Origin of the sequence: Burkholderia sp. EMB26, assembly GCF_024730645.1 — a bacterium.
Classification (GTDB): domain Bacteria; phylum Pseudomonadota; class Gammaproteobacteria; order Burkholderiales; family Burkholderiaceae; genus Burkholderia; species Burkholderia cenocepacia.
In genome coordinates this window covers 2,271,415-2,502,100 of record NZ_CP078071.1, presented here as the reverse complement: position 1 = coordinate 2,502,100, position 230,686 = coordinate 2,271,415, and the positions used below count along the sequence as shown (strand labels likewise).

Genomic DNA, 230,686 nt, shown 5'->3' with positions numbered 1-230,686 from the left:
CCGGCAGATCGAGATCGGCGTGAAGCAGTCGTTCCTCGACGGCAAGGCCGAATGGACGCTCGCCGCGTACCGGATCGTAAAGAGCAACCTGCTGACGGCCGACCCGGTGAATCCGAACCAGTCGATCCAGGTCGGCCAGCAGTCGTCGCGCGGGCTGGAGGCGACGGTCGGCGCGGAGATCGCGAAGGACTGGCGCGTCGATGCGAACGTGTCGATCCTGCGCGCGAAATACGACGATTTCCAGCAGTCGTCCGGCGGCACGACCGTGTCGCGCGCAGGCAACGTACCGGTGTCGGTGCCGCAGCGGCTCGCGAACCTGTGGGTAAGCTGGCGCTTCGCGCCGGACTGGACCGGCATCGCGGGCGTCAAGTACGTCGGCAAACGGTTCGCCGATACCGCGAACCAGCTCGTGATGCCGTCGTACACGACCGTCGACCTCGGCCTCGCGTGGAAGCCGCGCAAGGACACGACGATCACCGCCCGCGCGTACAACGTGTTCAATCGCCGCTACGTGCAGTCCGCGTACTACAACGAGACGCAGTATCTGCTCGGCAACGACCGGCGCCTCGAGGTGCTGGCGAACTACCGGTTCTGAGCGCGCAGGCCGCCGCGCAACGTGCCAGGCGGCACGGCTGCGGCGGCGTGCGGGTCAGCCTTCGGCATCGCCGGCGCGCGTCGATGCATCATGCACGCGTGCCCGCCGCGCGCCCCGCCATCCACTTCCGGTAGCGCCGCGTCTGGCACTGCGCGGCCAGTTGCTGCCGCACCAGCGCGCGCAGCGGCGATACCTGCGGATGCGTGCGGCGCCCTTCGCTCAATCGCGCGAGCTGGAACTTGACGACGGCCATGTTCGCCAGCGCGCCCAGCGCCTTGTTCTTCCAGCGGATCGGCTGCAGCACCGGCGCGCTGTCCTTGCCGGCGCGCCAGTCGCGCGGCAGGTTCGGGTCGATCGACAGCGCGGTCGCGATGCCGACCATCGCCACGCCGCTGTTCACCACCTGCTCGGCCACCGCACGACGGCGGATGCCGCCCGTGACCATCAGCGGCATCCGCGCGACGGCGGTGATGTCGCGCGCGAATTCGAGGAAATACGCTTCGCGCGCCAGCGTGCGGCCGTCGCGCGCCTCGCCCCGCATCGCCGGCACTTCATAGCTGCCGCCCGACAGTTCGACGAGATCGACGCCGAGCGGATTCAGCAGTTCGACCACGCGCTTCGCGTCGTCCGCGCTGAAACCGCCGCGCTGGAAATCGGCCGAGTTCAGCTTCACCGCGACGACGAATGCCGGCGACACCGCCGCACGCACCGCCTTCACGATATCGAGCAGCAGGCGCGCGCGATTCTCGATGCTGCCGCCCCATTGATCCTGCCGGCGGTTCGTCAGCGGCGACAGGAACTGGCTCAGCAGATAGCCGTGCGCCGCGTGCACCTGCACGCCGGTGAAGCCGCTTTGCTCCGCGAGCTGCGCGGCGCGCACGAAGCGCTGCTGCACGTCCGCGATGTCGGCGGCCGTCATCTCCTTCGGCACCGGGAACTGCTTCGACAGCGCGCCGAGCGCGAGCGGCACGGCCGACGGCGCGAGCGTCGTCTGGCCGAGCGCCGCCTGCATCTGGCGCCCCGGGTGATTGATCTGCATCCACACGTGCGCGCCGTTCGAGCGCGCGATCTGCGCCCAGCGGCGGAACCGGTCGAGATGCGCGTCGCTTTCGAGCACGACGCCGTTCGGCCCCGTCATCGCGCGGCCGTCCACCATCACGTTGCCAGTCAGGATCAGGCCGGCCTGACCGTCGGCCCACGCCTGGTACAGGCGCAGCAACGCGTCGGACGGCGCGTGGTCCGCATCGGCCATGTTTTCTTCCATCGCGGCCTTGGCCAGACGGTTCGGAATCACCGCCCCGTTGGGCAGTGTGAGCGGCGCAAACAGATTCATGGTGGACACCCTCGATTGACGATGCCCAACGATAACTTTAAAGTCAACTTTAAGGTCAAGCCCTTTTGGAGCCCATCATGAAAATCGGCGAACTGGCGAAGGCGAGCGGCCTCGCGGCGTCGCGCATCCGCTTCTACGAAGCGAGCGGCCTGCTCGAACCGGCCCGCCGCCAGGCGAACGGCTATCGGGAATACGGGCCGGAAGCGTTGACGCGGCTCGCGATCATCGATCGCGCGCAGCGCGCAGGCTTCTCGCTCGACGAGATTCGCGCGGTGCTGCCGCCCGATCTCGGCGCATGGCCGCACGACGAACTGCTGGTCGCGCTGCGGCACAAGGTCGACGAAATCGCGCTGCTCGAACGGCGTCTCGCGCAGAACCGGCAGCACCTCGAGACGCTGATCGACGAAATCGAGAACAAGCCCGAAGGCGAGGATTGCGCGGGCGCCGCGCAGCGGATGCTCGACCGGCTGTGCGAGCAGGCCAGCCAGCCGCTGGAGTCCGCCCCTGTGGCGCGGCCGGCGCGCAAGCGCGCGTGACCGGCTACACTGCGTCACCCATCGATCAACCGGCGCTGCGGCGACACGCGTCGCCGCATGCGCACCGTCTTCCGCCGAGCACCCTCACGACCGTATCCGCATGACGATCCCCCGTATCAAAGGATTTTTCATCGCCGTACTGCTGACGTTCGGCATCGGCAGTGCCTTCGCGTCGACGTGCGACGACACGCATTCGTCGATCCGTTGCCCGGACACCTCCGATCTGCCGGCCGACATCGTCGCGCAACTGCCCGCCGGTTACGAAGCGCTGGATGCCGCATCGGGGCGCCTGACCGACGGCACGCGCAACGGTTACGTCGTCGTCGCGCATCAGCCCGGCGATTCGATGCAAACGCCGTCGCTGCGTCCGCTGCTGATCTTCCTGCAGGGTGCGAACGGACGCTACCGGCTGGCGGCCCGCAACGACACCGTGATCATGAAAGCCGACGAAGGCGGCATGGGCGACCCGTATCTCGATGGCGTCGCCGAGAACGCGCTCACGATCGAGCCTCGCATGTTCACCGTCGAACAGGGCGTATTCGCAGGCCATAACCACTGGCGCGACCGCGTGACGTTTCGCTATGACGTCGCGCATCGCACGTGGCTGTTCCATCGCGAAGTGTTCCGGAACTGGCGATTCAACTACGAGCAGGACGGCGATGCGCTGAAGGCCGACCCGGTACGCGTCACGCGTGCGAATGCGGCAAAGGCCGTTTCGTTCGAAGCGTGGCGGCCGAGTTACTGGTGCGATTCCGCCGAGCGGCGCAACAACGATCCGGCTTGCCGCAAGCATTGACGGCGGCCGGCTGGCGGCGAGGCGGGCGCGGCTGCGAGGATTTGCTTACGTCGCAGGTAATCGACGCGCGCCGTCCGCGCCGCGATCATGGCTCCATCGACTCTCGAACCGCATCACGCCAAGGAGCCCGCCATGACCGCCTACGCCATCGCCCACCTGCATGACGTCGACATGTGCGACGACATCGTCGAATACCTCGAACGGATCGACGGCACCCTCGCGCCGTACGACGGCCATTTCGTGATTCACGGCGCACGCCCGGAAGTGCGCGAAGGCGAATGGCGCGGCGACCTGATCGCGATCGCGTTTCCTGATCTCGACACGGCGCGCGCATGGTACGAATCGGATGCGTACCGGCAGATCCAGCCGCTGCGCGCGCGACACGCGAGCGGCCCGCTGATCCTGATCGATGGCGTCGACGAACGGCACAAGGCGACCGACATCCTGCGCTGAATCATGACGCCGGCGATGCCGACACCGCTTACGACGCCTTCCGCTCCATCGGCTCGCCGACGACGAATCCACCGCCCTGGAACCGCTGCGCGGGATCGTCGTACTCGGCGGTCGGCGCCGTCACCGGGAACAACCCGGCGAACTGTTCGGAGCTGTCGCGCGGACGGAAGCCGAGGAAACCGACCTTCGTGTTGTCCCACCACTTCACCGGGTTGTCCGACGCGCCATAGACGATCGCGTGCCCGACGCGGTTCGTCAGCAGCGAGCAGCGCACGAGCTCGATGAAATCGCGATAGCTGAGGAACGTGACGAGCATCCGCGGATTCTTCGGCACCTCGAACGACGAGCCGATCCGCAGACATACGGTTTCGATCCCGAAGCGGTCGAAGTAATACCGCGACAGCGATTCGCCGAAGCACTTCGTCACGCCGTACAGGCTGTCGGGGCGCAGCGGCGCATCGGCGTCGAGCACTTCCGTGACCGGATGGAAACCGATCGCATGGTTCGAGCTCGCGAACACGACGCGCTTCACGCCGTGCTTGCGCGCGGCTTCGTACAGGTTGTACGTGCCGGTGATGTTCGCGCCGACCAGATCGTCGAACGGCGCATCGACCGAAATGCCGCCGAGGTGGACGATCGCGTCCACGCCGTCGACGAGCTGCATCACGGCCGGCCGGTCGGCCAGGTCGACCACGCGGATTTCTTCATGCGCGGCCGCGTCGTCCAGCGCCGCGATGTCGCTGACGCGCACGACGTCGGCCCAGTCGGCGAGCGCGCCGCGCAACTGGCGGCCGAGGTTGCCGGCCGCGCCCGTCAGCAGCAGGCGGCCGAACGATTTGCGCGCGGCGGTGGATGAGGCGTTCATCGAATCTCCTTGGATCTGACCTGAAGCGGAAAACGTTTTCCAACTATACGCGGACGCGCCGCCGAACGTCAATGGTCGAACCCGTTCGCAGCCATCCGCACTTTCCCGATATCGACGGCTGGCCGCGCGCCGGCTTTTTCTGCCACAATCCGGCGTTATCGAACGAAAACGTTACCCTTCCGATGAAAAAAGTTTCCCCGACGATCCGCGACGTGGCCGCGGAAGCCGGCGTGTCGGTCGCGACGGTATCGAAGTACGTGAACGGCACGCAGCGCTTCTCGCCGACCGTCGAGGCCCGGCTCAAGGAGGCCATCGAGCGGCTCGGCTACCGATCGAATCCGCTTGCGCGTTCGATGATCACCGGCCGCACGCGCACCATCGGCCTCGTGATCCTCGACATCAGCAACCCGCACTTCACGAACGTCGTGAAAGGCGCGAACCGCGTCGCGCTGCAGCACGACTACACGCTGCTGCTCGTCGATACCGAGGAGAGCCAGGCGCGCGAACGTTCGCTGATCGAGGCGCTCGCGCAGCGCGTCGACGGGCTGATCGTCAGCACGCGGATGCCCGACGAGGAAGCCGGCTGGATGCTCGATCTCAACAAGCCGCTCGTGCTGCTGCGTCGCAGCCCCGGCCTGCCGATTCCGAGCGTCGGCATCGACAACCGGCTGTCGACCTACATGCTCGCGCGCCACCTGCTCAACCTCGGCCATACGCGCATCGCATATCTCGGCTTCGGCACCGCGCGCGTGAACGACGAACGAATCCAGGGCGCGCGCGACTGCCTCGCCGAAGCGGGGCTCACGCTCGACGTGCACGACGCGCACGCGCCGACCGCCGAGGCCGGCGAGCGTGCGTGCTCGCGCGTGATGCTCGGGCCGCAGCGCCCGCAGGCCGTGATCTGCTACAACGACCTGATCGCGCTCGGCTTCATGAAGGAAGCCGCGTCGCTCGGCTTCCGGCTGCCGCAGGACGTGTCCGTCGCCGGCATCGACAACGTGCCGTACGGCGCATACGCGGCGCCCGCGCTGACGACCGTCGACATCCAGAGCGAGAACATGGGCGAACTCGCGATGCAGAAGCTGATCGATGCGCTCGCCGGGCGCACCGACGCGAGCTATTCGACGTTCGAGCCGCGGCTGATCATGCGCGCGTCGACCGCATCGGCCGGCTGACGCGGTCGCGACGCGTCACGTCCCCGAACGCAAAAACGCCGCCCGAGGGCGGCGTTGTCGCTTGCCGATACGCGATCACGCATCGAGTTTCGCGGGCTTCATCTTCGGCGTGAGCACGTGCATCACGGCCAGCGCGATCAGGTAGGCCGACGCGCCGATCGCGAACAGCACCCAGTAGTGGCCGGTGCGCTGCAGCACCTGGCCGATCACTTCCGAGAACAGCACGCCGCCGATCGAGCCGGCCATCCCGCCGATACCGACCACCGACGCGACCGCGCGGCGCGGGAACAGGTCGGATGCGGTCGTGAACAGGTTCGCCGACCAGCCCTGGTGCGCGGCGGCGGCGAGGCCGACGATCAGCACCGCGATCCACAGGCTCTGCACCTGCGACACGAACGCGATCGGCAGCACGCAGCATGCGCAGATCAGCATCGCCGTCTTGCGCGCCCGGTTCACGCTCCAGCCCGCACGCAGCAGCATCGACGACAGCCAGCCGCCGCCGATGCTGCCGACCGTCGTCAGCGCATAGATGCACACGAGCGGCAAACCGATGTGCTGCATGTCCATCCCGCGCGATTCGTTGAGCCACTTCGGCAGCCAGAACAGGTAGAACCACCACACCGGATCGGTCAGGAACTTGCCGATCAGGAAGGCCCACGTCTCGCGCTGGCGGATCAGTTCGCCCCAGCGCGGCGCGCCGGCGTTCGCGTTCGCCGCGTCGAGCGCTTCGGCTTCGTCGCGCGGCTCGTCGTATTCCGCGGCGAGCGCACGCGTGTCGGCCGTGCGATACATCACCAGCCATACCGCGAGCCACACGATGCCGATCGCGCCGATGATCACGAACGCCGCGCGCCAGCCGTAGGCCACCGCGATCGCGGGGATGATCGCCGGCGCGAACACCGCGCCGATGTTCGCGCCCGAGTTGAAGATGCCGGTGGCGAGCGCGCGTTCGCGGCGCGGGAACCATTCGGCCGTCGTCTTGATCGCGGCCGGGAAGTTGCCGCCCTCGCCGATCCCGAGCAGCGCACGCACGAACGCGAAGCCCGTCACCGAGCCGACCGCCGCATGCAGCATCGCGGCGATGCTCCATACCAGCATCGCCACCGCGTACGACACGCGCGTGCCGAGCCAGTCGACGATGCGCCCGAAGCCGAGCAGACCCAGCGCATAGAACGCCGAAAACGCCATCACGATGCGGCCGTACTGCACCTGGCTCCAGCCGATGTCGTGCTGGAGCATCGGCGCGAGCAGGCCGAGGATCTGCCGATCCATGTAGTTGATCACGGTCGCGAAGAACAGCAGCGCACAGACGGTCCAGCGGTAGCGGCTGGCGGCCGCGCGCACGGCGCCGACGACGGCAGATTGCATGAATGTCTCCGATGCGCGGTCGCGCCCGTCGCGCCGCGCGGTATTCGTTGACCGGCGACCGGCGCCGGGGCGAACGGCCCACGCGCTGACGCACCGGCCCTTTTCGCCAACCTGTCTGGAAAACGTTTTTCAAAGGATAGGGCGTCTGCCGGTGCCGTGTCAGTCGGGGATTTCGATGAGTCATCTCAAATTAGTCGCGGTAAAAGAGACGACTGTTTCGCAAAGTGGTATTAACCGTTTTTCCCCTGTTTTTCCCGCTGTGGCGCGGCGGGCGCGCGGCAGCCGAGACACATGTCCGATTCCAGCCAGAATCGACCGCGGGGATGGTTTACAGTCGTCCCATGCGCCTCGATCCCGACACCTGCTACGACGCCCTGCTTTCGCGGAACCGCCGCTTCGACGGCTGGTTCTTCGTCGGCGTCGCGACGACCGGGGTGTACTGCCGCCCGGTCTGCCCGGTGAAGCCGCCGAAAGCGCAAAACTGCAGCTACTACCCGACCGCCGCGGCCGCCGAGAAAGCCGGCTTCCGGCCCTGCATGCGCTGCCGCCCCGAACTCGCGCCCGGCCACGGGCTGCTCGACCTGTCCGGCAATCTCGCCGACGCGGCCGCGACGCTGATCGACGACGGCTTCCTGAATGCGCATTCCGTCGCCGCGCTCGCACGGCGCGTCGGCGTGACCGAACGCCATCTGCGCCGCATCTTCAGCGCGCAGTTCGGCGTGTCGCCGGTCGAGTTCGCGCAGACGCAGCGGCTGCTGATGGCCAAGCGGCTGCTGACCGATACCGTGCTGCCGGTGGCCGTCGTCGCGTCGACGGCCGGGTTCGGCAGCGTGCGGCGCTTCAACGACCTGTTCCGCCAGCGCTACGGCCTCAATCCGCTGCGGCTGCGCAAAGGGGCCGGCGCAGCGGCCGACGGCGACATGACCTTCCCGCTGCCGTACCGGCCGCCGTTCGCGTGGGCCGACCTGATGCGTTTTCTTGCGCAGCGGCGGATCGACGGCGTCGAGCGAATCGACGCGCACGGTTATGCACGCATCGTCGAACTGCCGAACCGGAACGACGGCGGACGCGTGGCCGGCTGGCTGTCCGTCGCGCACGTGCCGCAGCGCTTCGCGCTCGCCGTCACCGTGTCGCCCGCGCTGACGCCGGTCGTGCCGGCCGTGCTCGCGCGCGTGCGCCGGCTGTTCGATCTCGACAGCCGCCCCGACGTGATCGATGCGCATCTCGGCGATCTCGCGAGCGGTTCGCCGGGCCTGCGCGTGCCCGGCGCGTTCGATGGCCTCGAGATTGCGATCCGTGCCATCGCGGGCGAGCAGCTTGCGGCGGCGCAGGCCGATACGCCGCTGCTCGCACGGATCGCGGCACGCTTCGGCAATCCGGTCGATGGCGCGCCGCCGGGCCTCGCGCATGCGCTGCCCGGCGCCGCGACGCTGGCGGCGCTACCGCCTTCGGTCCTCGAAACGATCGGCATCGAGCGCGACACGGCGCACGCGATCGTGTCGCTCGCCCGCGCGGTCGACGACGGCACGCTCGCGCTCGAACCGATGGCGCCGCTCGACGCAACGCTCGCCGCGCTGCGCGCGCTGCCCGGCTTCGACGAACGCGCGGTGCAGTACGTCGCGATGCGCGCGATGGCGTGGCCGAATGCGTTCCCCGCCGACGACGCGTGGCTGCCCGGCCGCACCGAGCGCACGCGCGTATCATCATCGGCGCCGCATGCGGCACGCTGGGCGCCGTGGCGCGCGTATGCCGCGCTGCACGTGTGGCGCCTTCATGGAGAGAGGTTGCGATGACGCCCGCTCATCTGATTCCGAGCCCGCTGGGCGACATCGCCGTGCGCATCGAGGACGATGCGCTGACCGGCCTGTACTTCGTCGGCCAGAAATACTTCCCGTCGCTGGCGATCGTGCGCGAAGCGGATGCGCTCGCCACATCGCCCATCGCACGCCAGGTCGCGGAAGAAATCGCCGAATACTTCACCGGCGCGCGCGACACGTTCTCGGTGCCGATCCACCTGCGCGGCACCGCGTTTCAGCGGCGGGTATGGCAGGAACTGCTGGCGATTCCGTTCGGCGAACTCGTGTCGTACGGCGACATCACCGAGCGCGTCGGGCTGCCGATGAGCGGCGCGCGCGCCGTGGGCGGTGCGGTCGGCCGCAATCCGGTGTCGATCATCGTGCCGTGTCACCGCGTGGTCGGCGCATCGGGCAGCCTGACCGGCTATGCAGGCGGCATCGATCGCAAACGTGCGCTGCTGTCGCTCGAAGGCGCAGAACTTGCACGCAGTGTGCATCATCCGATGCAGCACGCGCTCGCGTTCTGATCGGCGGAACGCATCACGCGCTCAACACCGGCCGGCGCGCTTCACGCTTCGCATACGCGCCGGGCGTCACGCGGAATTTCGCGTGGAACAGCGCGATGAACGACGACGTCGAGTCGTAACCCAGTTGCGTGGCCACCGTGCCGATCGGCGCGCCCGCATCGAGCAGCGGCAGCGATGCGAGCAGCCGCACGGCCTGCCGCCATTCGGTAAACGACAGCCCCGTGTCCTGCCGGAACAGCCGCGACAGCGTGCGCCGCGTCGCGCCGACCTGATGCCCCCATTCGTCGAGACTGCGCGTGTCGCCCGGCGCCGCGTGCAACGCGCGCGCGATTTTCAGCAGGCGCGGATCGCGCGGCAGCGGCACCGTGAGCGGCGCCGGCTGCATGCGCGCGATCCGGTCCGCGATCAGGCACACGAGCGCACCGTCCGGCCCCGCCTCGTCGTAATTCACCGGCAACTCGCCGGTCGCGATCATCAGTTCGCGCAGCAGCGGCGTCATGCAGAGGATCGTGCAATCGTCGTTCACGTCGCGGCGCGCGATGGCTTCGTCGAGATACAGGCTGTGAAACGCGACGCAATCGCGCGTCGACACCGCGTGCGGCACGTGCGGCGGAATCCACATCGCGTAGTGCGGCGGCAGCAGTTGCCGGCCCGACGGCGTCGTCACCTCGAGCACGCCGCTCGTCGCATACATCAGCTGGGCCCACGGATGACTGTGCGCATCGACGCTCGCGTTGCCGGGAATGCCGAACGCCCGCACGTACAGCGGCCGCGGCAGGCGCGCCATCGGCGGCACCGCGTAAGGGTCGCCGGGTTGTCCCGCCAGCAACATAAGACGTCCTCCGAAGGTCATTGCACGAACGAGCGCGATGCTACCGTGGCGGCTCCTTTTTCACACGGCTTCCGCTCATGAGCGCTCATACCCGCATCACCCGCAAGACCGTCACCGCGATCCGCTCGACCAAAGGCATCGGCAGCCTCGTGTCGCTGACCGCGTATTCCGCGCCGATGGCGAAACTCGTCGACGACGTGGCCGACGTGATCATCGTCGGCGACTCCGTCGGCATGGTGCTGTACGGGATGCCCGATACGCTGCGCGTCACGCTCGACATGATGATTGCACACGGGGCCGCCGTCGTGCGCGGCGCCGCGCAGGCGTGCGTCGTCGTCGACCTGCCGTTCTCCACGTTCCAGGAATCGCCCGCGCAAGCCTATCGCTCCGCCGCGCGGCTGCTCGCCGAAACCGGCGCGCAGGCCGTAAAGCTCGAAGGCGGCTGCGAGATGACCGACACGATCCGCTTCCTGACCGATCGCGGCATTCCGGTGATGGCGCATGTCGGCCTCATGCCGCAGCAGGCCAACGCGACGGGCGGCTTCCGTGCGCAGGGCATGGACCCGCGTTCGGCCGCGCAGGTGTTCGACGCCGCGTGCGCGGCCGAGCGGGCCGGCGCGTTCGGCGTCGTCATCGAAGGCACCGCCGAAGCGCTCGCGCGCCATCTGACCGAAACGCTGACGATCCCGACGATCGGCATCGGCGCATCGCCAGCGTGCGACGGGCAGGTGCTCGTGACCGAGGACATGATCGGCGCGTTCGATGCGTACACGCCGCGCTTCGTGAAGCGTTACGCGGATGCGAACGCGGTGATGCGCGACGCGATCCGCCAGTACGCGCACGACGTGCGGCAGCGCGTGTTTCCCGAGCCCGCGCATTGCTTCGGATACGGCAAGCCGCTGCAACTGGCGGGCGCGGCCCCGGCTGCGTGAGGCGGGACGAACGACGCGGTTACCGCACGCTAGGTGCGCTGGCGCATCGCATGCGCGACCCGCGCGTTCGCTTCGAATTTCGCGCGATGCGTCGAGAAAAACGTCCGCACGTTGCGGACGTTCGATGCGCCGGTGAACAGCCGCCGCGCGAATTCGTCGTATTCGGCGACGTCGGCCAGATCGGCGATCACGACGAAATCGGGCCCCGGCGACACGCGATAGCACTGCGTGACGGCCGGCTCCGCGCACACGTACGCTTCGAACGCGTCGTAGTCTTCGGCCGTCTGCCGGTCGAGGCTGATCTCGATCAACGCGGTGACCGCCGTGCCGATCGCGACCGGGTCGAGCACCGCGACCTGCCGGCGGATCACGCCGGCCTCCGTCAGCCGCCGCACGCGACGCATACAGGTGGGCGGCGACGACAGCGCGCGCTCGGCGAGTTGCAGGTTCGATACCGATGCATCGTCCTGCAGGATCGCGAGGATGCGCAGGTCGAGATCGTCGAGGGTGATGCCGGCCATCGGCCACTCCTTCCCGTCAGAGATTGAAATTTAATTTCAACATGATAGACGATCCACCATTCGTTTCATTATTTATTATTTTTTGAAATTTAATTCCATTTCACTGGTTCTACCATCGCTCTCACTGATCCAGACGGGACATTTACGGAGCGCGATATGTGTGGAATTGTCGGGGCGGTTGCCCAGCGGGACATCCTGCCGAACCTCGTCGACGGCCTGAAGCGGCTCGAATACCGCGGCTACGATTCGTGCGGCGTCGTGGTCTACCGCGACCGGGCGCTGGCGCGCGCCCGCAGCGTCGATCGCGTCGCGAACCTGCAGCGCGAGATCGCCGAGCTGGCGTTGTCCGGTTACACGGGCATCGCGCATACGCGCTGGGCCACGCATGGCGCGCCCGTCACGCTCAACGCGCACCCGCACTTCTCGCCGAGCGACGCGAATGCGCGCATCGCGCTGTCGCACAACGGGATCATCGAAAACTGCGATCAACTGCGCGCGGAATTGCAGGCGCACGGCTATGTGTTCGCGAGCCAGACCGACAGCGAGGCGATCGCGCACTTGATCGACCACCTGTACGACGGCGACCTGTTCGACGCGGTACGGCGCGCGGTCGCGCGACTGCGCGGCAGCTATGCGATCGCGGTGATGTGCCGCGACGAGCCGCACCGGATCGTCGGCGCGCGCGACGGGATGCCGCTCGTCGTCGGAGTCGGCGAAGGCGAGAATTTTCTGGCGTCCGACGCGATTGCGCTGTCGGGCATCACCGATCGCATTGCCTACCTGGAGAACGGCGACGTCGCCGACATTCAGTTGCATCGCTACTGGATCGTCGACGCGGCCGGCCAGCGCGTCGAGCGCACGGTACAACGCGTCGCCGCGCATAGCGGCGCGGCCGATCTCGGATCGTATCGCTACTACATGCAGAAGGAGATCTTCGAGCAGCCGCAGGCCGTGGCCGATACGCTGCTCGACGTTTCGTCGATCATGCCCGAGCTGTTCGGCGACGGCGCGTGGCGTGTGTTCAACGACGTCGATTCGGTGCTGCTGCTCGCGTGCGGCGGCAGCTATCACGCGGCGCTGACCGCGAAGTACTGGATCGAAAGCATCGCGAAGCTGCCGGCGAGCGTCGAGATCGCCAGCGAGTTTCGTTATCGCGACAGTGTGCCGAATCCGCGCACGCTGGTGGTTGCGGTATCGCAGAGCGGCGAGACGGCCGATGTGCTCGGCGCCGTGCATGTCGCGAAACGCAGCGGGATGATGCATACGCTCGCGATCTGCAACGTGGCGACGAGTGCGCTGATGCGCGAATGCGCGCTGCAGTTCGTGACGCGTGCGGGGATCGAGATCGGTGTGGCGTCGACGAAGGCGTTTACGACGCAGCTCGTTGCGCTGTTCCTGCTGACGTTGTCACTGGCGCAGGTGCGCGGGCGGTTGAGCGACGATGCGGAAAAGGAGCATCTGCGGGCGCTGCGGCATCTGCCCGATGCGATGTCGAAGGTGCTCGCGCTGGAGCCGCAGATCATGGCGTGGTCGGAGTTGCTCGCGCGGCGCGACAACATGCTGTTTCTCGGGCGCGGGATGCATTACCCGATCGCGTTGGAAGGCGCGCTGAAGATGAAGGAGATTTCCTATATTCATGCGGAGGCTTATCCGGCCGGGGAGTTGAAGCATGGACCGCTGGCGCTCGTCAGCAATGAAATGCCGGTGATCGCGGTCGCGCCCAATGACATGCTGCTTGAAAAGCTCAGGTCGAACATGCATGAGGTCAGTGCGCGGAATGGGCGGCTTTTTGTGTTTGCGGATGTGGACTGTGGGATCGTGCCGAGTGAGGGGATCGAGGTGATTCGGCTTAACGAGTACTACGGGCCGTTGTCGCCGATCTTGCATACGGTGCCGATGCAGTTGCTTGCGTATCACGCTGCGTTGGCGCGGGGGACGGATATTGATAAGCCCAGGAATCTGGCTAAGTCGGTGACGGTGGAGTGATTGCTTGGCCGTCGCTTCATCAAGCGCCAAGATCGGCCTGGCTCGGAAAGACAGTGGCGTCGATGATAGTTGCCGACCCACATCTGCCGTTCAAACTGCTCACACCGCTACGACCGATTTAGGCTGCGGATTCAACCCGTCGATGCAACGAATTGATGAAAGCGCTCAGCCGGTGTATCGAAGTCTAGCGTCTTTCGAGGACGCTCATTGAGCCGCCTAGCGACAGCGTTGAGCTTGGCCTGCGAATAGGCGAAGAGGTCGGACCGACGCGATAGCGGGCTTGCGGAACACCATACCGTTACCTAAAAGCGGGCCGGACAATCAAACATAAGCTGGCCGTCCTGAGGCTCACGGGAGAGGATTGCCGAAGGACCGCAAAGCATAAATCGACCCTGCAAACAGGATTAGCTTAAACTGCCTTTTCGATCACCTCCTTTAAAAAACGGGAGATTGCGCCACGAAATTATGTCATGGACCACGAAGAAAAAGCGAAGGCCAATTACGGTCTACACGTGTCAAGGTCTTCCGACCCTGCCGCGCATTATCCTCGATCAGTCTATCTAACTTTATCTCACTATCGGCAAGCACACCTCGCCATCGAATGTTAGTTCGGTGTTACAGATCGCCCCCGATTCTTCGCGCCAAGGGTCTCCCCGCGCGTTTCATTTGCGCCCAGATGCATGCATCCAACTCTGACGGCCTTACGCCGAGCGCCCGACTGAAATCAAGAAAACGCTTTTCGAGTCCTATATATTCCCCGGGACGAGACAACGTCGTCGGGAACAAGCCGCAGTAGGCACCGGCACGTAAGATATGGATGTCGAGGATGGCAACCTCGTCACTACCAGTGTAGTTGCGCACAATCCAAGAGGCAGTCTTTAGGCCAATTCCCTTCAACGAACTGAGCCACTCCCGCAGAACTAACGGCTCTTTCGGCGGAACCGTCCTCTGGAACGCCGCCGCGATGTCAGCGAGAACGACACTTTTCGTTTTGGCGAACCGGTATTTGATTTGGCGACCTGCGACCGATAGCGGCTTTGAAAGACAGAAAGCGATCTGCTCCGCTGGAACGTTTACCCTGATGAGCCCCTCATCACGCAGAGCCGCGAACGCCGAGTTCCCGACTTCGGCCGGAATGCCGTAACCGCCCAAAACACAGGCGAAAGTTTCCTCAAGAAGGCTTTCCCCAAGCCGGTACCTTGGCGGCACTCCATCGTCTTGCAGCATCAGCGCCCGCCAATACGCTGGGCTGCACAGATCCGCGCAGTGCCCCCAGCGCACGCCGGGTATGACCTCGTCGTCCGGATCGGGAATCGAAATGGGTTGACGGTCGCGACGTCTGGGAAAGATCAGTTGCGGCATTTCGGCCTCAGTTCAAGACGCCGTATTATAGGAAACTGAACAGATAAATTTTCCTTTTTTTACGACCTCGGCAAATGTCCCCGCTCACTCTCAGATCAAGACGGCCTGGTCGCCTGCCGCGGTTTCGCATGCTATGCCCTAGTGCCCCTCCTCAGTCCGGCTGGCCAACATATCAGCGAGCATATAAAGGAGCGGTTGCACGACCGGACAGAAAAAACCGGCGGCATTCTTTAGTAAGTCCTCGCGATCCGCTTCAATGGTCACCACTCCACACACGTCACTACCCTGCCAATGAATCGACTGCGGCGCCCATTTGTTGTTCGGAATTGAAAGCGAGATGAAGCTCTTGACACCTTTCCCTGGTCCCTCCTTGTAAAAGCGGCGAGTCGCATCTTGCTGATGATCGCTGACCTCCTCCGCGATTCTAACCAACAGCCGCGGAACCGAATTGCACTCGTAAATTCGCCCCAGGAACATTGCGCGCGCGCCCCCTGGAAGGAAGTCTCTCTTATTGTTGGACTTATCGCGCCGGAGCACGGGAACAGCGAACTCCACGAGTTGACCGAGGCCCTGAGCCGAAACTTCGGCGTGACCGCCAGTAACACTCAGACTTGCAAACGTTTCCAAATAACCGTGATGAGACTCGCTCGCCGGCAGCATCGCTACATCAACGGCCCGCGCCAGTTTCGGCACTGCAACCCCTTGCCCAGTAAACCGCATAAGATACACGCGATAACTTGCGTCAATGTTGCCGTCATAAGCACGAGCTAATTGCTCGAGTATGGCAAGAATTTTACAAATGTAAGAATCCATCTGCGCAAGGTTCATACGTTGCCCCGGTGCGGAAGCGAGCAGTGCCCGCGCTGCGGCGTCTGCGTCCCTCGCATCGCTGAAGCCTGCCTCCAATTTTTCGAGGAACGCGTCCGGCGGCATGCTTTCAAGTCCATGCAATTTCTTGTTTAGATCATTCTTATGCTTATTGTCGATGTCGCTGTCAGCAAACTTGTTCAGACCGAACAAACCCGCTGCGCTCGCAACCAAAATCCAGAAGATCGTCGCTTCGAAACTCCAATGGAAGTTTGCGAGCAGGATACTGTTTCCTTTCGCGGGGTCGGCTGGCAGAGCGAGCGACGTCCGGATCGAATTCGTGAAGAACGACGCCAGCGCCCCTGCCAAAACTGACAGCACGGCCGCTACACCGTTCAGCAGTGGTGAGTTCCCTATGCCCACGAACCAGGATCGAAGCCGCTGCTCCGACAATGCGCCTACTCCTTTGTTGTTCATCACTATTTCGGCAGTTTGTATAGGTTGACGCCGGCAACCAGCCCTGTGCCGACGGACGTTGGTGGTCCCGTGCCCGTTACTGCGCGCGCTGTCATATAGCACGAATTGTGCGATATTATCCCATGAGAAACTTCATACCTGTAGTAAGAACAAACTTCAAGGGAGCGCCCATGTCCGGCACCGGGGGAACTGTCTACGATGCAACGCCGCCTCGTAGTCCATGTGAGCGATTGACATTCAATACCGTGTTGAATTCACCGGTGCCTGACGTCGTCAGAGCAATCGAGGGGACGGTTAAGACCGGAGTACCCGTCCAACTCGCTTTGGTACTCGAAGTTCGACGAGATATCCAGATTGTTGTTGCAAAATATCAGGGGCAGACTGCGGGTTCGATAACATCTGACGCGCTACTACGACTGATTGAGTGCATGGAACAGCAGAACGAATACGTCGCTGATGTCAAACATGTATCCGGTGCGCGTGTTGAAGTTCAGGTGGTACGGCGATGAGCGAGTTCAAAATCGCCGGCGGGGTGTATCGAGAAATTTGTCTGTTTCCCGAACGTCGTGAGATTCTCGGCTCCGGTGGGCGTGCGGCTGCAGCTCTCTGCTGCGTGGCACAGAATATCGAACTAAACGCTTTCATTCATGAGGATCATCTGAGAGAGGTACGTACGTCGCTGCTTGCTCCTTATGATTTTGACCTGAAGCCGCATCCCGTACCGACGCCCCTATCTCAGGGCAACCAGTCCAACTTAATTTCGTTTCGCTGGATTCACGGATTGGCAAGCCCCCAGCAGGAGCCTCTGATAAACCGTGACGTTGAACCTTTCGTTATGAACATCGACGGTGAGATTGTCCTCAGGTACGGAATGGTTGAGGGAAGTGCCATCGTAGATGCGGAATGGGCAGTCTATGATCCGCAGGCACCGTTGCACGCTCGACATTTCTCGCATAATGGTTCGAAGGCCACGAATCTGGCGTACGTGGTGAACTCATCAGAAGCCCGTCTGCTTACCGGTTCGGACGATCCGTCCAGACAACTACTTGAACTGCACAAACACGAGGGAGCGAGTGTCGTTGTTCTAAAACAGGGCCCCCATGGCGCGATTGTGTCTGATGGCCAGCGGACGAGTAGAGTTCCCTGCTTCAAAACCGAACGTGTCTGGCCGATAGGATCGGGCGACGTCTTTTCGGCTGTTTTCTGTCATGAGTGGGCCGTTCTCAGGAAACCAGCGGCAGATGCGGCGTACCTCGCCTCTGTTGCGACTGCAAGTTACTGCGATGCAGGATACCTTCCGCTACCGCAAGACTTTGCGACAGCGGCTTTCGCCCCTTGCCTACCTACGGTTAGACTAGGTGAACGTCGGAGAGTTTACTTGGCTGGGCCGTTCTTCTCTGTAGCACAGCGCTGGTTGATTGACACACTTCGGGACACATTTGTGAAGCTAGGTGTAGACGTGTTTTCACCTATCCACGATGCGGGAGAGGGAAAAGACGAAGTCGTTGCAATGGAAGACCTAGCCGGAATAGACAGGAGCGACGTTCTTTTTGCCGTATGCGATGGCCTTGATGCTGGCACATTGTTTGAGATTGGTTACGCTGTATCTCGAAGAAAGCCAGTGATAGCCTTCACAATCACGGAAAAGGATGAAGATCTCACCATGCTTAGAGGAACCGGTTGCGACGTTGTGCGTGATTTGGACTCTGCTATCTATCGCGCGGTCTGGGCCGCACTCGAACGATGAAATCCGCGCTACTTTTGTCCGGGGGCCAAGATTCGATCGCCCTCGCTTACTGGCTCCGCCCTTCGCTCGCCATCTCGGTTAACTACGGTCAGTTGCCTGCAGAAGCAGAAATGCGTGCGGCAGTGCAAGTTTGTAAAACCCTCGGTATCTCGCATACTTTGGTAACCGTCGATTGCTCGTCCCTTGGATCTGGCGACCTGGCCGGCAGTACAGCAAACGCAGTGGCACCGTCTTCGGAGTGGTGGCCCTATCGGAACCAGCTACTTGTGACGTTGGCTGCATCATCAGCATTGTCCTTTGGTGCTAAAGAGTTACTATTGGGTGCCGTATCGACGGACAGTAACCACGCCGACGGTCGCCAAGAATTCTACGACTCAATCGATCGCTTGATGAGAATACAGGAAGGCGGAATTCGAGTTAGAGCTCCGGCGATTAAGATGACATCCGTCGATCTCATACGAGAATCCAAGATCCCACTGGATCTTCTTCTTTGGGCTCACTCGTGTCACCGCTCTAACTTGGCATGTGGTCATTGCAGAGGCTGCCTGAAACATAAAAATGTGATGTATGAACTGGGACAAGAGCCTTTTTGATTCACCTCGCCCTCGCGGGCGGGTAGTCCTTCCGCCGCCCCTATCGGCTTCGATTGCTGGTCTCAGACGTCTGGCCATTCCCACGCAGGAAATAAAGGGATGTTGGAGTGATCTGCTGGCAAGGCGGCAGACGGACTACAGGTCAACGTCCCTCGACATAGAGACAGCAGGCACTATTTGTTGGTTTACCAGTCGCAACGTCCACACGTTTGACGGTGAAAGCGGTCAACTGTCGCACCGCCCGACGCCCTCGGCAGGCGCATTGCATCCAATAGAGCTCGTCATTACTGGCTTGCTTGGGAGTCCGGGAGCATGGTGGTACAGAGCGAACGAACATGCATTCGCTCTTCTTGATGGTGGGGACTCCACACTTCGCGCGCTAGAAACTGAAGCTGCAGACTGCCTTCCGGTCGAACCGGCATCACAGATCTGGCTTCTAGGTGATATAGAGAAAGTTGCCGCGAAATACGAGCGTCCCGAGACTCTCCTCCTGAGAGATGCCGGATTCCTTCTTTGCACCCTTACCTTTACGGCAACAGCAATGGGTCTCGCACCTGTACCTATAGGGGTCACGGCAAATTCCATCCTTCCAACCGGTACTGAATGGAGCCGTCCAGTTGTGGGGCTCGGCGGCCTGCATATCTCTGGGTAAGACCGATGACGAAACCGAGGGCCGCGCCGGCCAACGGTCGCGAGACTAGATCACGAAATCACAGGCGAGAGAAAAGACCACGAGCATTCTTAAGAGCTCCAACGATTAAAAACGAACGCTAAAGAAGTTGATAGAGCTGCCGGTCGGATTTTCGCTTATCACCTGGCCACTCACTTGATCTTCCGGTCACCGGAAGATCAAGAAGGCTAGCCACTCAGACGCTTCCGTCCGATGTCGGCGCTACAAACTCAGCATTCGATGAGCATGTGTCGATTGACCAGTCGTTCGAGTGGCCACTGCTTGGCACGCGCGAACGGCAGCAACTGGCCGAACTGAGTCAGATGATCTGTCGCGGTCTGTTTGGTCTAGTCCAGCTTTATACATATCACCCGAGACAGCAACAATGCGCATGCATCGTTTAATGGCCACTTTCCGACGCATTTCCGAGCGACGCCGAACCACCCCTAACGAAATGATGCTCGACCCTCGTACGCAGTACGCCATCGAGCGCCGCAAGCCGCTCACGCAGCCGCACCGCTTGCCCTTCCGTCATCTCGCCGAGCACGATCTTCTGTTCGAGCACGTCACCACAGCGCGTGATGACCCACCGATCGACCGTCGCCGTTTCGCCTTCGAGCACGGCCGCCGCGGTCGAGACAATGCCCGGATTCCGTCTCGAAACGAGATGAACCGTATGCGTCAACGTGAAACCGGGAAGAAAATGCGACCAGTCTTCACAGACCGTCGGGCGGGAAGCGGAGGAAACTTGGCTCATGGTTGCTCCGGATGAATGGTTATCGAACCGGTGCCAGCCATGCTGCTCCCGTTTCGTTGCCGTCAATCGGCCGCATCGCCTCGAGGGCGTCCACCTTGCCCGGGAGGGCAGGTTGGCGTCGGGAAACCCGACTCTGGATGCTTGATTTCTCACGTTCGACATTCCGAACGTGGATTCATTATATCGAAAAATCGGCGGCGAACAAGGAGTCTGTGAAAAGCAGTACTTCTGCGGGACAGGCGCCCCCGCCCGCCCCACCTCCACCGAGCGCCTCGTATGAGGGTCGGAATCCCGTCGTATCCGGCTAAAACCGGACACTGAACCGCGTCCCCGTCGCCAGCACATCGACCGTCAGTGTCCATTGATGGGCCTCGGCAATCTCCTTGCAGATGGCCAAGCCGAGCCCCGCACCGTCATACCGTGAATCCGGCGCCCGCCAGTATCGGTCGAATAGCCGAGGAAGATGTTCCCGCCGAATCCCCGGCCCTTCATCTTCGACATGAATCGCCGTATCAAGAACAGTCAGCACCACGACCCCGCCCGACGGCGATGCGTTGATCGCATTCTCGAGCAGGTTCTTGAGCAGGATGAAAAGCGCCCCGCCGTCCGCGCGTATGGGTGCCACGGAATCGCGCGCTTCGATATGAAGCGTCACCTGCTTCGCATCGGCCTTGCCGGCCAGCAAGCTCACGACGTCCCGCGCGACGTCGGCACCATTCACGTCGCCGAAACTGAAGTTCTGCGCCTCGCTGACTTCAGCCAGATGCAGCAGTTGCTTGACCTGCCGGGCCATCAGATCGATCTCGCGAAGCAAAAGCGCCTTCTGGCTGATGTCGGGCTGCAACTCGATCTGCCCTCTGACGAGCGTGAGCGGCGTCTGCAACTCGTGCGCGGCATCGGCCAGAAACTGCTGCTGCACCGCGAAGCCATTCTCGAGCCGGGTCAGCGCGTCGTTGAACGCATCGATCAGCGGCTTGATCTCGCTGGGAATCCCGGCTGACGACAGCCGCGTCTTCAGGTTGCGCGGCTCGATTTCCCGCGCGGCACGCGATACCTCCCGCAACGGCTTCAGCACGTGACCGATCGTCAACGGCAGCGTCAGTCCGAAAATGACGGTCGCAATGACCAGCACATAAACGACGGTCTTCGGGATCGGATCGATCCGCGTCCTGACGAGCGCATCGACGAGTTGGTTGCTGTGCGCCACCTGCACGTAATAGACGACGCTCCCGTTCAACGCGCGCTGCGTCGCGACCGCGTACGCCTTGCCGTCGATCGTGGTGGGCAGCACCTTGCCTGCCATCGTCGCGAGGTCCTCTGTCAGCCACGGTCGATCTTCGTTCGAAGGCACCGACGCCAACAACACCTTCCCCGTCGCATCGAGCACCCGATACTTCACGTCGGCCGGCAAGAGCCGGAACATCACCGCCGGATGCTCGCCCAATCGCACGGATGCCGGGCGCCCTGCCGCATCGAAACGCATCCCGGCCACGATATGACGGATGCTCTCCATCTGCTGGCGCCGCCCCAGGAACTCGGGATATCGATCCAGAAAATACACGGAAAGCGCGGACAGCAGCGCCAGGCTGATGGCGAACGCGGCAACGTTGGTCACCCACAGACGCGTCGACAGACGCAGGACCCAATGACGGAACATGGCGGTTTTCTTACGAGGGAGTAGCCACGTGCGACATGCGGCGAAGCATCGTCATGCGTCTCGCAGCGCGAAGCCGGCACCGCGGATATTGGTGAGCCGCATCGTCGCGCCGATCGCCGTCAGTTTCTTGCGCAAGCGGTGCACGGTCACCTCGAGCGCGTTCGGCGTGACCGCTTCCGCGAGCCCCCATGCGGCATGCTCGAGGTTCGAATGCCGGACGGTGCGGCCCGCGGCTTCGATCAGGCAGAGCATGATCTGTAGCTCGGCCGGGGCCAGCAATACCGTCCGGTCGCCACAGCGCATCGCGCGCTGGGGCGGGTCCACGGTCACATCCGCGAACGACGCGACGAGCGTCGTGAGCCGCGCCGGGCGCCGCATCAGCGTGCGCACGCGGGCGACGAGTTCGCTCATTTCGAACGGCTTGGTCACATAGTCGTCGGCGCCGCTTTCGAGTCCGTCGATGCGGTCATGCAACGCGTCGCGTGCCGTCAGCATCAGGCAAGGCATCATGCGCCCCGCCGCACGCAGTGTCCGCAAGAACGCCAGACCGTCTCCGTCGGGCAATCCGCGATCGATGATCAGCAGCGCGTAATCGGCCCGGTCGACACCGTAAGCCGCTTCCCGAGCATTGCCGAACCGGTCGGATTCGATTCCCGCCGCGGCCAACGCCTGCGACAACAGGCCGGCCAGACGCTCGTGATCCTCGACAATCGCCACTCTTGGCATGCTCGCACTCACTTGAACCGATACATGTAGCCGATCCTGGCCTCCGGAATGAACCGCCTGCCGACGAGCGGACTGTCGGTGATGCCGTCGCCGAGACGCGACACGCCCACGTCCACGAACATCGTCTGCTGCTTCGTCAACCGGTAGTCGACACGCGTGCCGGCCGACACGTTCACGGCCGAACCCGCGCTGTAGGCGGCGCGCCAGGCACGCGCCTCGGATGGTCGCACGCCGTAATAGTAGTCGACATATTTGTTGCTCAGCCATTCCGCGCCGACATGTGGCGCGATCGAAAATGCACCGACGGCGAACGCCTTCTCGAAGCCGAGCTTCGCGCGCTCGCCCTTGTTTCCGCCGAGCAGGAAGCTGCCCGACAACGTGCCGAATCCGGTGTTCCATGACAGCGCAGGGCCGTACCAGAACGCGCCCTTGCGATTTTCCATGCCGTTGAGGATCGGCGTATCCGAGCCCTTGTATCCGTCGAACAGCGAGAACTGGCCACGAAGCGCGAGATTGACGCCGCTCCAGCTGCCGATTTTCAGATCGACCGTGGTGCCGATGGCCTGCACCCATTTGTTGTCGAAGTAGACCAGCGGAAAAGGCAATACACGGGTGCCGTCGCCCTTGTAGGCCGACGGCTCGATGCCGACGCCGGCGCCCAATCCCCAGTGCGTGACGTTCGTCGCGTTATTGAGGATGGTCAGCCCCGTATTGTCCGGGTCGGGTGGGCTCATGCCGTCGTCCGCCCACGCGGAAACAGATGAAAGTGCGAATGAAGCGGCAATCAGCCATAACGGGCGGGCGCGGCGAGAGGCAATTTTCACAATCGTTTCCTGGGGTCGGGGGTCGAAACGGGGGCTACTGTAGGACCAGTCGACTTACCGCTCACTTACCAGGAAAAATATCGTCTGAGGACAGGACCGGCTTCGGTTATCGCATTGCCACCGACGTTGAACAAGCAGCCCCGGAAAGGGATTCTTCGGGCGAAGGGCTTCGCCGACCCGGTCCTTTCCTCTCCGCGCGCCTGTATGACTGCATGACCCGCCCGCCGAAACCCGCTACTTCGACAACCGCAGCTTCTTCGACACCACGACGCCGCTCGACGGGCTCACCAGCCAGATGTCGCGGAGATCCATATGCAACGTGGAGATCCTCGTCGAAATGTCCGTCGGCTCCTCGATACTCGGATCGGCATGTTCGGTTTGTTCGGTCAGGTAAGGCCGAACCAGGCGTCCGGAAAAAACGAGCGCGAAGTCGCCATGCGTTTGCGCGTACTCCGCGGGGGAAAGCCGCATGCGGCTCCGAACCGTGGTCTTTTTGCCTTGCCCGGCCTCGAGTTCGATGATGTCGACGTGCTGGATGTACCCTTTTGCCTTCGCTTCCGGTGCAATCACGAGCCCGCGCCCTCGCGGCCCCGTCGTCACCTTGTGGAGCAGGATGCCGTCCCGGCCGTCGCGCTCCGCATCGAACAGGTCGACATCCAGCGTCAGCAGTTGCCGCCGCGACCGGTATCTCAGCCCGTACCGCACCGGCACCACGAACGTCACGTCACGATCCAGACCGACGGCCGCCAGGTCGGGATTCGTCGGGCCGTGCCGGCCGGCGGCACCGGCGACCGCGCCGCGAACGCGCTCGCGCAACGAAGGTGAGAGCGTGCCGATGTGCACCTTCTGCAGCGCATTCCGGATGGCAACCGGATCGTCGCCGACAATCGGTCGTGCCGGTGACGTGTCGTGATCGACAGCCGACGCGACGTGCGTCGTGCCATCGACAGCCTCCCCCTCCGCATGCGCCGCGACGGGCGCCAGCATCGTCGTCACGGCGACGATGCACGCGAAGCGCGAACAACTCAATTTGAATTTCCGGTGAAACACGACGAACCCCCGATTGCTTGCGGATCGATCAACGACGAGCACTATAGGGTGGAATGATCGGCAACGCACCCGCCGTTCGAAATTCGCCGATGCCGGCATGCCTCGTCACAGGTTCCTTGTCGCCCGGCGGCACGTCAATGGGCGCTGACCGAACCATCCAGCGGCGAATTTGTATGTTGAAAGATGCATTTTTCCGGCATCCGATCGGCGGACGTACACATCGCGCGCCAGTACACAAGCCCGCTCGCGCCAATTTCAATGGCGTGACGTACCGTTTCAATGGCGTGACGTACCGTTGCTCATTTTGATTCGGGACAATTCCGAACTCTCAGTTTCCAATTCAATCATGTCCTGACAAAAAATCCCCTATTTCGACGATATGGGAAAACGAGTCACGACAAATACCAATCCAGAATAACTTCCTCGACATATCCCCACCCAAACAAAAACACCACCTAACCAAAACAAACATTAACCATTGTTTCAAAAGAAATAATTTTCCATCTCAAAATAAAAATATCGGATAAAGATAGAAATAGCTTGCTATTCTTCGCACCGAAATTCCAAGTGCCGTCGCATTGCCACCCTGAGAGGCGGATTCGAATCCATCCGAATCCGGAACAAAAATAACGAGAACTGTCGTTATGTCTATAGCAGCAACTTTGAGAAACTTTGCGTCGGGTCTGGTCGACCAGAACAAGCGTCCAGTCTCCCTCCATTTCGGGCAGGCGCAACGCGCGGTCGGCCATCTGCTGGCGCTCCATCACGCCGATATCCGCGAGGGGCTGATGTCGGGCATCGACGGGCAACTGACCTGCGTGTCCACCTACGACCATCTGCCCCCTGCGCTGTTTCTCGGCTTGCCCGTATCGATCCGGCTGACCACCGACCGGGGCAACATCCAGGCCATCAACGCGATCGTGCGCGAAGTGCGAGCCGGGCAATCAGACGGCGAACTGACCGTCTATCAGCTGCACGTTTGCGACGCCCTGTCGCTGATGGACCGTCGCACGAACGCCCGCCTGTTCCGCTCGCGCAGCGTGCCGGACATTCTGGCGACGCTGATGAACGAGTGGAAACAGCGTAGCCCCGCCCTCGCGCGCACGTTCGATTTCGACCTGTCGACGTTGCAGGCCGATCGCTATCCGGCACGCGAGCTGACGCGGCAAGTCAACGAATCCGACGCGCGCTTCATCCGGCGTCTGCTGCGCCGGGAAGGCATCACGGTTTTCGCGAAGGCCGCCCCGGTCGACGGCAGACGCGGCGTGACCGACGAGCGGCCGATTCACACGCTCGTGTTCTGCGACGATCCGCATCGTCTGCCGGACGCGCCGGCCGGCACCGTCCGCCTTCACCCGCGCGACGCCGGCGTCGAGCAACGTGACACCGTCACCCTCTTTGCGTACGACCAGCGTCTGTCGCCCGGCAAGGTCCGCCGCCCGTCGTGGGATTACAAGACCGCTCGCGTGGACGACTTCGAGGCCGCCGCCGACATCGATCAGGGCGAGTCGGGAAACGATCTCGCGCGCCTGCTGACCGACGTCGCGATCGACATCCCGCACGTCGGCGACTCGTGGAACGATCACGCGCGCATCGCGCACGACCGGATGCTGGCCCATCAGTTCGAAGCCGCGCACTTCGAAGGCATCGGCACCGTGCGCGACATGCTCGTGGGACACGGGTTCACGCTGGCGGGCGACCCCGAGCTGGATATGAAGTCGATCGATCGTCGTCGGTTCGTCGTCACGTCGATTCGACACGAAATCTGGAACAACCTGCCGAAAGACCTGTCGGGCCGCGCAAGCGGGCTGTTCGCGGCAAGCCGCAACCTGACGCCGACCGTCCCGCCGCCCGATGCATCGGGACAAACGGACACACGCTACGAGAACAGTTTCACGTGCGTGCAACGCGGTGTGCCGCTCAAGCCGGCCTACGATCCGGCGATCGACGTGCCGCCGGTTCACCTGCTGACCGGCACGATCGTCGGCACGCAGGGCGAAGAGGTGTTGTGCGACAACGCAGGCCGCGTGCGTGTGCTGATTCACGGGCTGGATCCGGCGGACCACGCTCACGCGCAAGGCGCCGGCACGAACGGGCTGGCCGGCGACAGCGCGCCGATTCGCGTCGCGGCAAGTCTCGCGGGCGAATGCTTCGGTGCGCTGTTCCTGCCGCGTGTCGGCATGGAAGTCTTGCTGGGGAGCCTGTCGGGCGATCCCGACCGTCTGGTGATCATCGGGGTGTTGAGCAACGGCGCGAACCCGCCCGCGACTTTCAGCGATACCGGCGCGCTGCCGGGCAACCGCTACGTGTCCGGGATCAAGACGCGGGAAATCAGGGGCCGCCGGCACAACCAGCTTCGCCTGGACGACACGCCGTCGCAAATCTCCGCGCAGCTCGCAAGCGGACATGCGCATACCCAGTTGAATCTCGGCTACCTGACGCAGCCGCGCAAGGACGGACACGGAAGCGATCGGGGCGAAGGCGCGGAGCTGCGCACCGACGCCGCTGTGGCGTTGCGCGCTGCCCAAGGCATGCTGTTGACGACCTATGCGCGTTCGCACGCAACCGGCGGTCAGCTCGATCGCGATGAATTGATCCGCTTGCTCGATCAATGCATGGCGCTGTTCAAGTCGCTCGGCGATTACGCCGGTCAGCATGGCGGGCAATCCGCCGACACGGCCGGTCAGGACAACATCGCCAACGCATTCCGTCACTGGAAACCCGGCCGGTCGGAATCCGGCGCCACCGGCGACGCATCCGCGTTCATGGCGTTCGGCGCGCAAGCCGGGTCGCTGAACGTCACGCCGAAAACGCACGTCACGTATGCGGGCGAAAACATCGATCAGATCGCGCAGCAGCACATGCAAATCACGAGCGGCGAGCGAATCAATCTGCATGCCGGGCGTGGCGTCGCGATGTTCGCGCATGGTGACGGCGTATCGGCGATCGCGCATCAGGGGAAAGTGGCCCTTCAATCGCAGCACGACGACACGCAAATCGAGTCCGGCAAAAACATCCAGTTGACCGCGGTCGACGGCAGGCTTGTCGGCACGGCAAGCGACGAAGTCGTATTCGTCACGGCTGGCGGCGCGTATCTCAAGCTGCACGGGAGCGATATCGAACTGGGATGCCCCGGCAAGTTCACCGTGAAATCCGATGGTCATGCGTGGAACGGCCCCGCGAGCATGAGCGTCGATCTGCCGGCATTCGATCAACGTACGCTCGGCCGCGTCCCGAAGCTGATTCGCCCAACGGACGGTAACGCGGCGCCGGGGTTCGAAGGACAGATTCGAACGGCATCGGGAACGCTGTCGAGTTTGACGACCGACACGGCCGGGGAACTGCCGGCGGTCGATACCGACCGGTTCGAGAGACTGGCGGTGCAGTTCACCAAGAAGAATGTTTAACGCAAGCGCAGGAGCCCGGATGATCGACTCATCTCTCGATCCTCGACCGGAAGAGGACGCACGCACCGACGAGCATGCCTCGACGGGCGACGTGCCAGACGCGGCTGCGCCGCGCCCGGAGCCACCTCAGATCGTCATCGGTCGGAGCGACGGGGTGTCGATGTGGACGAAAGACACCCGGCTGATCTGCATCAAGCAAATGCCGTTGCCTGGTGTCGTCATCTTCGTCCATGGCGTGAACTCCGAAGGCGAATGGTTCGAGGCCGCCGAGCAGGGGCTGTGCGAAGGTCTGAACCGACGGCTCGGCCGGTTGGACGATCAACTGATGTGTCACGGCATCGACGCCGGGCAGCTGGTGCCGGCGAAGTACACGGAAAGCGTGACGCCGGACGGGTTTCTGAATCCGAAGCTTTGGTCCGGCAACTACATCAAGTCTGACCCGTCCTTCTCGCCCGTCATTCATTTCCGATGGGGCTATCGGGCAACCGCCGCAGAGCTGAAAGAGTACGGCGACAAGATTTTCCTGAACGAGAAGGACTATTGGGGCGGCGGTCCGTTCACGAATGGCTGCGCGAGCCTGCCCGATCTCTGGCACGGCGGCCTCGACGACCGCGCGGCCGGGTGGTTGACCGTCCAGGGGATCAACCCGACCAACCGGCCGCTATATCGCGCGCCGCCCCGCGCATATGGCGTGCTCGCGGCGTTGCGCCTGGCGAGGCTGATCGAGTCGATTCGCCGCATGCAGGCCGACGTGCCGATTACCGTCGTATGCCATAGCCAGGGCAACATCGTGGGCCTGACGGCGGCATTCTTCGGCGAGGCACTGCCCGATGTCGAAGATCCGTGGGGACGTAGCGGGCATTGCGTGGCGGATGCCTACGTACTGGCGAATGCGCCGTACAGTCTTGCGCGCGCAGACGGCCCGAATCCGTCCGATACGTTCATGGATACCTGGTCGCAACGCGCGACCAGGGACGGCAGCGGTCGCCGCGGACGGCAGACCTACGCCGCCCGCACGAAAACGTTCGGCAAGTTTCTGTCGATCATCGGCACGCGGAAGGCCTGCGAACTGTCGGCCGACAAGATCGATGAAGACATGGCGAACGAAAGGGTATCGCCGACCAGCAAACGGTCTTATGCGGCACAAGAGGACCGGGCTCGCCACGGCCTGAACGGATCGACGTACGGTCGCGTCACCGCGTATTGCTGTCCGCACGATCAGGTTATTTCGGCGGTCACGGTTCAAGGCATCGGCTGGCGCGGTATCGACAAGAACGAACTGAACGATATCGGCGTCCCCGGCGTGCTGACGCAGCGCGTCTTTGCCTCCGGCTTCCAGGTTGGCGTGCAGGAGCGCTATCGGTATTGGGAAGATGACTGGCGGCATAACAAAAAGGGAACGACGTCGGGATTCTGGTATCCGCCTTCGCCACCTGCCAAGTTCAATCTCATCGGTGCGCTCAAAGGGAACGAAAGTGTCTGGGGCGTGGCGGCTACGCTTGCAACCGCGCCGCTGATGTTCGTCGTGACCGGGTTCAGCTCGGCATTGAACATGTTCCGCGTGAACGCCAATCCGCCACGGCGATGGGCCGTCGTGGCGGACGCGCCGGCACTCGACGAACCGTTCCCGCCGCAAGCGTTGCGGTTCGGCAAGCCCATCGAAACGAAGGACGGCGATGCGGAGAGCGACTTCAACGAAGGCAACGATCCGCCAGCCGCATGGCGTGACGCAAGCAAGAGCGAGGCAGACAAGCGCGCGGACGATCCTTACGATCAGTACAAGGCGAAGAACAAGGACAGCGTCGCACAAGGGACGGCAGAGAGCGAAGCCGGACAGCGTTACGAGGACCGCGCGCTGATGCGGATGGAGGCACGGCGCACGCTGAATACGGAATGGCTCGATGGTGATGGCCACGTAATCGGCGAGGACGGCAAGAGCGAAATGCCGGAGGGTTACAAGGAATGGCGCGATAGACAGATTGTGGATTGGCTCGATCGTGGCTCGACCAACAGCCCGACAAATCACTCCACGACGATGACCAATCCGGATCATGCCAAAAAGGCGCTTGCGTACGATGTGGCGATCGGGGTTTGCTATCTGACGCCCAAGCAAATGAAAGCACTACGGATTGAAGCCGATTGGCGGATGGGAGACGGTATTCCCAACAATAGTCTAAACAAGAAATACACGGAGTACTTTATGCGCGGAGAGCTTGACGGGCTTCCGATGCATGAATGGGTACATGCGGAGAGCAGTGAAGGCAAGATGCCGGACACGATCACGGATGAACGAGAAGGTCAGTTCTATCTGAAGGTCGGGGGCGCGATATGAAGGCACTAATCGCTACATGGCCGCGACGTGCCGCTGTTGCGCTCGCAGCATGGATGATCACGGCCGTACTCATGGCGTCGTTAATGGCGCACGTAGAACAACCAGACCCGACACAACTGGAAATAGGAGATTGGATGAAACGATTTTTGGTCGTGCCCAGCCTGGCCGCGCTCATGGTGCTTCTGTTCACCACGGCCACGGTACGGCCGACGCACGCGGCACCTTCGACGGAACCTGTAACGCATGCGGAACCCGCTGCGGAAGAAGCAGCGAAGCCATTCGTCGCGCAGGTCGTAGGTTTGATCTGGTTGAATCCGTTGCAACGCATGGACTACCCGACCGAATGGCAACTGCTGTGGACGCAAGGACTCGCGTCTCCGAACAAGAACGACGACATGGTGCGGACCGATCCGAAGTCCTTTACGACGCTCCAGTCGGTAGCGGGTATTGCATACGGCAACGAAGGCGTAGAAACATTCAGAGGTTTCTATAGCAAGTACATGACCAAGTTCCCGCTGCTGCTTCACTCACGCTACGCGAGCAACGCGAAATACTTCTACACGGTCAAACCTGACGATAAAAGGGACTGGCGTGAGTTGGCTGGCATCCGTGTCGAGCTTGCGATTCCGGAACGACTCGACGCGGCCGAATCGCAAAACTACTTGCAGGACTCGATTCGAAGGACGTTTTCGATCGGGAATCGGTATTTTCCAACGATGTGGAGCCGCAACACGCTCCCCGACGTACAAGTCACACAGGGCGGCCCCAACACCGGATTCACATCCCTGAACAACGCACTGGATTACTTGCAGGCGAACCCCGACAAGAGCGTCTGGGTAGTGAACTGGGACGCACCCAACTTCCCGCCCACGGATGCACAGATCAATGAGAACCTTGTCGCGCTGTTCCTCGCCGGTCCGACGTTCAACACCGAACGCGAACCGCTCGCCTGGATCGGCAAAGCCGCCACTGGCAACACGCATGATTTTCCGCAGAAGGTCGGCACGACCCGCGCCGTGCAGGCGTGGAAGGCGACCATCGACCAAGCGGCACGCAATGCCGGCATCGCGGTCCCTGACCTCAACTACATCGTCCACGACGCAGGTAAGGGCAGCGACGCATCGTCGGCACGTCTTGCCGTGCTCGCGCAGACCTTGACCGAAACCCTTCCCGAATACGATCACCGCAAACAGACATTCAACACGGCCGCCCTACTCGGCGACATGGGAACAGGCAGCGCATTGACCGACGTCGCGCTCGCCATCGGCCGGATCAATCACTTCGGCGGCAACGCACTCGTCGCTGGCACGACCGATCCGGATCATCCGGTCGCGGTCGTCGTCCTGCCGCCGTCGAAGCTCACACCGATCGATCCCGACAAGGACTGGTTCCGCGCACGCGGCGGAAACAACGCCTATCTGCCGTGGTGGGGACGCCGACACGACACAAATTACGGCATGCAAGGTTATTCGTGGTGATGCACATCGGCACGGCAGCGCGTTACATGTGAACGTAGCTGATGTATTGATCAGCAGGAGATGGCATGAAACGATTTGTAGTTGTACCTAGTTTGGTGGCACTCGTGGCGTTTCTGTTCCTGACGGCCATGATGCGCTCGGCGCATTCCGCACCTGCCGCTGAACCAATAGCGAACGCAGCTCCGGCTGTCGAAGAGCCGGCGAAGCCATTCGTCGCGCAGGTCATAGGTTTGATCTGGTTGAATCCGTTGCAACGCATGGACTACCCGACCGAATGGCAACTGCTGTGGACGCAAGGGCTTGCCTCGCCGAACAAGAATGACGACATGGTGCGCACAGATCCGAAGTCTTTCACCACGTTGCAATCGGTAGCCGGAATCGCTTATGGGAATCGCGGCACGGAGACATTCAAGGGCTTCTACCACAAGTACATGGAAAAATTTCCCGGCCTATTGAGTAGTCGTTACGCGATGAACGCCAAGTATTTCTACACAGTAAAACCGGATGACAAGAAGGATTGGCGCGAACTTTCCGGGATTCGCATCGAGGGTGCAGTTTCTGAGCGCCTTGATCCGGCTATCGCGCGCGAATATCTGGCAGAGCCGATCCGAAAAACCTTCTTTATCGGCAACCCACATTTCCCGACGATGTGGAGTCGCAGCGCGCTTCCCGACGTACAAATCACGCGAGGCGGCGCGAACGCCGGGTTCACTTCATTGAACAACGCATTGGACTATTTGCAGGCGAACCCGGACAAGAGCGTCTGGGTGATGAACTGGGACGCACCCAACTTCCCACCCGCGGATGCACAGATCAACGAGAACCTTGTCGTGCTGTTCCTCGCCGGCCCAACCTTCAACACCGAGCGTGAGCCTCTCGCCTGGATCGGCAAGGCCGCCACTGGCAACACGCATGATTTTCCGCAGAAGGTCGGCACGACCCGCGCCGTGCAGGCGTGGAAGGCGACCATCGACCAAGCGGCACGCAACGCCGGCGTCGCGGTCTCGGATCTCCACTACATCGTCCACGACGCAGGTAAAGGCAGTGACGCATCGTCGGCACGCCTTGCCGTGCTCGGACAAACTTTGACCGAAACCCTCCCCGAATACGACCACCGCAAACAGACGTTCAACACGGCCGCCCTACTCGGCGACATGGGAACGGGCAGCGCATTGACCGACGTCGCGCTCGCCATCGGCCGGATCAATCACTTCGGCGGCAACGCACTCGTCGCCGGCACGACCGATCCAGGTCACCCTGTCGCGGTCGTCGTCCTGCCACCGTCGAAACTCACGCCGATCGATCCCGACAAGGACTGGTTCCGCGCACGCGGCGGCAACAATGCCTATCTGCCGTGGTGGGGGCGTCGGCACGACACAAATTACGGCATGCAAGGTTATTCGTGGTGATGCACACCGGTGCGGCAGATTGCTTCATCCGAACGTGATCGCCGCGTCAGACCTCAAACCATTTGGAGGACGGAATCCCATGCGGGGAATTATCCGGGTAGAAGACAACCATACCCACGGCGGCCGGGTCGAATCCGGCGCCCGAAAAAGCACGGTGATGGGGCGCGCGGTCGCCCGTAGCGGCGACCCGTGCTCATGTCCGATTCACGGTGCGTGCACGATCGCCGAAGGCGACCCGGCCTTCGACATCGAAGGCCGCCCCGCCGCATTCGACGGCCACAAGACTTCGTGCGGCGCGGAATTGATTTCGTCGCTTCAACATTCGGGGCGAATCTGAATGCCGACGACCCGACGCATGACCGCCGAACAGTTCCGGCTGTTGCGGCTGCACGATACGCGGATCAAGCCGCTGAACCAGTGGGCCTTGCATGAGATTTTCGTGAAGGGCAGATCACAACGGGCGCTGGCTGCCGAACTCGGCATGACGCACTCGGCAATGTCGCAACTTGTGCGAAAAGCCTGGCGACGCTATCTCGATCTGCCATGCAACGCCGCCCGCCTCACGACGCTCACGGTCACGATTCCGTCGAAGTACGAGCAGGCGCTGCTGGCATGGGTGCGGGATGCGCATCGGTTATCGACCCAACCCGGCCCCGATGCGGCGACGTAATCGCGACGATTCCGGCCAGCGAAGCCACGGAGAAACTAATTCCCCCATTTCCCACACATAGAAAACATAATTCCACTTCGAGCCGCATTCCCAGCCAACTTTGGATCCTTTTTCCCTTCTGTCCCCCGTATCATTTCCGTCACTACGCAATGAGCAAGAGACGGACATGAGCGACACCACCCCGCTGCACTACCTCGACTACGCAGCCACCACCCCCGCCGATCCGCGCGTGATCGAAGCGATGACGGCCTGCCTCGGCTTCGACGGCATCTTCGGCAACCCCGCCTCCAGTTCACACGCGGCCGGCCGGCTCGCGAAAGACAAGGTCGAGCACGCCCGCGCGCAGGTCGCCGCCCTGATCGGCGCGGATGCCGACGAGATCGTCTGGACGTCGGGCGCCACCGAATCGAACAACCTCGCGCTGAAGGGTTATGCGGAAAACGCGACCGGCAAGCGCCACCTGATCACGAGCCGCCTCGAGCACAAAGCCATCCTCGACACGATGGCGAACCTCGCGAAACACGGCACGCAGGTCACCTTCCTCGCACCCGACGCGCACGGCGAAATCACCGCCGACGCGGTCGCGGCCGCGATCGGCCCCGACACGGGCCTCGTGTCGCTGATGCTCGTGAACAACGAGATCGGCACGCTGACCGACATCGGCGCGATCGCCGCCATCGTGCACGCCGCCGGCGCGCTGCTCCACGTCGACGCCGCGCAGGCGCTCGGCAAGACGCCGATCGACGTGCGCGCGCTCGGCATCGACATGATGTCGATGTCCGCCCACAAGGTGTACGGCCCGAAAGGTATCGGCGCACTGTTCGTGCGCCGCGAGATCGCGAGCCGGATCGCGCCGCAGATTCACGGCGGCGGCCACGAGCGCGGCTTGCGCTCGGGCACGCTCGCGACGCATCAGATCGTCGGCATGGGCGTCGCGTGCGAGCTCGCCGCTGAAAAGCTCGACGGCGAAGCCGCGCGGATCGCGGCGCTCGGCGCGCGGCTCACCGGCGCGCTGTTCGCGCTCGGCGACGTCACGCAGAACGCGGCCGCCGCCCGCCGCATCCCGCACACGCTGAGCCTGACGGTGCATGCGCCGGGCTTCTTCCCGTTCATGCTCGGCGATGCGCTCGCCGTGTCGTCCACCTCCGCATGCAATTCGACCAGCGGCGCGCCGTCCCACGTGCTGACCGCGATCGGCCTCGATGCGGAAACGGCCGGGCGCACGGTGCGCATCAGCTTCGGGCGTTTCTCGACCGAGCAGGACGTCGACTTCGCGATCGGCTGTTTCGCGCGGGCGATCGAGCAATGTCGGGCCGCGGCGGCGACCGGCTTCACCGCGTCGCGGCAGATCACGCCGGCCGATCTGAAGGCGATCCGCAATGCGGGCTTCCGTGCGGTGATCTGCAACCGGCCGGATGGCGAAGGCGACGATCAGCCGGCGTTCGAGGAGATCGCCGCGGCCGCGCGCGAACTCGGCATGGACGCGCGCTACCTGCCGGTCGAGCGCGACCGCATCGGCGACGCGGAAGTCGACGCGTTCGGCGCACTGGTCGACACGCTGCCGAAGCCCGTGCTCGCGTATTGCCGCAGCGGCAGCCGCTCCGGCATGCTGTGGAATCGGCTGTCCGCTCGACGCGCGGCCTGAGCCGCCCCCGCCATTACGCCCAACCACCTGCGCTCACGCACGGAGCCGATGCTTCGCCGCGTGGCCGCCAGGTGGCGCCGGTCACTTCCGCATCACGTCTGTTCATCGCCGTTCACCGGCGTATAGATCGCCAGCTTCAGCGCGGGATCGTCGTTGGCCTGAAACGTCGCGTACTCGTAGCGCTGCGTGCCGTGTCGCGCATGCACGAGCACCTTCTCGCCCGACACGCCACTGCGCACGTCATGCGCATCCCACCACTGCGCGAACTCACCGCTGCCGGCGCGCAAGCGCGCCACCAGCGCGACGAACGCCGGGTCGCTCGCATAGAGATCGTGGTTCGCGCGAAACAGCGCGATCATCCGGCGCGCCTCGTCGGCCCAGCTTGCGGCGAACAGCGCACGCGCGTACGGCGCCTCGAACATGTAGACGAGGATGTTGCGATCGGCCGGCGCCAGCCGGTCGAAGCCGAGCAGATCGGCCGCGGCGGCATTCCACGCGAGGATGTCCCAGCGCCGGCCGGTCACGTACGCAGGCTGCTGAAGATGCGCGACGAGCCGCGCGATGGCCGGCGGCACACGCTCCGGCACGAACGCACGTGACCCGTCGCGCCGCGCGAGCGTGCGCAGGTGGGCGGCTTCGGCCTTGTCGAGCCGCAACGCGCGCGCCAGCGCGTCGAGCGTCGCATCCGACGGGTTGACGTCGCGCCCCTGCTCGAGCCGCACGTACCAGTCGACGCCGATGCCCGCCCGTTCCGCGACTTCCTCGCGCCGCAGGCCGGGCGTGCGCCGGCGCGGGCCGTCGTGCAGGCCGACGGCATCCGGGCGCAGCTTCTTGCGCCGCGAGCGCAGGAAATCGCCGAACGGGGTTCGCGTGGTGACGGTCATCGGGTTCGCTCCGTGCTGGGTGGTACCGGCCAATCCTGGGTTCGCGCCGGGCCTTGTTGCCGATTCTAAGCCTGCCAGAATCGACGCGTCCCTACCCCGAGGAAGCGTCATGAAAGCTGCGATTCTAAAGTCGCTCGGCCAGCCGCTCGCGATCGAAACGATGCCGGACCCGGTGCTCGGCACCGGCGAGGTCGTCGTGGATGTCGTCGCGACGCCGGTGCTGTCCTATGCGCGTGAAGTGTTCAGCGGCGAGCGCCGCTATCCGATCGAGTTGCCGATGGTGCCCGGTTGCGGCGCGATCGGCCGGGTCCGGCAAACCGGCCCCGACGCGACGCAATTGCAGCCGGGCGACTGGGTGTTCTGCGACCCGACCGTGCGCTCGCGCGACGATGCGCGGATGCCCGACATCGTGCTGCAGGGCTGGAGTGCGCGCGGCGAAGGCGGCAAGCAGTTGCAGCGCTATTTTCACGACGGCCCGTTCGCCGAGCGGCTGCGCGTGCCGACCGAGAACGCGGTGCGCATCGGCGCGATCGCGCCGGCCGACGCCGCGCGCTGGTGCGCGCTCAATACGCTGCTCGTGCCTTACGGCGGCCTGCTTGCGTCTGACCTGCGCGCCGGCGAAATCCTGCTCGTCAGCGGCGCGACCGGCAATTTCGGCAGCGCGTGCATCGCGGTGGCGCTGGCGATGGGCGCGCAATGCGTGGTCGCGCCCGGTCGCAATACACGTGTGCTGGCGGAGCTCGAACGCCGCTTCGGCGACCGTCTACGCACGGTCGAGCTGACCGGCGACGAAACCGCGGACCGCATCCGCATGCAGCAGGCGGCGCCCGGGCCGATCGACTGCGTGATCGACCTGATGCCGCCGTCGGTGCCGGCGACGACGGTGCGTGCCGCCGTGATGGCCGTGTGTCCTTATGGACGCGTGGTGCTAATGGGCGGCGTCGGCATGCTCGGCGGAGCCGGACTCGAGCTGCCGTATCCGTGGATCATGCGCAACGACATCACGCTGCGCGGCAAATGGATGTACCCGACGGAAGCCGTGACGCTGATGACCGGGCTCGTCCGCGGCGGGCTGCTCGACCTCGGGCATTTCGACGTGACGGTTTTCGCGCTCGACGACGCGAACGACGCGGTCGCGCATGCGGCGGAACATGGCGGGCCGTTCAGGATGACGGTGATCGCGCCGTAGCCTGCGCGACGGGTGCTACTTCGGATACTCCAGCTGCAACGCAACCCAGCTGGACGTCGCGTCGTCGTAGCGCGCCGCGATATCGGCGAGCACACCGGGCAGCGCCGAATCGCCCCGCCGGCCAGCCGACATCGCCACGCGCGCGTGCCGGACATCGGCCGGCTGCGCCAGCAGCCGCAGCCCGTACCTCGACTCGACCACGCCCGCATCGGCCGTCGCGACGACGTCACTGCGCCAGGTCCGCGCCCACGCGTCGGCGCTCAACGCGACCGGCAGCTCGTCAAACCCGCTTTCGACCGGAAGATCGAACCTCTCGTGCCGCCAGAACGCGAGGCGGTTCATCAATGCAATCGCCGCCACGCGCACGGTCAACCCGAACCGGCCACCGTCGTGATCATCGCCCCATGCGTGCACGCCGAGGCCCCGCGCCGTCTCGCGCGCTGCGTTCGGTCCGGCCAGCACACCCAGCAATGCCAGCGAAGCGGGAATCGATGCGGACACGCCGGTCGTCGTCATGACGTTCCCGTCCATCACGTAGCGACGATCGTCGACCCATTTCGTCTCGGTGAAGCGGCGACGCAGGCCCTCGCGCGAATACCAGTGAGACGTCGCCGTGCGCTGCCGCAGCAGGCCGGTATTCGCGAGCACCTCGGCACCATCGCAGATCGCCACCATCGTCGCGCCGGCAGCGGCCTGCTTGCGTAGCCAGGCCAGCACCGCCGGCCGGTCCGCACGATGCAGCGCGGGAACGATCACGACATCCGCCCCCGCGGGCACCGTCGCGTCGAACCGGTCGAACGTGGTATCGGCGAGCACGCGCAGAGCGGGCATCAGTTCGACCGCGCCTTCGTCGGCCGACACGGCGACGACATCGACCGCACCGGAGCGCTTCAGAATCGCGTACGGCACGATGAAATCGGTCGTCTCCGTTCCGGCGTTGTCCGCGACGATCGCAACGAGCGGCCGCGGGCGGCCCGCCTTCGGCATGCCGATCGTCAGCGTCCGGGCCGCCGCCGGCGGGTCCTCCGCCATCGCCCGCGCCGGCCACCCCCATGCCCACGCACCCAGCAGCCCGCATACGAGCAGCACCGCGCCGCCTGTCTTCCGTTCCCGCATCGCCCACCCGTGTCGATCGATTGCATGTCCGGAAAATTACAAGGATCATGCTCGCGGTCACAAGGACAACTCCACCGCACTTTCCGCCATGCCTCAGTCAACCCGTTCCGCACGCAACGTCGTCGTCGTCGGCTTCGCAGGTGTCCAGTCGCTCGACATCACGGGGCCGATGGAAGTGTTCGCGGTCGCGAACCGTCATCTTCCGGATCACGCCGTTCCGTACCGGCTCACGCTCGCGTCGCAACACGGGGACGATATCGTCACGCACGCGGGCCTGCGGCTCGCCGGCGCGGCCGCCCTCGCGGCACTGCCGGAACGAATCGACACGATCATCGTCGCGGGCGGCGATGAAGCGGCGCTGCGGCACGCCGCGTCGGAAGCCGGCGTGCTGCCGTGGCTCCGCACCCGGATCGCGAGCACGCGGCGCATCGCGAGCATCTGCACCGGCGCGTTCGTGCTCGCCGCCGGCGGCTGGCTGGACGGCAAGCGCGCGACCACGCACTGGAACCAGTGCTCGGCGCTACAGGCGCTCTGTCCCGACGCGCGGATCGAGCCGGACGCGATCTACGTGAGCGATCCGCCGTTCCATACGTCGGCCGGCGTGACGGCCGGTATCGATCTGTGCCTGGCGCTCGTCGAGGCGGACTGCGGTGCGCCGACCGCGCTCGCGATCGCACGCGAACTCGTGCTGTTCATGCATCGTCCCGGCGGACAGACGCAGTTCAGCGTCGGGCTCGACATCCAGGCCGGGGCGACGCCGCGCATGCGGTCGTTGCTCGCCGACATCGCCGACGATCCGGCCGCCGACCTCGGCGTCGCCGCGCTGGCCGCCCGCATGCACATGAGCGAACGGACGTTCGCGCGCCATTTCGTCAAGGAGACCGGACTATCGCCCGCGCAGTACGTGCTGGCAGCGCGCGTCGAGCGCGCGAAGGCGCTGCTGGAGCGGGCCGACTGGCCGCTCGAACGGATCGCGGAACGCTCGGGATTCGGCAGCGTGGACGCGCTGCAGCGTGCGTTCTCGACACGCGTCGGCATCTCGCCGCGCGACTATCGCGCGCGCTTCGGACCGCGACGCGAGAAGTCGCGCACAGGATAGGACGTCCCCGACTCCTCGGGCATGCGGGATGAAAACATGCAACGGAAGCCGGGCGACCGCGCCCCCGCGCAGCCGAATAGGCGGCGGCCGGTGCGATCGCCATCGCGCCGGCCGCCGCCCTGCCCGACTACGTCACTCGTCCTGCTGTTCCTGCTGCGCCTGCACCTGCCGCTGCCGGATGAACTGCCGTACATCGCTCATCGTCACGCGGCCGGTGTGCTTCGCATCGATCTCGTCGAAGTGCTTCGACACGAAGCCAAGCCCGCTGCTCTGCGCCTGCGCCTTCGTCACGGCCGCGCCGTTGCTCAGCACGGTATTGCCGCCGAGCCGCGCGTCGACGCGCTGTTGCGCCTGCTGCTGCAACGTCGCGCCGGTCGACGGCAACACCGGCGCCGCCCGCGTGGCCGGAAAGAACGGACCGTCGACACCGCGCCCGCCGTGCGGCAGCTTCACCGGCGCCACCGCCTGCGGCGGCAACGCATGGGCGCTGCTCATCACGGCACCGAGCACGATCAACGGAGACAGACGCCGCATCAATTGGATTAGGGACATGATCGCTCGCATTCAATGGATGAAGAGAGGGTTCCTTTGACAAGGACTCCGTCGCTCAAGGGGCTGCCGCCAGCGTCGTCGCGGCGGTCGCGCCTGGCGTGCTGCCGGTCGGGACGCTCGGCGGATTTTCATCCGGCCACGGCGGCGGCAGCGTGTGCAGCGTCAGCGCCGTCGGAATCCGCGCGCCCTTGTAGAAGGTCTGCAAATCCCGCTTCATCTGCGGGCGGGCGACGTCGTCCAGATAGATCATGTGACCACCCTGGAAGAAGTTCACCTGCAGCTTCGGATTCAGGCCCTTCACCGTCTGCAGCCGCGCGAGTTGCTTCTCGGTGTTGAAGAACGGCGTCGCGAGGTCGTGGAAGCCGTTCTCCGCGAGCACGCGAAGCTTCGGGTTGAGCTGCAGCGCGCCGAGCAGATCGGGGATCGTGTCCGGCATCGGCTGGCCGTCGTGCGAGAAGTCCCAGGCCTCGATGATGTTGTCGTTCAGCGGCAGGTACGTCGCGTTCGGGGCCGTATAGCCGAGGTAGTCCGGCATCTGCGTCGCGAGCGCGTTCGTGAACGGCTGCGAGATCAGGATGTCGGACGGATCGCCGTCGTTCTGCAACCGCGGGTCCGAGTTCGGCAACGACACGCGCCCGTCGTACCGGCCGATCGTCGTGCCGGGCAGCAGGCTCGTGCCGAACGGATTCGCGTTGAAGTAGCCGCGCAGCGCCTGCTGCGTGAGGCTCGACGGGATCGACCACAGCCTGAGCGTCGCATCGCTCGGGAACACCGGCGTGCCGAGCGCATCCGGAATGCCGAGCTGGCTCAACACCCACGACTGCGAGTACTTCTGCAGCTGGCTGTAGATCAGCGTCGTGAACAGTTCCGTCTGCAGTGCGTACAGATCCTGGTTCACCGGCGCCGGCGACACCTGGTTAAAGTACGCCGCGACCGCCGCGTAGCCGGGCAGATAGCCGGCCACCGTGTCGGTATCGAGCAGCAGCCCTTCGGTCGACTGCGTGATCGCCACCGCTTCCACCGCGTCCGCGAAGTAGTTCAGGATCGCCGACTGCAGCACGATGCCCGTCAGGTGCACGCCGGCCGATTCGAGCGCGAGCGCCAGCATGTCGGTACGCGGCGTGCCGTACGATTCGCCGTACAGGTAGATCGGCGACGTGCCGCGGTTGTTGACGTTCAGGTAGCGCTGGATGAAGTCGCGCATGATGTTCACGTCCACGTCGGAACCCCAGTACTTCTGGTTGGTGTTCGGCAACACGGCTTCCGACAGCCCGGTGCCGGGCGGGTCGATGAACACGAGGTCGGTGGTGTCGATCAGGCTCTCCGCATTGTCGACGAGCGGATAGTTCGGCCAGTTGTTGCCGAACAGCGGATCGGGCGTGGCCACGCGGGTCGGCGCGAACGAGCCGAGGCGCAGCCAGATCGACGACGAGCCGGGCCCGCCGTTATAGACGAACGTGACCGGGCGCGGCTTGCCGTTCGTGCTGGGCGCGGTGTACGCGACATACGACATCGACGCTTCCGGGTTGCCGTTCGCATCCTGCGCGGTCAGGTGGCCGGTGGTGGTCGTGTAGTCGATCGTCTTGCCGCCGCCTTTCCACTGGTAATGCATGACGGCCGCTTTCTCGGACACCTGCGACGGCGCGAGGCCGTCGGTCGCGTTCATCGAGTACGCGACCGGGTCGACGTACGGCTGGTTGGCCGCAGGCGCCTGGGTGCCGGCCGCCTGCGCGCTGGCCTGCTGGCTTGCGGTGGCCTGCGCGAGGCTCGACGCGCCGACGGACGACGAATCGTCGCCGCCGCATGCCGCGAGCGCCAGTGTCATGGCAGTCAATGCGCCTAGCCCGGCCAGCCGGCCGCGACGAACACGGCGGCTGCCGGTACTGCTCCTGTCTGGTTTCATCTCTTTCCTTTGGCTTCGGATACCGCGTCACAAAGGCCGCCAACGCCCGCGACACGCGCAGGCCGACCCGCCACTCGCGTTGCACGATCGGCAGTCGGCGGTTGGGAATGGGACTTCTCAGAGACTGAACTTGATACAGACACAGCAAACTGCTGGCGAGAATGATGCCCGGACGCGCCCCCTGCAGTTTGGACAACTTTTGTATGACTGAAACTTGAGCCATGACAAAAATAGGCGGTGCTGCGCCGCGTTGTCAAAGATCATTCGGATATTAAAAATCCCGCAATGATGCGAAGCGCGGACAGTGTCTGGAATTTGAAAGAAAACGGAATTATTCGTGCAAGGCGGGCTTTATCGGCTATGTCGCGTCGAATATTTTACTTTTTCTGCACAACGCGGAAGCCTTTCCTGCATTGGCGCAACACATCGAAAGCCTTCAGATCGACAGGATTATTCTTTCAATTTTATTATCGTCAATCGATTAAGACGATGCAGCAGCATGCACACGTCATTCGATGATTCTTTCCATTTCAATCGCACTTCAATCGAAGTATCGATGTGCACCGCATCATCCATAAAATACCGGTTCGATTAATTGTTCACGGCATTATTTACCCGGTATTCGAACGGCTTTCCGGAACGGGCGCGACGTCCGGCATTGCCGCACATCGCGCCGTCACCAAGACTCAGACCACGCTTACTTCCCGCCGCCCGGCAGCGCGATATCGATCAGCACCGGATCGTGATCCGACGAACGATATGCATCGGCCGCATAGAACGTCTTCTGCTGCTCCGCCGACTTGTACGCGAGCGTGTACTGCAGCGCGAGCGGCTCGTCCGCGTTGATGTGCCATTCGTGCACGGCCTTCACGTGCGATGCGAGCGGCAGCGTCGCCAGCGCGTGGTCGAGATAGCCGGCTTCGCCGTTGTACACGTAGCTGTACGCATTCGCGCCGATCCAGCGCGCGACGAGGTCGCGGTAGCCGCGCGATTCGAGCGCGCGGATCGGGTCTTCGTACGTGTAGCTGTTGAAATCGCCGATCAGCAGCACGCCCTGGCTCTTGACGCCCGTCGGGTTGCCGGCCAGCCAGTCGGCCACCTTCGCCGCCGCGCGCGTGCGCGTCGGGTTCCAGCAGCCCTGGCCATCGCCCTGGTCGAGATCGTCGTTCGCCGCATCCGGGCAGTTCTTCGACTTCAGGTGATTCACGGCCACCGTCAGCGCCTGCTTGTTGCCGTTGATCAGCCGGAACGACTGCGCGAGCGGCTGACGGTTCTTGTCGTCGATCGCGAGCGTCGCCGCGCGGCCGACCGGTTCGACCTTGCGGCTGTCGTAGATCAGCGCGACCGCGATCGCGTCGCCGCCCAGCCGTGACGTGCCGGGATCGACCACGCGCCAGTGGTTGCCGAGCTTCGCCGCGAGCTGGCGCACCGCGCTCAGTTCGCCGTAGCCGTTGTTCTGGATTTCCATCAGGCCGATCACGTCGGCGTCGATCGCCTTCAGCGCGCTGACGATCTTCGCTTCCTGACGCTGGAATTCCTGGAAGGTCTTCGCGCCGCGGTTGTTCGGATCGTCGAAGCCGCCGCCGAGACCGTTGCCGTTGAAATAGTTCAGCACGTTGAACGACGCGACGCGCAGGTTCGATTTCGGATCGCGCGCCGGTGCTTGGGTGCGCGGGTTCGAACGCGCGTCGAACGCCGGCGCGGCCGCGCCGGGCAGCGGCTGCACGCGCCAGGCGCCGTACCGCACTTCGAGCACGCCTTCGACGTCGCGCACCGTGTAGCCCGCGCGCAGCGTGTTCGCGGCCGACAGGCCCGGCGCCGGATACGGCACGGTTGCCGGGTTCTGCTTGTTCGAGCCGTCGTCGAGGATCAGGCGGTTGCGCGCGTTCGCGTCGATCTGCGTCTGCGCCTGCGCGGGCGGCACGACGCTCGTCGGCGTCCGCAAGCGGCCGTTGCTGAGCATCACGCTGCCGTAGCGGCCGAGTTCGTAGTTGTCGGTGACGGTCAGCGTCTGCGGCAGGCGCACGAGCATCCCTTCGTATGCGGCGAACGCGCTCGGGCTGTCGACCGGCAGCGTGAGCGTCGCGGGCGTGACCGTCTGGCCGTTCGCGCACACCGCGATCGCGCCCTGCAGCGTGAGCTGCGTCTGCCCGTATTTCTCCTCGACCTTGCCCGTCACGTGCACGAGATCGCCGGCCCTCGCGCGCGCTTTCGGTGCATAGACGAACAGCCCTTCGGACACGCCCGGCTGGTTGCGGCGCTGCGCGTCGGCCTGCTGGACGAAGAAGCCGCCGAAGCCGTCCGTGCCGCCGAAATCGGCGGTGACGACCGCTTCGATCGATGCATTCTGCCCGGCGAGCGGCGACGGCGCGCCCGGCCCCTGGATATCGGCGATCGGCGTCGTGCTGCCGCCGCAATTCGGGCTGACGGGTGCGGCGGTGGCGGCCCACACCGGCGCGGCGAGCGTCGGGAGCAGCAATAGCGGGGCAAACAGGCGGATTGTCGAGCGCATGGCGGGAATCCCGGTTGTGAGGGTGGCGAAAGCTTAGCGGCGCTCGGTGACAGTTTTTGGTAATCGCGAGACAGGCCGATGTAATGGTCGTCATCACGCCGCGATCGCCCTGTGTCGTCCGGTCAAGCCCCGACCATGCACCCCATCTTCCGGCGCCGAAGCCCCGCCGCTAGATCGTCCCCGGCAACGCGCTCGACACGAGCACGGCCGCCGCCATCAGCACGCCGCCGAGCACGACCGCCTCGACTCGCAGCACGGTGCAGAACCGCTTCAACGCGTGTGCCGGCATCGCGGCGGCCGGGTCCTTCAACGCGCGCAGCAGCGTCGGCATCCCGAAGAAGCGGTTGTGTGCGCCGAGCATCGCGGCAAGCAGCACGAGCGCGAGCTTCAGCAGCAGGATCTGCCCGTACGTCGACGCGAACAGGTTGGCCGGCGTCTCGACGCCGCGCCAGCCGTTGTACGCGCCGGTCGCGAACAGCACGATCAACGCGCAGGTCGACGCATCGGACAGCGACTGCACGAACGCCGCGCCCGTCATGCGTTCGCTCGCCGGCATGCGGGCGAGCCGCGGCATCACGCCGAACGCCGTCACGAGCACGAGTCCGATCCACACGCTGATCGCCAGCAGATGCAGCCAGTCGATCCACACCGGCACGCTGAACAGCCCGGCGTCGACCGGATGGCCGCCATTGCTGCGCGCCAGCGCGACACCGGCAAGCGCGGCCGCCATCGCGAACGGAAACCGCGTGTCGTTCGCACGTCCGGCGAACGACAGCAGCACGACGACGAGCATGAACACCGTGCCGGCCAGCCACGCATGACCGAAGCCGGTGCCCGCGAGCATCGAACACACCGCCGGGCCCGCGTCGAGCAGCGACACTTCGCTCATCAGCGCGCAGTGCGCCCAGAACGCGGTGACGCTCGCGAGCAGCGATACGACGGACGCGATGCGCAGCGTCGCGACGAGCCGCCGTCCGACACCGTGCTGCCATGCGGACGCGCCGCGCGCGAGCCAGCGGCGCCCCAGCAGCGCACCGACGACGACCGCGAACCCGGCGTTCTGGATCGTCACCGCACCAAGCCGCAGCAGGCCGACGACGCCGTCGTTCATCCCTTCACCCGGAACGTATAAGTGCCCTTCGTGCGATGCGCGTCGGCCGTCATCGCCGCCCATTGCACGGTGTACGCGCCCGCCGCGAGCGTCGGGATCGCGACGGTCATCACACGCGGGTTCGACGCGTCGACCTTCGCCTTGTCCTGCGTGATGGCGTTGCCGCTCGCATCCGACACCTTCACCGTGCTGAACGCCGGTTCGAGAGCTTCGTTGAACGTGAGCCGCACCATGTCGGGCGCCGCGTCGATCGTGCTGCCGGCCGCCGGGACCGCGCTTTCCAGCTTGCCGTGCGCCGACGCCGCGACCGGTGCAATCGCGAAGAGCGCGGCAGCGGCGGTGAAGCCGGCCAGCCGCTTGCGTGTGGAAATCGTCATGTTCGCGCTCCGCGTCACGGCTTCTTCAGTTCGACGACGGTCAGCGTGCCGTCCACGTCCTCGGCGACGAAGTCGATCGTATCGCCCGCCTTCACCTGCGACAGCATCGCCGGGTCTTTCACCTTGAATACCATCGTCATCGCGTCCATCCCGAGGTTCTCCAGCGGGCCGTGCTTGATCGTCAGCTTGCCGGCCGCCGTGTCGACCTTGCGGATCTCGCCGTGCGACATGCTCGACGCCGCGGCGCCCTGCTTCGCATCCGCGCTCATGTCCATGCCGGCCATGTCGCCGGTCATGTCGCCGGCCGCGTGCGACGCGGCCGACAACGCCAGCGCCCACCCCGTCGCCATCAAAACCAGTCCCTTCTTCATCGTGTCGACTCCCGTGTCAGTGAATGGAAACCGGCGGCCGCCTCGGTGCGGCCGCCGCATGCTGCTTCAGCTATCCGGCAATTCGCCGGTGTATTCGTATGCGACGGTGCCCTTCGGATGCCGGAACCAGCCCGGATCGCGATAGTCATTGCGCCCGAGCCCCTGCCGCACCTTGAGCACCGTGAACATGCCGCCCATTTCCAGCGGCCCGAACGGGCCCGTGCCGGTCATCATCGGCAGCGTGTTGTCGGGCAGCGGCATCTCCATGCCGCCCATCGCGCCGCCCGTGCTGCCCATCGCCATGTAGTCGGGCACGAGCTTGCCGATCCGCTTCGCGAGATCCTTCTGCGGCACGCCGATCAGGTTCGGCACCTGGTGGCCCATCGCATTCATCGTGTGATGCGACTTGTGGCAATGAAACGCCCAGTCGCCAGCGCGATCGGCGGTGAACTCGATCGCGCGCATCTGGCCCACCGCGACATCGGCCGTCACTTCCGGCCAGCGCGCGGCCGGCGGAATCCAGCCGCCGTCGGTGCCCGCGACCTCGAAGCGGTAGCCGTGCAGATGGATCGGGTGATTCGTCATCGTCAGGTTGCCGAAACGAATCCGCACGCGGTCGCCGGCGCGCACCGGCAGCGGATCGATGCCCGGGAACACGCGCGAGTTGAAGGTCCACATGTTGAAGTCGGTCATCTCGTTCACGCGCGGCGTGTAGCTGCCCGGATCGATGTCGTACGCGGCGAGCAGGAACACGAAATCGCGATCGACCGGCATCGTGCCGCGATCCTTCGGATGCACGATGAACATGCCCATCATCCCCATCGCCATCTGCACCATCTCGTCGGCGTGCGGGTGATACATGAACGTGCCGTGCGCTTCGAGCTGGAACTCGTAGACGAAGGTCTTGCCGGGCGGGATATGCGGCTGCGTGAGGCCGCCGACGCCGTCCATCCCGTTCGGCAGCCGCAGCCCGTGCCAGTGGATCGTCGTGTGCTCGGGCAGCCGGTTGGTCACGAAGATGCGGACCTTGTCGCCTTCGACGGCCTCGATCGTCGGGCCGGGCGACTGGCCGTTGTAGCCCCACAGGTTCGCGTTCATGCCGGGCGCCATCTCGCGCACGACGGGCTCGGCCGTCAGGTGGAATTCCTTCCAGCCGTTCTTCATCCGCCACGGCAGCGACCAGCCGTTCAGCGTCGCGACGGGCGTGTACGGGCGGCCGTTGGGCGGCACGAGCGGCGGCTGCGTGCCGGTTTTCGCCATCGTCGGCGCGTCGGGCAGCGACGCGGCGCCGGCCCGGCTGACCATCGCCGCGCCAAGCAGCGCGGCGCCCGAGCCGCTGAGAAATTGTCGACGGGACACCATGTCAATGACCTTCCGGATGCGGTTGCGTGGCGGGCGCCGATGGCGCCGCGAGGGTGGAAGCCGGCTGCCGCGCAGCGTCGGCGTCGAGTGTGGATGCGGGTGTGGATGCGGGTGCCGATTCGGCGTCATGCGGTGCGCGCGGCGCGGCGCCCGACGACGGCAACCGGCCGCCGACGGCCATCTGCAGATCGGTTTCGGCGAGCCAGTAGTCCTTCAGCGCGTCGATGTAGCCGTTGACCGCGCCGACCTGTTCGCGCGCATCGGTCAGCAGCTCGAACACGCTCGCGAGCATCCCGTTGTAGCGCAGCAGCAGTTCGTCGGAAATCGTCTTGCGCAGCGGCACGACTTCGTCGCGATAGTGCGTCGCGACGTCGTAGCTCGTCACGTACGCCGCGTACGATTCGCGTACTTCGGAGCGGGCATCGATGGCCGTTTTCGCGAGCCGGTTCGCCGATTGCATGTAGACGGCCTCGGCGCGCGCGACCTTCGCGCCGCCCCAGTCGAACAGCGGAATCTCGACGCTGATCTCGTAGCCGTGCTCGTGGCCCTTGCCGGTCTCGTAGTCGTTCACGTAACCGAGCTCGACCGCGTTGACGAAACGCGTGGCCTTGCTCAGGCCGAGCGACGACGCGACGCCCTGCGTCCGCAGCTTCGCCGCCTGGATGTCGAGGCGGTTGCGCATCGCGAAGCGTTCGAGATCGGGCAGATCCGGGCGCGCCTTCGGCAAATCCGGCAGGCGTTCGGGTAGCGCGTATCGCGTGCGTTCGCCCCACAGCCCCATCGCACGCGTGAGCTTCTCGCGTGCGGCGACGGCCTGCTGGCGCGCCTTCGCGTGCTGCGCGACCGCGTCGGCATGAAACGCCTGTTCGCGCGCGTAGTCGAGCCGGCTGAAGTTGCCAGCCTGCCGCATGCGCAGCGCCAGTTCGGCGGCCGCGCTGGCGGCGTCGCGCACCTGCTGCGCATAGTTCGCGGCCTGCTCGGCGGCGACCGCTTCCACGTAGGCCCGGCGCGCATCGGCCGCGACCTTCAGCATCGCATCGGCCGTTTCCAGCCTGGTCTGCTCGAAACGGCGGCGCTCGATCTTCGTTGCCAGCGGCATCGTCAGCAGCGCGAACACGTTCGCCGAGAACGTGCGGCCGAGCGTCAGCTCGCCGTCGCCGGCACGCGTGCGGCTGAATGCGAAGCGCGGGTTCGGCAGCCGGCCGGCCTGCACGAGGTCGGCCTCCGACAGCCCGAGTTCCGCGTACGACGCCTGCAGCCCGCGGTTGTTCAGCAGCGCGACCTGCACCGCGTCGTCCATCGACAGCGGCTTGCCGAGCAGTTCCTTCGTCCGCCGGTCGACGGCTTCGCGGTCGGCGTTGGTCCTGACCACCACCGCGTCCTTGCCGATGCGCGCCGATGCGGCGGACGACACGGCGTCGAACCCGCCGTCCTTCGAAAACGTCGTGCAGCCCGCGAGGAACGCCAGCGCGACCACGGCCGCGCCGATCCTCGGCGATATCGCGAACGTCGTCATCGCGCGGCCCCTCCGTGCATCGAATGGGCCGCGCCGTTGCCGGCCGCGCCGCCGGTCGTACGCCCTTTCGCGGGCCGCTCCGTCACGTCCCGGTTCAGTTGCTTCCAGCCCGGGCCTGCATCGTCCCGATACGGCCGGTAGCCGTCGAACGCGGAGGTCACGGTGACGTCCGGCACCGACGCGGCGGCGTCCGCCGGATCGGGCAACGGGGTTTGCGCGGGCGCGAGCGACGGCACGAGGGCCGCCGCGCCCATTAGCGCCGCAATGATCAATCGCATGAACATGTCTCGTCGTAAGTCGGCCGGCGCGCCTGAGGCGGCCGCCGGAGTAGAGGGCGGATTGCGGCCGGTCGGCCACGGGCAGGGACTAGGCGGGCATCCGACGCGGCGGCCGGTCGATGCCGCCGGTCAGGAACGACACGTCCGCAGCCGAAGGCGGCGGCGCGACGATCGTGACGCCGCCGCTCGCCGCGGCCGGCACCGCAGGCGCCCCCGACATGCCCGTGCCGAAGCAGCACGACACGCACGCGACACACGACGACGCATGCCGCGCGTGGTCGCCGTGATCGGCATGACCATCCTGCGCGGCCGGCATCGCGTGCGACGCCTTCTCCTCATGCGGCGCGGCGACGCTCGCGCACTGCATCGAAACAGCCGCGGACGACTGGATCGGCAGGCTCAGCGCGAGCAACACGACGACGAGGAATGTGCGCCAGTACGACATGGATGCGAAATCGGGCAGACAGCGATCGTTCGGGCCATCGCGGCGCCGCGACGGCGCGCTCCGGGGACAAGACGGTCGCAGCTTATCGCCGCCGCGGTGACGACGGCATGGCCGAAACATGACCGGCTTTTCATGACAATTCCGTCATCCGCCGGTCATCCTGCGCGCACGCGCGACACCGTACGCTCCGGCGTTACACTGACCGGCTGGAATCACGGACAGCCTGCCTCACCATGCGGATACTGATAGTCGAAGACGAACCCAAGATGGCGTCCTACCTGCGGAAGGGCCTGACGGAGGCGAGCTACACGGTCGACGTCGCGGAAAACGGCAAGGACGGGCTGTTCCTCGCATTGCACGAGGATTTCGACCTGGTCGTGCTCGACGTGATGCTGCCCGAGCTCGACGGCTTCGAGGTGCTCAGGCGGCTGCGTGCGCAGAAGCAGACGCCCGTGCTGCTGCTCACGGCCCGCGACGCGATCGAGGACAAGGTCGCCGGGCTCGAACTCGGCGCCGACGATTACCTGCTCAAGCCGTTCGCGTATGCCGAATTCCTCGCCCGTATCCGCTCGCTGCTGCGGCGCGCGCCGCGCAACGTGCGCGACGTCCTGCACGTCGCCGATCTGGAAATCGACCTGCTCAAGCGCCGCGTGCGGCGCGCCGACGCCCGCATCGACCTGACCGCACAGGAATTCGCGCTGCTGCAGCTGCTCGCGGAACGCGAAGGCGAGGTGCTGACGCGCACCTTCATCACGTCGCAGATCTGGGACATGAATTTCGACAGCGACACGAACGTCGTCGATGCGGCGATCAAGCGCCTGCGCGCGAAGATCGACAACGCTTACGAGAAGAAGCTGATCCACACGATCCGCGGCATGGGCTACGTGCTCGAGGATCGTTCGTGACCGCGCGCCCCGCGTCGTATTCGCTGCTGCGGCGCCTGACGCTCGCGTTCGCCGCCGTCGCGGCGCTCGTGTTCGCGCTGACCGGCGCGTATCTCTATCGTTCGCTGTCCGCCGAACTGACGCGGCGCGACGACATCGAGATCTCCGCCAAGCTCAACCAGTTCCTGCAACTGGCACGCGCCAGCGGCTCGACGGCCGCGCTGCGCGCCGACCCGGCCGTGTTCCATGACGTGCTGCTGTCACATCCGGGCGTCTATCTCGGCATCTACGATGCGCGACACCAGCCGCTCGTCGAGCATTCCGACGAAGCCGGCAACACGCTCGCATCGGTGATCTCGGCGCCGCATCCGGCTGGCAGCGCCGATGGGCCGTTCACGTGCGCGCCGCCCGGCATCGGCACGTCGCGCTGCGTGTACGCGCGCGAAACGCTGCCGTCCGGCGAAGCGATCGAGGTCGCGCTCGCGCGCACCGCGACCGATCGGCAGTCGCTGCTCGAAAGCTATCGCGTCGACATCTGGCTCGCGGCGGCCGTCGGCGCGCTGCTGGTCGGCGCGCTCGGCTACGCGGTCGCGTCGCGCGGCCTGCGCCCGGTCGAAAGCCTCGGCCGGCAGACGTCGCGCATCGAGGCGCACAACCTGAACGCACGCCTCGACGCGCGCGGCGGCCCGGTCGAATTGCGCGAGTTCGCCACGTCGGTGAACCGGATGCTCGACCGCGTCGAACGCGCGTTCGTGCGGCTGTCGCAGTTCTCGTCCGATCTCGCGCACGACATGCGCACGCCGCTCGCGAACGTGATCAGCTCGTCGCAGATCACGCTGTCGCGCGCCCGCACCGTCGACGAATACGAAGCGCTGATCGAATCGAACATCGAGGAATGCGAACGGCTGCAGCGGATGATCGAGAACATGCTGTTTCTCGCGCGCACCGACAATGCGCGGCAGCACCTGAAGACCGCCGAACTGGACGCGGGCAGCGAACTGCGCCGGCTCGCGTCGTATTTCCAGGCGTTGGCCGACGAGGCCGGCGTGCGCATCGACGTGCATGGCGAAGCGCCGGTTGTCGCGGACGCGACGCTGTTCCGGCGTGCGGTGAGCAACCTCGCGTCGAATGCGCTCGAACACGCGCAAGCCGCGTCGACGATCGAGCTGGCCGTGTCCGTACAAGGCAGCTACGCCGTCGTCGAAGTCACGAATCGCGGCGTCCCAATTCCGCCCGAACAGGTCGAGCGGATCTTCGAGCGCTTCTACCGGATCGATTCGTCGCGGCACGGCGCGGCGCGCAACGCGGGGCTCGGGCTCGCGATCGTGAAGTCGATCATGGAGCTGCATCGCGGCAAGGTGGAAATCGCGAGCCGCGACGGGCGCACGACGTTCGCGCTTTATTTTCCGCGCGGCGCCGATCGTTAGCGCGTGCGCCGCCGCGTCGTGCGGCTAGCGATCCTGCACCGTGCCGAACGACGTGCGAACGCACACGAGCAGCGCGATGGTCGCCGCGCTGAACACCGCCCCCGCGTAGAACGTGGCAGCAGCACCGGCCCGGTCCCACAGGAAGCCCGCGACGACGCTCGATACGAGCGTCACGATGCCGCTGATCAGGTTGAACACGCCGAACGCCGTCCCTCTCAATTCGGCCGGCGCGGCATGCGCGACCATCGTCGCGAGCAGCCCTTGCGTCATGCCCATATGGAGCCCCCACAGCGCGACGCCGACGAGCACGGCCGGCCAGTGCGCGCCGTGCGCCAACACGATATCGGCGGCGATCAGCATGACGAGCCCGACCACCATCAATGTCGTGTGGCTCGTCGTATCGGCGAGCTTGCCGAACGGATAAGCGGACAACGCGTACACGACGTTCATCGCGACCATCACGAGCGGCACGAGCGCGACGGGCACGCCGCTGCCCATCGCGCGCAGCACCAGGAACGCCTCGCTGAAACGCGCGAGCGCGAACACGCCGCCGACGGCCACGACCCACCAGTAGCGGGCGCCGAGTTGCGCGACGACCTCGCGGCGGATCGGATTGACGCGCGGCTCGCCCGGCGCACGCGCCGGTTCGTCGATGCCGAACGCGAGCAGCGCCACGGCGAGCACGCCCGGGATCACGGCCAGCCAGAACGCGAGGCGGAAATCGTCGCGCCACACCAGCATGATGACGACGGCCAGCAGCGGCCCGAGGAACGCGCCGACCGTATCGAGCGACTGGCGCAACCCGTACGCGGCGCCGCGCAGGTGAACGGGCGTGACGTCGGCGACGAGCGCATCGCGCGGCGCGCCGCGAATCCCCTTGCCGACGCGGTCGACGATGCGTGCGGTCACCACGACGCCGATCGTCGGCGCGATCGCGAACAGGGGCTTGCTGAGCGCGCCGAGCGCGTAGCCGGTCACCGCGAGCCATTTGCGATTGCGCAGATAGTCGCTCAATGTGCCGGAGAACACCTTGACGACCGGCGACGTCGCCTCGGCGATCCCCTCGATCAGGCCGATCGTCGTCGCGCTCGCGCCGAGCCCCGCCATCAGGAACATCGGCAACAGGCTGTGGATGATTTCGGACGACACGTCCATCAGCAGGCTGACACAGCCGAGCACCCACACGCTGCGTGGAATCTGCCGAAGAATGCCGGTCGATGAGTCGGTCTGCATGGGTCGCTCCGGTTCAGGAATCCAGATGTCGAATGCCTGTGATGCTACTGCAGTCCCATGACACGACCGCACGCCGTGCGTGCGCGCCCGCTATTCCGCCGTATCGCGCCGAAGTTTCGCCTGCCGGCGCGTGCGGTCGTTGAGGATCTGGTGCCGGCGATGGTCGGTCAGTTTCTTCCAGTCGCGCGCCTCGTCGCGGGTGCGCAGGCAGCCGACGCAAAAGCCCGTGCGGCCGTCGAACGCGCACAGCTCGATACACGGCGATTTCACGGCCACGATCAGGCCGCCTTCGCGGGCGTCAGCACTTCGACGGTCACGTGCGACACGCCGTCGAAGCCCGCGACCAGCGCATGGTAGAAACGTGCATCGCGCGCGGTGTCGGCCGATTCGACCGACACGATCGCGCTCATGTGCCCGGGGCCCACGCGCCACACATGGAGATCGTTGACCGTGTCGCCGAGCGCCTCGATCGCACGGCGAACGTTGTCCGTCAGCTTGCGATCGACGTTGACGTCGAGCAGGATCCTGCCCGTATCGCGCATCAGCCCGTACGCCCAGTTGGCGATCACCAGCGCGCCGACGATGCCCGCGAGCGGGTCCATCCAGACCCATCCGAACGCGCGCGCGAGCAGCAGGCCGACGATCGCCAGCACCGATACGGCCGCGTCGGCGATCACGTGAACGTAGGCCGACCGGATGTTGTGGTCGTGATGCGCGGCCGAGTGCGAACCGTGAGCATGATGCGCGTGGTGCGCGTCGTCGTGGTCATGATCATGGTCATCGTGGCGGTCGTGCCCGTGCGCATGGTGATGGCCGTGACCATGCCCGTGATGGTGGTCGCCGCTGAGCAGCCACACGCTCGCGAGGTTCACGGCAAGCCCCAGCACCGCAATCGGAATCGCTTCGCCGAAGTGAATCGGCACCGGCGCCAGCAGGCGCGCGATCGCCTCATAGCCGATCAGCACCGCGATCATCGCCAGCACGATCGCGCTCGTGAAACCGGCGAGGTCGCCGAGCTTGCCGGTGCCGAACACGAAACGCGGATCGTCGGCATGCCGGCGCGCATAGGTATAGGCCAGCGCGGCGATCAGCATCGCGCCCGCGTGCGTCGACATGTGCAGCCCGTCGGCGACCAGCGCGAGCGAGCCGAACAGCGTGCCGCCGACGATCTCGGCGATCATCATCGCCGTACACAGGCCGATGACCATCCACGTCTTCCGCTCGTTGCGCGCGTGTGCGGCGCCCAGAAATGCGTGGCTGTGCGCGCCGCCCGCCGCCGCGCCGTCGAATTCGTTCATGTTTGCATCCGGTTACTTGAAATAGCTGTGCACGACCTCGATCAGCTGCTCGGTCGCGCTGCCCTCGTGCGCATCGGGCGTGTCCGCATCGACGAGATGCGACCGGATGTGGTCTTCCAGCACGACGGCCAGCAGGCCGTTCATCGCGCCGCGGCAGCTCGTGATCAGTTGCAGCACGTCGTTGCAGCCGCGCTCTTCTTCCAGCGCCCGCTCGATCGCTTCCACCTGTCCCTTGATACGGCGCACGCGGTTCAGCAGCTTCTGTTTCTCGCGGACGGTATGACTCATCGATGGCTCCTGTATAGGGTAGGGGAGTATATCTCCGGAAGGCTGCCCCTATAGGGTGGAGGGGTATATTTTTTTCGAGACGAAGGCTTGTCGAAAGAAAACCGCTCGGCTAGACTGCTCTCCGTCTTTGGGGAGTAGCCTGCTTTCCGCCCCCGGAAAGCGAACGCGTCAACACACTCGGCCTGCGGCCGTGGCGCGTTCGGCCTGATCGGCTTGGCGAGACCATCGGCACATCGCGTCGTTCCTGGTCGGACGTCGGCGGATGTGTCATGGTTCGTCAGCGTCCGACCACGGAGTCCCCATGTTCCTCCCTGCTCGCCTTGCCCACGCCACCGCTGCCTGCGGAGGTGCCGCATGACCTTCATGTTTGTCGAACTGGCGTTCATGCTGGTCGTGATCCTCGTCGCGGCCGAAGTCTTCACCAATGCGCTCGAACATCTCGGCGAACGCCTGAAGATTTCCGAAGGCGTGACCGGCTCGCTGTTCGCGGCCGTCGGCACCGCGCTGCCCGAAACGATGGTGCCGCTGCTCGCGCTGGCCGGCGGCACGTCGAACCAGGCCGTGAACGAGGAGATCGGCGTCGGCGCGATTCTCGGCGCGCCGCTGATGCTCGCGACGCTCACCACGTTCCTGATGACGCTCGCCGTGATCCGCACGCGCGGGCTGCGCGGCACGATCACGCCGGAACGCACCGGCTTCGTGCGCGACATGAACACGTTCCTCGCCGCGTTCTCGCTGGCGACCGTCGCGATGTTCGTTCCGCATCACAACTGGGCCATGCGCGCGCTGCTCGCCGCGATGCTGGTCGGGCTCTACGTGATGTACGTCGTGGTGACGTTCCGTGCATCGACCGGGCTCGTCGATGCCGGGCACGGCACGGAGGCGCCGCACGCGATGTTCCTGTCGCGCATCGGCCTGCCGACCAACCTGGCGACGATCGTGCTGCAACTGCTGATCGGCGTCGCGCTGCTGGTGGGCGGGGCGAAGGGCTTCATTCACGGCGTGGAAGGCGTGTCGCACGTGCTCGGCGTGTCGGCGCTGCTGCTGTCGCTGATCATCGTGCCGATCGCGACGGAACTGCCGGAGAAGGTCAACAGCGTGCTGTGGATCCGCCGCCGGAAGGACACGCTCGCGTTCGGCAACATCACCGGCGCGATGGTGTTCCAGGGCACGCTGCTGCCGGCGATCGGCATCATGCTGACGCCGTGGGAGCCGCGCCCCGAAGTGCTGACCGGCGTGATCATCACGCTCGCGGCAGCGGCCTGGCTGCGCATCAATGCGCGCACGCGCGGGCTCGCGATCTGGGCGTTGCTCGCGAACGGCGCGGGTTATGTGGGGTATCTGGCGGTGACGCTGGCGCGCTAAACGCCGGTCGGGCGCGCCGGCCGACCAACACGTCGGCGCGGCGCGCTTCACGGCGCCGGATGCGGGCGGCGGCTGCGACGCCCGCATCCCGCCGATCAGGAACCCTTGACGAGTTTGACGATCGTCAACGTGCCGTCGACCTTCTCGATCCGCACCTTGACCTGGTCGCCCGCATGCGCTTGCGCGAGCATCGCCGCATCCTTCGCCTTGAACGCCATCGTCATCGGCGGCATCCCGACGTTCTGCAGCGCGCCGTGCTTCAACGTGATCTTGCCGCTCGCGGCATCGACCTTCTTCACTTCGGCGTCGGTCAGCGCGGCGTTCGATTCCGCCGCGCCGTCCGACGACATCTTCATGCCGGACATGTCCATGTTCGACATCTCGCCGGCGGCAAGCGCCGGTACCGCGAAAGCACTCAGCGCGACGACAGCGGTTGCAGCAGCGATCAATTGATTCATCTTCATCGTGATTCTCCGGTGGGAAGGGATGGCACGTTCGTGCCGGAAGGAACTGCCTCGGAATGCCGCGCTCGGCCCGCGCTTCGCGCACGACGGCGCTGCAGCAGAAGCCACGCGGCGGGAATGACGAACATCGACAGCAGCGGCGCCGTGACCATGCCGCCGACCATCGGCGCGGCGATGCGCTGCATGACTTCGGAACCGGCGCCGTGGCCGATCATGATCGGCACGAGGCCGGCGAGCACGACGGCGACCGTCATCGCCTTCGGCCGCACGCGCAGCACCGCGCCTTCGCGAATCGCGTCGAGCAGCAACGCATCGGTCAGCGGTTCGCCGGCATCGAGCCGGCGCTGCAGCGCGCCCTTCAGGTACAGCAGCATCACCACGCCGAATTCGGCCGCCACGCCCGCCAGTGCGATGAACCCGACCGACGTCGCGACGGACACCGCATGGCCGAGCGCCCATACGAGCCAGAATCCGCCGACCAGCGCGAACGGCACCGTCGACATCAGCAGCAACGCGTCGGCCGCCGAATCGAACGTGACGAACAGCAGCACGAAGATCACGACGAGCGTGACGGGCACGACGGTACGCAACGTCGCCGCCGCGCGTTCGAGATACTCGAACTGTCCCGACCACGCGATCGAATAGCCGGGCGGCAACGCGACCTGCCGCGCGACGGCCTGCTGCATCGCACGAACCGCCGTGCTGAGGTCGACACCGCGGAGATCGACGTACACGTAGCCGGACAGCCGTGCGTTCTCGCTGCGGATCATCGGCGGCCCGTCGGCGATCGCGACACGCGCGACGTCGCCGAGGCGAATCTGCGCGCCGCGCGCGGTGACGACCGGCAGTTGCCGCAAGTTGTCGAGCGAATCGCGGATCTCGCGTGGATAGCGGATGTTGATCGGGAAACGCTCGCGCCCGGCGATCACTTCGCCGACGTCCTCGCCGCCGATCGCCGACGACACGACCGACTGGATATCCGCCACCGACAGCCCGTAACGCGCGGCGGCGAGCCGATCGATGTCGACGTCGACGTAGCGGCCGCCGTTCAGCCGCTCCGCGAGCGCGGACGTCACGCCCGGCACGCGCTTCACGGCGGCCTCGACCTGCGTCGCGATCGCGTCGATTCCCGTCAGGTCCGGCCCGGAAATCTTCACGCCGACCGGCGTCTTGATCCCGGTGGACAGCATGTCGAGCCGGTTGCGGATCGGCGGCACCCATACGTTCGACAGGCCCGGCACCCTCACCGTCCGGTCGAGTTCGTCGACGAGCTTCTCCGGCGTCATGCCCGGCCGCCATGTACTGCGCGGCTTGAAGCGGATCGTCGTCTCGAACATCTCGAGCGGCGCGGGGTCGGTCGCGGTATCGGCGCGACCCGACTTGCCGAACACCGTGTCGACCTCGGGCACGGTCTTGATCAGCCGGTCGGTCTGCTGCAGCAGTTCGCTCGCCTTGTCCGCCGAGATGCCCGGCAGCGCGGTCGGCATGTACAGCAAGTCGCCTTCGTCGAGCGGCGGCATGAATTCGCCACCGAGCCGCGACAACGGCACGGCCGTCAGCACGAGCGCGACGACTGCCACGCCGATCGCGGCCCACGGGCGCCGCAACGTCGCTTCGAGCAGCGGCCGGTACAGGCGGATCAGCACGCGATTGATCGGGTTCGCGTGCTCGTGCGGAATGCGGCCGCGCACCAGATAGCCCATCAGCACCGGCACCAGCGTCACCGACAACCCGGCGGCGGCCGCGATCGTATAGGTCTTCGTGAACGCCAGCGGCGCGAACAGCTTGCCCTCCTGCCCTTCCAGCGAAAACACCGGAACGAACGACAGCGTGATGATCAGCAGCGAGAAGAACAGCGCGGGCCCGACTTCCGCCGCCGATGCCGCGACGAGCTCCCAGCGACGCGCGGCGGTGATCGGCTCGCCCGGATGCGCGTGGTCGTACGCTTCCAGATGCTTGTGCGCGTTCTCGATCATTACGATCGCCGCGTCGATCATCGCGCCGATCGCGATCGCGATCCCCCCGAGCGACATCAGGTTCGCATTCACGCCCTGGTAGCGCATCACGATGAACGCGACCAATACGCCGAGCGGCAGCGACAGGATCGCGACCAGCGCGCTGCGCAGATGGAACAGGAATACCGCGCAGACGACACCGACGATGACGAATTCCTCGATCAGCTTGTCCGTCAGGTTGTCGACCGCGCGCGCGATCAGTTGCGATCGGTCGTAGGTCGTGACGATCTCGACGCCGGCAGGCAGCGAACGCTTGAGGTCGGCGAGCTTCGCCTTCACCGCGTCGATCGTCGTCAACGCGTTCTTGCCCGAGCGCATCACGACGACGCCGCCCGTCACTTCGCCCTGCCCGTTCAGTTCCGCGATACCGCGCCGCATCGCCGGGCCGACCTGGATGCGTGCGACGTCGCCGAGCAAGACCGGCGTGCCGGTGTCGTCGGTGCGCAGCACGACGTGACGGAAATCGTCGAGCGTGCGCAGGTAGCCGGACGACCGCACCATGTACTCCGACTCGGCCAGCTCGACGACCGAGCCGCCGGAGGCCTGGTTGGCCTTGCCGAGCGCCTCCGCGACCGCCGCCTGCGTGATGCCGTATGCACGCAGCTTGTCCGGGTCCAGCACGACCTGGTACTGGCGCACCATGCCGCCGATACTCGCGACTTCGGAGACGTCCGGCACGGCCTTCAGTTCGAACTTCAGGAACCAGTCGTTGAGCGCGCGCAACTGGCCGAGATCGTGACGGCCGGTGCGATCGACGAGCGCGTACTCGTATACCCAGCCGACACCGGTCGCATCGGGCCCAAGCGACACGGTCGCGCCCGCCGGCAGGCGGCTCTGCACCTGGCTCAGGTATTCGAGCACGCGCGAGCGCGCCCAGTACGGATCGGTGCGGTCGTCGAACAGCACGTAGACGAACGCGTCGCCGAACGACGAGTACGCACGCACGGTTTTCGCGCCGGGCACGCCGAGCAGCGTCGTCGTCAGCGGATAGGTCACCTGATCCTCGACAACCTGCGGCGCCTTGCCCGGATACGACGCCTTCACGATCACCTGCGTGTCCGACAGGTCGGGCAATGCGTCGAGCGGTGTCTGCCGCAGCGAATGCACGCCCCATGCCGCGAGCAGCACGGTGGCCAGCAGCACCAGAAACCGGTGATGGACGGACCAGTGAATGATGCGCGCGATCATCGCTCACCTCCCTGCGGCTCGACCTTCGTCAGCCGGTAGCCGTCGTCGGTCTGCGTGAACGCGAAACGCACGGTCTGCCCCGGCTTCACGTCCGGAAACGCGCGCACCGACGGCTTGCCGAACGCCATCGTCATCGCGCCCCAGCCGAGCGCCGGCACCGGCTGATGCGAGAACGTGATGTCGTCGGCGGTGACCTTCTCCACCTTGCCGGTGGTTTCGTACACCGGCGCGCTTGCCGTCGCGGACGATGCGGCCGAGCTTGCGCCTGCCGCCCGCTCCAGCCGCGGCAGCACGCTTTTCAGGCTGGCTTCCGAATCGATCAGGAACTGCCCCGATGCGACAACCGTATCGCCTTCGTTCAGCCCGCCGAGCACTTCCGTGTCGCCGCCGACGTCGTTGCCGACCGTCACCGACACCGGCTGGAGCCGGCCGTCGCCGAGCTTCACGATGACGATCGTGCGCTGGCCGGTCGCGATCACGGCCTCGGACGGCACGAGCAGGCGCGACACCGTCTCCCTCGCGGCGACCCGCACGCGCATCAGCATGCCGGGCGTGAGCTTCAGCGATGCGTTGTCGATCTCCACGCGCGCCTGCAGCGTGCGGCTGCCCGTGCTGATGCCGGGCAGCACTTCGCGGATGCGTCCGCTGAAATGCCGGGCCGGATCGCCCGCGAACGTCGCGTCGACCGACATTCCCGGCCGCACGTTCAAAGCGAGCGCTTCCGGCACCTCGACGATCAGCCACAGCGTCGCCAGCCCGGCGATCTTCGCGAGCGTCTGGCCGGGCGCGACCATCGCGCCGTCGCGCACGTTCAGCTCACTGACGACGCCCGTCTCCGGCGCGCTCAGCACGACGTGCGTCTGGGCGCGGCCGGTGCGATCGAGAGTCGCGATCATCCCGTCCGGAATCGACAGCGCGCGCATTCGTGCGCGCGCCGCATCGAGCAGGTTGCCGTCCATGCCGCCGCGCTTCAGCGCGAGATATTCCTCCTGCGGCGCGAGCCAGTCGGGTACGAACAGCGATGCGACCGGCGCACCCTTCGCGATGCGCTGCATCGGCGCGCGTGCATACAGATGGTCGATGTAGCCCGTGACGCGCGACTGCACGACCTCCACGCGCGCTTCGTCGAACTGCGTGGTGCCCACCGCGTCGAAGCCGGCCGCCGTCTGCTGCCGACGCACGGTCGCATAGCGGATGCCGAGGTTCTGCTGCAGGCCCGGATCGATCCGGATGCCTGTCGCGCCACCGCCTTCGTCCGCATAGACCGGCTGCAACTGCATGTCCATGAACGGCGATTTGCCCGGCTTGTCGAAGTGCTGGTTCGGCACCATCGGGTCGTGCCAGTACAGCACCTTGCGTGCGGCCTGCTGAGCCGGTACACCCGACGGTATGCCCGACGGCGCAGCGGCGGGCATGGCGGTCGTCGCCGCGCCGCTCGTCGCATGGCGAACGCCCGCGAAATAGCCAGCGCCGACGAGCACCGCGCCGGCGGATGCGATCAGCGCCGCACGCATCAGTGATTGCCTTGTCATGAGCGTCTCCTTCACTGCGCGGCGGCCATTGCCGACGGCACGACCTGATATTCGAGCTGTGCCCAGGTCTGCGACACGTCGCGCCTGAGATCGAGCACCTGTAATTGCGCTTCGAGTTGCGCACGTCGCGCGGCGAACGTGTCGGCGAGCGACCCCGTGCCGGCCCGGTACGCCGCCGTCGCGAGCTGCACGCGCTGGTCGGCGGCCGGCAACAGCGCGGCGCTGAGGTTCGCGATGCGTTCGCGGCCGCTCGCCAGCATGTCGGATTGCGTGCGGATGTCGGCCTGTACCTGGCGCAGCGTGTCCTCGTACATCAGGCGCGCCTTCGTCGCGAGCGCGGCCTTTTCGGCGACGTCGCGGTTCTGGCGATTCTTGCGATTGAGCGGCAGCGGAATCGAGACGCCGACCGACACCATGTTCGAATACGCGCCACCGCGCTGCTGGTACGCGATTTCCCACGTCCAGTTGGGGCTGCGCTCGCTGTTCGCGACCGCGGCGTCGGCTTCGGCCACCGCGATGTCGTCCGCGGCGGCGACGAGCGCTGGCTGCGACAGGCGCAGTTCGTCCGGCGGCAACGACGATACGAAGGATTCGGGCGCGGGCGGCGTACCGGCCACGTCCATCACGGGCACCGCCGTCCAGCGGGCCAGCGCGATGAGCGCGGTGCGATACGCCTGCTGTGCCTTGAGCACCTGGTCCTGCGTCTGCGCGAGCATCGCGCGGGCCTGCACGACGTCGCCCGCGCTCGCCTTCGCGCCGCGATACGATGCCTGCGTCGCGTCGAGTTCATGGTTCATGTGGCCGAGCAGCGCCTGCTGAAGCGCGAGCGCCTGCTTCGCATAGACGGCATCGAGCCAGGCCGTCGCGGTCTGCCGGCGCACGGCCGCGAGCTGCACGAGATAGCCGGCGCGCTCGCGGCCGACCTGCTCGTCGGCCAGCGCGGTACGCAGCCGCCGCTTGTCGCCGGACACCCATTCCTGCTCGATGCCGATGCGGCGCATCGTCATGAAGTCTTGGCCGACGGTGAAGCGCTGCCCGCCGTTGACCGGCAGGTTGTCGATGCCGGCCTTGAGCATCGGGTCCGGCAACTGGCCGGCCTTGACGGCCGCTTCGGAACGCGCGAGCACGGAAGCCTGCGCGGCCTGCATCGACGCGGAACGATCGGTGGCGGACTGCAGCGCGGCGTCCAGCGTCAGCGGCGACGGTTGCGCGTGAACGGCGCCCGCCACCAGCAGCGCGGCCCACGGTACGGGCGCGCGCCGACCTGCACGCGGCATGCGCAGCGTGCGGAAAACGAATGACATGGTGTAACCCCAAATCGGAATCCAAAGGGATTCCACGTCCTGCGCGCAGGACGAACCTCACCGCGTGCGCGGCGAACCGGTCAAATCGGGATCAGTTGATGCGTGGCGGGCGCCACAACCCGTTCGGGTCGCGAGCTGGGACGGACTGCGTGTAGTGGAAGACGATCGTGCTGGCGAATGCAGCGGGACGGTTGACGTCGGCGCGGGCGGCCGGGTGGTAGAGACTGCCGAACTGGCATTGGGCCGTCACCTTGCAGGCCATGCCCTTGGCTTTGGCCTTCGCGTGATCGGCGGATGGCGGCTGCATCGAATCGCAATCGCTCATCTCGGCGGACATGGCCATGTTCATGCCCGTGTCCGCGTCCATCGACATCGTGTGCTGCATCGGACATTCACCGGTCAGGCCGCTGGCTGCCAGCCCCGTGATGGGCAGCACCGCGCACAGCAGCAGCAGGATGAAGGTCCGAAGCAGTTTCATGGCGGCGATTATAGCGCGCACTGTTGCGGCATGGCGCGGCGTCGCTACGGCGAAACGACGCGCCCTCTCCGCTGCGGCGGCTGCGCGTCATCGCAACAGCTTGTCCGCCGCGAGCACCGCCTGCACCGCCGGCCGCTCCCGCACTCGCTCGTACCACGCACGCAGATGCGCATGCCGGCTCAGGTCGATATCCGCGTTGTACACCGAGCGCATCCAGTCGGCCTTGCCCCAGCCGGTCAACGCGAACAGGTACGCATCGGCGACGGTGAACGTGTCGCCGGTGACGAACGTCCTGCCGTCGAGCTGGCGGTCGATCCATGCGAAGCGGCCGTCGAGCTTCTGCCGCACGGGCTCGACGTACTTCCCCGCCTGCACCGCATACAGCAGCGGGATGAAACCCTTGTGGATCTCGGTGCCGAGAAAGTTCAGCCATTCCATCAGCCGGTAGCGCGCGAGCGTGCCGTAAGCGGGCGCGAGCGCGGCGTCCGGGCGCTGGTCCGCGAGATACTGCGCGATCACCGGCCCTTCGCGCAGCATCGTGCCGTCGTCGAGTTCGAGCAGCGGCACGTAGCCGAGTTCGGTCACGTCGTAGTAATCGCGGCCGCCTTCGACGACATGCTTGCGCGCATCGACCTTGACGATCTCGGCGTCGATATCGGCTTCGCGCAGCACGATGCAGATCGCCTGCGAACAGCTGCCGGGAGCGTGATAGAGCTTCATATGTTTCCTTCGTGGGTGGTCCATGTATCGATTCGCCGCGACGCGGACGCTAATATCTCGCATCGGCGCATGGCTGAGAAGACGGCAGTCGTTTGTGCCGTAGTCACAAAAAATTTACCGACCAGGATTCGGCGCGATGAAAACGAGTGCGACAGGATGTTCCGTTGAAGAAGCGATGCGCATGCTCGGCGGCCGCTGGCGGCTGCTGCTGGTGTCGTATCTGCTCGACGGGCCGCGCCGCTTCAGCGACCTGCGGCGCGACATGCCGGGCATCTCGCAGCGCATGCTGACGCTCGACCTGCGTGCGCTGGAAGACGCGGGGCTCGTGCGGCGAACCGTCTATCCGGAAGTGCCGGTGCGCGTCGAGTACGATCTCACCGCGGACGGCGACCGGCTGCGGCCGGTGGTCGACGTGATGCGCGAATTCGGGCTGTGGCTGAAAGCGCGCGACGTGCAGGCCGACGCGATGCCCGACAACGCGGCTGAGACCGAAACGACGATGTATGCTCACAAATAACCCTTCGGCAGGAACTACGTTCATCAGTTGCTCCGAGAAACCCCGTACTTCAGGACGGGGAAGAAAGGCGTGCTGTTGACAGACAGCTTCTTCCACGGGATAGGATCACCTACATGATTCTTGTCTATCGCTACCGGGTGAAGTCGCTCAACGGACTGCTCAACAAGCAGAGCCGTGTGGTGAACTACGTCTGGAACTTCTGCAACGACACACAGAAGCACGCGCTGAAGTGGAACAAGAAGTGGCCGACCGGTTTCGACTTGAATGTGCTCACGACCGGCAGCAGCAAGGAACTCGGTATTCACTCCGGCACGGTCAACGCGACGTGCGAGCAATATGCGAAGTCGCGCAGTCAGCGCCGTCGGCCCTACCTGCGCTATCGCGGCAGGAAATCGTTGGGCTGGGTGCCGCTGAAGGGCCGTGACCTGAAGCGCGAGGGTGACGCGTTCCGTTTCGCCGGCAACACGTTTCGCGTGTTCAACAGCCGACCGCTTCCCGAAGGCAAGATCAAGGACAGGACCAACTTTGCGCAGGATGCACGCGGCAACTGGTTTCTCAACATCGTGATCGAGATGCCGGATGTGCAGGCCCGCCCGATCCGTTCCGGCGTCGGCATCGATCTCGGCCTGAAAGACTTCGCCACACTTTCGACCGGAGAGAAGCTGCCCAATGACCAGTTCGGTCGGCGCGCGGCGGAGAAGCTGGCGAAAGCGCAGCGAGCACGCAAGCACAAGCGGCATATCGCGAAGCTGCACGCCAAGGTCGCGAACTCCCGCGCCGACTTCCAGCACAAGCTCGCGCTCGATCTGGTGCGGCGCTTCGATTACATCGCGGTCGGCAACGTGTCGGCGGTCAAACTCGCCAGAACCAGGATGGCGAAGAGCGTCTACGACGCATCCTGGTCGTCCTTCCGAAACAAGCTCCGTTACAAAGCGATCGCGCACGGAGCCACGTTCGAGGAAGTGGACGAAAGCGGTTCTACCCAGTCCTGTTCGTCGTGCGGGTCGAAAGACAGCACGACGCGGCCGAAAGGTATCGCGGGACTGAGAATAAGAGAGTGGGCCTGCAGTAGATGTGGTGTCGAGCATGATCGAGATACCAACGCTGCGTTGAACATTCTCCGATGCGGACGTGCATCGCCAGGTGTGGGAATCCTCTCTCTTTCGGGAGAGGAGGACGTCAAGGAACTTCACGCTACCGTCGGCACGGCCACGTCCGACCTCGACGACGACGAAAGCTTCGCCAATATCTACTGTCACGATGCGGAGCAGGACTATTGCTTCGCGCTGTCGCGCTTTCCGGACGATGCGCGGATCGAAGTGATGGTGCGCGACCAGCTCAACGTGCGCGTCAAGGATCTGTCGGTGTGTCTGACCGACGACACGATCGACGTCGAGATCGAACCGGGCATCGCCGCGCGGCTCGACGGCCAGACGCGTTACGTGATCCATCTCGCGCCCGGTCAGTACGATCCGGGCACGCTGCGCGCTGCGTTGAAGGAGATCTTCGTCGGCAAGAGCGGCTATCGCGACGACAGCACGGGCGGCTGACCGTTCGCCTGCTTGCGCTCTTTCGTGACGACGCCGGTCCGCGCCTGTCGGCACGTTCCCATATATTGAACGGCAAACGTCCCATTAATGGGGATACCTGCCCAAATGTTGACGCACGCCGCGCCACGGCTCTAACGTTCGCCCCAACGCCATTCGATTCGGCCGCCTCGTTCGCGAGCGCCGGCCGGGGCATAGAACACAGGAGACGACCGTGGCCCAATCCGCGTCACGCACCCATGCCAACCCGCCGCAGCGGCCATCCGCGCGCACCGGCGCCGCATCCGAATCCGCCGCCCGCGCGACCGCGGCGGCGACCTCGTCCACGCCGCCGAGCCGCAAGCGGCTGCTGATTCTCGCGCTGCTGTTCGTCACCGTCGTGATCAACTATCTCGACCGCAGCAACCTGTCGATCGCGGCGCCCGAGCTGTTCAAGGAACTGAACATCGATCCGGTTCGCGCGGGCCTCGTGTTCTCCGCGTTCGGCTGGACCTATGCGCTGATGCAGATTCCGGGCGGCTGGCTCGTCGACAAGGTCTCGCCGCGCGTGCTGTATGCGGGCGCGCTCGCACTGTGGTCGGCCGCGACGCTGCTGCTCGGCTTCGCCGGTTCGTTCGTCGGGCTGATCGTGCTGCGCCTCGCGGTGGGCGCGCTCGAAGCGCCGGCCTACCCGATCAACAACCGCGTGGTGACGACGTGGTTCCCGACCCGCGAACGCGCAAGCGCGATCGGCGGCTACACGTCGGGCCAGTTCGTCGGCCTCGCGTTCCTCACGCCGGTGCTCGCGTGGCTGCAGGTGCATCTCGGCTGGCACATGGTGTTCGTCGCGACCGGCCTCGCCGGCATCGCGTGGGCCGCGATCTGGTACGCGGTATATCGCGAGCCGCGCGCGTTGCGCGGCGTCAACGCGGCCGAAATCGCGCTGATCCGCGACGGCGGCGGCCTCGTCGATCTGGAGGACCGCGTCGCGGCGCGCAGCGAACGCGCGCCGTCGACGTGGCGCGACCTCGGCGTCGTGCTCGGCCGGCGCAAGCTGTGGGGCATCTACCTCGGCCAGTTCGCGCTGAACTCGACGCTGTGGTTCTTCCTCACGTGGTTCCCGACCTACCTCGTCAAGTATCGCGGGATGGACTTCATCAAGTCGGGCTTCCTCGCGTCGCTGCCGTTCCTCGCCGCGTTCGTCGGCGTGCTGTGCTCGGGCGTGCTGTCGGACTGGCTGATGCGGCGCGGCGCATCGCAGGGCTTCGCGCGCAAGCTGCCGATCATCTCGGGGCTGCTGATCTCGACCTGCATCATCGGCGCGAACTACGTGAGCTCGACCGGCTGGGTAATCGCGTTCATGACGATCGCATTCTTCGGCAACGGCTTCGCGTCGATCACGTGGTCGCTCGTGTCGGGGCTCGCGCCTGCACGGCTGCTCGGCCTCACGGGCGGCGTGTTCAACCTGGTCGGCAACCTGTCCGCGATCGCGACGCCGATCGTGATCGGGCTGCTGGTCGACGGTGCGGACTTCTCGCACGCGATCACCTACATCGCCGCGATGGCGCTCGCGGGCAGCCTTTCGTACGGGCTGCTCGTCGGCAAGGTCGAGCGCATCGACGCCTGAGCGCCACAACGGCGGCCCACGCGTGCCGCCGTGCCGCCCTGCCGACCTTCGCCCGCGCGTCGCGTCAGAACCGCATGAACCCGTCGCGCGCAAGGTCGTGCGGATTGCCGGCCACGTAGTCGAGCGCGCACGCGTCGGTATCGATGCCGACGGTCAGCAGCGTTTCCCAGCGCTCGGTGTCGGGCATCGACCGATCCGGGTGGAAACACACCACGGCCGCGTCGCCGGCCGCACCGCACATCGCCGCCGCGCGTTCGCGCACATCGGCGTCCGTCATCCCCGCCACGACCGCGTTCAGGTGCGCGAAGCGCTCGCGCGTGGTCGAGCTGTCGGGCATGCATTCGCCGCCGCTCAACGCGTGATCGAGGAAGTGGTTCGTATGCAGCAGCCAGCCGTCCGGGCGCGGCACGACCACGCCGACGCCGGACGGGCTCAGCTCGATGCTCGCCGCGCGCGGGTTCGCATCGTGTCGCGTGAACGCGGTCAGCACCGTCGAGGCGCTGACGCGCGCGCTGCGCGCCAGCTCGATCGCCTCCTGCACCGTCGTCGCATCCTCCAGCAGCCGTCGCGCGATCGCGTGCACCGGCACGCCGCCACCATCGTCGTCGCTCGCATGATGCAGGATGTTGAAGTGCAGCCCGAGCCCCGCGTCGTTCACGCCGAGCTTCGCGAGCATCCCGAATTCGGTGAACAGCTTGACGGTGCGGCCCTGCGGCGTCGTGAACCGCATCAGCAGCCCCTGCGGCGCGAGACTGTCGTGCCAGTCCCACGTCTGCAGCGTGCGCGGCGCATGCGGGCCGGCCGGCGCGTACACGGTCGTCGAGCACTCGCCTTCGGCCGACGCGGGCGCGGTCGCGAGAATCTCGGTGCGCGCGTTCAGGCACGCGAGCTGCCAGCGCGGCAGGTCGGCGCCGTCGGCGGTCGCCTCCACCTCGGCGGCGAGGCGCGGACACCATGCGTCGAGCGCCGCGAGGCTCGCCTCGCCGATCGCCCGCGCGCGCTGCGGATCGATGCCGAGCTTCGGGAAGAACGCGAGATACAGCGCGACCGTCTCGCGGATCGCCGGCGCGAAGCGCGCGCCGATCAGGCGGCCCCGCTCGCGCGGATCGGTGATGTCGGTCGCGAAAGTGTGCAGCTTCAAGATCAAACCTCCTGTGTCGAATGAGCGCCGGGCCCGCGCGGCCCGGCATGTGATGCGTTCCACGAACGAACCGGCGCGCGCCGGCCGTCGGAACGGTCAGAACGAATAGATGAACTGCATGCCGGCCAGGTCGTTGCTGCGCGCATAGGTGCCGTTGCTCTTCAGGAACACCGGATGATTCGCCGCGTCGTGGCGATATTCGACCTTCACGGTGATCTGTTGCGTCGGATAGAACAACAGGTCGGCCGTGATCGCATAGCGTTGCGCGCCCTTGCACTCGGTGCCGTTCGTCGCCGAGCCCTGGAAGCACGACGGATCGATGCCGAAGCCGCTCGACCCGTTCACCGACGGGTTGCCGCCCGCGAGCCCGTACTGGATGTTCGTGCCACCGCCGCCGTTCGACGCGTTGTTCAGGTAGTCGAAGCGCAGCGTCGCGCCCATGCGGCCGAGCCACGACGTCGTCCACTTCGTATGGCCGAGCAGCGACATCCCGTACCAGCGCGCCGTGCCGCCGTTCCATGCGCCCTTCTGCAGCTCGCCGTAATCGACCTGTGCGTTGATCTGCGTCTTGTCGTGCGTATAGGTCATGTCGGCTTCCACGTACTTGTAGAGGCCGGTCGGCGACGAGCCGTTGCACTGGTAGCCGTAGCCGCCCGCCGCGCACGGCGAGAACAGCGACTGCCGGCCGAGCATCCCGGAGAGGCCGAAGTCGAACGCCGTCGACGTCGCGTTGTCGAAGCGCGCGGTGATCGTCGGCGTCCAGTTCGGCTTCGTCGTGTTGTTCGCCGCATTCGCGATCGCGCCGGCCGTGCGCAGCACCTCGTTGCCGATCACGACCTGCCAGAAGCGCGTCATCGCCGCGTTGGAGCCCTTCAGCCCGATACCGACCAGGTTGCCCGGCTCGCTGAAGTCGTACAGCAATCCGTGCGTGAGCGTGAGCATCTGGTTGGACGGCTGCACCTCGTAGCCGGCGAGGCTCGGCATCATCCCGATCTCGAACGTGCGCGTCGTGCCGAGCGGCACGTTGACCTGCGCCTGCGTGACGATGTTGTTGCCGATGCCGCCGTGCGCATTGCTGAACACGTTGCCGAAGCCGCGGTTCGGCTGGATCACGATCTCCGCCGACGGCGCCATCGGGCCGACGCCGAAGGTCTTCCTGATGTCGAGGTAGACGTCGCCGATCGTGCTGTTGAAGTAGTCGTACGCGCCCGGATCGTGGTTCAGGAACTGGAAGCCGGACGTGCGCTGCGCGCGGTTGAACAGGTACACGGGATCGACGTAGCCGGTGATGCTCAAGCCCGCGAGCGGGCCGGTCGTCGCCGCCTCCTGCAACGCATCGACCTTCAGCGACGCATTCGCAATCTGCTCGCGCATCTGCTGCAGGTCGTCGTTCGTGAACGCGGGCGCCGACTCGGCAGCCTGCGCGGCGGCCGTGTTGATCGTGCCGATCTTCGCGCCGGCCGATGCGGCGGTCGTCGCGGTCGTGGCAGTCGTGGCGGTCGTTGCCGCGCCGGCCGGCTTCGCCGCCAGCATGCTCGCGCGCAGCGCGTTCACCTGCCGCTGCAGCGCGGTGACCTGCGCCTGCAATGCCTTCATCCGGCTCGCGTCGGTCGCGTGCGGTGTGTGGGCGAATGCCGCGGTCGCGTCGAACGCGAGCGCGCACAGCGCCGTCATGTGTTTGATGTTCATGGTGTCGGTGGTCGTCGGGACGCACGCGCCCCCGCCCGCCGCGATCGACGGCGGGGCGCGCGAAAGAGGTGCGGGTGTGCGGGGCGGCTTACTCGGTCTTCAGCTTCGTCCACAGACGGTTCTGCAGCCGCATCAGCTCGGGCGGAACCGGCTTGCTGAGGCTCAGCCGGCGGATCACGTCGGCGGGCGGGAACACGGCCGGATCGCTCGTCACCTCGGCGCGCACGAGGTGCCGCGACGACGGCACGGCCGACGGATACGACGTGTCGTTGGTCAGGTTGGCGCTCTCCTGCTCCGACAGCACGAAGTTGACGAACTTCAGCGCGGCGTCCGGATGCGGCGCATCCTTCGGAATCGCCATCATGTCGAACCACATCGCGCTGCCTTCGGTCGGGATCACGTACTTGATTCGATACGGTTTCTTCGCGGCGGCGGCCGCGATCCGCGCGGAATTCACGTCACCCGACCAGCCGAGCGCGAGGCAGATGTCGCCGCCCGCGAGATCGTTGATGTAGCTGCTCGAATTGAACTGCGTGATGTACGGCCGTACCGTCTTCAGCAACTCGTACGCGGCCTGGTAGTCGGCCGGGTTCGTCGTGTTCGGATCCTTCTTCAGGTACACGAACGCCATCCCGAATGCATCGACCGGCGAATCGAGCACCGACACGCCGCAGCGCTTCAGCTTCTTCGCGTACTTCGGATCGAACAGCAGCGACCAGCTGTCGAGCGGCGCGTCGGCGCCGAGCGCGGCCTTCACCTTCTCGACGTTCATTCCCAGCCCGTCGGTGCCCCACGTCCACGGAATGCCGAACTGGTTGCCCGGATCATCCCTTGACAGCACCTTCATGATGTCCGGATCGAGCAGCCCGTAGTTCGGCACCTGGCTTCGGTCGATCTTGCGGTAGATGCCGGCCTGCAACTGCCGCGCCCAGAAGATGTCGGACGGCACGACGACGTCGTAGCCCGACGTACCCGACAGCAGCTTCGCCTGCAGCGTCTCGTTCGAATCGAACTCCTGGTAGACGACCTTGATGCCGGTCGCCTTCTCGAAGTTCGCGATCGTCGCCTTGCCGATCGAATTGCCCCAGTTGTACACGTTGACGACGTCCGCCGCCTGCGCGACGGGCACGCCCGCCCCGGCGAAACCACCCAGCGCGAGCGCCGCGCATGCGTTCTTCACCCGATGTTTCCAGTCCCCTGCCATGTTTTCCTCCGTCGATGTCATGATCCGCCCGCGATGAGCGGCGCGTGCTTCGGTCCGGAAAAATGTAGCCAGAGGAAATTGGCCGGTCTGCCCTGCCAACAGGGGGACACGCCGCACAATCGGCGGCAACGGAAGCGACTTGAAAGCTTCCGTCGCCGCATCGCCGGCCCGCCGCCGTTCACGACGCCTGCAGGCCCGTCCGCGCGCCGAAATCGTCGCCCACGTGCGTGATGCGGCCGCCCATCATCGTCAGCCCGACGTCGATGCGCCCGATGTCGTATTGCCCGACCTCGAACAGGTCGCGCTCCAGCACGACGAGATCCGCGCGCTTGCCGGGCGTCAGCGAGCCGATCTCGTGCTCCATGCCGAGCTGGTACGCACCGTGGATCGTGTACGCGGCGATCAGCTGCGGAATGCTCAGGCGTTCGGCGATGTCCGGGAACACCGGCGCATCGGGCTCGCCCGCGAGCTGCCGCGTATGGCCCGACTCGATGTGTTCGAGCGGCTTGTGCTGACAGCGGCACTGGCACGCGAGGCCATCCATGCCGATCGACACCGTCACGCCTGCGTCGACGAACGTGCGGAACGTGTACATGTTGCTCCAGCGTTCGTGGCCGTAGTGGTCGCGCAACTGCTCGGTGTACGCGTCGACCACGCCCCATTGCAACTGCGTGTTCGCCATCACGCCCGCGCGACGAAAGCGCGGAATGTCGTCCGGATGCGTGAGGAACGCGTGCGTGATCACATGACGGCGATCGCGCGGCGGGTTCGTGCGGTTGACGGCGTCGAAGCCGTCGAGCGCCATCCGCACGGCCGCGTCGCCGACGCAGTGCACCATCACGTTCGCGTTCGCGCGATCGGCGTCGACCAGATAGCGATTGAACGTGTCGGCCGGCATCGTCGGCGCGCCGCAGGTATCGGGGCGGTCCGCATACGGTTCCAGCAGGTACGCGGTGTGGTTCGCCTCGGTGCCGTCGAGAAACAGCTTCAGCGCGCGCGCCTTCACGAGCGGCGAATCGTACCGCTCGCGATACCGGACCAGCGTGCCGACCGGATCGTCGATCTCGCCGATCACCGCGACGCTGCCGACCACGCGCAGCTTCAGGTCGCCCGCGCGCTCCATCGTCTGCAGCGTCTCGTACAGCAGCGACTGGTCGCCGCTCGCATCGAAGAAGCCCGCGTCGAACACGGTCGTCACGCCGGCCGCGCACAGCTTCTCCTGCCACGGCGGAATCGATTTCAGATACAGGTCGATGCCGGTCGGCAGCAGGCCGGCCGCGCTGATCCGCTGCAGCAGCAGCGAGTACGCGGCGCCGTCGACGATCAGCCCGGTCGGCTCGCCCGTCGCCGCGTCCTTCTCGAACCAGCTCGCGCCTTCCTGCACGGGTGGCGTCGACGCGTCGATGCCGGCGATGTCCAGCGCCTTCGAGTTCACCCACATCGAATGGAAATCGGTCGACAGCAGGCACACGGGGCGATCCGCGCACACCGCGTCGAGGGTCTCCTTGCGCAGCATCGCCGGCGGGATCGTCGCCTGCACCCAGCCCATCCCGGTGATCGCCGGCTCATCGGGATGCGATTCGACGTAGGTGCGCAACGCGGCGAGCACCTGGTGCGGATCCTCGTAGTTGACGAACGCCTGGAACGCGAACGCGGTCGTCTCGAAGTGCCAGTGCGATTCGACGAAGCCCGGCAGCACGAGCCGGCCGGCCGCATCGACGACTTTCGTGTTCGCGCCGACGTACGCGTGCACGGACGCGGTATCGCCGACATGCACGATCCGGCCGTCGCGCACGGCAACGGCCTGCGCCCACGGCCGGTGCGGATCGACGGTGTAAACCCTCGCGTGGGTCAAAACGAAATCCGCCGGCGTCGCGGCGGCCGGCGTCGGTTGAATCTGCATGGCCTGTCCTTTCTGGTCGTCAGGTTTTCGAAGCGCTTTCACTATAGGCAGACGATTCGCGCCGGTATGCCCCCCCGGCGCGGGGGCTTTTGCGATTTCCGGCCCGCCCGCCGCGCGGTCTTGTCGTCGTTTTGGGGACAACGCACGAAATTCGCGCGGTTGATCCGGTGAATTCCCGGCTGACGCGTGCGCGGCGTTCGCGTAACGTCGTGCTGTCCCCTCCGACCGCCTCGCCCGACCATGCGACTTCTCCAGCCCGACCCGGCCGCCTGCGGCCACTACCTGATCGGCGTGCGTCCCGATACGCTCGGCGCGACGCTACGCGCGGTCGGCACGCCGGATTTCGTCGGTGCGGTCACGGAATTCGTCAACGACAGCATCGACGCCGACGCCGTGCATCTCGAACGCTGGCGCGCGGACCCGGCCAGTACGTCGGGCTTCGTCGTCGAATGGCTGGGCAGCGGCAGCCTGCGCTTCGCGGCCGATACGCTGCGCGTGATGGACGTCTATTACCAGGACTACTGCCAGACCGACCCGCTGGTCGCGCCGCTGCGCGGCAAGGCGGGGACGCTGCTCGTGCAGCGCCATGTCGCCGGCATCGCGCAAGGCGAATTCCGCCGGCGCATCTTCGACGAACCGGGCATCGCTCAGGAATGCCTGCTCGTGCACGGCAATGCGCATCAGCAATACGCGCTCGGCCTCGCGCGCACGGTCGAGCGGGCCGCGTTCACGACGGACGAACTGTTCCACTTCCGGCAGATGGTCGATCTGCTGTTTCCGATGTTCGAGCTGCACGCGCGCACCTGTGCGGCGCGGCGCGTGGCGGCGGTGTCGGTGAATGCCGCGTCGCAGGCGGGCTTCGATGCGCGGCTCGAACGGCAGCACGTGCAGTTGTCGCGCCGCGAGCATGAGATTTGCCGGCTGATGCTGTGCGGGCGCTCGGTGCCCGAGGCCGCGCAGCAGCTCGACGTGAAGCTGTCCACGGCCGAGTCGTACGTGAAGCGCGCGTTCGCGAAGCTCGGCGTGCGCACGCGCCGCGAGCTGTTCGACTGGGTGCTGGTCGACTGCTGAGCGCGGGGCGCGAACCTACGCGGCGAGCGCGGCCGCCTTGATGTTGAACGCGCGCAGCAGGTCCTCGCAGAACGCGTCGACGATCGGCTTGTCGCTCGTGCTGCGCTTCATCGCGAGATGCAGCGGCACGTCGAAGCTGAACGTCGCGCGGCCGACCGCCTTCACGAGCCCGCGCTGCTCGAACGGCTCCGCGTAATGCGCGGGCAGGTAGCCGAGATGGCCGCCCGACAGGATCAGGATCGTCGCGGCCTCGATGCTGTCCGCGCTCGCGGTCACGCGCCGCTCGGGCAGCGGATACTGCTCCTCCGGCACCGGATAGGTGCGCCATACCCAGTCGTGCAGTTGCAGATCGTCGGCCGTCACGGGCCGCGACGCATGGAACAGCGGATGCCCGCGCCCGCAGTAGATCACCTGCTGCTCGGTGAACAGCGGCGTGTAGAGCAGGCCCGGCACGCGATGCCAGAAATAGCCGATCGCGAGATCGAGCTGGTTGTTGACGAGGCTTTCCTCGAGCTCCTGCGGCGACGCGACCTTCATCGCGAACGTGACGGCCTGGTCGCGCTGGCGGAACGCGCCGATCGCGTCGGCCACGCGCGCGTTCTCGACGAGCGGCGCCTGGCCGATCAAGCCGATCGACAGCGTGCCGACCAGCTTGCGGTCGATGTCGCGCACGCGCGCGACGAATTCGGACGTCGCCGCGACGAGCGTGCGCGCGGTGGCCGCGAAACGTTCGCCCTTCGACGTCAGGCGAAAGCCGCCGCGCCCGCGATCGCACAGCTTGAAGCCGACGCGCGCTTCGAGCGCCGACAGCTGCGTGCTGATGGTCGACTGCCGCACGCCGAGCGACGCCTCGGCGGCGGTGATGCCGCGTGCGTCGACGACGGCCAGAAAGACCCGGATGAGCCGGAGATCGAGATCGGTGGTATTCGAAAACATGCTGGAAGCCGCTGCCCGTGTACGCACGGCCGGCACGGCGCGAATCGTGCGCTGCCTGACCGCCTTCGCCGATGAACCGAACCTGACCCGCGCCGCCATCGGCAGCGGCGCGCGTCGCAACCGTCACTCGGGCGCCACCGCGAGCGGGCGCGCCATGCCGAACACGGCCGGCCGCAGCCGCCCGTAACAGAGGAACGCGACCGCGCACAGCACGATCGCCGCGAACAGCGCCGACTGCGTGCCCGCACGTTCGATCAGCGAGCCGCCCGCGACCGAGCCGACGCCATAGCCCAATGCGACGCAGCCCGGCGACAGCGCGGCCGACTTGCCGATCAGGTCGTACTGCGGAATCGTCGCGTAGATCAGCAGCGCGCCGCCGGTCCAGCAGCCGATGAACACGATCGCGCCGAGCGTGAACGTCGCGACCGACGCCGGCATCGCGAGCAGCACCGCCGCGACCGCGCAGCCGCCGAGATTCATCAGCGTCCAGCGGCGCAGGCCCGCGCCGGCGCCGAGCTTCGGCATCGCCGCGCAGATCACGAGGCTCGCGACGTTCGCGACGCCGAGCACGAGCGAGACCGACCGGCCGCTCAGGCCCGCATCGGTACCGATCTTCTCGAGGAAGGTCCACACGACGCCGACGCCGCCGTACAGCGCGAGCTGCGCGCACAGCACGAGCATCGCGCCCTTGCGGTCGATGCCGCCGACGGCGCCGGCCGGCGTCGGCGCGGCCATCGTTTCGCCGCGGCGAAACAGCGGCGTCGCGAGCACGAACATGCCGAGCACGCAGGCCACGAAGCCGAACACCCCATACGCGCCCCACGTGCCGCTCAGCAGCGGGAAGATATAGGCGAGCAGCACCATGCTCCACATCACCTGCCCCATCAGCATGATCCCGAGATTGCGCTCCGGCGCGCGCGAATACGACAGGTAGCGCAGCGCGATGCCGTTCAGACCGCCCGACCCGACGCCCGCGACGAACTGCAACGTCGAATACGCGACGAGCCCGTGCGTCGCGAGCGTGCCGAGATTCGCGCCGGCCGCGAGCGTCACCGCGCCCGCGAGCACGAGCCGCACCGGCTGGCGGCCGAGCACGAACGCGACGAGCAGCGTGCCCGTCGATTCGCCGAGCACCTCGATGAAGCTCGACAGCCCGAGCGCCGCTTCGCCGAAGCCCCAGTGGCGCTCGACCTGCCCGACGATCGCGGGCAGACCGAGAAAGACCGTCGGCCCGAGCATGCCGAGCAGCAGCATCACGACGACGAACAGCGCGCTTTCCTGCCGCGCTTCATCCTGCAGGTTCACAACGTTCATGGGGTGTCTCTCTCCGTGTCCGCCGTGCGGACCGTCTCCTCGGGGGAGCGTGTCATGGCGGCGGCCCGCGCGGGGCCGCCGTGTCGCTTACATCGGGAAGCCCATCGCCTTGAGGCCGCTGATCCACGCACGCTTCCAGCCGCCTTCGGCATCCGCGCCGTCGAACGCATGGAACGTGATCTTCGCGGCGACCCAGCGCATCGGCTCCGGCGGGATGTAGCTCGGGCTCTGGTTCGCGATGTCGAGCTTGCGCTCCGGGCTGTCGCGGTCGAACAGGATGTTCAGCCCCATGAACGCGCCGAACCGGCTCGCCGCGACCCCGAAGCCCGTATAGCCGGCGACGAACACGGCCTTGTCGCCGAGATAGCGCTTCGCGAACACCGAGCCGCGCGAGCAGTAGTCGATCGGGCCGCCCCACGCATGCGAGAAGCGCACGTCGCTCAGTTGCGGGAACGTGCGGTAGAACGCTTCCGCGAGCCGGTAGTAGGTTTCGCGCCGGCCGTCCTGATGCGGCTCCGGGTCGCCGTCGAAGTGATAGCTGACCAGGCCGCCGAAGATGATGTTGTTGTTCTTCGTCAGCCGGAAGTAGTTGAGCTGCGTGCGCGTGTCGTACACGCCCTGGCGATTCTTCCAGCCGATCCGCGCGAGTTGCGCGTCCGTCAGCGGCTCGGTCGCGAGCACGTGGTCGCGCACCTGCATCACGCGCCGGTTGATGTCGGGAATCCCGACCTTCGCGGTGCCGCTGCCGAACACGACGCGCGGCGCGCGCACGCTGCCCTTCGGCGTCTTCACGAACACCGTGCTGCCTTCGTCGGTCACGCTCGTGAGCGGCGTGTGCTCGTACAGCGTCACGCCGAGCTGCAGCGCCGCGCGCTTCAGCCCCCATGCGAGCTTCGCCGGATGCACGATGCCGCTGCGGTTGCGCGACCACAGCGCGCCCGCGAACAGCGGCGAATTCAGTTGCGCGAGTGTTTCGTCGCGGTTCAGCAGCACGACGTCGTGGCCGTATTCGCGATGCAGGTCGTAGTCGCCCTTCAGGTGCGCGAGGTGCCCGGGATCGACCGCGACCGTCATCTCGCCGTTCCATTCGATGTCGGCGTCGATGTCGTAACGCTTCAGCGTTTCCTCGAAACCGTCGAGGTTGCGGTGTCCGAACGCTTCGAGCTGCGCGATATCGTTCGGGAACACGCGCACCGCGTTCGGCAGCCCGTGCATCACCGACGTCGAGATGATCCCGCCCGCGCGGCCCGATGCGCCGTGCGCGACCTTGCCGGCCTCGATCAGCACCACGTTCAGGTGCGGCATCTGTTCTTTCGCCTGCACGGCCGACCACAGCCCCGTGAAGCCGCCGCCGACGATCAGCAGGTCGGCCGTCACGTCGCCGACGAGGGCCGGCTCGGCGGCCGGCGCGGCCGGGTTGTCGAGCCAGTACGGGAACAGTTTCGTATTCGCGAGCGCCGCTTCGACGCCCAGCGCGACCGGCGCGCCGCGCAGCGCGTGCGCGTCGACCGGCGCGGTCCGTTTTGCTTCGTTGACTTCCATTTCCATGATCCCAGCCATCACACGCGAAAAACGAAACCGCCGCCGGGTTCGCGTCACACGGACGACGACGCCGCGGCGGCGGTTTCCGACATCACGACTGCTCGAGCAGCACGTAGAACTTCTTCGCGTCCTCGATCGTCTCCCAGCGGCCCGCGAAACCGGCCGGCAGCAGATAGCCCTGGCCCGGCGTGAATTCCTTGCGATTGCCCTCGACGTCGGTCAGCGCGATCCGGCCCTCGACGAGCCACACCGCTTCGTTGGCTGCCGTTTCCGGAAACTCCACCGAGCCGGCCTTGCCCTCCCACCAGCCGACGATGTAGTTGCCGCTCCTGCCTTCGGCCGCGCGCCAGTCGCTTTCGTCCATCCCGAAGTCGAGCTTCGTGAATTCGCCCACGCCTGCGCCCAGCGGCAGGATGTCCTTGATCAGTTTGGTCATCTGAATCTTTCGTCTCTCGAATGAAAAAAGCAGAGACAAAGTTACTCATTTACACTGCCCCGGTATGCCCCCCTTCGGGGGGGACAAGCCGCGTTTTCGGGGGTACGCGAGGCAGCAGGACTCCGTACGGTAATTCCCCTAATGACCTTTTCGGGCGCGGATCGCTACAATCGCGCCGCTTCAAGGGCCGGTTCCAGGGACCCGCATGCTGCTCAACGTGAACCCCTTCCACCGCGACGACGACCATTTCAACGTGTCGTTCAAGGCGCTGGGCGAGCTGATCGAGACGGTCGGCACGCCGCATTTCGTGCCGCGCCTCACGCAACTGCTGAACGACGTCGTGCCGCTCGACGTCGCGCACGTCGAACGCTCGCGCGTCGACGGCACGATGCCCACCGGCTACCGCTGCGAATGGATCGGCAGCAGCGGCATCGGGACCGAAGCCACCGAAATCTCCGACGTGATGACGCTCTACTACGAGCGCTTTCTCGACAGCGACCCGCTGTTCGCGGGGCTGCGCGGCAAGACCGGCACGATGCTGGTCGTGCGCGACATCGCGGCGATCCCGCCCGGCGAATTCCGCCAGCGGATCTACGACGACGTGCATATCGGTCACGAATGCGTGCTCGCACGCGGCACGCGCTATTCGCAGCATTCGATCGCGCTGGAGCGCGGCCGCGACCGTCCACCGTTCACGCTCGCCGAGATGAACCGCTTCCGCAGCATCAGCGACGTGCTGTTCCCGCTGCTCGAGCTGCATGCGTCGACCACCGCCGCGCGGCGCATCGCGCACCCGACGCCCGACGTCCATCCGCTCGCGCAATTCGACGCGCGGCTCGCGGCCGGCGACGTGAAGCTGTCGAAACGCGAATACGAGACCTGCAAGCACCTGCTGTCCGGCAAGACCGTGCCCGAAGCCGCCGCGATTCTGGGCGTGCGCGTCGCGTCGGCCGAGTCGTACGTGAAGCGTGCCTTCGCGAAGCTCGGCGTGCGCACCAAGCGCGAACTCGCCGCATGGGGGTCGGCGGCAGCCGCGCTTCCCGCCGCCGGAGCGCACGACGACGACGCACCGCCGGCCATCCCGCGCTGACCCGCCCCGCCGCGTTCGGTCGCGCCGCGTCGATGCGGCGGCGCCACTTGCATCGAGCCCGGTCGATGTAAACGTTGCGACTTCAGAATCTTCGCGCGTGCGTTCTCCTCTACCATCGGCCGATCGCTTGACACCAGAAAGAGGAGACGGCCCCATGCCCCGCGAACTGAACCAACCGATGGGCGGCAACGAGATGCCGCGCTTTGGCGGCATCGCCACGATGATGCGGCTGCCGCAGGCCACGACGACCGACGGCCTCGACGCGTGCTTCGTCGGCGTGCCGCTCGATCTCGGCACGTCGAACCGCTCGGGTGCGCGCTTCGGCCCGCGCCAGATCCGCACCGAATCCGTGCTGCTGCGCCCGTACAACATGGCCACCCGCGCCGCGCCGTTCGATTCGCTGCAGGTGGCCGACATCGGCGACGTCGCGACCAACCCGTACGACCTGAAGGATTCGGTGCGCCGCATCGAGGAGGCATACGACGCGATCGTCGCGAACGGCTGCCGGCCGATCACGCTCGGCGGCGATCACACGATCGCGTGGCCGATCCTGCGCGCATTGCACCGGAAGTACGGCAAGGTCGCGGTCGTGCACGTCGATGCGCACGCGGACGTGAACGACACGATGTTCGGCGAGAAGATCGCGCACGGCACGCCGTTCCGCCGCGCGGTGGAAGACGGCCTGCTGCAATGCGACAAGGTCACGCAGATCGGCCTGCGCGGCACCGGCTATCACGCGGACGATTTCGACTGGTGCCGGCAGCAGGGTTTCACCGTCGTGCAGGCGGAAGACTGCTGGAACAAGTCGCTCGCGTCGCTGATGGCGCAGGTGCGCGAACGCGTCGGCGACACGCCGGTGTACCTGAGCTTCGACATCGACGGCCTCGACCCGTCGTTCGCGCCGGGCACCGGCACGCCGGAAATCGGCGGCCTGACCGTGCAACAGGGCCTGGAGATCGTACGCGGCATGAAGGGCCTGAACATCGTCGGCGCGGATCTCGTCGAAGTATCGCCGCCGTACGATCCGGCCGGCACCACCGCGCTCACCGGCGCGAACCTCGCGTTCGAAATGCTCTGCGTGATGCCGGGCGTCGCCTACCGCTAACCCGATCGACAGGATGACCGTCATGTCCACCGCCGAACTTTCCCGTTCCACGCACCCGTTCGTGCTGCCCGCCGCGCGCATCGCCGGCCAGCCGGTGCGCACGCATTCCGACACGATCGGCGCGCCGGTCTTCAACGCATCGACCGGCAATACGATCGGCTGGCAGGAATTCGCGACGCCCGCGCACGTCGACGCCGCGGTGCGCGCCGCGCGCGACGCGTTCGCCGGCTGGCGCGATACGCCGCCCGCCGAGCGCGGCCGCGTGCTCGCGGCGATCGCCGGGCGGGTCGACGCCGCGCGCGAGCGTCTCGCCGCGTTGCAGATGCAGGTGAGCGGCAAGCCGCCGTTCGAGGCCGACGCGGACGTCGGCGATGTCGTCGCGACCTTCGCGTACTACGCGAAGCTGTGCGAAGACCCGGCGCTGTTCGCGGCCGAACCGGTTGCGTTGCCGAGCGATGGCGTCACGGCCGAACGCTTCCACGATCCGGTCGGCGTCGCCGCGCTGGTGATGCCGTGGAATTTCCCGATGGTCACGACCGCATGGAAGCTCGCGCCCGCGCTCGCGGCCGGCTGCGCGGTCGTGCTGAAGCCGTCCGAGCTCACGTCGCCGACCGAGCATGCGCTGCTCGACATCGTCATCGAAGCGGGTGTGCCGGCCGGCGTCGTCAACGTCGTGAACGGCGACGCCGAGGTCGGCGCGGCGCTGACCGCGCATCCGCTGATCGACAAGATTTCGTTTACGGGCAGCACGGCGGCCGGCCGCAAGGTGATGCAGGCCGCGGCCATCGACATGAAGCGCGTGACGCTCGAGCTCGGCGGCAAGTCGTCGCTGATCGTGCGCGACGATGCCGATCTCGATGTCGCGGTGTCGCTCGCCGTGGCGGGCGCGTTCACCAACGCCGGCCAGATGTGCTCGGCCACCGCGCGCATCCTCGTGCACGACAGCCTCTATCGCAGCTTCATGGCCGCGTTCGAGACGGCCGTGCGCGCGCTCGTCGTCGCGCCGCCGGGCACCGGCCAGGTCGCGATGGGGCCGCTGATCTCGGCCGCGCACCGCGCGCGAGTCGCAGCGATGCTCGAACACGGCGTCGATGCGGGCGCACGCATCGCGTTCAGCGGCCGCGTCGCGGACGCCGGCGGCGCCGGCTTCTTCATGGCGCCCGTCGTGATCGCCGAACCGGTCGCGGACAACCCGCTATGGACCGACGAAGTGTTCGGCCCCGTCGCGTGCGTGAAATCGTTCCGCACCGATGACGAAGCGATCGCGCTCGCGAACGACACGCGCTACGGGCTCGTCGCGACCGTCGTCACGCGCGATGCGGCCGCCGCACGGCGGTTCCAGCGGCGCGTGCGCGCGGGGCTCGTGTGGATCAATGCGCCGCAGCTGATTTACCCGCACGTGTGCTGGGGCGGCTTCGGGCTCAGCGGGATCGGGCGCGAACTCGGCGTCGCGGGGCTGCGCAGCTATCAGGAACTGCGCCACGCGATGCGCGCGATCGACTGACCGGTGCGGCCGTTCGGGTCGTGGGCGATACCGTGTCGCGCGGCGACGGTATCGCCTTTTTTTGCGAATTCAATATATTCCGTAGAATATATCGAGACCTGCATACCCGGAGCATCATCATGACCCGCACGGCGACGGATCGCACCCCGCTGCACAACGCTCGGGAACAGCCGTTCGCGCGCAAGATCAGCGCGCTCAAGCCGCTGTCGAGCGACGCGCGGGCGCAGCAGGTCACCGATGTCGTCGATGCGTTCCGCCGCCTGCGCGGCAGCGTCGCACGTTTCATCCGGATGTTCTCGGCCGCGCACGCCGAAGCCATGCCGGACGACGCACTGTCGGCCATGGGCCTTCGAGAATTGCTGTCGATGCTCGAACACGAAGCGCGTACCGCCCGCTTCACGCGGCTCTCCGAACTCGAACGCGCGATCGGCCACGCGCGCCGCCTCGAACGCACGCGCGACGACGTGTTTTCCGATGCGTTCAGCAACGACCCGGCCGCGATGCGCCGCGCGGTCATCGCGCTGGAACGCGTCGACGTGCTGTTCGTCGGGTTGTGCGTCGAATCCGTGATCGCGCGCCATGCGCCGGCCTCGGCATCGGCCCCCGTTTCGCCCGCTGCGCCTGCCGTCGTGCCGCAGTCGATCGACCGTTCAACGGCGCTCTGCTGACCGCTCGATCCCCGCTGCCCGGTATTTCCCCGGCATCGGCCTCGTTATATTCCGTGGTATATTTCGAGCCATCTTTCGCGCATCCGTCTCCGGCCCGATCGTGCCGGATCGAGGTCAACATGCACGCTCCGCCCTTTCGCCTGGCCCGCACGGCGGACCTCTCGTCGCCCGGCGGCCATTCGCCCGCGGCAGCCGGCACGCGGATCGATGCCTGCTGCGCGCCGTCCCGCGCGCAACAGGTCGAACTGACGCGCCGCGCGCGCCTGTCCGAACTCGACGCGAACCTGCACTGCTCGATCATCGGCACGTGCCTGACCACGCACGAACTGCGCAAGCTGGTGCCGAAATTCGCCGATGTCGACCGTCAGCGCGCGACCGATCTGGAGATCCATCACGCGGCCGTCGAACTCGCGATCGGCGGCACGGCCGGCGCCAAGGCGTTGCACAAGGCGCTCGACGAGCGTTATGCCGGAGCGATCCGCGCATTCGACGGCGCGAAGGACGCGGACGCACTCGTCGCGCGCTGGAAGGACGCGCTCGCGAGCGGCGACATTCCCCCGGCGTACTGGGCGCTGATGACGCATCCGCGCGCGACGATGGCCGTGCGCCAGGTCGCGTTCGGCGACGTGCACATGCTGTCGCATCTGGTCGGCGCGGCCAATCGCGCCGATATCCGGCGGCTGGTCGCGCTCGAACGGGAGAACGCGGAACTGCACGCGAAGCTCGAACGACAGCAGGCACGCCTGCACGAAATGAGCACGCAGCGCGACGTGGCGCTGCAGGAGCGGGATGCGCTCCACGCACACCGGCACGCGCCACCGCTTGCGGCCGAAAGCGTGCTGCGCGACGAAGTACACGCGTTGCGCGAAGCGCTGGCGGCGCGCGACGAGCGGCTCGCGCTGCACACGAGCCGCCGCGAGGCGGCCGAGCAGCGGATCGCCGCGGAACAGGCAAGCGCCCGTGCAATGCGCGCGCGGCTCGACGACCTGATGGCGATGGTCAAGACGCTGCGCGCCGAAGCAAGCGCGCTCGAACAGGCGGTGCAGGCGTCGACGGACGACCCGGCCGAGCACGCGGCGCATTCGCCGTCGATACTGCGGGGCACGCGCGTCGTCTATGTCGGCGGACGGCCCGGCTCGAACCGCGCGATCCGGCGGATCGTCGAAACGGCGGGCGGCGAAGTGACGCTGCACGACGGCGGCATCGAGGATCGCAAGGGCTTGCTGGCCGCGGCGCTGCCAGGCGCGCGGATGGTCGTGTTTCCGGTCGACTGCATCGACCACGATTCGATGAACCTGCTCAAGCGCACCTGCGAGCGGCATCACATCGCGTACTACCCGCTGCGGACCGCCAGCGTGGCGAGCTTCGTCGAATTGATCGGGCGGCTCGATGCGCAGGAGCGCGACGTCATTATGCCGAATGCCGCCGCGAGCGATACGTCGTCACGCTTCTGCCTGCGGCACGGGTAGGCCGGCGCGCACGTCGGCGCGACGCACCCTTCAGCGCCGCACCATTTTCGTGAGCGCAGCGATCTCGTCCGCGCAAGCCGCGTACGCGCGCGCCTCGATCCCGCGATAAAGACGGATGATTTCCTCGCCGACCGGCGTCAGCACGCTGCCGCCGCCGCTCTGCCCGCCATGCTCGGACACCGTCGCCGGCGATTTCAGCGAACGGTTCAGCTCGTCCATCAGCAGCCACGCACGCCGGTACGACATGTTCAGGCTGCGCGCCGCCGCCGAAATCGAGCCGTGCTCGCGCACCGCTTCGAGCAGCGCGACCTTGCCCGGGCCGAGCGCGATCGTGTCGGCCTGCTGGATACGCATCCTGAACCGCACCTCAGGCTTGGGGTGTGCCGAAGTCTTCATGTTGTCCGCCGTTAGATCGATGCGGGCAAGCATACACGATGGCCGGCACGGCGAATGCCGGCCGCCCACCTGCCTGGTTCGGCCCTCGGGCACGCGCGCGACGATGCCCGCCAGCCGCCTAGGACAGCACGATGTTCTTGATGACCTTCCGGATGTTCTTGTAGCTGTCGACCGACTCCGCTTTCTGGTCGGTGACCAGCGTGCCGATCCGCGCCGGTTCGCAGAAGCCGATCCGGCTGTTCGTGCCGAGCTTGCTGAAATCGGCGAGGATCGCGACTTCCGCCGCGTTGCTGACCATCGCGCGCGCCACTTCGGTTTCCATCCGGTCGTAGTTCGTCGCGCCGCGCACGTGGTCGACGCCGACCGGCGACAGCAATGCGAGATCGGCACGATAGCGGAAGATTTCGGCGACCGTGCCGTCGCCGACCGTCGCCGCCGCGCGGCTGCCGATCATCCCGCCGAGCAGGATCGTTTCGTTCTTCGCCTGCGCCGGGTCGCCCGAGCGCATCTTCAGCGCGACGTCGATCGAATTCGTGACGATCGTGAGGCCCGACAGCTTCGCCAGTTCCTCGGCCAGCAGCGTCGTGGTCGTGCCCGCGTCGATGAACAGCGTCTGCGAGCCCGACACCAGCCGGGCGGCCGCGCGGGCGATCGCCAGCTTCGCCTTCACATGCGTCTGCGCACGCTCGGCGATCGGCGCTTCGTCGCCGACCTGCACCGCGCCGCCGTGCACGCGCTTCAGTTCACCGAGCGCCTCGAGGTCGACCAGATCGCGGCGCACGGTTTCGCGCGACACGTTCAGCTCGGCCATGATCCGGTCGGTGGAAACGCGCTGCATCTTCGATAACAGAAGCCGAATCCTCTGGTATCGCTCTTCTTGCCACATGAAATGTCCTCGGAAATGTTCGTCAATATTATTCGAATGACCGTCTACCCAGCGCTTTCCTCCAATTTTTTGATGCCGGCGAGGGTCTGCAGGGATTGACGCGCCACCTGGAACTCGCTGCTCGTCATCTTCGAAAACACCACATGGACGCGATCGTCGTCGGGCGTCGCGTCGTCCTGCTCGATGATGAACCGGACGATCCGTGCCTGGTCGATGCCGGGCATCGCCTGCAGCGACGTGAGCTTCACCGCGCCGCGGCTCGCGAGAATGCGCACGCCCCAGCGCTGCCGCGTCGCGAAGAAGCGCTTCTCGATCGGCTTCAGCCCGGCCAGGATCGCCAGCACGATCGCGGTCGCGGCGATCGCGGCCACGTACATCCCGCCGCCCACGGCGAGCCCGACCGCCGCGACGACCCACAGGCTCGCGGCGGTCGTCAGCCCGCGGATGATCTCGCCGCGCAGCATGATCGACCCCGCGCCCAGAAAGCCGATGCCCGACACGACCTGCGCGGCGACGCGCGACGGATCCAGCGACACGTTCTTCGCGTTCTGGATATCGGCGAAGCCGAACGCCGACACGACCATCACGAGCGCGGCCCCCACGGCCACCAGCATGTGCGTGCGCAACCCGGCCGCCCACGACAGCCGTTCGCGCTCGATGCCGACGAGGCTGCCGAGCAAGGCCGCCAGCAACAGGCGGGCAATGATTTCCAGCTGACTGATCATGCGAAGTCTCCTTGTCCTGCGGTTCCACTCGATGACGCGCAGCCCGTACGGGCCGCCCCGACTTTCCCTGCCCTCGTCCCGCCCACGTCGCACGGGCCACCCGACGATTTGTATTTTTGTGCGATCTTGCGATTTTGTGCGTTCTAATATACGGTACGCAAAACGACAAAGCCAGACCCAAGTTTGTTTGTTTCATCCGATCCACACGATCAATCGTCAGACCAATCAGGTAACACGATCCGGAACACTGCTTAGGAGACCGACATGATGAAGAAGGCATGGATGCTGGCTGCAACGTTGCTGACGGCGCTGGCAACGGCCCCCGCTCACGCGTCGGAAGGCGACGTGTGCAGGAAGGTGACGCTCGGCGACGTCGGCTGGAGCGACATCGCGGCCACCACCGGCGTCGCGATGATGCTGCTGGACGGGCTCGGCTACGAGGCCACCAAGACGATCGCGTCGCCGCCGATCGTGCTGGCCGGCGTGAAGAAGGCGCAGATCGATGCCTTCCTCGGCTACTGGGATCCGAGCATGACGCCGACGGTGAAACCGTTCGTCGACGCCGGCGCCGTTCACCTGCTGCCGCAGCCGAACCTGGTCGGCGCGCGCTACACGCTGGCCGTGCCGCAATACGCGTCGGACAAGGGCCTCAAGCGCTTTGCCGACATCGCCCGGTTTCGCGACCAGCTCGACGGCAAGATCTACGGGATCGGCGCCGGCAACAACGGCAACGCGCTGATCCAGCGAATGATCGACAAGAACGAGTTCGGGCTGGGCGGCTTCAAGCTGGTCGAATCGAGCGAAGCCGGGATGCTCGTGCAGGTGACGCGCGCGGTGCAGGAGCACCGGATGATCGTGTTCCTCGCGTGGGAGCCGCATCCGATGAACCTCCAATACAAGATCGCGTATCTCGACGGCGGCGACACCGTGTTCGGCCCGAACTACGGCTCCGCGAAGGTCTATACGCTGGTCTCGCCCGGCTATCTCGAACGCTGCCCGAACGTCGGCCGGCTGCTGACCAACCTGACATTCACGACCGACGAGGAGAACCAGCTGATGGCGCCGATCATGAATCACGCCGACCCGATCGCGGTCGCGAAGGAATGGGCGAAGAAGAACCCCGGCGTGCTGTCGAAGTGGCTCGACGGCGTCACGACCATCGACGGGAAGAACGCGAAGGACGCGATCGACAAACTCATCGGCGCGTGACGACGCGATACAAGGAACCACTCATGCACAAGAATCTCGCGCTGTTCGACCTCGATCACACGCTGCTGCCGCTCGACAGCGACCAGGCCTGGAGCCGCTTCATCACGCGGGTCGGGCAGGAGGACGACGCGCACACGGCGCTGATCGACGAGCACTACGGCCACTATGCGGCCGGCACGCTCGACATGGACGCGTATCTCGCCGTGACGCTCGCGCCGCTTGCGCGCTACCCGCGCGAGCAGCTCGAACGCTGGCATGCACAGTTCATGGACGAAGTGATCCGGCCGGCCATCACGCCGCAGGCGCGCGCGCTGGTCGACCGGCATCGCGAGAACGGCGACCTCTGCTGTATCGTGACGGCCACCAACGTCTTCGTCACGCGACCGATCGCGGCCGAGTTCGGGATCGAGCATCTGCTCGGCATCGAGCTCGACACCGACGACGGCACGCCGGCCGGGCGGTTCACCGGGCGCAGCATCGGCGTGCCGAGTTTCCGCGAAGGCAAGATCGTGCGCACGGCCGCGTGGCTGGCCTCGCTCGGCTACGCGGCTTCCGATTTCGAACGGACCTACTTCTACAGCGATTCGATCAACGACGTGCCGCTGCTCGACTACGTCACGCATCCGGTCGCGACCAATCCCGACGCGAAGCTTTCCGGGGTGGCCGGCACGCGCGGCTGGCCTGTCATGAAGTTGTTCTGATTCGGGCGATATGCTCTGCTGTCCATTTTCATGTCTGGAGGGGAAATGAAATACGGAATACGCAGCATTCATTCCAATCATTCAGGAATCCGACTCGATCAGGGTCATCCACGAACCGTCCCGCGTCGCCCTGCGGCAAGCCGTATTCCGCACTGGCGCGGCGTTTTCATGATCGCGCTCCTGTGCACGCTGGCCGGTTGCGGCGACGGCGACTCGAGCCCGGCCGGCAACATCGCCGCCGCGCGGGCATCGGCGCCGGCATCGGCGTCCGCGCCGGTCGTGCATTGCGCGACCGCGTGCCACTGACCGACGCACGCCCCATCCGTCACCCACGACAGAGAGCGATCATGCAAAACACACCCACGACACGACGTCGGTTCCTTGCCGACGCGCTGAAATTCGCCGGCGCCACCGCGGTGACCGGCATGCTGCCCGAAAGCATCCTGCGCGCGCAATCGATTCCGGCGGCGAGCGTCACCGGCACCCTGCAGGACGTCAAGCACGTCGTCATCCTGATGCAGGAAAACCGGTCGTTCGACCACTATCTCGGCACGCTGCGCGGCGCACGCGGCTTCGGCGATCCGCGGCCGGTCGTGATTTCCAGCGGCTACCCGGTGTGGCGCCAGCCGGCGCCGTTGTCCTACGTGTTTCCGTTCAACCCGTCGCCGCCCGTTTCCGGCGTCGCGAACGGCGACACGTACTATGGCGATCTCGATCACAGCTGGAATGGCACGCACAGCGCATGGAACAACGGCCGCTACGACAACTGGGTCGGCGCCAAAACCAGCGGCACGATGTACTACTTCACGCAGAACGACATCCCGTTCTATCACGCGCTGGCGAGCGCCTTCACCGTGTGCGACGCGTACCACTGCTCGATGCTCGGCCCGACGGACCCGAACCGCCTGTATCTGTGGACCGGCTGCTGCGGCAACGTCGCCGGCTATTCGCCCTACACGAACAACACGATGACCGGCACCGGCTGGACCACGATGCCGGAACGCCTGAACACGGCCGGCGTCACGTGGAAGTTCTACCAGGACAAGGGCAACGGGCTCGATGCCGGTCACGGCTACGGCGAATACAACGGCTCGAAGCGCGATCTCTGGTGGAACGGCAACTACGGCGACAACGTCATCCTGAACTTCCGGCAGTACCAGAACCTCGGCGCCAACGATCCGCTCGCGCCGGCGCTCAACGGCACGCAGATCGATCCGACCGGCGGCGGCAAGGAATACGACACGAATCTCTTCAGCCAGCTGCGGGCCGACGTCGCGAACGGCACGCTGCCGCAGGTGTCGTGGATCGCCGCGCCTTACGCCTATTGCGAGCATCCGTCGTGGGCCGCGAGCGGCGGCGAATGGTACGTGAGCAACGTGCTCGATGCGCTGACGTCGAATCCGGCCGTGTGGGCCAGCACCGTGCTGCTCGTGATGTACGACGAGAACGACGGCCTGTTCGATCACGTGCCGCCGGCCGTTCCGGCGAGCGCCGCCGCCGGCACCGGCCGCTCGACGGTCTCGACCGCCGCTGAATTCGTCGCGAGCGGCGGCGCCGCATCGGACGGCTCGGCGAGCGGCGACACGCCGATCGGGCTCGGCCCGCGCGTGCCGATGTTCGTGATCTCGCCGTGGTCGAAAGGCGGCAAGGTCAACTCTCAGGTGTTCGACCATACGTCGGTGATCCGCTTCCTCGAAGCGCGCTTCGGGCTGCAGGAAACCAACATCACACCGTGGCGGCGTGCCGTGTGCGGCGATCTCACTTCGGCATTCGATTTCGCGAATCCGGACCAGACGATTCCCGCGATCCCGGCCGCGACCAGCAACATGGACCCGAACGGCTCGACGGTCCTGATTCCCCCTGCCACCACCACCGCGGTGCCGGCACAAACGGCCGGCCGCACTCCCGCGTGCCGGCTGCCGTACGAGTTCTTCGTCCAGGGCAAGGTGAACCGCTCGGGCAAGACGCTCGGGTTGACGATGACGAATACCGGCGCGGCCGCCGTGCATCTGCAGGCGTGGGTCGACGGCACGAGCACGATACCGCGGCACTACACGATCGGCGCCGGCACGGGCACGTGCGTCACGGATGCGCTCGCGCTGAATTCGGGCGGCGGCTACGACTACTCGATCTACGGCCCGAACGGCTTCCTGCAGATGTTGCGCGGCAACATCGGCGCAGCGGGGAGCGCGGGTTCGACGGCCGAAGTCAGCCTCTGCTACGACGTGCAGAACGGCAACGTGCTGATCACGCTGGACAATGCCGCCGGCGCCAGCGCGACGACGTTCCAGCTCGTCGACAACGCGTACGGAATGAACAGCGCGCAGTCGGTCAGCGTGCCGGCCGGCGCGACGCGGACCGTCACGTGGTACGGCGACGCCGGCTGGTACGACGCGAGCATCCGCGATGCGAACGACCCTGGCTTCCTGCGCCGCATCGCCGGCTGCGTCCAGGCGCAATCGGGCACGTTGCTGACGGATTCGGCGATCGGCAATACGAACGGCAAGTTCGTCGCGGCACTGTCGTCGCAGGGCGCGTCGTACGGCACGCTGCGATTCGACTACGTCGTGCCGCCGTGGCGCCACAGCCCGAAGAACTGGGTCGGCATCTATCCGCGCGGCGCGCAGCCGACCAAGGGCGGCTACAAGTCGTGGGCGTACCTGCCCAAGAGCACCGGCTCGCTGCTGTTCTCGTCGACTGCGAACAACGCGCTCGCATCGGGCCAATACGATGCGTGGTTCCTGTTCGACGACGGCTACACGCCGCTCGCCGGCCCCGTCGCGATCACTATCTGACGTCGCCCGTCCCGGCGGCGCGCAAACACGATGCGCGCCGCCGGGCGGATCGCCCGGGCTACGCGTCGATCAGAACTTGTGACGCAGGCCGATCCGCGTGACGAACTGCGTGTTCGCGCCCGCGCTGCCGACGAACGACGGCGACGAGCCGATTTCAGCCTGTACCGGCACGACCCGGCCGTTGATCGTGTTGCTGCCCGACGCCTTCTGGTACGCCGCGCTCACGTACACGTCGGTACGCTTCGACAGCGCGTAGTCGACCGCGGCGTTGACCTGGTGCCACTTGCCGTCGTAGCGGCCGTCGAGCTTCGAGAACGTATAGCCGAGACCGCCGCTCAACGCCGGCGAGAACGCATAGCGGCCGCCGATTTCGTAGTTGTTCAGCTTCGACGATTCGCCCGACAGCGGCGTGAACTTCGTATGCGTCCAGTTCGCCCACACGAGGCCCGCCGCGATCGCATAACGCGCGCCGACGCCGACCGTCTCGAGGTCGCGCAACCCGAACGTGTTGATGTTCGCGATGCTCACGCCGAACGCCGGCGTCGCGCCGTTCGGGAAGCGGATGTTCGTGTACGCGGCGCCGATGCCGAACGGCCCTTGCGCGTAGTTCGCACCGAAGCTGTACGCGCTCGACGCACCCTGCGCGCCGTTCGTGCCGGTCGTGGTGGGCGTGCCCGCGAACTGCGTCGAGTTCGAGAACCCGTACATCGCGCCGAACGTGAGGCCCGCGAAGTTCGCGCTCTGGAACTTCACCGCGTTGTTGATGCGGCTCGACGTCAGCTGGTCGAGATCGTTGATGTGATACGCGTAGTTGCCGGCCGGCGTCTGGCTGCCCATCGTGTAGTTCGCGCCGATGTAGTCGGTCGAGAACGAGTATTGACGGCCGAACGTCAGCGAACCGATGCCGTTCTTCGACAGCCCGACGAACGCCTGCCGGCCGAACAGCGCCCCGCCCTGGCCGATCGAGCCGTCGCCGCTGCTGAAGCCGTTTTCCAGCACGAACAGCGCCTTCAGCCCGCCGCCGAGATCCTCGGTCCCGCGGATGCCCCAGCGGCTGCCCGACGCGACGCCGTCGCCGTACTTGACGAGCTTGCCGTGCCCGCCCGTCGTCGCGACCTTGTTCGAATACGTGATGCCCGCATCGATCAACCCGTAGAGCGTGACGCTGCTTTGCGCGTGCGCGGCCGTGCCGAACATCCCGAGTGTGGCCGCGGCCACGATGGTCTTCTTCATGTTGCTTCCTTTTTGTTGTGGACGCGCGCGCCTGCGTCGCGGCAGGACGCGCGGCGTGTTGACGAGAAACCGTACGACGGACGAACGCAAGCCCGCACCGGCAGACGCGCGCGTGCCTCATGCGCGTGCACGATGTTCCGTTTCGATGCCGGTGTGGGCTTGCGGAAGCGGCATGCCGCAGGGCGGCCGCTCGTGTTGCGGCGTCGGCACGCGTGCGCATCGGTGGCGCATGCGTGCCGGCGCATTGCTCCGGCGATGCAGGTCAGACGCGCTTCCGGCTGTCGTGGAGCAGATGGACGGCGTGACGCCGGACGGCATCACGACCTTCGATATATTTTTCGGAATATAACGAGTTGTCACCGAACGGTAAACAATTATTCGGGTTCCTGTCGTCATTCATCCACAGGCAAGCGGCGACGAGCCCGGCGCGAAGCCGCGATGCACGTCAGGCGTCATCGCATCGCGACGCATCTGGCCGGCGCCGAATTCCCGCATAATCAGGCGGTCGAACGAGCGCCGCGGCCCGCGCGCGAATGCCGCAAACGTATGCGGTGTCGCCCGATCCGTCGGCCGCATGCATTCGACCGTCGCGCACGCAGCCGGTCTGTGCCGGCTCCACGCGCGACGAATTGTGCAGGTGCAAAAAACCACGCAACGACGAGAATGCGATTCGCCGCCCGTCATGGTGACGACGATCGCATCACGGACTACACCACGCCATCCCGCGAAGACAGGACACCGACATATGGACCGAGCCGAACACATCAGCATCGAACCGGCGCTCGCGCTTGCCGCCGACGAACTGGACGGATGCGATTTCTCGTTCGACATCGCGTGGGAATTGAACGCGCCGTATCAGGACTTGCTCGATCTTCGCGCGCTGCCGGTGCGACGCAAGGACTACGGCTTCGATCCGGCCGGCTGGGCGAGCGGCGCGTCGGGCCGCACGGCGCTGTTTCGCGCGACGGCCGGCGAACGGCTCGCCGGCTTCGTCGCGATCGAGGAAAGCTGGAACGGCATGGCCGAGATCGCGGAGCTGGCCGTCGACCGCCAGTGCCGGCGCCAGGGGATCGGGCAGTTCCTGCTGGCAGCCGCCGAAGCGTGGGCGCGCAGCCACGGGTTCGGCTTCATGCGGCTCGAAACGCAGGCGAACAACGTCGCGGCCTGCTCGACCTATGCACGCGCGGGCTTCGCGCTCGGCGGCCACGACCGCTTCCTGTACGCCGATGGCGAGAACGCCGGGGAAGTCGCGTTGTTCTGGTACAAGGACCTGCGCGACGGGCAGACCGCGCGAAGCCGCACGGTCGACCCGGCATCGGTGCCGGCGGTGCGCTGAGGCACGGCCGGCCGTCGCGTCGATACCGCGCTACTTCCGCGTCGCCACGATGAACAGGCGCGGAAACGGCAACAGCACCGTGCCGTCGTCCTGCGCCGGATAGCCGTCCGGCCCGGCCAGCGCGTCGCGATAGCGTGCGACGAACGCGCGCTGTTCGGGCGCGTCGAGCGCCGCGAGGAACGGCCGCAGCGCGCTGCCCTTGAACCATTCGACGACCGCATCCGCGCCGCCGCGCAGCGGGTGGTAATAGGTCGTGCGCCATACGTCCACGCGCGAACACAGCGGCGCGAGCAGCGCATGATAGTAGCGTGCGTCGAACCGCTCGGTGCGCGCCGCCCCTTTCAGCTTGTCGGCCCACGGCCCGTCCGCGGCGACTTCGCGCATCAGCCGGTGCGCCGGTTCATCCAGGTTGTCGGGCATCTGGACCGCGAGATGGCCGCCCGGCGCGAGGCGGCCGACGAGCATCGGGAACAGCGTGTCGTGCGCCGGCACCCATTGCAGCACCGCATTCGACAGGATCAGGTCATAGCCGCCCGGATCGTCCCAGGCGGCGACATCGGCAAGGTCGAAACGCAGTGCCGGCAGGCGCTTGCGCGCAGCCGCGATCATGTCCGCCGACGCGTCGATCCCGTGGATCGTCGCGTCCGGTGCGCGCGCGATCAGCGCTTCCGTCGAATTGCCCGGCCCGCAGCCGATATCGATCGCGGTATGGATCGGCGTCTTCGGCACGGCGGCCAGCAGGTCGCGCACCGGCCGCGTCCGTTCGTCCTCGAACTGCACGTACTGGGTCGCGTATTGATCGAGCGGGGTCGTCACGATGGATCTCCTGGTCGGCATGAGCGGCTGCGTTGCATCGCGCACGGCGATGCAACGGGCCATCGATTCAGCGCATTCTGCGACTGCCGCCGACCTTCAGTAAAATGAATTTAATATCGTGATTGATTCAAGATTCTGATGAAGATCGATACGCTCGGTGTCCAGGCTTTCGTCGCGATCGCCGACGGCGGCAGCTTCAGGCAGGCAGCCGATACGCTGCACGTCACGCAAACGGCGATCACGCAGCGGCTGCGCAAGCTCGAATCGTATCTCGGCGTCGCGCTCGTCGAGCGCACGACGCGCCGCACCACGCTGACCGAGATCGGCCGGCGTTTCCTGCCGCAGGCCCGCCGGCTGCTGAACGAGCTGTCCGACGCGCTGACCGAAATCCGCGAGACCGGCCTGAGCCAGCGCGGCGACGTCACGATCGCGTGCGTGCCGACGGTCGGCGTGCAGTACCTGCCGCGCATCCTGCGCGCGTTCTCCGGGCATCGGCCGCACGATCGCGTGAAGATTCTCGATCATGCGTCGGCGTCGGTGCTGCAGGCCGTGCTGCGGCGCGAAGCGGAATTCGGCATCAGCATCGCCGGCGACCAGCACCCGGAACTCGTCAGCGTGCCGCTCACACATGATCCTTATGTGCTCGTGTGCCGCGACGATCACCCGCTCGCGAAGCGGCGGCGCATCCGCTGGGCGGCGCTGCAGCCGCATCCACTGATCTTCGCCGGCGAAGTGAGCGGCAATCGCGGGCTGCTCGAAGGCGCACTGAAGACGAGCGGCGTGTCGCTGCATTCGTTCTACGAGGTGCAGCGCAGCTCGACGGCGCTCGGGCTCGTGGCGGAAGGGCTCGGCGCGGCCGTCGTGCCGAAGCTCGCGATCCAGAAGAACGCGTATCCGATGATCCGTACGATCGAGCTCGTCGAACCGTCGGTGTCGCGCACGCTCGTGCTCGTCACCCGCCGGAGCGCGCAACTGTCGCCCGCTGCGCGGGCGCTGTACGACATGATCGTCGAGCGGGCAGCGCCCGGGCGGTGATCCGCGAGCGGTGCGGTACGACCCGCGTGTCACGGGATGCCAGGCAACGACCGGTTGCCGCTCAAAGCACCTTGACCATAAACACGCGCGCCGCGCCTGCCGGCTCGCACGGCACTTCGCCGAACGTCTCGTAACCGTGCTTCCGGTAGAAGTCGGGCGCCTGGAACGAGATCGTGTACAGCACCGCACGCGCGCAACCGCGCCGCTTCGCCTCCGCTTCGGCCTCGCGCAGCAGCCGGCTGCCGAAGCCGCCGCCGCGCAGCGATTCGGGCAGATAGAACAGGTCGATGAAGAACAGGCCGAGCGACGTCCGGCCGGTGAGACCGCCCAATACCTCGCCGGTCGCGGGATCGGTCACGTAGACGTCGAGCGCGGCTGCATCGGCGCGCCCCGTCATCGCATGGTTGAATTCGCCGAGCTTGCGGCTGATGAAGTCTCGGGCAGCCGGTTGCCCTGTGTCGGTCAGTTGAAGGATAACGTCGGGATGCGGTGTCATCGGAGGCGAACACGTGCGTGAATGGAGCGCCGGGTGTGCGGCAGCCGCGGCGGACGTCGCACGACTATAGCGCGTGGTCACGCGTTCACGCCATCGCGCACGCCGCCGTCGGGCCGCGACGATCGCGCCCGCCACGCCGGTATCGCGTCCGCGATGAAGCACGTCACTTCGCGTTCAGCTCCTTCCAGCGCCGGTACACGTCGATCGCGCCGTCATGCTTTCGCTGCACCATCGGCAGCCGGCGTTCCTCGATCGGTTTCGCATATTCGGCATAGAACGTATCGAGCTCGAAATACTTGCGGTCATCCCGATAGAACGGCGCGTAATCCTCGCGCGTCGTGATGTAGATCACGCGTTTCGGGCTGCAGTAGTACAGCGAGCCGAGGCACATCGGACACGGGCTCGCGAGGATGTAGATTTCGCAGTCGGTCAGGTGCTCGGTGCCGAGCGTGCGGCACGCGTCGCGCACCGCGAGGATCTCCGCGTGCGCGGTCGGGTCGCTGGTTTGCGCGACGAGGTTCGGGCTCTCCGCGACGATCTCGCCGTCGCGGACGATCACCGTCGCGAACGGGCGGCCGCCCTCTTCCACGTTCTTCATCGCGAGATCGATCGTGCGTTTCACAAAATCCATGGTTGCGTCCTCGTTGAAACGGCATGGCGGGAACGTGCGCCGGCCGGCGCACGTCGGGCGGCACCGCGCGGCACCGCGTGGCGGCGCCGCACCGGCGTCAGAACGGCTTGGTCGGCAGGTACTTGCCGTCGAGCGTGATCACCGCACGCGAGCCGCCTTCGGGATCGTCGACCTTCTTCACGTCGAGCCGGAAATTGATCGCGCTGATGATGCCGTCGCCGAACTTCTCGTGAACGAGCGCCTTCAGCGTCGTGCCGTACACCTGCAACATTTCGTAGAAACGGTAGATGGTCGGGTCGGTCGGCACGCGATCGTCGATGCTGCCGCGCAGCGGGATCGTCTGCAGTAGCAGCACCGCGTCGTCGTCGAGGCCGAGCTTGTCGGCGACGATGCGCGCCGCGTCGGCCGGCAACGCATGCTGGCCGAGCAGCGCGGCCGTGACGAACGCTTCGCTCAGGCCCGTGCCCTCGGTGAGCTGCGCGAACGACAGGTTCTTGCGCGCTTTCGCGAGGACGACGGTTTCCGCCAGCGCGTGGCGCGCCGTCTGACTGTGCTGGGACTGGATCATGGTAATGCCTCGTAGTGGAGTGGGAGCGATTCAGGCCGCGACGGGTAGCGTCGCGGGGGTGGCGCGGACGCCGGGATGGTCCGCGAGGGACACGAACCGGCCGGTCGCGCCGTCGTAGGCGTCGATGCAGCCCGATTCGATGTCGTAGACCCAGCCGTGCAGCGCGAGACGCCCTTCTTCGAGCGCGAGCCGCACGGCGGGGTGCGTCTTCAGGTTGGCCAGTTGCGCGACGACGTTCTCGCGCACCATCGAGTCGATCCGCTCGCGCTCGCTGCGGTGCGTGCGCGCCTCGTTCACGACCCGCGCCGAATCGGCATAGCGCAGCCAGTGGCCGACGGCCGGCATGTGATCCATGCACTGGCAGGTCGCGATCGCGGTCATCGCGCCGCAATCGGAATGCCCGCAGATCACGACGTCGGTCACGCGCAGCGCGGCGACCGCATATTCGACCGACGCCGACACGCCGCCCGGCTCCGGGCCGTACGACGGCACGATGTTGCCCGCGTTGCGGATCACGAACAGGTCGCCCGGCTCGCGCTGCGTGACGAGTTCGGGCACGAGCCGGCTGTCCGAGCACGAGATGAACAGCGCCCGCGGGTTCTGGCTGCGCGCGAGATCGCGAAACAGCGCGGCGCGCGCCGGGTAGGCGTCGCGCTGGAACTTCAGGAAGCCTTCGATGATGTCCTTCATCGCGTGTTCTCCGGTGCGGGTGGAATCGATGAAGGGCAGGTTACGCCCGACTTCCGATAACGTAAAAGACTGATTTATGATCCACCGGATAAGCACGACTTATGGGAACCGCCATGCTGCTGCGTCACATCCACTACTTCCTGGCCGTCGCCGAACATCGCAGCTTCACGCGCGCGGCCGCCGCGCTGCACGTGTCGCAGCCCGCGCTGTCGCAGCAGATCCGCCAGCTCGAGGACACGCTCGGCGCGCAACTGTTCGACCGCACCGGACGCGTCACGCGGCTGACCGATGCCGGCGACGTGTATTTCCGCTATGCGCGGCAGGCGCTGCACGATCTCGCGGAAGGCCGGCGTGCGATCCACGACGTACAGGATCTGAGCCGCGGCTCGCTGCGCCTCGCGGTCACGCCGACCTTCACGAGCTATCTCGTCGGGCCGCTCGTCGAGGCGTTTCACGGCCGCTATCCGGACGTCTCGCTGTCGGTGCGCGAGATGTCGCAGGAGCGGATCGAGGCGCTGCTCGTCGACGACGAGCTCGATGTCGGCATCGCATTCGAGGACGTGCAGACGGCGGATATCGACGCGCAAACGCTGCTGGTCGAAACGCTCGCACTCGTCGTGAACCGCGGGCACGCGCTCGGCGGCAAACGCAAGGCCGGGTTGCGCGCGCTGCACGACGCACCGCTCGTGCTGCTCACCGCGGAATTCGCGACGCGCACGCAAATCGACCGTTATTTCCGCGCGCACGACGTGCAGCCGCGCGTGCTGATGGAAGCGAATTCGCTCGGTGCGGTGATCGAGATCGTGCGCCGCACGACGCTTGCGACGCTGTTGCCGGCGACGATCGCCGTCGAGCACGACGATCTCGTTGCCGTCGCGCTCGATCCGGCGGTGCTGCGGCGCACGGCCGTGCTGTTGCAGCGCCGGGGCGCGTATCGGAGTGCGGCCGCGCGTGCGTTCGTCGAGCTGGCGCTCGCGCACGGGGCGGAAAGATCGAGGCGGGAAGGCAGCGCGCGTGCGACGCGCAACAAGGCGTCCGGCTGAATGCCGTCATGCGCGACGGCAAGCAACGCCGTCCCGCGCGGACGTCCGGCGTTTCACTCGACCGAAACGCCCGCGTGACGTTGATCCGACGCGCAGGGAACGCGCGTCAGTTGTACCCGAGGATCGCCACCGCCGCGACCTCCGGCCGGTCGATCGCGCCGCCGACGAGCGACGTCGTCGGCTCCTGCAGCACGGCCTGATACGAAGTGACGCGCCCCGCTTCCGGCGCGCCGGCTTCGTCCCGAACCGGTTGATCGAAGGCATCGATGCCGCTGAGGCAGTCGGATTGCGTTTGCATGAAAGTCATCTCCATTCCTTTGCTTTGCTTTGATATGTCGTTGATGGTCTAGCTGGCCTGCTTCAACGCGACCGCCTGCACAGGCGCGCCGTCGTGCGCCGCCTCGGACCGCGCCAGCTGGGCGCGCGTGCGCCGCGTGATGTGGATCACCGCGAATACGACCGGCGCGATCAACAGCCCTTCCGCCAGTTCGGGATCGACCGGCAGGTTCATCACGTGCAGCGCCTTGAACGCCGCGGTCGCGAGCGACAGCACGTAGTACGAAATGGCGGCCACCGACAGCCCTTCGACCGCGTGCTGCAAATGAAGCTGGTTGCGCGCGGTGCGCTCCATGCCGGCCAGGAGCCGCGTGACGTCCTTTTCCTGCGCGAGATTCACGCGGGTGCGCAGCAGGTCGACCGCCCGCGCGATCCGCGCGGCGATCTGTTCGTGGCGCGCCCACACGCTGCGGCAGGTTTCCATCGCCGGCGCGAAGCGCCGCTCCATGAATTCGGCGAGCGTCGGCATGCCTTCGATACGCTCCTCGCGCAACTCCTGAATACGCGCGAGCACGAGCTTTTCGTACGCGCGCGACGCGCTGAAGCGCGCCCCCGATCCCGACAACGATTCGACCCGCACCGCGAGATGCGTGAGCTTGACGAGCAACGCCGCGTCGTCGCCGTCGGCGCCGCTCGCGTCCATCCGCTGCATCAGCGCATGCAGCGCCGCATGGATCTCGTCGAGCTCGCGGCTCATCCGGCGCGCGACGGGCAGCGCAAGCAGCGCCATCATCCGGTACGTCTCGATTTCGTACAGACGCTGCAACAGCCGGCCGCCCTGCTCCTCGCGGAAATCCTCGTCGACGACGAGAAAGCGCATGAAGCCGTCGTCGCGCACGTGCCAGTCGCAGAACACCTTGCCGCCGCCGAGCACGTGGCTGCCGACGAGCGCGGGCCCGTCGATCCAGCGCCGCAGGTCGCCGCACACGCGCCGCGCGGCGTCGCCCGACAGCAGTTCCATCCGTACCGCGACGAAGCGGATGCCGGCCAGCCGCGCGAACCACGCGGCCGGAATGCCGGCGATCGCGCGATCGTCGAAATAACCGGTGTCGCGACGCGGCGCGACGAACGTGAAGGTCGAGAATTCGGTGTGGCGTTCCCACTTCAGGTACCAGCCGCACGGCGACTGCACCGCATGGTGCGTCGCGCCTTCGTGCGGCGCGTCGATCCCCGTGTCGCGGCACAGCGCGTGCAGCAGCGTTTCGTGGATGTCGGGCTGGCCGTCCGCATAGATCGCGTAATGCGTGAGCGACACGGCTTCGGCGAGCCGCAGGAACGGCCGGGCATGCAATTCCGCGGCCAGTGCGGCGCGCAACGGATGGTCGATCATCGATACACCACGCTTCCTTGTTCGGTGCTGCACGCCGGATCAACCGGCCTGAACGCCGCGCCGCCCTGGGGCGAAACACCAGCGTGATCGCACTATGGCAGACACACAGCAACAATAAAAACGCATAATGCTGATCGTTACGTTCAGTTTTCCTGATACCCATGAAGATGCTCGATCACGACGTGCTGGCCACCGTCGTCGCCGTCGCGGAAACCGGCAACATGACCCGCGCGGCCGAGGCCGTGAACCGCTCGCAGTCGGCCGTGAGCATGCAGATCAAGAGCCTGGAGGACGCGATCGGCCGGCCGCTGTTCGTGCGCAAGCCGCGCAGCATCGTGCTGACGCGCGAGGGCGAGGTGCTGCTGGGATTCGCCAGACGAATGCTGGCGTTGCGCGACGAGGCATGGGCGGCCGTGGTGCGGCCGGAAGTGACCGGCAAGGTCGTGATCGGCGTGCCGGACGACTATGCGTCGTCGCTGCTGCCGTCGGTGCTGAAGAAATTCTCCGCGACCTACCCGAAGGTCGAGATCCAGGTGATGGGGCTGCCGAGCAGCGCGCTCGCGCCGCTGATCAAGGAGGGCACCGTCGATCTCGTGTGCGGCACGCGCATCAAGGGGCTGTCGGGCGATTTCATCCGCCACGAGCCGATGGCGTGGGCCGCGATGACGAACGGGCCGCGCGTCTGGGAGGAACGGCCGCTGCCGATCGCGGTGTTCATGCCGGGCAGCGTCGCGCGCGAGAACGCGATCCGCAGCCTCGAACGCGCGAAAGTCCCCTATCGCACGTCGTATGAAAGCCCGAGCCTGCTCGGGCTGCTCAGCATGGTCGAGGCCGGCCTCGCGGTCGCGCCGCTCGCGCGCTGCGCGATTCCCGCGCAACTGTCGATGCTCGGCCGCTCGCACGGGCTGCCCGACCTGCCGCCGCTCGAGCTGATCCTCGCGCGCAGCACCAAGTCGAAACGGCCGCCGTGCGACTTCCTCGCGGAACAATTGATGGAAGACCTGCAGCGGCAGACCGGGCAGACCGGCGACGCGTGAGCACGCCGGCGCCGGCTCGCAGCAAGGTCAGCGATGGCCGGTCGCGCCATGCCCGGCCGCGCGCAACGCCGCGTTGACGATGCCGGCCACCGTATCGACGAGCGCTTCGAGCGTGTCGCCGTGCACGTGCCGCCCGGCAGGCGGAACGTGCTCGCTGCGCCGGCCGCCCCACTGCGAGCCGGCCGTGACCGACAGCGTCGCGCTGAACCGCTGGCCGTGCCGGCGGCCGAAGATGCCGATACGCCGTTCGGCGACGTAAGCCTGTTCGGGAAGAAACAATCGGATCTCGACCGCCGCTTGATCGGGGTCGGCCGCACACGCGTCCGCATCGAACGCCGGTGCGAATGCCTTGACGATGCGGAACGTCACGTGGGAATCCCACGCGGCGAGCGGCCCGCCGGCCGCGTCGACGCGTTCGGCATCGACCGACCACTGATGGCGATCGGGCACGCGAATCGCCTGGCGCAGCAGCACGTCCGCCGCGCGAACCGTCACCGTCAACTGCCGGGCAAGCTGCCTGCCCGACGGCAACGCCGCGGTATGCGCGCGACGGGCAGCCGGGCGCGCAACACGCACTTCTTCCGTAAGGTACATGGGCCCTCCCTGTTCAGGGGTCGCGCCGCGTTCGACGCAGCGCACAAACGTCCACCGTCGCCAGCCGGCGAACAGCGCCGCGGCCGGCGAATCGGCGGCGGATTAGCCAAGCAATCGCCGTTCCCGGCTCAGCGGGCGTCGGCCGGGAGCCGCAACCGGCGCGCGATCGGCCCGATTACCGCATCGACTTGCTGCGCGATCAGCGTGTGCAGCGTGAAATCCAGATCTTCCGCGGCGATGTCGAAATGCACGTGGATCACGTTGCGCACCGCGCGGGCGCTGACGACGTACACGCCGAGCGGGGAATGCAGCAATGCGGCAAGCCGGGCGTGCGCGGCCGCGGCGGAGCCGGCCGTCAGCGTGACCGGCAGTTGCAGGCGCGGGCGCGGCGGTGGGAACGGTACGACGTCGCCGGATGGGCCGGCGCGCAACCGGCGGCCGGCGACATCGAACGCGGGAAAGGGATGAATGAAGGTCATGGCGCGGACGGAAGCCGTCCCGGCTGTTCGACACGTCCCCAGCTTAGAAGGGACCATATAAACGCCGTGCAAAAAAACGGTGTGCCCGTGCAAAAAACGGCATGCCGGCCGGGCGCTGGCCCGTCTTGACGACGTGATACGGCCGCTCGGCCGTCGCGCGTGCCCCGTCAACCATGACAGCTCGACAGCCGGCGATCCGCCGATACACTGTGAGCCGTCCCGACGGCCTCGATCGATGTCACCGATGCCGGCGGCCGGCTTCGATCGCGCACGGCCTGCCGCTTCCCGCCCGCCCCGCGCACCTTCCGCACCTTTCCAAGGAGTTGCACTTGAAGCCCTGGCGCCATGCGCTGTTCGCCTTCGCCGGCCTCCTGGCCGCCGCGTCTTCCGGCGCCCATCCCGTCTGCACGGTCGTCGCCGACGCCGCCACCGGCAAGGTGCTCGTGCAGCAGGGCGATTGCACGACCCGCGTGACGCCGGCATCGACGTTCAAGGTCGCCATCGGCCTGATGGGCTTCGACGCCGGCGTGCTGAAGGACGCGCACACGCCCACGCTCGATTTCCATGCCGGCTACCCCGACTGGGGCGGGGCGCCGTGGCGCGAGCCGACCGACCCGGCACGCTGGATGAAGCTGTCGATCTTCTGGTATTCGCAGCAGGTCACGCAGGCGCTCGGGCAGGCGCGCTTCCAGCAGTACACGCGCGCGTTCGGCTACGGCAACGCCGACGTCACCAGCAACGAGGGCGAACGGCCCGGCGTGATGGGCGCGTGGGTCAATGCGTCGCTACGCATCTCGCCGCTCGAACAGGTCGCGTTCATGCGCAGGATCGCGCAACGGACGCTGCCCGTCAGCGCGCACGCGTACGACATGATCGCGCGCATCACGCTGATCGACGCGCAACCGGGCGGCTGGACGGTGCACGGCAAGACCGGCACCGGCTCGCCCGGTATCCAGTACGACGCCGCACACGCATACGGCTGGTTCGTTGGCTGGGCGACGCAGGGTGCGCGCACGCTGGTGTTCGCGAACCTGATCCAGGACGACGCGCGGCAGACGCCGAATGCCGGCCTGCGCGCGCGCGACACGTTCCTCGCGGCGCTGCCGACGCTCGCCGAACCGGCCCGGCCGCAATGAGCGCCGCGCCCCGCAACGCCCGCATCGACCTGCTGCGCGGCATCTCGATCCTGCTCGTGCTGCTGCATCACTTCAACATCGCGTATTCGCTGCGCGACACCGCGCTCGCGCGCGTGCCCGGCTGGGACACGATCCATGCGATCGTGCGCAACGGCAACTACGGCGTGACGATGTTCTTCGCGATCTCGGGCTACCTGATCACGTCGAACGCGCGCCGCCGCTGGGGCAGCCTCGGCGCGCTCGACGTGCGCGCGTTCTACGTGTCGCGCATCGCGCGGATCGTCCCGTGCCTGCTTCTGCTGCTCGCGCTCGTCAACGGCCTCGCGGCGGCCGGCGTGCCGATCTTCGCGAACCACGCGCCGCAGGGCATCGCCGTGTCGTACTGGCTCGTGAATCTGGCGTCGCTCACGTTCTGGATGAACGTGCTGATCGGCGCGTACGGATGGGTCAACTACGCGCTCGGCGTGCTGTGGTCGCTGTCGGTCGAAGAGGTGTTCTACCTGTCGTTTCCGCTGCTGTGCATCGCACTGCATCGCGACACGCGGTTGCTCGCGTTCTGGCTGCTGATCGCCGCGATCGGTCCCGTGTACCGCTACACGCATCCGGGTGACGAAGGCGGGTTCCTCTATGCGTACTTCGCGTGCTTCGACGGCATCGCGATCGGCTGCTGCACCGCGCTGCTCGCCGAACGCGCGCAATGGCGCAAGCTTGCAGCCACGCCCGTGCAGTGGCTTGTCGCGACACTGATGACCGCGCTCTATCTCGCGTGGCCGATCGCCGAAAGCCATGTGCTCGGCGTGTCCGCGATGGCGCTCGGCACGGCCGTGCTGCTGATCGGCGCCCATGCGGAACGCGCCTCCGCTCGCGGTCGCCTGCTCGCGCCGCTGCGCTGGAGCGGCCGGCTCAGCTACGAGCTGTATCTGTTCCACCTGATCGTGCTCGGCACGCTGCGCACGTTCTGGCCGCCGTCTGCCACGCATGGCGACGGCAAGCTGGTGCTGCTCGTCGCATATCTGGCGCTGTCGGCCGGCGTGAGTGCGGTCATCGCGCGCGGCTATGCGACGCCGCTCGACCGCTTCATCAAGCGTGCGGCGTCGCGGCCCGCGGCGCCAGTGACGGACAGCGCGCGCGTGTAGCTTCCCGCACGTCGCGGCGAACAAGGCGGAAGCGGCCAGGGCCACGCGGTATCGCCTGCACGATACCGGCCGGCCCGACCGCAAGCGCCGCTTGCGCCGCGTCGCTCAATCGAGATAGTCCGCGTATTCCTTGCGCGAATAGCCGGCGAGCGTCTGCCACGGCAACGGGTCCCGCCGCGCGGCCGGCGCCGGCGTCAACGTCAGCTTGCGCGTCACGCGGCCGTCCGCGCTGCGGTATTCGACCGACAGCGGCGCCTGCAACCGCTCGCTCCACAGAATCCGGTTCGCGCCGCGCGCGCCGGGCGTGTCCACGGCCTGCTCGTACCAGACGGTGCCGGGCGCGTCGCCGCGCTTGGCGACCGCGAGCCGCTTCAACTGCGACGGCGGCGTCACGTAGTACGCGTTGTCCCACGAGCCGTCGAAGCCCGTGGTTTCGTACTCGGCCGGCGGCACGCTGACGACCGTCCGGTTCGCCACGTTCACGTACTCGATGCGAGCCGACTTGCCGTCGTACGTGACGTGCCGCGCGGCGGCCTGGAAGTTGAAATGCTTGTGGCCGGCGTGGGCCGCGGCCGGTTTTACCCCGGCGCGGCGGCCCGCATCGTGATCGTGGTCATGACCGTGATCGTCGCCATGCTCGCCACCGGCCGCCGCCGCGGGCAGCACGCGCTCGACCCACACGTGGCCGTCGCGCCGCACCATCCGTTCACGATACAGCGTCGTGCGCGTCACGCCGTCGGCCGTGACCGTGCGGCTTTCGTGCTGCAGCACGGCGTCGAGATCGGCGGCGGCCACCGCGGGCAGTGACACCCACCCGCAAGCGAGCACGCAGAGAAGCTGACGTTTCATCGTGACGTCACCCGGCTCAGAAGCCGAACGCCGAGCGCACGAGACCGAACACCTTCGTGTTGTCGATCGTGCCCTTGAACGCCTTCGCGTCCGCGCCGTCGGCGAACAGCATCACGTCGCCGCCGCCGTGCGTCTCCGATCCCGCGCTGCCCATCCGCACGCCGACTTCCTGCAGGTACGCTTCGTTCATCGCGGTGGCCGAATCGACCGACGCGCGCACGTTCGGCCGGTTGGCGCCGTTGCCGAACACCAGCGTCGTGTAGGTATTGCCGTCGGCATCCTTGCTCGGCTGACCGTCGCGATAGTTGCGGCTGATGTCGAGAATCGGGTTGCCGCGCTTCGAATAGCCGTTGATCGTCATCGTGTGGTCGTGGTCGGCCGTCACGACGATCAGCGTATTCGTCAGGTCGACCTTCGACAGCGCGACGCGGATCGCTTCGTCGAACGCCGCCGTGTCTTCGAGCGCGCGCTTCGCGTTGGTGCCGTGCAGCGCGTGATCGATCCGGCCGCCTTCGACCATCAGGAAATAGCCGTTCGAATTCTTCGACAGCACGTCGATCGCCTTCGACGTCATGTCGGCCAGGCTCGGCTGCGTCGGCCCTTCGCCCTTGCCCGCGACGCGATCGAGTTCGTACTCGAGATGACTGGTCGAGCTGAAGAGACCGACCAGCTTGCCGTTGCCGACCTGCGCGAGCTGATCCCGGGTCGCGACGACCGTGTAGCCCTTCGCCTTCATCTCGTCGAGCAGGTTGCGCCCGTCGGCACGGCCGCGCTTGTTCGACACCGGATCGAACGGCGTCCAGTGGTTGCGGCCGCCGCCCATCAGCACGTCGACGCCGTCGCCGAGCGCCGCGTTGTAGCCCGCGCCGCCGGGCACGGCCTGCGCGGCGATGTCGTACTGCGCATCGCGATGGCAGATGTGTGAATAGGTCGCGGCCGGCGTCGCATGTGTGAGCTCGGTGGTCGTGATCGCGCCGACCGCCTTGCCGCGCGCCTTCGCCAGTTCCAGCAGCGTCGCGACCGGCTGGCCGTTGCCCGGTGCGCAATGGTTGACGGTCTTGTTGCCGTTGACGTCGCTGCCCGGCGCGACCGCGCGCGTGTCGGACGACATCGACAGCACTTCGTTGTTCATCTTCACGCCGGTCATGTACGCGGCCATCGACGGCGCGCTGTCGGTCGTCTGCGCGTCGTTCGAGAAAGTCTTGACGCGGGCGGTGCGGGCCAGCTTCTCCATCGTCAGTTGCCCCGACTCGCCGACCTTGTAGATCCGGCTCGCGGTCACGGTCGTCGGCCCCATGCCGTCGCCGAGAAAGAAGATCACGTTCTTCGCCTGGCCGGCGGCCTGCGCCGCGCCGCACGCGAAACCCGCGACGGCCAGCGCCGCCGCGATGCACTTGATGGTCGACATCCTGTATTCCCCTGTACCCGTGTTGTCGGCGCTCAAAGCTGCACCGCGTTGCGCACCAGCTCGAAGACCCTGTTGTTCTCGATCACGCCGTGGAACGCATCCGCGCCGCGACCGATCGCACCGAGGAACACATCGGTGCCGCCGTGCGTCTCGCTGCCCTTGTCCATTCGCACGACCGCCTCCTGGCGATAGTCGTCGGCGCCCGTCACCGCATCGGTCAGCGCGGTGCCCGCGCGGCTGCCCTGCACGCGGTTCTCGCCGTTGCCGAAGCCGATGATCGTGTACGGCGCGCCGTCCGCGTCCTTCGCGATCGCGCCCGTCTGGTAGCTGCGCAGCACGCCCAGCACGCCGGGCTTGCCCGCTTCCGTCTTGCCGGTGCGCGCCGCATAGCCGTTCAGCACCAGCGTGTGATCGTGATCGGCCGTGACGACGATCAGCGTGTTCGTCAGGTCGGGATCGGTCTTGCGGACCTTGTCGAGCGTCGCCTTGATCGCGTTATCGAACGCGATCGTGTCCTGCAGCGCGCGCTTCGCATTGGTGTCGTGCAGCGCGTGATCGATCCGGCCGCCCTCGACCATCAGGAAATAGCCGTTCGGGTTGGCCTGCAGCACGTCGAGCGCGCGCGTGGCCATGTCGGCGAGGCTCGGCTCCCTGGTCGCGCCGCGATCGAGGTCGTAGCTCATGTGGCTCGACGCGAACAGGCCGACCAGCTTGCCGCGCTTCGTCGCATCGGCGGCCAGCAGGTCGTCGCGGTTCTGCGCGAACGCGTAGCCTTTCGCCTTCAGCTCGTTGACCAGGTTGCGGCCATCGGTGCGCTTGCCGCCGCCGTCCTTCGGCACGAAGAATTGCGCGCCGCCGCCGAGCACGACGTCGACGCCGTCGCCCAGCGCGCCGTTGTAGCCCGCGCCGCCCGGCACGAGCTGCGCGGCGATGTCGTTCTCGGCATCGCGGTGGCACACGTGCGCATACGTCGCGGCGGGCGTCGCGTGCGTGACGCGCGTGGTCGTCACGACGCCGGTCGCCATCCCGTTCGCCTTCGCGATTTCGAGCAGCGTCGACACCGACTTGCCGTTGTTCGCGCCGCAGTTGCCGGTGAGGCCCGCGCTCGGCTCGATCGCCTTCGTGTCGGGCGACATCGAGATCACTTCGTTGTTGGTCTTGACGCCGGTCATGTACGCCGACATCGACGGCGCGCTGTCCGTCACCTGCGCATCGTTCGAATAGGTCTTCACGAACGCGGATTCCGGCAACGTATCGATCGTCAGCGCGCCGTCTTCACCGACGCCGTAGATGCGTGCCGCCGTCAGCGTCGTCATCCCCATCCCGTCGCCGAGGAAAAAGATCACGTTGCGCGCCGCCGTCTTCACCGGGGCGGGCGTCGAGCTGGTCGGGCCGTCGTCGCTGCCGCATCCGGCCAGCGCAAGGGCGCTGGCACACAGCAGCGCCGCCATTTTGATTCGATTCATGTTGCCGATCTCCCCCGCCGTTGATGCTTTCGAAATGAAAGGCGATGGTAGGAAGCCGATGTGACGGCAAGATGAATGGAAACTGGAAGGATCGGTATGGCTGATGAAAGGATGGAACGAGGCACCGCGTCCGGGCGCCCCGCGCGACCGGGCTCAGCCGGCGTATGCGGCGGCGCAGCGCACGGTGACGATTCGTGCAGGTGGAAGATTGGCCCAGACGATCCGGCTGCCGCTGGCAACGAATGCCGAGTCGCCGAGCGGATGACGGCCTGGCGGGCGCAGGTCGTAGGTGAATTGAATCATCACGCCGTCGGCCGACAGCACGCGATGGCATTGACCGACGATCGCCGCCACGGCTTCACGGGGCAGCGTGCGCAGCGGCAGGCACGACACGATCGCGTCGACCGTCGCGCCCGGCGGCAGCAACCGCTCGAGCTGCCGTGCGTCGCCCGACACGATCGAGATACCGGGAAAGCGCCGTCGCAGATGCTGCACGAACGCCGGCGAGCGTTCGACGACGACGAGGCGCCGGGGCGCGACGCCGCGTTCCAGCAGCGCCGCGGTGATCGCGCCGGTGCCGCCGCCGAGTTCGACGACCAGCCCGTCGCCATCCGGCACCGCGTCGGCCATCTCGCGCGCCAGATGCCGCGAACTCGGGCACAACGCGCCGACCGCGGCCGGCCGGCCGACCCACTCGCGCACGAACAGTGCCGAGACACGCCACGCGTTCGGCCACGTCATAGGCGGGCCTCCGGCGCGTGCGCGGTCGGCGGCGACAGGCCGACGACTGCGCGGGACAGGGCTACGGCGACACGGGCAAGGTTCATGCGCATCCTCCTGGGCGAATCGGTCCGCCGCGGGACACGCGACGATCAATCGATTCTAGGAAACGCAAACTTAAGACGACGTGAAGATTGACCCTGATTCTCCTGACCAATTCGTGCCGGATCGGCCGTCGATTGCCGAGCCATCATCGATGCGCGGCCGCGAGTGCGCGGGATAACGCGCGTCGACCAACCGGGCCTGCCGCAGCGCCGTGTCGATCGCGGCGCGAGTGCGGTCCTCATGGGTACGGCGGCCGAAATGGGGTCAGCACTTCGGCCGCCATATCGTTGTTCCCGCCGTTCATCGAAACCGTGCGCAAGTGGGCGGTACAGCCCCGCCTGCGAACCGCGCGTCACGCTCGCCGCACGACGCGCGATACACCGTCACCGCAAGTTGGTTCTCGCCAGTTCGACGATCTCGTCGCCGCGCCCGCTGAGAATCGCGCGCAGCATGAACAGGCTGAAGCCCTTCGCATGCGCGAGCTCGATCTTCGGCGGCATCGCGAGCTCGTACTTCGACGTGACGACGTCGACCACCGCCGGCCCGTCATGCTCGAACGCGGTGCGCAATGCGTGTTCGACGTTCTCCGAATGCTCGACGCGCACGCTGAAGATGCCGGCGCCCTTCGCGATCGCCGCGAAGTCGGTCGGGCTCAGGTCGACGTTCGTGTCGAGATAGCCGGCCGCCTTCAGCTCCATCGACACGAAGCCGAGCAGGCTGTTGTTGTACACGACGATCTTGATCGGCAGCTTGAGCTGGCGCGCGCTCAGCAGATCGCCGAGCAGCATCGACAGCCCGCCGTCGCCCGACAGCGACACGACCTGCCGCCCCGGATGCGCACCTTGCGCGCCGAGCGCCTGCGGCATCGCATTCGCCATCGACCCATGGTTGAACGAGCCGTGCAGTTGCCGCTTGCCGTTCATCGTCAGGTAGCGTGCCGCCCAAAGCGTCGGCGTGCCGACGTCGGCCGTGAAGATCGCATCGTCGGCCGCGACTTCGTCGATGATCTTCGTCAGGTACTGCGGATGGATCGCGCGGCCCGGCGGCTCGGCCACCGCGAGATCGTCGAGCCCCTTGCGCGCGGCCGCGTAGTGCTTCAGCGCATTCTCGAGGAAGCGCCGCTGCGTCTTGCGCGTCAACCGCGGCAGCAGCGCCGCGATCGTTTCCTTCACCGTGCCGACGAGCCCGAGCGCGAGCGGCGCGCGATGGCCGAGCTGCGAGCCCTTCCAGTCGATCTGCGCGATCTTCGCGTTGGTCGGATAGAACGGCCGGTACGGGAAATCCGTACCGAGCATCAGCAGCGTGTCGCACGACTCCATCGCGTGATAGCCGGAACTGAAACCGATCAGCCCCGTCATCCCGACGTCGAACGGGTTGTCCCATTCGACGAACTGCTTGCCGCGCAGCGCATGCACGACCGGCGCGCCGAGCGTGTCGGCCAGCGCGACCACTTCGTCGTGCGCCCCCTGCGTGCCGCTGCCGCACAGCAGCGTGACCGCGTCGGACCCGTTGAGCAGCGCTGCGAGCCGGTCGAGATCGGCATCGGCCGGCAGGATCGACGGCGGCGCCGATTCGCTCCACGCCGGCGCCTCGTCCGGGCCGTCGCCGAGCGCGATGTCGCCCGGCAGCACGATCACCGCCACGCCGCGCTCCTCGATCGCGGTGCGCATCGCCCGCGCCAGCACGCGCGGAAACTGCGACGCGTTCGTCACGAGCTCGGCGAAGTGACTGCATTCGCGGAACAGCTCCTGCGGATGGGTTTCCTGGAAATAGCCGAGACCGATCTCGGTCGACGGAATGTGCGCGGCGATCGCGAGCACCGGCTGGTGATTGCGGTGGCAGTCGTACAGCCCGTTGATCAGGTGCAGGTTGCCGGGCCCGCAACTGCCCGCGCACACCGCGAGCCGCCCGGTCGACGCGGCATCGGCGCCGGCCGCGAACGCCGCGCTTTCCTCGTGCCGCGTGTGCATCCAGCGGATCGAGCCGATCTGGCTCAGGCTGAACGACAGGCCGTTCAGGCTGTCGCCCGTCACGCCCCAGATGCGCTCGACGCCCGCTGCCGCCAGCGTCTTCGCCAGGTATTCCGCCATCGTCTGTCTTGCCATGATGCCCTCGCTCGTTGATCGGTCGTCGATTGATCCGGCGGCGGCGCCTGCGGCCTTCGCCGAGATGACGGGACGAGCATACGCGATCGCGCCGGGCGGCGTCGTGACGGTGCAAGCGGCATGGCATGCGCGACAGCGCGGCCGGGCCCGTTCGCGCGGCCAGCCCGCTCTTTCCGCGCGATCGGAAGAGCGTCGCTGCCGCCTGGGCAATCCGTGCACGCGGGCCGATGCGGACTCGGCCGGACGCCGCTTCGTCCGGAAGCGTCCGCCCGGCCACGCGCGGGCGTCATCCGCTATACCGGCAGCGCATGCGTCGACAGGATCTCCTTGAGTACCATGAACGAGCGCACCTGCCGTACTCCCGGCAGGTACAACAGCTGTTCGGCATGCAGCCGATTGAAGCTGTCGTTGTCGCGCGTCCGCACGAGCATGAAATAGTCGAATTCGCCGGTCACGACATGGCATTCGACACACCCTGACACTTTCTGCGCGGCCTTCTCGAACGCGGCGAACGTTTCCGGCGTCGAGCGATCGAGCACGAAGCCGATCACGACCAGCATCCCGGCACCGAGCGGCTTCGGGTCGAGCAGCGCGACGATGCCGCGAATCAGCCCCATTTCCTTCAGCCGCTCGACGCGCCGCAGGCACGCAGGCGCGCTCAGTTTCACTTTCGCCGCGAGGCTCACGTTCGAGATCGACGCGTCCTGCTGCAGTTGCCGCAGGATCGCGCGGTCGATGCGGTCGAGCGCCGGTGCGGCGTCAGCGGGTGATGCGCTGCCGCGATCTAATTTCATTGCGCCAATCTCCTGTTTGACGAATCAGAATTGTTTATTTTTAATTATCAACGTCGACAAAATAGGTCGACGCAATTCATTTCGCAAGCTCATTTCCCGCGCTTCTGCCTATCATTTTCGTCATCGGCGCACGGCCTGCCGGCCGCGCCCGAACGATCCGATTTCCCGCCTTGTTCCCCTTCCGGAGCCCCGCCGATGAATCTGCAACGCTTCCCCCGTTATCCGCTGACGTTCGGCCCGACGCCCATCCAGCCGCTCAAGCGCCTGAGCGCGCATCTCGGCGGCAAGGTCGACCTGTATGCGAAGCGCGAGGACTGCAACAGCGGCCTCGCATTCGGCGGCAACAAGACGCGCAAGCTCGAATATCTCGTTCCCGACGCGCTCGCGCAGGGCGCCGACACGCTCGTGTCGATCGGCGGCGTGCAGTCGAACCAGACGCGTCAGGTCGCGGCCGTCGCCGCGCATCTCGGGATGAAATGCGTGCTCGTGCAGGAGCACTGGGTCAACTACGAAGATCCGGTGTACGACCGGGTCGGCAACATCCAGTTGTCGCGGATGATGGGCGCCGACGTGCGGCTCGTATCCGACGGTTTCGACATCGGCATTCGCCGCAGTTGGGAAGAAGCGATGGAGAGCGTGCGACAGGCGGGCGGCAAGCCGTATCCGATTCCGGCCGGCTGCTCCGAGCATCCGCTCGGCGGGCTCGGATTCGTCGGCTTCGCGGAAGAAGTGCGGGCGCAGGAAGCGCAGCTCGGCTTCAAGTTCGACTACGTCGTCGTCTGCTCGGTGACGGGCAGCACGCAGGCCGGGATGGTCGTCGGCTTCGCGGCCGACGGACGCGCGGACCGCGTGATCGGCATCGACGCATCGGCGAAGCCGGAACAGACACGCGAACAGATCACGCGCATCGCGCGGCATACGGCCGAGCTGGTGGGGCTGGGCCGCGATATCGTCGAACAGGACGTCGTGCTCGACACGCGTTACGGCGGGCCCGAATATGGGCTGCCGAGCGACGGCACGCTGGAAGCGATTCGGCTGTGCGCACGACTGGAAGGCATGCTGACCGATCCCGTTTACGAAGGGAAATCGATGCACGGGATGATCGACAAGGTGCGGCTCGGGGAATTCGAGCCGGGGTCGAAAGTGCTGTATGCGCATCTCGGCGGGGCACCGGCGTTGAGTGCGTATAACGGGATTTTTCGGGAGGGTTGAGAGGGTGCGGGCGCATGCGCGACATGCGCCCGGTGCCGCTCGGCTCAGTCGGCCGACTGGCGCAATACCTTCATTTCGATGTCGCCGTAATACAGGGTCCGCTCGGTCACATCGGACGGCCGGGTCTTCCACCACCATTTGTAGAGGCCGAGCTTGAAGTAGGCCTGATGGTCGTTCGGGAACGCGTTCGGTACACCCGTCACATGCACGACGCGGTCCCCGTTCCGGAAGACGTCGGCCAACGCATCGACGCCGCGATCGTCGGGCCGATACCGGAGCATCCACCGGACCGGTTCCCCACGATCCGCGATCGGGTCGCCAAACGCGAACGACCGGCTCGGCGTGCCCGGCGCACCGCGTACATCGACTTCGTATTTCCCGTTGTTCAGCAGCAACGCGAACGGCGGCGATCCATCGTTACCGCCCTGATGCAACTGGGCAATGAGTTCCGGCTGTCTGGAATCGAACCGATAATCGGCGGGAATCACCGTCGACCAGCGCACCTCGTAATCGCGGCCGTTCACGAAGCGAAACACAGGGGAAAAACTGACTTCCGAACGGGGCGTCCCGCTCGCCACCTCGCTGAAGTCCTGCGAACGGTTCATCGATACCTTCAGCAGCGTGTCGCGAATGCCGAACAATTCGCCCGTCGTGATGTTCTGTAGTGCCGGTTCCTGCAGACGAAGCCGCGAATCGATACCGCGCGTCCAGTCCGACCGATAGAAACGCGTTTCCTCATGCGCGCCACCCGGCGGTCCCGCGTGGCAAGCCGATACGACGAACATGCATGCGGCGATAACCCATCTACTGCGCATCGGCCGCTCCTTTGCGCCGAAACAACCGGGCAAGATACGCGCATGCGAGCATCCCCAGGAACCGACTGTTGGTCGACAGATAGCGCTTCCACATCCGCCCCGGCTCCTGGATCACACGGAACGCCCATTCGAGGCCGCTGCGCTGCATCCACAGCGGCGCCCGCTTCACCTTCCCCGCCACGACGTCAAACGTCCCGCCCACGCCCATCACGAAATCGACGCCCAGCTGCGCTTTCCAGCGATTGATGAAATTCTCCTTGCGCGGCGACGTGATCGCGACGAACAGCATTCGGGCGCCCGAGCGGCGGATATCGTCGACGACCGCCTGTTCGTCGTCCCAGAAATAACCGTGGTGATATCCCGCGATCGGCAGCCCCGGATAACGCGCCGCCGCCACCGCGACAACCTGTTCGACGACTTCCTGCGTCGCGCCGAGCAGATAGACCGGCAGCCCTTTCGCGTCGGCCAGCGCCAGCAGCCGATCGAACAGATCCACGCCCGCGACGCGCTCCGGCACCGGGATACCGAGCAGCCGCGCGCCCCACACCACACCCATGCCGTCGACGTTGACGATGTCGCATGCGCGGACCGACGCGGCAAGCTCCGCATCGCGCTGCAGGTGAACGACCTTCGCGACGTTGACGACCACGTGCTGCGTGAATTCCCGCTTCTCGACTCTCGCGCCGATCCAGTCGACCGTCTCGTTCATCGACATCAGATGGATCGGGCATGAGAAAAATTCGGCGCGGTTCATCGCATGGCCTCGTTATCGCGTTTTTCGGTATCGGGCACCGCGTGCGCGAATCGCGGCGGCTGGCAAAGCGACGCATACAGCGCCTTCAACTTCGTGGACACATCGGCGGAGAAGTAACCGAGCGCCGCAAGCCGCTCCCGCCCGTTGGATCGCGTGCCGGCCTTCAACACATCCGCAAGCTCGTTCGTGAGTCGGCCCGCGTCGTGGTCGAACACGACCATGCCGGGCGACACGCCGTCGAGCAGTTGCCGCACGTTGCCGACATCGACCGATACCACCGGCAGATTGACCGCCATCGCTTCCTTCACCGATTGCGGCGATCCTTCGCGGGTCGACGTCATCAGCAGGCACGCGGCACGCGCCAACAGGTCACGCACCTCGCTGCGCTCCAGACCGTCGATATGCCGCTCCTGCACCCGGATGCCATGTTGCGCCGACAGTTGCCGAAGCACCTGCGCAAACAACGGATAGTTCTTTTCCGGGCGTTGCGCGGAAGACGGAAACACGACGATCGGCAACGCGGATTCAGCACGCGCATCGTCGCGGTGCTCGACGAAGACCGTCTCGTCGACCGCGCACGGGATCGTCTCGCAGCGCCGGCGCAGCCGGATCAAACGCGATGAAATTTCCGCGCTGACGCCAATGCAAGCGTGCGCGAAGCAGGCCATCGTTTTCGATACCAGCCGCATCCATAGCGGGCCGAGGATGTCGGTGCCGTGAAATGTGATGACGACTCGCGCCCGGGTAAGCAGGCGAACCAGCGGCGCGGAGCACGCGCTCAGGCCGAAGTGATAATGCACGATGTCGTATCGTCCCGCGCGCGCCGCCTTCCAGACTTGCCCGATCGATCGCAGGTATTCGCCCTTGTCGCGATACCCTTCGATGACGAGCACGTCGACCGTACAGGCGCCCGAGCGCCGGAGCGCCTCGACCTGCTCGGTCACGAACACGCCTTGCCACGGGCTCGTACGGTTGCTGCCGAGATACATGTTCGTGACGACGAGAATTTTCATGAGCGGACCTCCACCGCACCATGGCGAGACGCGTGGCCGGCGCCTGGCCGTCCCCACGAGAACGCGTACATGGCCAGCAGTGCGGAAAATACGTAAGACGGCGACACAAACGCCATCGAGAAGATGTTGTCGAAGCAGAACGCGCCGACGATGTAGAACCAGACGGCCGGCTTGCGTCGCGCCTGTCCGTAAGCCAGCACGAACACGAGCCACGCGATCGCGCCGAACACGCCCATCTCGACGAACAGATGCGGATAGAACGTATCGGTGGTCTTCAACAGCCCGCCGAGCCCATACCAGTCGAAGTGATAAAGCTGGTAGAGCGGCGACGAGAATTTCACCGATGCCGGACCGCCGAAGCTGCCCAGCCCCTCGCCCAGCAAATTGCCGTTGCGGATCGATTCGAACATCACGCGATAGGATTCGGCGCGCGCCGAATTGCCCGCAACGACATAGAACAAGATCTTTGCCATGCCGACCTTCAACAGCGAATCGAGCATGCCCATCGCCATCAGCACGAGCATCGCGCCCGCCATGCCGGCCGCGGCCAGCCACGCGCGCACGTCCCTCACGTTCCGCACGAACGGGTAGAACGCCAGCGCCGCGAACAGCTTGAACGAGAAACCGAGCAACCCGAACAGCAGGAAGCCCCACGATGCCATCGCCGCGCGGCGGCCGGACCAGTACCAGCGGCACAGCAGGAATGCGCAGAGATTGATGAAGCTGAATTCCGAGAAGAATCCCATCCATCCCTGTGCGCGCAGGAACAGCCCGGAGTCGATGCGGACCGGCATGAACAGCGGCAGCCCGATCGCGTACGAAACGTAGAAGTACAACTGAAACAGATCGTTGCTGACGACCACGCCGATGAACGTCTTGACCAGCACGTCGAGCCGGTCGCGGTACGGGAAGATCGCCACCGTGATCGCGACCGGAAAGAGGAAGCGGACGAGTTCCTCGATCCCTGCAGCCGGGTTGAACGACAGCAGCATCCCGATGCACAGCGACACCGCGACCGGAAGCGCAACGACGGCCAGCCGGTGAAAGCGCGGACGCAGCAGGATCGCCATGAACACCAGCGCGAACGCGCCCATCTTGACGATCTGCGAACGATCGTCGTCGAGCGTGAGCAGCGTATCGCTGACGCAGAAGACCCAATACGCCAGCGCAAGCAGGCCGGCGCCAAGATCGGCGACCCGCGATCGACGCCCCGCCATCGCCGGCGCTCGAATCGCGACGCTCATGGGCGCGCTCCCGACGGGACCGGAATGTCCTCTGCGCCGATCGACGCCGAATACGACGAACATACCCGTCGCGCATGCAAGACCACGATCCCGTTGCGGATCAGCGTCACAACCACCGCCGACGCGAGCATGCAGAAGAACCCGGCTTCGCCGCCGATCGCGACGCTACCACCGAGCAACGCGACGAACAGCGTCGACGTACCGATGTTGATTCGCGCGGTGACGGCACTCTTCTCGAACGCCATCATCACGTTGCTGCCGACGACACCAAGCACCCCGGCCGCGCACTGAATCGCCAGCGACACGCCGCCCGCGAGCGCCATGTACCGGTCATCCCCCTCCAACCCCGCCCGATAAGTCAGCCCCGCCACCATCGCCAGATTCATCACGAGCACGACCAGGTTCGACAGATCGATGTTGCGCCGCATCGCGCCCAGCGTCGTATCGAGCGGCGCCTTGTCCTTCTTCCGCTTCACGAGATCGGGCAACTGCGCGATCGAGATGGCGCGCGGCAGCAGGTTGCCGACCGCGGTCACCGATGCGAACAGCGACAGCATCCCCGCGAACGACGCGCCGCACATCGCCTTGGCCGCCGGCACCGTCACCAGCGCGATACCGCCGGACAGGAAATTGGTCAGCCCGAACTGCAGCCCCTTCATGTCGAGACGCATCGCGAACACGCCACGCCCCGGCGCCCCGATCGTGACAAACATCGCGACGGCCACGCCAATCAGCGACAGCGCCAGGCACAGCGACGCGGAATAGCCGTGACGCGTGCCGACCTGAAGCATCGCGCACGAGCCCGCGATCAGCAGGCAGTCGAACGCAATCGTGATCCGGTAGCGGCGGGTCGACACGAAGAAATGTCGCGCGAGCTGATACACGGTCCAGCCCCACATCAACGCGACCACGCCGCCGAGATCGAACGCGGCAATCCCGGTCGCGGACACCAGCACGCACGCGAGCGTGGCGGCCAATGCCGTCCATCCCGCCATCGACACCAACGAGTAGAACGCGTCGCGCGCCGCCTGCCGCCCGTCGCTGGCCGGCACGCGCACCAGGATCAGCGTCGCCCAGCCGATGGCCGTGAAGAAGCCGATCATCTGCGCGATCGACAGGTTGGATGCTACGTGTCCGAGTTCGTCCAGCGAATGGATCCGCTGGATGACCCAGAACGTCAGCACGCGATACAGGCCAGGAGCGCCCGTACAGACGAGCGCCTCGAGACGGCCCAGCAGCTTTCCGGCATCGGCGTTCCGCATCATGACTTCGCGCATCCCGCCCGTTACGCGCGCGCGAGCACGCCGCGCGTGTCGATCACGACCTTGGTCTGCAACCGCACCGGGTCCATCCGGCGGAACGGCGCGTGATCGACGAGGACGACGATCACGTCGGCTTCCGCGAGCGCGGTATGCAGATCGCACAGCCGCGCCTTCGCGTCGAGCGACGCCGGCAACGCATCGACGTTCGGCTCGACGACCAGCAGCGTCGCGTCGACATGCCCGGCCAGCGCATCGACGATCTTCATCGCCGGGCTCTCGCGCAGATCGTCGATATCGGCCTTGAACGCGAGGCCGAGACACGCGATCACCGGCTCGCGGAACCGGCTCGCCGCGTGCCGCACCCGCTCGACCACGAAATGCGGCTTGTCGTCATTCACGTGACGCGCCGTGCGGATCAGCCGCGCATGCTCCGGCGCCGAATCGACGATGAACCACGGATCGACCGCGATGCAGTGTCCGCCGACTCCCGGCCCCGGCTGGAGCACGCTGACGCGCGGATGACGGTTCGCCAGCCGGATCAGCTCCCACACGTTGATGTCGAGCTGGTCGCAGATCACCGACAACTCGTTCGCGAACGCGATGTTCACGTCGCGGAACGCGTTCTCGGTGAGCTTGCACATCTCGGCCGTCCGCGCATCGGTCAGGATGCACTCGCCGCGCACGAACACCGCGTACAGCTCCTGCGCGCGCGTGCCGCACTTGCGCGTCATCCCGCCGATCACGCGATCGTTCTCCACGAGCTCGCGCACCACGTGGCCCGGCAGCACGCGCTCCGGACAATGCGCGATCCGGACGTCCGAGCGCTCGCCGGCCTGCTGCGGAAACGTCAGGTCCGGTCGCTGCGCGGCGAGCCACGCCGCCATCCGTTCGGTCGCGCCGACCGGCGACGTCGACTCGAGCACGACGAGGTCGCCCTTCTTCAGCACCGGCGCGATCGACCGGCACGCGGCCTCGATGTAGCTGAGGTCGGGCTTGTTGCCGTCGGTAAACGGCGTCGGCACCGCGATCAGGAACGCATCGGCCGGCTCGGGCGTCGTCGTCGCACGCAGGTGGCCCTGCGTCACGGCCGCATGCACGAGCATGTCGAGTTCGGGTTCGACGATGTGGATCTCGCCGCGATTGATCGTGTCGACCGCATGCTGCGACACGTCGACGCCGATCACGCTTTTGCGGCGTGCGGCAAAGGCTGCGGCGGTAGGCAGGCCGATATAGCCCAGCCCGATGACGGAAACGGTTTCGAATGACATGAATGAGGTTCTCCAGACGTCAGGGAATTCAGCAGAGCGAGCCGGCCAGATACGCCGGCCCCTGCGTCAACGTCGGCGGCGACACGAGCAGATCGGCGATCCGCCCGCTCGCGCGGCCGTCGCCGTACGGGTTGTGCGCGCGGCTCATCGCGCGATAGGCGTGGCCGTCCTCCCACAGCTCGACCACCGCGCCGACCAGCCGCTCGACCTCCGTGCCGACCAAGCGAACCGTGCCGGCCGCGACGGCTTCCGGTCGCTCGGTGGTGTCGCGCATCACGAGCACCGGCTTGCCGAGCGACGGCGCTTCTTCCTGGATCCCGCCGGAATCGGTCAGGATCAACCACGCGCGGCTCATCAGATAGACGAACGGCACATACTCCTGCGGCTCGATCAGCACGACGTTGTCGATGTCGCCGAGCAGCCGCGTGACCGGCTCCCGCACGTTCGGATTCAGATGCATCGGATAGACGATCCGGCACTCCGGATAGCGCTTCGCGATCTTCGCGATCGCCTCGCAGATCTGTTCGAAGCCGCGGCCGAAGTTCTCGCGGCGGTGGCCGGTGACGAGGATCATGCGTCGTGCGTCGTCGACGAACGGGAACCGCTCGCGCATCTGCTGCACCAGCGCCCGGTCGCGCGTCAGGCGTTGGGTGATCGTCAGCAGCGCGTCGATCACCGTGTTGCCGGTCACGTGAACCCGGCCGGCCTCGACGCCCTCGGCCAGCAGGTTCGCGCGCGACGTTTCGGTCGGCGCGAAGTGATGCAGCGCGAGCGCGCCCGTCACCCGGCGGTTCGCCTCCTCCGGCCATGGCGAATACAGGTTGCCGGTACGCAGACCGGCTTCCACGTGCCCGACCGGAATGCGCCGGTAGTAAGCCGCGAGCGTCGCGCCGAGGGTCGTGGTGGTATCGCCGTGCACGAGCACGAGATCGGGCCGGAACGTATCCAGCACCGGGTCGAGCGCATTGAGGATGTGCCCGGTCAGGCCGCCGAGCGTCTGCCCCGCGCGCATCAGGTCGAGATCGAAATCCGGCACGATGCCGAACAGGTCGAGCACCTGGTCCAGCATCTGGCGATGCTGGGCCGTCACGCAGACGCCGCAGCGCACGCCTTCGCGGTCCCGCAGCGCATGGACGAGCGGCGCCATCTTGATGGCTTCCGGGCGGGTGCCGAAAGTGACGAGAATGTTTTCGTAGTGATGGGTCATCGGATTCTCCGTCGGCGGATCACGCACGATCCGCGGCGGTATGCGAATCGGCGCCGCCATATGCGTAGGCGCCGTAGTTGCCGTACTGCGCGGAGCGCAGTCCCGGCCGGAAGTCGTTGAACACGACGGCCGTCGTGCGCGCGCCGACGCGCTCGATGCGTTTCGCCGATTCAAGGAGTTCGCCCGTGGTCGTCACGCCGGAGCGCGCGGCGAGCAAGATCGTGTCCGCATGGGCGGCCAGCACGGTGGCGTCCGTCACCGGCAGCAGCGGGGGCGCGTCGAGCAGCACGAGGCTGTAATCGCGGCCGACCTGCGTCAGCAATGCCGCCAGGCGATCCGACGACAACAGCTCGACCGGCCGGTCGGTACGCGGGCCGGCCGGCAGCAGATCGACGTTCGGTGCGACATCGCGCACGATGGCGTCGTCGACGGTCGCGCCGCCACGCAGGACGGTCGACAGGCCGACATCCGGCCGCACACCGAAGCGCTTCGCCAGCTCCCCGCGTCTCAAGTCGCCGTCGATCAGCAACACGCGTTGGCCCGACTGTCCGAGCAACGCGGCGACGTTGGCCGACAAGAAGGATTTCCCGACGCCCGCGGAAGGCCCGGTGATCAACACGCGGTTGCCTTCGGGCCAGTCCAGCAGCTGCAGCCGCAGCGCCGTGCACAGGCTGTGCAGCGCCTCGACCGCGGGTTCGTTCGGCCGTGCCAGCGACAGGATCGGCGCATGGCCCTGCGCCGCGGCGGCGCGCTGCGCGAGCCGGCGCTGGGCGGCACTGTGCGGAATCGTCGCCATCACGTTCAGGCCCGTGTCGAGCTCGATCTCGGCCGGATCGGTGATGCCGCCGAACAGCACCGCACGGCCGATGACGCCGCACGTGCCGAGCACGAGGCCCACCAGCGCCGCAATCGCCGTGACCAGTACCGGCTTCGGCCGTACGGGTTCGTCCGGCACGATCGCGCGATCGATCACGCGCACGTTGCCGATCTTGCTCGCGGTCGCGACGCGAAGCTGCTGGATGCTGTTCAGCAGGCCGACGTAGATTTCGGTTTGCGCGGTCACGTCGCGACGCAGCCGCACGATGTTGCGCTGCGCGTCGGGCAAGCGCCGGATCGCGTCGTTGACCGTCCCGATCTGGGCGCGGGCCGCGGCGATCTGCCGGTCGACCGCGGTGAGTTCCGGGTGCGCAGGCGTTAACGTCGACGCCAGCGCAAGCCGCTTCTGTTCAAGTTCGAACAGCGACGTCTGCACGGCCGTCGATTGCGTCAGCATCGCCTTCGCCTGTTCGGTCAGATCGACGATTTCATGGCGAGCCTGGTACGCGTTGAGACGGTCCTCGGCCGTACGCAACCGGCGCTCCACCGTCGGCACCTGATCGCTGAGGAACGCGAGCGACTTCTCGGCGGTCGCCGCCTTCCGGTTCGCGTTCTGCCGCACGTAGTTGTCGGCAATCGCGTTCAGCACCGCCGCCGCGCGCACCGGATCGTGGCTTTCGTACGACACGCCGATCACCCCGGACTGATCCTTGCCGCGGTTCGCGATGGCCAGCTTCTTCCGCAATTCGGCGAGCACGACCTGCTTCGACCCGGCCTTCACGACGAACTGTGCACCGGCCGCGGCTTCGATGCCGGCGACCTGCAGCATCACGTCGCCGGCGGCCGTCTTCACGCGCAGCGGCGCGCCGATCTCGCCTTCCACATCGCGGTCGAGATCGTTGCCGGACACCCGATAGCGCCCGCCGCCCAGCAACGTGACGATGAACGGGTGTTCGCGGAAGCCGGACGGCACGTCGAATGCGGTCACGTCGATGTGCTCGTTGCCCCACACGAAGCCGCCGACCCCGAACAGGCCGGGTGTCGACAACCCGTGATTGAAGCGCGCGATCGCGGCCCCGATCAGCGGCACGCGGCGCGGCAGCGCTTCGATATACAGGCGCTGGACGTCGACGACCGGCTCCGTCACGAGGCGCGAGCGCAGGATTTCCATTTCGCCGTCGTCGGTCGACTTCACGTCGAACAGCGCGCCGAGGCCGCCGACGAGTCCGCCTTCCGCCATGCTGCGCAGGTCGGAGCCGCCGCTTTCGACCTGCACGGCGATGTCGGCCTTGTAGACCGGCTTCGCGACGAGCGCATAGGCGGCGCCGAGTGCGGTGCACGCCGCCGTGACCGCGAAAATGCGGCCGGCGTGCGCGATCAGCACGTCGAGGATGCCACGCACGTCGAGCTCGTCGGCATCGCGCGCAAGGGATCGACCTGGGTTGGTTGTGTTCATCTGAGACTCACTTCATGTGTTCCGGCGCAACCACGCCGGCATCCGGACGTCGCGACGGGTTCGATTCGAGACGGGCGATCCGCACGGCCCAGTCGGCGACGCCGTGCTCGATCAGCTTCATCGCGTAGTCGTACACGTGACGGCTTCGGCGGTACGGATCGGGAACGTCGGTTTGATAACGCTCGGCGAGGCGATATACGCGGCCGCGCGTCATCGGGTAGGCCCGCTCGATCAGATGACGCTGCGCGGTCTCCATCACGAGAATCAGGTCGGCCCACCGGCAAACGCTGTCGTCGACGCGTCGGGCCCGGTGCGGAGCGCGCCCGAAACCGCGCGCGACCAGCAATTCGTTCATCACCGGATCGATCGGCGTTCCGCCGATCGCCGCGATGCCGGCCGACTCGATCGTGCGGCCGGGCACGGCGCGCGACAGCAGCGCCCGCGCGGCCGGGCTGCGGCAGACGTTGCCGGTGCACACCACGAGGATCCGGTTCATCATTTCGTGACGATCGCGGCGGTCAGGCCCGCGTTGATGGCCGGCAGCAGTTGCGCGAGCACGCGGCCGAAGCGCGCGAGCTTCGTGCTGTCGACGTACACGACGTCGCGCGGCTGCAGCTCGAATTCGTTGGCCAGCACCATCGACACCGGCGATCGTCCGTCCAGATGAAACACCTGCGCTTGCCGTGCCTCGCCGGCGCGAATCACATAGGTCTGCTTCGGATCGGAAGTCCCCTGATTGACGCTGCCGGCCTGTGACAACGCGTCGGCCAGCGTGAGCCGGCCGTTGCGCAGCGGCAGCGCCGTCGTCGGCTTGTTGACCTCGCCCATCACGTACACGCCGAACTGGTCGCGTGCGCCGACCTGCAGAAGATCGCCATTGCGCAACACGATGCGCGACGGATCGAGACGCTCGCGGATCAAGCCCGGCAGATCGACCGGATAGGCGACACCGGCGCGCACGAGCGTCATGCGGCTCTGATCGGCATCGGCCGTGAAGCCGCCCGCGCGCGTGACGGCTTCGAGCAGCGTCATCGGCGTGTCGTTGAGCGGTTGCGCACCCGGGGCATGGACCTCGCCGTCGATATAGACGCGATTGGCGCGATACGACGCGACGCGCACCGTCAACTGCGGCGCGACGAACCACTTCGAGAGCCGCGCGCGCAGCGCGGCCTGAATCTCGCGGGTGCTCATGCCCGCGACATGCAGTTCGCCTGCATACGGAAACGCCAGGTTGCCGGCTTGGTCGACGACGAAGCCGGCCGGCGGATCGGCCGGGCGCGCCTGCTGCGCGCCGGGGCTGCCCTGCGCCGCCGCCAGCTCCGGACGATCCCAAACGGTGATCTGCAGCACATCGCCCACGCCGATCGCGTAAGGCGCCGGCTCGGCAAGAAGCGCTGCACGTGAGCGTTCGTCCTGCGCGCGCGCCTCGCGCCGCTGGGCCGCGATCAGGTCGCCGTCGATCGGTCCGATCGGTATCGACGCCGCGTCACCCGAAGCGGAACCGCCTTGCGGCCGACCGACGGAGGCCGCGTCGATGCGATGCGTCGACACCGTCAGGCCGCTTTCGTGAATCCGTGTCGCGATGCCGCCGTCCCGCGACGCATCGTTCGCGAGATCCATGTGCATGCCCGGCTCGACCGCGCAAGCGGCCAGCAGCAATATCGCGGGCAAGACCGTCAGCGCCGGTCGCAAGCGTTGCGCCCATGGGCGCGCCCCATTTCCAGTTTCCATATCCGTATCCAGTCTGCGCGCGTCGATGCGTCGCTCAATAGGCGTTGCGATGCGTGAATCCATACCGGATCGTTGCCGCCACGATCCGCAAGTCCATCGAAAACGACCAGTTGTTCAGGTAATAGAGATCGTGCTCGACGCGCTTGCGCATCTTCTCCACGCGATCCGTTTCGCCGCGCAGACCGTTGACCTGCGCCCATCCGGTGATGCCGGGCTTCACGCGATACCGGTGGATGTAGCCGTCCACGAGATCGCGGTAGGCGTTGTCGTGCTCGACCGCATGCGGGCGTGGGCCGACCACCGACATCTCGCCCTTCAGCACGTTGAAGAACTGCGGCAGTTCGTCGAGGCTCGTGCGCCGCAGCAGCGCGCCGATGCGCGTGATGCGCGGATCGCCGCGTGTCGCCTGACGAACCTCGCCGGGCGTGGCCGCGTGATGCACGTGCATCGTCCGGAACTTGTAGATCGAAAAGATCCGGCCATAGGCGCCCATCCGCCGCTGCCGGAACAGCACCGGCCCGGGCGACGACAGCTTGACGGCGACGGCGATCGCCGCCAGCGCCGGCGCGATCGCGATCAGCGCGATGCACGCGAAGACGCGGTCGAACAGCGCCTTGCCGAGACGTGCCCGCATCGACAGCGGCGACGCCACGAGATCGAGCACCGGCATGTCCGCGATACTGCCCGGCTGCGTCTCGAACGGCGCCATGCCGGTCAGTTCCGGCACGAACCGGATGTTCACGAGTTCGTTGCGGAACACGCGCACCAACTCGCCGATGCGGCCCGCGTCGGCGAGCGGCAGCACGATCCAGATTTCGTCGACACCCTCGCGCCGCACGCCTTCGACGAAGCGCGCGAGCGCACCGCGGCGATGCGAAGGCGCTCCTTCCGCGTCCTTCACGGGCGTTCCGGACGTGTCGAAGACCGCGTGGACACGACGTGACGCATCCAGGCCGCGCTTCGCCAGCACGTCGTAAAGCGCGCCGTGCCCGACGAGGCCGACGGCCCCGCGCGTCGGGCGCTGTTTCGTCGCCTGGCCGCGCCACCGCGCCCACAAGGCTCTCAGGGCCTGCAGCACGGCGAGCCCTGCGGCCGACAGCGCGAACCAGGCGACGACCCAGTCCGGAACGGGCCAGTACCGGCCGTCGAACGCGAATACGACGACGAACCCCGCTCCGATGACAATCGCCGGGCCGGCCAGCGCCAGACCGGCGGCACGCCGGCGTGTGCCGCCCAGGCCGGCCACGGAGAACACGATCCATGCGAGCGGGGCCGAGATCGCGACCATCAGGTAATCCAGTATCGCGGGCGGCCATTCGCCGATCGACGACCTGGCCACTGCGGCGGCGACGACAAGCAGGCAAACATCCGGCAGCGTCCTGCGGAAAATCGTCTTCCTGAAGATCGGATCGTGCCGCGCGGAGTCGAGCAAACGCATAACACCTCATTGATTTTCTACCGACCCGGACGATGCGGGGACAGACGCGTACCGTTTCATCGGACGCGATCGCACCATCTCGAATCTCATTCGGACCTGTCAAAGCGACTTTTCAGGATGACGAAGTTACTGACGCATTCAATCGACACGAATGTCATCATGTGTCAAATCGATCGCCTCAGAGACGTACATCAAGACGCTTGCAAGACCATCCATTGCGACGCCTTTCACTCAAGCGTCCCGGGAGAATTCGTGATGGTTTGAATGGTGCCATCGCGATCATGCGGATCAAATCGGACGACTTCTAAAACTCTATTCACCCTTCTAGTACTTGTCCCATATTGACGCACGCATTTCCCAACACGTCTCCAGCCTGAAGCGTTCAACCCTGTCAAGCGCCCGTCTTGCATACCCGACCAAAAACCGGTTTGAACGCGCGTTGTCGATCGCGCAGCGGAGAAAAGGCAAGCCCTCACTCCGCCCGGCGCTCGCGGGGCCAGCCGTCCATCGGGCGACGCTACGCCGGGAAATCGCGAGAAACATCGACTCCGTCGAAAAATCCGACAAGACAAATAGAACGCGATAGGTCACTCGTACTTGTTCAATATCAATCGCCCGAGATCGCCCCTAACATCCGACGGCTCTCGATATATCGATCCGATAAAGCGGGTAGCTGCTCAAGGAACAAGGAAAGACCGCGTGAATATTCGCTTCATTTGCCGTATCAAACAGCGCTGTCGTTCGCGCCCGTCACGCGGCGTCGGGTGCTACCCGAGCGTGGATACCCTCTTCGAATACAAGGGAATCCGAAATGCATACGGCACCGATCCGAACGCGCGATACACGCTCGGCATCGCCGCCCTGCTCCTGCTTCCGGCGCTCGTCCATGCGCAAACGCACGTGCCCAGCGCGGGCCAATCGTTGCGCGACGTCGAGACCGTCCGCCCGTCGCTGCCGGCCGCGACACGGCCCGACATCGACCTTCCGCGCACGGAGACTCCGCAGGAAACCGATCGTGACACCGGCCCCCGCGTCACCGTCCACGCGTTCGACCTCGAAGGCAACACCGCCTTCACCGCCGCCCAACTGAAGCCGACCCTGGCCGATCTCGTCGGGCGCGACCTGAGCTTCGGCGAGCTCCAGCAAGCCGCCGGCCGAATCACCGCCTATTACCGCGAGCGCGGCTACGTGCTCGCGCGCGCCTATCTCCCGCAACAGGACATCGACAGCGGCGTCGTTCGCATCGCCGTCGCCGAAGGCCGCTACGGGAAAGTCGAACTGCACAACCGCACGCGCGTGCTCGACCGTGCGCTGCGGCAGCCGCTCGCGGCACTCGAGCCCGGCGATGCGGTGCGCGGCGTGCCCCTCGAGCGCAGCCTGATGCTGCTCGACGAGATACCCGGCGTCAACGCAAAAGGCACGTTGCGCGCCGGCACGGAACCCGGCACCACCGATCTCGTGATCGACGCCGAGCGCGGGCCGTTCGCCACCGGCTCGATCGACCTGGACAACTTCGGCGATCCGCTCACCGGCCGCTATCGCGCCACGGGCAGCGTCGACGTCAACACGCCGTTGCGGCTCGGCGACCGGTTCTCGCTGCGCGGGCTCACCAGCAACAAGCACCAGCGCTACTACCGCGTCGCCTATCAAGTCCCCGTCGGCCCGGCGGCAACGCACATCGGCGTCGCGTATTCGGACATGAATTACCGGCTCGGCGGCGAATTCAGGGAACTGGGCTTTCGCGGCGGCGCAAACGTGCGAAGCGTGTTCGTCATGCAGCCGCTCGTGCGCAACCGCCGCGCGAGCATCGACGTCCGCGTGACCTACGACAACAAGCATCTGCGCGATGATTACGGCGCCTTCGACATCGTCGGCGACAAGCGCGTCGACCTCTGGTCGATCGGCATCAGCGGCAACAGCCAGGACAGCCTCCTCGGCGGCGGGCGCAACGGCTTCTCGGTGAGCATCGGCTACGGCCGCATGAGCGGCAACGATCCGCTGGAGATGAACCGGCTCGCGAAAACGCACGGCCGCTTCACGACGCTCAACGTCAGCGCGTTACGACTGCAGACGCTCGGCGCCCGGATGCAGCTCTTTACGCAATTCAGCGCGCAGCGCTCGTCGCGCAATCTCGACACCTCGGAGAAGTTCAGCCTGGGCGGCCCGTACGGCGTGCGCGGCTACGCGCTCGGCGCGGGCAGCGGCGACAACGGCTGGCAGGCAAGCGCCGAACTGCGCTATCTCGCCACGCCCGGCTGGCAGATCAGCACGTTCGTCGATACCGGGCACGTGCAGCTCAACAAGCAGCCATGGACACGCGAACGCAACGGCGTGCAACTGTCGTCGATCGGCCTCGGCACGACCTGGTTCGGCACCGGCCGCCAGCTCAGCGTGACGGCTGCGTTGCCGCTGGGCAACGCGGAAAAGGTCATCACGGTCACACGCGGGCCGAGCGTGTGGCTACAGGCATCCCAGTATTTCTGAATGGCAGGCGGCCGGGACGGCCGGTGTCATCCGCAGCACTGGAAGCGGACAGGCATACCGCTTCCCTTTTGGTCGCTTCGTCACGCATACGGAGCGGCCGTCTTCAACCACCCGTACTCGATACGAGGAACGCACAATCCATGAACAAGACCTACGCACTGGTCTGGAACCACGCCCAGCACTGCTGGAATGCGGTCGGGGAAACCGCGCGCCGCCGCGGCAAGTCGAGCGGCGGCAAGCGCGTCGCCACGGTAGTCGTCTCGCTGCTCGGCCTGGCCGCGCTGCCCGCCTTCGCACTGCCCAGCGGCGAGAAGATCACGGCCGGCAAGGCCGACATCGTCCGCTCCGGCAACGACCACACGATGGTCATCAACCAGAAGACCGACAAGCTCATCACCAACTGGCAAGATTTCAGCGTCGACCGCGGCGAGCGCGTGGCGTTTCTTCAGCCGAACAGCAACTCGGTCGCGCTGAACCGCGTGATCAGCAACAACGTCAGCAACATCGACGGTCCGATCGATGCCAACGGCAAGGTGTTCATCGTCAACCCGAACGGCGTGATGTTCGGCGCCGGCGCGCAAATCAACGTCGGCAGCCTCATCGCATCCACGCGCAACATTTCCGATGCCGACTTCCTCGCCGGCAACTATCGCTTCGCGGGCACGTCCGCGGCAGCGATCATCAACCAGGGCAACCTCACCGCCGCGGACGGCGGCGGTATCGCATTGCTCGGCGCGATCGTCATCAATACCGGTGTGGTCCAGGCGAAGCTCGGCCGCGTCGCGCTCGGTGCGGGCAACACATTCAGCGTCAACTTCGACGGCAACGGCCTGCTCAGCCTGCAGGTCGACGAAGGCGCCGTCAACGCGCAGGTCTATAACCACGGCCTGCTGAAGGCCGACGGCGGCGAAGTGTTGATGACCGCGCGCGCGGCCGGCAACCTCCTCGGCGCGGTCGTCAACAACACCGGCACCATCGAAGCCAAGGGGCTTGCGAATCGCGCCGGCAAGATCACGCTCGACGGCGGCACGGTTCAGGTCGCCGGCAAGCTCGACGCGAGCGCGGCGCAAGCCGGCGCGCCGGCCGGCTCCGTCACGACCCGAGGCGGGCGCGTGCAGGTCGCACGTGACGTGCAGGTCGACACGCGCGCCGGCAATGCGGCCGGCAAATGGACGATCGAGGCGGCGAACGCGGGCGTGAACGGTGGCGACGTCACCGGCCGCTCGATCGACGCCGATACGCTGGCGCGCAACCTCGGCACGACGAGCGTCGAACTCGCGAACACGCAGGGCGACCTGACCGTCGGCAGCCCCGTATCGTGGACGAGCGACAACACGCTGACGCTGACGTCGAAAAAGGCGAACGTCGATCTGCGGCAAGCATTGTCGGCGACCGGCGAGAAAGCCGGCCTCGTGATCAACGCGGCCGACAGGATCCGCGTGAACGATGCGGTAAAGCTGACCGGCGGCAACGCTCACCTCGAACTCAATTCGGCGAACGGCCATGTGCTGGCGAACGGCAAGGCCATCGTGACGCTGTCCGGCAAAAACGCATCGTATCGTTCGAACGGCGAGGACTACACGGTACTGCACACGGTCGAAGACCTGCGCAACGTCGACGCGAACCTGAACGGCCGCTACGTGCTCGGCAACGCGCTCGACGGCAACGGCGCGAACTTCCGCAGCATCGGCGGCAAGGAAGCGTTCACCGGCAAGTTCGACGGCCTCGGCAACACGATCGCCAAGCTGTCGGTTTCGAATACGGAGCGGGGCGTCGGCCTGTTCGCGTCGAACGGCGGCCGCATCGCGAACCTCGTCCTGCAGGGCATCACGGCGACGTCGTCGGGTTCTCGCAACGGCGCGGTCGGTGCGCTGGCGGGCTACAACACCGGCACGATCGAGAACGTCGTCGCAAAGGACGTCGACGTCAAGGGACGCGGCAGCGTGACCGTGGGCGGCCTGGTCGGCTCCAACCTCGGCGGCACGATCGATCGCGCCACCGTCCGCGGGCAAGTCGAAGGCGATCGTGATACGACCGCGATCGGCGGCCTCGCCGGCGAAAACGTCGCGCCGGACGGCAAGTCCCGCACCCGCGCGACGATCCGCGACAGCCACGCGGACGTGCGCGTCGCCACCGCCGGGCAAGGCGCGGCGGGCGGGCTGGTCGGCGTCAACGGCGGCCTCGTCGACGCATCGTCGAGCGCGGGCCGCGTCACCGCGACGGGCGATGCGGCGATGGTCGGCGGGCTGGCCGGTCTCAACCTGGGCAGCGGCGTCGTCAAATCGTCTTCGTCCTCGTCGTCCGCCACCGTGACGGCAGGCCGGAATGCGGTGGCCGGCGGGCTCGTCGGCCTCAACGCCGGCACCGTCACCGCATCGCGGGCCAGCGGCGACGTGACGCTCGGCGATACCGGCAACGCGGGCGGCCTTGTCGGCGTCAACGCCGGCAAGATCGACGAATCGTCGGCGAGCGGCGACGTCGTGGCCGGCAACGACAGCACGGTCGGCGGGCTCGTCGCGTACAACACAGGTGAAATCCGGGCCTCGCGGGCAAGCGGCAACGTGACGGCCGGCAACGACAGTCATGCGGGCGGCCTGGTCGGGTTCAACGTGGGCGCGATCGATCGCGCAACCGCGACGGGCAATGTTCAGGCCGGCAACTGGAGCTTCGCCGGCGGTCTTGTCGGATTCAACTGGGGCAAGCTCGCGAACGCGTCCGCGACCGGCAGCGTTCGAGCCGGCAACGACAGCCTGGCCAACACCACCGTCGGGTTGAACGTCGGCCAATTGGTGGCCGTGACCGGCACGGGCAACGCGCAAGCCGGCCCGAAGACCAGGTTCTGACGCTCGCGAAAGCGCGTACCGGCCGTCAGCCCGATCGCTTTCGTGATCGGCGCCTGATTGCTCGCCTGGCTTCTCGTTAAAGGCCGCCCGGCACTTCCGGGCGGCCGGCAGGATCGGCCCGAACCGACAGCGCGGATCGGGCCGGAAGTCGCCTGGATGGCGCCCGCCATCTCCGCTGCCAGGGAGCGGGCACCAGCCCCGCTCCTCTTCAAGTCGATTTGTTAGCTGCACGTAGCAAAAAGATTTCAACCATCCGTTCTCGTTACGAGGGGAAACAACAACCATGAACAAGACCTACGCACTGGTCTGGAACCAGACCCAGCACTGCTGGAACGCGGTCGGGGAAACCGCGCGCCGCCGCGGCAAGGCGAGCGGCGGCAAGCGCGTCGCCGCCGCCGTCTCGCTGCTCGGCCTCGCCGCGCTCCCCGCCTTCGCGCTGCCCACCGGCGAAGCCATCACTGCCGGCAAGGCCGACATCGTCCGCACCGACGACGGCCGCACGATGAACATCAACCAGCACACCGACAAGCTCGTCACCAACTGGCAGGACTTCAGCGTTGGCGGCGGCGAGCGCGTGTCGTTCCGCCAGCCCGGCAGCCAGTCGATCGCGCTGAACCGCGTGATCGGCAACAACGGCAGCCGGATCGACGGCCAGATCGAAGCGAACGGCAAGGTGTTCCTCGTGAACCCGAACGGCGTGATGTTCGGCGCCGGCGCGCAGATCAACGTCGGCGGCCTCGTCGCGTCGACCCAGAACCTCTCCGACGCCGACTTCCTCGCCGGCCGCTATCGCTTCTCGGGCACGTCGGCCGCATCGATCGTCAACGACGGCACGATCACCGCCGCGGACGGCGGCAGCGTCGCGCTGCTCGGCGCGCGCGTGTCGAACAACGGCACGATCCAGGCGAAGCTCGGCCGCGTCGCGCTCGGCGCGGGCAACACGTTCAACGTCAACTTCGACGGCAACGGGCTGCTGAACCTGCAGGTCGAGGCCGGCGCCGTCGACGCGCAGGCGCACAACGGCGGCCTGCTGAAAGCCGACGGCGGCGAGGTGCTGATGACCGCGCGCGCGGCCGGCAACCTGCTCGGCGCGGTCGTCAACAACACCGGCACGATCGAGGCGAAGGGGCTGGCAAGCCGCGGCGGCAGGATCACGCTCGACGGCGGCACCGTCAAGGTTGCCGGCAAGCTCGACGCGAGCGCGGCCGAAGCCGGCGCACCGGCCGGCGCGATCGTCACGCGCGGCGAACGCGTCGACGTCGCGCACGACGCGCAGGTCGACACGCGCGCCGGCAACGCGGCCGGCAAATGGACGATCGAAGCAGCGAACGCGGGGGTGAACGGCACGGATGCCGCCGGCCGCTCGATCGACGCCGAGACCCTGTCGCGCAACCTCGGCACGACGAACGTCGAACTCGCGAATACGCAAGGCGACCTGACGGTCGGCGGCCCCGTGTCGTGGACCAGCGACAACGCGCTGACGCTGACGTCGCGCAAGGGCACCGTCGATCTGCAGAAAGCGCTGCAGGCCACCGGCGCGAGCGCGAGCCTCGTGGTCAACGCGGCCGACAAGATCCGCGTGAACGACGCCATCAAGCTCACCGGCGACAATGCACACCTCGAACTGAATTCGACGCATGGCCACACGCTCGCGAACGACAAGGCGGTCGTCACGCTGTCGGGCAAGCATGCTTCGTACCGCTCGAACGGCGAGGACTACAAGGTGCTGCACACGGTCGAAGACCTGCGCAACGTCGACGCGAACCTGAACGGCCGCTACGTGCTCGGCAATGCGCTCGACGGCAACGGCGCGAACTTCCGCAGCATTGGTGGCGATCATTCGTTTACTGGCGTATTCGACGGCCTCGGCAACACCGTGAGCCGATTGAAGGTGACCAACCCCGGCAAGGCGGTCGTCGGTCTGTTCGGCGTCAACGCGGGCCGCATCGCGAACCTCGCGCTGCAGAGCATCACGGCGACCGGCTCGACGCAATATGGCTCGCCGGTCTCCGTCGGCGCACTGGCCGGCTATAACTTCGGCACCATTTCCAACGTGAAGGCGAGCGACGTCGTCGTCACGGCCAAGGGGTACGGCGCGTCCGGCGGCGGCCTCGTCGGCTCGAACCTGGGCGGCACGATCGACGGCGCGAGCGTGTCCGGGCGCGTCGAAGGCGATGACGAGACCGCCTATCTCGGCGGTCTGGTCGGCGAAAACGTTTCGCTTCATGGCGGCGCTGCCGCCCGGATCAGCAACAGCCATGCGAACGTCCGCGTGACGGCGGCACGCGACGCCGCCGCCGGCGGCCTCGTCGGCTACAACGCCGGCGCCATCGCGGATTCGTCGAGCGCCGGCAGCGTCGTCGCGACGGGCAACACGGCAATGATCGGCGGCCTCGTCGGCGTCAACGAACGCGGCGCGACCATCGAGCGTTCGTCGTCGTCGGCGACCGTGACGGCGGGCGCCAATGCCGTGGCCGGCGGCCTCGTCGGCGCGAATGACGGCATGATCGACGCGTCGCGTGCGACCGGCGCGGTGACGGTCGGCGACGCCGGCATCGCGGGCGGCCTCGTCGGGAAGAACAACGGCGACATCCTTGCCTCCACGGCCGACGGCGACGTCAAGGCCGGCGCATCCAGCAACGTCGGCGGCCTCGTCGGCGCGAACGACGGCCAGATTCAGGATTCGCGAGCGAACGGCGCCGTGATGGCGGCCGCATCGAGCCGCGCGGGCGGCCTCGTCGGCGTCAACGGCGCGCGGGCGGATATTCGTGGATCGGCTGCGCACGGCAACGTGACGGTGGCCGGCATCGGCACGCTCGGCGGGCTCGTCGGGCTGAACGAAGGCCTCGTCGAGACGTCCGAGGCGCATGGCACGGTGACTGCCAGCGACGACAGCACGGCCGGCGGGCTGGTCGGCGTCAACCACGGCAGCATCGACGCATCGCGCGCGTCCGGCAACGTGCGGGCAGGCAATTCGAGCAAGGCAGGCGGGCTGGCAGGCGTCAACGCGGGCTACATCAACGCGTCCGAAGCCGCCGGCAAGGTTGCCGCCGGGCTCGCGAGCATGGCCGGCGGGCTTGTCGGCGTCAACACGGGCATCATCGCGCAGTCGAAGGCAAGCGGCGCGGTTTCGGCAGGCATCGGCAGCCAGCTCGGCGGGCTCGTCGGCTTGAACGAGCGCGGCAGCATCCTGCACTCGGTTGCGACGGGCGACGTCGACGGCGACATGCTCAGCGATATCGGCGGGCTCGTCGGTCGCCATGCTTCGGGCCTGATCGAATCGTCCCGGGCCACCGGGTCGGTCAAGGGCGCCGGCACGAGCAACGTGGGCGGGCTTGTCGGCAACAACAGCGGCACCGTCAACGCGTCTTCGTCGAGCGGCAATGTGTCCGGCAGCGGCGCCACGAGGCTCGGCGGACTGATCGGCAGCAACTACGGCTGGGTGAACCAGTCGACGACCAGCAGCCGCGTCGCGTTCACCGATGGCTCCGGCAATTTCCGCGGGGCCCTTGCCGGCCTCAACTTCGGTTCGTTGAACGGCAACACCGCAACCGGCGCGGCAACCAGCGTCCGGCTCGTCGGGATGAACTTCGGCAGGCTGAAGGATTAAGCGACGAAGTGCGCGGGAACCGGCGGTGCGTGTTGATGGCGCCGCCGGTTTTCGTGGTGTGTCGATGAATGCTTTTTTGAACCCATGCCCGACGGACGGTCAGTCACGGCCGCGCGTCGGGTCTTCGTGACATCGCAACAACGATGCCGCGCGATCGGGCCGGACAGGTATCCAAAGCGTCCGGCGTATCGCTCGACGCGGCAAGGTGGGGGGGCAAGGTCACGCGTTCGCGCACGCAGCAATTGGCGGGGCTTTGCGCAGTGGCCGAATGACGGGTCGCCTCGTTAGAAACGCATGGTTGGCAATCGCTACTGACACGCCCCGATCGAGACGGAACCCTGTATCGGCGCGATGTCTGGCGCAATGGCTTGATCGTCCGGTCTTCGTTTGACCGGGCGCAGCTCATGCGGAGCGGAAAGGCGTAGAGAAACGGTTGCGTGAGTTGCGACCAGGCAGTTCAGGTCGCGGGATGGGTGCCGGCATCGGCAAGCGTCGGAATCGACGCTCAACGGCACAGCCAGCGGCGATTACAGCGGAGAACCTTCCTGGCGTGCACGACACGTTTGATATCCGGGAATTTCAACGACCTGACCGAGAACGGGAATCGGCACGCCCGGATAGACGTTGAAACCATCGAGACGATGGCCATCCGCTTTCGCGTCGCTCACCCGATAGCGAACATTTCCCGTCGCGGCGAGTTGCGCGCCTGACGCATTGCACGTCACGGACAGCTTTTCCCGTGGGCTTGCCGGCAACTGACGGACAAGCGCACTGAATCCAAGGTTGACGATGATATTGCCCGTTGCCTTCTGCCCGCCTTCGCTCGACGCCTTGATCACGGGCTTGACGAGAAGCCGATATACCGTCTCGGTTTCTACCGGCCGCAGCGGCTTGAGTACGATGTTCTTGATCTGCCTGGGCGCGAGGGTCAACTTGAACGGATAGGCATACAGAAACGGCTGGCTCTCGTCGCCAACCGACTCGACCTTTTCATCGTTCAGCGGGACGCCGGGATTCAGCAAACGGGACAGGGAAATACTCACATACTCGGGACGCGAACCGTTATTGACGACCTCGACGGTCGTCCCCTTCTCGTCTACGGTGATCTCTTTCGGCATCACGTCGATTGCCGCGAAGCTCGAGCATGAGAGGAGCCCGCTCACGATCAACGTCATCGCTCGAAGGGTGGCAGCACAAGAACTCATGTCTGAATATCGATCCATTTGACGTTGAAGGAAATCATCAAGACTGCGTTGTCATGCGTTCGGCCCGCCACGATACGGCAGACCCGACCGGCAAACGGCAATTCGCACGAGCCGTATGCGCGTCACCGCAGGCAACAAGCCAATCGGCTCCCTGCTCCAACCGGAAAAGACAGCGTCACTACTTGGTGATGATCGGCTCGAAGGTCAGGGACAACGTGCCGGTGTAGGTACCGGCGGTACTCCTGAAATCCCCCGCCGGCGGATAGGCCGAGACGGCAAGATTGTAGTACCCCACTGAATCGACATTCGGTGACGGCGGGGCCGGATTCTGGAATTCCACGCCCCTATCCACGCTCAACTTCGAAGGCGCCGCGCCCTCAGGACCCATGCTGACGGTCGGCGACCTGAATGCGAGCGTCGGCTTCGTGCCATGCACGATCTGCAACGGCTGATCCATCCGGACACGAAATTTCCCGGTGGTCGACACGATGCGCAACCGCGCCTGCACGTCGTACGTCGATTCCCACCCGCCGAGCTGCTGCATAACCAGGCCGTTTCCGAACCACCCGCCCTTGTCGTCGGTGACGATCAGGTTGTTCGCGCGCGTCACGCTTGCGGTCACCTTGCTCGTCGTTTTACCCGTCACAGTGAACTGTGCGGAAGCGTACGCCGGCAGCATGGCCAGCCCGAACAGCATCAACTTGTAGATCTGCTTTCTCATTTCGCCCTCTAGGACTTCGTCACGATCGTGAACGACAGGACATCGCTGTAATTACCGGTGTCGATACTCGCGCCCACTGACGTCTTGAACGTCGGAACGAAACAGGTCCGATTTCCTTTATTCAAATTAATCGATCCACTGACTTTGTTCGGTATGTCAAATGTCTCGATACCACTATCCAGCTTGACACTGTACGGCACACTCTGATTCGAATTATCGACCTTCTTCAACAAGAACTTCCCCCCCGAAGTGCCATTCTGGCTGGTCGCGTCAATGACAAACCGCTGAGCGGTGTCATTACCATCACTGGAATAAGTCAAGCACAGTTGCTGCGCCGCACCGGAAAGCGTCTTTTCACTTTCGCCCCGCGGCAACTCCCCGAGACTCCAATCCGGCACAGCCATATTGACGGAAATTTTAGGCAACGGCTTCGGAGGCGGCACTATCGGGTCCAGGATATGACAGCGACCATTGCTGTGACGGGTCAGGTATACCGCACCAAGCACTTCGCCGACGTCGGAGCCGGAAGTATAGTTGCCGGCGCGGACCGCTACGCCCTGCCAATTCGCAATAACCGCGTTATTTATTCTAAGCTCGAAATTGGCGTCCAATGGATCAGGATTTGTCCATGGCGACAAAGTACTGTAATGCATGACATAGTCGCGCCCTACCCAAATCCCTCTGCCAGGGTCCACACCGTTCAACTTGACGGACATCGTCGCCGCCGCATTCGGCTGAAGATTACCATTTGCATCATATGTGTAAATCAGCAAACCACGCGATATGAAGGTAAACCGGCCCGAATTCCCTTTGGCAGTGTTAAAGTGCATCGAAACAGTGGCGGTACTCGTCCCATCCCCATTGTCTGACCAGAAACATGTCCCATAGCTCGAAACGACGTCCGCCGTTACAAGAGCAGATGCATTTCCCGACGCCAACAAAAAGAGGGAAAAAATCAACGCTCCGAAAGAAAATTTCGATGTCTTTTTACTCAACTTCTGTCGCATCATGGTTTCCCGAAAAAATATGCGCCACGAGAGAGTCGTTCGACGCGAGGTAACGGACTTCACTCGAATGAGCGCGATCTGCTCCGCTATCGGGCGGGGCCGCTACGTTGATAAATCACGACGCCATAGCCGACGCTGATCGACAACGGTGCCGCCAGGCTGCCCTGCATGTCACCGGCGACGACGATACGCTCCATGGGCCTGAACGTGACGCGCCACACCTGTGTGCGCTGCTGCGTGCCGAACTCCTTCAGGTTTATTCGGTATTTCTGCCCCGGTGCCAGCACGAGCCGGCTCGGCTGAACCAGCAATCCGGGCCGTTCGACTTCGGTGATCGGCACGAGATGTTCCGGGGACTCACCCGGATTCGTCACCAAATGCTGTTCGATATTCAGGTAGAGCGGCGTATCACCGACGTTCTCGGCGTACAATTCGCCGGCCGGTTTGCCGGGTTCCATCGTCAGTTCGACGCGCGACAGCTTCAGGACACCCGCGGCCATGCTGGACGAGCACATCAGCGCAGCCAGCATCGCGAACGCCGTACGCCGCCCGGCCTTCATCACGGACATGTCAGCACGACCGGTTTGTCGTCGACATCCATCGACATACGCGCCGTTGCGAAATGCTGCGGCGTGCCCGGAAATACGGCTATCGTCTGCGGCACCTTCACCTTGTCATACATGACGCTCTTGAACACCTGACGCACATTGCCGGTGTTTTCCAGCGTCATCCCGCCGCCTTCGCACCGATGCGTCCACGCGGATTTCTGTTTGGCAGGTGCCGGCATGTGCCGCACGAGCACGCCGTAGCCAATTGCCACCGACATCGGCGCGGTAATTTTGTCGTCCGGCACGTTATCGACCTTCAGCGACCTGACCGGCAGGATGTACAGCCGATAAAGCTCTTCCTGCTCCGGCTCGGTCAGCGATTTCAGGACAATCGAGCGTGTCTGGTTCGGGCCCAGCGTCAGCTTGTCGGGGCTGGCCAGCATGCCCGGGCGGCCGACTTCACCCAGATCCACCTTTTTTTCCGGCGTCACGCCGGGATTCGTCACCTTCTGCACGTTGATGTTCAGATACAACGGTGCATCGCCCATGTTCCTTACGGTCACTATCTGTTCATGTGCGTTGAAAACCTTCGTCGAAGCCGGCATCACCATCAACTCGCCTTCCGCATGAGCGGATTGGGTGACTACCATCAGTAACCCGAACAACAGTGAAAGCGGGGTATGAAATTTCATTGCATTTCCTCTCTGATTTTTGACGGGTCGTCACTTGCAACGGAAATAGTTATCCTTTGCATCCCTCAGATCGCATTCGAGACGCCGGCCGTCATGCTCGACCGTGACCGTCTTCAGCATCTTCTTGCTGACGATCGAGAACAGCCCGTTCCGGTGCGCCGTGTCGCCCGTCTCGACGATCTTCCCGCTGACGGGCTTGCCATCCTCATCGGTCAGGAAGCCGCTGTAGATCATGCTGATGTCGACGCGCGCCTTGGCCGAATACACCTGTCCCGGATGGGCACGCACGATATTTGCAGGCACTTCGATGTTCATGTCCAGATTCTCGTTGCTGCCGAACACGCGCGCGAACGGTACGTCGCTGTATGCGTTGAGCGGCACCGCGTAGGTTCCGCCGCCCGCTACCGGGTTGCCCTCGACATTGAAGCCGTATTTCATTCCATCCAGATTCGGTGTCCTCAACAACAAGGCGCTGCCGCCGGGACTGTAGCGGCCGAAAGCCACGCCATCCTTGCTTGCCGCCACCATCCCGCGGTAGTTGAAGTCGACGTTGCTGCCGCCGTTGCTGGTGCCGAGGTTCAGCGATGCATCGCCGCGCGTGCCTGAACGCGAGCCGTACAGGTTGACGCCGTAGTTGTTGCCAACCCGGTTGCCTGTGACGCCGACGGTCGACGTGCCGAAGGCGTCCGTGAAATCCTTCCGGATGTCGCCGCTCAACTGCGTCTGTCCACCCGCATGTGCGGCGTTGAAGCTTCCCTGAACCTTGTCCAGCGTCATCGTCGTGTTGAAATACACGCCATAGCCGCCGTTGCCATTCTGGAAGCCGCCCTTCTGCACGCCGAGCGCAAAGGTCGCCCACAAGCCGTTCGGCCGGTAGTTCCAGCGGACCTCCGCCTGGTGCGAAGCACTGCCGAGCCCCGACTTCTGATAGTTGTAGCCGACGATCGCCTTGCGGATATTGCGGCTGTAGGACAAGCTCGTGCTCGGCTGCCCGCTGTAAAAGCGCGACACGTTCGTGCTCTGGTAGCGGCTCACCGTCAAGCTGCCCAGCGCTTCGCTGGCCATCGAGATGTTCAGGTAGCCGCCCGCGCCACGCTCGCCGCCGAGCACGCCGAGCGTCGGCGCAATATCGATTCCGGCAACCTGCGTCGGGCGCGTGATGTTGATTTCCGCCGCCCATTTGCCGCCGTGGCCGGCCAGCATCGACGCGTTCATGTAGAACTGCTTCAGATTGCGGCTCACCGCGGCTTCGAGCAAATACCCGCCGGTGCCCATCTCCTTGCCTGCCGTGAAGTGCCACGCGTTGCTCCCGGAGGCGCCGAAATTCAGGTTGTTGACTTCACGACGATCGCGGCTGACCACGTTGCCGTTGCGATCGACAAGCCTGATCTCGACCGAGTAGTAACCGCCCGGCAGGTCGGCAAAACTGATTTCGTTGCGACCGATCGACGCCGGCCGCTTCAGGATCAGGCGATCGTTGCGGTAAAACTCGTAATTGCCTTCGGCGGTCGCATAAAGGATCAGCGAACCGGCGTTGGTATTCACCTTCAGGTGCGCCTGGCTGCCAACCGTCACGAACTGGTCGAAGCTCGGCGACAGCAGCGTGCTGACCGAGCCCGACGAGTAATCGATACTGTTCTGCTTGCCGGCCCGCACATAGGTGCTGGCAAAGTTCTTCTGCAGGTAATACGACGACACGCCACGGTCGCCGCCGCTGAAGCCGCGCGCTGTCGACTCGTTCGCGTACCAGCTCACATAGCCGAAACTCTGCGACGGAAGCCCGACCCAGGTATTGGCGTTGATGTTCGCCGCCCGATAGCCGTGCGACGCTGCGCGCAAGTCGATCGACTGATTATTGACGATACCCAGATTCGTCTGCGGCGCGATGTAGTCTTCTCGCGCATCTCGGATCGCGATCGACCGCTTCAACTTGTCGACGGTCACGTGATAACCATCGATCTCCAGGTCGCAGCCTTTGCTGCAACGCTTGTAATCCAGCTGCGAAACGACGCGCTTGAGTGTCGCGACGTCCTCCGCTGAAATGCCGTTCTCTTCGAATTTTCGAGCGTCGAACGTCAGCACGCCGTCCGCTTGCGAAAAGCCGATGAAGCCTGGCAATGTCCGCCCGTTGAACGTCGCAACGTAATTGGCCGTGTCATCCATTTCGGCCGCACTGAATCCTTCGGGGACTTCGTACGATATCTTCAACTCCGCAAATGCGTTCGACGACATGAAGAGGAACGCACCCAGCCACAGCTTGTTGAAGCGAAAAGGAATTTGATCGGCGAACACGCTTTATCTGCTCTATGGAGGGAGAGGAGGGGCGGACATGGAGAAATTTGTCGGCGCGGCGCAAAAAAGGAAGCCCTGCAAACGAGGGCTTCCCGTCAGCGCTTACTTCGACTGCTCTGCGGCAGCCAGGGGTTCGAACACCGCCACGAGGTCACCGCTGTAGCTGCCGTTCGTGCTCAGGGTGCCGACTTGCGTCGGGGCGTCGACGCTGATCTTCATGTCGTGGATCTCGTCGTAGCCGCCGTTGCCAGCGGTCGTCTGCGTGATCTTCTGGACCGCGCCGAACTTGACTTCGAAGTCGCCTGCGGTGCTGCCCAGCATGACCTTCGCATTCTTCATTTCATACTTGCCGTTCGACATCTTCAGCGGCTGCGCCAGCGAGATGTTGAAATCCGGGTTCTTCGACCACACGCGAACCGGCAGCGTCTTCGAGAACTTCGTCTGCGTGTAGTCGTTTGCGTTGAGTTCTTCCGTGCCGTACCAGGTCGAACCGTCCGGCTTCGACACGAAGATGCCGTCGTTGATCTGTGCCGTCAGCGTGATTTTCTTCGACGTCGTGTCGGCCTGCGCCGTGTGTGCGATGCCGAACAGTGCGCCGGTGATGCTCATGGCCAGAACGAGTTTGCTGAGTTTCATCGAATGATCTCTATTTAAAAAACAACGTTGCGATAATGAATGCCTTATTTAAATGACATTCGCCGCGTGGAAGATCAATTCCACTGACGTTATTTTCGATGAGTCGCGCATGACACGAAATAGGACGAGTTTCACAAACCAGATCCATGAACCTAGTACAAGTATGATTTTTTGCTTTATGTGTATTTGAATCGTTGATTGTTAGATCGATTTCACAAATTCCACGACCGTCCGACCGCACGGGGCGCCGGAGCCCCGACTGACCGTCTTGCGCGACTTCAGGTTTGCGGGATTCCGATCACGTCCCTGCCAATTGCAACACGAATATCGGAAAGCGGCATGCAATCGCCCGTACGCGTGCCGAGCGCCGGGATGGCATGGAATGGCGACCGAACGGCGCCCGAATTCATGCCAGACGACGATCAAATACTTCGAGGCGCGCCGACGGGAGGTCAACTTTGATCGGCAAAATGATTAAACATGCGTGCTGCGCCGCACGACAAAGTGATCGCGTCGCTCGGGCCCCACTGAACTTCAATCGACGACCACGCCGCGACAGGTCAAGGCAGTCGTCGCGCCATGTGACAAGCGCCGTGATAATTCAGACGGCAGCCCCTCTCCCTCTATGAACGGAGACTCAATTTAGTACTTGTCCCAATAGGAAAACAAATGGATTAAGACACGTCCCATTTCCAGCAATCGATGGAATTTCAATAATAGATACCGAATCGCGCTTCATCATTTAAACAGACTTCACGAATGATGCATGCGCGCTTCGCAACGTCAACCATCGATTGAGAACATGACAATGAAACTCGCAACCAGCACCAAACTCATCTCGACGCTTCTGGCAGTAGCAGGCCTGGGGCTGGCATCCGCCGCCCACGCGGCGGACGGCACGATCACGTTCACCGGCAACGTCACCGCGTCGACCTGCAAGATCGACGGCACCGCAGCCGGTGCGACGTCGAACAAGTCGGTCGCCATGCCGACGGTCAGCTCGGGCTCGCTGAACGCGGCAGGCTCGGTCGCCGGCCGCACCGCATTCGGCTTCAAGCTGACGGGCTGCGCGGTGGATACCGCCGAATCGAAGGGTAACCCGACCAAGATCCAGGTCTCGTTCGAAAACGCGACGAACGTGACGGCCGACGGCAAGCTGTCGCTCGACAAGGGCACGACCGAAGCGCCCGAAGCAAAGAATGTCGTTCTCCAGATCCTCAACGACAAGCAGAGCCCGATCAAGGTCGGCGCAAACGCAAGCGACCAGAACTCGCAGGTCGTGTCGATCGGCGTGGACGGCACGGCGAACCTGGACTTCTTCGCCGAATACCTGGCGACGGGCGCGGCAACCGGCGGTTCCGCGAACTCGAAGGTCCAGTACTCGCTCGTCTACCAGTAAGCCTCGCGCTCACGCCCGGCCCGCTTGTACGAGGGGCCCGGGCGCCGTGCAGCGCACGTCGCCCGATTACCCCCCGACAACAACGATCAGAAACCCATCCGAGTCGTCATGAACGTCATCACCCAATCGCTCCAAGCCATCGTACTGACCTCCGTCCTGATCGCTTCGCACGCGTGCGCGAGCGTCGTGATCTCGGGAACCCGAATCATCTTTCCGGGCAACGACCGCGAAGTCACCGTCAAGCTCACGAACGACGGCCCGACGCCGGCGCTGGTCCAGACCTGGATCGACAAGGGCGATGCGAACGCATCTCCCGACAACATCGACGTGCCATTCACGCTGACGCCTGCGATGTTCCGAATGGAACCGCATAAGGGGCAAACCTTGCGGATGGTGTACACGAACGAGCCGCTTCCCGCCGACAAGGAATCGCTGTTCTGGCTCAACGTACTGGAAATCCCGCCGAAGGCTTCGGAAGGTAGCGATAGCAACCGGCTTCAGGTCGCGTTCCGGACGCGCATCAAGATCATGTTCCGGCCGAAGGATCTGCAAGGCAGCGCCCAGGACGCGCCGATGCAGGTCCGCTGGCAGGTCGCACGCGGCACGGAAGGCCGTTACGTACTCACGGCGACCAACCCTACGCCCTACGTCGTCAACATCGGCAGCGCCCAGCTTCATTCGGGCGGCCACCAATACGACGCCGGTGCGGGCTTCGTGCTGCCGGGCACCACACGGGAATTCCCGGTCGCGGATCTCAAGGCTCCGCCCGCGGCGGACGCAAAGGTACGGTTCGGCAGCATCAACGACTGGGGCGCATCGACCAATAACGAAGTGCCTGTCTCGACGCAGTAACGTCGCGCAGAGCGGCGCCGGTACGCCCTCCCGGCCAGTAACCGAACACCGCGGCACGGCTCGCGCGAATCGCACCTGCATACCGCCCCCGCCGCCAGGTTTCGACACCCGAATCACCAACCGCGCCTGCCGGGTAGTCCGACTGGTGCATTGCATTCGATCCCAACCCGATATCAATAGGAGTCCTGTGGAATGAATTCGTCGATCCGACATGATCGCCCGGATGCGACCGACACGCCACGGCTCAAGCCGATATATGCGCTGGTGCTGTCGAGCCTCGCCGCGTGGCCAATCGCCGGCCGCGCGGACACCGGCAATCCGGTGCCCGGCGGTCCCGAGACGATGCAGATCGCGCAGGTCGAGCTCGCGCGGACGCCATTCGCGCAGGCCGAGTTCGATCCGGGCTTCCTGAACAACGGCAACGGCCAGACGGTCGACCTCAAGCGTTTCGAGCGCGGCAACCTCACGACGCCGGGCACGTACGGTGTCGATCTCGTCGTCGGTGAAGAATGGGTTGGACGATTCGACATCGCATTCAAGGCCGCACCCGGCACGTCCGATGCACAGCCCTGCTTCGACGGGAAGACGCTGCAGCGTATCGGCGTCGATTTCACGAAACTTCCCGCGGAAACCGTCGACGCAATCACGACCGACGGAGAATGCCGGCGTATCGGCCAGCTCGTTCCCGAGGCGAGCGCGTCGTTCGACTTCAGCGAACAGCGCCTGACGCTCAGCATTCCGCAGGCCTCGCTCGTGCGCCGCGCGCGCGGGTACGTCAGCCCGGATCAGTGGGATGCCGGCGTGCCCGTCGGCATGCTCGACTACAACCTGAACGTCTACAGCTCGAAGGCCAAGGGCAGCAGCGCGGATACGCAGGGTTATCTCGGGCTGAACGGCGGCGTCAACATCGGCAACTGGCATTTCCGCCACAACGGGTCGTACTCGTGGTCCGAGCGCGGCGGCAGCCGCTATCAGAACGTTTCGACCTACATGCAGCGGGATCTGCCGGCGCTGTCGTCGCAACTCGTGCTCGGCGAAACGTTCACGTCCGGCGAGTTGTTCGACTCGACCCAGTTTCGCGGCGTGCGTCTGTCGACCGACGACCGGATGCTGCCCGACTCGCTGCGCGGCTATGCGCCGGTCGTACGCGGCGTGGCGAACAGCAACGCGAAGGTGACGATCCGTCAGAACGGCGTGACGCTGTACGAGACGACCGTCTCGCCGGGCCCGTTCGAGATCAATGACCTGTATCCGACCGGCTATGGCGGCGACCTGCAGGTGTCCGTCACGGAAGCGGACGGCTCGGCACACACGTTCTCGGTGCCGTACGCGGCCGTGCCGCTGTCGCTGCGGCCGGGCATCCAGCGCTACAGTTTCGTCGCGGGCGCGCTGCGCAGCCAGCAAAACACCAGCAATCCGCTGTTTGCACAGGCGACCTACCAGCGCGGCCTGACGAACCTCATTACCGGCTATGGCGGCGTCACCGTCGCGGCCGGCTATGCATCCGCGATGCTGGGCGGCGCGTTCAACACGCAACTCGGCGCACTCGGCGTCGATTTCACGCAAGCCACCACGTCGATCCCCGGCGTGAAGCGCTTCAGCGGCTCGAGTTTGCGGATCAGCTACTCGAAGTCCGTCGCGCCGACCGGCACGGATGTGTCGATCGCCGCGTATCGCTACTCGACAAACGGCTATTTCAATCTCAACGACGCGATGAGCGCGCGCGATGCGGTTCGCACCGGCTATTCGGTGGATACCGTGTGGCGGCAGCGCAATCGCGCGTCGCTGATGGTCAGCCAGCGTCTCGGCGAGAAAGGCGGGCAGTTGAGCCTGACCGCGTCGGCCGCGAATTACTGGAACCGCCCCGGCTCGGACGTCAACTACTCGGTCGGCTACAACAACTCGTTCCGCAACATCTCGTACAGCCTGTCGGCGACGCGCCAGCGCGACTTCGGCGGCAGCATGAGCACGCTGTACTACGCCAGCGTGACGATCCCGCTCGGCAAGTCCAGCCCGGTGACGCTGACGGGCAACGTGTCGCGCGATACGCAAGGCCGCACGCAACTGCAGTCGATGCTGGCGGGCTCGCTCGGCGTCGACAACGACCTGTCGTACAGCATTGCCGCGAACCATACGAACGGTCAGGGCAACGCGAGCACCGACGGCAGCGGCAGCCTCACGTACCGCGCACGCTTCGCCGAGCTCAACCTGAGCGCCGGCGGCAGTTCGACCTACCAGCAGGGTTCGATCGGCATTCGCGGCGCGGCGGTCGCGCACCAGGGCGGCATCACGCTGTCGCAACCGCTGTCGGAGACTTTCGGCATCGTCGAGGCGAAGGGCGCGGAAGGCGCGCGCGTCACGAATGCATCGGGCGTGCGGGTCGACAGCCGTGGCTATGCGATCGTGCCGTATCTCACGCCGTACAACATGAACATGGTCGAACTGGACCCGAAGGGCATCTCGATGGACGTCGAACTGAAGGAAACGAGCCAGCAGGTCGCGCCGCGCGCCGGCGCCGTGCCGCTGCTCAAGTTCGACACGGATACCGGGCGCGCCGCCTTGATCCAGGCACGCAAGTCAGACGGCACGCCGCTGCCGTTCGGCGCGGCAGTCACCGACGAAACCGGCAAGAGCCTCGGCGTCGTCGGCCAGGCGAGCAAGATTTTCGTGCGCGGGCTGAAGGACCAGGGCGAACTCACCGTGAAGTGGGGCGACGATGCGCGCTCGATCTGCCACATCACTTACGACCTGCCGGTCAACTCGAGCACACGTCGATCGAACGGATTCCAGCAGGTCGGCGGCGTGTGCAACGCAAGCGCGATATAGGTCGCGGCTCGCTACCTCGTCTACACCTGGTCTGAATCACTCTCGCGTTCAGCCAGCCATCGAACCGGAATCGAGAACATGCGAAATCATCTACTCACATTTACATTCGTCGTCGCCTGCGCCTTGTCATTCCACCCCGGCTCGGCAATGGCCAGTTGCAAGACATACACCAACGACGGATCAAGCTACTACCTGACGAATATTTCTGGATTCAATCCGCCTGCATTCGACCCTGGTGCGTTTGCGATCGGAAGTGTCATCTACTCCTACAGCGCGTATCCGACCGTCGTCAACAAGAGCAGCTCTTCCCCGTACCCCAGCTTGGTTTCCTGCGATTCCAATACGCGCACTTACGCCACGGGGATCGGAATGCAGAGCAACAATATTTACCCGACTTCGATTCCCAATATTGGAATCAGAATTGTCGAGAACTATTCTTCGGTGAAGTTCCCGTTTTTGGAAAGTTCCTACTGGGTATCGAATACGTGGCTTGCCACTCAATACCAGATCAGAATTGAACTGATCAAGACCGGAGACATCACGGCTGGCGGGGTACTGAGTGGTGCATTCGCGCAATACCGCGCGAACGGCGCCAACGGGCAGCTTCTCGTCGAGCACCGATTCGCGTCGCCTGTCGTTGTCCAACCCAAGGTACCGACCTGCAAGGTTTCGACACCAGCCGTGGCCGTGCCGATGACCTCGGTACATATGGCGCTGTTCAAAGGCGTCGGCACGACGACCACCGCGAACGCGTTCGAGATCGGGCTGGCCTGCTCGGGCGGTGTCGCGGGAACATCGACCAACGCTTACGTGACGCTCACCGATACAACGACGCCAGGCAACACGTCGACGACGCTGTCCTTGACCAAGGATTCGATGGCATCCGGCGTCGGCATCCAGATTCTGAAGAACGGCACGCCGTTGGGCTTCGGGCCCGACTCCGCGGCCGTCGGCAACACCAACCAATGGTATGCGGGCACGATTGCGCAGGGGCAAGCGAACCTGAAAATTCCGCTCAGTGCCCGCTACGTGCAAACCGGGGAGACAGTCACGCCGGGCAGCGCGAATGCCCGTGCGACATTTACGCTGAGTTATCAGTAGCAAGCCCGTGGCGTCGGGCATCGAATCCGCAGGTGCAATCAGCCGTGCTGCTTTCGACATGTCACGCTGACCGATATCGGCCGATATTCGTGCATGGGTCCCGTCACATCTTCTTAAGTCTCGCCGTCGAACCGACGCGAATTCGCTTCGAGCAGGCGGTCAAGCGCAGCTTCGATCGTCTTCTGGAACGCGGGCCAGCGTCGCTTCAAGGCCTCGACGCCGTCTTCGCGCGCGGCACGCTCCATGTCGGCGCTCGCGTCGCGCGCCTCGATGTCCCCCGCCAGCGCAAATCCCCCGCGCATCGAATGCAGTTCGATCTTGACCGGATCGATTGCACCGGCCGACAACGCATCGCCGATCACCGCCAGCGAACGAACCGTCGCCGCACGCAGCGTCTCGCGAATTTCGTCCGATATGACCGGCCGGTTGTCGGCCTCGCCACCATTCGCGCGCGCATCGTTCAGTACGACCGCGCGGCCCCGCGCCGTCTGCCGCCGCAGCACCGCATCGAGCGCGGCAATCGACAGCGGCTTGAGCACGACCTCCGCCGCCCCCGCCCGCTCGCAACGCCGGTAATCCTCATCGGTCGCATGCGCGGTCATCGCGATCACCGGCACCTTCGCGCCCTGCTCGCGCAGGAATCGCGTCAACGCGAAGCCATCGAGTTCCGGCATGCCCAGATCGGTCAGCACGACGTCGAACGGATGCTCGAAGAACGCGCGCATCGCTTCCTTTCCGTTCGAAACGATCGTCGCGCCGTAGCCCAGCGCATCGAGTTGATCCCGCAATAGCGCGCGGCTCGCCGGATGATCCTCGGCCACCAGCACGCGAAGCGGCACGACATCGTCATCCCGATCCGGCCCGTGCTCCGGGTCCGGATCGGACGCGGCGTCCGCTTCCGGATACGCATTGCGCCAACCGGACGGCGCATCGGGCAGCGGCAGCGCGGCCGTGAAGGTCGCGCCCTCGCCGGGCCGGCTGTCGACCGTCAATTCGCCGTGCATCAGCCCCGCGATGCGGCGGCACAGCGGCAGCCCGAGCCCGGTGCCGCCGAAGCGGCGATACACGGACGGATCGGCCTGCATGTAGACGTCGAACAGCGTCGGCAACACATCCGCGGGAATGCCGACACCCGTGTCGCGCACCGCGATCTCGACGCGATGCGCGCCCGCATGCCCGGCCGCGATCCGCGCATCGATCGTGACAGCGCCTTGCTTCGTGAACTTGATCGCGTTGCTGACCAGATTCGACACGAGCTGGCGCAGCCGCGTGGGATCGCCGACGTATCCGTCCGCGAGATCGGACGCGATCCGGCATTCGAGCAGCAGCCCTTTTGCGTCCGCGACCGGCCGGAAAATCGCCGCGACGTCGTGCAGCAGCGCGCGCAGGTCGAACGGTATCCGCTCGAGCACCATCTGGTTCGATTCGGCCTTCGACAAGTCCAGCACGTCGTTGATCACGCGCAGCAGCGCATCCGACGACGATGCGATCGTCTTCAGGCGCCGCTGCTCCCGCGACGGCAGCGGCGCGCGCGCCATCAGTTCCAGGTTGCCGACGATCGCGTTGAGCGGCGTGCGGATCTCGTGGCTCATCGTCGCGAGAAAGGTCGATTTCGCCTTGTTCGCGTCTTCCGCCGCCGCGCGGGCTTCGGTCAGTTTGTCTTCGGTGAGCTTGCGGGCCGTGATGTCGGTAAGCGTGCAGAGCAGCACGTCGACGCCGCGAAATCTGGTCCGGACGATATGCGCGGCAAGGTAGGTCGTATCGTGATCCGCACGTTCGACGGCCAGTTCCCGCTGCATCACGCGGCGCCGGTCGCCGGCGAGCATGCGCTCGCGGTACGCCTGCCAGATGCGCGTGCCGAGCGGAAGCCCCAACGCGCCACGCTCGTACGCGAGCGCCGCGTCGTTGCGCACCATCGTGTCGCCATCGGCCACCGACAGCAGCAGCAGCCCGGCAGGCGCGTTGCGGATCAGCGTCCGGTTGAAGGCCTCGCTTTCGATCAGGCGGATCGCGCGCCGATGCGCGGGACGCAGCGCACGCCGGTCGAACATGACGATCGTGAACCAGAGCAGCGCGATGCCGAACAGCGCAATGCCCGCCGTGGCGCCCACGCCGACGGCTGTCGCGCTCGCCACGCTGCGCCACGAGAAGGCCGTCATCAGCACCAGGCTGGAATCGGGCAGGCGGTCGCTGATGATGAAGCGCGTGCCGATGCGGCGCACGACCACATGTTCGCCGAACGGCTCGCGCGCGTCGTCCAGCGCGCGCTCGATCATCGCCGGATCGCGTTGTCGCCCGAACACCACGTTCCTGCGTGCGTCCACGACCGCGACGTCCTCGTCGTCCGACCGGGGCGACATGATGTCGTCGAGACGAAACAGGCCGTTGAAGACGAGCCATCCGAACGGCCGGCCGGCCGCGTCGTCCAGCCGTCGCGCGAACCGCACGACGGGCCGCCCGGCTATCGGGTCGAATCGGCGGTCGAGCATGAACGTGCGATTGCGCATGTCCGGCTTCTGCTTCGACGCGCCGGTTGGCATCAACGCGGCAATCAATGCGTTCAGGTCGGTATCGGGCGGAAGCAAGCGCGCGCGCTCGACGTACCGCGCGCCGATCGCACCGAGGAACGGGCCATCGAGCCCGATCAGGTAACCGCCCACCGGCTCGGCATCGACGGTGTGCGGCGGATGCGGAGCGCTCGTGTCGATCTGTCCGAGCACGGCGCCCAGATACCGCGCATAGGACTCGGCGGGCCGATCCGCCGTGATCTCGGCCAGGGCGAGGAAGGGCTCGACGCCGGCCACGGTGCTCGCGCTCAACCTGCCATGCCCCGCCGAAAAAGCCTGGAGCGCCTCCGGAGGCGGTCGTGCCTCTTCGTTCCAGAACTGCTCCGTCCGGCCGCCGAAGATCATCAGCAACCGGTCGGCGGCCTGGAGGTTGGCATTGAACCGCGCTTCGCGCTGAAGAAACGTCGAACGCGCCTGCGCAAGGCAGTCCTGCACGTCGAGCCGTACGACGAGCGCCGCGCACACGAGCATGAATATCGTGACCGCCGCGCCGCCGCCATACAGCAGGATTTGCTGCTGACGCCTGATCCGGTCCGGGTCGAACGGCTTGCGGCCCACTGCCGTCGCGTGTGCGATGAATCTTTTCAGTTTTGCGGGCATGTCGTTTCGATTTCGTCGGTCCCGTTCCGGGACGTATCGACGTTGGCCGCGCGATCACTTGCGCGATCGGGCGGCCAACGCCGCAATGCGTGCCGTACGGACATGTGCCGCACCGCGCACCGCGTCGACACATATCCGGGTCGGCAGGCACAATGCGCGACGATGGCCCTGCACCACGCCCTCCGCCGCGCTATGCGTCCTCCGACGCTTCCGGCAGCTTGCCTTCGTCCGCATAACGGATCAGGTCGGCGTCGCGGACGATGCCGAGCTTCTTCATCGCGCTGGTTTTCTGCGAACTGATCGTCTGCTTGCTGCGATGAAGCTGCACGGCGATTTCGCCGACCGTATAGCCGGAGCAATAGAGCCGCACCACCTCGATCTCGCGCGTGGTCAGCGGTCGCGCGGACGACAACACGTCCGTGCTTTCCAGCAGCTGCTTGATGAACGGCGAAAGATAGTTGGCGCCGACATAGGCTGCGTGCACGGCGCCGACCAGATGCGACGTGGCGTCCGACTTGCTCAGGATGCAACCGACGCCCTGCTTCTGGATCGCGCGCAGCACGCTCGGATTGTCGATCATCGTGATCGTCACGAGATGTAGCGCGGGAAACCGCCGTTGCAGGAACGACAGCAACGACAGCCCGTCGCCATACTTGCCGCCCGGCATCACGTAGTCGACGACGAGGACGTCGCTCGGATGCTCGTCGAGCGCGGCGACCAGATCCGTCGAATTCGAGACCGTGCCGATCAGCCGGATCGTGCTGCTTTCCGCAAGCGCTTGCGACATCCCGAGCGCGGACGATGGATGATCGTCCGCCACCATCACTCGCACAAAGAATTCATCCATGGTTTGTGTTCTCCCGATACGTCCGGCCCGCAATTGATGTTCCGCCCAGCCGGAAACCACCTCGATGCGCTGTTCGGGCGAACCACTACGTACGCCGGCCGGACAAAGCGTCGCCTAATTTTAAGATAAATGGACGAGGCAACGTCGCGCGGGCATCATTTTCGGCACACACGCTTCGCCCGAAGTCGCGCATGCCCTCGATCAGACGGGATGCGCACACTGTCCGGGCGCCCCTTGGCGAACGGGTCAGACAAGCACGCCGGGCGTGAATGGCCCGCGTGCGGTCAGGGCATCGGCCCGCGCAAACCCATGTCGTTACGCGGTGCGCACGGCTACCTCGCGCGCTAATGGTTCATCGTCTGCTCATCCGAGTCGTCCATTGCTTGCTGCCATTCGTTGATCGCACGCCGTTTTTGCGACGGCGACATGATCAGGAATTCGTTCATCTTCGTCAGAAAGTCCTTCTTCGATCTCTCCGGTAATATCGCAAATCCGAGCAGCAGCCTGAACACCCTATTCATATAGCGCACGGCCTTCCCCTTCAGTCGATTCAATATCGTGCACGCCGGTGCGCCAGCGCGACACGTCTGCCTTCCATTTCTGACACGCGAGTTTCTTCTTGTCGTTCGCTACCGTTGCGGATCGAACACCGCCCGCGCGCCCGCGTTTCACGACACCCTCTCGTCCCGCGACGCATGCGACCCGGCATGCGCCCCTTGCCGTCGCGCCACCCGGGTCAGCACGGCTTTCAGCTGCGCCAGCGTGACCGGCATCGTCATGATCTGCGCGACCTCCGCCGCCGCATAGCGATCGGCATCGTCCGGCATCAGGTACGACACGACGGCCACCACCACACATGACAGCCCGCGCTCGCGAACGGCTTGCGCGAGCGCGGACGCGCGCATGTCGGGCAAATCGCCCCCCAGCAGCAGCATGTCCCATGACGACGACGCCAACCGGTCGAGCACCGCGTCGCCGCGCCCCGTCTCGGCGACCGTGCACCCCAGTGCATCGAGCTGCTCCCGGAGCATCGAACTGCCGGACGCCGGATCGCCGGCCAGCAGCACGCGCAACGGACGCTCGCCGCGCGCGTCCTTCCGGCGGGCGGAACCGTCCTCCGGCACGGCCCATCGTTCGCCGGGCGTGGCCGCCGCAAGCGTCATCGCGGCCAGCAACCCGGTCAGCGAATAACCCGATACGCGAATCGTCGTGCCGGCGACGTACGGCTGAAGCGGCCCGTCCGGCGTCGCGAACACGATTGGCGCCGCCCCCGCGTGCAGGCTGTCGAGTTCCGCCCGGCGCCAGGTATCGGAGTCGCCGAACAGCACGATCGCGTGCGCGCGCGCGCGGCTCGCGGCAGCGATCTGCGTCGGGCTGCGATGGACGACGACCTCGAACCCCCAGCGTTCGAGATGCGGCCGTGCAAACGTGCGCCACGCGTTCTCGGCCGCGACGAGGATCAGCGTACGGCCGGCGAAGGCGCCGCTCGCGGGATCGGCGTCGATCTCCGTGCCCAGCGGCAGGCGCACGGTGAAACGACTTCCGATCCCGGGCGCACTGACGACCGAGATCGCACCGCCCATCGCCGTGACGAGCCGGTCGCACAGCGCGAGCCCGAGACCCGAGCCCCCGTAGCGCCGGGTGATCGACGCGTCGACCTGCGAGAACGCCTTGAACAGCTTCTGTCGCTGCTCGTCGGGAATGCCGATGCCGGTATCCTCGACTTCCAGCGCGAGCCCGGACACGCCGTGCGCGTCGCGGCGCACCGACAGCCGTGCGGTTACCCGCCCTTCGCTCGTGAACTTGATCGCGTTGCTCAGCAGGTTGGCGAACACCTGGCCGAGCCGCGTCGGGTCGCCGCGCATGCGCTGCGCGCCGCACGCGTCGATTTCCGCGAGCAGTTGCAGTCCTTTCGCCTTCGCGACGGGTGCGAACGCGGCAAGCTCGCGCTCGACCACCGCCATTACGTCGAACTCGATCGACTCCACCGACATCGCGCCCGCCTCGATCTTCGAGAAATCCAGGACGTCGCTGACGATCGCGAGCAGGCCCTCGGCCGACGTGCGCAATGTCTGGACGCGGCTTTGCTGCGATGCGTCCAGCGCCGAGCGGGAAAGCAGCTCGAGATTGCCGAGAATCACGTTGAGCGGGGTCCGGATCTCGTGACTCATCGCCGCGAGGAACGACGACTTCGCGGCGTTCGACGAATCCGCCGCACGGACGGCCTCCTCCAGCTTCCGCACGAACTGCTGCTTCGCGGTCGCGTCGACGACGGCCGCGATCAGCACCACGTCGCCCTGGTAGCGCGCACCGCGTGCGATCACTTCGAGATGCATCGGCTCCGCATCCATGCCCGCGCCGGGGACGTCCATCAGCAGGTTGACGCGCATCGCCCCGTCTGCGCCGCCGCTCGACAGGAAAGCCTCGTAACGGTCGACGATCTGCTCCGACAACGCCGCCCGATCGCCGCCGAACCGAGCGGCGATCTCGGTCAGCGCGGTACTGGCGAGCATGATGCGCCGGTCGGCCAGCGACACGAGCCCGATACCGACCGGCGCCATCTCGACCACGTGACGACACAGATCCTCGCTGTCGAACACGCGCTGCGAACGTGCATAGACGGGAATCAACACGCGCCGGAAAAAGCGGATCAGCAGCCACCACATCACGGCGATCGCGACCAGCGTCGAAGCGGCCAGCGCACCCGCCTGCACACCGATGCCGGACGCGATATCGGACCACGACAGCGCATACGCGATCGTCCAGCCGGTCTTGCCGAGCGCGCCCCGGAACACGACGAAACCGTCGCGCACGAGCGGCGCGCCGGCAGCCGTGCCCGCATGCGCGACGTCGAGCCCGAGCAGGCGCCCGGCCAGCCCGGGAACCGCCGCGGCTGCCGGATCCATCGCGACGAGCCGGTTGTCGGCGGTCGTGATGAAGAACGTGCCTTCCGACGTGCGCTCGGCGAGCCACGACAGCAGGTAGTCGGGCGCATATTCGGTCACGAGCACCGCGAACGGCTCGCCTTCCGCGACGGCCTCGGCGGCGATCCGGATACGCGTGCGCCCGGTGACCGGATTGACGTACGGCGGCAGCCAGTGCACGCGCGGCTGGGCCGGCGAAGACGCCGACCGGGGTTCGGCGAGGTCGACCCGCAGCGCTTCCAGCACGCCCGCACGCGCGGCCGGCGTCGCGAGCGCGGGATTCTCGCGCGACAGATGCGGCACGAGTCCGAACAGGCCCGTGCGCGTGCTGTAGTGATAGCCCTCCAGCACACGCCCACGATTGAGCGAGCTGGCCGCGCAGATGCGCGACAGGATGAACGACAACGAGAGATAGCGCGCGACCTCCGCGCGCGCGTCCGTCTGTCCGGGCACGCCCACCACGAGCGACGGATACGGCGTGATCGCGAGTTGCTGGTTGTTGTCGAAGAAATCGTTCACGATCCGGCGGGGCGCCGGGCCCAGTTCGCGCCAGATCAGTTGCGTATTCGCGACGCCGTTGCGGAACGACGTCTCGCTCACCTGTATCTCGTCGAACGTCTCTTCCATCCCGTTCGCGAAATTGCGCCGCTCGCCATTCAGGTAGCCGTAGACGATCGACGCCATCCCGAGCCCGCAGGCGATCAGGATCAGGATCGTCACGACGATGCCGCCGCCGAACATCGAAATGCTCTGGTAGCGACGAATGGACTGGAGCGTGCTGTTTGGCATGACACTGCACGGAGCGGCTTCGCGGGCGGAGGGGGAAATGCACCTTCCGGCAGGCGAGCGCCTGCATCGTGCTGGAGCTTTGGAAATGAACGTGCACCGATCATGCCAAACGGTGCATCGAAAATCAGTCGAGCTCGACTCTTTTAGTACAAGTCAAACTGAATTGAGTAGATATTTGGAACTCGACCGAAAATCCGGTCGCACGACCGCCACGCAGCAGCCGCCCGAACCGGGGAAAAGCCGGCGGCCGGCGATGTGCGGGCCGCCACCGCGCGCGCCGGGCGGCGCGCCGTGATGCGCAACGGCGACGGCCGGCCGGGCCGCCTTCGTTGCGCGTGCGCTCAGTTCTGCGTGAGCGGATTCAGCGTCGTGCACAGGAAGCCCGTGCAGTTCTTCGGCGTGAAATAGAACGACGCCGTCACCGGCGCGGGGGAGCCGAGCGCGATATCGCTCAGATAGGCGGCGCCTTGCGCGCCGAACGTGTTCGCCTGCTGCACGAAGCTCGCGCCGGTCGACTGGATCGCGGCCGAGTCGTACGAGAAGGTCGGCGACTGCGTCTGATCCTTCACGTAGATCCACGAGATCGCGGTGCCGAATGCCATGCCGCCCTTCGCGCGATAACCCTTCGCCCCTTCGCTGTTGGCCTGTGCGATGAAGTCGCTGACGGTCGACGTCGGCGCCAGCGCGTCGTACGTATAGGTCGCGTTCGACGCGTTGTTCTTCATGTACACGTTCGCCTGCACGGCGCCCACCATCAGCGGGCCGAGCAACCAGTAGCCCGACTGGCCCTGGCCGTTCGCCTGCGTGAGGAACGCGTTGGCATCGGCCGGCAGGCCGGTCGTCGTGTACGTGTAGGTGGCGGACGAACCGCCATCCTTGCGATAGAGATCGCCGTACGTGAGCGGCCCTTCGTAGCGGTAGCCGCTCGCCCCTTGCGCGTTGGCCGCGTTGACGAAGGACGTCATGTCGGCCGGCGCCGCCTGCAACTGGTACGTGTAGGTCTGCGCGGTACCGTCGTTCACGAAGATCGACTGCGTTCCGCCGTTGCCCGCCGTGTAGAAGTAGTCGCCCAGATAGCGATAGCCCTTCGCGCCTTCGTTGTTGATCAGCGTCAGGAAGCTCGCCTTGTCGGCCGCGACAGGCTGCGCCTCGTAGCGCCACGTCAGCGTGCTGCCGCCCGAGCCACCCGAACCGCCGTTGCCGCCGGAACCCGTGCCGCCGGTCCCGCCGGTCCCGCCACTGCCGCCGTTGTTGGTCGTGCCCGATCCGCCGGACGCGGCGGGCGAGGAATTGTCGTCGCCGCCGCAAGCGGTCAGCGCCAGGCAGGTCAATGCAATCAGTGCAACGGCTTTCATCGGGATCACCTTCCGAACGAACAGGACGAACGCAGCCAGTGCGCGCGCATCGTGCCGAGCGCACCGACCTTCACGAATCACGAGTCAGAGATCAGGAATCGGCCGGCGGCATCCCGCCGGCCCGGCAACGTCAGTTCACCTGCAGCTGGCCACCGCGGCCCAGCCCGCCCTTCACGTCCTGCGCCTTGTAGCTGCGCAGCGCGACGACCATCTTGTTGTACGCATCGATGAACGCGACGACCGTCGCCTTGCCTTCCGGCGTCGACGAGAAGCCCGCCAGCGCGCCGCCCACGCCGCCGCCGAAGCCGCCCAGCGCCGCGCCGTAGTTCGTCGCCGTCGAACTGCCTTCCGACGCCGCGATCTGCACCGCCGAGCGCACGTCGAACAGCGTCAGCGTCACCACCGACGCCTTCGTCTGCAGATGGCCCGCCACCGCCGCCACCGCGCTGTTGCCGATCAGCCCGCCGATCATGCTGCCGATCCCGCCGATCGGCGAATCGTTGATCACGATCTGCGGCTCCATGTAGTAGTCGGCCGCGACACGCTGGCCCTTCTGCTGCTTCGAGCCCGCGCGGTATTCGCCCGAGTTGCGCTGCAGCTGCGTGATGCGCGACAGGCGTGCGTCGCTCTTCTGGTTGCCGATCGACGTGATCACGAAGCAGTTCGACTGCTGCACCGCCAGGCGCAGCAGCGGGTCGATCGTCGTCATCTTGGTCGCGCTGCCGAACGGGCCCCACCAGTCGGCATTGCGGCCGTCGTCGACCGCGATCGTGCCGAGCGGCGACGTGCAGCGCTGCAGTTGCGAATCGGCGCCGGCGCTCGCGCCGCCAGCCGCGGCGCCCGTCACGCCGGCGTTCTGCCCGCCGGGCGTCACCACGCCGCCGCAACCCGCGACGGACGCGCCAAGCGCTGCCACCAGCGCACCTTGAGTGAGACGTTGGAGAAGGTTGGTCTTCATTGTCGTTGTCGATCGATTAGAGTCGTTGTTCGGCTTATGTGTCCGTGCGAACTTCGATAAGCCCCCCGGCGCGGCGCGCGATGGTGGTCTCCCCGCGGCTGCCCCCGTTGCCCGATGCCCGGTCAGTAGTACCAGTACGTCTGCTGCCAGACGCCGTAGTACGGATAGCCCGAGTACCAGTAGCCGTAATAGGTGTCACGCCATTGCGTGCGCCATTTCCAGTCTTCTTCGTCCTCTTTCTTCGCCTTGCGCGCGAGATCGAGCAGCTTTTTCGATTCCCTGTCGCCGCGAGCGGCCGCGATCGACAGCCACTTCTCCGCTTCGCGCGCATCCGAGCCCATTTCCTCGAGGCCGAACAGGTAGAAACTGCCGAGCGCCTTCTGCGCGTTCAGGTCGCCGCGTTCGGCCGCCTCGCGCATCCACTTGAGCGCCTGGTAGCTGTCCTGGCGCACGCCGTCGCCGCGGAAATAGCGGAGGCCGAGGTCGTAGGCGGCCTTCGGCTGGGTCTTCGCGGTTTGCTTGAGCGCGGCGATGCGCGGATCGTCCCGGTCTTCCGCATCGTCCCTTTTTTGATAGGAGACCTGATCTTTAGGGCGATCGGAACAACCGGTGTCGTCGCAGATCCGTACCGTGCTGGCGGTGACCGACGGATCCTGCGCGCACGCGGCCAACAGCAACAGCAGCCCCGGTGCGAGTAAACGGCGATACATTTGGTACTTTCCTCAAGTTTTATTGGCGCCGCAATTCTTCGAGCTATCCCACCCCGTGAGCTCGTACCTGGTTGCGCGCGGCGCAGCGGATACAATTCCATCCGCCTACGCCGACACGCAGTCCTAGGCTCTCTCAGGTTCTCTCTTCGAATCGTTCCGTCACTATTTCATTGCTGCCGCTTTTCGCTGACCCGACTATGCCGGGATCGATCTCCAAACATGACGCGACAAACAATAGTGACGTGGTGAGCAATAATAATGGAGAAAAATGGCATGTCAAGGTCCTTCGCGTCTTTAAAGTTTGCGTGACGCGTCAGCTTTGATATGCTCTCCCTCGCCAAAACCCCTGGAGACCCCATCGAGATGTCCACCACCGAGCAGGCCAACGTCGATCTCATCACCGCCAACAAGGTGCGCGATCTCCTGAACCGGAACGGCATTCCGCCGCGCAGTCACAACACGACGATCGCGAACGTGCTCGGCCTGAGCTTCTCGGTCGTCACGCGCAAGATGAAAGGCCTGATTCCGTGGAACCTGTCGCAGCTGCAGGACATCGCGACGCACTTCGGCGTGCCGCCCGCGATCCTGCTCGACGACAAGGGCACGCAGCCGGCCGCGGCCGAGATGATCGACGCGACGTTCGTGATCGAGTCGAAGCGCTTTCGCTGCCGCGCCGCGATCTCGACGAAAGCCACCAGCCAGATCGAAACGGATTTCGTCGCGCTGCAGTGGCAGGGCGAATGGATCGTCACCGAGCGCGAGCACGCACGCGAGGGCCGCACGTATCCGGTCGACCTGATCGAGCTGCGCTCGGCGCAGCCGAACGTGTATGCGGCGCGGATCGCCGTGGTCGACGATTCGCACGACGTCGCCGAAACGGTCTGTGAATATTTCATCGAGAAAGGCGTGAACGCGATTCCGTACTTCGACGGCGCGAGCTTCCGCAAGGCGCTGGAAGTCGAGGATTTCGACGGCTACATCCTCGACTGGATGCTCGGCGACCAGACGGCCGCCGAACTCGTGCGCGGCATCCGCTCGAGCGAGAACAGCGGCGCGCCGATCTTCCTGCTGACCGGCAAGATCTCGACCGGCGAAGCGAGCGAGGACGAAATCGCGCACATCGTGTCGCACTACAACGCGCGCTGCGAAGAAAAGCCGGTGCGCCTGCCGATCCTGTTCGCGGAAGTCGCCCGCGAACTGAAACTCACGCTGCCGGCGGCGTCGGCCGCGAACTGAGAACCGGAAACCGCCGCCGGAACGACAACCCGCTACCCGCACCACCAGACCGAGGGAAAGACATGCGCGTTTCAACCATCTGGATCAAAAGCCTGCTGACGGCCTGCCTGCTCGGGATGACCGTCGCGGCATGGGCCGCGTCGTCGTTCACGTTTACCGTCGACGGCAAGATCAGCAAGAGCAATCAGCAGGGGAAGATGACCTACGTCTTTTCCGAGCAGGCGCTGATGGCGCTGCCGCAGCATACGATCGTCACGTCGACGAGCTGGACGCCGAAGGCGACCTTCACCGGGCCGCGCCTGTCCGACGTGCTGAAGACGGTCGGCGCGCACGGCACGCAGATCGAATTCCGCTGCATCGACGAATACACGTTCACGATTCCCGTGTCGGACGCCGACAAATACGGCGTGATCCTCGCGCGGACGATGAACGGCAAGGTGCTCGGCAACGACAACTACGGCCCGTTGTGGATCATGTATCCGCGCGACCAGTATCCCGACGAGCTGAAGACGCCGCTCGGCGAAGCGAAGTTCGCGTGGCAGATCATCGGTCTGACCGTGAAGTGACATGACGCGGCGGCGATGGAAAAATAGAAAGATCATCCTGGTCCTCGGCTCGCTGTGGATCATGGGGTTCGCCGCGTGGGCGTTCCTGCTGTGGGATCTCCTCGCCACCTCGGTCAACGAGGGCGTGCTCGAGGGGCCGCGCGAAGGCGTGTTCTGGACCGCCGCGCAATACCGCAACGTGTATACCCGCTTCGATCGCCAGCTGATTCTCTACGCGACGCGCGAGGACGATGACTTCGATCACCTGCAGATGCAGCTCGACAGCCTGTCGGTGTCGTTCGGGTTCCTGCAGCGGCCGTCGGAAGTGTCCCAATACTGGCTGCGCATCCCGCGCGCGCGCAACGAGATCGACGCGCTTGGCGAATTCATGACGCGCCTGAAGCGCGAAGTGCCGCTGCTGCGCGACTCGCCGAAGCAGGCGCGTCAGGTGATCGACGAAGTCAACGCGTACTGGCCGAAGGTCAACGGCCTCGCGAACTACTTCCGCGCGATCGAAATGGCGCAGCGCGATTTCACGTTCCATCAACTGAAGGACAAGCAGCGCGCGATCCTGATCCTCGGCATCGTGCTCGGCGTGATCCTGTGCGCGTTGTTCCTGCTGCTGTTCTATACGATGCGCACGCGCGACGACCTGCTGGAGCGGCAAAACGCGGCGCTCGATGCGGAGCGCAAGGCGTCCGACCGCGCGTTCGAGATGATCGAGGCGAAGAACGCGTTCCTCGGGATGGTCAGCCACGAACTGCGTACGCCGCTGCAGGCGATCTGCGGATCGATCGAGATCCTGCTCGCGCGCCCGCAGTCCGACGCGAACCTGAAGACGATCCGGCGGCTGCAGAATTCCGCGCTGTCACTGGAGGCGCTCGTCAAGGACCTCACCGACTACATCAAGCTGCGCTCGACGAAGCGCGTCGCCGAACTCGATACCGTCGGCATCGCGCCGCTGCTTGCCGAAGTGCTCGAACCGCTGCGCGAGAGGATCGCGACGAAACGGATCACGGTCACGCAGCACGTCGAGCCGGCCGGCCTCGCGATCTGCTCGGATCGCAAGCTGCTGCGACAGGTACTGTCGAACCTGATCGAGAACTCGGTCAAGTACACGACCGGCGGCTCGATCACGGTGGCGATCACGCTCGCCGACGCGCCGGCCGGCCAGCAGCTGAAGATCGCCGTGCGCGACACCGGCGCGGGCATCGCGAAGCAGCATCTGTCGAAGATCTTCGAGCCGTTCTATCGCGCGAACGACGCAGTCGGGCTGCACGTAGACGGGATCGGCATGGGGCTCGCGGTCGTGCGCGAAATCGTGACGACGCTGCGCGGGCATGTGGACGTGCGCAGCGTGGTCGGCGAAGGCAGCGAGTTCGTCGTGACGCTGCCGGTCGAAGTGCCGGGCGCCGATACGGCCGGCACCGCGGCTGGCGACGTGCCCGCGCTGCCGGCCGTACCGGCGCACCGCGGCCGGCGCGCGCTGGTAGTCGACGACAACGACAACGCGCGCGAAACGCTCGGCGCGATGTTGTCGGCGCTCGGCCTCGAGGCGGATCTGTGCGGCACCGGACAGGAAGGCGCCGCGCGCTTCGGCACGGGCCGCTACGATCTCGTCGTGCTCGACCTCGAACTGCCGGACCTGAGCGGATTCGACGTGGCGCGGCGCATTCGCGCGATGGCGCAACCCGACGACGACGGCCGGCATCCGGCGATCCTCGGCGTCAGCGCGTATGAATCGGCGGCGCTGCGCGAGAACCAGCGGGTGTTCGACGCGTTCCTGCCGAAGCCGGTCCACCTGCGCGAGCTCGGCACGCTCGTCGAGAAGCTGCTCGCCTGAGCCGCGCGCCGGCGCGGCGTCACGCGTTTTCGTCCGCTCGTCTGCTCGCTTATTCGCCGATCAGATGCAGCACGATGTCACGCCGGTGCGCCGCGCGGCGATGCTCGAACACATAAATCCCCTGCCACGTGCCGAGCACCATGCGCCCGTGCTCGACCGGGATCGACAGTTGCACCTGCGTGAGCGCCGTGCGCAGATGCGCGGGCATGTCGTCGGCGCCTTCGGTGTCGTGCTCGTAGCGCGTGTCGTCCTCGGGCGCGAGTGTCGCGAAATAGCGTTCGATATCGCGCTGCACCGACGGGTCCGCATTCTCCTGGATCAGCAGCGACGCCGACGTATGGCGGCAGAACACGGTGAGCAGGCCGGTGCGGATCGCCTGCTGGTCGACGAACGCGCGCACCTGCGGCGTGACTTCGACGAGGCCGCTGCCGCGCGTATCGACGCCGACGTGCGTGATGGCCTGTTGCATCGCCATGACCTCAGGCCAGCGCGGCGAAGCCGTCGGCTTCGATCTGTTTCGCGTCGGCGGGGCGCACGACGCGCGCGACTTCGACCCCATCGCGCAGGAAGACCAGCGTCGGCCACAGCTTCACGCCGAACGAGCGGCCGAGCGGACGGCCGGGGCCGTCCTCGATCTTCAGGTGCCGCACGGCAGGATGCGCGGAGAACGACGCCGTGATCGCAGGCTGCGCGCCTGCGCAGATCCCGCACCAGTTCGCGCCGAATTCGATGACGGTTGCGCCGCCCAGTGCGTCGACTTCCGCGCGGGTCGGCGCGTTGGCGGTATAGCGTTGCTCGGTGTCCATCAGGCCCTCGTGTGCGTTGGCGGAACGTGACTGCACGCGCCGGCGCGATGCGGGCGCGTGCGGCCTTCGATTTCTTACTGTAGCGGAAAAGCCCGCGCGCTGCCGGCGCGGTCCGCGCGCATCGTCCGGAATGACACGACAAGAATCGGAGCGCCGCATCGCCGCGACGGGATCAGCATGGGAACCGATCCCGTCAACGAGGCTTCGACCATGAATGCGCCGCATTGCGTCACCGAACCGAACATCCTCTACTTCGGCACGCCCGTCGTGCTGGTCAGCACGCTGAACGAAAACGGCACGGCCAATCTCGCGCCGATCTCGTCCGCGTTCTGGCTCGGCTGGCGCGGCGTGATCGGCATCGCCGCCAGTTCGCAAACCACCCGCAACCTGCTGCGCACCGGCGAATGCGTGCTGAACCTGCCGTCGTCGGCGCAGGCGGACGCGGTCGACCGGATCGCGCGCACGACGGGCACGTACCCGGTACCCGACGGCAAGCGCGCGAAAGGCTACGTATTCGAACCGGACAAGTTCGGCACGGCCGGGCTGACCGAAGCGGCATCGCAAACCGTCACGCCGCCGCGCGCGCTCGAATGCCCGGTGCACATGGAGGCGGTCGTCGCGGCCACCTACGGAATCGGCGACGACACGCCCGACCTGCGCGGCCGCATCCGCGTGTTCGAGCTGCGCATCCAGCGCGTGCACGTGCATCCCGACCTGCTGATGGACGGTCATCCGGACCGCATCGATCCGGACAAGTGGTCGCCGCTGATCATGAGCTTCCAGAAGTTCTACGGGCTGGCGCCGCGGCAGGTGCATCCGTCGCGGCTCGCCGAAATTCCCGAACGCGCGTATCGCAGCCCCGACATCGAGCGTTCGCGCGACGCGGGCACGCTGGCCGGTAGCGCACGGTAATGAAGCGCGCGGGAGAACGCCTGTGAATTCGATACGCCGCCCTGCTGCCACCCGTGCGGCCGATGTCGCCGCGCCGGCCCGGCACCGCCTCGTGCTGCCGGCGCTGTGCATCGCCGTGCTGATCGCGCAGATCGACACGGCGATCGTCAATCTCGCGACCGAACCGATCGGCGCCGCGTTCGGCGCCCGCGTCGCCGCGCTGCAGTGGGTGATCGACGCGTACAACCTCGCGTATGCGGTGCTGCTGCTGCTCACGGGCGGCCTGATCGACGACCTGTACGGCCGGCGGCGTGCATTCGTGCTCGGCGCGACGGTGTTGAGCGGCGCGTCGGTCGTGTGCGCGCTCGCGCCGACGCTGGCGTGCTGATCGCGGGCCGCACGCTCGCCGGCGCGGGCGCCGCGCTGCTGATCCCCGCGTCGCTCGCGATCGTCCGCGTGCTCTGGCGCGATCCGGCCGAACGCGCACGCGCGCTCGGCATCTGGGCCGCGTGCGGCGGCATCGCGATGATCGTCGGCCCGACGCTCGGCGGCGTGCTGATCCACGCGTTCGGCTGGCGCAGCATCTTCGGCGTCGTGATTCCGTTCGGCATCGCCGCGATCGCACTCGCCAGCGCCGTCGTGCCGGAATCGGCCGATCCGCGGGGCCGGCGCTTCGACCCGGCCGCGCAGGTGCTCGGTGCGATCGCGATCGGCTGCGTCGTATTCGCGACGATCGACGCGCGCCACGACCCGCTGCGCGCGGCGCTGCTGATCGGGACCGGCGCGGCCGCGATCGCGCTGTTCGTGCGGATCGAACGGCGGCTCGGCACGGCCGCGCTCGTGCCGCTCGACCTGTTCGCGAATCGCACGTTCCGCGGGATGCTGGTCGGCAACGGCGCGATGACGTTCGGCGGCTACGGGATGCTGTTCGTGCTGCCGCTCGCATGGCAAAGCCGCCACGTGCTCGACGCCACCGGTGCCGGCCTCGCGCTGCTGCCGATGTCGGTGCCGTTCGCGCTCGTGTCGTTCGGCTCCGGTGCCGTTGCGGCCCGCGTCGGCGCACGCACGGCCGGCGCGGGCGGCGTCGCGCTGATGGGACTCGGGCTCGCCGCGATCGGCATCGGCGCGGCCGGGTCGACGAATCCGCACGCGCCGATGCTCGCGTGGGCCGAGGCGGGGCTCGCGCTGACCGGCACGGGCCTCGGCCTCGCGGTCGGCTCGCTGGCCGCGACGGCCGTCGGCGCGGTCGACGCCGCGCGCGCCGGCACCGCGGCATCGCTGATGAACGTGACGCGGATGATCGGCGCGGTCTTCGGCGTCGCGCTGCTGGGCGCGCTGTACGACGCGTGCGGCGGCGGCGCGTCGGGGCTGCGGGTCGCGATGCTGACGGGCAGCGCGCTGCAGCTCGGGGGCGCGGCGCTCGCGTGGCGCACGGCCGGCACCGGCACGCGGGCCGGTGCACCGAGGCCGATCGGATAAGATACGGCCGGCCACGCACCTTGGCCCATGACCGAACCGACGGAGTGTTTTCAGTGATTCAACCGACCCCAGTATTCAAGGACAACCTCGCGCAACTGCCGGCCATCGACGGCATCGCGCGCATCGATCTCGTCGGCGCGAACGGCGACGTGGTCGCGACCATCGAGAACCAGCCGGGCAAGCAGGGCTCGCTCGCGGTGTACCACTATCTGAAGCAGGCGTTCGGCACGCTCGACGCGAAAGCGGCCGAGCACGGCCTCGCGGTGTTCGCCGAGCATACGGCCGACGCACGCAATCGTCCGGGCGCGCACCCGAACGTCGACCGTCTGCTGGCGATCGTGGCCGGCGGCGACGCACTGCGCATCGACGTCGTCGCGAAGGACTGAGTCGGCGGCGACACGCACGCGTACCGCCGGGCGGCGCGCGCGACCGTGACGGACGGGCGAAAAAGCGCTTGCCGCGCCCGTCCCACTTTCCCCGGAGACAACCAGCGTGCTTCCTTCCGTTGCCTCGCCGCTCACGCGGCATCTGGCGTCGATCGTTTCGATCGCGGTACTTGCCGGCGCCACGTTCGGCGGCACGGCATCGGCCGAGCCGCTGCGCACGGCCTCCGATATCGCCGGAGCGTCGCTCGTGCCGCTCGGCACGCTGCCGCACTCGCCTGAAAGCGGTTCGCTCGATCCGTTCTGCACGCAATATCGCGCGAAGGCGACCACGGCGGCCGGCCGCGAAGTCGCGAAGCGCGACTGGATCGTGACATCCGAGGCACCGCTCGGGCGCTACACGGTCGTGAGCTTCGCGAGCGGATTCAACGCCGGCACGAGCGCGATCTGTTTCGCGCGCAACGGCAACCTCGGCGTATTCGACGGCGCGACGCTCGTCGCGCTCGGCTACACGGCGCGCAAGGCGGGCTGGCAGCTCGGCTCGGTCGATCGTCTGGAAAACGGTGCACTGCTCGTCTGGGGCGGCGACGGCCCCGGAGCGCCCGTCGGCGAGCTGCACGAGGAAAACGGCGGCCTGCGGCTGACCCGCGTCGCCGCCGAAAGCACGCACTGCAGCGGCCGCGCGGTCGTGCCGAACGTATACGGCAAGCCGCTCGACGCGGCCCGCAAGATACTGATCGCGCATGGCTGGCAACCGCTGCGGCCGCGCGAGAAGCCGGACGCGATGGACGGGGCTGCAACGCTCGCGAAGCACGGCATTATCGAAGCCGAAGCGTGCTCGGGCACCGGCGTCGGGTATTGCGCGCTGCGCTACCGGAATGCGGCCGGCGTGCTCGGCGTGACGACGGTGGGCGGCGAGCCGGACCGGCCTTCCGAGAACACCGTGATCGACTATCAGGTTGCCTGTCGCAAGCAGTGAACGGCGTGCAGGCGGCGCATGCGCAATGCATGCGTCATGCGATCCGTGCCGCCAGGCCATCGTCCGTTCGCTCGATTGACCGGCCTCGCGCGCCCTCCTACACTGAGTTCCCTTTTACGCCGCACCAGCAAAAGGGACTGCCATGATCGACCTCTCCACGCTCGCGCTGTTCTCCGGCGCGTGTCTCGCGCTGACCATCACGCCCGGCCCCGACATGTTGCTGATCGCGTCCCGCAGCGTGAGCCAGGGCCGGCGCGCCGGCTTCGCGACGCTCGCGGGCATTCAGGCCGGCACCTACTGCCACGCGCTGGCGGCCGCGTTCGGTCTGTCGCAGCTCTTCGTCGCGGTGCCGCTCGCGTATGACGTCGTGCGCTTCGCCGGCGCCGCGTATCTGCTGTATCTCGCCTGGAAAACGTTCCGTTCGGACGCGACCGCGCTGTCGCCCGTCGCGTCGCAACGTCGCCGCTCGACCGCGACGATCTTCCGCCAGGGGCTGACGACCAACCTGCTGAACCCGAAGATGGCGCTGTTCGTGCTCGCGCTGTTCCCGCAGTTCGTGCGGCCCGAGCAGGGTTCGATCGCCGTGCAGATTCTCGTGCTGGCGACGGTGCTCAACCTGATCGGGCTCGTCGTAAACGGCGCGGTGATTCTGTCCGCGAGCCGGCTGAGCCAGCGGATCGGCGCGCGCCGCCGGCCGTCGAAGGTGCCGCAGTATCTGCTGGGGTCGGTGTTCGTGGGGCTGGCGGCGCGGCTCGCGATGGCGGGACGGCACTGAGGGCAGCCAGCAGCGCGAACGGAACCGTGCGAGCCCCGACGACACACGAGGCCGTCAGCCGTCGCGACCGGTGCCCGAATCACGCGTGTCCATCACCACGCGCAACGAACCGCTATCGAGGATGCTTGCCGGCGTCACCGTGCGGCGGTGCCACGGAATCCGGCCGAAATACCAGATCCTCCAGAAGCCGAGCGGATGATCGGGATTCCGGTGCAGCAGCGTGTCGAAGGTCTCGACGTCGCCGAGCACGATCCGCGTCGCCTCGCACACGACCTCGCGCACGAAACGTGAGCAGAACTGCCGGCGCGACGCGAGATTGAAACCCGTGTCGTAGACCACACCGATCCGGCGCATCGCCGCGGCGACGAGTTCACGACGCTGCGCGGCGTCGAGCGGCTGCCTGAGCCGCGCGATCACGCATGCGCCGCGATCGGAGCGCGCGAGAACCCGCGACATCGTCGTGACGCGCGACAGCGGAAACGTGCTTTCGGCGATCAGCGTCTCGCCGCCGCGCTCGCCGACGACGATGCCGACGTGATTCGTCCATGAACGCGTCGCGCTCGCCACTTCGAGAAACGGCCGCACGGTGACGCGGATGAAGACGATGTCGCCGATTTCCGGTTCGGCCGGCAACGGCTCGGCAAGCGAGTCGGGAGCGCCGGCGGAAAGGAGCCGCCGCCGGCGCGCGCCGGGCGAACGGATCAGAAGCGGCTGGCGGCCCGGGTCGACGACCATACGAACCTCGCGCGAGTGGACATGACGCGAGCATGGCAGGCGCAGCCGCACGCCGCATCCGCTTCATCTGCAAGGGCTGGAATCCGCGCCGCCGGGTGGCGGATTTCGATACTGGCGTGACACGCGAAGCGCCCGAACCCAGCACCCTTCAGCGCGTCGCACCCAGCGCCACGCGCAGCCGCTCCATCAACCGCGTGTAATGCCGCAGCACGTCGTCCTTCGACACGACATTCGCGGTCGAGAAACGCTCGGACCACACCGGCTTCCATTCATACGAACCGTGCACGCTGCGGTCGCCGTCGGGCGCCTGGATCAGCGAGCGGATCCGCGCGTCGCGGCCCGGCCCCGTATGCATCTCGAACAGCGCGTGGATGAACGTGTGATACGCGTCGTACACGTCGTCGTCGAACAGGTAGCGGTAGATGTGGAACGTGCGGTCGAGGTCGCGCTTCGCGCGGATCACGTCGTCCGGCGAGATGTCCTTCCAGTAGCCGATCCACGTGTAGAAGCACAGCAGCGCATTGAGCTGCGGCGCGACCGCGTCGTACAGCGCGAGCCGCTTCTCGATCAGCCGCTGGTTGGTCCACTGCACGAGCTCGAGCCGCTGCAGCCGGCGCGCGACGAGCCAGCCGAGACACGCGACCGACAACGGCGTCAGCACGCCGAGCACGAGCTTGACGATTTCCAGCGAATTCCACGGCGTATTGAATGGCTGCATGTAGGGCTTGACAGGAAAAAACGCATTCGCGTCGACGCGTAACCCGGCGCGCTACGCAGCGCCGCTCGGCCGAGCGCGTCGGCATTGACCGTTAGTTGCTTGCACATCGAACACCGCATGACCGTGCCGGCAATGCAGGCGATGCGACTCACTCCGTCAGTGTATCGGGCGATTGTCACCGTGCAATGCCGCTCATCGTCGACGCATCGTCACGCGCCCCGCGCGTCGCCCCGCTTCAGGTGGGTAGCGCCGACGTGAGCTTGACCTTCTGCATCGGAATGTCGGTCTTCACGCTGAGCACGCCGGGGATGCGCGTCAGGTATTCCATCTGGAAGCGCCGGTAATCGTCGATGTCGGCCGCGACGACGCGCAGCAGGAAATCGCAGTCGCCGGCCATCAGATGGCATTCGACGACTTCCGGCATCTGCTGGACGGCCTCGGCGAAACGGTTCACCGATTCCGCGTCCTGCCCCTTCAGCCACACGCGCGTGAAAATCGTCAGCCCCTTGCCGACCTTCGCCGGGTTCAGCACGGCCACGTACTTCTCGATCACGCCGGCTTCCTCGAGGAGCCGCACGCGCCGCAGGCACGGCGACGGCGACAGCCCGACCTCGTGCGCGAGCTCCACGTTCTGCATGCGGCCGTCGCGCTGCAGCGCGCTCAGGATCCGGCGGTCGATAGCGTCAAGTTTCATTTGGCATCCGATTCCAAAAAATTCGTGTATCACGCGTTCAATGCCAAATTCTGAGAAAAATCTGGCGACAACGCAACCCGATTCGAGTCAAAAAAGCAGACAATTCCTCCCCCGAAGGAGGAGTGATGAGCAGTAGCGTTTCAACGTCGTCCGGGCTTCGCGACAAGCCCGCCTATGTCGCCGAGATGGGTCGCGGTTTGCGCGCGGCGCTGCCCGTCATGCTGGGTTTCGTGCCGTTCGCGCTGGTGCTGGGCGCACAGGCCGCGCAGAAAGGACTGAGCCTGTTCGAGGTGCCGATGATGACGGGCCTGAACTTCGGCGGCGGCTCCGAATTCGCGGCGATCCATCTGTGGACGTCGCCGCCGCACATCGCGCTGATCGTCGCGATGTCGTTTCTCGTGAATTCGCGCCACATCCTGATGGGCGCCGCGTTCGAGCCGTATATCCGGCGCCTGCCGCGCCGCCGCGCGTTCGTCGCGCTGTTCTTCATGTGCGACGAGAGCTGGGCGATGTCGCTCGCCGACGCGCGCGAGCGCTCGGCCACGCACATCAGCGTGCCCTATTACGCGGGCATCTGCATGGGGCTCTACCTGACGTGGATCTCGATGACGACGCTCGGCGCGGCGGTCGGCCCGACGATCGGCAACGTCGAACAGTACGGCTTCGACATGGCGTTCACGGCCGTGTTTCTGGTGCTGCTGCGCGGGATGTGGAAAGGGGTGCGCGCGAGCCGTCCGTGGTTCGTGAGCCTCGTCGTCGCGGCGGCTACCCATCTCGCGCTGCCCGGTGCGTGGTACGTCGCGGCCGGCGCCTGCGCGGGGCTGATCGCCGCGCTGCTGTGGGAGCCGCGCGATGCCTGAGCTTCCGGATTTCGGCACGGTCGCGACGATCGTGCTGATGGCGTCGACCACCTACTTGTCGCGCATTCTCGGCTACGTGCTGCTGCGCAACCGCACACTGAGCCCGCGCATGGCGTCGGTGATGGAGAACGTGCCGGGCTGCGTGCTGATCTCGGTGATCGCGCCGGCCTTCGTGTCGACGCGCCCGGCCGACTTGCTCGCGCTCGCGGTCACGCTGCTTGCGGCGACGCGCCTGTCGATCCTGCCGACCGTCATCGTTGGCGTCGTGTCGGCCGGCGTGCTGCGCTACCTGCTCGGCTGAGCGGTGCCGCCGGCCACCCCGGCACCGCATTCCACGACACGACGAACGGGCGCGCGATGCGCCCGTTTTCACGTCCACGCCGGCCGGCGTCATGCGCGCGACACGACGATCCTCGCGCGGGAGTGCTAGCCTTGTGGCTTGCGCCACGCCGCCCTTCCCCTTCCCGTCTCATTGCCCTTCGCGAGGATCGCCCCGATGCAAGCAACCCGCCCGCTGTTCGACCGTGTCCTGCTCACCAACGACGACGGATTCGACGCTCCCGGCCTCGACATACTCGAACAGGTCGCCACGCAACTCGCCCGCGAAGTGTGGATCGTCGCTCCAGCCGAAGACCAGAGCGGCACGTCGCATTCGCTGAGCCTGCACGAACCGCTGCGCGTGCATCGCAAGGGCGAGCACCGCTTCGCGGTGCGCGGCACGCCCGGCGACTGCGTCGCGATCGCGGTCAGCCACCTGATGAAGGGCGCGCGGCCCGACGTCGTGCTGTCCGGCGTGAATCGCGGCGCGAACCTCGGCACCGAAACGGTGTTTTCCGGCACGGTCGGCGCGGCGATGACGAGCATGCTGGTCGGCGTGCCGGCCATCGCGCTGAGCCAGGCCTTCACCGATCGCAATGCGGTGCCGTGGGGCACCGCGCTCGCGCATGCGCCGGACGTCATCCGCCGGCTCGTCGCGGCCGGCTGGGACAGCGACGCGTGCCTCAACGTGAATTTCCCGCCGCGGCCGGCCGACGACGTGCGCGGCCTGAAGGTGACGAACCAGGGCGCCGGCATGCTGCAGGGCGTCGAGATCGTGTCGGGACGCGATCCGCGCGAGATCGACTATCACTGGCTGAAGCTTGCGCGTGCACCGCGCGACGACGATGCGGATTCGGAAACGGTCGCACTCGGCGAAGGGTATATCTCGGTCACGCCGCTGAAGTTCGAGCGCACGCACGATCAGGCGCTCGCACGGCTGCGGTCGAACCTCGGCTGATCGATCGCGCGTACGAACGACCTCGGCGGTTGCGCAACACGCGATGCCTGCGCGCCGCCGCATCACCGCATCAGCCGCCTCAGGTCAGACTCAACCCGCCGTCGAGCATCACGATCTCGCCCGTCACGTAATCGGACGCGACGAGCATCGCGACCGTCTGCGCGATATCGTCCGGCGTCGCCGCGCGACGCATCGGCGCGCGCTCGCGCCAGAGCTGCTGCGCGTCCGTCCAGTCGGCGGTCAGCGGCGTGTCGACGAGCCCCGGCGCGACCGCGTTGACGCGAATCGCCGGTGCGAGCGTGCGGGCGAGCAGCCGCGTCGTGTGATTGAGCGCGGCCTTCGCGGCCGCATACGGAATCGACGCGCCCTTCGGCCGCACGCCCGCATGCGAGCTGACGTTCACGACACACCCGGCCCGGCCGCGCGACGCCGACTCGCGCAGCGCGGCCTCCGCTTCGGCCACCAGCCGGAACGGTGCGATCACGTTGATTTCGTGCATCTCGCGCCACACGTCGGGCGTGGCGGCCGCGAGGTCGTCATGCGCAATCACGCGGCTGGCGCCCGCGTTGTTGACGAGCACGTCGAGCCGCCCGTGCACGGCGAGCGCATCGCGGATCAGCCGCACGCGCTCGGCATCGTCGGCGAGATCGGCCTGCACATATGCGCCGCCGAGTTCGCGTGCCATCGCCCGCCCGGTGTCGGCCGAGCTGCGCGAATGCAGGATGACTGCGTAGCCGTCGGCCGCGAGACGCCGTGCGACGGCCGCGCCGATCCCCGACGTCGAGCCGGTGACGAGCGCGACCGGCCGATGCACGCGCGCCGCGCGCGGCTCGCCGGCGGTTTCGGTTTCAGGTGCCGTTTCGGCAATCGGGGCAGACATCGGCGGAAGCGGCGCGTCCATGGCGTGGAACCCTGTCAGTGGCGTTCCCGCATCATAAGCGCGACGGGGCACAGCATCGAAGCGCAATCGATCCGGCCCCTTCGTGCCTGCCGGCGGCGCTACCCGATGAATCGGGCTGCGCTGCCGGCGGCGCGCCATGACGGCGCACGTGCTGCTACTGTGCGCGGGTCGTGCCGCCGGCCGCCAACAACGACGGCGCCAGCGCGCTGTTCGGGTCCTGACCGTTCCACTGACTGACCCACGCATCGTTCGGCGTCGAGCCCATCACGAAATCGAGCCTGCCGCCGGCCTTCATCTCGTCATAGGTGATGTAGGGCCGATGCAGCGGCGTGCCGTTCAGGCTGACCGACTGCACGTAGCGATTGACCGACGACGGCGCGGCGCCGGACGCCGTATGCGCGGTGATCGTGAAGCGTCGCGCACCGCCGAACTTCAACGCGCCGCCGGCGCCGCTGCCCGACGCCACCGGGATATCGATCGACGCCTCCTCGAACAGCGGCGTACCGAAATAGAACACGCCGCCCACCGGATTCAGCGAATAGATGCCGAGCGTGGACAGCACGTACCACGCGGACAACTGGCCGCAGTCGTCGTTGCCGGGGATCGCCGCATCGCGCACGCGCCGTGGATCGTTCAGCGCGGCCTTCAGGCTGTCGCTGCTCAGCAATGCACGATCGCCGGCTGTGAGCGTCAGCGAGTACATGTCGTCCATCACCGTGCGCACGCGGTCCTGCGTCTTCGACGGCATGCCGGCGACGTCGTACAGGTACGGCAGGTGGTTCGCCGGTTCGTTGCCCGCGAAGAACTGGCCGCTGCGGCCGGTCAGGTCCGGGAAGCCCTGGTTGTACTGGAAGGTCAGCGGGTTGGCCGGATCGAACGTGCGGTCGAGCTGCGCGACGAACTGGCTCTTGCCGCCGAGCAGCGCGACGAGGCCCGGGAAGTCGTGGAAGATGTTCCACGTGTCGACCCACGAATTCGACTCGGAGAAGTCGGTTTTCTCGGCGGCCGTCGGATCGAAGCCCGCGACCCAGTTGCCCTGCGCGTCCTTCGGCTGCGAGAACTTCCAGCCGTTGTTCGGCACCGGGTTGAACACGTTCCGGTAGTTCTGGCTGCGCGTCAGATAAGGCTGGTAGTCGGCCGTGCCCTTGCCGGCCGCCTTGCCGACCGCGGCCGTCGCCCAGTCGTCGAATGAATAGTCCTGCGTGGTCGACACGGACGCGTTGTCCCCCGCATGGACGTAGCCGCGCTGACGATACTGGTCGAAGCCGTGCGCGCTCGCGCTTTGCGTGGTCGTCAACGCGGTCCAGATGTCGTCGATGCCCGCGCTCGTCAGGTGCTTCAGGTACGCATCCGCGATCATCGGAATCGACGGGTGGCCGGCCATCGTGAAGGTTTCCGTTTGCGCGAGCGGCCACACCGGCAGTTCGCCCTTGCCGTTCTGCCTGAACTGCGTGAGCAGCGACTTGACCCAGCCGTCGACGCGTTCGGGCTGAACCAGCGTCATCAGCGGCGCCTCGGCGCGGAACGTGTCCCACAGCGAGAACGTCGACGAATAGTCGAAACCCGGATTCGCATGCTTGCTCGTGGTCGGCGGCGACGTCGTGCCGTCGTTCGACGAATCCATGCCGACGTAGCTGCCGTCCGCGTTGTTGTAGACCGTCGGCGCGAGCATCGTGCGGTACAGCGACGTGTAGAACATCGTCCGCTGGTCGGCAGTGCCGCCCTTGATCCGGACCCGGTCGAGCGCGGCGCTCCACACGCGCTCCGCCGCGCCGCGCACCTGGTCGAACGACTTCGTGCCCACTTCCGCCGCCAGATTGGCTTGCGCATCCGCGATGCTCGACGGCGAGATGCCGACCTTCACCGTGACCGCGCCGCCATTGCCGCCGTCGGCGAACGTCAGGTACGCCTTGAAGCCGTCCGCGCTGAACGCGACGTGCTGCGTATCGAACGGCTTCGAGAACCGCGCGACGAAATACGTCGGCTTGTCGTTCGCCCAGTTGTTCGTAAACTGCCAGCCGGCGATCGTCTGCGCGTCGACGACCTGGATCTTGCCGCTCGCGGTCGAGCCGCCGATCGGGTTGTCGATGCTGACGATCATGCTGCGCTTCTGCGTCGCCGCGCTCGGGAAATACGTGTAGCGATGCACGCCCGCGTGCGTGGTTGCCGTCATCTCTGCGAGAATCTTCGCGCCCTGCACGTTCCACGGCGTGTTGCCGCTGCCGACCGGCGCCAGCTTCACGCGGTAGTAGCCGGGGCTCGCGGTTTCGTCGTCGTGGCTGAACGACGCGTCGTAGGTGATCGATGCATCGGCGGCGACCTTGGCCAGCGTCGCGGTATCGACCGGCGCGAGCGTCGGCAGGAACCGCACTTCGCCGCCCGAGCCGATGCCGGTCCCCGACAGGTGCGTATGCGTGAAGCCGGTAATGAACGGATCGTCGTACTGGTAGCCGGACGTGCGATCCCAGTTCCACGGCAGCGTATGCGCGCCGCCGGTCGTGTCCGGCCCGAGCTGCACCATGCCGAACGGCACGGTCGCGCCCGGATACACGTGGCCGTGGCCGCGCACGCCGCTGCTCCAGTCCGCGTTGATGTCGAGGTTGGCCGTGCCGATCATCGGATCGACGCTGCGCAGCACCGATCGCTTGTGCGCGCCGTTTTCCCCCTGATCGTTCTGATCGCCCTGGTCGTTCTGGTTGCCTTGATCGTTCTGGTTGCCCGGTGCGTTCGACATCTGCGCGAGCACGCTTGCATCCGTCGCCCCCTGATCGCCCCCGCACCCCGACAACACGGCAAGGCATCCGATACCCACCACGTGACGTAGCTTCATCCGTTCGTCCCTCCCTCTCTCTGCGTCGATCCTGTCGGCAAGACCCGCTCTTCGATCCTCCCGCCCTATTGCGCGCCCGCCGCCCGCGGGAACGACGGCATCGCGGATGCATCGACGCCCCACGTCGCGGCGCTCGCATCCGCCGTCATCGCATACGTCAGCTTCCCGCCCTTCGCGATGTGCTCGAGCGGCAGCCACGCGGCGGGCCACGACGTGCCGTTCAGCTTCAGCGACTTCACGTAGAACGACGCGCTGTCGCCCGAACCCGCGCCCGGCGCGGCGATGTGCAGCAGGCGGTAGCTGCCGTCCTGCTGCCCGACGCGCACCGTGATCGCCTCGAACTGCGGGCTCGACAGCGCGACGCCGCTCACGCCCGGCACGACCGGGTAGAGACCGAGCGCGGCCCACACGTACCAGCCGGACAGTGCGCCGAGATCGTCGTTGCCGGGCAGCCCCGCCGCGCCGGGGCCAAACGCGTTGGCGAGCGACGCGTGCAGCACGCGCTGCGTATGCGACGGCGCGCCGGCCCACGCGTAGACCCACGGCACGGCCATCGTCACTTCGTTGCCGACGTAGAAATACGGCTGCTCGGTGCCGATGTTCAGGTGCGTGAAGAACGTGTCGAGCCGCTTGACGACCGGCGCGGCGCCGCCCGCCTGCGCGATCACGCCGGCGAGATCGTGCGGCACGTACCACGTGTATTGCTCGGCATTGCCTTCCATGAAGCCCGACCCGTCGGTGACCCACGCGCCGGCCGACGTCTTCGGCCGGATCGCGCCGCGATCGAACAGGTGTTGCCAGTTGCCGCTCGACTTCAGCAGCGCGCCGGCCGTCGCCGTGTCGCCAAGCGCCGTCGCGAAGCGCGACACCGCGAAATCTCGCAGCGCGTATTCGAGCGTGTTCGACGCGGTCTGGTTGTCGCCGCTGCCCGATGCGGGCACGTAGCCGAGCCGGTCGTAGTCCGCGCGGCTGCCCATCACCGGCGTGCCCGCGCACGCGGCGCCCGGCGCGGTACTGGCCTTCATGATCGCCAGCGCGGCCTGCGTATCGAAGTGCGTCGCGCCGAACGCATACGCGTTCGCCGTGATGATCGAGCCCGCATCGCCGGGCATCACGGCCGTCTCCGTATTGAAGTACGCCCAGCGCGGGAACGCGCCGCAGGCCTTCGCATCGAGCACGAGCGACTGCACGATGTCGCTGGTGCGCACCGGATCGAGCAGCGCCTGCAACTGGATGAACGAACGGTCGATGTCCCAGCCGGAGAAATTCGCGTACATCGTGCGGCCGTTTTCGACCTGACGCGTCGGCGCGGTCGATGCGCCGTTCGACGCGTAGAAATCCGGATACTGGCCGTTCACGTCGTTGAACACGTTCGGATGCAGCGACGCGTGATACAGCGCGGTATAGAACTTGGTCTTGTCGGCATCGCTGCCGCCCGCGACCTGGATCGCGTTCAGGCGCGCGTTCCATGCGGCGCTCGCCGCGCGGCGCACCTTGTCGAAACGCCAGTTCCGTTCGCCTCGCCCATCCGTTGCCGGATTCTCCGCACGCAGGTTCGCCTTCGCGTTCGCTTCGCTGACGAACGAGATGCCGAGCTTCATCATCACGTCCGGATGCTTGCTGTCGACGTTGAAGGTCAGCGTGACGGGGCGGTTGTTCGACAGCGCCGGCTTCGCCGCGAACGGCTGGCTGAATTCCGCGTAGTAGTAGACGGGCACCGCATGTCCGGCCCAGCAGAATCCGCCGCCCGCGATCGTGCCCGACAGCGCGCGGTCGCCGATCTGGCTGACCGTGTCGCTCGTCGTGCCTTGCGCGCGGTTGTTCAGCACGGTCGGATCGATCGCGATCGTCGCCTGCTGGCCCTGCGCGAGCGCCGGGTACGTGAAGCGCGCGAAGCCGGTGCGCAACGTCGTCGTCAGCTCGGCCTTGATGCCGTTGCCGAGCGTGACGCCGTAATAGCCGGCCTGCGCGGTTTCGTTCGCGTGATCGAACGTGGCCGGCGTGCCGGCGTCGCCGGGCGCGAGCTGCGGCATCACGTTCAGGTAGCCGCCGTTCGCCCAGCAGCCGGTGCCGCTCAGATGCAGGATGCTGAATGCGTTGATCGACGTGTCGCCGTACCAGTAGCCGCCGGAGAAACCGGAGCCGTCGCCCTTGCGCCCGTCGTATTGCGCAGTGGGCGTCATCGGGCTCCACTGCATCATCCCGAACGGCACCGTCGGCCCGGGGAACGTGCCGCCGCCGAGACCCGAGCCGACCGGGTCGGCCGGCTGGTCGGTCGCGTAGTCGGTGCCGATCAGCGGGTTGACGTACTGGACGACGCGGATGTCGGCGTTTTTCCTTGCCGCTTCGTTGCCGTTGCCGCTTTCGTTGCCGTTGCCGTTGCCGTTGCCGTTGTCGTTGCCGCCGTTGCCGCTCTCATTGCCCTGCGACTGCGCGGACGTCGACATGTTCGCCGCCACGGCCGACGGCGAATCGCCATCGCCGCCGCAAGAAGCCACGGCCACGCACAGCGCCAGCAGCGCCGTTCCCAACCCCCAGTTCCTCGACATCGCCTGTCTCCGTTTCGTTCTTGAATCAAGCCGTTGGTTCGAACTACTGAGCTTTCGATCAGGAATCTTTTCGTGACTTGTCGCGCCCCCGCGCAATCGGTCGAAAATGCCGGGCGCGTATTTATTTCCGCATTCTGGTATCCGAAAAAAGATGCGCCGACCTATCGAAATACCGGCGCCCAGAAACGGACAATGGGCACCAGCGTGCCCAAATAAACGCGTTTTCTCTACCCCGTGTTTTTACGAATTTTTATTTTGTTTATCTAAACAAAAGGCGATTGATTCGATTTTTATACGGAATCCGTCACGGCGAATGCAATTCGCCATTACGGCTGTTTCGGCAGCTCGACATACTCCTCGAGCTCGCCCGCGATATAAAGCCGCTTGCCGATTCGCGGGTATTCGCACACGTCGTGCTCGAGCCGCTGACCGCCGACGAGCAGCTCCAGCGGCGCATCGCCGGTGTTCTGCACCGTATGCGCGTCACCGCCGCGCGGAAAGCCGATGAAATCGCCGGGCCCGATTTCGCTGGCGTGCTCGCCGATCGTCACCGCGCCGGTGCCGGACAGCACGTACACGAATTCCTCTTCGTACAGGTGGCGGTGATATTCGGCCGATTCGTGACCGGGCATCAGCGTGAGCAGGTGAACGCCGAATTGGGTCAGCCCGGTCAGGTCGCTGAGCGGGCGCTTGAGACGAACGGCATTGGGATTGAGCGAATGCACCGCGCGCGTCGGTTCCATCTTCGCGATATCGGCGGCCTTCAGCAGTTCCCGGGGAAAGGGAGTCGACATGGGGATCTCGCAAGCGTGAATGCTTCGGTTGAACGCACGGCGCCGGCGCGGCGCGCGCAGCGGCCATTGTCCGACATTTTCACGCTGGCAAGGGCGCGCCGAACCGCACCCGGCGACGCAGTCAACGCGCGCAATCGGCCAGCAGGTTCGCCAGCACCGACGCGCCTTGCGCGAGGTGTACCGGATCGGCATCTTCCGCTTCGTTGTGGCTGAGCCCGGCCTTGCACGGCACGAACACCATCGCGGACGGCGCGACGTATGACAGGTTCACCGCGTCGTGCCCCGCGCCGCTGCACATCTCCAGGTATGGATAGCCGGCGGCGGCCGTCGCCTGCCGCACGCGCGCGACGCAGTCCGCATCGAACACCACCGGCGCGTATTCGGCGATCGTCTGGACCTGCACGCGCGTGCCACGCAGCGCGGTGCGCTCCATGCAGATCGCCTCGATATCGGCGACGAGTTGCTGCAACGCCGGCCGCGACGGGTGGCGCACGTCGACGCTGAAGCGCACCTTGCCCGGTATCGTGCTCGGTGAATTCGGCTGGCACGCGACATGGCCGACGGTCACGCGCGCGTCGGCATCGAACGCATGGCCGTGCGCGACGATCGCGGCGATCATCGCGGCCGCCACGCCCATCGCGTCGCGGCGCACGCTCATCGGCGTCGTGCCCGCATGCGACTCGAAGCCGGTCACCGTGACGTCGAGCTCGTAGATGCCCTGCACCCCCGTCACGACGCCGATCGGCAAGCCGGCCTGCTCCAGCACCGGCCCCTGCTCGATATGCGCTTCGAAATACGCTTTCGGCATCTGTCGCTCGCGCGCGGGGCCGGCGAAACCGGTGCGCTCGAGTTCGTCGCGCAGCAGCACGCCCGTCTGCATGCACGGGCGCGCCAGTGCGTAGTCGAGATCGAGCGCGCCTGCATAGACGGCCGAGCCCATCATGCCCGGCGTGAAGCGCGAGCCCTCCTCGTTGGTCCACGCGACGACGTCGATCGGGTGCCGCGTCGCGATGCCGTGCTCGTTCAGCGTGCGGATCGCCTCGAGGCCCGCGAGCACGCCATAGACGCCGTCGAAGCGGCCGCCGAGCGGCTGGGTGTCGAGATGGCTGCCGCACATCACGGCCGGCAAGCCGGGCTGCGTGCCGGGCCGGCGCGCGAACACGTTGCCGATCGGATCGATGCGGATCTCGCAGCCCGCGGCCTCGCACCATGCGATGAAGCGGCGCCGGCCTTGCGCATCGTCGTCACTCAGCGCGAGCCGGCAACTGCCGCCGTGCGCGGTCGCGCCGATCGTCGCCATCTCCATCAGCGAATCCCACAGTCTCTGCTGGTTCACGCGCATCATCGTCGCCGCTCCTGAAAAGCACCGAGCATATACACTCGATCCAATAAGAAAAATCCAAGATTTCGTTGTGGACGATAATTTTTACTTGTCACCCGGCGTTCCACCCGGACTCCCGTGCTTTCTTTCTCACTGGATCGATCGCCCATGAAGCTCAAGCAACTCGATGCGTTTCTCGCGGTCGCCGAGCATCGCACCATTCGCGGTGCGGCGCGTGCGCTCGGCGTCACGCAGCCGGCCGTCAGCGGCATCGTGCGCGAGCTCGAACACGAGCTGGGCGTGCCGCTCGTCGTGCGCAGCGTCAAGGGGATCGCGCTGACCGATTACGGCAGCGCATTCGCGATTCGCGCGCGGCTGATCGTCGAGGAGATCCAGCGCACGCGCGACGAGATCGAGCAGTTGCGGCTGGGCACGACCGGCTCGGTATCGATCGCGGTCAGCCCGACCGTCGCGTTGACGATCCTGCCGCGCGCGTTCGCGGCCTTCACGCGCGACCTGCCCGGCGCGACGCTGAACGTCGACGATGCACTGACCGCGACGGACCTCGCGCGGCTGCGCGACGGCTCGCTCGACTTCATCGTCACGCACCAACTGTCGAACGCGCTGCCGGACCCGGACGAATTCGCGAGCATTCCGTTGTTCCGCACGGCGTTCGCGGTCGTCGCGCGAAGCCGGCATCGGCTCGCGCGGGCCCGCTCGTTGCGCGAGCTCGTCGATGCGCACTGGTGCGTGCCGCGCTACGGCGAAGGCGGCGACGACCTGATCCGCTCGATCTTCATGCCGTTCGGCCTCGACGTGCCGAAACGCGTGGTGCACTGCCCGTCGTTTGCCGCGACGCTCGGGCTCGTGTCGCAGACGGAGGCGCTCGGCGTGTTCGCGCGACCGCTCGCCGACGTCGAACGCCAGTCACGCGGGATCGTCGCATTGAATCTCGCCGAGCCGATGCCGGCGCTGACGGTCGCGATCGTGATGCGGCGGCATGCGTTGCTGACGCCGGCCGCGCTGCACTTCATCGAGTGCCTGAAGGGTGCGTCCGCAACCGTGTCGGCCGCGGACGACGCGTGACGCTCACCCCACGTGCACGCCGCGCAGCTTCGTCAGCAACGCGACGAGGCGATCGATGTGCGCGTCCTCGGTGCGCCACGACGACACGCTGATCCGGAACGCCGGCCGCCCCTGCCACACGGTCGCGCCGAACCACACGTCGCCCGACGCCTGCGCGGCTTCGAGGATCGCCGCCGTTTCCTCGTCGGTGCCGGCGCGCACGAGCACCTGGTTCAGCACGACGCGGTTCAGCACGTCGTAGCCGGCCGCACGCAGGCCGTCCGCGACCCGCGCCGCCTGCGCGCAATGCCGCTCGACCATCGTCGCGACGCCGGCGCGGCCGAGCGAACGCAGCGCGGCCCACACGGGAATGCCGCGCGCGCGTCGCGAGAATTCGAGGTTCAGGTTCTTCTGCGCATCGTGCGCGCCGCTCAGGTAGACGGCGTCGCTGTTCATCGCGGTGGCGAGCGCGGCCGCGTCGCGACAGATCACCATCGCGCCGTCGTACGGCGTGTTGAGCCATTTGTGACCGTCGGTCGTCCAGCTGTCCGCGCCGTCGATGCCGTCCGTCAGCGCGCGCTTCGACGACGCGCGCGCCCACAGGCCGAACGCGCCGTCGACGTGCACCCACGCGCCGGCCGCCTTCGCGGGCGGAATCAACGCCGCGAACGGATCGAATTCGCCGGTGTTCACTTCGCCCGCCTGCACGCAGAAAATGGTCATGTCGTCGAGCGGCGGCAACTGCGCCGGGTCGATCCGGCCGTGCGTATCGACCGGCGCGACGACGATGCGCTTCATCCCGAAGCCGAGCACGCGCAGCGCCTTCTTCACCGTGATGTGCGCGAGCGCGGAGATCACGACTTTCACTTCCGGCGCGCCGATCAGCCCGTCCTCGTCGATATCCCAGCCCTTGCGCGCCAGCAGCGCGCGCCGCGCGGCCACCAGCGCGACGAGCGTGCAGGCCGTCGCGCTCGTGCCGAAGCCGACCGCGCTGCCTTCGGGCAACCCGAGCGCATCGACGACCCAGCGCGCGGCCTGGCGCTCGAGCGTCGCGGCCACCGGCGAATTCGCATACGACGACGCGCACTGGTCCCACGCGAGCATCAGCCGCTCGGCCGCCGCCGCGGCCGGCAGCGTCGCGCCGATCACGAAGCCGAAGTAGTTCGGGCCGTTCGATGCGACCGTCGCGGGCGTGCCGTGCTCGTCGAGCAGGCGCAGCACGTCGTCGGCCGGGCGGCCTGCATCGGGCAGCGGCTCGTCGAACGCGGCGAGGCCGGCGAGTGCGGCCGCGTCGGGAAACGCGCGCCGCTCGTTCGTTGCAGCCAGATACGCGTGCGCGCGCCGGTCGGCGTCGGCCAGCAGGGAAAGTTCGTCCATGTCGGTTGCCTCGGTCAGGGTCAGAGTTGCGAGAGATCGCGGCCGAGCCGCTGCAGCGCGCCGTCGATCCGCTTGTAGTACGTGAACTTGCCGACGCGGGTCGCCTGCACGAGCCCGGCATCCGCGAGGATGCGCATGTGGCGCGTGGTCGTGGCCGGCGCGATGCCGAGCTTCTCGGTGATGTACGTGCAGCACACGCCGAGCGCGTCGACGTCGCCATGCGGCTGCGGCGGGAAATGCTTGCGCGGTTGCCTGAGCCAGCGCATCACGGCCAGACGGCTTTCGTTGGCGAGCGCGCTGAGGCGGGTGACGTCGTCCATGGGGGTGCGGATTCGTTTAACGTTTTGAATATTAGCTAAATGACGAAATGTGGGCAATGCAGTCGAAGGGGGATTTCGACGCATGACGACGTTCGCCGGCATGCACCGGCGCACATTCGATGTGATCGCAGCGAGATCGCCGCTTCAACCGCTCGAAGCGCGTCAGGCAACGTGCTTCAGGCCAGCGCCTGTGCCAGCCTGTCGATCAACGCCCGCACACGCCGCGGCTGCGCCGCACGCCCCGGATAGACGATCTGCAGATCGACTTCGCCCGGCGAGAAGTCTCGAAGGATCTCGACGAGCGCGCCCGACGCCAGATCGCGCTCGACGTCGACCAGCGACTTCAGCGCGATGCCGTGCCCCGCGATGCACCACGCGCGCACGAGCGCCCCGTCGTTGGCGACGCGCCGGCCGCGCACCACCACGCGCTTCAATACGCCGTCGATGCCGAACGGCCATTCGGCATACAGCTCCTGGCCGAAGCGCATCACGATGCAGTCGTGCGCGGCGAGTTCGTCCGGGTGCATTGGCGTGCCATGTGCGGCGAGATACGCGGGCGACGCGCACACCACGCGCCGCGCACGGCCGAGCGAACGGCTGCGCAACGAACTGTCGGCCAGCGTGCCGCGGCGGATCGCGAAATCGAGCCCCTGCCCGACGAGGTCGACATACCCGTCGCCGAGATGCAGGTCGACCGTCACGCCCGGATGGTCGGCCAGGAATGCGTCGACGACGGGCACGACGCGCTCGCGCCCGAGATCGGCCGGCGCACTGAGCCGCACCGGCCCCGACAGCGTCTGCACGCCCAGCCGCACGCGGCTCTCGAGTTCGTCGGCCTCGGCCAGCAGGCGTCGCGCGCCGTCCACCAGCGTGCGGCCCTCGTCGGTCAGGCTGATCGCGCGCGTCGTGCGCGTGAGCAGCGCCGCGCCGTAGTGACGCTCGAGCGCCGTCAGCCGCTCGGACACCGTGGCCGGCGACAGACCGACCTCGCGACCCGCGGCGGCCAGCCCGCCCTTCTCCACGATGCGCAGGAACAGCGCGAGGTTGTCGAGCAGCATTGTTCGCCCCTTCCGAAGGATATTTTCGCCATCTTCTGGATTATCCGGGAATGGCGCAAACGGTACATTGATCGCCTGACGATCGATCCGCGGCCGCGCCGCGCCCATACGACGAAAGGAAACGCAGATGGAATACCGCACGCTCGGCCGCTCCGGCCTCCAGGTCCCCGTGCTGAGCTTCGGCGCCGGCACCTTCGGCGGCACCGGCCCGCTGTTCAGTGCATGGGGCAATACCGGTGTCGACGAAGCGCGCCGCCTGATCGACATCTGCCTCGACGCCGGCGTCAACCTGTTCGACACGGCCGACGTGTATTCCGACGGCGCGTCCGAGCGGGTGCTCGGCGCCGCGCTCAAGGGGCGCCGCGACCAGGTGCTGATCTCGACCAAGACGGGCCTGCCGACCGGCGACGGCCCGAACGACGCCGGCACGTCGCGCGCACGGCTGGTGCGCGCCGTCGACGACGCGCTGCGCCGGCTCGACACCGACTACATCGACCTGCTGCAACTCCATGCGTTCGACGCCGGCACGCCGGTCGAGGAAGTGATGTCGACGCTCGACGATCTCGTGCGCGCGGGCAAGCTGCGCTACATCGGCGTGTCGAACTTCGCCGGCTGGCAGATCATGAAGTCGCTCGCGGCGGCCGACCGGCATGGCTGGTCGCGCTACGTGGCGAACCAGGTGTACTACTCGCTCGTCGGCCGCGACTACGAATGGGACCTGATGCCGCTCGGCGCGGACCAGGGCCTCGGCGCGCTGGTGTGGAGCCCGCTCGGCTGGGGCCGGCTCACCGGCAAGATCCGGCGCAATGCGCCGCTGCCCGAAGGCAGCCGGCTGCATGAAACGGCCAGCTACGGGCCGCCGGTCGACGACGCGCGCCTGTACGACGTGGTCGATGCGCTCGATGCGATCGCGGAGGAAACCGGCAAGACGGTGCCGCAGATCGCATTGAACTGGCTGCTGCAGCGGCCGACCGTGTCGTCGGTGATCGTCGGCGCGCGCAACGAGGAACAGTTGCGGCAGAACCTCGGCGCGGTCGGCTGGACGCTGACCGATGCGCAGGTCGCGAAGCTGGACGCGGCGAGCGCGGTCGAAGCGCCGTATCCGTACTTCCCGTATCGCCGGCAGGCGGCGTTCGCGCGGCTCAATCCGCCGATGCGCGGGTAAGCCGTCGAGACCCGGGCATCAGGCCGGCACGCGTGCCGCGCCGAGCCGCACGACCTTGTCGGTCGGCCCGATGACCGAGCGCCGGTGCGTGATCGCGATCACCGTGACGTCGCGGGCCAGCAGCCGCACGTGCGCCATGATGTCGCGCTCGGTGGCTTCGTCGAGCGCGGAACTCGCCTCGTCGAGAAACAGCACGGTCGGATTGCCGTACAGCGCGCGGGCGATCGCGATGCGCTGGCGCTCGCCGCCGGACAGTTTCAGTCCGCGCTCGCCGACCGTCGTGCGGAACCCGTCCGGCAAGCCGTCGATGAACGGCAGGATCGCGGCCTTCGCGGCCGCGTCGCGCAGGCGCTGCGCATCGCACGGGCGGCCGAGCAGGATGTTGTCCTCCAGGCTGTCGTTCAGCAGCACGACGTCCTGCGGCACGACCGCCACCGCGCCGTACCAGTCGGCGCGATCGATCGTCGCGAGATCGACGCCGTCGACCAGAATGCGGCCGTCGGTCGGCTCGATCGATTTCAGCGCCAGCTTGAAGACGGTCGACTTCCCCGCGCCGGTTTCGCCGACGACGAACGTGATGCCGCCGCGCTCGGCCACGAAATCGACGTCGCGCACGCCGCGTCCGTTGCCGTACGCATAGCCGACGCGTTCGAACACGATGCGCCCGTCGCGCGGCGCGAACGCCGACGCGTGCGACACCTGCCGCTCCTCGGGCGCCGTCCACAGCGCCGCGAACGGCACGAGCGCCGCGCGGGAACGCGCACTCTCGTCGATCGAGCGCGCGAGCATGTCGAACGGCAGGTTCAGTTGCAGCAGCAGCGTATTGAACAGCACGATGTCGCCGATCGACAGCGCGCCGGCCGCATGACGCGGCAGCAGCAGCCAGAACGTGACGGAGAACTGGATCGCGAGGCCGAGCCCCAGCAGCGCGAGAAAGCCGACATGCTGCATCACGTACGCGCGCCAGTTGTCGCGTTCGGCGCGCGCCTTCTCCGCGAAACGCTCGCTCATCCAGCGATGGCTGCCGAAATGCCGGAGCGTTTCCATCGCGTTGATCGCGCCGCCGACGAACCGCGCATTCTCCTGCCCGGCCTCGATCGCGCGATCGAGGTACACGCGCGAGCGCCGCGCGGACACGATCGCGATCGTCACCGCGATCGCGCCATACGTAGCGGTGATGGCCGCCACTTCGAGGTTGATCAGCGCGCCCAGCGTGACGAGCGTGAAGACGATCTGCAGCGTGCCGGGGATCAAGTCCATCAGCGCCAACTGCACCAGCACCGACAGCGCCCGGCTCCCGCGCGTGTTCGCGCTCTGGATTTCCGCCGGGTTGTGCTCGACGAAGAACGCCGTGGTCTTCTTCAGGATGCGTTCGAAAAAGCGCGTGCTGGTGATGAATCCGAGATTCCCGGCACTCATGAAGGCAAGGTACTGCACGACGCGTTGCAGCGCGCTGGACAGGCCCAGCAGCACCGCGTAGACCACGAAGCCCGCCATGAGCGCGTGCGGCGCGCCGCGATGCGACAGCGCGTCGATCAGGCGCGAGAACAGATAGGGCGCGGCGACGGCGGTGACGCTCGATAGAACGACGACAGCCGCGACCGTCAGCAGCATCCGGCGATCGGCTTTCCAGTAGGCGCGCAGCACCTCGGTGATCGGATTCGGCGCGTGGTGTTTGTTCATGGCGCGAGAAGCGGGGTGCGGCCCGGACGGCGACTGACGGCCGAAAAGTCTAGCAGAGTGAAAGGCTGCGCGTTGAGGCGTCCGGGGCGCGTGACGGCAGCGATGGCCGCCAACCGGCCGCCCCGAGGACACTCCACGCTCCCTTCAATCGTCTTTTATAGCCTGACGGACACAGTTCGTGCCGGGGCGCTGCGCAAGGGCTACGGCGCCAAGCCGCAACTCACGGCGAAGAAAACCGACGTCCGCCGATTCAGTCCACCGGCTCGCGCCCCGGCCGCGCTCACCCCAGCGGCCGCGCCTTGATCCACAGAAACAGCGGCACGCGCGCCCACTGCTTCAGCAGATCCGTGTCGGCATGATCGGGCGGCGGCTCGCGCAGCGACACGATCGCGAACCCGGCCGCCTCCAGCGCCTCCATGTACGCCTGCAGCGGCAGCGACCAGCCCGCGAAGTGCATCGACAGCCCGTCGCGCGTTTCCACGCCGTCGAAATGCTCGCGCCCGAAATAGCTGCCCGTCAGCACGAACGGCGCATCGGGCTGCGGCCCGGCAAAGCCGCCGCGATCGCGGAACGGATGCACGAGCGAGATGAACAGCGTGCCGTCCGGCTTCAGCACGCGGCGCGCCTCGCGTAAGGCGCCCTGCATGTCGTCGAGGTCCATCAGCACGTTGTACGCCATCACGAGATCGAAGCTGGCCGCGTCGAACGGCAGCGCCGCCGCGTCCGCCAGTCGATAGCGATGCGCGGAATCCGCGCGGCGCGCGGCGTCGAGCATCGCGGGCACCGCGTCGCTCGCGGTCACGTCGTAGCCGAGCGCCTTCAGTTCGCGGCTCACGCGGCCTTCGCCGCAGCCGATCTCCAGCGCGACGCCAGTGCCGCGCCCGATGTAGGCCGCGAGCCCCGCGCGATATTTCCAGAACGCATCGTGGCCCGGCTTGCCGGCCCAGTCGATCCATTGATCGGCGACCCGCGTCCAGTGTGCGGTAATGGCTTTCGTGTCGATCATGCGTACTCCCGCCCGGTATGCGTCGTTGGCTCAGGATGCGCATGGTAAGCCGAAGCGCGACCCGTGTGCACCGATTAGCCGTTTGGCCAGTTTCCGTTTCCGGTCACGACGTTCTACAGTTACGAGAAAACCAGCCATGCCGCCGCGTCGCCCCGCTCGACGATGCGCACCGATTCCGAGGAAAGCCGATGCCGAGTATCTTCGCCGCGCCCGCCGACGCCCCGCCCAGCCCCGTCGCGGCGGAAACGCGCATGGTGCACGACGTGGCGACGCTGAAGCCGTCCGACTACCGCTCGGCGGACGGCGCGTCGTGGGTCATCTCGACCATCACGCCGGCCGCGGACAGCGGCGCACGCGTCACGGGCGATACGTATTTCGACACCGCGAAAGGCCAGACCGTCCCGGTACCCGACGCGCGCCGCCGCTATGCGAATCGCGGCACGTGGCAGGTCGTCGCGAGTTCGAGCCCGGCAGTGCCCGCGACGGGCCGCTACGACTGGCTCACGCTCGCGTGGCTGCCGATCAACCGGCGGCCGCTGCCGCAAACGCCCGAGCATCTGTATTCGCCGTTCATTCGCGGCGGCACGATCGTCTATCGGTGGAATCCGTCCGCGGAAGGCGGCGAGCAGTTCGGCAACGTGCGGATGATCTTTCCGGCGTGGACGCAGCAGGTGGCCGATGCGTTGCGGTCCGCACCCGCCGCGGTGCAGGACCGCGCGTCGTCGGCCCCGCAATCGGCGCTCGACCGCCTGAAAGCCGACACGAACCCGATGACCGCCGTGCTCGACTTCGGCGATGCGCTGCGCGACGAACCGGTGGAACGGATCGTTGCACGGCTGCCCGCGCTGCTGCGGGTGAAAGACCGGCATGAGCTGTCGGCGATCGTGTTCCTGTGCCTGTCCGCAGCGCGCGACGAAGACCGGCCGCGCTTCGTCGAAACGATCAACGCGACGATCGCGGGCACCGACGACCGCGCCCGCCTGCTGGCGATCGCGTATGGCGCGTTCGCGGCGGGGCGGACGCAACCGGTTCCATTTCGCGACAGGACGCTGAATGCGCTCATCGACGATGTATTCGGTGCGCTGAAACAGCGGACGGCGGCACTTGGCGTACCGGTCGCGCAAGGGTCGCCGTGGTACGAGTTCTTTACCGCGTATCGGCTTGGCGGCGCCGGTTCAGGCAAAGCCCCGTAACGCAGGGCCTCGCGTGTGCGAACGAAACGAACGGCGAACGAACGGGGAACGCACGGCGCGACGGCGGCCATCTGCGTCCTCGTTCATGTCACGCGTGAGTGAATGCCCGGTGCTCGCATCCGGCAACGTTCCTGTTCCGTTGAATCAGCCGATATGCACCGGCGTGCGGCCGCGCCCACCGACCGCCACAAGGCATTCACGCGCGCATGCATGACGCTGAAAAAGCGGCCGCTCGCGAGCGGAGCGGCCGTCAAGGAGAGATCCCTATGCGGGATACCGGCGGACACCACACCAGACCGGCCTGCGTATTGTTGATGAACGACATGCCGCTGACCATCAGACCGGTCCGATTCGCTGCATATCGGCGTGAACATCACGCAGTCCTGAGCTACGCGCGGACCTGTCACGATCCGCAACACGCCGTTACGTTCTCGGCGGGAACCCCCATACGCGGCAACCGGTCGAAACGCCGCACGACCGTCGACGGCCTGAATGCCGCGGCGGACCATCCGCTCACCTGCCCCGCTCGATCACGTCCATTCTTCCTATTTCATGCTGAGCATCGGTCCCTTCTCGATCCGCGTCGTCGCGGTCGCCGCCGCCGCGCTGCTGGCGTGGCTCGTCGCGCGCGTCATCCAGCGCCGTCCGCCCGACGGGCATCACAAGACCGCGTCGAGCCTGATCCTCGACGTGCTGCTGCTCGGGTTGATCGCCGCGCGCGTCGGTTATGTCGCGCAATGGTGGCCGGACTATGCGGCGTCGCCGCGCGCGATCGTCGCGCTCAGCGATGGCGGCTTCGACGCGCGCATCGGTATCGCGGCCGCGCTGGTGTTCGCCGGCTGGCGCTTGCGTCGCCTGCCGGCGCTGCGTCGGCCGGTGCTGGCCGGCATCGTCGCCGGCCTCGGTGCGTGGGGTATCGCGCAAGGCACGCTGGCGACGCTGCAGCGCGGCGCGCCGCCGCTTGCCGCGATGCCGCTCCAGGCACTCGATTCAACGCCCGTGTTGCCGGCGGGCTTCGTCGGCAAGCCGGTGGTCGTGAACCTGTGGGCGACGTGGTGCGCGCCGTGCCGCCGCGAGATGCCGATCCTCGAACAGGCGCAGCGCGACCATCCGGGCATCACGGTGCTGATGCTCAACCAGGGGGAAAACGCGCAAGCCGTGCGCGCGTTCCTCGAACAGCAGAGCCTGCGCTTCGATCACGTGCTGCTCGATCCTTCGCTGCACGCGATGCACGCGTATGGCTCGCGCGGGCTGCCGACCACGTTGTTCTTCAACGCGAAAGGCGAACTCGTCGAATCACACATGGGCGAGCTGACCGCCGCGCGGCTGAAGGACACCGTCACGCAGCGCTTCGGGCAGTAACGCCCGGCGACGGACCGGCAGCGGTGCCGCGCCGCTTCGTCACATCCGCGCTTCGACCGCGGCCAGCCGGGCGGGCAAGTGTTCCCGCAGCGCATCGACGGCGGCCCGCACTTTCAGCGGCAGGTGCGGCGTCGCCGGCCACACCGCGTGGATCGGGTAGACGACGCCCGGCTGCTCCGGCAGCAGCTCCCGCAACGCGCCGCCGCGCAATGCGTCGCGCACCAGCCAGTACGGCAGCCACGCGACGCCGAGATCGGCAAGGGCGGCATCCATCAACGCGCGCAGGTCGTCGGACAGCAGCCGGACGGCGGGCTGCAATTCCACGCGCTCGCCGTCGACGAGAACGGGCCAGCGATGCACCTGGCCAAAGCGCGTATAAGCCAGTGCCTTGTGCTGCTCCAGTTCCCGCCAGGTTTGCGGTTCGCCGTATCGGCTCAGGTAAGCCGGCGACGCGCAGAACGCCATCCGGTGCTCGCCGAGCGCTCGCGCGACCAGTCCGCTGCTGTTCGGCAACGTGCCGATGCGCACCGCGAGATCGAAGCGCTCCTCGACCAGATCGACGGACCGGTCGCTGAAGGACAACTCCAGATCGAGGTCCGGGTGCGCCTTCGCGACGTCGATCAGGATCGGCGCGACGCACAGATGGCCGAACAGCGTCGGCATCGACACGCGCAGCCGCCCTTTCATCTGCCACTTGCCGGTTTCGAGCAGCGCCTCGCCGGCCTGGATCTCGTCCATCGCACGCAGGCAATGCTCGTAGAACAGCGAACCCTCGTCGGTCAGGCTCTGGCTGCGCGTCGTGCGGTGAAACAGCACGACGCCGAGCCGTTCCTCGAGGCGCGCGATGCTTTTGCCGACGGCCGAGCGCGTGATGTGCAGCTTCTCGGCGGCCTGCGCGAAGCTGCTCGCGTCCACCGCGGCGACGAACACGTCGATGCCTTTCAGGTTGTTTCGCATCCGATTGGGGACAAATACACTACACAATGCGTCGATCTTATCGCTTTTGGCGATAAAAAGTGAATGATAGGATCGATTCCAGTCCTCGACATTCGCAAACGGAGTACGCACCATGGCCCGGATTCTCGTCCTCAAATCCAGCATCAACGGCAGCCAGTCGCATACCGGCACGCTGATCGATACGTTCCTCGCGCAGCGCAACGCCAACGGCCATGCCGACGACGTGATCGTGCGCGATCTCGTCGCCGACGCGCTGCCGGTGCTCGACAGCGAGCTGTTCCATGCGCTGCGCGGCGCGGAACACCCGAGCGAACGCGCGCGGCAGGCGATCGCGTTGTCCGACGCGTTGATCGCCGAACTCAAGGGCAGCGACCTGCTGCTGATCGGTGCGCCGATGTACAACCACAACGTGCCGACCCAGTTGAAGAACTGGTTCGACCTCGTCGCGCGGGCCCGCGTGACGTTCCGCTACACGGACACCTATCCGATGGGGCTCGTCGAAGGCGTCCGCGCGATCGTGTTCAGCACGCGCGGCGGCGTCCACGTCGGGCAGGCAACGGATGCGGTCACGCCGTACCTGCGCGCCGTGCTCGGCCTGATGGGTATCGCCGATGTGGAATTCGTCTATGCCGAAGGGTTGGACATGAAGCCGCACGGTTTCAACGCGGGACTGGAAAACGCGCGCCAGCAGATGGACGCGCTGCTCGCATGACCGGAGCGGGCCGGCTGGCGGGCTGCGTGAGCCTGCCGGCCGGACGCCTGCGCCAGTCAAACAACCAGCCGGCGACCGTGCGCGCGCTGCGCGATGCCGGCCGCCGGTCTCCGTGCTTCACGCGATCAGAACTTGTGCCGAATCCCCGCATGCACCATCAGTTGCTTCGACGTCGACGACAGATCGGCCGCCCCCGGGACGTACGCGTAATCGAGTGACGAGCCGGTCGCATCGCCGGCAATCCGCTGGTACGCGCCCATCAGATAGACGTCGGTGCGCCTGGACAGCGCGTAGTCGGCCATCAGCCCGATCGAATGGATCTTCGGCTTCGCGCTGCCCGCGGTCGTGTCGTAACGCACGGTCGTATACACGTACTGCGCACCGACGAAGCACGCCGGCGTGAACTGATACTTGCCGTTCACTTCGAAGTTCTGGTACTTGATCGCCGCGACCGTGCCGCCGGCAAGCGGCCCCGTCACCGGCTCGATCGTCTCGTCGCCGAACAGGTAGCCGACGTTCGCGGTCGGCCGCGTGACGTTGCTGTTCGTATACGCGAACCCGACCGTCGCGGGCCCGGCGGTGTAGTTGATGCCCGCGCCGAAAATCCGCAATCGCGCCGACGCGAAGTTCGCGTCCGCGCCGACCGTCCCCGCACCCGCGATCGCACCGCCGGCCGTCGCGCCCGGGTTGTCCGCGTTCAGGAATGCAGCGCCGACCAGCAGGCCGCCGTGCTCGTACTGCGCGCCGACGCTCCACTGACGGTTGTTCGCGAACCCGGTGTCGTTGCTGAAGCTGTACGTGCCGCCGAACGAGAAGCCGGCGAAATCCGGGCTCGCGTACTTGACCGTGTTGTTCACGCGGAACGTGTTGCCGGTATTGTCGTTGTCGAGCGGGTGCGAGAACGGGTAGACGCCCCAGCTACCGTTCGCGGTCGTCGGCGCAAGGTAATCGACGACCGAATCGTATTGCCGGCCGAGCGTGAGCGTGCCGAAGCGCGTGCTGCCCACGCCGACGTATGCCTGCCGCCCGAACAGGCGGCCACCCTGCGCGAGCGTGCCGCTGTTCACGTTGAAGCCGTTCTCGATCTGGAACAGCGCGCGGTAGCCGCCGCCGAGATCCTCGGTGCCCTTCAGCCCCCAGCGGCTGCCCTGCGCGAAGCCGCTCGCCATCTGCCACGCGCCGTGGCCGCCGACGTCGTTTGTATAGTCGATGCCCGCGTCGACCAGCCCATACAGCGTGACGCTGCTTTGCGCAAAGGCCGGCGCGACGCAAAGTGCCGGCATCGCGACGAAAAACCATCTCCAGTTCATTCGTTTTCCTTATTTATATGTCGATCGTTGTGCCGTACCACACGGCGCAGCGCGCGTTACTTCGCGCCGTAGATGTCGAAGTCGAAGTACTTGCGGTTGATCCGCCGATACGTGCCGTTCTCGAGAATCGTCGCCAGTGCGCGGTTGAACGCATCGCGCAGGCCGGTATCCTGCTTGCGCAGACCGAGGCCGTCGCCCTGCCCGAAGTACTTCGCGTCGTCGATCGGCGCGCCGGCGAACATGAAGTCCTTGCCCTGCGGTTTCTTCAGGAAGCCGTCGCTGGCCGCGATCGATGCCTGGAACGCCGCGTCGAGCCGCCCCGTCACGAGGTCGGCGTACACCTGGTCCTGGTTCTGATACGACTCGATCTGCACGCCGGCCGGCTGCCAGTTCGCGATCGCGTAGTCGGCCTGGGCGGAACCTTGCTCGACGCCGACGCGCTTGCCCTTCAGCGACGCGGCCGTCGGCAGCAGCGGCGAACCCTTGCGCGCGATCAGCCGCGCCGGTGCATTCGAGATCCGGTTCGTGAACGCGATCTGCTGCATCCGCTTCGGCGTGATCGTCATCGACGATGCGATGACGTCGAACTTGCGCGCGAGCAGCCCTGGAATCATCCCGTCGAAACTCGACTCGACCCACACGCAGCGCGCATGCAGCTCCGCGCACAACGCATTCGTGATGTCGATCCCGAAGCCGCTCAGCGTGCCGTCGGGCTGCTTGTATTCGAGCGGCGGATAGGTGGGATCGACCGCGAGGCGGATCTCCTTGCCCGTCCAGTCTCCCGCCTGCGCGCTCGCCGCGAGCGTCGTTGCCGTCAGCGCCACCGCGAGCGCCGCCATCCACTGTTTCATTGCCCGTCTCCTTTTGTCGTCGTTGAAGGTGAATCGAATCCGCGTGTCCGGCTCACGCGAGGTAGCGCTCCGCGAGCGCGATCCAGTAACTCGCGCCCGTCGCGAGGCACGCGTCGTTGAAGTCGTAGCCGGGGTGATGCAGTCCGCAGCCGGCCGCGCCGCCGCCGTCTCCGTTGCCGATCGACAGATAGCTGCCCGGGCACGCGTCGAGCATGAATGCGAAATCCTCGCTCGCCGCGATCGGCCGCACATGCGGAATCAGCGCGTCGTCGCCGCCCCATTCGCGCGCGACGTCGCGGGCGAACGCCGTCTCCGCCGCGTGATTGACCAGCACCGGATAGCCATGGCGATAGTCGATCTCGGCCGTCGCGCCATAGCTGTCGGCCTGGCCGTGCACGATCGCGCGGATGCGCCGCTCGAGCAGCGCGCGCACGTCCGGCGACAGCGCGCGCACGCTGAGTGCGAGATCCGCATGAGGCGGAATCACGTTCGATGCAGTGCCCGCATGGATCGAGCCGATCGACACGATCGCCAGTTCCTGCGGATTCACGTTGCGCGACACGACCGTCTGCAGCGCCATCACGATCGACGCGCAGACGACCACCGGATCGATCGTCGTGTGCGGCGCCGCGCCGTGGCCGCCACGCCCGGTCACGCGCACGCGCACCTCGTCGGCCGACGCCATCGCGGGCCCGTCGCAGAAGCCGAGCACGCCGGCCGGCAGGCCCGGCACGTTGTGCATCGCGAATACGGCGTCGCACGGGAACCGCGTGAACAGCCCGTCGTCGAGCATCCGCTTGGCGCCGCCGAGCCCTTCCTCGGCCGGCTGGAAAATCAGGTTCAGCGTGCCGGTGAAGCGCCCGCGCTCGGCCAGGCAGCGGGCCGCCGCGAGCAGCATCGCCGTATGGCCGTCGTGGCCGCACGCGTGCATCACGCCGTCGCGCCGGCTCGCATGCGGCAGCCCGGTCGTCTCGCGGATCGGCAGCGCGTCCATGTCGGCGCGCAGCCCGAGCCGCTTCCCGGCGCCGCGCACGAGCGTGCCGACCACGCCGGTGCCGCCGAGACCGCGCGTCACCTGATAACCCCATGTTGTCAGGCAGTCGGCGACGAGCGCGCTCGTCGCGTGTTCCTCGAAACCCAGCTCCGGATGCGCGTGCAGCCGGCGGCGCAGCGCGATCATTTCCGCCTCGATGGTCGCCATTTCGGGCGCTATGCGTGCTCGATCCAACCCTGTTACTCCTCGATAGATACCGCGTGGCGACTGCCGGAATGGCAGATCGTGGGCGAAATCGTAGGCAGCGAAAAAGCCGGCGAACAGTCGCAGTTTCGTTATGATGACAACCTTTCGTTGTCGGCATTCATCCCATCACACGGTCCCGCCCCATGAGCACGATCAAGTTGCATCAGTTGCAGGCGCTCGTCGCGAGCGCCGAAGCCGGGAGCATCCGCGGCGCGGCGCGCACGCTCGGGCTGTCGCAGGCGGCCGTCACGCGCGCGCTGCGCGAGCTGGAAGCCAGCGAACGCCTGCCGTTGCTGGTGCGCGCCCCGGAAGGCATCGGCTTCACCGACTACGGGAAGACCTTGCTCACGCACGCGAAGCTCGTCCTGAAGCAGCTCGAACATGCGCGGAGCGATCTCGAACGGATGCGCGGCCGCGTCGAGGGGCGGCTGAGCGTCGGCGTCACGCCGTGGCTGACGATGACGTTCCTCGCGGAAACCGTGCTGCAGTTTCGCGAGCGGATGCCGGACGTGCGCCTCGAACTCTACGAAGCGCTGATGGCCGTCGCGCAACCGCTGCTGCGCGACGGCAGCATGGATTTCGCGCTCGGCCACGTGCAGCCCGGCAGCGGCGCGCAGGAGTTCGCGTTCGAGCCGCTGCTGCGCTACGACACGTCGGTGATGGTGCGCGCCGGGCATCCGCGCGAACGCGCGACGTCGGTGCACGACCTGCTCGATTGCGACTGGGTGCTGAATTCGTCGGCCGACGGCCAGGCCGCGCTCATCGACTACCTGTTCACGCGGCACGGTGCGCGGATCGACGAACGGCGCATCGTGCGCGCGCAATCGGTCGCGATGTTGCAGACGATGCTCGAGCAGGCCGGCATGTGCACGTGGTGCCCGACGATCCTCGCCGCGGTACCGCCGTTCGGCGAGCGGATGCGCGTGCTGCCGCTGAAGGAGACCTTCGAGCCGAGCGAGCTCGGCATCGTCACGCGCCGCAGCAGCACGCTCGGCGATGCGGCGCGGTGCTTCATCGACTGCCTGCTGCACGTGATCCGCCAGCATGCGCGCTCGGCGCGCAAGGAGGATCTCGCGCTGTTCCGCACGCTCACGCTGCTGATCTGACCGCGAGCCCGGCACGTGATGGCGCGTCGGGCTCGAATCAGACTCGTCCGATAGGCCCGGCGATACGCGGCTCGTACACTCGGACGCATGATTTCGCCGATCCAGTCCTCCCTCGCCACGGCGCGCGATGCCGTCACGCATGTCGCGCGCCGCCCTTCGTTCCTGCGCAAGCTCGACATCGCGGTGCTCGCGCTCATCGTCGCGAGCGTGCTCGTCGTGATGGCCGACAGCGTGCAGGCGCTGCACCAGCAATACGGCCACGCGCTCTACGCGGCCGAATGGGCGTTCACGCTGCTGTTTTCCGCCGAGTACCTGCTGCGCCTCTGCACCGCGAAGAAGCCGGTCGCGTATGCGCGCAGCTTCTTCGGCATCGTCGATCTCGTGTCGGTGCTGCCGACCTATCTCGCGTTCTTCTTCCCCGGCCTGCATGCGCTGATCGACGTGCGGCTGCTGCGTCTGCTACGCGTGTTCCGCATCCTCGGACTGTCGATCTATCTCGAGGAAGGGCAGATGCTGATCCGGGCGCTCACGCGCGCGCGGCGCAAGATCTTCGTGTTCATCGGCGGGATGTTCGTGCTCGTCGTGATTCTCGGCACCGTGATCTTTCTGGTCGAAGGGCCCGAGCACGGGATCACGAGCATTCCGGTAGGCGTCTACTGGGCGGCGGTGACGATGAGCACGACCGGCTACGGCGACCTGACGCCCGTCACGCCGCTCGGCCGGCTGATCACGTCGTGCGCGATCCTGCTCGGCTACGGGATCATCGCGTTTCCGACCGGGATCATGGGCGCGGAACTCGTTGCATCGGCGATGGAGCGCAACAGGGCGAACGCGCGGCCGGCCGACGGCGACGGGCCGTGCTGCCCGCATTGCGGCGGTGCGCTCCCCGTGCAAGGTGCGGCGGATACCCATGCGCACGGCCGCGTGTCCGCCAAAGGCCGCGACGCTCGATAGCCGCGGCAAGAATAAGCCCTGTCCTATTCAGCTTCCCTTCCCGCTGGCCGACACTGAACTCATCGAGCGGACGACCGCGACCGATCGCTCCGGGCCGTAACGGCCTGCGCATCGGTCGCAAGCGCCGTCGGTTTTCAAGAAAGTTCGCATGAAGCCGCCCGCCCAATGCCCCGCTCGCATCCGTCATTTCATCGAGGAGTTCACATGATCATTCGCGCTACCCTCGCGACGCTCGTCGCCGCCACGCTGACGACCGCCGCTTCCGCCCAGGTGCTTCACGAGAAAAACCTGCCATTGAATCTCGCCGCCGACATCGCGCAGCAAACGATCCAGGCATGCTCGGCCAGCGGCTACGACGTGACGGTCACGGTGGTCGACCGCAGCGGTATCGAACGCGCGGTGCTGCGCGGCGACAACGCGGGGCTGCATACCGTGGATGCGTCGAAGCGCAAGGCCTATACCGCGCTGTCGACGAAAACGCCGACCGCCACGCTGGCCACGAACCTGCAGAAGAACCCGGCCGCCGCGCAGATGACGGCCATCGACGGCTTCCTGGTGCTCGGCGGCGGCGTGCCGATCAAGGCCGGCGACGAAGTGATCGGCGCCGTGGGTGTCGGCGGTGCGCCGGGCGGGCATCTCGACGAAGCGTGTGCGCTGCAGGGGATTGCGCGGGTACAAGCGAAGCTGATGTAACGAACCGGCCGCTCCCTGACGGAGCGGCTTTTTTATCGGGCGCCGACACAAACCGTGAAAGCGCCCGCTTCTCACCCCGCCTGCCCGCCCAGCATCTGCACGAACGCGGCCAAGCCCGTCAGCATGATCTGCACGCCCACGCACAGCAGCAGGAACGCGGACACGCGCATCGCGACCTTCGTCCCTTCGCTGCCGAGATAGCGCGCGAGCGTCGTCGCGCGGCTGTAGATCTGCCAGATCGCGAACGCAACGAGCGCCGCGACCGCCACCGACACGACACCCGACACCAGGTAATCGCTCGCCGTATGCGCACGATTGGCATGCAGCGCGATGCCGGCCGCGATCGAGCCGGGGCCGATCGTCAGCGGCACCGTCAGCGGAAAGAACGCGCGCGACATCAGCTTCTGCAGATCGTCGCCGCGCATGGCGACGTCACCGCCGGCCGGGACGTCCGGCGCGTTCAGCATCGACCAGCCGGCCACCGCCACCGCGAAGCCGCCGCCGATCCGCAACGCCTCCATCGAGATCCCGAAGAAGTTCAGCACCGGCGCGCCGACGAAGAAGATCACGAGCAGCGTGAAGAACACGTTCGTCGCGAGCTGCTTCGACAGGATCGCGCGCTCGGCTTCGGTCAGCGATTGCGTGCGTTCGAGAAACACGAACGCCATGCCGAACGGGTTGATGATGCCGATCAGGCCCGTGAAGCCGAACAGGATTTCAGGGATCAGGCGGTCGAGCTGCATCGCGATCGTGCTCTCCGGTAACGAACGGGAATAAAAAAGCGGCCAGTCGAGAAGACCGGCCGCAAAGAGGAGATATCTCCATGATCCGGCACACGGGGGTATGCCGGGCCGCAGAAACTTGATTGTCGGGAATGTGAACCGGGAAGGGAATCAGTCGAGTCTGATTTTGTCGTCGCAGACCATCAGCATCGCGACGGCCGATCCCGGACAGACACCCTGAAACTGGCTGGACGCCAGCAACGGCTCCGGCACCGCTTCGCGGGCGATACGGACGAAACCCTGCCTGACGAAGTAGTCTTCCGCCGTCGTGGTCAACAGTCCGACCGACTGGACGGCATGCGCGCGGCATTGCGCGAGCAAGCGCGTTATCAGCAGCCGCCCTACCCCGGCGCGACGCGCGTGTTCGACGACAGCGATCGAGCGAATGAGCGCATGGCGTCCGTGGAATTCGATGCCGCCACACCCCACGATGCCGGATACCCCACCGGCAACGACAAAATGCGGCAGGTGCACGGCAACGCCGGCGGTCGGCAAACCGCTGGCACGAAGCAGCGCCTCGATCGAGGTCAGATCGGATTCGGTCGCTTGACGAAGAAGTGCCATGGTTCCACCCCGGTTTGCGGTGACATCAATCCCTGCGCCCAACACGCTCGCACAAGCCCGATGCGCCGCACCGGAACGTGCCCGATCGCCCCCGCGTTCATTCGATGGCGATGCTAGATACGCGCTTGATTGACGCGTTTCGACAGTTCTTCCGCGCTTTCCTTGCGCTCGCTATACCGGTCGACCAGATAGGGACCGACATCGCGCGTGAGCAGCGTGAACTTCACGAGTTCTTCCATCACGTCCACGACGCGATCGAAATACGCGGACGGCTTCATCCGCCCCGCCTCGTCGAATTCCATGAACGCCTTGGCCACCGACGACTGGTTCGGGATCGTCAGCATGCGCATCCAGCGCCCGAGCACGCGCATCTGGTTCACCGCGTTGAACGACTGCGAGCCGCCGCTCACCTGCATCACCGCGAGCGTCTTGCCTTGCGTCGGCCGGACGGCACCGACCGACAGCGGAATCCAGTCGATCTGCGCTTTCATGATTCCGGTCATCGCGCCGTGCCGTTCCGGCGAACACCACACCATCCCTTCCGACCACATCACGAGCTCGCGCAGCTCGACCACTTTCGGATGACTGTCGGGCGCGTCGTCGGGCAGCGGCAGGCCGCTCGGATTGAACACGCGCACTTCGGCGTCCATCGCCGCGAGCAATCGCGCGGCTTCCTCGATCAGCAGACGGCTGAACGAACGCTCGCGCAGCGAGCCGTACAGCAGCAAGAGCCGCGGCGGATGCGTCGATGGCGCCGCAGGTCGCAATTGCCCGGCGTCCGGCACACGGAACAGTTCGGCATCGAGTTGCGGCAGGTCGTTCAGGTAGTCAGCCATGGATAAATACTCTCGTGATTTCAGGCGCGGCACTCGTACCAGCCCTTCGACCGGTTGACGATGCGCACGACCAGCAACATCACCGGCACCTCGATCAGCACGCCGACGACGGTGGCCAGTGCTGCGCCGGAATGAAAGCCGAACAGGCTGATCGCGGCCGCGACCGCCAGTTCGAAAAAATTGGATGCGCCGATCAGCGCCGACGGACACGCGATGTCGTGCCTTTCGCCGACCGCGCGATTGAACCAGTACGCAAGCGCCGAATTGAAGAACACCTGGATCAGGATCGGCACCGCGAGCAGCGCGATCACCAGCGGCTGCCTCAGGATCGCTTCGCCCTGGAACGCGAACAGCAGCACGAGCGTGGCCAGCAGCGCGGCGATCGACCACGGGCCGATCCTGGTCATCGCGGCATCGAACGCGGCCTGGCCGTTCGCGAGCAGCCGCTTGCGCAGAATCTGCGCGAGGATCACCGGAATGACGATGTAGAGCACCACCGACGTGACCAGCGTCGCCCACGGCACCGTGATGGCCGACATCCCCAGCAGCAGGCCGACCAGCGGTGCGAACGCGATCACCATGATGCTGTCGTTCAGCGCGACCTGCGACAGCGTGAACAGCGGATCGCCGCCCGTGAGCCGGCTCCACACGAATACCATCGCCGTGCACGGCGCGGCCGCCAGCAGGATCAGCCCGGCGACATAACTGTCGAGCTGCTCCGCCGGCAGCAGCGGTGCAAACAGGTGGCGGATGAAGAGCCAGCCGAGAAACGCCATCGAGAACGGCTTGACGAGCCAGTTCACGACGAGCGTGACGCCGATGCCTTTCACATGCCGGCGCACCTCGTGCAGCGCGCCGAAGTCCACCTTGACCAGCATCGGGATGATCATCACCCAGATCAGCAGCCCGACCGGCAGATTGACCTGCGCATACGCCATCCGGCCGATCGCCTGAAACAGGCCGGGCAGCGCCTGGCCGAGGGCAATGCCCGCGACGATGCATAACGCGACCCAGACGGACAGATAGCGTTCGAAGAAGTTGATGGCGGGTTTCGCGACCGCCGTACCGGGCGGCGTGATGTTGGACGTATTCATCGGACGAGCGTCGGTCTTGTAGTCGTGGGCGGCTGCGCGTCTCGGCGCATCGCAGCGTGCGATCAGTGTTGCGCAATCTCGATCAGCGCGGCCCGGAGTGCATCGTCGCTCATGCGGTCGAGCGGCAGCGCCAGCAACTGCAGCATCCGGTAACCGATCGCTTGCCGTGTCAGTTCGAAGGCGAGACGCTTGCCTTCGTCGCCGCCCGTCGCGTTCGACGGATCGGCGTAGCCCCAATGCACGTTGACCGGGCTGCCGGGCCAGTACGGGCACGTCTCCGACGCCGCGCTGTCGCACACCGTGATGACGACGCGCATTTCCGGCGCACCGTCGCCGACGAATTCGTCCCGGCTTTTGCTGCGATAGCCGCCGACGTCGACGCCGGCATGCGTCAGCGCTTCCAGCGCGAACGGATTCAGCCGGCCGCTCGGCGCGCTGCCGGCGCTATAGGCCCGCACATCCTTGCCGAGCTTCGCGGCCCAGTGATTGAGCATGCCCTCGGCCAGCACGCTGCGCGCCGAGTTGTGGGTACAGAGGATCAGGACGTTCGTGGTCATGAGCGAAGGCGCGCGAACGCGCGTCAGGATTGACGGGGACGATCGATCTTCCCGGAAGGCGAGCAGCCGGACACCGGCGAGCATGGATTGCCGCCGCAACAATTCTCCGTGAGATAGCCGAGCAGCCCGTTCATCGTGTCGAAGTTCGCGCAATAGAACACGAAGCGGCCGTCCTGGCGGCTCGTCACGAGCTGCGCGTGCGCGAGTTCTTTCAGATGAAAGGACAGCGACGACGGCGGCACGTCGAGCAGCGTGGCGATCTGGCCGGCCGGCATGCCTTGTGGCCCGGCCTGCACGAGCGCGCGAAAGACCGCGAGCCGGGATTCATGCGCGAGCGCCGCGAGGGCGGCAATGGTTTCATTCGTTTCCATATTTCGATAATAGTCGAAATATGGAAATCGGAAAAGCGACGCCGATACAGGGCGTCGCCGGGACGGTCTGTCCGTCGATATACGCCGCGCGACGCTCGCCGGTCAGTGCCCGATCAACCGCGTGTGGCTCGGCAGTTCGACCGACAGATCGGTGCCGCCCGCGGCGGACCGCGACGTATCGCGCGTCGCGGCAAGCCATTGCGTGAACTCGGTGGCCGTCATGCCGACGGCCTGGGCCGAACTCGATACCGGCGTGGCCGGCGGCGTATCGGCCGCGCGGGCCGCCTGCTGCGAATGCGGCGTCGCACCGCGTGCCACGGTCGCCGCGTGTTGCGCGGCAGGCGCGTTCGCGCCCACCTGACGCGCCGCCTTGCCGCGCGACGCCGCAATAGACTTCGCCGCCGGCCGCGCCGCTGGCGCCGCAACCGGCTTGCGCGCCGACGATGCACGATCGGCACGCGCCGGCGCGGCTTCCGCGACGACGGCGTTCGACGCGACAGCCATCGCCACCGCCACCGGCTCACGCTTCGACCCGCTCCCTGCGACGTGCAACGCACGCGCTTCCGCGGACGCGGTTTCCGCTACCACCGTCGCGGCAGCCTTCATCTGCGCATCCGTCGGCGCCGCGCGATCCGCCCGCACGATCGCGACTTCCGCCGGCCGGCCGGTCGCCCGCGCGACTTCCGTCGCCGCGACGGCCGCGGTCGGCGCGGCCGCGATCGCCGCCGAGTAAGCCGCGTCGTGCTCGGCCGCGTGCTGGCGCTCGTCGACCAGATGCGTCGCGAGGATGCACGTCGCGCCGAACAACGCGCACGCCATCAGCGTCAACCGCCAGCGGCGGCGCAGCGGATGCGGGCGCACCCACGCGCGGTTGTCGGAACCGAAGTCGGCTGCGCGAACGGCCTTGGCGGGCCGCGCGGCCTTGGCGACGGTGCCGCCGTCCGTCGCGGGGGCCGGCACGCGGGGCGGGCCGTAGATATCGAACACGTGTTGCCGCGCGCGTCGGCTCGCCACGAACGGCCGGCGTCGCCGGCCGTACGGCGGCGGCACATCCGAGAACGGATGCGCGAGCGGAATCGCGTAATGCCCGGTGATGTCCTGCATGCTCATGATGTCGACGACGCATTGCGCGACATCCGCCGCGGCAATCCGTGCTCCCGTAGTTGAACGAATGGCTCCGAGTATCGCCGTCGGCCCGGGTCCGGTAAATCGGACTGCGTCACCTTCGGTCCGATACGGCGGTCAGCCTGGTCCTACCGTCGCACCCGGGCGCCCGAACGGACGGCGCACGCCCCGCGCGTACCGCGCATCGCCGCCTCGCACCGTCCGTCGAACGCTCAACTGCCCCGATACACCGACACGTACCACGGCGAACACGCCACCGGCACGTGATGGTGTCGCGCCGGATCGGTCACGGTGAAACGCACGGGCACGATGTCGGTCAGCGCATCCGCCACCTTGAAATACGCGCCGAGATGCAGCCGCAGTTCGAACTCGCCGCGGCGCGCGAGCTCGCCGTCCAGCATCGGCGCGTCGTTGCGCCCTTCCGCGTTGCTGACCGCACGCGCGACGAGCGCCGGCGGCTGCTCGCCCAGGTCGAATAGCTCGATCCGCACGCCGGTGATCGGCCGGCCGGTGGCGACGTCCAGCAAATGCGTGCTGATGCCCGTCATGTCGTCCTCCCTTTGCGCAGGTGCGGCCGCATCACGTGCCGCGGTAATACGTGTAGTTCCAGCGGCCGAATTGCACCGCGACATGCAGCCGCTCGTCGTCGCGCGCGATCCGGAAGCGGACCGGCACGACCGTCAGGAACGGCGACTGCACGCCACGCGCACGGAAGTACTCGCCGACATGCAGCATCAGCGTGTACGTGTCCGCGCGATACGCGTCGCCGGCCAGCAACGGCGTGCCGGTGCCGCCGCGCGCATCGACGGTGGCATCGACCAGCGGCACGTCCTGCGCGCCGTCGACACGCGACAGCTCGACGCGCATCCCTTCGGCCGCGACGCCGTGCAGCAGGTCGACGATGCGCACCGTCAGGTCGGGCGATGCGCCGCGCCGCACACCGGGCGCGACGCGCGGCGCACGCGCGCCGTCAGCCCATGCGGGCACGGCGGCCAGCGCGGTCGTCGCCAGCACGAGCCTGCGTCGCCCCGTATCGATCACGTTCGTCATGCGATGCGTCTCCGCGGCCGCGTCTTCCATCAGAACCGGCCACGCAGACCGATGAACACTTCGTTCGACGACAGCTTCGACTTCAACTGTTCGTCGCGCGCGTTGATGCGGTTCGCGAACGTGTTGAAGCCGGTCTCGATGTTGCCCATGTCGACATAGCGATACCCGAGATCGATCGAGAAGCGCTTGTTGATCGCGTAGCTGACGCCCGCACCGGCCGAGTACGCGAGGTTCGTCTGCGTCTTCGACGCGAAGCGGCGCGTGTCGTTGGTCTGCCAGCCGTCGGCCGACACGATCGCGACGCCGATGCCCAGCGTGCCGTACACGGAGAAGCCGCGGCCGAGATCGAAGTCCTTGTAGCCGTTCAGCATCAGGCGTTGCGCCGACACGTGGAATTCGTTCGCGTTCGCGTCGAACGGCGCCCAGTAGCTGGTGAAGTTGTTGGTGCGCTTGAACACGTATTCGCCTTCCGCGCGCCAGCCGTTGCCGAACTGGTAGCCGAGGCCGAGCGAGCCGGTGACGTTCGAGCCCGTCTCCGGGCCGCCGACGCGGCTCGCGACGCGCGGGCTCGTCAGCTCCATGTTCACCGCGTTGTCGAACGCGCCGATGACGCGGCCCGTCGCGTAGTAGCCGGCGTCGCCCGCGTCGGCGGTCCTCTTCGTCTCCGGTGCGGCGACGGGTTCGGCGAAAGCCGCGCCCGAGAACAGCAGGGCGAGCGTGGACGGCAGGGCAAAGCGCTTGATCATGATGAATCGAATCCTTGACGATGAATGACTTGTCGGAGAAGCCGTCATCGTAGGAATCGCGCCGCGATCGTTGAACCCGTTCGGCTACGGGTTGCGCCTCCGTAGCGCTACGGAGGCGAGCCGCCCGCGAGCACCGCGTAATCGCGCACGAGCTCGACCAGCGACGCGGCCCGCAGCTTGTCGAACACGTTTGCGCGATAGGTCTCGACGGTGCGCGGCGACAGCCCGAGTTCGCGGGCGATCTCCTTGTTGCTGCCGCCGCGCACGATCCCTTCCAGCACCTCGCGTTCTCGCGCGCTCAGCGTCGCGAGGCGGGCCGCGCGAGTCTGGTCGACGTCGTCCTGGCCGCGCTGCGCGGCCTGCCGGCGCAGCGCCTGCTGCACCGTGTCGATCAGCTCGTCGTCGTCGACCGGCTTGCGCAGGAAATCGAGCGCGCCGCGCTTGAATGCGCGCCGGCACGCGTCGACGTTGCCGTGGCCCGTCAGCACGATCACCGGCAGGTCGCGCCGCGCGCGCAGTTCGTCGAGTGCATCGAGGCCGCTCATGCCCGGCATCCGGATGTCGAGCAGCACGCAGCCGAGCGCCGCGTCGTCGGCGTCGGCGAGGAAGGCCGATGCGTCCGGATAACAGCGAGTCCTCACGCCGACCGTGCGCAGCAGCAACGCGAGACCGTCACGTACGGCTTCGTCGTCGTCGACGATCGCGACGACGGGCGCGTCACGCGTGGCGGCGTGTCGAAGCGAATCGTTCATGCGACCTCCCCGGCCAACGGCAGCAGCAACGCGGCTTCGACGCCGCCCGACGGCAGATTGCGCACCGTCAGCGTGCCGTCCTGGCGCTGCGCGAGCGTGTCGCACAGCGGCAGCCCGAGGCCGAGGCCGCGCGCCCGCGTCGTGAAAAACGGTTCGAACAGGCGCGGCAGCGCGTCTTCCGGCACGCCGGGGCCGTTGTCGGTCACGCTGAAACGGTAATGCCGGCCGACGCGCGCGCCGCTGATGCGGATCTCGCCGCGCGATGCGACCGTGCCGACTCCCGCGCCGGCCAGCGCGTCGCGCGCGTTCTGGATCAGGTTGTGCAGGATCTGCTCGACCGCGATCGGCTCCGCGAACGGCCGCTCGCGCGCCGCCGCGTTGTGCCAGCCGAGCGCGATGTGCTCGCGCGCGCACTCGTCGCGGTACAGGAACAGCAGCGTATTCATGATCGCGTCGGGATCGAGCGCGCGACGCTCGCCGCCATGCGCGGTGGTCACCGCGTCGCGCATGCGTTCCAGGATCGCCGCCGCGCGCTTCGCCTGCGCGACGCTCGTCTGCAGCGCGCGGCGCACGCTGTCGCGCTCGGCCGGTTGGTCGAGCAGGCGTTCGGCCGCCCGCGTGTGGCTGACGATCGCGGTCAGCGGCTGGTTCAGCTCGTGCGCGAGGCCGGCCGCCATTTCGCCGAAGGTGTCGAGCCGGCCGAAGCGATCGAGGCGCGCCCGCGCATCCTCGCGCCGACGCGCCTCGCGCAGCCGCCACGCGCCGAGCGCGCCTGCCGCGAGCAGCGCCGCCACCGCGTTCCACAGCGCGATCGGCAGCCACGGCAGGTCGGCGGCCGTCAGCGTGCGCGTGGTGCGCAGCACGAACGCCTGCGGCTGCGCGGGCAGGTGTTTCTCGAGATGCACCGTCCATAACGGCGTCGCGCCACCATTCACGCCCCGCAGCAGCTCGACGCGCCGGTCGCGCAATTCGAGCGCCGCCGACGAAATCGCCGTCGACCAATCGCCTGGCTGCAGCATCTGCCGAGGATCGACGCGCACGGCCCAGCCGGTTCCGGCGACGAGCCAGTACGCGGCCGGACCGTCGAACGCGAGCGTGAACGGCTTGCCGGGCCGTTGCCGCGGCAGCGTGTCGGGGGCCGGCCCGCCATCGGTCTGCCAGCCGCTACCGGGTCGCCAGTATGCGAGCCCGTCGAGCTGCGGCATCCGTTCGCGCAGGTTGTCGAGCATGTGCGCGGGCGGCGCCGCGAGCGACGACGCGCCGAGCGTCGCGAGGATCGCCTCGTGCTGCGCGGCCTTCTGCGCAAGCAGGCGGATCGTGATGCTCGAGTCCTGGAAGAAGCGGCCGTACGCGTCGGACACGGCGCGCGAGACGACGAACGCGGTGCCGGCAAGGCTCAGCGCGAGCCACGCGGCCAGCGCGGCGATTCGGAAAGACGGTTTCATGTTCGATGGCAAGCGGGAAAGCGGGCCGGCGCACGGCACGAAACGATTGCCGCACCCGGCCCCGGGGACCGTCATTGTCGACAAATCGACACGGCCCGTGGTCCGAATCCGGTTATGCCGGATGTCAGCCCAGTCCCAAACCGCGGCGACATCGATTGCACCGCCTGCAGTTTCAGACTGGGCTGATTTTCTTCAGAGTCCGAACCGACCAGAATCGGCTTGCTTGTTCTCCGTTGCCTCCTGGAGTACAGGCTCCATAGTCGATACTTTTCCCGCCCTCCCGGCGGGACTTTTTTTGGACGGCGTCACGCCGCTAGCTGCCCGGAACCTGTCCGGCCATGATCCCGCCTCTTTTCGTCCGACCGCGTACGCACGCCGCACTCGCGCCGCACCGGCTTCGCCCGCCCGCATCGTGACCGACGCCCCATCCACCGCCATCGCGATCCTGACGATCGACCATCCGAGCCGCGGCACGTTCGACGACCGGCTGCGTCGCGCCGGATACGGCTACGACCGCCTGCGCATCGACGACATCCTGCGCCGCGCCGGCTACCGGCCGTCGCGCTTCGAGTATCTGCCCGACCTGCTCGCAGCCTGCGACACGCGCGCGTTCGATCTGTTCGTCGTGCAATGCGAAACGGCCTGCCGGCGCACGACGGACGCGATCCAGGCGCTGCGCGCGCGGTTCGCCGGCACCGTCGCGATCGTGTCGATCAGCCAGCGCGACGCGGAACTCGCACGCTCCGCGTGTTTCATCGCCGGGGCGAACGAGCATCACCCGTACGCCGTGCCGCCGGACACGCTGATCGCGAGCATCGCGACATGGCTGCGCTGGTCGCATCACCGTGCGACCCATCATCGCCACTGGCGGATCGGCGCGTTCGAATTCGATACGGCCACGCGCAGCGTAACCGTGGCCGGCCGCGAGCACGTGCTGACCGAGAAGCATTTCCAGATCGCGACCGCGTTCTTCCTGAACATGGGCCGCGCGCTCGACCGTGCGCATGTGAGCCAGCTGGTGTGGGGCTCGCTCGTCGCGGCGTCCAGCCGGCGGCTCGACACGCACGTCGCGTATCTGCGCGATCGGCTCGAACTCGACGGGCGGCACGGCGTGAAGATGATGACGATGTACGGCTTCGGCTATCGGCTCGTCACGTGCGAGCCGGGCGCGGAGCCCGACGACGACGAAGCGGCGCCGCGACGATAGCCGGCCTGGCCCGGCGGCACGCCGCGGCGCCGACCGGTTCGCCGGCACCCCGCAATCCTGACAGCCCCCATTGCGCGCTGATCGGACTCCATTATCATGGGGGCACCCTGGCCGACCGCCCCGCTCCCGATGGACCACCGCGCCGCACCCGATCCCGCCCGCTCCGCCGCCGCGCCCGCGTCCGCCGCGCCGACCCGCGTCGGCCGCCGCCAGCGCGCGCTGCTGTATGCCGGCGGCGCGGCCGTGACGGTCGCGATCCTGCTCGCGAGCGGCCTGATGCTGTATACGATGGCGCGCGAGGCGATCCAGGCGCGCTATACGACCTTCGCGGTACGCCAGTTCCTGGTCCAGATCGAATTCAAGATGCGCACGACGGGCATGGACACGCTCGTCACGCACGACGAGGCCGTGTGGAATTCGCGCGCGACCGATCCGGCGCGCGTCGCCGCGCTCGCGGCCGGCCGCGGCCGGCTGATCATCCAGGGCAGCCCGGCCTTCCCGCCGACGCTCGTGCTGGCCGACCTGTCGCCCGCGCACCCGGCCGACAGCTACGCGCACGATCTGGCGATGGCGAGCGACATGAGCTATCGCGTCGGCGCGTACGTCGCGAAGCACGACGCCGATCGCGCGATCGCCGGCTACGCGTATCGCCCCGACCGCAGCTTCGCGGTGGTGATTCCCGAACCGGTGCCGCCCGATCCGCTCACCGCGTCGCCCGCCACCGATGCGGCCACGCTCGTCGCCAAGGTCGCCGCTGGCGTCGGCACGCCGCCGCCCGGGCAATACGAATGGCATCCGCCCGTCTACGACCCCGTGCAGCGGCGCGACGTGTTCCGGATCGCCGGCGCCGTCTACGACGCGCAAGCGCCGCGCGCCGTGTTCCTGTCGACGCTGCCGGTCGACGTGCTGCGCACGCGGCTGTCGACGGGCGACACGACCGACGCCGCGATCGTCGTCGACGCGCACGGCCGCACGCTGCTGCGCGCCGGCACCGCGGCCGACGACGATGCCACGCGCGCGGCCGTCGAGCGGCTCGGCGCGCATACGCGCGAAGCCGTCCGGCGCGGCGGGCCGCGCACCGCGTTCGGCGACGGGCTGTTCTCGCTGAGCCAGCCGATCGCCGAAACCGACTGGACGCTCGTGCAAGCGTTCACGCTGCGCTCGCTGCTCGCGACGATCGGCCTGCGCGCCGGCTGGTACGTCGCGGTCATGCTGGCCGTGATCGCGCTCGTCTGGTGGCTGCTCGTGCGCTTCGATCGCCGCGTGCTGAAACCCGACGACGCGCGCACGCGGCGCGTGATCGACAGCGAGAACCTGAACCGGACGATCGTCGAAGCCGCGCCGTCCGGCATCGCGCTGCTGTCGCTGGCCGACGGCACGGTGCTGCTGCAGAACGACACGATGCGCGACTACGATGCGCGCCGCGCGGGCGAACCGTCGTTGCCGGCGCGGCTGCTCGAACGCTTCGACCGCTCGCCCACCGCCGCCGCGTGGCAACCCGATCTGCACGTGACGCTGCCCACCGCTGCCGGCGAGGCGGTCGACCTGCTCGTCAACCTCGTGCGCACGCGCTTTCGCGACAGGGACGTCGTGCTGTGCAACTTCTCCGACATCACGTCGCAGAAGAACATCGAGCGCCGGCTCGACGAAGCGGCGCGCGCCGCCGACGCCGCGAACGACGCGAAGTCCGCGTTCCTCGCGACGATGAGCCACGAGATCCGCACGCCGCTCAATGCGATCCTCGGCAACCTCGAACTGATCGGCCGCGAACCGCTCGCCGAGTCGCAGCGCGAGCGGCTGCATACGGTCGAGGGCGCGTCGTCGGTGCTGCTCGACCTGATCAACGACATTCTCGACCTGTCGAAGATCGAGGCCGGCCAGATGACGATCGAGGCGATCCCGTTCGATCTCGCGGAGACGATCCGGCAAACCGGCGCGATGTTCGAGCCGCTCGCGGCCGCAAAAGGGCTGCAGTTCGACGTGTTCGTCGACGACGCGCTCGCGTCGCGCTACGTCGGCGATTCGACGCGCATCCGGCAGATCGCCGCGAACCTCGTCGGCAACGCGATCAAGTTCACGAACCACGGGGAAATCACGCTCGAGGTCTACCTGCGCGACGATACGGATCCCGAATCGCCGGTCGCGATCGGCGTCAGCGACACGGGCATCGGCATGACCGACGCGCAGCGCGCGGCGCTGTTCCGCCCGTTCACGCAGGCCGACACGTCGATCACGCGCCGCTACGGCGGCACGGGCCTCGGGCTCGCGCTGACGAAGCAGCTCACGCAGATGATGCACGGCACGGTCGACGTGAAGAGCGAACCCGGCAAGGGCAGCACGTTCGTCGTCACGCTGCCGCTGCGCGCGGCCACCGATGCGCAGATCGCCGAGCACGATGCCGCGCAGGCCGGCGATGCGGCGCTGCCGAGCGTCGCCGCGCGCGTGCTGGTGGTCGACGATCACCCCGTGAACCGCACGCTGCTGCAAGGGCAACTCGTCACGCTCGGCTACGCGGCCGATGCCGCCGACGAAGGCGCGGCGGCGCTGCGGCGCTGCGCGGATACGCGCTACGACCTCGTGATGACGGATCTGAACATGCCGGGAATGGACGGCTATACGCTCGCGCACGTGCTGCGTGCGCAATATCCGGGGCTGCCGATCGTCGCCGTCACCGCGCATGCGAGCGCGGCCGAGCATGCGCGCTGTGCGGAAGCGGGGATCGTCGCGGTGCTGGTCAAACCGGTGCTGCTCGATACGATCGACCGCACCGTGCGGCGTTACGCGCAGACGGCCGCCGCGCAGGCGCCGGCCGCGCGCACGCTGGTCGATCTCGCGCAAGGTCCGCTGCCGCCGGACGTGCATGCGCTGCTCGAAGCGAGTCGCGCGCAATCGGTCGCGGCGATGCACGACGCGGTAGCGCGCAACGATATCGCCGCGCTGCGTCACGAACTGCATTCGCTGCGCGGCGCGTTCGCGACGATTCACGAACATGCGGTGGCCGACGCGATCGGCGAACTGCAAGCCATCGTGCACGGCGGCGACCTGACGTCGTTCGATGCGCGGCTCGCCGAAGCGGACGCGCTCGCGCGCGAAGCGCTGCAACGGCGCGCGACGCAGGCGCCGGCTGCCTGAATCCCGCACGGCCGGCCCTCGCGCGCCGGCCTCCTCCCTCCATCGCCTTTCGTTCCGCGGCGCAGGCCCGCGGCGCGTCGGCGCGCGCGTAGGACTGGGCCTACACGGTCGCTATCTCGAATCAGCCAGGGACGACTGATTAGGACGAGGCCGATCCCTACCATCGGTTTGTGAACTGACAAACTGAAAGGAGTAGGGACATGAACAAGACCTATCGCAGCGTCTGGAACGCCGTGACCAACACGTGGACGGCCGCGGCCGAAACGGCGAAGTCGCATTCGAAGGGCTCGGCGCGCGCGGCGCGGCAAGCGGTGATCGCGATCGCGCTGGGCGGTGCGGCGATCGGTGGCGCGGCTGCGGCGGAAACGTGCACGACGGAAGACGGGTCGAGCGGAACGGTCGATGCGGCGGGGGTGTGCAAGGCGGCCGGTTCGGTCCCGATCGGGACGATGAGTGCGGTCGGGACGATGGCGACGCTTGACGATGCATATATCAAAGTGAATGGCACCGTCGCCTCAACCGCGACCGCCGCCGGCGCAATTGCAATCGGCCACAACGCCTCGGCAGACGCAACCGGCGCAGCATATCAAGCAGTGGCAATCGGCGCCAACGCAAGCGCCGCCGGCAATGCGCTTGCCGTCGGGGCGACTTCGCATGCAGTCAGTCGCGGCGTGGCAGTCGGTGGTGCGGCAAACGCAAATGCCAATCGAGCCACGGCAATCGGCTACATCACGACGGCATCTGGCGACAGCGCAATTGCCGTCGGTTCGCTCGCCAATGCACTGGGGGCCAATTCAATCGCCCTCGGCACGAGCGCACAAGCGACCGCCGATAGTGCAACGGCCCTCGGCTACGGCACGTCTGCCGGCGGCACTGGCTCGACGGCGATCGGCCAGGCGGCATCGATCGTCACCGGGGCGACAAATGCCGTCGCGCTCGGGATGAATGCGCGTGTGGCGAATTCGAACTCGGCCGCCATCGGGTCCAACGCGTCCGCAGCGGGCAATTATTCGAGTGCGCTGGGCACCTCGGCCACCTCGACCGGCACTGCCAGCATGGCGCTCGGCGGCAATTCGACGGCAACCGGAAACTACAGCGTTGCACTCGGCAGCGCCACCGGCGCCGGTCGGGCTGCGGTGGCGACGGGGACAGGCTCGGTCGCGATCGGCACCACGGCCAGCGCAGGCGCCAACAACGCGGTGGCATTGGGCTTCGGCACGGTTGCGGACCGAGACAACACCGTATCCGTAGGTGCCGGTGTTCCCAATATCGACGGCAACAAATTCACGCGCCAGATCGTCAACGTCGCCGCGGGCACGGAAGACAACGATGCCGTGAACGTCGGCCAGATGAAGAAGGAATTGTCGACGAAGGTCGACGATACGTACGTCAAGATCGACACGAGCAACAGCACGGTCGCCGCGCAAGCCGGCACGGCCGCGCTTGCGATCGGCACGAACACCAGCGCCTCGGGATCTTACGCAACGGCCGTCGGCAACAGCGCACTCGCCAGCGGCAACAACAGCACGGCCCTCGGCTTCCAGGCCAGCAGCGCAGGCGGCGCCGCCGTCGCGGTCGGCAATGGTGCGAACGCTAGCGGCTCGCATGGCGTTGCACTGGGTGTCAACGCAAAGGCGTCCCATACCGATTCGGTGGCGCTCGGCGCCGGTGCGACCACGGATCGCGACAACAGCGTATCGGTCGGCTCGTCGGCGCTGCGTCGGCAGATCACCAACGTGGCTGACGGTACGCAGCCCACGGACGCCGTGAACCTCGGCCAGATGAATGCCGAGTTCACGAAGACGAACAGCGCGATCGCCGCGACCAACGTCACGGTCTCGAGCCTGAGCACCGGCTTGTCGTCGACCAACAGCATCGTCTCGGGCCTGAGTACCGGCCTGTCGTCGACGATCAGCACCGTCGCCGGCCATACCAAGCAGATCGGGGACATCGACGACAAGCTGAGCAAGCTCGAAAGCGGGACCACCGGCCTCGTGCAGCAGGCCAATCCGGGCGATGACATCACCGTCGGCGCGAATACCGACGGCAACGCCGTGGACTTCAGCGCGACCGGCGGCACCGCACGCACGCTCAAGGGCGTCGCGGCTGGCGACGTGTCGGCCACCAGCACCGAAGCCGTCAACGGTTCGCAACTGCATGGCGTGTCCGACAGCGTCGCCGCGGCGATCGGCGGCGGCGCGACGGTGAACCCGGACGGTTCGATCTCCGCGCCTGTCTTCACCGTCGGCGACGGCAGCGGCGGCACGAAGGTCGTCAACTCGGTCGGCGACGTCGTCACCAACCTCGACGGCCGTGTCACGACCAACGAAGGCGACATCAAGAAGCTGGCCGACGACATCGGCAGCGGCACGCTCGGTCTCGTCCAGCAGGCGAAGCCCGGCGACGACATCACGGTCGGCGCGAACACCGACGGCAACGCCGTGGACTTCAGCAGCAAGACCGGTGCGCGCACGCTCAAGGGCGTCGCGGCAGGCGACGTGTCGGCGACGAGCACCGAAGCCGTCAACGGCTCGCAACTGCATGGCGTGTCCGACAGCGTCGCTTCGGCGATCGGCGGCGGCGCGACGGTAAACCCGGACGGCTCGATCTCCGCCCCGTCCTTCACCGTCGGTGACGGCAGCGGCGGCACGAAGATCGTCAACTCGGTCGGCGACGTCGTCACCAACCTCGACGGCCGTGTCACGACCAACGAGGGCGACATCAAGAAGCTGGCGAACGACATCGGCAGCGGCACGCTCGGTCTCGTCCAGCAGGCGAAGCCCGGCGACGACATCACCGTCGGCGCGAACACCGACGGCAACGCCGTGGACTTCAGCAGCAAGACCGGCGCACGCACGCTCAAGGGTGTCGCGGCGGGCGATGTGTCGGCGACGAGCACCGAAGCCGTCAACGGTTCGCAGCTGCATGGCGTATCGGAAAGCGTCGCTTCGGCGATCGGCGGCGGCGCGGCGGTGAACCCGGACGGCTCGATCTCCGCACCGTCCTTCACCGTCGGCGACGGCAGCGGCGGCACGAAGATCGTCAACTCGGTCGGCGACGTCGTCACCAACCTCGACGGCCGTGTCACGACCAACGAGGGCGGCCTCAAGAAGCTCTCCGAGCAGCTTGAAAGCGGCACGCTCGGCCTCGTCCAGCAGGACGCGACGACGGGCGGCATCACGGTCGGCGCGAACACCGGCGGCTCGGTGGTGAACTTCGCGGGCACCGGCGGCGCGCGCGTGCTGTCCGGCGTCGCGAACGGCGTGGACGACGACGACGTCGTGACGGTGTCGCAGCTCCGCGCTACCGGCCTGATCGACTACACGGGCAAGGAAGTCGGTGCGGTCACGTACGACTCGGGCCTGAACTTCGACACGGTGACGTTCGCCGGCACGTTCGGCACGAAGCTGCAGCGCGTCGCCGCGGGCGAAATCAGCGCGACGAGCATGGACGCGATCAACGGCAGCCAGCTGTTCGACCTGCAGGAGCAGTTCGCGAAGCAGTACGGCGAGCTGAGCGGCCAGTTCGGCGACCTGTCGAACCGCTTCGACGATCTGTCCGACCGTCTCGGCGAACTCGAAACGAACCCCGGCACGGGCGGCCCGGGCACGGGCGACGGCTCAACCGTCGTCGGCGAGGGCGCGGTGGCTTCGGGCGAGAACAGCTCGGCGCTCGGCGAGAAGGCGCTCGCGTCGGGCGAGAACAGTTCCGCCGTGGGCCAGGGTGCGGTCGCATCGGGCAGCAACGGGTCGGCCATCGGCCAGGGCTCGACGGCATCGGGCAGCAACAGCTCGGCCGTCGGCCAGGGTGCGGTCGCGTCGGGCAACAACGGTTCGGCCGTCGGCCAGGGCGCGGTCGCGTCGGGCGAAAACGGCACGGCGCTCGGCCAGGGCGCGGTTGCATCGGGCAAGGACAGCACGGCGCTGGGCCAGGGCGCATCGGCCACCGGCAGCGGCTCGGTCGCGATCGGCCAGGGCTCGGTGGCGTCGGAAGCCAACACCGTTTCGTTCGGCAACGGCACGGAGGAAGGCAACCGCCGGCTCGTCAACATCGCGGACGGCATCAACGCGTCCGACGCGGCGACGAAGGGCCAGCTCGACCGCGCGATGGAATCGGTCGACGCACGTTTCAACGACACGAACCGCGCGATCAACGACGTCGCGAAGAACGCGTACGCCGGTATCGCGGCCGCGATGGCGATGCCGAACATGACGCCGTCGCAGCCGGGCAAGACCGTCGTCGCGGTCGGCGCCGCGAACTTCAAGAGCGGCTCGGCGATCGCCGCCGGCGCCACCTACCGGTCGCGCAGCGGCAACTGGCTCGTGAACGGCGCGACGTCGATCACGTCGGTCGGCGACGTGGGCGTGCGTGCCCAGGTCGGCTATGAGTTCTGACCCGATCGCTCCGCCTCGCGCGGAGCATCGACCCGACGCGGGGGAGTCCTCCCCCGCCGTTCGGCCGACGGCCGGTGCCGATTCCGTCTGGAGTCGCCACCGGCCGTCGGCGCGTCCGCCTCACGCGCGGCTTTTCATCGCGCGCCCCGCGGCGGCCCGCATGCGCCGATTTCCTTCTTTCAACCGAGCGAGACACGCGCGCCGCCGGCTGCGGCGCGACACGTGAGACCAACATGAACAGAACCTTCCCCATTCGCATCGTGATCGCCGACGACCATCCGGCCGTCGTCATCGGCGCCCGCTACGAACTGTCGGCCACGAACACCGTCGCGGTGGTCGCGACCGCGCACAACTCGACGGAGCTGATGGACGCGCTGTCGAACCATCCGTGCGACGTGCTGGTGTCCGACTACGCAATGCCCGGCACCGAATACGGCGACGGCCTCGCGATGTTCACGACCCTGCTCAAGCGCTTTCCGGGGCTGAAGATCGTCGTGATGACGATGATGGAGAACGCGGTGGCGCTGCGCGCGCTGATCGACATCGGCATCGCGTGCATCGTCAGCAAGTCGGACATGCCCAATCACCTGACGATGGCGATCCACGCGGCCTATACGAACGGACGCTACCTGTCGCCGTCGATGGACCGGATCCTGCGCAACACCGGCAGCGTCGGCGGCAAGGCGCCCGCGCTGTCGGTGCGCGAGGTGGAGGTGATTCGCCTGTTCGCATCGGGGCTGTCGGTCAACGAGATCGCGGAGAAGCTCAATCGCAGCAAGAAGACGATCAGCACGCAGAAAAGCTCGGCGATGCAGAAGCTCGGCATCGAGCGCGACGTCGACCTGGTGCGCTATGCGATCGCATGCGGGCTCGTGACCGACTACGGCTATGCGCCGCCGGTGCGCGGCGACGAAGCCAGCGCGTAACGCCGCTGCCGCGACCTGAAACGGAAAGCCCCGGCAACCTGACGGTGCCGGGGCATCGGTGCGTTGGTGCGTCGGTGCGAACAGGCGTGCTCACCTTCCGTCATGGCCGCCATCCCGCGCGGCCGGCCTCGTCGCGCGCCGTCAGGCCGGATCGACGCCGCCTTCCTCTTTCGCGTCGCCGCCCCGCCCTTCGCTGGCCGATGCGGCGACGATCCCGTGCTCGATCGCGTAGCGCAGCAGGTCGATGTCCTTGTCGATCCCGAGCTTTTCCATCGCGCGCGCCTTCTGCGTGCTGATCGTCTTCTTGCTGCGGCTGAGTTTGTCGGCGATCTCGTTGACCGTGAGGCCCGACGCATAGAGCCGCACGACTTCGAGTTCGCGGTCGCTGAGGTCGCGCTTCTGGTCGGCCGCACGGGCGCTCGAATGCGACGTGAGCGTGCGCACGACCTTCTCGACCGACGGCGAGTAATAGGTGCCGCCCGTCGCGGCCGCATGAATCGCGGGAATCAGGTGATCGATCGTGTCGGACTTGCTGACGATGCACTCGATGCCGAGCCGGGTCAGCGCGCCAATCACGGCCGGGTTGTCGAGCATGGTCAGCACGACCAGCTTGACGGCCGGGTGATTACGCTGGAGATAGGAGAACAGCGTGATGCCGTCGCCGTGCGCGCTGCCCGGCATCGCATAGTCGGACACCACGACGTCGCACACGCCGGCCTCGACGAGCCGGATCAACTCGGTCGAATTGACGGCCTTGCCGGTCAACTGGATCGTCGGCACCGACGACAGGCCGTGCTCGACGCCGACCAGCATCGCCGGGTGGTCGTCGGCCAGTACCACGCGTATCAGATAGCTTCCCATAGTCGTCCAGATTTGCGCGGCAATCGTCGCGGCCGGTTCGCCGCCCGGCGGGCGGCGACGGCGCGCATCGCGGCGTCGTGGATCGTAATTGGGCGCTATCTTCGCACGAAAACGGGCGCATCAGCCATCGCCCGGCCGGCGGCGGCGGGCGCGCCGCGCACCGCCATGAAAAAAACCGCCGGCTCGTGACGAGCGGGCGGTTCCAGGTACAGGGCGGGCGGGTGGGAGCGTCCTTCCGTCGGCTCAGCGCCGACCGGGTCCCCGCGCGTACCGGTGGCGCGTCATCCGTTGCGCGTTACTTCGCATCGATCCGGATCTCGACGCGACGGTTCTGCGCGCGGCCTTCCGCGGTCGCGTTGGACGCGACCGGATCGGCGGCGCCGAGGCCTTCGGAGACGAACGACTGCGCCTTCAGGCCGTTGCCGCGCAGGTAGTTCATCACGTTGCGGGCCCGCGAAGCCGACAGCGCGAGATTGTGCGTGTCGCTGCCCGTCGAATCGGTGAAGCCGGTGATCGCCACGCGGCGGAATTCGACGCCGCTGTTGATCTGCACGAAGCGGTCGAGCTGGCTGCGCGCGTCCGGCGTCAACGCCGCGCTGTCGAACGCGAAGTTCGCGTCGCCCTGCAGCAGCACCTGGCGCTGCTGGACCGGCTGCGGCGCCGGCTGCGGCTGCGGCGCCGCCGGCGCGGCCTGCACGACCGGCTGCGGCTTGCCGCACATGAACGTGATCTCGCGCGGGTCCTTCTTCGGCGCGCGGCTGTACACGCGGTCGATCATCTCGAGCGGCGTGAAGCCCTTGCCCTGGCAGAATTCCTCCGCCGCGCGGGCGCAGGCGTTCGCGCTGCCGAGCAGCCCGTCGCAGCTCACGCGGAATACGGTGTCCGGCTTGCCGGGAATCGACACCGCACGGATGTCGTAGGTGACGCCCGATTGCGTCGTACACGCACCGAGCGCCATCGCGATCGCGCCGATCGATGCGGCGCGCAACAACAAGGTTTTCATGGTCATGGTGAAACGTCCGCCGTGAAGGCGGACGCCTGAAAAAGTTGAATGGAGTCAGTCGGATCGCCCGCTCGGGCGGGGCGCGAAGCCCCGCCCGTCGGCTTACCACTGATACGAAGCGCCCACGCCGACGGTGTTGCCGCCGCTCGACATGCCCACGCCGGCCTTCATCTTCAGGTTCTGCGTGATGCGGGCCTCGCCGCCGAACGCCACCGCCTGATAGCCCTTGTAGGTCGCGCCGCCGATACCGAACGACACCGTCTTGCCCGGATCGACGCCCGGGATCATCGTCAGCGCGGTGGCCGCGGCGATACCGGAGTACGCGTTGCGCGACAGCTCGTTCATCTGGCCCTGGACCCCGCCCAGCGCGCGATCGAGCTGACCCTTCGTCGCGACGTCGGTTGCGTTCACACCGTCCGACACGTTCGAGATCGTGCGCGTCCGGTCGATGGAGCCGACCGACACGGTGTCGTCGCTGTACGCGGTCGAGCCGGCGCCCAGCGCGACCGAGTTCGAACCCGACGCATTCGCGCCCTGACCGATCGCGACCGACTGGTTGCCCGACGCATTCGACCCGGAGCCGATCGCCGTTGCGCCTTCGGCCGAACTCTTCGACCCGGAGCCGACGGCCACGCCGTTGTTGTGCGACACGCCCGCGTTCGACCCGATCACCGTGCCGTTGCTTGCGCCCGTGCCGATCGTCGCGCCCGAACCCGCGGCCGTGTTGCCCGTGCCGTTGCCCGCGTTCGCCTTCGTCGTGCCGTCCGTGCCCACGTCGGTACCGGCGAAGTAGTCGTTGCCGGCGCCGCCGTCGCCCGGAGGATTGCCCGTGCCCGGGTTCCGCTCCAGTTCGCCGACCCGGTCATCGAGGCCGCCGATCTTGTCGTTCAGTTCGCTCAACTGCCCGAAGTTCACCGCGTCATACCGGCTCGAACCGTCCGCGACGTTGGTCAGGCGCACCGGTGCCGCGCCCGACCCGCCGAGGGTCACCGAGCCGTAGTTCGGCGTGCCGTCCTTGTTCAGGTCGTAACGCACCGCGAGCGAATCGGTCGCGCCGTACTTGGCCGCGGCCTGGACTGCTTCGGCCACGGTCTTGTACTTGCTGCCGTTCACTTCGATCGACGTATCCGCGAGCTTGCCGTCCGCATCGACCGTCGTCCCGCCGCCGATCACGTCCGCCACGCTCTGCGCGGTGCCGTGCAGTTGCGCACCGTTGATCGCATCGCGGCTCGTCGCGCTCACAGCACCCGCACCCACGCCGGTCAGCACGCGGTCGCCCGCCGTGCCCGTGAAGTTCACGGACGTGCCGTCCGTGTCCTTCGCGACCGTGATCTCGCGCGTGTCCGCGTCCTGCTGGACGAGGCCGATCGAGCCGTGGACGAGGCTGCTCGAGATGTTCTCGATCGCGTCGCCGACGTTGTTGTACGTCTTGTCGTTGACGGTGTACGTCGGGTTCGTCACGTTGCCGTTCGCGTCGACCGTCGCGCCGCCGCCCAGGGCGTCGGCCACGCTCTTCGACGCGCCGTACAGCTGCGAGCCGTTCACCGCGTCCATGCTGGTCGCGTTCACCGCGCCGGCCTTGACGTTCGACAGCGTCGTGCCGTTCGCGCCCTTCAGCGTGATCTGGTCGAAGTTCGCCGAACCGTCCGCATGCTTGTCGTACGTCACGGCGAGCGACGTCAGGCCCGTACCCGGGTTAGACGAATCGATCGGCGCAACCAGGCCCGCGTCCTGCAACTGGCCCACGTTGATCGCGTCGTGACGATCCACGCCGTCCGCGACGTTCTTCAGCGCCACCGGAGTCGTCGCGCCCGCACCGCCCAGCGTCACCGAACCGAGGTTCGGCGTGCCGTCCGCATTACGGTCGTACGTCACCGCCGCGATCGACTGGCCCGTCACCGGGTCGACCAGACCCGAATCGGCCAGCTGCTTGTTGATCACGGTGATGTTCTGCGTGTTCGTCGTCGTACGGCCGTCGAGGTTCGACAGTGCGTCGCCCACGTTGTTGTACGACTTCGACTGCGATGCATCCGCCGGGTCCGCCAGCGAGTACGTCGGGTTCGTCACCTTGCCGTCCGCGCCCACGGTCGCGCCGCCGCCCAGCGAATCGGCCACGCTCTGCGCGGTGCCGTGCAGCTGTGCACCGTTGATCGCGTCCGTGCTCGTGGCCGTGACCGCGCCCGCCTTCACGTTCGTGATCGTCGTGCCGTCCGCGCCCTTCAGCGTGACCGTGTCCTTCGCGGCGCCGTCGTAGGCGACGGCGAGCGACGTCAGGCCCGCACCCGGGTTCGTCGGGTCGACCGGCGCAACCAGGCCTGCGTCCTGCAGCTGGCCCAGGTTGATCGCGTCGTGACGCTCCGTGCCGTCCGCAACGTTCTTCAGTGCGACCGGCGTCGTCGCGCCCGCGCCGCCCAGCGTCACGGTGTCCTTGGCCGCGCCGTCGTACGTCACCGCCATCGACGTCAGGTTGCCCTTGCCGTCGTCGCCCACCAGGCCCGCGCCCTTCAGCTGGCCGAGGTTCAGCGCATCGTCGTCGTCCGTCGCGTCGGCCACGTTCTTCAGTTGCGTCGGGCCGGCGCCGTTACCCAGCGTCACCGAACCGTAGTTCGGCGTGCCGTCCGCGTTGCGGTCGTACGTGACCGCCGCGATCGCCTTGCCGTCGTCGCCGATCAGGCCAGAACCCTTCAGCTGGCTCACGTTCACCGCGTCCATGTCGGCCACGCCGGCCTTCACGTTCGACAGCGTCGTACCGTCCACGCCCTTCAGCGTGACCGTGTCCTTCGCGACACCGTCGTACGCGACGGCGAGCGACGTCAGGCCCGCACCCGGGTTCGCCGGATCGACCGGCGCGACCAGGCCCGCGTCCTGCAACTGGCCCACGTTGATCGCGTCGTGACGCTCCACGCCGTCCGCGACGTTCTTCAACGCCACCGGAGCCGTCGCGCCCGCACCGCCCAGCGTCACCGAACCGAGGTTCGGCGTGCCGTCCGCATTGCGGTCGTACGTCACCGCCGCGATCGACTGGCCCGTCACCGGGTCGACCAGACCCGAATCGGCCAGCTGCTTGTTGATCACGGTGATGTTCTGCGTGTTCGTCGTCGTACGGCCGTCGAGGTTCGACAGTGCGTCGCCCACGTTGTTGTACGACTTCGACTGCGACGCATCCGCCGGATCGGCCAGCGAGTACGTCGGGTTCGTCACCTTGCCGTCCGCGCCCACCGTCGCGCCGCCGCCCAGCGAATCGGCCACGCTTTGCGCCGTGCCGTGCAGCTGCGCACCGTTGATCGCGTCCGTGCTCGTGGCCGTGACCGCGCCCGCCTTCACGTTCGTGATCGTCGTGCCGTCCGCGCCGCCTTGCAGCGTGACACGAGCCTTGGTGTCGTCGTCATAGCCGACGGCCAGCGGGTTGCCCGGACCGCCCGAGTTGTCCGCGACGTACTGCTTCAACTGGTTGTAGTTGATCGCGTCATGGTCGTCCGTCGCATCCGCGACGTTCTTGATCTGCGTCGGACCCGCGCCATTGCCCAGCGTCACCGAGCCGTAGTTCGGCGTGCCGTCCGCGAGACGGTCGTACGTGACCGCGGCGATCGCCTTGCCGTCGTCGCCGATCAGGCCCGAGCCCTTCAGCTGGCTCACGTTCACCGCGTCCATGTCAGCCACGCCGGCCTTCACGTTCGCAAGCGTCGTGCCGTTCGTGCCCTTCAGCGTCACGCTGTCCTTCGCATTGCCGTCGTACACCACGGCCAGCGATTCGCCCGTGACCGGGTCGATCACGCCGCCATCCTTCAGCGAGTCTTCCAGATCGCCGACACGCGTGTTCGTCGCGAACAGCTGCGAACCGTTCACGGCGTCCTTGCTCGTCGCCGACAGTTCGCCATCCTTGACGTTGTGGATCGCCACCGGCGTGGTCGCGCCCGTGCCGCCCAGCGTGATGCTGTCCTTCGCCGCGCCGTCGTACGTGACCGCCAGCGACGTGAGGTTGCCCGTGCCGTCGTCGCCCACCAGGCCCGCGTCCTTCAGCTGGCCGAGGTTCAGCGCATCGCCGTCGTCCGTCGCGTCCGCGACGTTCTTCAGCTGCGTCGGGCCTGCGCCGTTACCCAGCGTCACCGAACCGTAGTTCGGCGTGCCGTCCGCGTTACGGTCGTACGTGACCGCGGCAATCGCCTTGCCGTCGTCGCCGATCAGGCCCGAGCCCTTCAGCTGCGAAACGTTCACCGCGTCCATGTCGGCCACGCCGGCCTTCACGTTCGCAAGCGTCGTGCCGTCCGCGCCGGCCAGCGTCACCTTGTCCTTCGCCGCGCCGTCGTACGTCACCGCCATCGACGTCAGGTTGCCCGCGCCGTCGTCGCCCACCAGGCCCGCGTCCTTCAGCTGGCCGAGGTTCAGCGCATCGTGGTCGTCCTTCGCGTCCGCGACGTTCTTCAACGCCACCGGAGTCGTCGCGCCCGCGCCGCCCAGCGTCACCGAACCGAGGTTCGGCGTGCCGTCCGCGTTGCGGTCGTACGTCACCGCGGTGATCGACTGGCCGGTCACCGGATCGACCAGACCCGAATCGGCCAGCTGCTTGTTGATCACGGTGATGTTTTGCGTGTTCGTCGTCGTACGGCCATCGAGGTTCGACAGCGCGTCGCCCACGTTGTTGTACGACTTCGACTGCGATGCATCCGCCGGATCGGCCAGCGAGTACGTCGGGCTCGTCACCGTGCCGTCCGCGCCCACTGCCGCACCGCCGCCGAGCGCGTCGGTCACGCCCTTCAACTGGCTGACGTTGACCGCATCGGTCGCCTGCGTGCCTGCCGCGACGTTGACGACCTGGCGTTCGGCACCCGCACGACCGACGGACACCGAGTTCGCACGATTCGAGAACGCGTTCGCGCCGAGCGCGACGCTGTTGGCCGCGCCCGCGGTCGTGTTCGCGCCGAGCGCCATCGCGCCTTCGACGCCGCGTGCGACGTTCGCACCGGTACCCATCGCGATCGCGTTGGTCGAGCCGGCCCGCACGTTCGCGGCGTTACCGACCGCGATCGAGCCGTCGCCGATCGCCTGCGCGCCGTTGTTGCCGACTGCCAGCGCGTATTCGCCGTTCGCCTGTGCGTTCGCACCCAGCGCGACGGCCTGCGTGCCGTTCGTCTGGACGTTCGAACCCATGGCGACCGAGTAGTCCTGGCCGGCGCCGGTCTGCGCGAAGCTACCGATCGCGACCGAGTTGTTCGAACCCGCGCCGCTTTGCAGGCCGACGGCCACCGCATTGGCGCCGCTTGCCGCCGTCGACGAGCCGATCGCGGCCGCCGTTGCCGTAGCCGGATCCGCGCCGTTCAGCGAAGCGACGTTGTTGCCCTGCAGGCCTTCGATCGCGACGAGCGGGTCGCTGACGTCCATCGTCTGCATCGAGCGCGAGCTCACCTCGTCGATGGCAGCCTTCGTCTTCTTGTCGATCTCCGACGAGAAGCTGTCGATCGCCTGTTGCGTCTTCGAGCTCACCGACGTCGACAGGTCGTTCAGCGCCGCATACAGCTGGCCGCCGTTGACCGCGTCCGTGCTCTGGAATGCGACGTCGCCGTCCGCCACGTTGACGATCTTGCGTTCGCGGCCCACGTCGCCGACCGACACGACGTTGTTCTGGTTCGCGACCGAGTTGTAGCCGATCGCGACCGAACCGTTGCCGGTCACGCGCGCACCGCTGCCGAGCGCCAGCGAGTTCGCGCTGGTCGCCCGTGCGTCGGAACCGATGGCGACCGCGAGCGCGCCGCTGGCGACAGCCGGCGTGCCCGTGACCGGGTCGGCATTGACCTTGACGAAGCGCAGGTTGCCGCCGGACATCTCGTCGCGGAGATCCGACAGGCCCGTGTTCAGTTGCTTGACGTTGACTGCGTCGAGGTCGTCGACGCCCGTCGCGACGTTCTTGATCTGCGTCGGGCCTGCACCGTTGCCGAGCGTCACCGTGCCGTAGTTCGGCGTGCCGTCCGCGTTACGGTCGTACGTGACCGCGGCGATCGACTTGCCGTCGTCGCCGATCAGGCCGGAATCCTTCAGCTGGCTCACGTTCACCGCGTCCATGTCCGCCACGCCGGCCTTCACGTTCGACAGCGTCGTGCCGTCCGCGCCCTTCAGCGTCACGGTGTCCTTGGCGTTGCCGTCGTACACCACGGCCAGCGATTCGCCCGTGACCGGGTCGATCACGCCGCCATCCTTCAGCGAGTCCTTCAGGTCGCTCAGGTTCTGGTTCGTCGCGAACAGCTGCGAACCGTTCACGGCGTCCTTGCTCGTCGCCGACAGTTCGCCATCCTTGACGTTGTGGATCGCCACCGGCGTGGTCGCGCCAACGCCGCCCAGCGTCACGCTGTCCTTCGCCGCGCCGTCGTACGTGACCGCCATCGACGTCAGGTTGCCCGCGCCGTCGTCGCCCACCAGGCCCGCGTCTTTCAGCTGGCCGAGATTCAGTGCGTCGTGATCGTCCGTCGCATCCGCGACGTTCTTCAGCGCGACCGGCGTCGTTGCACCCGCGCCGCCCAGCGTCACCGAACCCATGTTCGGCGTGCCGTCCGCGTTACGGTCGTACGTGACCGCGGCGATCGACTTGCCGTCGTCTCCGATCAGGCCCGAATCCTTCAACTGGCCTACGTTCACCGCATCCATGTTCGCGACGCCCGCCTTTACGTTCGACAGCGTCGTGCCGTCCGCGCCGGCCAGCGTCACCTTGTCGCGTGCCGCGCCGTCGTACGTCACCGCCATCGACGTCAGGTTGCCCTTGCCGTCGTCGCCCACCAGGCCCGCGTCCTTCAGCTGGCCGAGGTTCAGTGCGTCGTGATCGTCCGTTGCGTCCGCGACGTTCTTGATCTGCGTCGGACCTGCGCCGTTACCCAGCGTCACCGTGCCGTAGTTCGGCGTGCCGTCCGCGTTACGGTCGTACGTCACCGCGGCGATCGACTTGCCGTCGTCGCCGATCAGGCCCGAACCCTTCAGTTGCGAAACGTTCACCGCATCCATGTCCGCCACACCGGCCTTCACGTTCGACAGCGTCGTGCCGTCCGCACCGGCCAGCGTCACCTTGTCGCGTGCCGTGCCGTCGTACGTGACCGCCAGCGACGTCAGGTTGCCCGAGCCATCGTCGCCCACCAAGCCCGCATCCTTCAGCTGGCCGAGGTTCAGTGCGTCGTGATCGTCCGTTGCGTCCGCGACGTTCTTGATCTGCGTCGGACCTGCGCCGTTACCCAGCGTCACCGTGCCGTAGTTCGGCGTGCCGTCCGCGTTACGGTCGTACGTCACCGCGGCGATCGACTTGCCGTCGTCGCCGATCAGGCCCGAACCCTTCAGTTGCGAAACGTTCACCGCATCCATGTCCGCCACACCGGCCTTCACGTTCGACAGCGTCGTGCCGTCCGCACCGGCCAGCGTCACCTTGTCGCGTGCCGTGCCGTCGTACGTGACCGCCAGCGACGTCAGGTTGCCCGAGCCATCGTCGCCCACCAAGCCCGCATCCTTCAGCTGGCCGAGGTTCAGTGCGTCGTGATCGTCCGTTGCGTCCGCGACGTTCTTGATCTGCGTCGGACCTGCGCCGTTACCCAGCGTCACCGTGCCGTAGTTCGGCGTGCCGTCCGCGTTACGGTCGTACGTCACCGCGGCGATCGACTTGCCGTCGTCGCCGATCAGGCCCGAACCCTTCAGTTGCGAAACGTTCACCGCATCCATGTCCGCCACACCGGCCTTCACGTTCGACAGCGTCGTGCCGCCCGCGCCCTTCAGCGTGACCTTGTCCTGCGTCGCACTGTCATAGGTAACAGCGTTCGGATCGCTGCCGCCGTTCGCGGCCAGCGCATCGAGCGCGTCGCCGACGTTGTGGTAGTCGGTTCCGGCCACCTTGTAGGTCGGCTGCGTGACGTTGCCACTCCCGTCGACCGCTGCCCCGCCGCCAAGTGCCTTGGTCACGCCGGACAATTGGCCGACGTTGACTGCGTCCGTGGCTTGCGTGCCGGCAGACACATTCGTGATCTGACGCGTAAAGCCGGTTCCGTCGGTGGCATCGCTGCCCACCGACACGGCATTGCCGCGATTCGCCACGCTGTTTGCGCCCAACGCGACGCTATTCCCGCCGGTGGCCAACGCCTGAACACCCAGAGCAGTTGCGCCGTCCGCAGTTCCGCGAGCCAGCGCACCCACTGCCACGCCACGCACTGAATATGCGGTATTGCCGATCACAGTCGAATTGGACCCGGCGTTGCTCGCGTTGGCACCGATCCCGACCGAACCACCACCACCAATCGCGGCGCTATCACCGATAGCGATCGTATTCGTGGCGCCACCGACGCCACCATTGGTTGCACGAGCATTGGCGCCGATGGCGATCGCACCGGAATTGCCGGCCAGCGCCGCCGGGCCCGTGCTATTGACCTTGAAGTAGGTGTCGTCGACCTTCGTCGACAGCGCCGTGTTCATCTGGCCGAGGTTCACGGCGTCCGTATTCTGCGTGCCGGCGGCCACGTTGGTGATTTGCCGACGCAGCGTCGACGAGCCGACCGATACGCTGTTGTTGCGGTCCGTCGCCGACATGGCACCAAGCGCCACCGAATCGGTATGGGATGCCACAGCGTTGACACCCAGTGCAACGCCATGCGAGCCGCTTGCGTTCGCACCATTGCCGACCGCGACGGCGGCGCCGCCCGCACTGCTTGCCTGGAAGCCGAGCGCCGTGCTGTTGTCCCCGTTGGCCCGTGCACTATTGCCGAACGCCGTCGCGTACGATCCGGACGCGCTCGTATTCGTGCCGATGGCAACGGAGCCCGATCCTGCTTGCGCGGCGGCCGTGCCGTTGCGCGTATCGATCTTGATGTACGTGTTGTCGACCTTCGTCGACAACGCGGTATTCATCTGGCCGAGGTTCACCGCATCCGTATTCTGCGTACCGGCAGCCACGTTGACGATCTGTCGTTGCAACGACGTCGACCCGACCGACACCGCATTGTTGCGATCGCCAACCGAGTTCGCGCCGAGCGCAACCGAATTCGTCCCACTGGCCAGCGCCCCGCGACCGAGTGCGGTCGCGGTCGCGCCCGTCGCACTCGCGCGCTCGCCCAACGCAACGCTCGATGCCGACGTCGCATTCGCGAGCACGCCGATCGCAACGGCGTTCGTGGTTGCATTGGCGGAATAGCCGATTGCGGAGCCGTAGGTTCCGCTGGTGCTCGCGCCGCGACCGACCGCGATGGCATTCGCACCCACCGCGCTCGCCGTCGTGCCGAGCGCCGTGGCGCCGTCGGCGCCCGCATAGGCGCTATAGCCGACGGAAGTCGCATTGGTCGACGCGGCCGCCGCGGCTCGACCCATGGCCGTCGAGTTATTACCGGTTGCCCGCGCGCCTACGCCAACCGCGACGGTCTCGGCGCCCGTCGCGTTCGCGAGCGTACCGAGCGCTACCGCATTCTGTCCGGTCGCAACGGTATTCCCGCCGAGCGCCACGGCCGAAAAGCCGCCGGCATTCGCGTTCGCGCCGATCGCGGTCGCACCGTTCCCGCCGCGCGCCGCCGTCGCAGCGGCATACGTGCCCGTATTGGTCACCACGTACGGGTTCGCCGTCCCGGCGGCCGCGATCGCCGCGTTCAGCTGATTGACGTTAACGGCATCCGTCCCGGCCGTACCGGCGGCCAGGTTGTTGATGCGGTGATTCGTCATGTTGACGTTGTTGTCGAAGTCAGCCGGTCCGACGATGTGGACGCCCGACCCGCCAAGCAGCACAAGGTGACCGTTCTTGCTCCCGCTGATGCCCGCTTCCGTCGCAGCACTCGGCTGCCCCACGCCGCCACCCGCTCCATTGCTGTGGTTGTACAGCTGGAACGCGATATCACGGTTCTGGCTGATACGGCTCGGATTCGCTACACACCCGCCGGTCAGCCGCGTTCCCGTCGCGCCTCCCGAGCCGAAGCTCTGGCCGTACACCGGACCGCTCGTCGGTCCGCAAAGCACC

Annotated in this window: 191 protein-coding genes, 3 pseudogenes and 2 riboswitches (2 of these 196 running past the window's edge); of the genes and pseudogenes, 74 read left to right on the top strand and 120 right to left on the bottom strand. The window is 66.6% G+C overall.

Annotated elements, in window-relative coordinates; all coding sequences use genetic code 11:
- A protein-coding gene (locus KU887_RS27930) for a TonB-dependent siderophore receptor (protein WP_258256352.1) crosses the window boundary here: on the top strand, positions 1 to 595 show its end. The gene continues 1,529 nt to the left of window position 1, outside the view; only the last 595 of its 2,124 coding nucleotides appear in the window; its start codon lies off the left edge, out of view; it ends in the stop codon at positions 593 to 595.
- 88 nt (positions 596 to 683) lie between these two features.
- On the opposite strand, the gene KU887_RS27925 is transcribed toward KU887_RS27930, so the two are convergent.
- Complete coding sequence (locus KU887_RS27925; RefSeq protein ID WP_258256351.1) at positions 684 to 1,928, bottom strand: NADH:flavin oxidoreductase/NADH oxidase family protein; 1,245 nt, start codon at positions 1,926 to 1,928, stop codon at positions 684 to 686.
- A gap of 77 nt (positions 1,929 to 2,005) precedes the next feature.
- Here KU887_RS27925 and KU887_RS27920 point away from each other — a divergent pair, with 77 nt between their 5' ends.
- The 3 genes from KU887_RS27920 (at position 2,006) to KU887_RS27910 (ending at position 3,713) form a co-directional block, all read left to right on the top strand.
- Complete coding sequence (locus KU887_RS27920) at positions 2,006 to 2,464, top strand: MerR family transcriptional regulator (protein WP_258256350.1); 459 nt, start codon at positions 2,006 to 2,008, stop codon at positions 2,462 to 2,464.
- 100 nt (positions 2,465 to 2,564) lie between these two features.
- Positions 2,565 to 3,260: a hypothetical protein gene (locus KU887_RS27915; protein ID WP_006484558.1), complete on the top strand. Its 696-nt coding sequence runs from the start codon at positions 2,565 to 2,567 to the stop codon at positions 3,258 to 3,260.
- Between the two features lie 132 nt (positions 3,261 to 3,392).
- The gene (locus KU887_RS27910) at positions 3,393 to 3,713 is read left to right on the top strand and encodes a DUF1330 domain-containing protein (RefSeq protein WP_006484625.1); all 321 of its coding nucleotides are present in this window, start codon (positions 3,393 to 3,395) and stop codon (positions 3,711 to 3,713) included.
- 28 nt (positions 3,714 to 3,741) lie between these two features.
- Here KU887_RS27910 and KU887_RS27905 read toward each other — a convergent pair whose 3' ends face one another.
- Positions 3,742 to 4,578, bottom strand: coding sequence for an NAD(P)-dependent oxidoreductase (locus KU887_RS27905; protein WP_258256349.1), 837 nt, complete (start codon positions 4,576 to 4,578; stop codon positions 3,742 to 3,744).
- 71 nt (positions 4,579 to 4,649) lie between these two features.
- On the opposite strand from KU887_RS27905, the gene KU887_RS27900 reads away from it, so the two are divergent.
- Positions 4,650 to 5,753, top strand: coding sequence for a LacI family DNA-binding transcriptional regulator (locus KU887_RS27900; protein ID WP_258256348.1), 1,104 nt, complete (start codon positions 4,650 to 4,652; stop codon positions 5,751 to 5,753).
- 75 nt (positions 5,754 to 5,828) lie between these two features.
- Here KU887_RS27900 and KU887_RS27895 read toward each other — a convergent pair whose 3' ends face one another.
- Entirely contained in the window at positions 5,829 to 7,121 is a 1,293-nt protein-coding gene (locus KU887_RS27895) for an MFS transporter (RefSeq protein ID WP_258256347.1), read from the bottom strand.
- A 323-nt stretch (positions 7,122 to 7,444) separates the two neighbouring features.
- Here KU887_RS27895 and KU887_RS27890 point away from each other — a divergent pair, with 323 nt between their 5' ends.
- Together KU887_RS27890 and KU887_RS27885 are read left to right on the top strand one after the other, a co-directional pair.
- Complete coding sequence (locus KU887_RS27890) at positions 7,445 to 8,914, top strand: DNA-3-methyladenine glycosylase 2 family protein (protein ID WP_258256346.1); 1,470 nt, start codon at positions 7,445 to 7,447, stop codon at positions 8,912 to 8,914.
- On the top strand, positions 8,911 to 9,444 hold the full coding sequence (locus tag KU887_RS27885; RefSeq protein ID WP_258256345.1) for a methylated-DNA--[protein]-cysteine S-methyltransferase: 534 nt from the start codon (positions 8,911 to 8,913) through the stop codon (positions 9,442 to 9,444). The genes KU887_RS27890 and KU887_RS27885 overlap by 4 nt, the downstream gene beginning before the upstream one ends.
- A 13-nt stretch (positions 9,445 to 9,457) precedes the next feature.
- Here the strand turns inward: KU887_RS27885 and KU887_RS27880 are convergent, their stop codons facing one another.
- Complete coding sequence (locus KU887_RS27880) at positions 9,458 to 10,276, bottom strand: helix-turn-helix domain-containing protein (RefSeq protein ID WP_059722319.1); 819 nt, start codon at positions 10,274 to 10,276, stop codon at positions 9,458 to 9,460.
- Between the two features lie 77 nt (positions 10,277 to 10,353).
- Between KU887_RS27880 and panB the strand changes: the two genes are divergently transcribed.
- Positions 10,354 to 11,208, top strand: a complete 855-nt coding sequence (gene panB / locus KU887_RS27875; protein WP_048984266.1) for a 3-methyl-2-oxobutanoate hydroxymethyltransferase — start codon at positions 10,354 to 10,356, stop codon at positions 11,206 to 11,208.
- A 29-nt stretch (positions 11,209 to 11,237) separates the two neighbouring features.
- Here panB and KU887_RS27870 read toward each other — a convergent pair whose 3' ends face one another.
- Entirely contained in the window at positions 11,238 to 11,729 is a 492-nt protein-coding gene (locus tag KU887_RS27870; protein ID WP_006495781.1) for an Lrp/AsnC family transcriptional regulator, read from the bottom strand.
- Positions 11,730 to 11,885: 156 nt separating this feature from the next.
- Here KU887_RS27870 and glmS point away from each other — a divergent pair, with 156 nt between their 5' ends.
- Positions 11,886 to 13,715 (top strand): glutamine--fructose-6-phosphate transaminase (isomerizing), encoded by a 1,830-nt coding sequence (glmS, locus tag KU887_RS27865; protein ID WP_258256342.1) that lies wholly within the window; start codon positions 11,886 to 11,888, stop codon positions 13,713 to 13,715.
- Between the two features lie 131 nt (positions 13,716 to 13,846).
- On the opposite strand, the pseudogene KU887_RS27860 reads toward glmS, so the two are convergent.
- From KU887_RS27860 to KU887_RS27850, 3 genes and pseudogenes are all read right to left on the bottom strand, one after another.
- A pseudogene (locus KU887_RS27860) lies at positions 13,847 to 13,975 on the bottom strand (IS30 family transposase); the annotation flags it as partial.
- 355 nt (positions 13,976 to 14,330) lie between these two features.
- A complete protein-coding gene (locus KU887_RS27855; protein WP_258256341.1) occupies positions 14,331 to 15,077 on the bottom strand; it encodes a hypothetical protein in 747 nt (248 codons plus the stop codon).
- Between the two features lie 138 nt (positions 15,078 to 15,215).
- On the bottom strand, positions 15,216 to 16,361 hold the full coding sequence (locus KU887_RS27850) for a hypothetical protein (RefSeq protein ID WP_258256340.1): 1,146 nt from the start codon (positions 16,359 to 16,361) through the stop codon (positions 15,216 to 15,218).
- Between the two features lie 505 nt (positions 16,362 to 16,866).
- Here KU887_RS27850 and KU887_RS27845 point away from each other — a divergent pair.
- Positions 16,867 to 18,108 carry a PfkB family carbohydrate kinase gene (locus tag KU887_RS27845; protein WP_258256339.1) on the top strand — a complete coding sequence of 414 codons (1,242 nt, stop codon included), beginning with the start codon at positions 16,867 to 16,869 and terminating at the stop codon, positions 18,106 to 18,108.
- Positions 18,105 to 18,701: a 7-cyano-7-deazaguanine synthase gene (locus tag KU887_RS27840; RefSeq protein ID WP_258256338.1), complete on the top strand. Its 597-nt coding sequence runs from the start codon at positions 18,105 to 18,107 to the stop codon at positions 18,699 to 18,701. Before KU887_RS27845 ends, KU887_RS27840 begins: the two co-directional genes overlap by 4 nt.
- Positions 18,702 to 19,771: 1,070 nt before the next feature.
- Here the strand turns inward: KU887_RS27840 and KU887_RS27835 are convergent.
- The 5 genes from KU887_RS27835 to KU887_RS27815 all read right to left on the bottom strand — a co-directional run bounded on the left by KU887_RS27835 (position 19,772) and on the right by KU887_RS27815 (position 24,322).
- Positions 19,772 to 20,128, bottom strand: coding sequence for a hypothetical protein (locus KU887_RS27835; protein WP_258256337.1), 357 nt, complete (start codon positions 20,126 to 20,128; stop codon positions 19,772 to 19,774).
- Positions 20,129 to 20,170: 42 nt separating this feature from the next.
- A riboswitch (SAM-I-IV-variant riboswitch) is annotated at positions 20,171 to 20,274 on the bottom strand.
- 158 nt (positions 20,275 to 20,432) lie between these two features.
- Positions 20,433 to 21,785: a HAMP domain-containing histidine kinase gene (locus KU887_RS27830; protein WP_258256336.1), complete on the bottom strand. Its 1,353-nt coding sequence runs from the start codon at positions 21,783 to 21,785 to the stop codon at positions 20,433 to 20,435.
- Positions 21,786 to 21,836: 51 nt separating this feature from the next.
- Positions 21,837 to 22,511: a response regulator transcription factor gene (locus KU887_RS27825; RefSeq protein WP_043886937.1), complete on the bottom strand. Its 675-nt coding sequence runs from the start codon at positions 22,509 to 22,511 to the stop codon at positions 21,837 to 21,839.
- Positions 22,512 to 22,519: 8 nt separating this feature from the next.
- Positions 22,520 to 23,335, bottom strand: a complete 816-nt coding sequence (locus KU887_RS27820) for a MipA/OmpV family protein (protein ID WP_375167905.1) — start codon at positions 23,333 to 23,335, stop codon at positions 22,520 to 22,522.
- 234 nt (positions 23,336 to 23,569) lie between these two features.
- Positions 23,570 to 24,322, bottom strand: coding sequence for a hypothetical protein (locus KU887_RS27815; RefSeq protein WP_249179342.1), 753 nt, complete (start codon positions 24,320 to 24,322; stop codon positions 23,570 to 23,572).
- 707 nt (positions 24,323 to 25,029) lie between these two features.
- Here KU887_RS27815 and KU887_RS27810 point away from each other — a divergent pair.
- The 7 genes from KU887_RS27810 (at position 25,030) to KU887_RS27780 (ending at position 35,326) form a co-directional block, all read left to right on the top strand.
- Positions 25,030 to 27,792, top strand: coding sequence for a type VI secretion system Vgr family protein (locus KU887_RS27810; protein ID WP_258256334.1), 2,763 nt, complete (start codon positions 25,030 to 25,032; stop codon positions 27,790 to 27,792).
- 19 nt (positions 27,793 to 27,811) lie between these two features.
- On the top strand, positions 27,812 to 30,124 hold the full coding sequence (locus KU887_RS27805) for a hypothetical protein (RefSeq protein ID WP_258256333.1): 2,313 nt from the start codon (positions 27,812 to 27,814) through the stop codon (positions 30,122 to 30,124).
- A 134-nt stretch (positions 30,125 to 30,258) separates the two neighbouring features.
- The gene (locus KU887_RS27800; protein WP_258256331.1) at positions 30,259 to 31,602 is read left to right on the top strand and encodes a virulence factor; all 1,344 of its coding nucleotides are present in this window, start codon (positions 30,259 to 30,261) and stop codon (positions 31,600 to 31,602) included.
- A 65-nt stretch (positions 31,603 to 31,667) separates the two neighbouring features.
- Positions 31,668 to 33,011: a virulence factor gene (locus KU887_RS27795; protein WP_258256330.1), complete on the top strand. Its 1,344-nt coding sequence runs from the start codon at positions 31,668 to 31,670 to the stop codon at positions 33,009 to 33,011.
- A 79-nt stretch (positions 33,012 to 33,090) separates the two neighbouring features.
- Positions 33,091 to 33,348, top strand: a complete 258-nt coding sequence (locus tag KU887_RS27790; RefSeq protein ID WP_258258452.1) for a PAAR domain-containing protein — start codon at positions 33,091 to 33,093, stop codon at positions 33,346 to 33,348.
- Between the two features lie 18 nt (positions 33,349 to 33,366).
- Positions 33,367 to 33,681, top strand: coding sequence for a TrfB-related DNA-binding protein (locus KU887_RS27785; RefSeq protein WP_124476582.1), 315 nt, complete (start codon positions 33,367 to 33,369; stop codon positions 33,679 to 33,681).
- A gap of 166 nt (positions 33,682 to 33,847) precedes the next feature.
- A complete protein-coding gene (locus tag KU887_RS27780) occupies positions 33,848 to 35,326 on the top strand; it encodes an aminotransferase class V-fold PLP-dependent enzyme (protein WP_258256329.1) in 1,479 nt (492 codons plus the stop codon).
- 92 nt (positions 35,327 to 35,418) lie between these two features.
- Here the strand turns inward: KU887_RS27780 and KU887_RS27775 are convergent, their stop codons facing one another.
- Positions 35,419 to 36,210, bottom strand: coding sequence for a helix-turn-helix transcriptional regulator (locus KU887_RS27775; protein ID WP_205673799.1), 792 nt, complete (start codon positions 36,208 to 36,210; stop codon positions 35,419 to 35,421).
- Between the two features lie 109 nt (positions 36,211 to 36,319).
- Here KU887_RS27775 and KU887_RS27770 point away from each other — a divergent pair, with 109 nt between their 5' ends.
- The gene (locus KU887_RS27770) at positions 36,320 to 37,399 is read left to right on the top strand and encodes a zinc-binding alcohol dehydrogenase family protein (protein WP_258256326.1); all 1,080 of its coding nucleotides are present in this window, start codon (positions 36,320 to 36,322) and stop codon (positions 37,397 to 37,399) included.
- 15 nt (positions 37,400 to 37,414) lie between these two features.
- Here the strand turns inward: KU887_RS27770 and KU887_RS27765 are convergent, their stop codons facing one another.
- Complete coding sequence (locus KU887_RS27765) at positions 37,415 to 38,515, bottom strand: DJ-1/PfpI family protein (protein WP_258256325.1); 1,101 nt, start codon at positions 38,513 to 38,515, stop codon at positions 37,415 to 37,417.
- Between the two features lie 88 nt (positions 38,516 to 38,603).
- On the opposite strand from KU887_RS27765, the gene KU887_RS27760 reads away from it, so the two are divergent.
- The gene (locus KU887_RS27760; protein ID WP_258256324.1) at positions 38,604 to 39,614 is read left to right on the top strand and encodes a GlxA family transcriptional regulator; all 1,011 of its coding nucleotides are present in this window, start codon (positions 38,604 to 38,606) and stop codon (positions 39,612 to 39,614) included.
- Positions 39,615 to 39,746: 132 nt separating this feature from the next.
- Here the strand turns inward: KU887_RS27760 and KU887_RS27755 are convergent, their stop codons facing one another.
- From KU887_RS27755 to KU887_RS27710, 10 genes are all read right to left on the bottom strand, one after another.
- Positions 39,747 to 40,166 (bottom strand): 2-oxoglutarate dehydrogenase, encoded by a 420-nt coding sequence (locus tag KU887_RS27755; protein WP_258256323.1) that lies wholly within the window; start codon positions 40,164 to 40,166, stop codon positions 39,747 to 39,749.
- Positions 40,167 to 40,221: 55 nt separating this feature from the next.
- Positions 40,222 to 42,069 (bottom strand): peptidase S10, encoded by a 1,848-nt coding sequence (locus KU887_RS27750; protein WP_258256322.1) that lies wholly within the window; start codon positions 42,067 to 42,069, stop codon positions 40,222 to 40,224.
- Between the two features lie 697 nt (positions 42,070 to 42,766).
- The gene (locus tag KU887_RS27745) at positions 42,767 to 44,581 is read right to left on the bottom strand and encodes an ExeM/NucH family extracellular endonuclease (protein ID WP_258256320.1); all 1,815 of its coding nucleotides are present in this window, start codon (positions 44,579 to 44,581) and stop codon (positions 42,767 to 42,769) included.
- Between the two features lie 169 nt (positions 44,582 to 44,750).
- Positions 44,751 to 45,692 (bottom strand): CopD family protein, encoded by a 942-nt coding sequence (locus KU887_RS27740; protein ID WP_058902690.1) that lies wholly within the window; start codon positions 45,690 to 45,692, stop codon positions 44,751 to 44,753.
- A complete protein-coding gene (copC, locus tag KU887_RS27735; RefSeq protein ID WP_006484606.1) occupies positions 45,689 to 46,069 on the bottom strand; it encodes a copper homeostasis periplasmic binding protein CopC in 381 nt (126 codons plus the stop codon). Before copC ends, KU887_RS27740 begins: the two co-directional genes overlap by 4 nt.
- 14 nt (positions 46,070 to 46,083) lie before the next feature.
- The gene (locus KU887_RS27730) at positions 46,084 to 46,440 is read right to left on the bottom strand and encodes a copper-binding protein (protein ID WP_060267423.1); all 357 of its coding nucleotides are present in this window, start codon (positions 46,438 to 46,440) and stop codon (positions 46,084 to 46,086) included.
- A gap of 66 nt (positions 46,441 to 46,506) precedes the next feature.
- Entirely contained in the window at positions 46,507 to 47,802 is a 1,296-nt protein-coding gene (locus KU887_RS27725; protein ID WP_196433480.1) for a multicopper oxidase family protein, read from the bottom strand.
- 1 nt (position 47,803) lies between these two features.
- Complete coding sequence (locus KU887_RS27720) at positions 47,804 to 49,318, bottom strand: TolC family protein (protein WP_258256316.1); 1,515 nt, start codon at positions 49,316 to 49,318, stop codon at positions 47,804 to 47,806.
- Positions 49,315 to 49,596, bottom strand: coding sequence for a hypothetical protein (locus KU887_RS27715; protein ID WP_058903570.1), 282 nt, complete (start codon positions 49,594 to 49,596; stop codon positions 49,315 to 49,317). Before KU887_RS27715 ends, KU887_RS27720 begins: the two co-directional genes overlap by 4 nt.
- 88 nt (positions 49,597 to 49,684) lie before the next feature.
- A complete protein-coding gene (locus tag KU887_RS27710; RefSeq protein WP_058902686.1) occupies positions 49,685 to 50,041 on the bottom strand; it encodes a hypothetical protein in 357 nt (118 codons plus the stop codon).
- 233 nt (positions 50,042 to 50,274) lie between these two features.
- Here KU887_RS27710 and KU887_RS27705 point away from each other — a divergent pair, with 233 nt between their 5' ends.
- Complete coding sequence (locus tag KU887_RS27705) at positions 50,275 to 50,946, top strand: heavy metal response regulator transcription factor (protein ID WP_034202840.1); 672 nt, start codon at positions 50,275 to 50,277, stop codon at positions 50,944 to 50,946.
- Positions 50,943 to 52,352 (top strand): heavy metal sensor histidine kinase, encoded by a 1,410-nt coding sequence (locus tag KU887_RS27700; RefSeq protein WP_258256312.1) that lies wholly within the window; start codon positions 50,943 to 50,945, stop codon positions 52,350 to 52,352. Before KU887_RS27705 ends, KU887_RS27700 begins: the two co-directional genes overlap by 4 nt.
- Before the next feature lie 24 nt (positions 52,353 to 52,376).
- Here KU887_RS27700 and KU887_RS27695 read toward each other — a convergent pair whose 3' ends face one another.
- From KU887_RS27695 to KU887_RS27680, 4 genes are all read right to left on the bottom strand, one after another.
- The gene (locus tag KU887_RS27695; RefSeq protein WP_258256310.1) at positions 52,377 to 53,585 is read right to left on the bottom strand and encodes an MFS transporter; all 1,209 of its coding nucleotides are present in this window, start codon (positions 53,583 to 53,585) and stop codon (positions 52,377 to 52,379) included.
- A 90-nt stretch (positions 53,586 to 53,675) separates the two neighbouring features.
- Positions 53,676 to 53,861 (bottom strand): DUF1289 domain-containing protein, encoded by a 186-nt coding sequence (locus KU887_RS27690; RefSeq protein WP_006484585.1) that lies wholly within the window; start codon positions 53,859 to 53,861, stop codon positions 53,676 to 53,678.
- Positions 53,862 to 53,863: 2 nt separating this feature from the next.
- Positions 53,864 to 54,883: a CDF family Co(II)/Ni(II) efflux transporter DmeF gene (gene dmeF, locus KU887_RS27685; RefSeq protein WP_006484514.1), complete on the bottom strand. Its 1,020-nt coding sequence runs from the start codon at positions 54,881 to 54,883 to the stop codon at positions 53,864 to 53,866.
- A 12-nt stretch (positions 54,884 to 54,895) separates the two neighbouring features.
- On the bottom strand, positions 54,896 to 55,171 hold the full coding sequence (locus KU887_RS27680) for a metal/formaldehyde-sensitive transcriptional repressor (RefSeq protein WP_006479857.1): 276 nt from the start codon (positions 55,169 to 55,171) through the stop codon (positions 54,896 to 54,898).
- Positions 55,172 to 55,288: 117 nt separating this feature from the next.
- A riboswitch (yybP-ykoY riboswitch) is annotated at positions 55,289 to 55,456 on the top strand.
- 69 nt (positions 55,457 to 55,525) lie between these two features.
- On the opposite strand from KU887_RS27680, the gene KU887_RS27675 reads away from it, so the two are divergent.
- Positions 55,526 to 56,536, top strand: coding sequence for a sodium:calcium antiporter (locus KU887_RS27675; protein WP_258256309.1), 1,011 nt, complete (start codon positions 55,526 to 55,528; stop codon positions 56,534 to 56,536).
- Positions 56,537 to 56,631: 95 nt separating this feature from the next.
- Here the strand turns inward: KU887_RS27675 and KU887_RS27670 are convergent, their stop codons facing one another.
- From KU887_RS27670 to gstA, 6 genes are all read right to left on the bottom strand, one after another.
- Positions 56,632 to 57,000, bottom strand: a complete 369-nt coding sequence (locus tag KU887_RS27670; RefSeq protein ID WP_058902683.1) for a copper-binding protein — start codon at positions 56,998 to 57,000, stop codon at positions 56,632 to 56,634.
- Positions 56,997 to 60,203, bottom strand: coding sequence for an efflux RND transporter permease subunit (locus tag KU887_RS27665; protein ID WP_060267412.1), 3,207 nt, complete (start codon positions 60,201 to 60,203; stop codon positions 56,997 to 56,999). Before KU887_RS27665 ends, KU887_RS27670 begins: the two co-directional genes overlap by 4 nt.
- A complete protein-coding gene (locus KU887_RS27660; protein ID WP_058902681.1) occupies positions 60,200 to 61,735 on the bottom strand; it encodes an efflux RND transporter periplasmic adaptor subunit in 1,536 nt (511 codons plus the stop codon). Before KU887_RS27660 ends, KU887_RS27665 begins: the two co-directional genes overlap by 4 nt.
- Positions 61,736 to 61,746: 11 nt before the next feature.
- A complete protein-coding gene (locus KU887_RS27655; RefSeq protein WP_058902680.1) occupies positions 61,747 to 63,039 on the bottom strand; it encodes a TolC family protein in 1,293 nt (430 codons plus the stop codon).
- 91 nt (positions 63,040 to 63,130) lie between these two features.
- Positions 63,131 to 63,517, bottom strand: coding sequence for a hypothetical protein (locus KU887_RS27650; protein WP_058902679.1), 387 nt, complete (start codon positions 63,515 to 63,517; stop codon positions 63,131 to 63,133).
- Between the two features lie 87 nt (positions 63,518 to 63,604).
- A complete protein-coding gene (gene gstA / locus KU887_RS27645) occupies positions 63,605 to 64,237 on the bottom strand; it encodes a glutathione transferase GstA (protein WP_212126827.1) in 633 nt (210 codons plus the stop codon).
- Positions 64,238 to 64,373: 136 nt separating this feature from the next.
- On the opposite strand from gstA, the gene KU887_RS27640 reads away from it, so the two are divergent.
- The 4 genes and pseudogenes from KU887_RS27640 to KU887_RS27625 all read left to right on the top strand — a co-directional run bounded on the left by KU887_RS27640 (position 64,374) and on the right by KU887_RS27625 (position 67,907).
- Positions 64,374 to 64,754 carry a helix-turn-helix domain-containing protein gene (locus KU887_RS27640; RefSeq protein ID WP_062910098.1) on the top strand — a complete coding sequence of 127 codons (381 nt, stop codon included), beginning with the start codon at positions 64,374 to 64,376 and terminating at the stop codon, positions 64,752 to 64,754.
- A gap of 113 nt (positions 64,755 to 64,867) precedes the next feature.
- A pseudogene (locus KU887_RS27635) lies at positions 64,868 to 65,917 on the top strand (RNA-guided endonuclease InsQ/TnpB family protein); the annotation flags it as partial.
- Entirely contained in the window at positions 65,906 to 66,304 is a 399-nt protein-coding gene (locus tag KU887_RS27630) for a hypothetical protein (protein WP_175793125.1), read from the top strand. The pseudogene KU887_RS27635 and the gene KU887_RS27630, both read left to right, overlap by 12 nt.
- Positions 66,305 to 66,515: 211 nt before the next feature.
- Complete coding sequence (locus KU887_RS27625) at positions 66,516 to 67,907, top strand: MFS transporter (RefSeq protein WP_124551043.1); 1,392 nt, start codon at positions 66,516 to 66,518, stop codon at positions 67,905 to 67,907.
- A gap of 64 nt (positions 67,908 to 67,971) precedes the next feature.
- On the opposite strand, the gene KU887_RS27620 is transcribed toward KU887_RS27625, so the two are convergent.
- From KU887_RS27620 to KU887_RS27605, 4 genes are all read right to left on the bottom strand, one after another.
- Positions 67,972 to 69,048: a C45 family peptidase gene (locus tag KU887_RS27620; RefSeq protein ID WP_058903569.1), complete on the bottom strand. Its 1,077-nt coding sequence runs from the start codon at positions 69,046 to 69,048 to the stop codon at positions 67,972 to 67,974.
- A 96-nt stretch (positions 69,049 to 69,144) separates the two neighbouring features.
- On the bottom strand, positions 69,145 to 70,737 hold the full coding sequence (locus KU887_RS27615) for a DUF3138 family protein (protein WP_258256303.1): 1,593 nt from the start codon (positions 70,735 to 70,737) through the stop codon (positions 69,145 to 69,147).
- 88 nt (positions 70,738 to 70,825) lie between these two features.
- The gene (locus tag KU887_RS27610; protein WP_012493097.1) at positions 70,826 to 71,941 is read right to left on the bottom strand and encodes a polyamine ABC transporter substrate-binding protein; all 1,116 of its coding nucleotides are present in this window, start codon (positions 71,939 to 71,941) and stop codon (positions 70,826 to 70,828) included.
- Positions 71,942 to 72,119: 178 nt separating this feature from the next.
- Positions 72,120 to 73,844 carry an amidohydrolase gene (locus tag KU887_RS27605; protein WP_212126832.1) on the bottom strand — a complete coding sequence of 575 codons (1,725 nt, stop codon included), beginning with the start codon at positions 73,842 to 73,844 and terminating at the stop codon, positions 72,120 to 72,122.
- A gap of 240 nt (positions 73,845 to 74,084) precedes the next feature.
- Between KU887_RS27605 and KU887_RS27600 the strand changes: the two genes are divergently transcribed.
- A complete protein-coding gene (locus KU887_RS27600; protein ID WP_258256302.1) occupies positions 74,085 to 74,915 on the top strand; it encodes a helix-turn-helix transcriptional regulator in 831 nt (276 codons plus the stop codon).
- A gap of 15 nt (positions 74,916 to 74,930) precedes the next feature.
- Here KU887_RS27600 and KU887_RS27595 read toward each other — a convergent pair whose 3' ends face one another.
- The 4 genes from KU887_RS27595 to KU887_RS27580 all read right to left on the bottom strand — a co-directional run bounded on the left by KU887_RS27595 (position 74,931) and on the right by KU887_RS27580 (position 79,143).
- Positions 74,931 to 75,851, bottom strand: a complete 921-nt coding sequence (locus KU887_RS27595; protein WP_012493096.1) for a LysR family transcriptional regulator — start codon at positions 75,849 to 75,851, stop codon at positions 74,931 to 74,933.
- Positions 75,852 to 75,974: 123 nt separating this feature from the next.
- Positions 75,975 to 77,165 (bottom strand): MFS transporter, encoded by a 1,191-nt coding sequence (locus KU887_RS27590; protein ID WP_059722277.1) that lies wholly within the window; start codon positions 77,163 to 77,165, stop codon positions 75,975 to 75,977.
- An 87-nt stretch (positions 77,166 to 77,252) separates the two neighbouring features.
- Positions 77,253 to 78,713, bottom strand: coding sequence for an FAD-binding oxidoreductase (locus KU887_RS27585; protein ID WP_058902672.1), 1,461 nt, complete (start codon positions 78,711 to 78,713; stop codon positions 77,253 to 77,255).
- Positions 78,714 to 78,798: 85 nt separating this feature from the next.
- The gene (locus tag KU887_RS27580; RefSeq protein ID WP_258256300.1) at positions 78,799 to 79,143 is read right to left on the bottom strand and encodes a cupin domain-containing protein; all 345 of its coding nucleotides are present in this window, start codon (positions 79,141 to 79,143) and stop codon (positions 78,799 to 78,801) included.
- Between the two features lie 205 nt (positions 79,144 to 79,348).
- Between KU887_RS27580 and KU887_RS27575 the strand changes: the two genes are divergently transcribed.
- The 5 genes from KU887_RS27575 to KU887_RS27555 all read left to right on the top strand — a co-directional run bounded on the left by KU887_RS27575 (position 79,349) and on the right by KU887_RS27555 (position 84,979).
- Complete coding sequence (locus KU887_RS27575; RefSeq protein ID WP_034202856.1) at positions 79,349 to 80,233, top strand: helix-turn-helix transcriptional regulator; 885 nt, start codon at positions 79,349 to 79,351, stop codon at positions 80,231 to 80,233.
- 154 nt (positions 80,234 to 80,387) lie between these two features.
- A complete protein-coding gene (gene speB / locus KU887_RS27570) occupies positions 80,388 to 81,338 on the top strand; it encodes an agmatinase (RefSeq protein WP_258256294.1) in 951 nt (316 codons plus the stop codon).
- Between the two features lie 22 nt (positions 81,339 to 81,360).
- The gene (locus KU887_RS27565; protein ID WP_258256291.1) at positions 81,361 to 82,842 is read left to right on the top strand and encodes an aldehyde dehydrogenase family protein; all 1,482 of its coding nucleotides are present in this window, start codon (positions 81,361 to 81,363) and stop codon (positions 82,840 to 82,842) included.
- Positions 82,843 to 82,961: 119 nt separating this feature from the next.
- The gene (locus KU887_RS27560) at positions 82,962 to 83,510 is read left to right on the top strand and encodes a hypothetical protein (protein WP_258256288.1); all 549 of its coding nucleotides are present in this window, start codon (positions 82,962 to 82,964) and stop codon (positions 83,508 to 83,510) included.
- A gap of 119 nt (positions 83,511 to 83,629) precedes the next feature.
- Positions 83,630 to 84,979 carry a DUF2325 domain-containing protein gene (locus KU887_RS27555; RefSeq protein ID WP_058902669.1) on the top strand — a complete coding sequence of 450 codons (1,350 nt, stop codon included), beginning with the start codon at positions 83,630 to 83,632 and terminating at the stop codon, positions 84,977 to 84,979.
- 30 nt (positions 84,980 to 85,009) lie between these two features.
- Here the strand turns inward: KU887_RS27555 and KU887_RS27550 are convergent, their stop codons facing one another.
- From KU887_RS27550 to KU887_RS27540, 3 genes are all read right to left on the bottom strand, one after another.
- Positions 85,010 to 85,333, bottom strand: a complete 324-nt coding sequence (locus tag KU887_RS27550) for a winged helix-turn-helix domain-containing protein (RefSeq protein ID WP_006495828.1) — start codon at positions 85,331 to 85,333, stop codon at positions 85,010 to 85,012.
- Positions 85,334 to 85,493: 160 nt separating this feature from the next.
- A complete protein-coding gene (locus KU887_RS27545) occupies positions 85,494 to 86,261 on the bottom strand; it encodes a DeoR/GlpR family DNA-binding transcription regulator (protein ID WP_006482225.1) in 768 nt (255 codons plus the stop codon).
- A 44-nt stretch (positions 86,262 to 86,305) separates the two neighbouring features.
- A complete protein-coding gene (locus KU887_RS27540) occupies positions 86,306 to 86,986 on the bottom strand; it encodes an MgtC/SapB family protein (protein ID WP_258256286.1) in 681 nt (226 codons plus the stop codon).
- 264 nt (positions 86,987 to 87,250) lie between these two features.
- Here KU887_RS27540 and KU887_RS27535 point away from each other — a divergent pair, with 264 nt between their 5' ends.
- The 4 genes from KU887_RS27535 to KU887_RS27520 all read left to right on the top strand — a co-directional run bounded on the left by KU887_RS27535 (position 87,251) and on the right by KU887_RS27520 (position 91,691).
- Positions 87,251 to 88,195 (top strand): choline ABC transporter substrate-binding protein, encoded by a 945-nt coding sequence (locus KU887_RS27535; RefSeq protein ID WP_052106028.1) that lies wholly within the window; start codon positions 87,251 to 87,253, stop codon positions 88,193 to 88,195.
- Positions 88,196 to 88,218: 23 nt separating this feature from the next.
- Positions 88,219 to 88,896 carry an HAD family phosphatase gene (locus KU887_RS27530; RefSeq protein ID WP_062911381.1) on the top strand — a complete coding sequence of 226 codons (678 nt, stop codon included), beginning with the start codon at positions 88,219 to 88,221 and terminating at the stop codon, positions 88,894 to 88,896.
- 168 nt (positions 88,897 to 89,064) lie between these two features.
- Entirely contained in the window at positions 89,065 to 89,202 is a 138-nt protein-coding gene (locus KU887_RS27525; RefSeq protein WP_006482227.1) for a hypothetical protein, read from the top strand.
- A gap of 41 nt (positions 89,203 to 89,243) precedes the next feature.
- The gene (locus KU887_RS27520; RefSeq protein WP_258256284.1) at positions 89,244 to 91,691 is read left to right on the top strand and encodes a phosphocholine-specific phospholipase C; all 2,448 of its coding nucleotides are present in this window, start codon (positions 89,244 to 89,246) and stop codon (positions 91,689 to 91,691) included.
- Between the two features lie 69 nt (positions 91,692 to 91,760).
- Here KU887_RS27520 and KU887_RS27515 read toward each other — a convergent pair whose 3' ends face one another.
- Positions 91,761 to 92,924 carry a porin gene (locus KU887_RS27515; RefSeq protein ID WP_058902666.1) on the bottom strand — a complete coding sequence of 388 codons (1,164 nt, stop codon included), beginning with the start codon at positions 92,922 to 92,924 and terminating at the stop codon, positions 91,761 to 91,763.
- A gap of 745 nt (positions 92,925 to 93,669) precedes the next feature.
- On the opposite strand from KU887_RS27515, the gene KU887_RS27510 reads away from it, so the two are divergent.
- The gene (locus KU887_RS27510) at positions 93,670 to 94,260 is read left to right on the top strand and encodes a GNAT family N-acetyltransferase (protein WP_034202864.1); all 591 of its coding nucleotides are present in this window, start codon (positions 93,670 to 93,672) and stop codon (positions 94,258 to 94,260) included.
- Positions 94,261 to 94,290: 30 nt separating this feature from the next.
- Here KU887_RS27510 and tam read toward each other — a convergent pair whose 3' ends face one another.
- Entirely contained in the window at positions 94,291 to 95,076 is a 786-nt protein-coding gene (tam, locus tag KU887_RS27505; RefSeq protein WP_006495838.1) for a trans-aconitate 2-methyltransferase, read from the bottom strand.
- A gap of 138 nt (positions 95,077 to 95,214) precedes the next feature.
- Here tam and KU887_RS27500 point away from each other — a divergent pair, with 138 nt between their 5' ends.
- Positions 95,215 to 96,111: a LysR family transcriptional regulator gene (locus KU887_RS27500; RefSeq protein ID WP_006485476.1), complete on the top strand. Its 897-nt coding sequence runs from the start codon at positions 95,215 to 95,217 to the stop codon at positions 96,109 to 96,111.
- Between the two features lie 61 nt (positions 96,112 to 96,172).
- On the opposite strand, the gene KU887_RS27495 is transcribed toward KU887_RS27500, so the two are convergent.
- The 4 genes from KU887_RS27495 to KU887_RS27480 form a co-directional block, all read right to left on the bottom strand.
- Positions 96,173 to 96,607: a GNAT family N-acetyltransferase gene (locus tag KU887_RS27495; protein ID WP_043205092.1), complete on the bottom strand. Its 435-nt coding sequence runs from the start codon at positions 96,605 to 96,607 to the stop codon at positions 96,173 to 96,175.
- 163 nt (positions 96,608 to 96,770) lie between these two features.
- Positions 96,771 to 97,238: a nucleoside deaminase gene (locus KU887_RS27490; RefSeq protein WP_006485478.1), complete on the bottom strand. Its 468-nt coding sequence runs from the start codon at positions 97,236 to 97,238 to the stop codon at positions 96,771 to 96,773.
- Positions 97,239 to 97,335: 97 nt separating this feature from the next.
- A complete protein-coding gene (cynS, locus tag KU887_RS27485; RefSeq protein WP_006495841.1) occupies positions 97,336 to 97,806 on the bottom strand; it encodes a cyanase in 471 nt (156 codons plus the stop codon).
- Positions 97,807 to 97,836: 30 nt separating this feature from the next.
- Positions 97,837 to 98,496 carry a carbonic anhydrase gene (locus tag KU887_RS27480; RefSeq protein WP_006485475.1) on the bottom strand — a complete coding sequence of 220 codons (660 nt, stop codon included), beginning with the start codon at positions 98,494 to 98,496 and terminating at the stop codon, positions 97,837 to 97,839.
- Positions 98,497 to 98,609: 113 nt separating this feature from the next.
- On the opposite strand from KU887_RS27480, the gene cynR reads away from it, so the two are divergent.
- Complete coding sequence (gene cynR / locus KU887_RS27475; protein WP_006495842.1) at positions 98,610 to 99,539, top strand: transcriptional regulator CynR; 930 nt, start codon at positions 98,610 to 98,612, stop codon at positions 99,537 to 99,539.
- Positions 99,540 to 99,645: 106 nt separating this feature from the next.
- Here the strand turns inward: cynR and KU887_RS27470 are convergent, their stop codons facing one another.
- Both KU887_RS27470 and KU887_RS27465 read right to left on the bottom strand, forming a co-directional pair.
- A complete protein-coding gene (locus tag KU887_RS27470) occupies positions 99,646 to 99,846 on the bottom strand; it encodes a hypothetical protein (protein WP_058902663.1) in 201 nt (66 codons plus the stop codon).
- Positions 99,847 to 99,885: 39 nt separating this feature from the next.
- Positions 99,886 to 101,205, bottom strand: a complete 1,320-nt coding sequence (locus tag KU887_RS27465) for a DUF3422 family protein (protein WP_006495844.1) — start codon at positions 101,203 to 101,205, stop codon at positions 99,886 to 99,888.
- 161 nt (positions 101,206 to 101,366) lie between these two features.
- Here KU887_RS27465 and KU887_RS27460 point away from each other — a divergent pair, with 161 nt between their 5' ends.
- On the top strand, positions 101,367 to 102,242 hold the full coding sequence (locus KU887_RS27460) for a LysR family transcriptional regulator (RefSeq protein WP_006485479.1): 876 nt from the start codon (positions 101,367 to 101,369) through the stop codon (positions 102,240 to 102,242).
- A 27-nt stretch (positions 102,243 to 102,269) separates the two neighbouring features.
- On the opposite strand, the gene KU887_RS27455 is transcribed toward KU887_RS27460, so the two are convergent.
- Together KU887_RS27455 and KU887_RS27450 are read right to left on the bottom strand one after the other, a co-directional pair.
- Entirely contained in the window at positions 102,270 to 102,836 is a 567-nt protein-coding gene (locus KU887_RS27455; protein WP_006492966.1) for a hypothetical protein, read from the bottom strand.
- A gap of 128 nt (positions 102,837 to 102,964) precedes the next feature.
- Positions 102,965 to 103,315: a hypothetical protein gene (locus tag KU887_RS27450; RefSeq protein WP_034202867.1), complete on the bottom strand. Its 351-nt coding sequence runs from the start codon at positions 103,313 to 103,315 to the stop codon at positions 102,965 to 102,967.
- Between the two features lie 329 nt (positions 103,316 to 103,644).
- Here KU887_RS27450 and blaOXA point away from each other — a divergent pair, with 329 nt between their 5' ends.
- Both blaOXA and KU887_RS27440 read left to right on the top strand, forming a co-directional pair.
- Entirely contained in the window at positions 103,645 to 104,451 is an 807-nt protein-coding gene (gene blaOXA, locus KU887_RS27445) for an OXA-1043 family class D beta-lactamase (protein ID WP_258256279.1), read from the top strand.
- Positions 104,448 to 105,587, top strand: a complete 1,140-nt coding sequence (locus tag KU887_RS27440) for an acyltransferase (protein WP_258256278.1) — start codon at positions 104,448 to 104,450, stop codon at positions 105,585 to 105,587. The genes blaOXA and KU887_RS27440 overlap by 4 nt, the downstream gene beginning before the upstream one ends.
- Positions 105,588 to 105,692: 105 nt before the next feature.
- Here KU887_RS27440 and KU887_RS27435 read toward each other — a convergent pair whose 3' ends face one another.
- The 6 genes from KU887_RS27435 to KU887_RS27410 form a co-directional block, all read right to left on the bottom strand.
- The gene (locus KU887_RS27435; RefSeq protein ID WP_258256277.1) at positions 105,693 to 106,436 is read right to left on the bottom strand and encodes a hypothetical protein; all 744 of its coding nucleotides are present in this window, start codon (positions 106,434 to 106,436) and stop codon (positions 105,693 to 105,695) included.
- A 16-nt stretch (positions 106,437 to 106,452) separates the two neighbouring features.
- Entirely contained in the window at positions 106,453 to 107,844 is a 1,392-nt protein-coding gene (locus KU887_RS27430; RefSeq protein WP_258256276.1) for an alkaline phosphatase, read from the bottom strand.
- Positions 107,845 to 107,876: 32 nt separating this feature from the next.
- Positions 107,877 to 109,310, bottom strand: a complete 1,434-nt coding sequence (locus tag KU887_RS27425; RefSeq protein ID WP_080330850.1) for an alkaline phosphatase — start codon at positions 109,308 to 109,310, stop codon at positions 107,877 to 107,879.
- Positions 109,311 to 109,463: 153 nt separating this feature from the next.
- Positions 109,464 to 110,051, bottom strand: coding sequence for a class I SAM-dependent methyltransferase (locus KU887_RS27420; RefSeq protein WP_080324173.1), 588 nt, complete (start codon positions 110,049 to 110,051; stop codon positions 109,464 to 109,466).
- 467 nt (positions 110,052 to 110,518) lie between these two features.
- The gene (gene poxB, locus KU887_RS27415; RefSeq protein ID WP_258256272.1) at positions 110,519 to 112,240 is read right to left on the bottom strand and encodes a ubiquinone-dependent pyruvate dehydrogenase; all 1,722 of its coding nucleotides are present in this window, start codon (positions 112,238 to 112,240) and stop codon (positions 110,519 to 110,521) included.
- A 293-nt stretch (positions 112,241 to 112,533) separates the two neighbouring features.
- Positions 112,534 to 113,034, bottom strand: a complete 501-nt coding sequence (locus KU887_RS27410) for an Lrp/AsnC family transcriptional regulator (protein WP_023476957.1) — start codon at positions 113,032 to 113,034, stop codon at positions 112,534 to 112,536.
- Positions 113,035 to 113,229: 195 nt separating this feature from the next.
- Between KU887_RS27410 and KU887_RS27405 the strand changes: the two genes are divergently transcribed.
- A complete protein-coding gene (locus tag KU887_RS27405) occupies positions 113,230 to 114,246 on the top strand; it encodes a 1-aminocyclopropane-1-carboxylate deaminase (RefSeq protein ID WP_077217962.1) in 1,017 nt (338 codons plus the stop codon).
- 44 nt (positions 114,247 to 114,290) lie between these two features.
- Here the strand turns inward: KU887_RS27405 and KU887_RS27400 are convergent, their stop codons facing one another.
- From KU887_RS27400 to KU887_RS27350, 11 genes are all read right to left on the bottom strand, one after another.
- On the bottom strand, positions 114,291 to 115,031 hold the full coding sequence (locus tag KU887_RS27400) for a polysaccharide lyase (RefSeq protein WP_258256269.1): 741 nt from the start codon (positions 115,029 to 115,031) through the stop codon (positions 114,291 to 114,293).
- Positions 115,032 to 115,050: 19 nt separating this feature from the next.
- Positions 115,051 to 115,815: a WecB/TagA/CpsF family glycosyltransferase gene (locus tag KU887_RS27395; RefSeq protein WP_258256267.1), complete on the bottom strand. Its 765-nt coding sequence runs from the start codon at positions 115,813 to 115,815 to the stop codon at positions 115,051 to 115,053.
- The gene (locus KU887_RS27390; RefSeq protein WP_258256265.1) at positions 115,812 to 116,759 is read right to left on the bottom strand and encodes a glycosyltransferase family 4 protein; all 948 of its coding nucleotides are present in this window, start codon (positions 116,757 to 116,759) and stop codon (positions 115,812 to 115,814) included. The genes KU887_RS27395 and KU887_RS27390 overlap by 4 nt, the downstream gene beginning before the upstream one ends.
- Positions 116,760 to 116,824: 65 nt before the next feature.
- A complete protein-coding gene (locus KU887_RS27385) occupies positions 116,825 to 118,135 on the bottom strand; it encodes a hypothetical protein (RefSeq protein ID WP_258256264.1) in 1,311 nt (436 codons plus the stop codon).
- Entirely contained in the window at positions 118,069 to 119,337 is a 1,269-nt protein-coding gene (locus KU887_RS27380) for a hypothetical protein (protein WP_258256260.1), read from the bottom strand. Before KU887_RS27380 ends, KU887_RS27385 begins: the two co-directional genes overlap by 67 nt.
- A 20-nt stretch (positions 119,338 to 119,357) precedes the next feature.
- The gene (gene wecC / locus KU887_RS27375) at positions 119,358 to 120,602 is read right to left on the bottom strand and encodes a UDP-N-acetyl-D-mannosamine dehydrogenase (protein WP_212158189.1); all 1,245 of its coding nucleotides are present in this window, start codon (positions 120,600 to 120,602) and stop codon (positions 119,358 to 119,360) included.
- A gap of 28 nt (positions 120,603 to 120,630) precedes the next feature.
- Positions 120,631 to 121,809: a non-hydrolyzing UDP-N-acetylglucosamine 2-epimerase gene (gene wecB / locus KU887_RS27370; RefSeq protein ID WP_258256259.1), complete on the bottom strand. Its 1,179-nt coding sequence runs from the start codon at positions 121,807 to 121,809 to the stop codon at positions 120,631 to 120,633.
- A gap of 19 nt (positions 121,810 to 121,828) precedes the next feature.
- Complete coding sequence (locus KU887_RS27365) at positions 121,829 to 124,081, bottom strand: polysaccharide biosynthesis tyrosine autokinase (RefSeq protein ID WP_258256258.1); 2,253 nt, start codon at positions 124,079 to 124,081, stop codon at positions 121,829 to 121,831.
- A gap of 7 nt (positions 124,082 to 124,088) precedes the next feature.
- Positions 124,089 to 124,577, bottom strand: a complete 489-nt coding sequence (locus KU887_RS27360) for a low molecular weight protein-tyrosine-phosphatase (RefSeq protein WP_309138178.1) — start codon at positions 124,575 to 124,577, stop codon at positions 124,089 to 124,091.
- Complete coding sequence (locus KU887_RS27355; protein WP_375167904.1) at positions 124,577 to 125,812, bottom strand: polysaccharide biosynthesis/export family protein; 1,236 nt, start codon at positions 125,810 to 125,812, stop codon at positions 124,577 to 124,579. Before KU887_RS27355 ends, KU887_RS27360 begins: the two co-directional genes overlap by 1 nt.
- 34 nt (positions 125,813 to 125,846) lie before the next feature.
- Entirely contained in the window at positions 125,847 to 127,250 is a 1,404-nt protein-coding gene (locus KU887_RS27350; protein ID WP_258256253.1) for an undecaprenyl-phosphate glucose phosphotransferase, read from the bottom strand.
- Positions 127,251 to 127,847: 597 nt separating this feature from the next.
- Between KU887_RS27350 and KU887_RS27345 the strand changes: the two genes are divergently transcribed.
- The 3 genes from KU887_RS27345 to KU887_RS27335 all read left to right on the top strand — a co-directional run bounded on the left by KU887_RS27345 (position 127,848) and on the right by KU887_RS27335 (position 136,187).
- Positions 127,848 to 129,734, top strand: coding sequence for a ShlB/FhaC/HecB family hemolysin secretion/activation protein (locus tag KU887_RS27345; protein ID WP_258256250.1), 1,887 nt, complete (start codon positions 127,848 to 127,850; stop codon positions 129,732 to 129,734).
- Positions 129,735 to 129,874: 140 nt separating this feature from the next.
- Positions 129,875 to 132,577 (top strand): filamentous hemagglutinin N-terminal domain-containing protein, encoded by a 2,703-nt coding sequence (locus tag KU887_RS27340; RefSeq protein ID WP_258256249.1) that lies wholly within the window; start codon positions 129,875 to 129,877, stop codon positions 132,575 to 132,577.
- Between the two features lie 283 nt (positions 132,578 to 132,860).
- Positions 132,861 to 136,187, top strand: coding sequence for a GLUG motif-containing protein (locus KU887_RS27335; RefSeq protein WP_258256248.1), 3,327 nt, complete (start codon positions 132,861 to 132,863; stop codon positions 136,185 to 136,187).
- Between the two features lie 527 nt (positions 136,188 to 136,714).
- Here the strand turns inward: KU887_RS27335 and KU887_RS27330 are convergent.
- The 7 genes from KU887_RS27330 to KU887_RS27300 all read right to left on the bottom strand — a co-directional run bounded on the left by KU887_RS27330 (position 136,715) and on the right by KU887_RS27300 (position 143,288).
- Positions 136,715 to 137,362, bottom strand: a complete 648-nt coding sequence (locus KU887_RS27330) for a hypothetical protein (RefSeq protein WP_258256247.1) — start codon at positions 137,360 to 137,362, stop codon at positions 136,715 to 136,717.
- A gap of 208 nt (positions 137,363 to 137,570) precedes the next feature.
- A complete protein-coding gene (locus tag KU887_RS27325) occupies positions 137,571 to 138,113 on the bottom strand; it encodes a hypothetical protein (protein ID WP_258256246.1) in 543 nt (180 codons plus the stop codon).
- Between the two features lie 8 nt (positions 138,114 to 138,121).
- Entirely contained in the window at positions 138,122 to 139,120 is a 999-nt protein-coding gene (locus KU887_RS27320; protein WP_258256244.1) for a hypothetical protein, read from the bottom strand.
- Between the two features lie 86 nt (positions 139,121 to 139,206).
- Positions 139,207 to 139,689, bottom strand: coding sequence for a hypothetical protein (locus KU887_RS27315; RefSeq protein ID WP_258256243.1), 483 nt, complete (start codon positions 139,687 to 139,689; stop codon positions 139,207 to 139,209).
- Positions 139,680 to 140,360 carry a pilus assembly protein gene (locus tag KU887_RS27310; protein WP_258256242.1) on the bottom strand — a complete coding sequence of 227 codons (681 nt, stop codon included), beginning with the start codon at positions 140,358 to 140,360 and terminating at the stop codon, positions 139,680 to 139,682. Before KU887_RS27310 ends, KU887_RS27315 begins: the two co-directional genes overlap by 10 nt.
- A gap of 30 nt (positions 140,361 to 140,390) precedes the next feature.
- Entirely contained in the window at positions 140,391 to 142,523 is a 2,133-nt protein-coding gene (locus KU887_RS27305) for a TcfC E-set like domain-containing protein (RefSeq protein WP_258258451.1), read from the bottom strand.
- Positions 142,524 to 142,754: 231 nt separating this feature from the next.
- A complete protein-coding gene (locus tag KU887_RS27300) occupies positions 142,755 to 143,288 on the bottom strand; it encodes a fimbrial protein (RefSeq protein WP_258256241.1) in 534 nt (177 codons plus the stop codon).
- Positions 143,289 to 144,090: 802 nt separating this feature from the next.
- On the opposite strand from KU887_RS27300, the gene KU887_RS27295 reads away from it, so the two are divergent.
- The 4 genes from KU887_RS27295 (at position 144,091) to KU887_RS27280 (ending at position 149,466) form a co-directional block, all read left to right on the top strand.
- Positions 144,091 to 144,687 (top strand): fimbrial protein, encoded by a 597-nt coding sequence (locus tag KU887_RS27295; protein WP_258256240.1) that lies wholly within the window; start codon positions 144,091 to 144,093, stop codon positions 144,685 to 144,687.
- A gap of 108 nt (positions 144,688 to 144,795) precedes the next feature.
- Entirely contained in the window at positions 144,796 to 145,539 is a 744-nt protein-coding gene (locus KU887_RS27290) for a molecular chaperone (protein WP_258256239.1), read from the top strand.
- Between the two features lie 192 nt (positions 145,540 to 145,731).
- A complete protein-coding gene (locus KU887_RS27285; RefSeq protein ID WP_258256236.1) occupies positions 145,732 to 148,365 on the top strand; it encodes a fimbria/pilus outer membrane usher protein in 2,634 nt (877 codons plus the stop codon).
- 78 nt (positions 148,366 to 148,443) lie between these two features.
- On the top strand, positions 148,444 to 149,466 hold the full coding sequence (locus tag KU887_RS27280) for a fimbrial protein (RefSeq protein ID WP_258256232.1): 1,023 nt from the start codon (positions 148,444 to 148,446) through the stop codon (positions 149,464 to 149,466).
- A 113-nt stretch (positions 149,467 to 149,579) separates the two neighbouring features.
- On the opposite strand, the gene KU887_RS27275 is transcribed toward KU887_RS27280, so the two are convergent.
- The 6 genes from KU887_RS27275 to KU887_RS27250 all read right to left on the bottom strand — a co-directional run bounded on the left by KU887_RS27275 (position 149,580) and on the right by KU887_RS27250 (position 160,216).
- Positions 149,580 to 152,633, bottom strand: coding sequence for an ATP-binding protein (locus KU887_RS27275; protein WP_258256231.1), 3,054 nt, complete (start codon positions 152,631 to 152,633; stop codon positions 149,580 to 149,582).
- A 190-nt stretch (positions 152,634 to 152,823) separates the two neighbouring features.
- Positions 152,824 to 153,480, bottom strand: a complete 657-nt coding sequence (locus tag KU887_RS27270) for a response regulator transcription factor (protein WP_023476986.1) — start codon at positions 153,478 to 153,480, stop codon at positions 152,824 to 152,826.
- Positions 153,481 to 154,148: 668 nt separating this feature from the next.
- The gene (locus KU887_RS27265) at positions 154,149 to 157,193 is read right to left on the bottom strand and encodes an ATP-binding protein (RefSeq protein WP_258256224.1); all 3,045 of its coding nucleotides are present in this window, start codon (positions 157,191 to 157,193) and stop codon (positions 154,149 to 154,151) included.
- 341 nt (positions 157,194 to 157,534) lie between these two features.
- Positions 157,535 to 158,548 (bottom strand): hypothetical protein, encoded by a 1,014-nt coding sequence (locus tag KU887_RS27260; RefSeq protein WP_258256222.1) that lies wholly within the window; start codon positions 158,546 to 158,548, stop codon positions 157,535 to 157,537.
- Positions 158,549 to 158,678: 130 nt separating this feature from the next.
- Positions 158,679 to 159,506 carry a hypothetical protein gene (locus KU887_RS27255; RefSeq protein ID WP_006498538.1) on the bottom strand — a complete coding sequence of 276 codons (828 nt, stop codon included), beginning with the start codon at positions 159,504 to 159,506 and terminating at the stop codon, positions 158,679 to 158,681.
- Positions 159,507 to 159,628: 122 nt separating this feature from the next.
- Positions 159,629 to 160,216: a tetratricopeptide repeat protein gene (locus KU887_RS27250; RefSeq protein ID WP_258256218.1), complete on the bottom strand. Its 588-nt coding sequence runs from the start codon at positions 160,214 to 160,216 to the stop codon at positions 159,629 to 159,631.
- A 363-nt stretch (positions 160,217 to 160,579) separates the two neighbouring features.
- Between KU887_RS27250 and KU887_RS27245 the strand changes: the two genes are divergently transcribed.
- The 3 genes from KU887_RS27245 (at position 160,580) to atsR (ending at position 163,840) form a co-directional block, all read left to right on the top strand.
- Positions 160,580 to 161,452 (top strand): helix-turn-helix domain-containing protein, encoded by an 873-nt coding sequence (locus KU887_RS27245; protein ID WP_023477227.1) that lies wholly within the window; start codon positions 160,580 to 160,582, stop codon positions 161,450 to 161,452.
- A gap of 62 nt (positions 161,453 to 161,514) precedes the next feature.
- A complete protein-coding gene (locus KU887_RS27240) occupies positions 161,515 to 162,018 on the top strand; it encodes a molybdopterin-dependent oxidoreductase (protein WP_053526381.1) in 504 nt (167 codons plus the stop codon).
- Between the two features lies 1 nt (position 162,019).
- Entirely contained in the window at positions 162,020 to 163,840 is a 1,821-nt protein-coding gene (atsR, locus tag KU887_RS27235) for a hybrid sensor histidine kinase/response regulator AtsR (RefSeq protein ID WP_258256212.1), read from the top strand.
- A gap of 49 nt (positions 163,841 to 163,889) precedes the next feature.
- Here the strand turns inward: atsR and KU887_RS27230 are convergent, their stop codons facing one another.
- Positions 163,890 to 164,309, bottom strand: a complete 420-nt coding sequence (locus KU887_RS27230) for a secondary thiamine-phosphate synthase enzyme YjbQ (protein WP_011548430.1) — start codon at positions 164,307 to 164,309, stop codon at positions 163,890 to 163,892.
- 10 nt (positions 164,310 to 164,319) lie between these two features.
- Positions 164,320 to 164,646: a thioredoxin family protein gene (locus tag KU887_RS27225; protein WP_006485487.1), complete on the bottom strand. Its 327-nt coding sequence runs from the start codon at positions 164,644 to 164,646 to the stop codon at positions 164,320 to 164,322.
- Positions 164,647 to 164,856: 210 nt separating this feature from the next.
- Between KU887_RS27225 and KU887_RS27220 the strand changes: the two genes are divergently transcribed.
- The 5 genes and pseudogenes from KU887_RS27220 (at position 164,857) to KU887_RS27200 (ending at position 169,153) form a co-directional block, all read left to right on the top strand.
- Complete coding sequence (locus KU887_RS27220; protein ID WP_027812970.1) at positions 164,857 to 165,558, top strand: flavin reductase family protein; 702 nt, start codon at positions 164,857 to 164,859, stop codon at positions 165,556 to 165,558.
- A 22-nt stretch (positions 165,559 to 165,580) separates the two neighbouring features.
- Positions 165,581 to 167,016 (top strand): annotated as a pseudogene (locus KU887_RS27215) (MFS transporter).
- A gap of 53 nt (positions 167,017 to 167,069) precedes the next feature.
- The gene (locus KU887_RS27210; protein WP_006493310.1) at positions 167,070 to 167,402 is read left to right on the top strand and encodes a DUF2322 family protein; all 333 of its coding nucleotides are present in this window, start codon (positions 167,070 to 167,072) and stop codon (positions 167,400 to 167,402) included.
- Between the two features lie 106 nt (positions 167,403 to 167,508).
- Complete coding sequence (locus KU887_RS27205; RefSeq protein ID WP_258256197.1) at positions 167,509 to 168,378, top strand: PASTA domain-containing protein; 870 nt, start codon at positions 167,509 to 167,511, stop codon at positions 168,376 to 168,378.
- Between the two features lie 142 nt (positions 168,379 to 168,520).
- Positions 168,521 to 169,153: a LysE family translocator gene (locus KU887_RS27200; protein ID WP_011548435.1), complete on the top strand. Its 633-nt coding sequence runs from the start codon at positions 168,521 to 168,523 to the stop codon at positions 169,151 to 169,153.
- A gap of 54 nt (positions 169,154 to 169,207) precedes the next feature.
- Here the strand turns inward: KU887_RS27200 and KU887_RS27195 are convergent, their stop codons facing one another.
- From KU887_RS27195 to KU887_RS27185, 3 genes are all read right to left on the bottom strand, one after another.
- Positions 169,208 to 169,888 carry a YebB family permuted papain-like enzyme gene (locus KU887_RS27195; protein ID WP_258256193.1) on the bottom strand — a complete coding sequence of 227 codons (681 nt, stop codon included), beginning with the start codon at positions 169,886 to 169,888 and terminating at the stop codon, positions 169,208 to 169,210.
- 148 nt (positions 169,889 to 170,036) lie between these two features.
- Entirely contained in the window at positions 170,037 to 170,606 is a 570-nt protein-coding gene (locus KU887_RS27190; protein ID WP_258256192.1) for a hypothetical protein, read from the bottom strand.
- Between the two features lie 235 nt (positions 170,607 to 170,841).
- A complete protein-coding gene (locus KU887_RS27185) occupies positions 170,842 to 171,300 on the bottom strand; it encodes an Lrp/AsnC family transcriptional regulator (RefSeq protein WP_006486309.1) in 459 nt (152 codons plus the stop codon).
- 125 nt (positions 171,301 to 171,425) lie between these two features.
- Between KU887_RS27185 and KU887_RS27180 the strand changes: the two genes are divergently transcribed.
- From KU887_RS27180 to surE, 3 genes are all read left to right on the top strand, one after another.
- Complete coding sequence (locus KU887_RS27180; RefSeq protein ID WP_006486303.1) at positions 171,426 to 172,160, top strand: AzlC family ABC transporter permease; 735 nt, start codon at positions 171,426 to 171,428, stop codon at positions 172,158 to 172,160.
- Positions 172,153 to 172,461, top strand: coding sequence for an AzlD family protein (locus KU887_RS27175; protein ID WP_078041264.1), 309 nt, complete (start codon positions 172,153 to 172,155; stop codon positions 172,459 to 172,461). Before KU887_RS27180 ends, KU887_RS27175 begins: the two co-directional genes overlap by 8 nt.
- Before the next feature lie 195 nt (positions 172,462 to 172,656).
- Positions 172,657 to 173,436: a 5'/3'-nucleotidase SurE gene (gene surE, locus KU887_RS27170; RefSeq protein ID WP_258256175.1), complete on the top strand. Its 780-nt coding sequence runs from the start codon at positions 172,657 to 172,659 to the stop codon at positions 173,434 to 173,436.
- Between the two features lie 79 nt (positions 173,437 to 173,515).
- Here the strand turns inward: surE and KU887_RS27165 are convergent, their stop codons facing one another.
- From KU887_RS27165 to KU887_RS27145, 5 genes are all read right to left on the bottom strand, one after another.
- Complete coding sequence (locus tag KU887_RS27165) at positions 173,516 to 174,337, bottom strand: SDR family NAD(P)-dependent oxidoreductase (protein WP_124478236.1); 822 nt, start codon at positions 174,335 to 174,337, stop codon at positions 173,516 to 173,518.
- A 154-nt stretch (positions 174,338 to 174,491) separates the two neighbouring features.
- Positions 174,492 to 177,167: a GH92 family glycosyl hydrolase gene (locus tag KU887_RS27160; protein WP_258256174.1), complete on the bottom strand. Its 2,676-nt coding sequence runs from the start codon at positions 177,165 to 177,167 to the stop codon at positions 174,492 to 174,494.
- A gap of 65 nt (positions 177,168 to 177,232) precedes the next feature.
- Positions 177,233 to 179,716 (bottom strand): GH92 family glycosyl hydrolase, encoded by a 2,484-nt coding sequence (locus tag KU887_RS27155; protein ID WP_258256172.1) that lies wholly within the window; start codon positions 179,714 to 179,716, stop codon positions 177,233 to 177,235.
- A gap of 326 nt (positions 179,717 to 180,042) precedes the next feature.
- Positions 180,043 to 180,510, bottom strand: coding sequence for a cupin domain-containing protein (locus tag KU887_RS27150; protein ID WP_006488377.1), 468 nt, complete (start codon positions 180,508 to 180,510; stop codon positions 180,043 to 180,045).
- A gap of 121 nt (positions 180,511 to 180,631) precedes the next feature.
- Complete coding sequence (locus KU887_RS27145) at positions 180,632 to 181,855, bottom strand: Zn-dependent hydrolase (RefSeq protein WP_258256162.1); 1,224 nt, start codon at positions 181,853 to 181,855, stop codon at positions 180,632 to 180,634.
- 144 nt (positions 181,856 to 181,999) lie between these two features.
- Here KU887_RS27145 and KU887_RS27140 point away from each other — a divergent pair, with 144 nt between their 5' ends.
- Positions 182,000 to 182,917, top strand: a complete 918-nt coding sequence (locus KU887_RS27140; RefSeq protein ID WP_006494622.1) for a LysR family transcriptional regulator — start codon at positions 182,000 to 182,002, stop codon at positions 182,915 to 182,917.
- A gap of 3 nt (positions 182,918 to 182,920) precedes the next feature.
- Here the strand turns inward: KU887_RS27140 and KU887_RS27135 are convergent, their stop codons facing one another.
- The 3 genes from KU887_RS27135 to KU887_RS27125 form a co-directional block, all read right to left on the bottom strand.
- A complete protein-coding gene (locus tag KU887_RS27135) occupies positions 182,921 to 184,273 on the bottom strand; it encodes a pyridoxal-dependent decarboxylase (RefSeq protein ID WP_059720987.1) in 1,353 nt (450 codons plus the stop codon).
- 20 nt (positions 184,274 to 184,293) lie between these two features.
- On the bottom strand, positions 184,294 to 184,593 hold the full coding sequence (locus KU887_RS27130) for a helix-turn-helix transcriptional regulator (protein ID WP_006494624.1): 300 nt from the start codon (positions 184,591 to 184,593) through the stop codon (positions 184,294 to 184,296).
- A gap of 176 nt (positions 184,594 to 184,769) precedes the next feature.
- Positions 184,770 to 185,651: a LysR family transcriptional regulator gene (locus KU887_RS27125; RefSeq protein ID WP_006494625.1), complete on the bottom strand. Its 882-nt coding sequence runs from the start codon at positions 185,649 to 185,651 to the stop codon at positions 184,770 to 184,772.
- A gap of 127 nt (positions 185,652 to 185,778) precedes the next feature.
- On the opposite strand from KU887_RS27125, the gene KU887_RS27120 reads away from it, so the two are divergent.
- Positions 185,779 to 186,816 carry an aldo/keto reductase gene (locus KU887_RS27120; RefSeq protein WP_174388417.1) on the top strand — a complete coding sequence of 346 codons (1,038 nt, stop codon included), beginning with the start codon at positions 185,779 to 185,781 and terminating at the stop codon, positions 186,814 to 186,816.
- Between the two features lie 18 nt (positions 186,817 to 186,834).
- On the opposite strand, the gene KU887_RS27115 is transcribed toward KU887_RS27120, so the two are convergent.
- Positions 186,835 to 188,499, bottom strand: coding sequence for an ABC transporter ATP-binding protein (locus tag KU887_RS27115; protein ID WP_258256151.1), 1,665 nt, complete (start codon positions 188,497 to 188,499; stop codon positions 186,835 to 186,837).
- 280 nt (positions 188,500 to 188,779) lie between these two features.
- Positions 188,780 to 189,505, bottom strand: coding sequence for a class I SAM-dependent methyltransferase (locus KU887_RS27110; RefSeq protein WP_258256150.1), 726 nt, complete (start codon positions 189,503 to 189,505; stop codon positions 188,780 to 188,782).
- 188 nt (positions 189,506 to 189,693) lie between these two features.
- On the opposite strand from KU887_RS27110, the gene KU887_RS27105 reads away from it, so the two are divergent.
- Both KU887_RS27105 and KU887_RS27100 read left to right on the top strand, forming a co-directional pair.
- Positions 189,694 to 190,698: a hypothetical protein gene (locus tag KU887_RS27105; RefSeq protein ID WP_258258450.1), complete on the top strand. Its 1,005-nt coding sequence runs from the start codon at positions 189,694 to 189,696 to the stop codon at positions 190,696 to 190,698.
- A 552-nt stretch (positions 190,699 to 191,250) separates the two neighbouring features.
- Complete coding sequence (locus KU887_RS27100) at positions 191,251 to 192,060, top strand: TlpA disulfide reductase family protein (RefSeq protein ID WP_006494631.1); 810 nt, start codon at positions 191,251 to 191,253, stop codon at positions 192,058 to 192,060.
- A gap of 39 nt (positions 192,061 to 192,099) precedes the next feature.
- Here the strand turns inward: KU887_RS27100 and KU887_RS27095 are convergent, their stop codons facing one another.
- Positions 192,100 to 193,131: a LysR substrate-binding domain-containing protein gene (locus KU887_RS27095; protein ID WP_258256148.1), complete on the bottom strand. Its 1,032-nt coding sequence runs from the start codon at positions 193,129 to 193,131 to the stop codon at positions 192,100 to 192,102.
- Here KU887_RS27095 and KU887_RS27090 point away from each other — a divergent pair.
- Positions 193,130 to 193,729, top strand: coding sequence for an FMN-dependent NADH-azoreductase (locus KU887_RS27090; protein ID WP_258256147.1), 600 nt, complete (start codon positions 193,130 to 193,132; stop codon positions 193,727 to 193,729). The genes KU887_RS27095 and KU887_RS27090 overlap by 2 nt on opposite strands.
- Before the next feature lie 125 nt (positions 193,730 to 193,854).
- Here KU887_RS27090 and KU887_RS27085 read toward each other — a convergent pair whose 3' ends face one another.
- Genes KU887_RS27085 through KU887_RS27075 form a run of 3 tightly spaced genes read right to left on the bottom strand, consistent with a single transcriptional unit; the run spans position 193,855 to position 197,118 of the window.
- Complete coding sequence (locus KU887_RS27085; protein WP_194131627.1) at positions 193,855 to 195,039, bottom strand: porin; 1,185 nt, start codon at positions 195,037 to 195,039, stop codon at positions 193,855 to 193,857.
- A 56-nt stretch (positions 195,040 to 195,095) separates the two neighbouring features.
- The gene (locus KU887_RS27080; RefSeq protein WP_194131628.1) at positions 195,096 to 195,890 is read right to left on the bottom strand and encodes an ABC transporter substrate-binding protein; all 795 of its coding nucleotides are present in this window, start codon (positions 195,888 to 195,890) and stop codon (positions 195,096 to 195,098) included.
- Between the two features lie 52 nt (positions 195,891 to 195,942).
- Entirely contained in the window at positions 195,943 to 197,118 is a 1,176-nt protein-coding gene (locus KU887_RS27075; RefSeq protein ID WP_194131629.1) for a M20 aminoacylase family protein, read from the bottom strand.
- A gap of 155 nt (positions 197,119 to 197,273) precedes the next feature.
- Here KU887_RS27075 and KU887_RS27070 point away from each other — a divergent pair, with 155 nt between their 5' ends.
- From KU887_RS27070 to KU887_RS27060, 3 genes are all read left to right on the top strand, one after another.
- Positions 197,274 to 198,236, top strand: a complete 963-nt coding sequence (locus KU887_RS27070; protein WP_006494638.1) for a LysR substrate-binding domain-containing protein — start codon at positions 197,274 to 197,276, stop codon at positions 198,234 to 198,236.
- Positions 198,237 to 198,323: 87 nt separating this feature from the next.
- A complete protein-coding gene (locus KU887_RS27065; protein ID WP_258256143.1) occupies positions 198,324 to 199,190 on the top strand; it encodes an ion transporter in 867 nt (288 codons plus the stop codon).
- Between the two features lie 204 nt (positions 199,191 to 199,394).
- On the top strand, positions 199,395 to 199,883 hold the full coding sequence (locus KU887_RS27060) for a heme-binding protein (protein WP_027806392.1): 489 nt from the start codon (positions 199,395 to 199,397) through the stop codon (positions 199,881 to 199,883).
- A 71-nt stretch (positions 199,884 to 199,954) separates the two neighbouring features.
- On the opposite strand, the gene KU887_RS27055 is transcribed toward KU887_RS27060, so the two are convergent.
- From KU887_RS27055 to KU887_RS27000, 12 genes are all read right to left on the bottom strand, one after another.
- On the bottom strand, positions 199,955 to 200,626 hold the full coding sequence (locus KU887_RS27055) for a MarC family protein (protein WP_258256140.1): 672 nt from the start codon (positions 200,624 to 200,626) through the stop codon (positions 199,955 to 199,957).
- 150 nt (positions 200,627 to 200,776) lie between these two features.
- Complete coding sequence (gene arsN2, locus KU887_RS27050; RefSeq protein WP_258256137.1) at positions 200,777 to 201,229, bottom strand: arsenic resistance N-acetyltransferase ArsN2; 453 nt, start codon at positions 201,227 to 201,229, stop codon at positions 200,777 to 200,779.
- Between the two features lie 113 nt (positions 201,230 to 201,342).
- Positions 201,343 to 202,065: an arsenical resistance protein ArsH gene (gene arsH, locus KU887_RS27045; RefSeq protein ID WP_258256130.1), complete on the bottom strand. Its 723-nt coding sequence runs from the start codon at positions 202,063 to 202,065 to the stop codon at positions 201,343 to 201,345.
- A gap of 20 nt (positions 202,066 to 202,085) precedes the next feature.
- Complete coding sequence (arsB, locus tag KU887_RS27040) at positions 202,086 to 203,159, bottom strand: ACR3 family arsenite efflux transporter (protein WP_258256127.1); 1,074 nt, start codon at positions 203,157 to 203,159, stop codon at positions 202,086 to 202,088.
- Positions 203,160 to 203,221: 62 nt separating this feature from the next.
- The gene (locus KU887_RS27035; RefSeq protein ID WP_058902587.1) at positions 203,222 to 203,716 is read right to left on the bottom strand and encodes an arsenate reductase ArsC; all 495 of its coding nucleotides are present in this window, start codon (positions 203,714 to 203,716) and stop codon (positions 203,222 to 203,224) included.
- A gap of 23 nt (positions 203,717 to 203,739) precedes the next feature.
- A complete protein-coding gene (locus KU887_RS27030; RefSeq protein ID WP_077178152.1) occupies positions 203,740 to 204,087 on the bottom strand; it encodes a helix-turn-helix transcriptional regulator in 348 nt (115 codons plus the stop codon).
- 102 nt (positions 204,088 to 204,189) lie between these two features.
- Positions 204,190 to 205,191, bottom strand: coding sequence for a serine protease (locus KU887_RS27025; RefSeq protein WP_258256121.1), 1,002 nt, complete (start codon positions 205,189 to 205,191; stop codon positions 204,190 to 204,192).
- A gap of 233 nt (positions 205,192 to 205,424) precedes the next feature.
- Positions 205,425 to 205,760 (bottom strand): hydroxyisourate hydrolase, encoded by a 336-nt coding sequence (uraH, locus tag KU887_RS27020; protein WP_124633310.1) that lies wholly within the window; start codon positions 205,758 to 205,760, stop codon positions 205,425 to 205,427.
- 31 nt (positions 205,761 to 205,791) lie between these two features.
- Positions 205,792 to 206,262 (bottom strand): hydroxyisourate hydrolase, encoded by a 471-nt coding sequence (locus KU887_RS27015; protein ID WP_059721032.1) that lies wholly within the window; start codon positions 206,260 to 206,262, stop codon positions 205,792 to 205,794.
- A gap of 29 nt (positions 206,263 to 206,291) precedes the next feature.
- Positions 206,292 to 207,008 carry an outer membrane protein gene (locus tag KU887_RS27010; protein WP_258256118.1) on the bottom strand — a complete coding sequence of 239 codons (717 nt, stop codon included), beginning with the start codon at positions 207,006 to 207,008 and terminating at the stop codon, positions 206,292 to 206,294.
- Between the two features lie 107 nt (positions 207,009 to 207,115).
- Positions 207,116 to 207,760 (bottom strand): response regulator transcription factor, encoded by a 645-nt coding sequence (locus KU887_RS27005; protein WP_258256115.1) that lies wholly within the window; start codon positions 207,758 to 207,760, stop codon positions 207,116 to 207,118.
- Positions 207,757 to 209,205 carry a sensor histidine kinase gene (locus KU887_RS27000; protein ID WP_258256113.1) on the bottom strand — a complete coding sequence of 483 codons (1,449 nt, stop codon included), beginning with the start codon at positions 209,203 to 209,205 and terminating at the stop codon, positions 207,757 to 207,759. Before KU887_RS27000 ends, KU887_RS27005 begins: the two co-directional genes overlap by 4 nt.
- A gap of 412 nt (positions 209,206 to 209,617) precedes the next feature.
- Here KU887_RS27000 and KU887_RS26995 point away from each other — a divergent pair, with 412 nt between their 5' ends.
- The 4 genes from KU887_RS26995 to KU887_RS26980 all read left to right on the top strand — a co-directional run bounded on the left by KU887_RS26995 (position 209,618) and on the right by KU887_RS26980 (position 218,864).
- Positions 209,618 to 210,412, top strand: a complete 795-nt coding sequence (locus tag KU887_RS26995) for a winged helix-turn-helix domain-containing protein (protein ID WP_023478174.1) — start codon at positions 209,618 to 209,620, stop codon at positions 210,410 to 210,412.
- A gap of 96 nt (positions 210,413 to 210,508) precedes the next feature.
- Complete coding sequence (locus KU887_RS26990; protein WP_258256110.1) at positions 210,509 to 213,544, top strand: ATP-binding protein; 3,036 nt, start codon at positions 210,509 to 210,511, stop codon at positions 213,542 to 213,544.
- Between the two features lie 200 nt (positions 213,545 to 213,744).
- Positions 213,745 to 217,938, top strand: coding sequence for an ESPR-type extended signal peptide-containing protein (locus KU887_RS26985; RefSeq protein ID WP_258256105.1), 4,194 nt, complete (start codon positions 213,745 to 213,747; stop codon positions 217,936 to 217,938).
- A 233-nt stretch (positions 217,939 to 218,171) separates the two neighbouring features.
- On the top strand, positions 218,172 to 218,864 hold the full coding sequence (locus tag KU887_RS26980; RefSeq protein WP_080331823.1) for a response regulator: 693 nt from the start codon (positions 218,172 to 218,174) through the stop codon (positions 218,862 to 218,864).
- A 141-nt stretch (positions 218,865 to 219,005) separates the two neighbouring features.
- Here the strand turns inward: KU887_RS26980 and KU887_RS26975 are convergent, their stop codons facing one another.
- The 3 genes from KU887_RS26975 to KU887_RS26965 all read right to left on the bottom strand — a co-directional run.
- Entirely contained in the window at positions 219,006 to 219,725 is a 720-nt protein-coding gene (locus KU887_RS26975; RefSeq protein ID WP_043888301.1) for a response regulator transcription factor, read from the bottom strand.
- A gap of 295 nt (positions 219,726 to 220,020) precedes the next feature.
- Positions 220,021 to 220,734, bottom strand: coding sequence for an OmpA family protein (locus KU887_RS26970; protein WP_258256099.1), 714 nt, complete (start codon positions 220,732 to 220,734; stop codon positions 220,021 to 220,023).
- Positions 220,735 to 220,830: 96 nt separating this feature from the next.
- Positions 220,831 to 230,686, bottom strand: the 3' portion of a protein-coding gene (locus KU887_RS26965) for a YadA-like family protein (RefSeq protein ID WP_258256098.1). 206 nt of this gene lie beyond the right edge of the window; only the last 9,856 of its 10,062 coding nucleotides appear in the window; the start codon falls outside the window, past its right edge — the gene reads right to left on this strand; the stop codon is at positions 220,831 to 220,833.

Coding starts and splice junctions, on each gene's coding strand:
- KU887_RS27520 (WP_258256284.1), top strand. CDS start 89,244: ATGCAAAACACACCCACGACACGACGTCGGTTCCTTGCCGACGCGCTG.
- KU887_RS27905 (WP_258256349.1), bottom strand. CDS start 4,578: ATGAACGCCTCATCCACCGCCGCGCGCAAATCGTTCGGCCGCCTGCTG.
- KU887_RS27035 (WP_058902587.1), bottom strand. CDS start 203,716: ATGACCACGAACGTCCTGATCCTCTGTACCCACAACTCGGCGCGCAGC.
- KU887_RS27005 (WP_258256115.1), bottom strand. CDS start 207,760: ATGAACGATTCGCTTCGACACGCCGCCACGCGTGACGCGCCCGTCGTC.
- KU887_RS27890 (WP_258256346.1), top strand. CDS start 7,445: ATGGTTTACAGTCGTCCCATGCGCCTCGATCCCGACACCTGCTACGAC.
- KU887_RS27405 (WP_077217962.1), top strand. CDS start 113,230: ATGAATCTGCAACGCTTCCCCCGTTATCCGCTGACGTTCGGCCCGACG.
- KU887_RS27130 (WP_006494624.1), bottom strand. CDS start 184,593: ATGGACGACGTCACCCGCCTCAGCGCGCTCGCCAACGAAAGCCGTCTG.
- KU887_RS27465 (WP_006495844.1), bottom strand. CDS start 101,205: ATGATCGACCATCCGTTGCGCGCCGCACTGGCCGCGGAATTGCATGCC.
- KU887_RS27915 (WP_006484558.1), top strand. CDS start 2,565: ATGACGATCCCCCGTATCAAAGGATTTTTCATCGCCGTACTGCTGACG.
- KU887_RS27800 (WP_258256331.1), top strand. CDS start 30,259: ATGAAACGATTTTTGGTCGTGCCCAGCCTGGCCGCGCTCATGGTGCTT.
- KU887_RS27575 (WP_034202856.1), top strand. CDS start 79,349: ATGCTGCTCAACGTGAACCCCTTCCACCGCGACGACGACCATTTCAAC.
- KU887_RS27110 (WP_258256150.1), bottom strand. CDS start 189,505: ATGATCGACACGAAAGCCATTACCGCACACTGGACGCGGGTCGCCGAT.
- wecC (WP_212158189.1), bottom strand. CDS start 120,602: ATGTCATTCGAAACCGTTTCCGTCATCGGGCTGGGCTATATCGGCCTG.
- KU887_RS27340 (WP_258256249.1), top strand. CDS start 129,875: ATGAACAAGACCTACGCACTGGTCTGGAACCACGCCCAGCACTGCTGG.
- KU887_RS27135 (WP_059720987.1), bottom strand. CDS start 184,273: ATGGACGAACTTTCCCTGCTGGCCGACGCCGACCGGCGCGCGCACGCG.
- KU887_RS27545 (WP_006482225.1), bottom strand. CDS start 86,261: ATGTGGCAAGAAGAGCGATACCAGAGGATTCGGCTTCTGTTATCGAAG.
- KU887_RS27825 (WP_043886937.1), bottom strand. CDS start 22,511: ATGCCAAGAGTGGCGATTGTCGAGGATCACGAGCGTCTGGCCGGCCTG.
- KU887_RS27580 (WP_258256300.1), bottom strand. CDS start 79,143: ATGACCAAACTGATCAAGGACATCCTGCCGCTGGGCGCAGGCGTGGGC.
- KU887_RS27760 (WP_258256324.1), top strand. CDS start 38,604: ATGCCTCAGTCAACCCGTTCCGCACGCAACGTCGTCGTCGTCGGCTTC.
- KU887_RS27910 (WP_006484625.1), top strand. CDS start 3,393: ATGACCGCCTACGCCATCGCCCACCTGCATGACGTCGACATGTGCGAC.
- KU887_RS27335 (WP_258256248.1), top strand. CDS start 132,861: ATGAACAAGACCTACGCACTGGTCTGGAACCAGACCCAGCACTGCTGG.
- KU887_RS27730 (WP_060267423.1), bottom strand. CDS start 46,440: ATGAAGAAGGGACTGGTTTTGATGGCGACGGGGTGGGCGCTGGCGTTG.
- KU887_RS27070 (WP_006494638.1), top strand. CDS start 197,274: ATGAGCACGATCAAGTTGCATCAGTTGCAGGCGCTCGTCGCGAGCGCC.
- KU887_RS27830 (WP_258256336.1), bottom strand. CDS start 21,785: ATGTTCCGTCATTGGGTCCTGCGTCTGTCGACGCGTCTGTGGGTGACC.
- KU887_RS27500 (WP_006485476.1), top strand. CDS start 95,215: ATGAAGATCGATACGCTCGGTGTCCAGGCTTTCGTCGCGATCGCCGAC.
- KU887_RS27265 (WP_258256224.1), bottom strand. CDS start 157,193: ATGCCAAACAGCACGCTCCAGTCCATTCGTCGCTACCAGAGCATTTCG.
- KU887_RS27365 (WP_258256258.1), bottom strand. CDS start 124,081: ATGAACACAACCAACCCAGGTCGATCCCTTGCGCGCGATGCCGACGAG.
- cynR (WP_006495842.1), top strand. CDS start 98,610: ATGCTGCTGCGTCACATCCACTACTTCCTGGCCGTCGCCGAACATCGC.
- KU887_RS27220 (WP_027812970.1), top strand. CDS start 164,857: ATGAATGCGCCGCATTGCGTCACCGAACCGAACATCCTCTACTTCGGC.
- KU887_RS27855 (WP_258256341.1), bottom strand. CDS start 15,077: ATGCCGCAACTGATCTTTCCCAGACGTCGCGACCGTCAACCCATTTCG.
- KU887_RS27925 (WP_258256351.1), bottom strand. CDS start 1,928: ATGAATCTGTTTGCGCCGCTCACACTGCCCAACGGGGCGGTGATTCCG.
- KU887_RS27670 (WP_058902683.1), bottom strand. CDS start 57,000: ATGAAGATGAATCAATTGATCGCTGCTGCAACCGCTGTCGTCGCGCTG.
- KU887_RS27870 (WP_006495781.1), bottom strand. CDS start 11,729: ATGGCCGGCATCACCCTCGACGATCTCGACCTGCGCATCCTCGCGATC.
- KU887_RS27380 (WP_258256260.1), bottom strand. CDS start 119,337: ATGATGCGGAACGCCGATGCCGGAAAGCTGCTGGGCCGTCTCGAGGCG.
- KU887_RS27090 (WP_258256147.1), top strand. CDS start 193,130: ATGGCCCGGATTCTCGTCCTCAAATCCAGCATCAACGGCAGCCAGTCG.
- uraH (WP_124633310.1), bottom strand. CDS start 205,760: ATGACGGGCATCAGCACGCATTTGCTGGACGTCGCCACCGGCCGGCCG.
- KU887_RS27435 (WP_258256277.1), bottom strand. CDS start 106,436: ATGAAACGTCAGCTTCTCTGCGTGCTCGCTTGCGGGTGGGTGTCACTG.
- KU887_RS27845 (WP_258256339.1), top strand. CDS start 16,867: ATGAGCGAGTTCAAAATCGCCGGCGGGGTGTATCGAGAAATTTGTCTG.
- KU887_RS27540 (WP_258256286.1), bottom strand. CDS start 86,986: ATGATCAGTCAGCTGGAAATCATTGCCCGCCTGTTGCTGGCGGCCTTG.
- KU887_RS27350 (WP_258256253.1), bottom strand. CDS start 127,250: ATGCGTTTGCTCGACTCCGCGCGGCACGATCCGATCTTCAGGAAGACG.
- KU887_RS27055 (WP_258256140.1), bottom strand. CDS start 200,626: ATGCAGCTCGACCGCCTGATCCCTGAAATCCTGTTCGGCTTCACGGGC.
- KU887_RS27280 (WP_258256232.1), top strand. CDS start 148,444: ATGCGAAATCATCTACTCACATTTACATTCGTCGTCGCCTGCGCCTTG.
- KU887_RS27310 (WP_258256242.1), bottom strand. CDS start 140,360: ATGAAATTTCATACCCCGCTTTCACTGTTGTTCGGGTTACTGATGGTA.
- KU887_RS26975 (WP_043888301.1), bottom strand. CDS start 219,725: ATGGGAAGCTATCTGATACGCGTGGTACTGGCCGACGACCACCCGGCG.
- KU887_RS27555 (WP_058902669.1), top strand. CDS start 83,630: ATGCACGCTCCGCCCTTTCGCCTGGCCCGCACGGCGGACCTCTCGTCG.
- KU887_RS27480 (WP_006485475.1), bottom strand. CDS start 98,496: ATGAAGGACATCATCGAAGGCTTCCTGAAGTTCCAGCGCGACGCCTAC.
- KU887_RS27490 (WP_006485478.1), bottom strand. CDS start 97,238: ATGGATTTTGTGAAACGCACGATCGATCTCGCGATGAAGAACGTGGAA.
- arsB (WP_258256127.1), bottom strand. CDS start 203,159: ATGAATACGTCCAACATCACGCCGCCCGGTACGGCGGTCGCGAAACCC.
- KU887_RS27790 (WP_258258452.1), top strand. CDS start 33,091: ATGCGGGGAATTATCCGGGTAGAAGACAACCATACCCACGGCGGCCGG.
- KU887_RS26970 (WP_258256099.1), bottom strand. CDS start 220,734: ATGACCATGAAAACCTTGTTGTTGCGCGCCGCATCGATCGGCGCGATC.
- KU887_RS27810 (WP_258256334.1), top strand. CDS start 25,030: ATGTCTATAGCAGCAACTTTGAGAAACTTTGCGTCGGGTCTGGTCGAC.
- KU887_RS27030 (WP_077178152.1), bottom strand. CDS start 204,087: ATGGAAACGAATGAAACCATTGCCGCCCTCGCGGCGCTCGCGCATGAA.
- KU887_RS27125 (WP_006494625.1), bottom strand. CDS start 185,651: ATGCTGCTCGACAACCTCGCGCTGTTCCTGCGCATCGTGGAGAAGGGC.
- KU887_RS27060 (WP_027806392.1), top strand. CDS start 199,395: ATGATCATTCGCGCTACCCTCGCGACGCTCGTCGCCGCCACGCTGACG.
- atsR (WP_258256212.1), top strand. CDS start 162,020: ATGACGCGGCGGCGATGGAAAAATAGAAAGATCATCCTGGTCCTCGGC.
- KU887_RS27895 (WP_258256347.1), bottom strand. CDS start 7,121: ATGCAATCTGCCGTCGTCGGCGCCGTGCGCGCGGCCGCCAGCCGCTAC.
- KU887_RS27600 (WP_258256302.1), top strand. CDS start 74,085: ATGCGACTTCTCCAGCCCGACCCGGCCGCCTGCGGCCACTACCTGATC.
- KU887_RS27245 (WP_023477227.1), top strand. CDS start 160,580: ATGTCCACCACCGAGCAGGCCAACGTCGATCTCATCACCGCCAACAAG.
- KU887_RS27650 (WP_058902679.1), bottom strand. CDS start 63,517: ATGAAACTGCTTCGGACCTTCATCCTGCTGCTGCTGTGCGCGGTGCTG.
- KU887_RS27775 (WP_205673799.1), bottom strand. CDS start 36,210: ATGACCGTCACCACGCGAACCCCGTTCGGCGATTTCCTGCGCTCGCGG.
- KU887_RS27755 (WP_258256323.1), bottom strand. CDS start 40,166: ATGTCCCTAATCCAATTGATGCGGCGTCTGTCTCCGTTGATCGTGCTC.
- KU887_RS27395 (WP_258256267.1), bottom strand. CDS start 115,815: ATGAACCGCGCCGAATTTTTCTCATGCCCGATCCATCTGATGTCGATG.
- KU887_RS27835 (WP_258256337.1), bottom strand. CDS start 20,128: ATGAGCCAAGTTTCCTCCGCTTCCCGCCCGACGGTCTGTGAAGACTGG.
- arsH (WP_258256130.1), bottom strand. CDS start 202,065: ATGGCTGACTACCTGAACGACCTGCCGCAACTCGATGCCGAACTGTTC.
- KU887_RS27840 (WP_258256338.1), top strand. CDS start 18,105: ATGAAATCCGCGCTACTTTTGTCCGGGGGCCAAGATTCGATCGCCCTC.
- KU887_RS27305 (WP_258258451.1), bottom strand. CDS start 142,523: ATGGATGACACGGCCAATTACGTTGCGACGTTCAACGGGCGGACATTG.
- KU887_RS27255 (WP_006498538.1), bottom strand. CDS start 159,506: ATGAAGACCAACCTTCTCCAACGTCTCACTCAAGGTGCGCTGGTGGCA.
- KU887_RS27565 (WP_258256291.1), top strand. CDS start 81,361: ATGTCCACCGCCGAACTTTCCCGTTCCACGCACCCGTTCGTGCTGCCC.
- gstA (WP_212126827.1), bottom strand. CDS start 64,237: ATGAAGCTCTATCACGCTCCCGGCAGCTGTTCGCAGGCGATCTGCATC.
- KU887_RS27115 (WP_258256151.1), bottom strand. CDS start 188,499: ATGAACAAACACCACGCGCCGAATCCGATCACCGAGGTGCTGCGCGCC.
- KU887_RS27260 (WP_258256222.1), bottom strand. CDS start 158,548: ATGAAAGCCGTTGCACTGATTGCATTGACCTGCCTGGCGCTGACCGCT.
- KU887_RS27515 (WP_058902666.1), bottom strand. CDS start 92,924: ATGAAGAAGACCATCGTGGCCGCGGCCACACTCGGGATGTTCGGCACG.
- KU887_RS27815 (WP_249179342.1), bottom strand. CDS start 24,322: ATGCTGGCGCCCGTCGCGGCGCATGCGGAGGGGGAGGCTGTCGATGGC.
- KU887_RS27850 (WP_258256340.1), bottom strand. CDS start 16,361: ATGAACAACAAAGGAGTAGGCGCATTGTCGGAGCAGCGGCTTCGATCC.
- KU887_RS27900 (WP_258256348.1), top strand. CDS start 4,650: ATGGTCGAACCCGTTCGCAGCCATCCGCACTTTCCCGATATCGACGGC.
- KU887_RS27360 (WP_309138178.1), bottom strand. CDS start 124,577: ATGAACCGGATCCTCGTGGTGTGCACCGGCAACGTCTGCCGCAGCCCG.
- KU887_RS27250 (WP_258256218.1), bottom strand. CDS start 160,216: ATGTATCGCCGTTTACTCGCACCGGGGCTGCTGTTGCTGTTGGCCGCG.
- KU887_RS27750 (WP_258256322.1), bottom strand. CDS start 42,069: ATGAAACCAGACAGGAGCAGTACCGGCAGCCGCCGTGTTCGTCGCGGC.
- KU887_RS27725 (WP_196433480.1), bottom strand. CDS start 47,802: ATGGTGTCCCGTCGACAATTTCTCAGCGGCTCGGGCGCCGCGCTGCTT.
- KU887_RS27015 (WP_059721032.1), bottom strand. CDS start 206,262: ATGACGAACGTGATCGATACGGGGCGACGCAGGCTCGTGCTGGCGACG.
- KU887_RS27185 (WP_006486309.1), bottom strand. CDS start 171,300: ATGAAACTTGACGCTATCGACCGCCGGATCCTGAGCGCGCTGCAGCGC.
- KU887_RS27290 (WP_258256239.1), top strand. CDS start 144,796: ATGAACGTCATCACCCAATCGCTCCAAGCCATCGTACTGACCTCCGTC.
- KU887_RS27320 (WP_258256244.1), bottom strand. CDS start 139,120: ATGCGACAGAAGTTGAGTAAAAAGACATCGAAATTTTCTTTCGGAGCG.
- copC (WP_006484606.1), bottom strand. CDS start 46,069: ATGACGATTTCCACACGCAAGCGGCTGGCCGGCTTCACCGCCGCTGCC.
- KU887_RS27590 (WP_059722277.1), bottom strand. CDS start 77,165: ATGAACGTTGTGAACCTGCAGGATGAAGCGCGGCAGGAAAGCGCGCTG.
- KU887_RS27315 (WP_258256243.1), bottom strand. CDS start 139,689: ATGTCCGTGATGAAGGCCGGGCGGCGTACGGCGTTCGCGATGCTGGCT.
- KU887_RS27325 (WP_258256246.1), bottom strand. CDS start 138,113: ATGAGAAAGCAGATCTACAAGTTGATGCTGTTCGGGCTGGCCATGCTG.
- KU887_RS27455 (WP_006492966.1), bottom strand. CDS start 102,836: ATGTACCTTACGGAAGAAGTGCGTGTTGCGCGCCCGGCTGCCCGTCGC.
- KU887_RS27715 (WP_058903570.1), bottom strand. CDS start 49,596: ATGCGATTGATCATTGCGGCGCTAATGGGCGCGGCGGCCCTCGTGCCG.
- KU887_RS27100 (WP_006494631.1), top strand. CDS start 191,251: ATGCTGAGCATCGGTCCCTTCTCGATCCGCGTCGTCGCGGTCGCCGCC.
- KU887_RS27710 (WP_058902686.1), bottom strand. CDS start 50,041: ATGTCGTACTGGCGCACATTCCTCGTCGTCGTGTTGCTCGCGCTGAGC.
- KU887_RS27095 (WP_258256148.1), bottom strand. CDS start 193,131: ATGGTGCGTACTCCGTTTGCGAATGTCGAGGACTGGAATCGATCCTAT.
- KU887_RS27105 (WP_258258450.1), top strand. CDS start 189,694: ATGCCGAGTATCTTCGCCGCGCCCGCCGACGCCCCGCCCAGCCCCGTC.
- surE (WP_258256175.1), top strand. CDS start 172,657: ATGCAAGCAACCCGCCCGCTGTTCGACCGTGTCCTGCTCACCAACGAC.
- KU887_RS27530 (WP_062911381.1), top strand. CDS start 88,219: ATGCACAAGAATCTCGCGCTGTTCGACCTCGATCACACGCTGCTGCCG.
- KU887_RS27065 (WP_258256143.1), top strand. CDS start 198,324: ATGATTTCGCCGATCCAGTCCTCCCTCGCCACGGCGCGCGATGCCGTC.
- KU887_RS27140 (WP_006494622.1), top strand. CDS start 182,000: ATGAAGCTCAAGCAACTCGATGCGTTTCTCGCGGTCGCCGAGCATCGC.
- KU887_RS27510 (WP_034202864.1), top strand. CDS start 93,670: ATGGACCGAGCCGAACACATCAGCATCGAACCGGCGCTCGCGCTTGCC.
- KU887_RS27780 (WP_258256329.1), top strand. CDS start 33,848: ATGAGCGACACCACCCCGCTGCACTACCTCGACTACGCAGCCACCACC.
- KU887_RS27175 (WP_078041264.1), top strand. CDS start 172,153: ATGCCTGAGCTTCCGGATTTCGGCACGGTCGCGACGATCGTGCTGATG.
- KU887_RS26985 (WP_258256105.1), top strand. CDS start 213,745: ATGAACAAGACCTATCGCAGCGTCTGGAACGCCGTGACCAACACGTGG.
- KU887_RS27805 (WP_258256333.1), top strand. CDS start 27,812: ATGATCGACTCATCTCTCGATCCTCGACCGGAAGAGGACGCACGCACC.
- dmeF (WP_006484514.1), bottom strand. CDS start 54,883: ATGAACGAATTCGACGGCGCGGCGGCGGGCGGCGCGCACAGCCACGCA.
- KU887_RS27550 (WP_006495828.1), bottom strand. CDS start 85,333: ATGCGTATCCAGCAGGCCGACACGATCGCGCTCGGCCCGGGCAAGGTC.
- KU887_RS27440 (WP_258256278.1), top strand. CDS start 104,448: ATGAGCGCCGCGCCCCGCAACGCCCGCATCGACCTGCTGCGCGGCATC.
- arsN2 (WP_258256137.1), bottom strand. CDS start 201,229: ATGGCACTTCTTCGTCAAGCGACCGAATCCGATCTGACCTCGATCGAG.
- KU887_RS27240 (WP_053526381.1), top strand. CDS start 161,515: ATGCGCGTTTCAACCATCTGGATCAAAAGCCTGCTGACGGCCTGCCTG.
- KU887_RS27400 (WP_258256269.1), bottom strand. CDS start 115,031: ATGTTCGTCGTATCGGCTTGCCACGCGGGACCGCCGGGTGGCGCGCAT.
- KU887_RS27425 (WP_080330850.1), bottom strand. CDS start 109,310: ATGAATCGAATCAAAATGGCGGCGCTGCTGTGTGCCAGCGCCCTTGCG.
- KU887_RS27675 (WP_258256309.1), top strand. CDS start 55,526: ATGACCTTCATGTTTGTCGAACTGGCGTTCATGCTGGTCGTGATCCTC.
- KU887_RS27195 (WP_258256193.1), bottom strand. CDS start 169,888: ATGGTCGTCGACCCGGGCCGCCAGCCGCTTCTGATCCGTTCGCCCGGC.
- KU887_RS27450 (WP_034202867.1), bottom strand. CDS start 103,315: ATGACCTTCATTCATCCCTTTCCCGCGTTCGATGTCGCCGGCCGCCGG.
- KU887_RS27300 (WP_258256241.1), bottom strand. CDS start 143,288: ATGAAACTCAGCAAACTCGTTCTGGCCATGAGCATCACCGGCGCACTG.
- KU887_RS26990 (WP_258256110.1), top strand. CDS start 210,509: ATGGGGGCACCCTGGCCGACCGCCCCGCTCCCGATGGACCACCGCGCC.
- KU887_RS27155 (WP_258256172.1), bottom strand. CDS start 179,716: ATGTCGAGGAACTGGGGGTTGGGAACGGCGCTGCTGGCGCTGTGCGTG.
- KU887_RS27295 (WP_258256240.1), top strand. CDS start 144,091: ATGACAATGAAACTCGCAACCAGCACCAAACTCATCTCGACGCTTCTG.
- KU887_RS27165 (WP_124478236.1), bottom strand. CDS start 174,337: ATGGACGCGCCGCTTCCGCCGATGTCTGCCCCGATTGCCGAAACGGCA.
- KU887_RS27615 (WP_258256303.1), bottom strand. CDS start 70,737: ATGAACATCAAACACATGACGGCGCTGTGCGCGCTCGCGTTCGACGCG.
- KU887_RS27660 (WP_058902681.1), bottom strand. CDS start 61,735: ATGACAAGGCAATCACTGATGCGTGCGGCGCTGATCGCATCCGCCGGC.
- wecB (WP_258256259.1), bottom strand. CDS start 121,809: ATGACCCATCACTACGAAAACATTCTCGTCACTTTCGGCACCCGCCCG.
- KU887_RS27145 (WP_258256162.1), bottom strand. CDS start 181,855: ATGATGCGCGTGAACCAGCAGAGACTGTGGGATTCGCTGATGGAGATG.
- KU887_RS27270 (WP_023476986.1), bottom strand. CDS start 153,480: ATGGATGAATTCTTTGTGCGAGTGATGGTGGCGGACGATCATCCATCG.
- KU887_RS27640 (WP_062910098.1), top strand. CDS start 64,374: ATGAAAACGAGTGCGACAGGATGTTCCGTTGAAGAAGCGATGCGCATG.
- KU887_RS26980 (WP_080331823.1), top strand. CDS start 218,172: ATGAACAGAACCTTCCCCATTCGCATCGTGATCGCCGACGACCATCCG.
- KU887_RS27150 (WP_006488377.1), bottom strand. CDS start 180,510: ATGTCGACTCCCTTTCCCCGGGAACTGCTGAAGGCCGCCGATATCGCG.
- KU887_RS27080 (WP_194131628.1), bottom strand. CDS start 195,890: ATGAAACAGTGGATGGCGGCGCTCGCGGTGGCGCTGACGGCAACGACG.
- KU887_RS27225 (WP_006485487.1), bottom strand. CDS start 164,646: ATGGACACCGAGCAACGCTATACCGCCAACGCGCCGACCCGCGCGGAA.
- KU887_RS27120 (WP_174388417.1), top strand. CDS start 185,779: ATGGAATACCGCACGCTCGGCCGCTCCGGCCTCCAGGTCCCCGTGCTG.
- KU887_RS27705 (WP_034202840.1), top strand. CDS start 50,275: ATGCGGATACTGATAGTCGAAGACGAACCCAAGATGGCGTCCTACCTG.
- KU887_RS27285 (WP_258256236.1), top strand. CDS start 145,732: ATGAATTCGTCGATCCGACATGATCGCCCGGATGCGACCGACACGCCA.
- KU887_RS27665 (WP_060267412.1), bottom strand. CDS start 60,203: ATGATCGCGCGCATCATTCACTGGTCCGTCCATCACCGGTTTCTGGTG.
- KU887_RS27010 (WP_258256118.1), bottom strand. CDS start 207,008: ATGATCAAGCGCTTTGCCCTGCCGTCCACGCTCGCCCTGCTGTTCTCG.
- KU887_RS27785 (WP_124476582.1), top strand. CDS start 33,367: ATGACCGCCGAACAGTTCCGGCTGTTGCGGCTGCACGATACGCGGATC.
- KU887_RS27585 (WP_058902672.1), bottom strand. CDS start 78,713: ATGGAAATGGAAGTCAACGAAGCAAAACGGACCGCGCCGGTCGACGCG.
- KU887_RS27745 (WP_258256320.1), bottom strand. CDS start 44,581: ATGCGCTCGACAATCCGCCTGTTTGCCCCGCTATTGCTGCTCCCGACG.
- KU887_RS27595 (WP_012493096.1), bottom strand. CDS start 75,851: ATGTTTTCGAATACCACCGATCTCGATCTCCGGCTCATCCGGGTCTTT.
- KU887_RS27190 (WP_258256192.1), bottom strand. CDS start 170,606: ATGCAGCCATTCAATACGCCGTGGAATTCGCTGGAAATCGTCAAGCTC.
- KU887_RS27000 (WP_258256113.1), bottom strand. CDS start 209,205: ATGAAACCGTCTTTCCGAATCGCCGCGCTGGCCGCGTGGCTCGCGCTG.
- KU887_RS27880 (WP_059722319.1), bottom strand. CDS start 10,276: ATGTTGCTGGCGGGACAACCCGGCGACCCTTACGCGGTGCCGCCGATG.
- KU887_RS27430 (WP_258256276.1), bottom strand. CDS start 107,844: ATGTCGACCATCAAGTGCATCGCGGCGGCGCTGGCCGTCGCGGGTTTC.
- KU887_RS27160 (WP_258256174.1), bottom strand. CDS start 177,167: ATGAAGCTACGTCACGTGGTGGGTATCGGATGCCTTGCCGTGTTGTCG.
- glmS (WP_258256342.1), top strand. CDS start 11,886: ATGTGTGGAATTGTCGGGGCGGTTGCCCAGCGGGACATCCTGCCGAAC.
- panB (WP_048984266.1), top strand. CDS start 10,354: ATGAGCGCTCATACCCGCATCACCCGCAAGACCGTCACCGCGATCCGC.
- KU887_RS27085 (WP_194131627.1), bottom strand. CDS start 195,039: ATGAACTGGAGATGGTTTTTCGTCGCGATGCCGGCACTTTGCGTCGCG.
- KU887_RS27605 (WP_212126832.1), bottom strand. CDS start 73,844: ATGCAGATTCAACCGACGCCGGCCGCCGCGACGCCGGCGGATTTCGTT.
- KU887_RS27495 (WP_043205092.1), bottom strand. CDS start 96,607: ATGACACCGCATCCCGACGTTATCCTTCAACTGACCGACACAGGGCAA.
- KU887_RS27885 (WP_258256345.1), top strand. CDS start 8,911: ATGACGCCCGCTCATCTGATTCCGAGCCCGCTGGGCGACATCGCCGTG.
- poxB (WP_258256272.1), bottom strand. CDS start 112,240: ATGGCAAGACAGACGATGGCGGAATACCTGGCGAAGACGCTGGCGGCA.
- KU887_RS27470 (WP_058902663.1), bottom strand. CDS start 99,846: ATGACTTTCATGCAAACGCAATCCGACTGCCTCAGCGGCATCGATGCC.
- KU887_RS27355 (WP_375167904.1), bottom strand. CDS start 125,812: ATGGAAACTGGAAATGGGGCGCGCCCATGGGCGCAACGCTTGCGACCG.
- KU887_RS27920 (WP_258256350.1), top strand. CDS start 2,006: ATGAAAATCGGCGAACTGGCGAAGGCGAGCGGCCTCGCGGCGTCGCGC.
- KU887_RS27420 (WP_080324173.1), bottom strand. CDS start 110,051: ATGACGTGGCCGAACGCGTGGCGTGTCTCGGCACTGTTCGTGCGCGAG.
- KU887_RS27460 (WP_006485479.1), top strand. CDS start 101,367: ATGAAGATGCTCGATCACGACGTGCTGGCCACCGTCGTCGCCGTCGCG.
- KU887_RS27180 (WP_006486303.1), top strand. CDS start 171,426: ATGAGCAGTAGCGTTTCAACGTCGTCCGGGCTTCGCGACAAGCCCGCC.
- KU887_RS27275 (WP_258256231.1), bottom strand. CDS start 152,633: ATGCCCGCAAAACTGAAAAGATTCATCGCACACGCGACGGCAGTGGGC.
- KU887_RS27230 (WP_011548430.1), bottom strand. CDS start 164,309: ATGCAACAGGCCATCACGCACGTCGGCGTCGATACGCGCGGCAGCGGC.
- cynS (WP_006495841.1), bottom strand. CDS start 97,806: ATGATCCAGTCCCAGCACAGTCAGACGGCGCGCCACGCGCTGGCGGAA.
- KU887_RS27385 (WP_258256264.1), bottom strand. CDS start 118,135: ATGTTCGTCGTATTCGGCGTCGATCGGCGCAGAGGACATTCCGGTCCC.
- KU887_RS27535 (WP_052106028.1), top strand. CDS start 87,251: ATGATGAAGAAGGCATGGATGCTGGCTGCAACGTTGCTGACGGCGCTG.
- KU887_RS27410 (WP_023476957.1), bottom strand. CDS start 113,034: ATGAAATTAGATCGCGGCAGCGCATCACCCGCTGACGCCGCACCGGCG.
- KU887_RS27740 (WP_058902690.1), bottom strand. CDS start 45,692: ATGAACGACGGCGTCGTCGGCCTGCTGCGGCTTGGTGCGGTGACGATC.
- KU887_RS27330 (WP_258256247.1), bottom strand. CDS start 137,362: ATGACGTTGATCGTGAGCGGGCTCCTCTCATGCTCGAGCTTCGCGGCA.
- KU887_RS27610 (WP_012493097.1), bottom strand. CDS start 71,941: ATGGCAGGGGACTGGAAACATCGGGTGAAGAACGCATGCGCGGCGCTC.
- KU887_RS27795 (WP_258256330.1), top strand. CDS start 31,668: ATGAAACGATTTGTAGTTGTACCTAGTTTGGTGGCACTCGTGGCGTTT.
- KU887_RS27655 (WP_058902680.1), bottom strand. CDS start 63,039: ATGTCATTCGTTTTCCGCACGCTGCGCATGCCGCGTGCAGGTCGGCGC.
- KU887_RS27560 (WP_258256288.1), top strand. CDS start 82,962: ATGACCCGCACGGCGACGGATCGCACCCCGCTGCACAACGCTCGGGAA.
- KU887_RS27200 (WP_011548435.1), top strand. CDS start 168,521: ATGATCGACCTCTCCACGCTCGCGCTGTTCTCCGGCGCGTGTCTCGCG.
- KU887_RS27720 (WP_258256316.1), bottom strand. CDS start 49,318: ATGACGACGTTCGCGATATCGCCGAGGATCGGCGCGGCCGTGGTCGCG.
- speB (WP_258256294.1), top strand. CDS start 80,388: ATGCCCCGCGAACTGAACCAACCGATGGGCGGCAACGAGATGCCGCGC.
- KU887_RS27525 (WP_006482227.1), top strand. CDS start 89,065: ATGATCGCGCTCCTGTGCACGCTGGCCGGTTGCGGCGACGGCGACTCG.
- KU887_RS27765 (WP_258256325.1), bottom strand. CDS start 38,515: ATGCGGGAACGGAAGACAGGCGGCGCGGTGCTGCTCGTATGCGGGCTG.
- KU887_RS27695 (WP_258256310.1), bottom strand. CDS start 53,585: ATGCAGACCGACTCATCGACCGGCATTCTTCGGCAGATTCCACGCAGC.
- KU887_RS27025 (WP_258256121.1), bottom strand. CDS start 205,191: ATGCAGGACATCACCGGGCATTACGCGATTCCGCTCGCGCATCCGTTC.
- KU887_RS27680 (WP_006479857.1), bottom strand. CDS start 55,171: ATGAGTCATACCGTCCGCGAGAAACAGAAGCTGCTGAACCGCGTGCGC.
- KU887_RS27770 (WP_258256326.1), top strand. CDS start 36,320: ATGAAAGCTGCGATTCTAAAGTCGCTCGGCCAGCCGCTCGCGATCGAA.